Source organism: Pantoea sp. RG18, from assembly GCF_025910075.1.
GTDB lineage: Bacteria > Pseudomonadota > Gammaproteobacteria > Enterobacterales > Enterobacteriaceae > Pantoea > Pantoea agglomerans.
The window spans coordinates 1,146,528-1,309,352 of the sequence record NZ_JAPCIL010000002.1; the positions used below are offsets into that span (position 1 = coordinate 1,146,528).

General features: G+C 56.0%; 151 protein-coding genes, 3 tRNA genes, 1 other RNA gene, 1 pseudogene and 1 other annotated feature (1 of these 157 cut by a window edge). Of the genes and pseudogenes, 69 read left to right on the top strand and 87 right to left on the bottom strand.

What is annotated here, in order from left to right:
* Nucleotides 1-444 carry the 5' portion of a metal-binding protein ZinT gene (gene zinT, locus OK409_RS05800; protein WP_187494517.1) on the bottom strand. 204 nt of this gene lie to the left of the window's left edge, so the window shows 444 of its 648 coding nt (coding positions 1-444); it begins with the start codon at nt 442-444; its stop codon lies off the left edge, out of view.
* 389 nt (nt 445-833) lie between these two features.
* Here zinT and katE point away from each other — a divergent pair, with 389 nt between their 5' ends.
* The gene (gene katE, locus OK409_RS05805) at nt 834-3,098 is read left to right on the top strand and encodes a catalase HPII (RefSeq protein WP_010245500.1); all 2,265 of its coding nucleotides are present in this window, start codon (nt 834-836) and stop codon (nt 3,096-3,098) included.
* Nucleotides 3,099-3,165: 67 nt separating this feature from the next.
* Here katE and OK409_RS05810 read toward each other — a convergent pair whose 3' ends face one another.
* Nucleotides 3,166-4,824: a methyl-accepting chemotaxis protein gene (locus tag OK409_RS05810; RefSeq protein WP_111533759.1), complete on the bottom strand. Its 1,659-nt coding sequence runs from the start codon at nt 4,822-4,824 to the stop codon at nt 3,166-3,168.
* 222 nt (nt 4,825-5,046) lie between these two features.
* Here OK409_RS05810 and OK409_RS05815 point away from each other — a divergent pair, with 222 nt between their 5' ends.
* On the top strand, nt 5,047-6,303 hold the full coding sequence (locus tag OK409_RS05815; RefSeq protein WP_010245507.1) for a mechanosensitive ion channel family protein: 1,257 nt from the start codon (nt 5,047-5,049) through the stop codon (nt 6,301-6,303).
* A gap of 54 nt (nt 6,304-6,357) precedes the next feature.
* On the opposite strand, the gene OK409_RS05820 is transcribed toward OK409_RS05815, so the two are convergent.
* The gene (locus OK409_RS05820) at nt 6,358-6,651 is read right to left on the bottom strand and encodes a hypothetical protein (protein ID WP_264366855.1); all 294 of its coding nucleotides are present in this window, start codon (nt 6,649-6,651) and stop codon (nt 6,358-6,360) included.
* A 426-nt stretch (nt 6,652-7,077) separates the two neighbouring features.
* On the opposite strand from OK409_RS05820, the gene treZ reads away from it, so the two are divergent.
* From treZ to OK409_RS05840, 4 genes are all read left to right on the top strand, one after another.
* The gene (treZ, locus tag OK409_RS05825) at nt 7,078-8,862 is read left to right on the top strand and encodes a malto-oligosyltrehalose trehalohydrolase (RefSeq protein WP_264366856.1); all 1,785 of its coding nucleotides are present in this window, start codon (nt 7,078-7,080) and stop codon (nt 8,860-8,862) included.
* Nucleotides 8,859-11,387 (top strand): malto-oligosyltrehalose synthase, encoded by a 2,529-nt coding sequence (gene treY, locus OK409_RS05830; RefSeq protein ID WP_264366857.1) that lies wholly within the window; start codon nt 8,859-8,861, stop codon nt 11,385-11,387. Before treZ ends, treY begins: the two co-directional genes overlap by 4 nt.
* A gap of 59 nt (nt 11,388-11,446) precedes the next feature.
* Nucleotides 11,447-13,522 (top strand): glycogen debranching protein GlgX, encoded by a 2,076-nt coding sequence (gene glgX / locus OK409_RS05835; protein ID WP_264366858.1) that lies wholly within the window; start codon nt 11,447-11,449, stop codon nt 13,520-13,522.
* Nucleotides 13,523-13,648: 126 nt separating this feature from the next.
* Nucleotides 13,649-14,413: an SDR family NAD(P)-dependent oxidoreductase gene (locus OK409_RS05840; protein ID WP_264366859.1), complete on the top strand. Its 765-nt coding sequence runs from the start codon at nt 13,649-13,651 to the stop codon at nt 14,411-14,413.
* 114 nt (nt 14,414-14,527) lie between these two features.
* Here the strand turns inward: OK409_RS05840 and OK409_RS05845 are convergent, their stop codons facing one another.
* The gene (locus OK409_RS05845) at nt 14,528-14,803 is read right to left on the bottom strand and encodes a hypothetical protein (protein WP_010670051.1); all 276 of its coding nucleotides are present in this window, start codon (nt 14,801-14,803) and stop codon (nt 14,528-14,530) included.
* Between the two features lie 380 nt (nt 14,804-15,183).
* On the opposite strand from OK409_RS05845, the gene OK409_RS05850 reads away from it, so the two are divergent.
* Genes OK409_RS05850 through OK409_RS05860 form a run of 3 tightly spaced genes read left to right on the top strand, consistent with a single transcriptional unit; the run spans nt 15,184 to nt 17,030 of the window.
* Nucleotides 15,184-15,342, top strand: a complete 159-nt coding sequence (locus tag OK409_RS05850) for a hypothetical protein (RefSeq protein ID WP_022625733.1) — start codon at nt 15,184-15,186, stop codon at nt 15,340-15,342.
* 3 nt (nt 15,343-15,345) lie between these two features.
* Nucleotides 15,346-15,885, top strand: coding sequence for a TetR/AcrR family transcriptional regulator (locus OK409_RS05855; protein ID WP_250488577.1), 540 nt, complete (start codon nt 15,346-15,348; stop codon nt 15,883-15,885).
* Nucleotides 15,882-17,030, top strand: coding sequence for an MFS transporter (locus tag OK409_RS05860; protein WP_264366860.1), 1,149 nt, complete (start codon nt 15,882-15,884; stop codon nt 17,028-17,030). The genes OK409_RS05855 and OK409_RS05860 overlap by 4 nt, the downstream gene beginning before the upstream one ends.
* Nucleotides 17,031-17,181: 151 nt before the next feature.
* Here OK409_RS05860 and OK409_RS05865 read toward each other — a convergent pair whose 3' ends face one another.
* Nucleotides 17,182-17,415 carry a hypothetical protein gene (locus OK409_RS05865; RefSeq protein WP_010670048.1) on the bottom strand — a complete coding sequence of 78 codons (234 nt, stop codon included), beginning with the start codon at nt 17,413-17,415 and terminating at the stop codon, nt 17,182-17,184.
* A gap of 289 nt (nt 17,416-17,704) precedes the next feature.
* On the opposite strand from OK409_RS05865, the gene OK409_RS05870 reads away from it, so the two are divergent.
* The 3 genes from OK409_RS05870 (at nt 17,705) to OK409_RS05880 (ending at nt 20,001) form a co-directional block, all read left to right on the top strand.
* On the top strand, nt 17,705-18,226 hold the full coding sequence (locus tag OK409_RS05870; RefSeq protein ID WP_192033630.1) for a GNAT family N-acetyltransferase: 522 nt from the start codon (nt 17,705-17,707) through the stop codon (nt 18,224-18,226).
* A 100-nt stretch (nt 18,227-18,326) separates the two neighbouring features.
* The gene (locus OK409_RS05875) at nt 18,327-19,538 is read left to right on the top strand and encodes a diguanylate phosphodiesterase (protein WP_010670046.1); all 1,212 of its coding nucleotides are present in this window, start codon (nt 18,327-18,329) and stop codon (nt 19,536-19,538) included.
* A 229-nt stretch (nt 19,539-19,767) separates the two neighbouring features.
* Nucleotides 19,768-20,001 (top strand): DUF4060 family protein, encoded by a 234-nt coding sequence (locus OK409_RS05880; protein ID WP_010245542.1) that lies wholly within the window; start codon nt 19,768-19,770, stop codon nt 19,999-20,001.
* Nucleotides 20,002-20,047: 46 nt separating this feature from the next.
* Here OK409_RS05880 and anmK read toward each other — a convergent pair whose 3' ends face one another.
* Nucleotides 20,048-21,169 carry an anhydro-N-acetylmuramic acid kinase gene (anmK, locus tag OK409_RS05885; protein ID WP_033767108.1) on the bottom strand — a complete coding sequence of 374 codons (1,122 nt, stop codon included), beginning with the start codon at nt 21,167-21,169 and terminating at the stop codon, nt 20,048-20,050.
* Nucleotides 21,170-21,451: 282 nt separating this feature from the next.
* Between anmK and slyB the strand changes: the two genes are divergently transcribed.
* Nucleotides 21,452-21,919: an outer membrane lipoprotein SlyB gene (gene slyB, locus OK409_RS05890; RefSeq protein ID WP_010245548.1), complete on the top strand. Its 468-nt coding sequence runs from the start codon at nt 21,452-21,454 to the stop codon at nt 21,917-21,919.
* A 40-nt stretch (nt 21,920-21,959) separates the two neighbouring features.
* Here slyB and slyA read toward each other — a convergent pair whose 3' ends face one another.
* A complete protein-coding gene (gene slyA, locus OK409_RS05895) occupies nt 21,960-22,397 on the bottom strand; it encodes a transcriptional regulator SlyA (protein ID WP_010245551.1) in 438 nt (145 codons plus the stop codon).
* A gap of 150 nt (nt 22,398-22,547) precedes the next feature.
* On the opposite strand from slyA, the gene OK409_RS05900 reads away from it, so the two are divergent.
* Genes OK409_RS05900 through OK409_RS05910 form a run of 3 tightly spaced genes read left to right on the top strand, consistent with a single transcriptional unit; the run spans nt 22,548 to nt 25,644 of the window.
* On the top strand, nt 22,548-22,784 hold the full coding sequence (locus OK409_RS05900; RefSeq protein WP_010245554.1) for a DUF1656 domain-containing protein: 237 nt from the start codon (nt 22,548-22,550) through the stop codon (nt 22,782-22,784).
* A 5-nt stretch (nt 22,785-22,789) separates the two neighbouring features.
* Nucleotides 22,790-23,647, top strand: a complete 858-nt coding sequence (locus OK409_RS05905) for an HlyD family secretion protein (RefSeq protein ID WP_033779281.1) — start codon at nt 22,790-22,792, stop codon at nt 23,645-23,647.
* Complete coding sequence (locus OK409_RS05910) at nt 23,644-25,644, top strand: FUSC family protein (RefSeq protein ID WP_264366861.1); 2,001 nt, start codon at nt 23,644-23,646, stop codon at nt 25,642-25,644. Before OK409_RS05905 ends, OK409_RS05910 begins: the two co-directional genes overlap by 4 nt.
* Here OK409_RS05910 and OK409_RS05915 read toward each other — a convergent pair whose 3' ends face one another.
* The 4 genes from OK409_RS05915 to OK409_RS05930 form a co-directional block, all read right to left on the bottom strand.
* The gene (locus OK409_RS05915) at nt 25,645-26,112 is read right to left on the bottom strand and encodes a hypothetical protein (RefSeq protein ID WP_010245563.1); all 468 of its coding nucleotides are present in this window, start codon (nt 26,110-26,112) and stop codon (nt 25,645-25,647) included.
* Nucleotides 26,113-26,242: 130 nt separating this feature from the next.
* Nucleotides 26,243-26,761 carry a superoxide dismutase family protein gene (gene sodC / locus OK409_RS05920; RefSeq protein WP_033757495.1) on the bottom strand — a complete coding sequence of 173 codons (519 nt, stop codon included), beginning with the start codon at nt 26,759-26,761 and terminating at the stop codon, nt 26,243-26,245.
* A gap of 84 nt (nt 26,762-26,845) precedes the next feature.
* Nucleotides 26,846-27,742, bottom strand: coding sequence for an aldo/keto reductase (locus OK409_RS05925; protein ID WP_033757493.1), 897 nt, complete (start codon nt 27,740-27,742; stop codon nt 26,846-26,848).
* Between the two features lie 68 nt (nt 27,743-27,810).
* Nucleotides 27,811-28,050, bottom strand: coding sequence for a DUF1289 domain-containing protein (locus OK409_RS05930; RefSeq protein WP_010245573.1), 240 nt, complete (start codon nt 28,048-28,050; stop codon nt 27,811-27,813).
* A 174-nt stretch (nt 28,051-28,224) separates the two neighbouring features.
* On the opposite strand from OK409_RS05930, the gene OK409_RS05935 reads away from it, so the two are divergent.
* From OK409_RS05935 to rnt, 4 genes are all read left to right on the top strand, one after another.
* Nucleotides 28,225-28,821: a TetR/AcrR family transcriptional regulator gene (locus OK409_RS05935; protein WP_010245576.1), complete on the top strand. Its 597-nt coding sequence runs from the start codon at nt 28,225-28,227 to the stop codon at nt 28,819-28,821.
* 50 nt (nt 28,822-28,871) lie between these two features.
* Nucleotides 28,872-29,969, top strand: coding sequence for an alkene reductase (locus tag OK409_RS05940; protein ID WP_010245578.1), 1,098 nt, complete (start codon nt 28,872-28,874; stop codon nt 29,967-29,969).
* Nucleotides 29,970-30,085: 116 nt separating this feature from the next.
* Nucleotides 30,086-30,493 (top strand): lactoylglutathione lyase, encoded by a 408-nt coding sequence (gene gloA / locus OK409_RS05945; RefSeq protein WP_010245580.1) that lies wholly within the window; start codon nt 30,086-30,088, stop codon nt 30,491-30,493.
* Between the two features lie 120 nt (nt 30,494-30,613).
* Nucleotides 30,614-31,282 carry a ribonuclease T gene (gene rnt / locus OK409_RS05950; protein ID WP_010245582.1) on the top strand — a complete coding sequence of 223 codons (669 nt, stop codon included), beginning with the start codon at nt 30,614-30,616 and terminating at the stop codon, nt 31,280-31,282.
* A 43-nt stretch (nt 31,283-31,325) separates the two neighbouring features.
* On the opposite strand, the gene OK409_RS05955 is transcribed toward rnt, so the two are convergent.
* Entirely contained in the window at nt 31,326-31,661 is a 336-nt protein-coding gene (locus tag OK409_RS05955; RefSeq protein ID WP_170933470.1) for a Grx4 family monothiol glutaredoxin, read from the bottom strand.
* A gap of 365 nt (nt 31,662-32,026) precedes the next feature.
* On the opposite strand from OK409_RS05955, the gene OK409_RS05960 reads away from it, so the two are divergent.
* Nucleotides 32,027-32,824, top strand: a complete 798-nt coding sequence (locus tag OK409_RS05960; RefSeq protein WP_010245589.1) for a C40 family peptidase — start codon at nt 32,027-32,029, stop codon at nt 32,822-32,824.
* A gap of 46 nt (nt 32,825-32,870) precedes the next feature.
* Here OK409_RS05960 and OK409_RS05965 read toward each other — a convergent pair whose 3' ends face one another.
* On the bottom strand, nt 32,871-32,960 hold the full coding sequence (locus OK409_RS05965) for a YnhF family membrane protein (protein WP_010245592.1): 90 nt from the start codon (nt 32,958-32,960) through the stop codon (nt 32,871-32,873).
* A gap of 281 nt (nt 32,961-33,241) precedes the next feature.
* Here OK409_RS05965 and purR point away from each other — a divergent pair, with 281 nt between their 5' ends.
* Nucleotides 33,242-34,267 (top strand): HTH-type transcriptional repressor PurR, encoded by a 1,026-nt coding sequence (gene purR / locus OK409_RS05970; protein ID WP_010245595.1) that lies wholly within the window; start codon nt 33,242-33,244, stop codon nt 34,265-34,267.
* On the opposite strand, the gene punR is transcribed toward purR, so the two are convergent.
* Nucleotides 34,264-35,169, bottom strand: coding sequence for a DNA-binding transcriptional activator PunR (gene punR, locus OK409_RS05975; RefSeq protein ID WP_033771638.1), 906 nt, complete (start codon nt 35,167-35,169; stop codon nt 34,264-34,266). The genes purR and punR overlap by 4 nt on opposite strands.
* Before the next feature lie 107 nt (nt 35,170-35,276).
* Here punR and punC point away from each other — a divergent pair, with 107 nt between their 5' ends.
* Complete coding sequence (gene punC, locus OK409_RS05980; RefSeq protein WP_033771637.1) at nt 35,277-36,479, top strand: purine nucleoside transporter PunC; 1,203 nt, start codon at nt 35,277-35,279, stop codon at nt 36,477-36,479.
* A 310-nt stretch (nt 36,480-36,789) separates the two neighbouring features.
* Nucleotides 36,790-37,938: a cyclopropane fatty acyl phospholipid synthase gene (cfa, locus tag OK409_RS05985; RefSeq protein WP_033786194.1), complete on the top strand. Its 1,149-nt coding sequence runs from the start codon at nt 36,790-36,792 to the stop codon at nt 37,936-37,938.
* 336 nt (nt 37,939-38,274) lie between these two features.
* Here cfa and OK409_RS05990 read toward each other — a convergent pair whose 3' ends face one another.
* Nucleotides 38,275-38,934, bottom strand: coding sequence for a riboflavin synthase (locus tag OK409_RS05990; RefSeq protein ID WP_010670039.1), 660 nt, complete (start codon nt 38,932-38,934; stop codon nt 38,275-38,277).
* A 202-nt stretch (nt 38,935-39,136) separates the two neighbouring features.
* Between OK409_RS05990 and OK409_RS05995 the strand changes: the two genes are divergently transcribed.
* From OK409_RS05995 to OK409_RS06020, 6 genes are all read left to right on the top strand, one after another.
* Complete coding sequence (locus tag OK409_RS05995; protein ID WP_022625743.1) at nt 39,137-40,510, top strand: MATE family efflux transporter; 1,374 nt, start codon at nt 39,137-39,139, stop codon at nt 40,508-40,510.
* A 152-nt stretch (nt 40,511-40,662) separates the two neighbouring features.
* A tRNA-Val gene (locus OK409_RS06000) sits at nt 40,663-40,739 on the top strand.
* A 3-nt stretch (nt 40,740-40,742) separates the two neighbouring features.
* Nucleotides 40,743-40,819 (top strand) — tRNA-Val (locus tag OK409_RS06005).
* Nucleotides 40,820-40,830: 11 nt separating this feature from the next.
* A tRNA-Val gene (locus tag OK409_RS06010) sits at nt 40,831-40,907 on the top strand.
* A 344-nt stretch (nt 40,908-41,251) separates the two neighbouring features.
* Nucleotides 41,252-42,664 carry a pyruvate kinase PykF gene (gene pykF / locus OK409_RS06015; protein WP_010245613.1) on the top strand — a complete coding sequence of 471 codons (1,413 nt, stop codon included), beginning with the start codon at nt 41,252-41,254 and terminating at the stop codon, nt 42,662-42,664.
* A 304-nt stretch (nt 42,665-42,968) separates the two neighbouring features.
* On the top strand, nt 42,969-43,205 hold the full coding sequence (locus OK409_RS06020) for a major outer membrane lipoprotein (RefSeq protein ID WP_003853216.1): 237 nt from the start codon (nt 42,969-42,971) through the stop codon (nt 43,203-43,205).
* Between the two features lie 81 nt (nt 43,206-43,286).
* Here OK409_RS06020 and OK409_RS06025 read toward each other — a convergent pair whose 3' ends face one another.
* Genes OK409_RS06025 through sufA form a run of 7 tightly spaced genes read right to left on the bottom strand, consistent with a single transcriptional unit; the run spans nt 43,287 to nt 49,949 of the window.
* Nucleotides 43,287-44,312, bottom strand: a complete 1,026-nt coding sequence (locus OK409_RS06025; RefSeq protein WP_010245620.1) for a L,D-transpeptidase family protein — start codon at nt 44,310-44,312, stop codon at nt 43,287-43,289.
* A gap of 56 nt (nt 44,313-44,368) precedes the next feature.
* On the bottom strand, nt 44,369-44,785 hold the full coding sequence (gene sufE, locus OK409_RS06030) for a cysteine desulfuration protein SufE (RefSeq protein ID WP_010245623.1): 417 nt from the start codon (nt 44,783-44,785) through the stop codon (nt 44,369-44,371).
* A gap of 21 nt (nt 44,786-44,806) precedes the next feature.
* Nucleotides 44,807-46,030, bottom strand: coding sequence for a cysteine desulfurase SufS (sufS, locus tag OK409_RS06035; protein WP_223565722.1), 1,224 nt, complete (start codon nt 46,028-46,030; stop codon nt 44,807-44,809).
* On the bottom strand, nt 46,030-47,310 hold the full coding sequence (gene sufD, locus OK409_RS06040) for a Fe-S cluster assembly protein SufD (protein WP_052271702.1): 1,281 nt from the start codon (nt 47,308-47,310) through the stop codon (nt 46,030-46,032). The genes sufS and sufD overlap by 1 nt, the downstream gene beginning before the upstream one ends.
* Nucleotides 47,285-48,031, bottom strand: a complete 747-nt coding sequence (sufC, locus tag OK409_RS06045) for a Fe-S cluster assembly ATPase SufC (RefSeq protein WP_010245631.1) — start codon at nt 48,029-48,031, stop codon at nt 47,285-47,287. Before sufC ends, sufD begins: the two co-directional genes overlap by 26 nt.
* Nucleotides 48,032-48,073: 42 nt before the next feature.
* Complete coding sequence (gene sufB, locus OK409_RS06050) at nt 48,074-49,567, bottom strand: Fe-S cluster assembly protein SufB (protein WP_010245634.1); 1,494 nt, start codon at nt 49,565-49,567, stop codon at nt 48,074-48,076.
* A gap of 7 nt (nt 49,568-49,574) precedes the next feature.
* The gene (sufA, locus tag OK409_RS06055; RefSeq protein WP_010245637.1) at nt 49,575-49,949 is read right to left on the bottom strand and encodes a Fe-S cluster assembly scaffold SufA; all 375 of its coding nucleotides are present in this window, start codon (nt 49,947-49,949) and stop codon (nt 49,575-49,577) included.
* A gap of 388 nt (nt 49,950-50,337) precedes the next feature.
* Here sufA and OK409_RS06060 point away from each other — a divergent pair, with 388 nt between their 5' ends.
* On the top strand, nt 50,338-50,742 hold the full coding sequence (locus OK409_RS06060; RefSeq protein ID WP_010670035.1) for a hypothetical protein: 405 nt from the start codon (nt 50,338-50,340) through the stop codon (nt 50,740-50,742).
* A 33-nt stretch (nt 50,743-50,775) separates the two neighbouring features.
* On the opposite strand, the gene OK409_RS06065 is transcribed toward OK409_RS06060, so the two are convergent.
* The gene (locus tag OK409_RS06065) at nt 50,776-53,829 is read right to left on the bottom strand and encodes an FAD-binding and (Fe-S)-binding domain-containing protein (protein WP_264366862.1); all 3,054 of its coding nucleotides are present in this window, start codon (nt 53,827-53,829) and stop codon (nt 50,776-50,778) included.
* A gap of 205 nt (nt 53,830-54,034) precedes the next feature.
* Here OK409_RS06065 and ydiK point away from each other — a divergent pair, with 205 nt between their 5' ends.
* Both ydiK and rprA read left to right on the top strand, forming a co-directional pair.
* Nucleotides 54,035-55,153: an AI-2E family transporter YdiK gene (gene ydiK, locus OK409_RS06070; protein ID WP_033771631.1), complete on the top strand. Its 1,119-nt coding sequence runs from the start codon at nt 54,035-54,037 to the stop codon at nt 55,151-55,153.
* A gap of 291 nt (nt 55,154-55,444) precedes the next feature.
* An RNA gene (gene rprA / locus OK409_RS06075) (antisense sRNA RprA) lies at nt 55,445-55,552 on the top strand.
* Nucleotides 55,553-55,621: 69 nt separating this feature from the next.
* Here rprA and ppsA read toward each other — a convergent pair.
* Nucleotides 55,622-58,006 (bottom strand): phosphoenolpyruvate synthase, encoded by a 2,385-nt coding sequence (gene ppsA, locus OK409_RS06080; protein ID WP_264366863.1) that lies wholly within the window; start codon nt 58,004-58,006, stop codon nt 55,622-55,624.
* A gap of 437 nt (nt 58,007-58,443) precedes the next feature.
* Here ppsA and OK409_RS06085 point away from each other — a divergent pair, with 437 nt between their 5' ends.
* Both OK409_RS06085 and OK409_RS06090 read left to right on the top strand, forming a co-directional pair.
* Nucleotides 58,444-59,271, top strand: a complete 828-nt coding sequence (locus tag OK409_RS06085) for a pyruvate, water dikinase regulatory protein (protein ID WP_010245652.1) — start codon at nt 58,444-58,446, stop codon at nt 59,269-59,271.
* Nucleotides 59,272-59,422: 151 nt separating this feature from the next.
* Nucleotides 59,423-60,469 carry a 3-deoxy-7-phosphoheptulonate synthase gene (locus OK409_RS06090; protein WP_010670032.1) on the top strand — a complete coding sequence of 349 codons (1,047 nt, stop codon included), beginning with the start codon at nt 59,423-59,425 and terminating at the stop codon, nt 60,467-60,469.
* A gap of 7 nt (nt 60,470-60,476) precedes the next feature.
* Here OK409_RS06090 and OK409_RS06095 read toward each other — a convergent pair whose 3' ends face one another.
* The 15 genes from OK409_RS06095 to OK409_RS06165 all read right to left on the bottom strand — a co-directional run bounded on the left by OK409_RS06095 (nt 60,477) and on the right by OK409_RS06165 (nt 74,281).
* Nucleotides 60,477-61,928 carry a protein adenylyltransferase SelO gene (locus OK409_RS06095; RefSeq protein ID WP_264366864.1) on the bottom strand — a complete coding sequence of 484 codons (1,452 nt, stop codon included), beginning with the start codon at nt 61,926-61,928 and terminating at the stop codon, nt 60,477-60,479.
* An 80-nt stretch (nt 61,929-62,008) separates the two neighbouring features.
* A complete protein-coding gene (locus OK409_RS06100) occupies nt 62,009-62,755 on the bottom strand; it encodes an EAL domain-containing protein (RefSeq protein WP_033771627.1) in 747 nt (248 codons plus the stop codon).
* Nucleotides 62,756-63,050: 295 nt separating this feature from the next.
* Nucleotides 63,051-63,509 carry a C40 family peptidase gene (locus tag OK409_RS06105; protein ID WP_010245666.1) on the bottom strand — a complete coding sequence of 153 codons (459 nt, stop codon included), beginning with the start codon at nt 63,507-63,509 and terminating at the stop codon, nt 63,051-63,053.
* Between the two features lie 68 nt (nt 63,510-63,577).
* Nucleotides 63,578-64,327, bottom strand: coding sequence for a vitamin B12 ABC transporter ATP-binding protein BtuD (gene btuD, locus OK409_RS06110; protein WP_264366865.1), 750 nt, complete (start codon nt 64,325-64,327; stop codon nt 63,578-63,580).
* Nucleotides 64,328-64,873: a glutathione peroxidase gene (locus OK409_RS06115; protein WP_010670029.1), complete on the bottom strand. Its 546-nt coding sequence runs from the start codon at nt 64,871-64,873 to the stop codon at nt 64,328-64,330.
* A gap of 50 nt (nt 64,874-64,923) precedes the next feature.
* Complete coding sequence (btuC, locus tag OK409_RS06120; protein ID WP_010670028.1) at nt 64,924-65,907, bottom strand: vitamin B12 ABC transporter permease BtuC; 984 nt, start codon at nt 65,905-65,907, stop codon at nt 64,924-64,926.
* Between the two features lie 179 nt (nt 65,908-66,086).
* A complete protein-coding gene (ihfA, locus tag OK409_RS06125; protein WP_003853259.1) occupies nt 66,087-66,389 on the bottom strand; it encodes an integration host factor subunit alpha in 303 nt (100 codons plus the stop codon).
* Nucleotides 66,390-66,393: 4 nt separating this feature from the next.
* Nucleotides 66,394-68,781 carry a phenylalanine--tRNA ligase subunit beta gene (gene pheT / locus OK409_RS06130; protein ID WP_187494476.1) on the bottom strand — a complete coding sequence of 796 codons (2,388 nt, stop codon included), beginning with the start codon at nt 68,779-68,781 and terminating at the stop codon, nt 66,394-66,396.
* A 14-nt stretch (nt 68,782-68,795) separates the two neighbouring features.
* On the bottom strand, nt 68,796-69,779 hold the full coding sequence (gene pheS, locus OK409_RS06135; RefSeq protein ID WP_010245680.1) for a phenylalanine--tRNA ligase subunit alpha: 984 nt from the start codon (nt 69,777-69,779) through the stop codon (nt 68,796-68,798).
* A gap of 71 nt (nt 69,780-69,850) precedes the next feature.
* Nucleotides 69,851-69,976: a sequence feature (Phe leader region), on the bottom strand.
* Nucleotides 69,927-69,971 (bottom strand): pheST operon leader peptide PheM, encoded by a 45-nt coding sequence (gene pheM / locus OK409_RS06140; protein ID WP_106120997.1) that lies wholly within the window; start codon nt 69,969-69,971, stop codon nt 69,927-69,929. (Overlaps the previous feature by 45 nt.)
* Nucleotides 69,977-70,093: 117 nt before the next feature.
* Nucleotides 70,094-70,450 carry a 50S ribosomal protein L20 gene (rplT, locus tag OK409_RS06145; RefSeq protein WP_003853267.1) on the bottom strand — a complete coding sequence of 119 codons (357 nt, stop codon included), beginning with the start codon at nt 70,448-70,450 and terminating at the stop codon, nt 70,094-70,096.
* Nucleotides 70,451-70,492: 42 nt separating this feature from the next.
* On the bottom strand, nt 70,493-70,690 hold the full coding sequence (gene rpmI, locus OK409_RS06150; protein WP_010245683.1) for a 50S ribosomal protein L35: 198 nt from the start codon (nt 70,688-70,690) through the stop codon (nt 70,493-70,495).
* Between the two features lie 99 nt (nt 70,691-70,789).
* Nucleotides 70,790-71,341 (bottom strand): translation initiation factor IF-3, encoded by a 552-nt coding sequence (infC, locus tag OK409_RS06155; RefSeq protein ID WP_029519030.1) that lies wholly within the window; start codon nt 71,339-71,341, stop codon nt 70,790-70,792.
* A gap of 3 nt (nt 71,342-71,344) precedes the next feature.
* Nucleotides 71,345-73,273 (bottom strand): threonine--tRNA ligase, encoded by a 1,929-nt coding sequence (gene thrS / locus OK409_RS06160; RefSeq protein WP_010245687.1) that lies wholly within the window; start codon nt 73,271-73,273, stop codon nt 71,345-71,347.
* Between the two features lie 246 nt (nt 73,274-73,519).
* Entirely contained in the window at nt 73,520-74,281 is a 762-nt protein-coding gene (locus OK409_RS06165) for a YdiY family protein (RefSeq protein WP_010245689.1), read from the bottom strand.
* Between the two features lie 350 nt (nt 74,282-74,631).
* On the opposite strand from OK409_RS06165, the gene ghoS reads away from it, so the two are divergent.
* Together ghoS and OK409_RS06175 are read left to right on the top strand one after the other, a co-directional pair.
* Complete coding sequence (gene ghoS / locus OK409_RS06170; RefSeq protein ID WP_010245691.1) at nt 74,632-74,949, top strand: type V toxin-antitoxin system endoribonuclease antitoxin GhoS; 318 nt, start codon at nt 74,632-74,634, stop codon at nt 74,947-74,949.
* Nucleotides 74,950-75,027: 78 nt separating this feature from the next.
* A complete protein-coding gene (locus tag OK409_RS06175) occupies nt 75,028-75,921 on the top strand; it encodes a fructosamine kinase family protein (protein ID WP_033757473.1) in 894 nt (297 codons plus the stop codon).
* 12 nt (nt 75,922-75,933) lie between these two features.
* On the opposite strand, the gene OK409_RS06180 is transcribed toward OK409_RS06175, so the two are convergent.
* Nucleotides 75,934-76,470, bottom strand: a complete 537-nt coding sequence (locus tag OK409_RS06180; RefSeq protein ID WP_010245694.1) for a YniB family protein — start codon at nt 76,468-76,470, stop codon at nt 75,934-75,936.
* 146 nt (nt 76,471-76,616) lie between these two features.
* On the opposite strand from OK409_RS06180, the gene hxpB reads away from it, so the two are divergent.
* The 6 genes from hxpB to OK409_RS06210 all read left to right on the top strand — a co-directional run bounded on the left by hxpB (nt 76,617) and on the right by OK409_RS06210 (nt 81,928).
* Entirely contained in the window at nt 76,617-77,285 is a 669-nt protein-coding gene (hxpB, locus tag OK409_RS06185) for a hexitol phosphatase HxpB (protein ID WP_264366866.1), read from the top strand.
* A gap of 173 nt (nt 77,286-77,458) precedes the next feature.
* Nucleotides 77,459-78,295 (top strand): 5-dehydro-4-deoxy-D-glucuronate isomerase, encoded by an 837-nt coding sequence (kduI, locus tag OK409_RS06190; protein ID WP_010670022.1) that lies wholly within the window; start codon nt 77,459-77,461, stop codon nt 78,293-78,295.
* Between the two features lie 16 nt (nt 78,296-78,311).
* The gene (gene kduD / locus OK409_RS06195) at nt 78,312-79,073 is read left to right on the top strand and encodes a 2-dehydro-3-deoxy-D-gluconate 5-dehydrogenase KduD (protein ID WP_010245706.1); all 762 of its coding nucleotides are present in this window, start codon (nt 78,312-78,314) and stop codon (nt 79,071-79,073) included.
* Between the two features lie 140 nt (nt 79,074-79,213).
* Nucleotides 79,214-79,804: a metal-dependent hydrolase gene (locus tag OK409_RS06200; protein WP_010245708.1), complete on the top strand. Its 591-nt coding sequence runs from the start codon at nt 79,214-79,216 to the stop codon at nt 79,802-79,804.
* A gap of 151 nt (nt 79,805-79,955) precedes the next feature.
* On the top strand, nt 79,956-81,347 hold the full coding sequence (locus OK409_RS06205) for an L-cystine transporter (protein ID WP_010245712.1): 1,392 nt from the start codon (nt 79,956-79,958) through the stop codon (nt 81,345-81,347).
* Between the two features lie 188 nt (nt 81,348-81,535).
* Nucleotides 81,536-81,928 (top strand): DUF6515 family protein, encoded by a 393-nt coding sequence (locus OK409_RS06210; protein ID WP_264366867.1) that lies wholly within the window; start codon nt 81,536-81,538, stop codon nt 81,926-81,928.
* 66 nt (nt 81,929-81,994) lie between these two features.
* Here OK409_RS06210 and osmE read toward each other — a convergent pair whose 3' ends face one another.
* A complete protein-coding gene (gene osmE, locus OK409_RS06215) occupies nt 81,995-82,330 on the bottom strand; it encodes an osmotically-inducible lipoprotein OsmE (protein ID WP_010245718.1) in 336 nt (111 codons plus the stop codon).
* A gap of 302 nt (nt 82,331-82,632) precedes the next feature.
* Here osmE and OK409_RS06220 point away from each other — a divergent pair, with 302 nt between their 5' ends.
* From OK409_RS06220 to cho, 4 genes are all read left to right on the top strand, one after another.
* Complete coding sequence (locus OK409_RS06220; RefSeq protein ID WP_172608781.1) at nt 82,633-83,835, top strand: multidrug effflux MFS transporter; 1,203 nt, start codon at nt 82,633-82,635, stop codon at nt 83,833-83,835.
* Between the two features lie 118 nt (nt 83,836-83,953).
* Nucleotides 83,954-84,778: an ammonia-dependent NAD(+) synthetase gene (nadE, locus tag OK409_RS06225; protein WP_010670018.1), complete on the top strand. Its 825-nt coding sequence runs from the start codon at nt 83,954-83,956 to the stop codon at nt 84,776-84,778.
* Nucleotides 84,779-84,838: 60 nt separating this feature from the next.
* Entirely contained in the window at nt 84,839-85,729 is an 891-nt protein-coding gene (gene yddG, locus OK409_RS06230; protein WP_264366868.1) for an aromatic amino acid DMT transporter YddG, read from the top strand.
* A 67-nt stretch (nt 85,730-85,796) separates the two neighbouring features.
* Nucleotides 85,797-86,657, top strand: a complete 861-nt coding sequence (gene cho / locus OK409_RS06235) for an excinuclease Cho (RefSeq protein ID WP_010245728.1) — start codon at nt 85,797-85,799, stop codon at nt 86,655-86,657.
* Between the two features lie 73 nt (nt 86,658-86,730).
* Here cho and spy read toward each other — a convergent pair whose 3' ends face one another.
* The 6 genes from spy to OK409_RS06265 form a co-directional block, all read right to left on the bottom strand.
* Nucleotides 86,731-87,225: an ATP-independent periplasmic protein-refolding chaperone Spy gene (spy, locus tag OK409_RS06240; RefSeq protein ID WP_010245731.1), complete on the bottom strand. Its 495-nt coding sequence runs from the start codon at nt 87,223-87,225 to the stop codon at nt 86,731-86,733.
* A 308-nt stretch (nt 87,226-87,533) separates the two neighbouring features.
* A complete protein-coding gene (astE, locus tag OK409_RS06245) occupies nt 87,534-88,529 on the bottom strand; it encodes a succinylglutamate desuccinylase (protein ID WP_264366869.1) in 996 nt (331 codons plus the stop codon).
* A gap of 50 nt (nt 88,530-88,579) precedes the next feature.
* Nucleotides 88,580-89,908: an N-succinylarginine dihydrolase gene (gene astB / locus OK409_RS06250; RefSeq protein ID WP_033757456.1), complete on the bottom strand. Its 1,329-nt coding sequence runs from the start codon at nt 89,906-89,908 to the stop codon at nt 88,580-88,582.
* Nucleotides 89,905-91,374: a succinylglutamate-semialdehyde dehydrogenase gene (astD, locus tag OK409_RS06255; RefSeq protein WP_163637141.1), complete on the bottom strand. Its 1,470-nt coding sequence runs from the start codon at nt 91,372-91,374 to the stop codon at nt 89,905-89,907. Before astD ends, astB begins: the two co-directional genes overlap by 4 nt.
* Entirely contained in the window at nt 91,371-92,402 is a 1,032-nt protein-coding gene (gene astA / locus OK409_RS06260; protein WP_010245743.1) for an arginine N-succinyltransferase, read from the bottom strand. Before astA ends, astD begins: the two co-directional genes overlap by 4 nt.
* Entirely contained in the window at nt 92,399-93,619 is a 1,221-nt protein-coding gene (locus OK409_RS06265) for an aspartate aminotransferase family protein (RefSeq protein WP_010245746.1), read from the bottom strand. The genes astA and OK409_RS06265 overlap by 4 nt, the downstream gene beginning before the upstream one ends.
* Nucleotides 93,620-94,546: 927 nt before the next feature.
* Between OK409_RS06265 and OK409_RS06270 the strand changes: the two genes are divergently transcribed.
* A complete protein-coding gene (locus OK409_RS06270) occupies nt 94,547-95,620 on the top strand; it encodes a porin (protein WP_022625766.1) in 1,074 nt (357 codons plus the stop codon).
* Between the two features lie 76 nt (nt 95,621-95,696).
* Here the strand turns inward: OK409_RS06270 and OK409_RS06275 are convergent, their stop codons facing one another.
* Nucleotides 95,697-97,253 (bottom strand): putative bifunctional diguanylate cyclase/phosphodiesterase, encoded by a 1,557-nt coding sequence (locus tag OK409_RS06275; RefSeq protein WP_052271691.1) that lies wholly within the window; start codon nt 97,251-97,253, stop codon nt 95,697-95,699.
* Between the two features lie 552 nt (nt 97,254-97,805).
* On the opposite strand from OK409_RS06275, the gene OK409_RS06280 reads away from it, so the two are divergent.
* The 3 genes from OK409_RS06280 (at nt 97,806) to OK409_RS06290 (ending at nt 100,469) form a co-directional block, all read left to right on the top strand.
* Nucleotides 97,806-99,350: a methyl-accepting chemotaxis protein gene (locus OK409_RS06280; protein WP_045140425.1), complete on the top strand. Its 1,545-nt coding sequence runs from the start codon at nt 97,806-97,808 to the stop codon at nt 99,348-99,350.
* Between the two features lie 321 nt (nt 99,351-99,671).
* Entirely contained in the window at nt 99,672-100,166 is a 495-nt protein-coding gene (locus OK409_RS06285) for a MarR family winged helix-turn-helix transcriptional regulator (protein WP_163637143.1), read from the top strand.
* Between the two features lie 102 nt (nt 100,167-100,268).
* Complete coding sequence (locus OK409_RS06290) at nt 100,269-100,469, top strand: hypothetical protein (protein ID WP_194709459.1); 201 nt, start codon at nt 100,269-100,271, stop codon at nt 100,467-100,469.
* 277 nt (nt 100,470-100,746) lie between these two features.
* Here the strand turns inward: OK409_RS06290 and OK409_RS06295 are convergent, their stop codons facing one another.
* The 7 genes from OK409_RS06295 to OK409_RS06325 form a co-directional block, all read right to left on the bottom strand.
* Nucleotides 100,747-102,180 carry a YchO/YchP family invasin gene (locus tag OK409_RS06295; protein ID WP_171820329.1) on the bottom strand — a complete coding sequence of 478 codons (1,434 nt, stop codon included), beginning with the start codon at nt 102,178-102,180 and terminating at the stop codon, nt 100,747-100,749.
* Between the two features lie 173 nt (nt 102,181-102,353).
* On the bottom strand, nt 102,354-103,151 hold the full coding sequence (locus tag OK409_RS06300; protein ID WP_010245769.1) for an SDR family oxidoreductase: 798 nt from the start codon (nt 103,149-103,151) through the stop codon (nt 102,354-102,356).
* A gap of 11 nt (nt 103,152-103,162) precedes the next feature.
* Nucleotides 103,163-104,230, bottom strand: coding sequence for an ABC transporter permease (locus tag OK409_RS06305; protein WP_010245772.1), 1,068 nt, complete (start codon nt 104,228-104,230; stop codon nt 103,163-103,165).
* Nucleotides 104,231-104,457: 227 nt separating this feature from the next.
* Entirely contained in the window at nt 104,458-105,990 is a 1,533-nt protein-coding gene (locus OK409_RS06310) for a sugar ABC transporter ATP-binding protein (protein ID WP_264366870.1), read from the bottom strand.
* 10 nt (nt 105,991-106,000) lie between these two features.
* Nucleotides 106,001-106,612 (bottom strand): DUF2291 family protein, encoded by a 612-nt coding sequence (locus tag OK409_RS06315; RefSeq protein WP_010245779.1) that lies wholly within the window; start codon nt 106,610-106,612, stop codon nt 106,001-106,003.
* A 45-nt stretch (nt 106,613-106,657) separates the two neighbouring features.
* On the bottom strand, nt 106,658-107,593 hold the full coding sequence (locus OK409_RS06320; protein WP_010670004.1) for a D-ribose ABC transporter substrate-binding protein: 936 nt from the start codon (nt 107,591-107,593) through the stop codon (nt 106,658-106,660).
* A gap of 55 nt (nt 107,594-107,648) precedes the next feature.
* Nucleotides 107,649-108,446 (bottom strand): GolD/DthD family dehydrogenase, encoded by a 798-nt coding sequence (locus OK409_RS06325; RefSeq protein WP_010245786.1) that lies wholly within the window; start codon nt 108,444-108,446, stop codon nt 107,649-107,651.
* A gap of 352 nt (nt 108,447-108,798) precedes the next feature.
* Between OK409_RS06325 and OK409_RS06330 the strand changes: the two genes are divergently transcribed.
* Both OK409_RS06330 and OK409_RS06335 read left to right on the top strand, forming a co-directional pair.
* Complete coding sequence (locus OK409_RS06330) at nt 108,799-109,611, top strand: DeoR/GlpR family DNA-binding transcription regulator (protein ID WP_010245789.1); 813 nt, start codon at nt 108,799-108,801, stop codon at nt 109,609-109,611.
* Between the two features lie 109 nt (nt 109,612-109,720).
* Nucleotides 109,721-110,074: a DUF6404 family protein gene (locus OK409_RS06335; RefSeq protein ID WP_031292988.1), complete on the top strand. Its 354-nt coding sequence runs from the start codon at nt 109,721-109,723 to the stop codon at nt 110,072-110,074.
* A gap of 609 nt (nt 110,075-110,683) precedes the next feature.
* On the opposite strand, the gene cobA is transcribed toward OK409_RS06335, so the two are convergent.
* The 7 genes from cobA to OK409_RS06370 all read right to left on the bottom strand — a co-directional run bounded on the left by cobA (nt 110,684) and on the right by OK409_RS06370 (nt 122,623).
* Nucleotides 110,684-111,523 (bottom strand): uroporphyrinogen-III C-methyltransferase, encoded by an 840-nt coding sequence (gene cobA / locus OK409_RS06340; RefSeq protein WP_010670001.1) that lies wholly within the window; start codon nt 111,521-111,523, stop codon nt 110,684-110,686.
* Nucleotides 111,523-114,141 carry a nitrate reductase gene (locus OK409_RS06345; protein ID WP_010245802.1) on the bottom strand — a complete coding sequence of 873 codons (2,619 nt, stop codon included), beginning with the start codon at nt 114,139-114,141 and terminating at the stop codon, nt 111,523-111,525. Before OK409_RS06345 ends, cobA begins: the two co-directional genes overlap by 1 nt.
* Nucleotides 114,138-118,202 carry a nitrite reductase large subunit NirB gene (gene nirB / locus OK409_RS06350; protein WP_264366871.1) on the bottom strand — a complete coding sequence of 1,355 codons (4,065 nt, stop codon included), beginning with the start codon at nt 118,200-118,202 and terminating at the stop codon, nt 114,138-114,140. The genes OK409_RS06345 and nirB overlap by 4 nt, the downstream gene beginning before the upstream one ends.
* 10 nt (nt 118,203-118,212) lie before the next feature.
* Nucleotides 118,213-119,001, bottom strand: a complete 789-nt coding sequence (locus OK409_RS06355) for an ABC transporter ATP-binding protein (protein ID WP_010245808.1) — start codon at nt 118,999-119,001, stop codon at nt 118,213-118,215.
* Between the two features lie 10 nt (nt 119,002-119,011).
* Nucleotides 119,012-119,884 carry a nitrate ABC transporter permease gene (ntrB, locus tag OK409_RS06360; RefSeq protein ID WP_010245811.1) on the bottom strand — a complete coding sequence of 291 codons (873 nt, stop codon included), beginning with the start codon at nt 119,882-119,884 and terminating at the stop codon, nt 119,012-119,014.
* Nucleotides 119,885-119,895: 11 nt separating this feature from the next.
* Nucleotides 119,896-121,146: a CmpA/NrtA family ABC transporter substrate-binding protein gene (locus OK409_RS06365; protein WP_010245814.1), complete on the bottom strand. Its 1,251-nt coding sequence runs from the start codon at nt 121,144-121,146 to the stop codon at nt 119,896-119,898.
* Nucleotides 121,147-121,408: 262 nt separating this feature from the next.
* Entirely contained in the window at nt 121,409-122,623 is a 1,215-nt protein-coding gene (locus OK409_RS06370; protein WP_250488603.1) for a nitrate regulatory protein, read from the bottom strand.
* Between the two features lie 488 nt (nt 122,624-123,111).
* Here OK409_RS06370 and OK409_RS06375 point away from each other — a divergent pair, with 488 nt between their 5' ends.
* The 8 genes from OK409_RS06375 (at nt 123,112) to OK409_RS06410 (ending at nt 132,118) form a co-directional block, all read left to right on the top strand.
* Nucleotides 123,112-123,603: a hypothetical protein gene (locus tag OK409_RS06375; protein ID WP_010245819.1), complete on the top strand. Its 492-nt coding sequence runs from the start codon at nt 123,112-123,114 to the stop codon at nt 123,601-123,603.
* An 85-nt stretch (nt 123,604-123,688) separates the two neighbouring features.
* Nucleotides 123,689-124,906 carry a type IVB secretion system protein IcmH/DotU gene (gene icmH, locus OK409_RS06380; RefSeq protein WP_033757432.1) on the top strand — a complete coding sequence of 406 codons (1,218 nt, stop codon included), beginning with the start codon at nt 123,689-123,691 and terminating at the stop codon, nt 124,904-124,906.
* The gene (tssM, locus tag OK409_RS06385) at nt 124,906-127,020 is read left to right on the top strand and encodes a type VI secretion system membrane subunit TssM (protein WP_033771588.1); all 2,115 of its coding nucleotides are present in this window, start codon (nt 124,906-124,908) and stop codon (nt 127,018-127,020) included. Before icmH ends, tssM begins: the two co-directional genes overlap by 1 nt.
* Before the next feature lie 13 nt (nt 127,021-127,033).
* Nucleotides 127,034-127,732, top strand: a complete 699-nt coding sequence (gene tagF / locus OK409_RS06390; protein WP_010245828.1) for a type VI secretion system-associated protein TagF — start codon at nt 127,034-127,036, stop codon at nt 127,730-127,732.
* A gap of 36 nt (nt 127,733-127,768) precedes the next feature.
* Entirely contained in the window at nt 127,769-128,905 is a 1,137-nt protein-coding gene (gene tagH / locus OK409_RS06395; protein WP_010669995.1) for a type VI secretion system-associated FHA domain protein TagH, read from the top strand.
* Complete coding sequence (locus tag OK409_RS06400) at nt 128,902-129,678, top strand: PP2C family protein-serine/threonine phosphatase (protein WP_264366872.1); 777 nt, start codon at nt 128,902-128,904, stop codon at nt 129,676-129,678. The genes tagH and OK409_RS06400 overlap by 4 nt, the downstream gene beginning before the upstream one ends.
* A gap of 14 nt (nt 129,679-129,692) precedes the next feature.
* Nucleotides 129,693-130,646, top strand: a complete 954-nt coding sequence (locus tag OK409_RS06405; protein WP_010245838.1) for a hypothetical protein — start codon at nt 129,693-129,695, stop codon at nt 130,644-130,646.
* Between the two features lie 44 nt (nt 130,647-130,690).
* Complete coding sequence (locus OK409_RS06410) at nt 130,691-132,118, top strand: serine/threonine protein kinase (protein ID WP_022625780.1); 1,428 nt, start codon at nt 130,691-130,693, stop codon at nt 132,116-132,118.
* 73 nt (nt 132,119-132,191) lie between these two features.
* Here OK409_RS06410 and OK409_RS06415 read toward each other — a convergent pair whose 3' ends face one another.
* Nucleotides 132,192-132,866: a gamma-glutamylcyclotransferase gene (locus tag OK409_RS06415; protein WP_164480396.1), complete on the bottom strand. Its 675-nt coding sequence runs from the start codon at nt 132,864-132,866 to the stop codon at nt 132,192-132,194.
* A 48-nt stretch (nt 132,867-132,914) separates the two neighbouring features.
* Here OK409_RS06415 and OK409_RS06420 point away from each other — a divergent pair, with 48 nt between their 5' ends.
* Nucleotides 132,915-133,103, top strand: a complete 189-nt coding sequence (locus OK409_RS06420) for a hypothetical protein (protein WP_033771581.1) — start codon at nt 132,915-132,917, stop codon at nt 133,101-133,103.
* On the opposite strand, the gene chaB is transcribed toward OK409_RS06420, so the two are convergent.
* Nucleotides 133,093-133,323 carry a putative cation transport regulator ChaB gene (gene chaB / locus OK409_RS06425; protein ID WP_010245846.1) on the bottom strand — a complete coding sequence of 77 codons (231 nt, stop codon included), beginning with the start codon at nt 133,321-133,323 and terminating at the stop codon, nt 133,093-133,095. The genes OK409_RS06420 and chaB overlap by 11 nt on opposite strands.
* Before the next feature lie 373 nt (nt 133,324-133,696).
* Here chaB and chaA point away from each other — a divergent pair, with 373 nt between their 5' ends.
* Entirely contained in the window at nt 133,697-134,788 is a 1,092-nt protein-coding gene (gene chaA, locus OK409_RS06430; protein WP_010669990.1) for a sodium-potassium/proton antiporter ChaA, read from the top strand.
* 290 nt (nt 134,789-135,078) lie between these two features.
* Here the strand turns inward: chaA and kdsA are convergent, their stop codons facing one another.
* Genes kdsA through hemA form a run of 6 tightly spaced genes read right to left on the bottom strand, consistent with a single transcriptional unit; the run spans nt 135,079 to nt 140,400 of the window.
* Nucleotides 135,079-135,933: a 3-deoxy-8-phosphooctulonate synthase gene (gene kdsA / locus OK409_RS06435; protein WP_010669989.1), complete on the bottom strand. Its 855-nt coding sequence runs from the start codon at nt 135,931-135,933 to the stop codon at nt 135,079-135,081.
* A gap of 25 nt (nt 135,934-135,958) precedes the next feature.
* Entirely contained in the window at nt 135,959-136,768 is an 810-nt protein-coding gene (sirB1, locus tag OK409_RS06440; RefSeq protein ID WP_010669988.1) for an invasion regulator SirB1, read from the bottom strand.
* Between the two features lies 1 nt (nt 136,769).
* The gene (locus OK409_RS06445) at nt 136,770-137,162 is read right to left on the bottom strand and encodes a SirB2 family protein (protein ID WP_182504801.1); all 393 of its coding nucleotides are present in this window, start codon (nt 137,160-137,162) and stop codon (nt 136,770-136,772) included.
* A 23-nt stretch (nt 137,163-137,185) separates the two neighbouring features.
* Nucleotides 137,186-138,019, bottom strand: a complete 834-nt coding sequence (prmC, locus tag OK409_RS06450) for a peptide chain release factor N(5)-glutamine methyltransferase (protein WP_264366873.1) — start codon at nt 138,017-138,019, stop codon at nt 137,186-137,188.
* Entirely contained in the window at nt 138,019-139,101 is a 1,083-nt protein-coding gene (prfA, locus tag OK409_RS06455; protein WP_010245863.1) for a peptide chain release factor 1, read from the bottom strand. The genes prmC and prfA overlap by 1 nt, the downstream gene beginning before the upstream one ends.
* Nucleotides 139,102-139,143: 42 nt before the next feature.
* A complete protein-coding gene (gene hemA, locus OK409_RS06460) occupies nt 139,144-140,400 on the bottom strand; it encodes a glutamyl-tRNA reductase (protein WP_010669985.1) in 1,257 nt (418 codons plus the stop codon).
* Between the two features lie 216 nt (nt 140,401-140,616).
* Between hemA and lolB the strand changes: the two genes are divergently transcribed.
* The 4 genes from lolB (at nt 140,617) to OK409_RS06480 (ending at nt 144,544) form a co-directional block, all read left to right on the top strand.
* A complete protein-coding gene (gene lolB / locus OK409_RS06465; protein ID WP_010669984.1) occupies nt 140,617-141,240 on the top strand; it encodes a lipoprotein insertase outer membrane protein LolB in 624 nt (207 codons plus the stop codon).
* Entirely contained in the window at nt 141,237-142,094 is an 858-nt protein-coding gene (gene ispE, locus OK409_RS06470; protein ID WP_264366874.1) for a 4-(cytidine 5'-diphospho)-2-C-methyl-D-erythritol kinase, read from the top strand. The genes lolB and ispE overlap by 4 nt, the downstream gene beginning before the upstream one ends.
* Before the next feature lie 136 nt (nt 142,095-142,230).
* On the top strand, nt 142,231-143,178 hold the full coding sequence (gene prs / locus OK409_RS06475; protein WP_264366875.1) for a ribose-phosphate diphosphokinase: 948 nt from the start codon (nt 142,231-142,233) through the stop codon (nt 143,176-143,178).
* Between the two features lie 214 nt (nt 143,179-143,392).
* Nucleotides 143,393-144,544: a GGDEF domain-containing protein gene (locus OK409_RS06480; protein ID WP_264366876.1), complete on the top strand. Its 1,152-nt coding sequence runs from the start codon at nt 143,393-143,395 to the stop codon at nt 144,542-144,544.
* On the opposite strand, the gene ychH is transcribed toward OK409_RS06480, so the two are convergent.
* Complete coding sequence (ychH, locus tag OK409_RS06485; protein ID WP_010245880.1) at nt 144,541-144,816, bottom strand: stress-induced protein YchH; 276 nt, start codon at nt 144,814-144,816, stop codon at nt 144,541-144,543. The two genes, OK409_RS06480 and ychH, sit on opposite strands and share 4 nt — an antisense overlap.
* A 254-nt stretch (nt 144,817-145,070) precedes the next feature.
* On the opposite strand from ychH, the gene pth reads away from it, so the two are divergent.
* Nucleotides 145,071-145,658 (top strand): aminoacyl-tRNA hydrolase, encoded by a 588-nt coding sequence (pth, locus tag OK409_RS06490; protein ID WP_264366877.1) that lies wholly within the window; start codon nt 145,071-145,073, stop codon nt 145,656-145,658.
* Nucleotides 145,659-145,766: 108 nt separating this feature from the next.
* The gene (gene ychF, locus OK409_RS06495; protein WP_010245885.1) at nt 145,767-146,858 is read left to right on the top strand and encodes a redox-regulated ATPase YchF; all 1,092 of its coding nucleotides are present in this window, start codon (nt 145,767-145,769) and stop codon (nt 146,856-146,858) included.
* 258 nt (nt 146,859-147,116) lie between these two features.
* Here the strand turns inward: ychF and OK409_RS06500 are convergent, their stop codons facing one another.
* From OK409_RS06500 to OK409_RS06575, 16 genes and pseudogenes are all read right to left on the bottom strand, one after another.
* Entirely contained in the window at nt 147,117-148,025 is a 909-nt protein-coding gene (locus tag OK409_RS06500) for a LysR family transcriptional regulator (RefSeq protein ID WP_083068250.1), read from the bottom strand.
* Nucleotides 148,026-148,425: 400 nt separating this feature from the next.
* Nucleotides 148,426-149,247, bottom strand: a complete 822-nt coding sequence (locus OK409_RS06505; RefSeq protein WP_264366878.1) for a M55 family metallopeptidase — start codon at nt 149,245-149,247, stop codon at nt 148,426-148,428.
* The gene (locus OK409_RS06510) at nt 149,244-150,287 is read right to left on the bottom strand and encodes a P1 family peptidase (protein ID WP_264366879.1); all 1,044 of its coding nucleotides are present in this window, start codon (nt 150,285-150,287) and stop codon (nt 149,244-149,246) included. The genes OK409_RS06505 and OK409_RS06510 overlap by 4 nt, the downstream gene beginning before the upstream one ends.
* A 2-nt stretch (nt 150,288-150,289) precedes the next feature.
* Entirely contained in the window at nt 150,290-151,174 is an 885-nt protein-coding gene (locus tag OK409_RS06515; protein ID WP_033779339.1) for an ABC transporter permease subunit, read from the bottom strand.
* Nucleotides 151,171-152,103, bottom strand: coding sequence for an ABC transporter permease (locus OK409_RS06520; protein WP_201500403.1), 933 nt, complete (start codon nt 152,101-152,103; stop codon nt 151,171-151,173). The genes OK409_RS06515 and OK409_RS06520 overlap by 4 nt, the downstream gene beginning before the upstream one ends.
* An 82-nt stretch (nt 152,104-152,185) precedes the next feature.
* Entirely contained in the window at nt 152,186-153,727 is a 1,542-nt protein-coding gene (locus OK409_RS06525) for a glutathione ABC transporter substrate-binding protein (protein WP_264366880.1), read from the bottom strand.
* Between the two features lie 22 nt (nt 153,728-153,749).
* Complete coding sequence (locus tag OK409_RS06530) at nt 153,750-155,615, bottom strand: ABC transporter ATP-binding protein (protein WP_264366881.1); 1,866 nt, start codon at nt 155,613-155,615, stop codon at nt 153,750-153,752.
* 15 nt (nt 155,616-155,630) lie between these two features.
* Nucleotides 155,631-156,596, bottom strand: coding sequence for an N-acetyl-D-Glu racemase DgcA (gene dgcA / locus OK409_RS06535; RefSeq protein ID WP_264366882.1), 966 nt, complete (start codon nt 156,594-156,596; stop codon nt 155,631-155,633).
* Nucleotide 156,597: 1 nt separating this feature from the next.
* Nucleotides 156,598-157,605: an N-acetyltransferase DgcN gene (gene dgcN, locus OK409_RS06540; RefSeq protein ID WP_157351937.1), complete on the bottom strand. Its 1,008-nt coding sequence runs from the start codon at nt 157,603-157,605 to the stop codon at nt 156,598-156,600.
* Nucleotides 157,606-157,873: 268 nt separating this feature from the next.
* Nucleotides 157,874-158,455, bottom strand: coding sequence for a hypothetical protein (locus OK409_RS06545; RefSeq protein WP_264366883.1), 582 nt, complete (start codon nt 158,453-158,455; stop codon nt 157,874-157,876).
* Nucleotides 158,455-159,417 (bottom strand): hypothetical protein, encoded by a 963-nt coding sequence (locus OK409_RS06550; protein ID WP_010245982.1) that lies wholly within the window; start codon nt 159,415-159,417, stop codon nt 158,455-158,457. Before OK409_RS06550 ends, OK409_RS06545 begins: the two co-directional genes overlap by 1 nt.
* Nucleotides 159,418-159,873: 456 nt before the next feature.
* A complete protein-coding gene (locus OK409_RS06555; RefSeq protein WP_264366884.1) occupies nt 159,874-160,344 on the bottom strand; it encodes a hypothetical protein in 471 nt (156 codons plus the stop codon).
* A pseudogene (locus OK409_RS06560) lies at nt 160,341-161,177 on the bottom strand (RHS repeat-associated core domain-containing protein); the annotation flags it as partial. The pseudogene OK409_RS06560 and the gene OK409_RS06555, both read right to left, overlap by 4 nt.
* Before the next feature lie 90 nt (nt 161,178-161,267).
* Complete coding sequence (locus tag OK409_RS06565) at nt 161,268-161,477, bottom strand: hypothetical protein (RefSeq protein ID WP_192033599.1); 210 nt, start codon at nt 161,475-161,477, stop codon at nt 161,268-161,270.
* 363 nt (nt 161,478-161,840) lie between these two features.
* Nucleotides 161,841-162,086 carry a hypothetical protein gene (locus OK409_RS06570; protein ID WP_192033598.1) on the bottom strand — a complete coding sequence of 82 codons (246 nt, stop codon included), beginning with the start codon at nt 162,084-162,086 and terminating at the stop codon, nt 161,841-161,843.
* Nucleotides 162,087-162,825 (bottom strand): RHS repeat-associated core domain-containing protein (locus OK409_RS06575; RefSeq protein ID WP_264366885.1); only part of this gene is annotated, 739 nt, incomplete at its 5' end.

Below are 162,825 nucleotides of genomic sequence, written 5' to 3' on the forward strand. Positions count from 1 at the left end.
AAACAGGTAGCGCACCCCTTTTTTACCTGAGTCATAGGTCAGGATTTTGTGGCCCGCATACCGGTAGTGGCAGGCGCTGACCTGATCGCCGATGTGAAACTCCATCACGCCATTTTCAATACCGATGGTATCGACGTCGGTGGCGTAGCCTTTGCGGTAATACGCTTTATACTCCTCTGCCGTTTTGCTGTGATCCTGCTGCGCTTTCTTCTGCCAGACCGGGTCCAGCTCCCCGCTTTGCAGCAGCGGATAAACCGACTGCCACAGGCCATCCCAGTCAGCGAGCGGACGATCTTTCACATCGCTGTCAGCAAAAACCCCTTCTGCCGCTTTCTGCTCCAGGGCTGACAGCGGTTTTCCATGTGCATGCGTGCCGTGTGCCAGCGACGGCTGGCTGACTAACAGTGCGCCCAGTAGCCCAATCCATTTACCTGCATGATTCATCAAAGTCTGATACCCCGGTCAACGTTACAAAATGAAATGTTATGATATAACATTTCTAACTTCAACCAAAAGCAGCAAACGCCAGCATTAATTTTATTAATCGGTTAATGCCCTGCATCAGGCAATGAGCGCCTCCTGCGGCGGCAGATTCTGCATCCTCTGAAAGCTCACTTTCCGTATAGCAGGCGCGGGCTGGAACGCCGTTAAGCCAGACGGCACAAGGCATGAATAAGCGAAGCGATAATCCGGATTGAGAGATAAGTGCGCTTTTCTGGCGGACAAAAAAGGCACAGTCGTCACAGTTAAATGCCCGATTTAACCTCAGTATTGTTCAGGTTGTTCTATATTTAGTGTCGTCGAAAGTAAAATAACAGCTGGAGCATGAATTAATGTCGAAAGAAACAGAGAAGAAACCCCTGAGCGAGCGCGCCCCCACCACCGGTCCGGAATCCTCAGAGCCGGGTCTGGGTTCACTGGCACCAAAAGATGGTTCGCATCAGCCCCCAGCCGAACCGACTCCGCCAGGCAAGCAGCCCACCGCCCCAGGCAGCCTGAAAGCGCCTCAGACGCACAACGCCAAACTTGACCAGCTTGAAGCCAGCCGCAAAAACGGCACCGACCGCGCCCTCACCACCAACCAGGGCACACGCATCGCCAACGATCAAAACTCACTGCGTGCCGGTTCGCGCGGTCCGACGCTGCTGGAAGACTTTATTATGCGTGAGAAAATCACGCACTTTGATCATGAGCGTATCCCGGAACGTATTGTTCATGCCCGTGGCTCAGCCGCACATGGCTATTTTCAGCCTTACCGCTCCCTGAAAGATCTGACCAAAGCGCAGTTCCTCAGCGATCCCGAGCAGACCACGCCGGTTTTCGTGCGTTTCTCCACGGTTCAGGGCGGTGCCGGATCGGCTGATACCGTGCGTGACATTCGCGGTTTCGCCGCCAAGTTCTACACCGAAGAGGGTGTCTTTGACCTGGTGGGCAACAACACGCCGGTGTTCTTTATTCAGGATGCGCATAAATTCCCTGACTTTGTGCATGCCGTTAAGCCGGAACCGCATAACGAAATCCCGCAGGGCCAGAGCGCCCATGACACCTTCTGGGATTACGTCTCTCTGCAGCCGGAAACCATGCACAACGTTATCTGGGCGATGTCTGATCGGGGTATTCCGCGCAGCTATCGCACCATGGAAGGTTTTGGTATTCACACCTTCCGCCTGATTAACGCAGAAGGTAAAGCGACCTTTGTCCGTTTCCACTGGAAGCCGGTGGCCGGTAAAGCGTCGCTGCTGTGGGACGAGTCACAGAAACTGACCGGTCGCGATCCCGATTTCCATCGCCGCGATCTGTGGGAAGCCATTGAAGCGGGGGATTTCCCGGAATATGAACTGGGCCTGCAGCTGATCCCGGAAGAGGATGAGTTCAAATTTGACTTCGATATTCTGGATGCCACCAAGCTGATCCCGGAAGCGCTGGTGCCGGTTGAGATTGTCGGCAAGATGGTACTTAACCGTAACCCGGACAACTTCTTTGCTGAAACCGAGCAGGTGGCGTTCCACCCAGGCCATATCGTGCCGGGCCTCGATTTCTCCAACGATCCGCTGCTACAGGGTCGTCTGTTCTCCTATACCGATACGCAGATCAGTCGTCTGGGCGGACCGAACTTCCATGAGATCCCGATCAACCGTCCGACCTGCCCGTACCATAACTTCCAGCGTCAGGGCATGCATCGTCAGGATATCGACACCAATCCGGCGAACTACGAGCCGAACTCGATCAACGATAACTGGCCGCGTGAAACCCCACCTGCTGCAGAAGGCGGCGGCTTCGAGAGCTATCAGGAGCGGATTGAGGGCCATAAAGTGCGCGAGCGCAGCCCCTCATTTGGTGAGTACTATGCACAGCCGCGCCTGTTCTGGCTGAGCCAGACTGAAGTCGAGCAGCAGCACATCATTGGTGCCTACTCGTTTGAACTGAGTAAAGTGGCGCGTGCTTATATCCGTGAGCGTGTGGTAGATCATCTGGCACGCATCGATACTAAACTGGCGCAGGGCGTGGCGGATAACCTGGGACTCGCTCTGACGGATGAGCAGCTCAACATTCAGCCGCCTGCGCCGGTGAATGGCCTGACTAAAGATGACAGCCTGAGCCTCTACGCCATTCCGGATGGCGAGATCAAAGGTCGCCAGGTCGCACTGCTGCTCAGCGATGGTGTGAAGGCGGCTGATGTGCTGGCGATTTTGCAGGCGCTGAAAGCGGTGGGTGTTCACGCCAAACTGCTGGCTCCGCATATGGGCCAGGTGCGCGCCGATGACGGTTCAGTGCTGCCGGTCGATGCGACGTTCGCCGGTCTGCCCTCTCTGACCTTTGATGCGGTGATGGTGCCGGATGGCAATATCGATGCCCTGCTGCTGAGCGGCGATGCTCGTTACTTCCTGCTGGAAGCCTACAAGCACCTCAAGGTGATTGGTCTGGTGGGGGAAGCGCGCCGCTTTAAAGCGCAGTTCGGTCTGGAAGATGCGGATCAGGAAGAAGGTATTGTGCAGGGCGACTCGGCGGAGAGCGCGCTGATGTCTGAGTTCACTCAGGCGATGAAAGCGCACCGCGTCTGGTCGCGCAGCCAGAAGGCACAGTCCGTCCCGGCCTGATGTCAGCGGCACGATGCCGCATGCCGCGTCACAAAATAAAAAACCGCCCTTGGGGCGGTTTTTTTTATCAGAAGGTCTGCCAGTTATCGTTGTCCGCCAGGCGGGCAGGCTGAAGTTTTGGCACGGCAAGGGCTTTCGCCACCGGCGCAGCAGAGAACGCCACCTGCAGAGTGCCGGTTTTGAATACCGATACCGTTTTACGCAGGTAGCTCGCCTGCTCTTCCAGTGAGGCGGCGGCAGTCGCGGACTCCTCCACCAGCGCGGCGTTCTGCTGCGTCACACCATCCATTTCCGAGACCGCTTTGCAGACCTGCTCAATGCCACGGGTCTGTTCAGTGGAAGAGGCCGCGATCTCTTCGATTAGCTGCGTGACACGACTCACCGACGTCACGATGCTCTCCATCGCGACGCCCGCCTGAGAAGCATGACCGGCACCGGTTTTAATTCGCTCGGCTGAGCGGTCAATCAGTCCCCGGATCTCCTGGGCAGCGCTGGCGCTGCGTCCGGCCAGCGAGCGCACTTCACCCGCTACCACTGCAAATCCACGACCCTGCTCACCGGCACGCGCGGCTTCAACGGCGGCGTTCAGCGCCAGAATATTGGTCTGGAAGGCGATACTGTCGATAATGGCGATGATACCGGCGATCTGATTCGAGCTTTCGCTAATCTGATCCATGTTGGCGATGACCCGGGCGACAGTCTCACCGCCCTGCATGGCCGTGGCTGAAGCCTCTTTCGCTACCGTGGTCGCCTGCTGCGCATTGTCTGCATTGAGTTTCACCGTTGAGGTGAGCTGCTCCATACTGGCTGCGGTCTGTTCCAGCGCGGCAGCCTGCTGTTCGGTACGGGAAGAGAGATCGGTGCTGCCCGCAGAGATTTCCGCTGCACCGGTAAAGATAGAGCGGGTGGCGTCATCGACCGAGGTAATGGTCACCACCAGCGCATCGCGCATCTGTTGCAACTCCTGAATCAGCAGGCCCATCTCATTGCGGCCTTCATGCTGAATATCGGAGGTCAGATCGCCGCCTGAAATGGCGCGCATATGGCCGGTCAGCCTGCCCAGTGGGCCAATCAGCAATTTCTGCAGCCCAATCCAGACCGCGACCCCAATCACGCCGGTGATCAGGCCAATAGTCAGCAGCGCCCAGAGCGCATCCGTCAGGCTACGCTGGTTATGCTCCGAGGACGCTTTCATCAGCTGGATGTTCACTGCACGCCAGGCCTCATAGGCACTGTCGAGCTGGTCCTGCGCCGCCTGTGCTTCAAGGTTGCCGTAGCCCGCATAGTTGCCCTGCTTCAGAAAGGTAATGGAGGCCAGCATAGTGTCACGCATCTGCTGGTAGGCGGTCTGCACCTGCGTCGCCTGGGCTTCACCCTGGCCCTCTTTGCGCGGCAGCGCCTGCCAGGCTTTGAAGTCCGCATCGGCGGCAGCAGCAGACTTTCCAGCCTGCTCCAGCAGCGCAGCCATGGCTGCCAGTGATTTTGGATCCTGCTGATTTTTCAGGAAACGGATTGCCACGCGGTTGATGGTGACGCGGGTTTTAATCAGGGTTTTTACCGCGTCACTCAGATGCTGCTGCTGCAGCGTAAGCTGCTCTGCCGCCACGAAGTTTTTGTCGGCTTTTGAGACGCCGTTATAGAACAGAAATCCGGTCAGGGTCAGTAACGCCACAAAGACCACCAGAACAGCAGCGATACCGTGAGTGATTTTAAGATTTTTAAGCATGTCCGCAGGCTCATATCAGAGGAGATAAAGCTGTTATCGGCCAGCGCGGCGTTTATCTGAGTGTTGCACCAGAGAAGGTAACAATCCGCAGGATGGAGGGTGCTGCCAGCGCGCCGTTACGCAAAAAAAGCGGTGCGGCTCAGCCTGAACGCATTCGGCGCTTAACAACCGTCCCCGTGCTGTGGTTGAATTCGCCCCTTATCTTTTTTGCACGTGGTTATCATGCATTACATTCAGAGTCTGATGAGTTTTATTGAGGGAAACAGGGTACTGTCGATCAGCTTCAGCCTGTTGCTGCTGATTATGGCCGGGATGGTCACTCACCTGATCTGCAAATTTTTCATCGTCAAAGTGATCAGGAAGGTCTTTTTCAGCAGCCACAAAAAGGGCGTGCCGCTGGATAAAGATGTCCGCCTCTCTCAGAAGCTGTCAAATTTTGTGCCGGTGATTGTGGTCTACAATTTCCTGCAGTTTATGCCGGGCCTGCCTGAAAATCTGAAAGTGGCGATTCAGACCATCTGCGGCATCCTGTTTTTTGTCTATCTGTCGATCTTCTTCAACGAAGTGCTGGAGATTGTTAACAACTCCTATTCGCGCAAATCAAAACGCAAGAATCACTCGATCAAAGGCTATATCCAGATCGGCAAAATCCTGGTGCATATTATTGCCGCGATCATGATTCTGGCGATTATGTCCAACAAGTCACCGGCGATTATCATCTCCTCGCTGGGTGCGGTCGCCGCAGTGCTGATGCTGATTTTCCAGCATACGCTGCTGTCGCTGGTGGCGAATATTCAGCTCTCCTCTAACGATGTGCTGCAACTGGGCGACTGGATTGAGATGCCGGACAGAAATATCAGTGGTGAAGTGATCGATATTGCCCTGCATACCATCACCATCCGCAACTGGGACAACACCATTTCGCGCATCCCGACCAAGAACTTCCTGACCGAGACCTACACCAACTGGCAGGCGATGTTCTCTTCGGGCGCACGCCGCATCATGCGCAGCTTTTATCTTGATCAGAAGTCGATCACCTTTGTGAATCAGGAGATGCTGCAGGCGATGAGCCAGATCCGCCTCGCTGGCGAATCGATCACTGAGCTGCTGGATGGACGTGATATCAATGCCGTGGGCGACCGCTGGTTTATGGAGAACGGTATCACCAATCTGATGGTGTTCCGTAAATACCTGACCGCCTGGCTGGCGCAGCGTGACGACATTCAGAAAGAGATGTATATCGTGGTGCGACCGCTGAAACCGTCGCCGGATGGATTGCCGGTGGAGATCTACTGCTTTACCTCCTCTATTTTCTGGGCCGATTATGAAAATACTCAGGCAGCGATTTTTGAGTATATCTACGCGATGGCCCGCCACTTTGAGCTGCAGATTTATCAGCATCCGGCAGGCTCCGATTTTGCCCGTCTGGCTCAGCCGCGCCCCGACAGCCGGGATGCACAGCAGAGCGGCGGGCAGTAACCAGAATGCGCGGTGGCGATCTGCCGCCGCCGTGATTCACGTTTGCTCAGCGCATTAACTTTTACTCAGCGCATAGTTCAGCACTTTGTCATTTTTCATCTGCACGGTCAGCGTCTGCCCTTCGGTGGTATTCAGGGTGCGCGCCTCGCTGTAGTTCCACTTCAGCAACCGCTGCCCGTCCGGGTAAGGCGTTTCACTGTCAGGCTGACCGAACAGCGCGATCAGCTGGGCTTTGGTGGTCTGACCGGCATGAATTTGCTGCAGATTACTGCTGTCCAGCCTGTGTCCGACCCGGTTAGAACAGGCGGAGAGCAGCAACAACGCGGCTAACAGAACTCTTTTCCTCACGTAACATCCTTCTGAAGTGTTCAGCGCCGCAGGTCATCCGGAGCGACCTGCGCCATCGCGCATAAGCTTATAGCGAATCGGCGCCATCTGGCAGGCTTTTCTGCGCCTGGCTCCTGCTTTCGCCCCGCCGGATGCAGATTCACAGCAATTAACGCAAATTAATGCCTCTCTACCCCCCGCCGCCCTGCGATTGCAACATCTTAGTCTATGATTACTCACTGTATGCCGCGTGGAAGCGGTCTCACGGCCCGTTTTCCGCCACACCACGCTGAATACCAGTCCGGCTTTCTGACTGAAGAGACGCGCCAGCCCACCTGGCCTCCTGGTCTCGCTGATAGCTTTAAGATTTTTTGACGCTTGCGTCATCGACATCCTTTTCGTGCGGTGGCCACCATCGCGCATTTCCAGGCTAAATGAGGCAACTGAATGGAATCCAAATCTTTTTTTAAAAGTTGGGGCGCTGAACGGGTTGCCAGCGACGAGGTGCGTTTCCGCCTCTGGGCAACCGGTCAGCAACGCGTGACGCTGCGGCTCTCCGGTAAAGACATTGAGATGACGCCGCAGGCTGACGGCTGGTTTGAAACTCAGGTCGCTGGTGTGGCAGCCAATGCCGAATATGATTATGTGCTGGCCGATGGTACAGCGGTGCCCGATCCCGCCGCCCGCGCTCAGAAAGCAGAGGTCAATGGCCCGTCGCTGGTGATCGATCCTGACGCTTATCAGTGGCAGAACACGAGCTGGAAGGGTCGTCCATGGCAGGAGTCGGTGGTCTATGAACTGCACATCGGCACCTTTACGCCTGAGGGCACCTTCCGGGCGGCGATTGAGAAGCTGCCAACGCTGGCTGAAACCGGCATTACCATGATTGAAGTGCTGCCGGTGTCGCAATTCGGCGGTAATCGCGGCTGGGGCTACGATGGCGTGCTGCTCTATGCACCGCATGCCGCCTACGGTACACCCGATGATTTTAAAGCCTTTATTGACGCAGCACACGGCCACGGTCTGTCGGTAGTGCTGGATATCGTGCTGAACCACTTCGGCCCGGAGGGCAACTATCTGCCGCTGCTCTCACCAGACTTCTTCCACAAAGAGCGCCAGACGCCGTGGGGCGCCGGTATCGCCTATGACGCTGATGCGGTGCGCCGCTATATCGTGGAAGCGCCGCTCTACTGGCTGCAGGAGTTTAATCTGGATGGCCTGCGCTTTGACGCCATCGATCAGATTGACGATCCCAGCGACAAGCATGTGCTGATTGACATTGCTGAGCGCATCCGCGCCTCGATTACCGATCGCCCTATTCATCTGACCACCGAAGATTGCCGTAACGTCACCTTCCTGCATCCGCGTGACGAAAACGGGGACGCTCCGCTGTTTACCGGCGAATGGAACGATGACTTCCACAACGCCGTGCATGTGCTGGCAACCGGTGAAAGCCACGCCTATTACCAGGATTTCGCCGACCAGCCGGAACAGCGGGTAGCGCGGGCGCTGGCAGAAGGCTTTGTCTATCAGGGCGAAGTCTCGCCGCAGTCGGGTGAACCACGCGGCGTGAAAAGCAGCAGCCAGCCGCCGGTCGCCTTTGTCGACTTCATCCAGAACCATGACCAGACGGGCAACCGTGCGCAGGGCGAAAGGCTCATCAGCCTGGCCGGCGCAGAGCGCACCCAGGTGCTGCTGGCGATGTTGCTGGTCTCGCCACATATTCCGCTGCTGTTTATGGGTGAAGAGTATGGCGAAACCCGGCCGTTCCTGTTCTTCACCGATTTCCACGGCGATCTGGCCAAAGCGGTGCGTGAAGGTCGCGCCAGAGAGTTTGAAGGCCATGCCGGTCACGGCGAAACCGTGCCGGATCCTAACGATGTCACCACCTTTGAACAGTCGAAGCTTAACTGGCAGCGAACAGAAACGCCGGAAGGTCAGCAGTGGCTGGCGCTGACGCGTCAGCTGCTGGCCCTGCGTCAGCAACATATCGTGCCGCTGCTGCAGACCGCCGGTGGCGATGCAGGTCAGGTGGTGAAAACGGCGGAAGGTTTCCTCGCGGTGCGCTGGGACTTCCCGCAGGGCACGCTGTCACTGGCGCTGAACGTCGGCAACAGCACACAGCCGATCCCCGATCTGCCAGGCGAAACGCTGTTTGCCTGGCCGCAGGCCGCCAGCGAACTGATTCCCAACGCTATCGTGGTTCGCCTGGCTAAGAGAGAAGCAGAATGAATATTCCAACCGCAACGTACCGCATTCAGTTCCGCAACGGCATGACGTTTGACCGTGCGGCGGCGCTGGTGCCCTACCTGAAACAGCTGGGTATCAGCCATCTTTACGCGTCACCGATCTTCAGCGCTACTGCTGAATCGACCCACGGCTATGACGTGACCGACGTTAACCAGATCGAGCCGTCGATTGGCGGCCGTGAAGGATTTGATCGCATGGCTGCTGCGCTGAAAGCCGCCGGGCTGGGGCTGATCCTCGACATCGTGCCTAACCATATGGCCGCCTCGCTGGAGAACCCGTGGTGGCGCGACGTCATTGAGCATGGCGAAAAGAGCCGCTATGCGCATTACTTCGATATCGACTGGTCACGCCGCCTGACGCTGCCGTTCCTCGGTGACACCTTTGAGGCGGTGCTGGCCAACGGCGAGATCAGCGTGAAGCGCGATCCGCAGACCGGCAAACCGGCGCTGGCCTACTTCGACAATTTCTATCCGCTGGCACCTGAGACCTGGCAGGATCGGGAAGAAGCGGTGCTCGCCCTGCGCGACGCGGCAGAGATTGCTGAACTGCATGACCAGCAGCCGTGGCGGCTGATGTCCTGGCGCGATGCGCCCAACGATCTCTCCTACCGTCGCTTCTTTGAAGTCACCGGTCTGGTAGGCGTGCGCGTGGAAGACAAAACGGTCTTCGATGCCGCACATCAGCTGATCCTGGAACTGGTTCACAGCGGTGCGGTGCAGGGCTTACGCGTCGACCACGTGGATGGCCTGGCCGATCCGCACGGCTATCTGGAACAGTTAAGCCAGGCTGCCGGTCCCGACTGCTATCTCACCGTGGAGAAAATCCTGGGTGACAATGAACAGCTGCCTGATGCATGGCCGGTTTCCGGCACCACCGGATATGAATTTATGGCCGCGCTCGCCAATCTGCTGGTCGACAGCGATCAGCTGAGCGGACTGCGCAAAGCGTATCAGGCCGTCATCGGTAAAACCGTTGATATGAAAGCGGAGCTGCGCGCCGCCAAACTGCTGATGGCAAACCGCAATTTTGCCGGTGAATTTAACCGGTTACTGCAGCTGGCACTGAAGATTGCCGACGCAGAAGGCACGCCACAGCCGGAAGCGGAACTAAAGAATGCGCTGCGTGAACTGCTGGTGGCGTTCCCGGTCTATCGCACCTACGGTACGCCGCAGGGCCTGACCCCAGCCGACACCGCGCTGTTGCAACAGGTGGTCAGCGAGGTCAAAGCCAGTGCCCATGCGCCCGACAGCCAGGCGCTTGATTTCCTGACCCATATTCTGCGCGCAGAGGTTGCCGACTCCGCTCGCGACGATGCCACGCAATTCCGCACCCGCTTCCAGCAGCTGACCGGACCGCTGATGGCGAAATCGGTGGAAGATACCCTCTTCTTCCGTCAGCACATGGCGCTGGCGCTGAATGAAGTGGGCGCTGAACCGCTGGCGCGCCACTTCTCGCTGGATCAGTTTCACGCTGAAATGCAGGCGCGGCGCGAACATCAGCCCGATGCGCTGTCGGGCACCTCCACACACGACACCAAGCGCGGTGAAGATGCGCGTGCGCGACTCTATACCCTTACCGAAGCGCCGCAACGCTGGGCGGAATGCGTCAACCGCTGGCGGGAGATGAACCACGATAAGGTCGTACGTCTGAAAGATGGTCCGGCACCCGAACCGGCCGTGGAGTGGATGCTGTATGAAGCGCTGGCGGGCGTCTGGCCAACCACCCTGCAGCCGCAGGATGCGGAAGGTCTGGCGGCGCTGGAAGCCCGCTTTGTGGTCTATGTGGAAAAAGCGCTGCGTGAAGCAAAGCTGCGTACCGACTGGGCCGACAACAACGACGCCTATGAGGAGGCAGTGCTGGGCTATGCCCGTCACCTGCTTGCGCCCGCCAACAGCACCTTCCTCAGTGACTTCTGCCAGTCGCTGCAACCCTTTATGCGTGCCGGTCTGGTCAACAGTCTGACCCAGACTGTGGTGAAGCTTACGGCGCCTGGCGTACCCGATATTTATCAGGGCAGCGAGGCCCTGGACTTCAGCCTGGTCGATCCCGATAACCGCCGCGAACCCGATTTCGACGCGCTGGCGGCGATGCTTAACGCGCCACAGCACGACGGCAGCGAGGCGCACTGGCTGCGCGGTCAGGTCAATCAGCAGGCGATTGTGAAGCTGCTGACGCTGCGTCAGCAGCAGCCTGCCCTGTTCCGCTACGGTGACTATCTGGCACTGTCGGCAGAGGGCGAGCAGCAGAATAATGTGCTGGCCTTTGCCCGCACCGGACAGGATCAGGCGGTGATAGTGGTTGTATCACGGCGGGTCTTTAACCAGCTGCCGGAGAATCTCGACCAGCCGCCCGCTGCACGCTGGGCTGACACGGTCATTGCGCTGCCCACCGCACTGGGCCAGCGCCGCTACCAGGATGTGCTGACCGGTAAAACGGTGGCTGCGGGCGACCAGTTGCCGCTTACCGGGCTGGCATCGCAGTGGTGTGCCGTGCTGGTGGCACAGTGAATTCCGGAAAGAACTTTTTTTATTACGCGTCAATCTGTTCATTGAATAACGAGGCATAAATGTCAAACAGTCAGCGTTTTGAAATTACGGCGGGATACAGCCATTTACTGGGGGCCAACTTTGATGGTCAGGGCGTGAACTTCGCCCTGTTCAGCGCCCACGCCGAGCGGGTTGAACTCTGTCTGTACGATCCCAGCGGTAAAACGGAAATTGCCCGTCTGGAGCTGCCGGAATATACCCATGAAGTATGGCACGGCTATATTCCGGGCCTTCAGCCCGGCGCGCTCTATGGCTATCGCGTCTATGGCCCTTATGACCCGGAAAATGGTCATCGCTTTAACCCGAACAAGCTGCTGCTCGATCCCTACGCCCGTGAACTGGCGGGAGACATCGCGTGGAACGAGGCGCACTTCGCTTACGATCTCTATCATGACGATAAAGATCTGACCTTCGACAGCCGCGACAGCGCGCCGTTTACGCCAAAGTGCCGGGTGATCGATCCCAACGAATTCGACTGGCAGGATAAAAACCGCCCGAATGTGCCGTGGCCGAAAACCGTCATCTATGAAACCCACGTTAAGGGCTTCACGCAGCTCAACACCGCCCTGCCACCTGAAATGCGCGGCACCTTTGACGGCATGAGCCACAAATCGACCGTCGACTACATCAAAAGCCTGGGCATTACCTCGGTCGAACTGCTGCCGGTACACTGGTTCCCGGATGACCAGCACCTGCTGGATAAAGGGTTGAAAAACTTCTGGGGATATAACACGCTGAACTTCTTTGCCCCCGCCACCCGCTACTTTGGGCCGCGCGGCATTCAGGGCTTCCGTGACATGGTGCGAGCCTTCCATGATGCCGGTATTGAGGTGATCCTCGACGTGGTTTACAACCACACCGCCGAGGGGAATGAACTGGGGCCAACGCTGTCGTTTAAAGGCATCGATAACTTCTCCTATTACCGTACGTTGCCAGACCAGCATCGCTATTACATCAACGACACCGGTACCGGTAACACCGTCAACACCTCGCATCCGCGTGTGCTGCAGATGGTGCTCGATTCGCTGCGTTACTGGTCAGAATCAATGCATATCGACGGCTTCCGTTTCGATCTGGGTACTATTCTCGGTCGCGAGCCTGATGGTTTTGACCCGCGCGGCGGCTTCTTCGATGCCATCATGCAGGACCCGGTCCTGTCGCAGAAAAAGCTGATTGGTGAACCCTGGGATATCGGTCCGGGCGGCTATCAGGTGGGCAGCTTCCCGCCAGGCTGGGCAGAATGGAACGATCAGTATCGCGATACGGTGCGTGACTACTGGAAAGGCAACAACGTCTCCACAGACTTTGCCGCCCGCCTGCTGGGTTCCGGCGATCTCTACGATCAGCACGGTCGTCGTCCATGGGCCAGCGTCAACTTTATCACCGCACACGATGGCTTCACCCTCAACGATCTGGTGTCGTACAACGACAAACATAACGAGGAGAATGGCGAAGACAACAACGACGGCCACAACGACAACCGCTCTTACAACTACGGGGTTGAAGGCCCGACCGATGATGAAAGCATCAACGCGGTGCGTGAGCGTCAGAAGCGCAACTTCCTCGCCACGCTGATCTTCTCACACGGTACGCCAATGCTGCTGGCGGGCGACGAGTTTGGCCGCAGCCAGATGGGCAACAACAATGGCTACTGCCAGGACAGCGAAATCTCCTGGGTACACTGGGATAACCTGCCGGAATCTGCCGAGGCGCTGCGCGAGTTCACCCGCCAGATCCTGACGTTACGTGCTCAGCAGCCGTTACTGCGCCGTGAAAACTGGCGTGATGGCATGGATATCAAATGGTTTAACGCCGGTGGCGGCTTCCAGCAGGCTGAGCAGTGGGATGAAGGCTCAACGCTGGGGGTTTATATCGGCCGACCGGACCTCCAGACCGAGGAAGGCATCTGGCACGACGTCCTGATGCTGTTCAATCCGTTTGAAGGCAATGTACCGTTCCAGATCCCGCAGTTTGGTGAAGGCGGCTGGGTGCTGGAACTGACCACCAGCGACACCGCGAAGCGCGGTCTGGTGATCACCAAGGAGAAGGATTTCGAACTGGAAGGACGCAGCTTCGCCCTGTTCAGACGTCCATAGCCGCTGACCCGGTTAAAAAGCAGTCATCTGGCGCAGCGCATTTCGCGCTGCGCTTGTGTTTCTGGCGATCGCTGCCAGGCTTAACCGGTTGTTAACAGTGAGAATTGATGCTGAAAAGGAGGCATAATGTCCAGATTTACGCAGAAAGTTGTGGTTGTGACAGGTGCCGGATCCGGCATTGGCGAAGCCAGCGCAAAACGCTTCGCTGAAGAGGGTGCATCAGTGGTGCTGGTGGGCCGTACCGCGCAGAAACTGGAAGAGACGCTGGCCGACATGACGCCAGGCGATCACCTGGTGGCTGCCTGCGACGTCTCAGAAGCCGCACAGGTTAAACAGCTGTCAGAAACCGTGCTGAAGAAGTATGGCCGTGTTGACGTGCTGGTAAATAATGCCGGCGTCATCGTGCAGGGCCGCATCCATGAGGTCGATCTCGACGCATGGAAAACCCTGATGAAAACTGACCTTGATGGGGTCTTCCACGGCGTACACTATTTCATGCCTGCCCTGTTAAAGAGCAAAGGCAACGTGGTTAACATCTCATCAGTTTCCGGCTTAGGCGGCGACTGGGGCATGAGCATCTACAACGCGGCTAAAGGGGCGATTACCAACTTCACCCGTGCGCTGGCGATGGACTACGGCGCAGATCGCGTCCGGGTCAATGCAATCTGTCCCGGCTTTACCTTTACCGATCTGACCGAAGATGCCAAACAGGATCAGGCGCTGCTGGAGCGCTTTTACGACCGTATTCCACTGCGCCGGGCCGGTGAAGCAGATGATATCGCCCGTGCCATTCTCTTTATTGCCAGCGATGAAGCCAGTTATATTACCGGCGTTAATCTGCCGGTCGATGGCGGAATTACCGCCTCAAATGGCCAGCCTAAACAGGCTTAAATAAAGAGCAGGGCAGCGTCTTTACGCTGCCTTTTTTTATTCTAACCGGCCCGCAGCATTAATTCCCTTTATTATCCTTCTGCCACAGCAGAACAATAACTGCCTGCATACAAATTAATGTTTTGGCGTATGACGGGTTGGCGTTGCCGCGCGTGCCGGTTTAATTGCCGTGCTGCTGCTGGTCGGGCAAATAAAAGTGCTCAGGCAGGCATTACAGAGTATGGCATTAGCGTGATGGACTTTCGCCACGGCCAGCGCCTGCTGGCGAGTATAAAGCGAACCAATAAAAACGCGTTTATCGTTCTTTGACAGATTAACGCAACCTTCTTTGTGTAAAATCCATCCACCCATGGGACGCGGGCACAGATAATAGTAGCTGGCTTTGAGCATGGTAGTCATCCTGATAGTTGCTGTATGTATCTTAAAAAACGAACCAAAATTCGTAAGAGGTTTTTTTTGTAATCTGAAGCTTTATTAAACTAACTGAGAATTATCCCTAAAACCACTTTATTGCGTGAGTCTGGCTGACTTTGAGAATATGCCCTTTTTCATTGCTGATGTCGCTTCAGGCATTCCACGCGCTGTAACGCCCTCACCCTCACTGTCGCCCCGCTTACATTTATACTGCTAATGCATCACAAAAAAAGCAAAAAACAAAATAAAACTTAAAAAACAACACATTATAAAATAAATCCGCGCACCATGGGTGACGCGCTACTCAGATATGATTAGAGCAGAAGCTGAAAAAGATCACCCCCGCAGGGGTATTTATGAGTATTGATAAACTGAACCTGAATAAGAGTGAAAGTGGTGCACAGCGTGCCTTTAAGCGGAACGCCAGCTCCCCTGGCATCAGGGATTTATCAATACCAGCGGGCGTAATTAACAGCGACCGGCTTGAAAAAGTAAAACGATCGGTTTACTTTTAAAGCATGAAAAAGAGAAACGATATCATCCAGGCCGCCGAGCGGCTCTTCTACACCCACGGTTTCCACGCCACCAGCACTGACCAACTCTGTCGCGAAGCGGGCGTCTCTACCCGCACGCTCTATCATCACTTCGCCTCACGCGAAGCGCTGACCGCAGCGGTACTCGACGCGCGCGAGCAGCGCTTTATGGCCGATCTGCTGCCACCGCAACAGCCTGATGCGATAGCGCATCTGTTCAGGGTGCTGGGCGAGTGGACGGCAGCGAACGGTGCCCGTGGCTGCTTCTTTCTTAAAGCCTGGGGAGAGTATGCCGAGCGGGACAGCGAACTGGCCGCTCAGGCGCTGGCCTTTCGGGCCACGATGCGGGCTTATATCACCCATTGTGTGACGCATCTGCGCGGTGCTGAAGATAAGTCGCTGAGTGATACCATCTGGATACTCTTTGAGGGTGCCATTACCACGGCGCTGATTACCGGTCCCGCCGCTGCTCAACAGGCGGCACAGGTCGTCAGTCAGTTACTTCAGAACAGGGCGACAGGATGAGAGCGCCCATCGCGCTGGCGCTGACCGGCTTCAGCCTGATCGCCGTGACCTATGGCATGGCGCGCTTCTCGTGGGGATTGATGCTGCCCGCTATCTCAGCGGAGATCCCCTTCAACCCGCAGCAGGCGGGTATGCTGTCAGCCTGCAGCTTTTTGGCATATTGCCTCACCATACTTACCGCAGCCGCGCTGGCGGATCGCTATGGCACCCGGCTGACGGCGCTGCTGGCCTCACTCAGTGCGACGGCGGGTCTGCTGCTGCTCGCCTGTGCCTCATCAACGCTGCTGCTGGCGGCCGGACTCTTTATTGCCGGATTGAGTGCCGGTCTGGCTTCACCTGCCCTGGCGGCGGCGGTCAGCGATCGAATCCCTGCTGCGGGTCAGCCGCGCATCAATACCCTGATCAATGCCGGCACCAGCGCGGGCATTATCCTGACGGTGGTCATCCTGAGCGTTCTGCCCGGCGGCTGGCGTGCCGCCTGTCTGCTGTTCGCTTTGCTGTCGCTGGCCTGTGTGCTGCCGGTGATGCGCGTGTTATCGGGTCACGCCGCCAGCCGCCCCACCAGAGTGGGTCACTGGCACCAGCGGCTGTATCGCCGCTCCATGCATCGTCTGATGAGTATTGCGTTGATTTCGGGTCTGGTCAGTGCAGCCTGGTGGAGCTTTGGGTCAGCGCTGCTGCGACAGCATGTCGGTGTTGATGAGGAGACCGCCCGCTTACTCTGGCTGATTGCCGGAGGCGCAGGCATCGTGGGTGCGGCAACCGGGCCGGTCGCTGCCCGTATCGGGCTGAAGGGTGTATACCGGCTCTCACTGTGCGGGATGGCAGTGCCACTGCTGGTGCTGGCCTGGAGTCGGGGCGAATCCACCGGTTTAGCGATCGCGGTTGCCTGCTGTGGCGCAGGTTACGTCACGCTATCGGGCGTGCTGCTGGTGTGGGGCGCACGCGCCACTGCTGAAGATCCGGCGACCGGCGTCGGCATCCTGTTTTTTATGCTGGCGGTGGGCCAGGTAGCGGGATCGCTGCTGTTTGGTCAGCTCTACGCCTCTTTGGGTGCCAGTACGGCATTGACGCTGTTTGCGGTCAGCGCCCTGCTGTTGCTGTTTATTGCACCCGCGCAGAACAGCAGCGAGTCGGCTAAATAAGCAGGCGTAAACGAATGGGTTGGCAGAAAACAGGGAAGTTAGAAATAGCGTCGATGCTATTTACCAGACAGTGCCAATATTATCGCCCGGAGAATGAGGAAATATTACGCAGGTGTTATGGCTGAAGCGATAAACTCATCGCGGCGTCCGTTCAGATCGCGCGGATATTTTTAATGCGTGGATTTATTTTCTGCTGAAGCAAATCTTCTTCGGGACCCAGATAATAAGGCACAGCACACTGCTTACCATCTTTGGTAAAAATAATCTGGTTATCATGCAGGAATAACGCAGTAAAATGGCCCAGTACCACACCATTTAATTCAAAGCAGTGATTTCTTGCTGCACGCAGCCCCTGCTTACTATTCAGAAAATCAACAAATCGCATCACGCTGCGCCTCCATTTAATAAATCAACCCCATCAGAACCGCGAAGATAATAGCCTTAATGCCGGCCCGGATCATCCGGCTGACGCTGTTTTCAGAATAGGCTTAATTACCATTCAGTAGTGGCACTAAACCGACGTGATTTTTTATCTGCTTCCTGCCAGGAATAATCCTGCCGAACGACGCACTCATAAAATTTCATGAGCGCGTAATATTTATATTGCGCCCTCACATCGCCCGCTATACCGTTGTTTTTCCACCAGGTGCAGACTTTCGGGGCAAAACCGCATAATGGAAATTTTTGAGGCAGATGAACGCCACATCACGGCGATTCAGCAGATCTACGCCTGGCATGTCCTTAACGGCACCGGCTCATTTGAGACAGTGCCGCCCGACGCGGCAGAGATTGGCGAGCGGATGCGGAAGATTCAGCAGGCGGGCCTGCCGTGGTTTATCGCTTTCAGCGACGGAGAAGTACGTGGGTTCTGCTATCTGACGCCTTATCGCCCGCGCCATGCCTACCGGCATACGCTGGAAGACTCAATTTATATCGATCCCGGATTTCAGAAGCGCGGAGCCGGTTCGCGCCTGTTAAACCATGTAATCCGCTGGGCTGAGCAGGCAGGGTTCCGCCAGTTGATCGCCAACGTCGGCGACAGCGAGAACCAGGGCTCGATTGCCGTACATCGCGCCGCAGGCTTTGAGATGACAGGTATCCTGCGCTCGGTAGGTTTTAAACAGGGTCGCTGGCTGGATACCGTTTTTATGCAGCGCTCTCTGGGAACGGGCAATACCACGCTGCCGGTTGATTAAAACAGAGTCAGAGTGAGAAAGACGTACTGGCCCTCGTTTTCCCCGGAAGAAGCTTCTGGTAAGGTGCCATAACAAAAAATAAAAAATTCCGGAAACCTTTATGTTGTCGACAATCATCTATCGCAGCCACATTACTGAACATGTGCCGCTTGAGATCCTGAATGGTTTGGCGCGGAAAGCGAATAAAATCAATAAATCCTCAAGCGTCACCGGAATTTTATTATTCAATGGCACGCATTTTTTCCAGCTGCTGGAAGGTCCGGAGGCGGCGGTCAATGCAGTCTATAGCCGGATTTGCCAGGATCCACGCCACCATAATCTGGTCGAACTGCTGCGCGATTACGCCCCGGCACGCCGTTTTGGCCACGTCGGTATGGAGCTGTTCGATCTGCGGCTGCATGATAAAGAGACGGTACTGGAGGCGGTGCTGGCAAAGTGCACCACAAAGTATCAGCTGACCTATGCCGATCGCGCACTGCAGTTCCTGCGCACCTTTGTCGAAGCGCGGGAAAAAGAGAACTATTTTGAGATCCCGGCCGCCAGCGGCTGGACGTTTATCTGTGACGAGTCAGAACAGCGTGAAGGCAACGCATCGCTGGTGGCTGCGGATGAGGTCAGCTTTGCTTTTCAGCCGATCGTTGACCCCTTCGCCTGCGAAATCGTCTCGCTGGAAGCGCTGCTGCGCGGCCCGCAGGGTGAACCGCCGCTCGACTATTTTGCCCGACTGTCACGTGAGCAGCTCTATCAGCTCGATCTGAGGTCGAAAAAGATCGCCTTCGCCCAGGCGAAGCAGCTGGGGATTGAGGGAATGACTCTGTCGATCAATCTGCTGCCGATGACGCTGGTGGAAGTGCCCGACGCCGTCCCGTTTTTGCTGGATGAGATTGCTGCGCAGGGACTGGTGCCAGAGCAGATCATGGTTGAATTCACCGAGAATGAAATTATCTCGCAGCCTGAGGCCTTTGAAGCCGCCATCAGGCAGCTGAAGGCGGCCGGCATCAGCCTGGCGCTGGATGATTTCGGTGCCGGTTTTGCCGGCCTGTCGCTGCTGACGCGCATTCAGCCCGACAAGATTAAAATCGACCGTACCATCATCGCTGATGTGCATAAAAGTGGGCCGAAGCAGGCGATCATTCATGCCATTCTGAAATGCTGCTCCTCGCTGGAGATCGGTGTTATCGCCGAGGGTATTGAACAGCCGGAAGAGTGGATGTGGCTTGAAGCGGCAGGCGTGACCCAGTTTCAGGGCTTTTTGTTCTCAAAACCTGTACTCAATGGCGTTGCGGCCGTGGCCTGGCCGGAGCTGATCTGACCGCCTCTGCGATTTGGATGAATTTGCAATTTCCTGCCTTGCTGGATCACCCGGCGGCTGCTAAATAATTAACAGCCTCGGGGGATCATCTTTCTGTCATCTTCCCGCGGCAGAGTCAGTCATTACCCAGTCAGTGATTAAATGTTTAGCAGTCAGATGTTCAGTGTTTAGGCCAGCGCTACGCGCCATGCGTGCGACGTGACTCCAGTGACAGCATTTGAGGAACTGAATGAAGCAAATCATCCGCGGTGATAAAGAACCCTCCCATATTCTCGCAGCGACTCGTGCGCTTGAAGCGCACTACTCCCGCTACGGAGAAGGTAATAAGTACCATCCCGTTATCTATTCCATCGCCTACCGCAGCCGGTTTTATCAGGTTGAGGTGATTACCCGACGTGAAACCATGGTTGCCTCGGTGATTACTGGCGTTCGCAACCTGACGCATCTCTCCGGCGCCGCCTGACGGCCACCTGTCATCCTGCGGGGGCAGATTGCCCCCGACTCCGCGCTTAGCGTCGATAGAGTGAATTCGCCGGAAAGATTGCGCCAATCACGCTTTTTTCCCGTGCGCCCGTTACCGCAGGCAGATTGCCCGGCAGGCCGGAGAGCGTGCGGAAAGCCAGCCAGGCAAACGCCAGCGCCTCCATATCGTCACCACTAACACCCGCCGCATCGGTAGTCGTTACTTCCGTTCCCGGAAGATGCGCTGCCAGTCGTGCCATCAGCAGCGGATTGCGGCTGCCGCCGCCACACACCAGCAGACGGTCGCAGCCATCATTGAGTAACACCTGCTGCGTGATGGTGATGGCGGTCAGCTCGACCAGCGTAGCCTGCACGTCCTGCGCAGCCAGACCCGGGAAATAGCGCAGATGCTGCTCCAGCCAGCTGAGGTTGAAGTGTTCGCGCCCGGTGCTTTTCGGCGGCGGCAACGCAAACCAGGGCTCACGTAGCAGCGCCTCCAGCAGTGCCGGAATCACCGACCCGCTGCGCGCCCACTGCGCATCTTTGTCATACGGCTGAGCCTGATTACGCCAGATCCAGGCGTCCAGTAGCATATTGCCGGGGCCGGTATCGAAGCCGCGCACCGGTTGACCCGGGATCAGCAGCGAGAGATTGGCGATGCCGCCAATATTCAGCACCATGCGGCGTTCAGTAGCATCCATCAGCAGCGCCTGATGAAAGGCAGGCACCAGCGGCGCGCCCTGCCCGCCCAGCGCCATGTCACGGCGGCGGAAATCTCCTACCACGGTGACGCCGGTGGCCGCCACGATCTGATTATGATCGCCAATCTGCAGCGTATTGGGTGCGTCACTCTGTGGCTCATGCCAGACGGTCTGACCATGACAGCCAATCGCCGTGATATCGCTGGCGTCAAGCGATTCGCGCTTCATTAATGTCACTACCGCTTCAGCAAACAGCTGGCCGAGGCGGGTATCAAGCTGGCCGAGCTGCGACAGCGTCAGGGACTGTCCCTGACATATCGCCAGAATCGCCTGACGCAGTTCTGGTGGCATCGGATGGCAGTAGCTCGCCTGCTGCGCCACCATATTTTCATCAATGGCAGCCAGCACCACATCCACTCCATCCAGGCTGGTGCCTGACATTACCCCAATATAGCGTCCTGATTTCATAGCCATTCCTTACTTCCGGCGGGAAGTGCGATTCATCTGCGGTTAGCCTGACAAATAATGATCGCTAATTCTATGATTAAATTCTTTTTATCCAATCGTGCTGACTGATAACGTAATGGGACTATTTTTAATCCACGATTGAATTATTGTTGATCCTGCATAGTCTATGCTTCGTCCAGCCGTGTTTTATTCGGACAGGGATTAATTTGCCAGGTTTGTGTCTTATACTGTGAGCAGGATACAGCGGTAAACGTGGCACCTTCTCGACTAAAGGAGTTTCAAATGATTAAGCGTGTAATTGTGGTCGCTCTGGCCGGTGTGATGCTGGCAGGTTGTAGCAATACCAGTACGCTGTCGGGTGATACCTACAGTGCCAGTGAAGCTAAGCAGGTGCAGAGCGTTTCGTACGGTACCTTAGTCTCAGTACGTCCGGTAAAAATCCAGGGCGGCGATGAGAGCAATGTCATCGGTGCTATCGGTGGTGCGGTGCTGGGTGGCTTCCTGGGTAACACCATTGGTGGCGGCAGCGGACGTAGCCTGGCGACAGCCGGTGGTGCGGTTCTGGGTGGCGTAGCAGGCCAGGGCGTACAGGGCGCAGTCAATAAAACCGATGGCGTTGAGCTGGAAATCCGTAAGGATGATGGCAACACCATCATGGTGGTTCAGAAACAGGCCGCCACGCGTTACTCTGTTGGCCAGCGTGTTGTGATGGCATCCAACGGCAGCCAGGTGACGGTTTCACCTCGCTAATGAAGCTAAACAAAAAACCGACGCCTGGGCGTCGGTTTTTTTATTTCTCTTTATGCTGAAGTTCGAGAATGTTTTTCTCAAGCCGGGCGATCAGCGTCACCATCTGACTGATCTCTTCCCGACTGATGCCGGACAAAATGTCGTCCCGCGTCTCATCAATCACACTCTCAACCTGTTCGATTATCGGCTCGGCCTGCTGCGTCAGCTTAATGCGCTTGGCACGACGATCGTTGGCGCAGGTCGAACGGGTGATTAATCCTTTCTCTTCCAGCTGATCCAGCGTGCGCACCAGCGAAGGCTGTTCAATACCAATCGCCTTGGCTAACTGAATCTGCGACTGTTCGGGCGGCAGTTGATGAATATTGTGCAACGTCACCCAGTGAGTCTGAGTCAGCTCAAGCGGCTTCAGCCGCTGATCAATCAACGCGCGCCAGATGCGCACCAGGCGAGATAAATCCGTTCCGAGGGGCGTATCCATTTCATCTCCTTATAATTAGCTTGCTAGCTATCAAGCCAGATTTTACACTATTCTGCGAGTTTACAGGACAAATTACAAATCCCGGACCAGGCCACGATAACGTGGCAGCGCTTTCACTCTGACGTTTGGGTTAACGAAGGATGTTATCACGTGCTCACTCCTGCTTTTTCAGGTGCGAATCCGCTGACCGATCTGGTGGTGGGCGCCTCACTGTTTTTCCCGCCGATATTCAAAGCGGTGATCCTCGGCTTCTTTTTCTGGCTGCTGATCCACCCTCTGGTGCGTGGCTGGATCTACTCCGGCGATGTCTGGCATCCCACCCTGTTTGATCTCTCCCTGTTTGTGCTGTGCGTTACCGCCGCACTCTGGCTCATCGGTCACGGATAATCGATATGAAATTTAACGCGGTAAAATACTTCTCCACGCTGATTGTGTTTGCCCTGGCGCTACTGGCCGGTGGCTGGCTCTGGAACTACTACATGCAGTCGCCCTGGACCCGTGACGGGAAAGTACGGGCAGAGCTGGTGGATATCACGCCTCAGGTGTCGGGACGAATTACGCAACTGAAGGTCAAAGACAATCAGTTTGTGCATCAGGGCCAGCAGCTGTTAACGCTGGACCCGGTGCCGTGGCAGATCGCGCTCGACAATGCCGCCGCCCAGCTCAGCAAAGCGCAGGCGGATCTCGCGAAAGCGCAGCATGAATTTAATCGTCGCAGCAGCCTGCCGCGCAACATCATCTCTGCAGAGGACCTTGATGCCGCGCGATTAAGCGCCGGCGCGGCGGCCGCCAGCACCAAAGCGGCACAGGCGGAGTGGGAACGAGCGCGCTGGAATCTGCAGCAGACGACGCTGACCGCACCGGCGGATGGCTGGATCACCAATCTGACGCTGCGTCCCGGCAACTATGCCACCGCGGGTTCGCCTCTGTTTGCTCTGGTCGACAGCCACTCTTACTACGTAATGGGCTACTTCGAAGAGACCAAACTGCGCCATATTCACCCAGGCGCAGCGGCCCAGGTGGTGCTCTACAGCAATGGTATGCGGCTGCAGGGTCAGGTGGATAGCATTGGCCGCGCCATCTATGACCAGAGCATTGAGACCGACAGCGGCCTGGTGCCCGATATCAAACCCAACGTGCCCTGGGTGCGGCTGGCGCAGCGGGTGCCGGTGCGTATTCGTCTCGACCCGCTTCCTGCCGATGCAGACCTGGTGGCGGGAACCAGCTGCACCATCACCATCCAGCCATGAATTTTCAGTGGCTGGCCTGGGATCAACTGCCCTGGATTAAGGCGAACGCCGGCCAGTGGCGCTATGCGTTGCGCAACGCTATTGCGATGTGCCTGGCGCTGAGCATCGCCTACGCACTGGATCTGGATGAGCCGTACTGGGCAATGACCTCTGCTGCCGTGATTAGCTTTCCCACCGTCGGCGGCGCGATCAGTAAAAGTCTGGGGCGCATCGTTGGCAGTCTGATGGGGGCCAGCGCTGCGCTGCTGATCGCCGGACATACGCTTAATGAGCCGTGGCTGTTTACCTTTGCCATTGCCGGCTGGCTGGCGCTCTGTACCGGCATAGCGAACCACTACCAGAATAATGTTGCCTACGCCTTTTCGCTGGCGGGCTACACCGCCGCCATCATCGCCTTTAGCAGCGTTAACATCACCGATATCACCTCGCTATGGACCATCGCTCAGGCACGGGTTTGCGAGGTGATCTCCGGCATTCTCTGCGCCGGATTAATGATGATGGTACTGCCGAGTACCTCCGATGGTGAGACGCTGATTACCTCACTGAAACAGATGCATGCCAGGCTGCTGGAACATGCGGTATTACTGCTGCAGCCCTCAGCCAGCGAGACCATCCGGACCGCGCATGAAAATGTCATCAGCCAGATCCTGACCATGAATCTGCTGCGGATTCAGGCGTTCTGGAGCCACTACCGCTTTCGCCGACAGAACAACGTGCTGAACTATGTGCTGCACCAGCAGCTGCGACTCACCAGCGTGCTCTCCAGCCTGCGACGCATGCTGCTGAACTGGCCCGACGCGCCAGAGGCGCTGTTTGACGCGCTGCAACAACTGCTGGCGGAGCTGGCGAAACCGGCGTGTGATAAATATCGTCTGGCGCAAATCCTGCGCAGCGTGACCCCGGCAGCGGATGGCGACTACCGGCAGCGCGCTTTTTGTCAGCGGCTGCGCTACTTCTGCTGGATGTACCTCAACGTGCTGCGCTGGATCCGCCTGCTGGATCGCGCCGATGCCGACACCCGCTTTCAGCCACCGCCGGTTCCGGCGCTGGCGCGCGACAGTGACAGCGCCGAGGCGGGCTGGAGCGCCCTGCGTACCTTCTGCGTTATCGTGCTGGGCTGCGCCTTCTGGATCAATACGCAATGGTCTTCCGGTGCCGCCGCGCTCACCTTAACCGCCATTGCCTGTGTGCTCTACGCTTCATCACCCTCACCTGGCGGCAGCGTCACGCTGCTGCTGAAGACCCTGCTGTGGCTGTTTGCGTTTAGTTTTGTGATGAAGTTTGGGCTGATGGTGCAGATCAGTCAGCTGTGGCAGTTTTTGCTGTTTCTGTTCCCGCTGCTGGTGACGCTGCAACTCTTTAAGCTGCAACAGAAACAGCGCGCCGGGATGTGGGGACAGTTCATCGTCTTTATGGGTTCGTTTATCGCGGTGACTAATCCGCCCACATTTGATTATCAGGACTTCTTTAACGATAACATCGCCAAAGTCTGCGGGGTGCTGCTCGCCTGGCTGGCGTTCCAGATTCTGCGACCCAGCTCTGATGCGCGGCGCAGCCGACGGCATATCCGGGCGCTGCGGCTGGCGTTTCTCGATCAGCTGCGGCAGCGGCCCCGGCTCAGCGAAAGCCGCTTCGAATCGCAGATTTACCACCGCATCAGCCAGCTCAGTCACAGCCGGGACGAGCAGGCTCGCGTCTGGCTACTGCGCTGGGGCGTGGTGCTGCTCAACTGCTCGCATATCGTCTGGCAGCTGCGTGAATGGCGCGCCGGTTCAGCCGCACTGATGGGGTTTCGCGATCACTGCCTGCAAGACTTACAGCAGATTATCAGCAGCCGCGGCGTGCGCCACAGCTCGCTGGATCGGATGCTGACGCAACTGGAGGAGACCATCACCGCGTTACTGGCGCGGGAAAGCAACGAGGCCAGCGAGCTGGCGGGGATTATCTGGCGGTTACGCTGTTCACTGGCACAGCTGAAGCAGGCGGTGCCGGAGTGATCACTGGCAATATTGCTGCTGTTGCCGGTTAAAATCATCCTGCAGCTGTTGCAGCGTTTTATGGCCTTCGAAGCGGGTTTTATCCATTTCGGTCATCGGTTCAATCACCAGCACTTTCTCATCGGGTGAGAAGATAAACCGGCGTGTCAGTTCGGTACCGGTAAAACTCTGACCATGAATGCCACCGCACACCATCGTCATGGTGCGGCGATAGATAGTGCTATCCGTGAAATTGGTTTCGGTGGCGCTGCGAAAGACCTGATCGCAACCCTGCGCTTCCAGCTTACGCACCATGTTGCGGCTCAGCCATTCACGACCCTTCGCGATCTTTTCACAGGTGATACGCATTGGGTTGGTATCGATGGTGCGCTGCAGTTCGCGTCCGGTTTCGGTGACCAGTTGCGTATCATTGGGTTTATCGCATCCCACCAGCAGCAGACACAGCAGTAATGCGCCCTTGAATTTCATTTTCCTGCTCCTTTCCCGATCACGCTTTCTTACCTGAATCAATATCATAGGGGGGAAATGTCAGGGATGGTACAACAATTCATAAACAGGCAGGAGAAAAGCGGGCGGCCATCGCCTGCCGCCCGGAAACTCAGATGACACCGCAGGCGTAGCGTGCCCCGCCACCGCCCAGCGGTTTAGGATGGTCGGCATGATTGTCACCGCCGACGTGCACCATCAGCGCTTTGCCTTTGATCTCTTTTAACGATTTCAGACGCGGCGCCAGCACCGGATAAGTGGCGCTGCCTTTGTCATCGACATAGACCGCGGGCAGGTCGCCCAGGTGCCCCTCTGCATAAGGCCCCAGATGTTTGCCGCTGTTGGCTGGATCAAGGTGACCACCCGCCGCACCGGCGGCGACCACTTTGCCTTCAGACTCGCCCGGTTCACAGCTGCCTTTAGCATGAACATGGAAACCATGAATGCCCGGCTGAAGGCCCTGCAGATCCGGCGTGAACTGCAGACCATACTGTGTCTCGTCAATCTTAACGGTGCCCAGCGATTTCCCAATCCCTTCAGCGGTAACCTGATGGATCGTAACCTGCTCGCTGGCAGCCAGTGCTGAGCCGCAGGCGATCAGTGCGAATAAGGCAACTGCTTTCATTTTCATGGTGACTCCATTTGCATACCAGGGTTTGAGATAAGTCTGGTCGCTGTTGCACTATTTTGCCGGAGATTGACGCAGTTTTACGCTTCAGGGCACATCAAATCCCAGCGCCGCCTTGCGAATACGGAACCACTGCTGACGCGACAGGGATAAGTTCAGTGCTCCGGCGGCTTCGCTGACCCGCGCCGTTTTACCTGAGCCGATGATTGGCAGCGGGCGCGATGGCAGCATCAGTATCCAGGCATAGACCACCTGCTCAAGGCTGGTGGCACCGGTTTCCTGCCGCACGGCTTCCAGTTCGTCACGCAGCGGCTGGAAATGGGGATCGTTAAACAGGCGACCGCCACCCAGACAGGACCAGGCCATCGGACGAATACGCAGCTGCTGACACTGATCCAGCGAGCCATCCAGCAGCACACTTTGCTGCACGGGTGAGATCTCCAGCTGATTTGTCACCAGCGAGAACGGCAGACGGGATTGCAGCAGGGAAAACTGTGATGGTGTGAAGTTAGAGACGCCAAAATGCAGAACCTTGCCGCTGTGATGCAGCGCCATAAAGGCTTCGGCCACCTCGTCAGCCTCCATCAGTGGATCGGGACGATGGATCAGCAGCAGGTCGAGACGATCGGTGTGGATATGGCGCAGTGAGTTTTCAGCACTCTGCAGGATATGACGTTTGTCAGTAATGTAGTGGCCTATCTGATGCTCAGGCTGGGCGCGGGTGGCGATGCCGCACTTGGTGACAATCTGTAGCTGGTCGCGCAAGCCGGGTGCCAGTTTCAGTGCCTCGCCAAACGCCGCCTCACACTGGTAGTCACCGTAGATGTCCGCATGGTCAACGGTAGTGATGCCGAGCCTCACATGGTGCTCAATAAAGGCGACCCGTTCCTGTGGCGACATCCCCCACTCCATCAGACGCCAGTACCCCATGACCAGCGGTGAAAAATCGGGCCCCTGTGAAGCGATGGCTTGCGGTTCTAACATGACGATCTCCCTGTTGCGCGTTGGCTGAAATTAGCGTGTCAGAGAGTATAACGGAAAGCGCAAAGTCGTCAGAATAACTCCGGCTGTTGGGGCGCGTGTGGCTCCTCACCTTTCTGTTGCCGTTGCAGACGCTGACGCCGCTGCTGACAAAGACGAATGACCTCACGCTTTTGCGCATCGCTGAAGCGCAGCCAGTTGAACCGCTCATCGCGGCTGCGTAAACATCCCAGGCAGTAGCCGCGCGCATCCGTCTGGCAGATGCCGCGACAGGGGCTGGGAACCGGGAAAAACTCAAGCTGCTCGGCCACCGCGCCTCCGGATTCACAGAATAAACAGTCCAGTAAAAAGCGTAGCCTGGTTGCGCAGGAAGTAAGCCCCACCCGGTCAGAATTATCCTGTTCTTTGACTCAGGAGTGAACACTCTGTGCCAAATAGAGAGGGTTGCGTTGCATTAGACCGACTGGTCTACTAATCTCACTGCCATGAATAAGACGCTACAACGCAACGAAACCCGCGAACACCTGCTCCAGACAGGTGAGCAACTCTGTCTGCAACGCGGCTTTACCGGAATGGGCCTCAGCGAACTGCTGACGCAGGCGGCGGTGCCGAAAGGCTCCTTCTACTACTACTTCCGTTCTAAAGAGGCGTTTGGCGTGGCGTTACTGGAGCGCTATTTTGCGCGTTTCCTGCAGGATGTGGCGTTGCAGCTTAACCAGACCGAAGGCACGCCGCGGGAGCGTCTGCTTAACCACTTTCGTGCTGCCGTTGATCTGTTTGTTCAGCAGGGCCACATCGTAGGCTGTCTGGGCGTCAAAGTCTCCGCTGAGGTGTGCGATCTCTCAGAACCGATGCGTGATGCACTGCAGCAGGGTGCCGGAAAGATCACGGCACTCTACGCCCGGACCCTGATTGCCGCAGAGCAGCAGGAGTCGCTGAGCCTGCCGCAGCCCCCCGCGCAGATGGCGGAATTGCTGTCGCTGCTGTGGCTGGGTGCCAGTCTGCAGAGCAAAATTTCCCGCGAGGCGCAGCCACTGCGTCTGGCATTGAGTACCATCGAACAGTGGCTTGAACGCCGCTGATTTTTAAAAAACATGTTTGTAGACGACTGGTCTACTAATCAGGAGCTATTATGGCGAGTACCCAGCTGTTTCGTCCGCTAAAAGTCGGTGCAATTACCGTCCCAAACCGCGTATTTATGGCACCGCTGACCCGTCTGCGCAGCATTGAGCCAGGCGACATTCCTACCCCAATGATGGCGGAGTATTATCGCCAGCGCGCCAGCGCCGGTTTGATCATCACCGAAGCGACCCAGATCTCTTTCCAGGCGAAAGGCTATGCCGGTGCGCCAGGCTTACATACTCAGCCACAGATTGCAGCGTGGAAAGCGATTAACGAAGGCGTGCATCAGGCTGGCGGTCACACCGCAGTACAGTTATGGCACACCGGTCGTATCTCACATAACAGCGTGCAGCCGGAAGGCAAAGCACCGGTTGCGCCATCGGCGATTGCCGCTGGCACCCGTACCTCACTGCGTGCTGAAGATGGCAGCGTCTATCGCGAAGATACCTCAACGCCGCGTGAGCTGACAGTGCCAGAGATTAAGCAGATTGTGGCAGATTTTGGCCAGGCTGCGGCCAACGCGCGTGAAGCGGACTTTGACCTGCTTGAGCTGCACTCGGCGCACGGTTACCTGATGCACCAGTTCCTGGCTCCTGGCTCAAACCAGCGTACTGATGAATATGGCGGCAGCATCGAAAAACGCGGTCGCTTTGCGCTGGAAGTGGTTGATGCGGTGATCGCTAACTGGTCAGCCGATCGCATTGGTATTCGCGTCTCACCTATCGGCAGCTTCCAGAATCTGGACAACGGCCCGGATGAAGAGGAAGCGGCGCTGTGGTATATCGGCGAGCTGGCAAAACGCAACATCGCCTATCTGCACCTCTCTGAGCCAGACTGGGCCGGTGGTCAGCCTTATACCGACGCTTTCCGTCAGAAAGTGCGTGATCTCTTCCCGGGTGCCATCATTGGTGCCGGTGCCTATACCGTTGAGAAAGCGGATGACCTGATTGGTCGCGGTCTGATCGATGCGGTTGCGTTTGGTCGCGATTACATTGCTAACCCGGATCTGGTTGAGCGTCTGCAGCAGGACGCCCCACTCAATCCACAGCGTCCGGAAAGCTTCTACGGCGGCGGCGCGGAAGGTTATATCGACTACCCGACGCTGTAACCGGTTCGGGCTGCCGTCCGGGATGATGACGGCAGCCATTATTCAATAGCGATTTTCATCGCTATACTTAGCGCCTGAGTCATCGGGCGATGGCGTTTTATTTAAAAGAGGATGTTATGCGTTTACTTCATACCATGCTGCGCGTTGGCGATCTGCAACGTTCAATCGATTTCTACACCCGTGTGCTGGGCATGCGCGTGTTGCGTCAGAGCGAAAACACCGAATACAAATATACCCTGGCATTTGTGGGCTACACCGACGAGAGCGAAGGTGCGGTGATCGAACTGACCTACAACTGGGGCGTCGATAAGTATGACCTCGGTGATGCCTATGGTCATATTGCGCTGGGCGTTGATGACGCAGCAGCGGCCTGCGAACGTATCCGCAAAGATGGCGGCAACGTGACGCGTGAAGCTGGCCCGGTTAAAGGCGGCTCCACCATTATTGCCTTTGTTGAAGATCCCGATGGATACAAAATCGAGCTGATCGAAAACAAAGATGCCGGTAACGGCCTCGGCAACTAAACCTGCCTGTCAGCCCGCCCGGTCGGGTGGGCTGAATCCCCTTCTCTGCGCTTCATCTGCTGCACCCGGCCCCGTTTTTTGCCATAATACGCGCTGCCCTTTTTCTGCAACGAGATCCTGATGTCTGAATCGAATTCCCCTAATGCACTCAATCAACGTTTCCGTGGCTTCTATCCGGTGGTGATCGACGTTGAAACCGCGGGTTTCAATGCGCAAACCGATGCGTTACTGGAGATTGCCGCTATCACGCTGAAGATGGATGAAGAGGGATGGATTCAGATTGACCAGACGCTGCATTTCAACGTCGAACCTTTTGTCGGATCGCTGCTGCATCCCGAAGCCCTGGCCTTTACCGGCATCGATCCCAGCAATCCGCTGCGCGGCGCGGTCAGTGAATATGAGGCGCTGCACGCCATTTTCAAAATGGTGCGCAAGGGCATTAAAGACAGCGGCTGCAATCGCGCCATTATGGTGGCGCACAATGCCACTTTCGACCTGAACTTTATGTCAGCGGCGGCGGAACGAGCCAGCCTGAAGCGCAATCCGTTTCACCCGTTTGCCACCTTTGACACCGCGGCCCTGAGCGGGCTGGTTTTGGGTCAGACGGTGCTGGCGAAGGCCTGTATTGCGGCGGGCATGGAGTTTGACAGTACGCAGGCGCATTCTGCGCTCTATGACACTCAGCAGACGGCAACGCTGTTCTGCGAGCTGGTGAACCGCTGGAAACGGTTAGGCGGCTGGCCACTGCCCTTCGCGGAAGGCGATGCAGAAGCCACGACATCCGCATAAGGGATGCCGCAATGAAAAAGGCCGACGTGATGTCGGCCTTTTTTTATTCTGCTTCTTTAAATTTTTCTGCAGTCTCTTTGATCAGCGTCTGCAGTTCACCACGTTGTAACATCTCAACGATGATGTCGCATCCACCGACCAGCTCGCCATCAACCCACAGCTGCGGGAAAGTTGGCCAGTTAGCGAATTTCGGCATCTCGGCACGAATGTCCGGGTTCTGCAGAATATCCACGTAAGCAAAACGCTCACCGCAGGCTGACAGCGCCTGCACCGCCTGTGCAGAGAAACCGCAGCTTGGCAGTTTCGGGGAACCTTTCATGTACAGCAGGATCGGGTTTTCTGCGATCTGGCGCTGAATTTTTTCTACAGTACTCATAATTGCCTTCCTTAATTCGTCACATCGTGTTTGTTTATTGTAGCGACTTCGCAGCGTGACTGAAAACGAGATTTTGATCGCTGCCCGATTAAATCGCCATCATTGTTAAGTCCTGCTCCGGGACACCTGAATTCCTGATTATTAACAGCAGGTAACAGATTAATAATTCGTAATAATTTCGTTGATATAAGACGCTGAAAATGTTCATTTTCAGCACAATTGCGTGGGTTGCAAAGATTAATATTAAAAGGCATTACAGTTTTTAAAAGAACTGGACTAGAATGGCCTGGGCGCTGATCCTGGATCAGATTAATCTCAACTTTGTCGCGGTGCGTAGTGGCCCTGACAACTTAACTAATCAACGGACTATGCGTTTAATCATTACGTTTTTCATGCTGGCCTTTGCGCAACTGTTTTTCAACATCGCCGCTGCGTCGCCTCACGCACCGGTGAACGTCAGTACGCATAAAGCAGAGAAAAAGAGTGCGCGCGACGATGAGCGTCGCAAGCGTCGCCCGGTCAAAACGGTGACGAAAAAGACTCGCCTCAGCCCGGTTCAAAAACTAAAAACAAAAAAACTGAAAAAAGTCGAACTCACCGCAAAACAGACGCCTGCTAAGAAGACCTCGCTAAAAACCGCCCGTCTCAGTAAGAACAAAGAGAAGAAACGCTATGGTCATCAGCGCCTGCTGAAAACCGCTGAGGTCACCACCAGCGAGACCGGCACGATTAAGATGAGCAAATCTCACCGTCAGCGCTATCAGAAGGCCCGCGAAACCGCGATGACCAAGCTGATGGGTCAGTTGGGTAAACCCTATCAGTGGGGCGGCACCTCTCCCCATACCGGTTTCGATTGCAGCGGCCTGGTCTGGTACGCCTATAAAGATCTGGTGAAGTTTAAGATCCCACGTACCGCTAACGAGATGTACCACCTGCGTGACGCCGCCCCGATCAAGCGTGAGTCGCTGGAGAAAGGCGATCTGGTCTTCTTCCGTATCAATGGACGCGGTACTGCGGACCATGTCGGCGTTTACCTGGGTGATGGCAAGTTTATCCAGTCGCCACGCACCGGCAAAGATATTCAGATCAGCGCGTTAGGAGAAGATTACTGGCAGCGCCACTATATTGGTGCCCGTCGGGTGATGACGCCGAAAACCATACGCTGAGCAGCAGAACAACCAGAAGAGAGCCGGGATAATCCCGGCTTTTTTATTAGTGCAGAATAGCGGTAAAACTAAAGGCCACAATCATCAGCAGACAGCCCGCGGTGGTCATTAAAGCCAGTTTAAGATCGGTACTCATTGCTTGCTCCTTAGTCACACAATCAGTAGGGGTATCGCATTTTCCCACAGGGCCCGGTAAAAATCTCGTTTTATCCGTTCAGCCTTGTTAGAATCCCGCCTTTGTTGCGCAACGCGCGCAACCCTGATTCCGTTTGCGCACGTTTTCAGGCGCTTTTACGCCGCCAGCGGCCTGTTTACTGGCCTTGAAAGCTGCATTTTTGCGGAAAAAACCCTGAGCAGACGCAAACGTTTAACACTACGCTTATCATAGAGTTAGATAAGCACTGGAGTCCGATTTTCATGGCAACAATTAAAGATGTGGCGAAACGCGCTGGCGTCTCAACGACCACCGTTTCGCACGTCATCAATAAAACCCGCTTTGTGGCTGAAGAGACGCGCAACGCGGTCTGGCAGGCGATTAAAGAGCTGCACTACTCGCCGAGCGCCGTGGCGCGCAGCCTGAAAGTGAACCACACCAAAACGCTGGGCCTGCTTGCCACCTCCAGCGAAGCGCCCTATTTCGCTGAAATTATCGAAGCGGTTGAAAATCACTGCTTTGACAAAGGCTATACGCTGATTCTGGGTAATGCGCATAACGATCTGCAAAAACAGCGCGCCTATCTCAGCATGATGGCGCAGAAACGCGTCGATGGGCTGCTGGTGATGTGCTCTGAATATCCGGACGATCTGCTGCAGATGCTGGAAGAGAACCGCAATATCCCGATGGTGGTGATGGACTGGGGCGAGTCGCGCGCCGACTTCACCGACACGGTACTGGATAATGCTTTTCAGGGCGGCTATCTGGCGGGACGCTATCTGATTGAACGCGGACACCGGGATATTGGTGCAATCCCCGGCCAGATGGAGCGTAACACCGGTGGCGGACGTCATGCCGGTTTCCTGAAGGCGATGGAAGAAGCGGGTATTCAGCCACGCGCCGAGTGGATTGTGCAGGGTGACTTTGAGCCGGAGTCGGGCTATCAGGCGATGCAGCAGATCCTGTCGCAGAAGCAGCGTCCGACGGCGGTGTTCTGTGGCGGTGACATCATGGCGATGGGCGCGATTTGCGCCGCCGACGAGATGGGTTTGCGCGTCCCCCAGGATATTTCGGTGATCGGCTATGATAATGTGCGCAACGCCCGCTATTTCGCACCGGCCCTGACCACAGTGCATCAGCCTAAAGCCCAGCTGGGTGAGAAAGCGCTGGAAATGCTGCTGGACCGCATTACCAGTAAGCGCGAAGTGTCACAAACGATTGAGGTCCATCCCACGCTGATTGAGCGCCGTTCCGTGGCCGATGGCCCGTTCCGCGACTATCGCCGTTAATGCTCGCTTAACCACTCCTGATTAAGCGTTTGCGCATCACCCAGATAGCTGAGCAACCAGCCTGTCGCCGGTGATGCGCGATCCTCTGCCCAGCTGACGCAGCATGGGCTGTCCGGAAACGCCACCGGCAGCGTCAGTTCAACCAGCTCGCCGCTGTCGAGCAGTGGCCTGGCCAGATGACCCGGCACCATCGCCACACACAATCCCGCCTGCACGCAATCCAGCCCGGTTTGCCACTCCGGCACCACCAGCCGGCGCTGGTTATCCAGCGTCCATGTCATACGACGCGGCAGTGCCCGTGAAGTATCTTCCAGCACCAGGGATGGCCAGCTCCGCAGCGTGTCATCATCTATCTGGCTCGCCTGCGTCAGAGGATGGTCGGGCGCAACCACGCAGCGCCAGTTAAGTGTGCCCATATCCCGAAAAGCAAAACGTCCGCCCACCGGTATCGCCTGCGTGGCACCAATCGCCACTTCCACCCGGCCATCGGCCAGCGCATCCCAGACGCCGTTAAAGACTTCATAGCTGATGATCAGCTCCATATCGGGAAAGTGGCGATAGAAATCTTTGACCAGTTGTCGGGTGCGCTGAGGTTTAGCGATACGGTCAACGGCAATGCTTAGCTGGCCGCGCCAGCCGTTAGCCAGCTGCTGACACTGTCGCCGGGTGGCAAGCATTTTTTTGATGACGCTGCGTCCTTCCCGGACAAAATGCTCACCCGCCGGGGTCAGAACCACTTCGCGATGCTGCCGTTCAAACAGCGGTACCGCCAGCCAGTTCTCCAGCTGACGCACCGTATAGCTGATGGCAGAGGGCACCCGATGTAACTCCTGCGCGGCGGCGCTGAAGCTCCCCCCACGGGCGACAGCGTCAACCACCTCTAATGCATATTCTGACCACATAATCTGCCTTCAAAAATTTTAACAGCAATCGGCAAATATTACCGTTTCACAGCAGCAAACGCACCTTTTACACTCTGCCGCGTTTATCCTGCAAAAATGAGAATCAGATGCTGTCGAATAAAGGGTTTATGCCCTACCTTGCCCTGCTGAGCATGCTGGGCTTTTTAGCCACTGATATGTACCTGCCCGCCTTTGGTGCGATGCAGCAAACCTTTAACACTTCACCCGGTCTGATCAGCGCCAGTATGAGTCTCTTCCTGGGCGGCTTCGCCGTGGGTCAGCTCTTCTGGGGACCGCTTTCCGATCGCATCGGTCGTAAACCGGTGCTGCTGTCCGGACTGGCCATGTTTGGCGCTGGCTGCGCAGGCATGCTGTGGGTGAATGATATCTATCTGATGCTGGCGCTGCGTTTTGTCCAGGCGATTGGCGTCTGTGCCGCTGCCGTAAGCTGGCAGGCGCTGGTGGTGGATCGCTACCCTGCAGCGCGCGCTAACAAAGTCTTTGCCACCATTATGCCGCTGGTTGCGCTCTCTCCGGCGCTGGCTCCGCTGCTGGGTGCCTGGCTGATCGGCCACTTCCACTGGCGTTCGATTTTCCTGGTGCTGACCCTGATTGCGGTGGCGTTGATTCTGACCACGCTGCGTCTGCCCACCGTGCGCAAGGCAGCGGGAGAAAAAGGTGCGCAGCCCGGCTTTTTCACGTTGCTTAAATCCCGGGTCTACAGCGGCAACGTGCTGATCTACTCCGCCTGCTCAGCCAGCTTCTTTGCCTGGCTGACCGGATCGCCCTTTATTCTGGCGGATCTGGGTCTGTCGCCCGCCGATATCGGTCTGAGTTATGTGCCCCAGACGCTCGCCTTTTTAATTGGCGGCTTCGGCTGTCGCACCCTGCTCAACCGCTTTAACGGCGCACAGTTGCTGCCCTGGCTGCTGGCCGTCTACAGCCTGAGCATTCTGGCGCTGTTTGCTGTTGCGCTTGCTGGCAGCAGCACGCTGGTAAGTCTGATGGTACCGTTCTGCGGTATGGCGCTGGCTAACGGCGCGATCTATCCGATTGTGGTGTCCAGTGCGCTGATGCCCTTCCCAACCGCTACCGGTAAAGCCGCCGCGTTGCAGAATACACTGCAGTTAGGACTCTGTTTCGCTGCCAGCCTGGCAGTGTCGGCCGGCTTAACTCAGCCGCTATTTACCACCACACTGATGATGACGGTGACAATTGTGCTGGCGCTGTTGGGTTACGCCATGCAGCGTGCCGCAAGCGCACAAACTGTTGTTGCCTCTGCGCAAACTGCCTGCCAGGATAATCAGTGACACACTGACTTTTTAGTTAGCGCCCTAACAATAAGTTATTGAATATTGACCCGCGTGAGCATATACTCATCCGGGTCAACAAATCTGTAATAAATCAACAATATAATAACGTAATAATCTGATTGGCACCCTGCTGCCGGGACGGTATTCGCGCGCGTTATTCTCACCTTACCCGACCTGCTGCAGGCTGTTCCAGTCCTCTGTATCACACAGATAACCGGTTTGCGGAGCCATCCGCATCGTTTCTCATTGCCTGAATAAATTGGCTACTCTTTGTTCAGGTTCAGATTGGACAGGTGGTGGAAAATCTATGAGTTCATCTTATGCAGAAGAAGTGAGCCTCGAAGAAAACCATTGGTATCGCATCGTTCATGAACTGCTGGAAAAAGCGGATATCGAAATTAATGGTTCACGTCCCTGGGATATTCATATTAATCATCCTGGTTTTTTTAAACGTGTTCTGCAGGAGGGCTCTCTTGGGCTCGGTGAGAGCTATATGGATGGATGGTGGGAGTGTGACCGGCTGGATATTTTCTTCCACCAGGTACTTAAACATAAACTCGATCAGCAGCTGCCTCATCACTTCAAAGATACGCTGCGCATTGCCGCCGCACGCTTAACCAATCTGCAGTCAAAAAAACGGGCGTGGATTGTCGGTAAAGAGCATTACGACCTGGGCAACGACCTCTTTTCACTGATGCTCGATCCCTATATGCAATACTCCTGTGGCTACTGGAAAGAGGCGACGACACTGGCGACGGCGCAGGAAGCCAAGCTGGATATGATCTGCCGTAAATTAGCGCTGGAACCCGGAATGTCACTGCTGGATATCGGCTGTGGCTGGGGCGGACTCGCGGAATTTGCCGCACGTTATTATGGCGTTAAAGTGCATGGCGTGACGATTTCCGCCGAACAACAGAAACTGGCGCAGCAGCGCTGCAGCGGATTAGACGTCACGATTCTGTTGCAGGATTATCGCGATCTGAATGAGCAGTTTGATCGTATTGTGTCGGTGGGTATGTTTGAACATGTCGGACCGAAAAATTACGCGACCTATTTTGACGTGGTCGATCGTAATTTAAAGCCTGACGGTATTTTCCTGCTTCACACCATCGGCGCGATTAAAACCGATATGAGTGTCGATCCCTGGATCGATAAATATATCTTCCCCAACGGCTGCCTGCCTTCGGTGCGCCATGTGGCCGATGCCAGCGAACCCCATTTTATTCTGGAAGACTGGCACAACTTCGGCGCAGACTACGACAAAACATTGATGGCCTGGCATGAACGCTTTTTGCAGGCCTGGCCAGAGCTGGCCGATAAATATGGCGAACGCTTTAAACGGATGTTCTCCTATTATCTGAATGCCTGTGCCGGTGCCTTCCGGGCGCGTGATATTCAGCTGTGGCAGATCGTGTTCAGTCGCGGTGTTGAGGGGGGATTACGGGTGGCGCGGTAGGGGTTAAAAAGCGGGCAATTAAGAAGGCGCTGCCCCGGCTGAACACTTGAAAAGAAGGGTCTGTTTTGCTTTAACAGGGAGCGTTGCGCAAGGAACGGGGTCAGATCGGAAAGTCGCAAAACCTGTCATCCCTGACACGCCCGGCCCACGCGATTACGCACCTCATCCCTGAGGTGCGCCCATATCCGGGCCAACGCTTTGCGTTGTTCAAAAACGCTCCCGGCGTTTTTATCCGGGCGGCGGGACGCTTTCCTCTTCTGACCCGGCGCCCTGCGCTTTTATAATGCTGACAGAGTAAAACCGATTGGGCTGTCTGCGGTGCTTACGCGCCTTTTATCAACTCTCTGTCGTTGACTGGCCGGTCAGCATGCTCATCGCCGCCGCGGCATCGCGCTGTGCTAACACCCGCTCAACGGTCTCCACGATTGCCTGCGTGTGCGGATCGATTTCAATATTCACCCGATCGCCAAAGGTCTTCGCCCCCAGCGTGGTACGCTCCAGCGTTTCCGGGATCAGATAGACGCAGAACTTAGTCTTAGTCACATCGCCTACCGTCAGGCTGATACCGTCGATGCCGACAAACCCTTTATGCAGAATATATTTCATCTGCGCCGCATCCTGGATTTTAAACCAGACTTCGCGGTTATGTTCTGACTGGATAATCTTGCAGATTTCAGCGGTGGTCATAATATGACCAGACATCAGATGTCCGCCTATTTCATCGCTGAATTTCGCTGCACGCTCAATATTGACCACATCGCCCTGACGTAAATCGCCAAGGTTAGTCACCCGCAATGTCTCTTTAATTAAATCAAAACTGACGCGGTCGCCTTCAATAGCCGTTACGGTTAAACAGCAACCGTTATGGGCTACGGATGCGCCCAGCGCCAGACCCGGTAAGAGCTCTTCCGGCAGGCGGACAGTGTGGGTACGAAACAGTTCTTTCTCTTCAATGGACACGATTTCTGCGGTGCCCTGCACAATACCGGTAAACATAGTCTTTGCCTCTGCGAAGTTTACGCTAGTTTATCACAGCTCAGGTCGGCTGTTAGATTTCAGCCCGCACCACCGCTTTATAGCGGAGCAAACCGCATTGTGTGACAAAGATTGGCGAATTCTGTTACGCCAGTTACACTAGCTCGCGAAATTTCCCGGGCTTCCTGCCCCTTTTAATTCATTCAATAAGTCAGGTGTTAACGTGCAGAAGTATTTAACAGAAGCGCGTCAATTGCTGGCCCTTGCGATTCCGGTCATCCTTGCTCAGGTGGCTCAAACCGCAATGGGATTTGTGGATACCATTATGGCCGGCGCAGTCAGCGCCACGGATATGGCCGCCGTTGCTGTCGGCACCTCTGTCTGGCTACCGGCCATCCTGTTTGGTCATGGTCTTCTGCTTGCATTGACGCCCACCGTTGCGCAACTCAATGGTTCTGGCCGCCGCGAACGCATCGGTGAACAGATCCGCCAGGGATACTGGCTCGCCTTTTTCGTCTCCCTGCTGATTATGGTGCTGTTGTGGCATGCCGGTTATCTTATCCGGGCGATGCATGACATTGATCCAGTGCTGGCGCTGAAGGCAGAAGGCTATCTGCATGCCCTGCTGTTCGGCGCGCCTGGCTACCTCTTCTTCCAGGTGCTCCGCAATCAATGCGAGGGGCTGTCGAAAACCAAACCCGGCATGGTGCTGGGCTTTTTAGGCCTGATGTTCAACATCCCGCTTAACTATGTCTTTATCTATGGCCACTTCGGCATGCCAGCCCTGGGCGGTGTCGGCTGCGGCGTGGCGACCGCCTCGGTCTACTGGGTGATGTTTATCTGCATGCGCTTCTGGGTGCGCCGGATGGGTAGCATGCGCGATATCCGTATGGAGAGCCGCTGGTCACCCCCTTCCCGTCCGATTCTGAGCCGCCTGATGACACTGGGATTGCCGGTGGCGCTGGCACTCTTCTTTGAGGTCACGCTGTTTGCCGTTGTCGCCCTGCTGGTTTCGCCACTGGGCATCGTTAACGTGGCCGGTCACCAGATTGCGCTCAATTTCAGTTCACTGATGTTCGTATTGCCGCTGTCGCTGGGTGTCGCGACCACCATCCGCGTCGGTTATCGTCTGGGTCAGGGCTCCACCGAGCAGGCCCGGGTCGCGGCCTGGACCGCCCAGGGTGTTGGCATCAGCATGGCGGCGCTGACCGCCATTTTTACCGTGACGTTTCGTCATCAGATTGCCCTGCTCTATAACGACAACCCTGAAGTGGTGACGCTGGCGGCACAGCTGATGCTGCTGGCGGCAATTTATCAGTTCTCAGACTCGATACAGGTGATTGGCAGCGGGATCCTGCGCGGTTATAAAGATACGCGGTCGATTTTCTTTATTACCTTTATCGCTTACTGGCTGCTGGGGCTGCCCGCCGGTTATCTGCTGGCGCTGACCGACTGGGTGGTGCCGCGCATGGGACCTGCGGGCTTCTGGTGCGGCTTTATTATCGGCCTGACCTCGGCTGCGGTGATGATGATCTGGCGCATCAGACGGTTACAGCAATCTCCGGCGGAGATTATCCTGACGCGTGCAGCGCGATAACGTTCGAGGCGGGTCATTCATGGCCCGCAATGACGAAAAAAACGACGGTTAGCACAGTTGCTGTGCAGTCATGGCGAAAAAACTATTTTCCCCTTGCCAGCCTCACACGCTGCCGTTAATATTCGTCCCCGCTGTCGCCCTGACAGCATGTTGCGCTCTTAGCTCAGTTGGTTAGAGCACCACCTTGACATGGTGGGGGTCGATGGTTCGAGTCCATTAGAGCGCACCAAGTGCGTCCGTAGCTCAGTTGGTTAGAGCACCACCTTGACATGGTGGGGGTCGGTGGTTCGAGTCCACTCGGACGCACCAATATTCAGTATGCGCTCTTAGCTCAGTTGGTTAGAGCACCACCTTGACATGGTGGGGGTCGATGGTTCGAGTCCATTAGAGCGCACCACTTTCAGAATTCCTTCAGCTTGCGCAACTCCACTTTTATTGATCTGCATCGCTTCCCCCTTCTGCTTTTTGATTGGTTTTCGCATACTTAGCGTCTATACTGTCCCGCGTTGCTTACTTGAAAGGTTTCAGCGATCACGTGCTTACTGCGATAACTCAAATGATTTGCGCAACAACAGCGTGGTGGTTACCAACCGTAACCGCACAACTTCCCTGCACGCCTGGCCTTCGTCACCTATTCTTACTCAGTACTGCCCTTTTCAGTCTCAATCAGAAATTTCACTTCGATGCGCTGCCATCGGATTCCGCCCTTATTCATCCATCACAACTTACAGAAAATCCGTCATGAAAAAGACTAAAATCGTTTGTACAATCGGCCCGAAAACCGAATCCGAAGAGATGCTGACTCAGCTGCTTGAAGCTGGCATGAATGTTATGCGTCTTAACTTCTCTCACGGCGACTACGCTGAGCATGGCCAACGCATCACCAACATGCGTGCCGTTATGCAAAAAACCGGCCGTCAGGCCGCTATTCTGCTGGATACCAAAGGCCCTGAAATCCGCACCATGAAACTGGAAGGCGGCAACGATGCGGCTCTGAAAGCGGGTCAGACCTTTACCTTTACTACAGACCAGAGCGTGATTGGCAACAGCGAGCGCGTTGCGGTGACCTACCCGGGTTTCACTGCTGACCTGAAAATCGGCAACACGGTGCTGGTCGATGATGGCCTGATTGGTATGGAAGTGACCGAAGTCACTGAAAATACCGTGGTGTGTAAAGTCCTGAACAATGGCGATCTGGGCGAAAACAAAGGCGTTAACCTGCCAGGCGTCTCTATCCAGCTGCCAGCACTTGCCGAAAAAGATAAGCGCGACCTGATTTTTGGTTGTGAGCAGGGCGTAGACTTCGTCGCCGCCTCTTTCATCCGTAAACGTTCAGACGTGCTGGAAATTCGCGAGCACCTGAAACAGAACGGCGGCGAGCATATCCAGATCATCTCCAAAATCGAAAACCAGGAAGGCCTGAACAACTTCGACGAAATCCTCGAAGCCTCAGACGGCATCATGGTTGCGCGTGGCGACCTGGGCGTTGAGATCCCGGTTGAAGAAGTGATCTTCGCACAGAAGATGATGATCAAAAAATGTAATAAAGCACGCAAAGTGGTCATCACGGCTACCCAGATGCTCGATTCCATGATCAAGAACCCGCGCCCTACCCGCGCAGAAGCCGGTGACGTGGCGAACGCCATTCTCGACGGTACCGATGCTGTCATGCTGTCAGGTGAGAGCGCCAAAGGCCGTTATCCGCTTGAGTCGGTCACCATCATGGCGACCATCTGTGAGCGTACCGATCGCGTGATGAAGTCCCGCATCGACAGCCAGAGTGATAACCGCAAAATGCGTATCACAGAAGCTGTCTGCCGTGGTGCTGTAGAGACCGCTGAGAAGCTGGAAGCGCCACTGATTGTGGTTGCTACCGAAGGGGGTAAATCTGCTAAAGCCGTACGTAAATACTTCCCGAACGCGACCATCCTGGCGCTGACCACCAATCCGATGACTGCCCGTCAGCTGATCCTGAGCAAAGGGATTGAGACACGTCTGGTGACTGAGATCGCTTCAACCGACGATTTCTATCGTCTGGGTAAAGAAGCGGCGCTGGAAAGTGGCTACGGCCAGAAAGGCGATGTCGTGGTGCTGGTGTCAGGTGCATTAGTACCAAGCGGAACTACCAACACTGCTTCTGTACACGTTCTGTAAAACGCTCTCTGACCATTATTTTGAAGCGCCTTTATCGGGCGCTTTTTTTTATTTCTACTTAAACCAAATGTCAGAAAATTCCAATCGAAAATAACTATTCAAATACTCTTAATATTAAGGTTAATCCGATTAAATCTCTCTGTTTTCGCTAAATTTTTTTATCATATTCTGTGATTCGCTGCTTCTTTGAGCGAACGATCAAATTTAAGCATCTTCTCATCAAAAATTTATTCTCAACTTAAAAAGCTTTGTGTAATACTTGTAACGCTACATGGAGATTAACTCAATCTAGAGGGTATAAATAATGAATCGTACTAAACTGGTACTGGGCGCGGTAGTTCTGGCTTCAACTATGCTGGCTGGTTGCTCAAGCAACGCTAAAATCGACCAGCTGTCTTCAGACGTTCAGACTCTGAACGCTAAAGTTGACCAGCTGAGCAACGACGTGAACGCAGTGCGTTCAGACGTTCAGGCTGCTAAAGATGACGCAGCACGCGCTAACCAGCGTCTGGACAACCAGGCTCACTCTTACCGTAAGTAAGAGTTCTGGTTTAAAAATGGCGCCTTTATGGCGCCATTTTTTTTGCTCCGAATTCAGTGCCCTTCACAGGCACTTATCCGTTCAGGGCTGAACCGCGTTGCCCTCAGCCTGTGTCACCGGGATATCAGCCCCCACAGATGCGCTCTCCAGCCCCGCAGGCGGCACGGTATCACTCTGCACCGGCTCCCCACTGCTGACCAGCACAGGCATGCCTGAGCGTCGCGCTAAGCTGGCTTTAATCAGGGCACTATCACTCTTCTCACTTTTCATAAACTGCTTCACTCCGGCAGTGAGTGCAATCGGCATGGTCTGTGGATCGTCCTTATCGTTGCGTGACAGCGGCTGATGCACTTCCACGTAGCGTTTCCCATCCGGCTCTACAGCGTACTTCACCGGCTGATTGATGATCTGTACCCGCGTCCCTTTCGGGGCTGAGTTAAACAGCGCTTCGATATCTTCTGAACGCAGACGGATGCAGCCTGAACTGACGCGCATGCCGATGCCGAATTTCGCATTAGTGCCATGGATCAGATACTGGCCGGTGCCGCGCGCCAGACGCATGGCAAACTGCCCCATCGGGTTATCCGGTCCGGCGGGGACCACGCCAGGCAGCGTAATGCCCTCTTTGGCGTAGCGTTTGCGGATGTTCGCCGTGGGCGTCCAGGTGGGATTAGGGATCTTCTGGCTGATCTGCGTCACCATCACTGGCGTGGCTGCACCCAGCTGGCCAATACCGATGGGATAGACAATGACCTTATCCTCCCCTTTGGGATAGTAGTAGAGACGCAGCTCGGCCAGATTCACCACAATCCCTTCGCGCGGCGTATCGGGCAGGATCATCTGCAGTGGAACCGTCAGCTGGGTGCCCGCTTTGGGCAGCCAGGGATCGGTACCGGGATTCGCCTCCAGCATGCTCAGCAGGCCGACCTGGTAGCGCGCTGCAATCGCTTCCAGAGGTTGTTTATTGTCAGGAACCTGAGTCAGGACGTTTTCGCCAATCAGGCGACTGTCAGGTGGTGGCAGCGGATATTCGGTGGCGAACGCGGGTGCAGAGAGCCCAAAGCAGGTCAGCAGCAATGCACCGGCTAAACGTAAAGCAGGTTTCATGCAATTTTCTCGTCAGATAAAAAAACAGACGCCGGATGGCGTCTGTGGAGTGTAACTTAGCTGAGGTTCTGAGCGGTATGGCGAATAGACCGAATCATCGCCTCCAGCCCCTGCGACCGGGTGGGCGTCAGGTGCTGCATCAGTGCCAGTTCGCCAAACCAGTGGCGCACATCCAGCGCCAGGATATCGGCGGGCGGCAGGTTCTGATAGAGGCTAAAAACGATAGCAATCAAACCTTTAACGATAGCGGCATCGCTGTCGCCTTCAAACGCAATGGAACCATCCGCCTGCGGGGTCATTCTGATCCACACCTGACTCTGACAACCCGAAATCACGTTCTCCGGCTGGTGCAAGGTTTCAGAAGATTCCGGAAGCTTTGAACCCAGCTCAATAATGTAGAGGTACTTCTCTTCCCAGTTAGCGCAACGGTTGAAGTTGCGAACCAGTTTCTCTTTTTCAGGCAAATTCGCCATCAGTGACTCCGTTAAAACTGTTCAGCCGCCCAGCAGACGATGAATGCGCGTCAAACCGGCAGCCAGACGATCCACTTCCTCTTCACTGTTATAGAACGTGAAGGAGGCACGGCACATCGCCGGTACATTGTAATGCTGCATCAGCGGCATCGCGCAGTGATGTCCGGTGCGGATGGCAATGCCATATTGATCCAGGAAGCTGCCGACATCGTAGGCGTGGTGTTTACCGAGATTGAAGGCGATAACGCCAGCTCGTGACTGCGGACCGTAGATCTGGATATCCGGAACGGTGCCCAGTTTATCGAGCGCATAGTTCATCAGTGCCGTCTCGCGCTGATGAATCGTATCCAGTCCCAGCGCCTGCACATAGGCCATCGCCGCACCAAAGCCGATAATACCGCCGGTATTCGGCGTACCCGCTTCAAAGCGCCACGGCGCACTGTTCCAGGTGGTGCCGGTAGGCAGCATGACGCGCTCAATCATTGAACCGCCCCCTTCCCATGGTGGCATCTCATCCAGCAGCGCTTTGCGGCCGTAGAGAATACCCACGCCGTTCGGTCCATAGAGTTTATGGCTGGAGAAGGCGTAGAAGTCGCAGCCGATATCCTGCACATCAACCTTGTCATGCATCACCGCCTGGGCACCATCCACCAGCGTTACCACGCCAGCGGCTTTTGCCTGAGCAACGATCGCCTTAACCGGATTAACCGTGCCGAGCACGTTTGAAACATGCGTCACCGCCAGCAACCGCGTACGGCTGTCGATCAGCCCCGCCAGTTGCTCCAGCGCCAGCTCACCGTTGTCATTTAATGGCAGGACACGCACTTCTGCGCCGGTGCGCTGGGCCAGCATCTGCCATGGAACGATATTGGCGTGATGCTCCATCTCAGTGATGATCAGGTTATCGCCAGCCTGGAGGTTACTGCTGCCCCAGGTGTTCGCCACCAGATTGATGCCTTCGGTGGTGCCTTTGACGAAGACAATCTCTTCCTGTGACTGCGCATTGATAAAACGGGCAGCCTGATCGCGCACGTTCTCCATGTCGCTGGTCGCCTGCTGGCTCAGCGTATGGATACCACGATGCACGGCCGCATAGCCGTGCTGATAGAAATGACTCTCGGCGTTAATCACCGAGAGTGGACGCTGTGCGCTGGCCGCACTGTCAAGATAGGCCAGCGGATGACCGTTGACCTCACGCTTCAGGATAGGAAAATCAGCCCTGATGCGTTCGAGATCGAAGTTCATCATATGTCGCCTCCGGGAAAACGTTGCGCGATACGCTGCAGCACGGCCTGACGCATCACCTCATTTTCCAGTGTCTCGGTCAGTTCTGCGGCAAACGCATGAATAATCATGGTCTGTGCAGCATCCTGCTCAATACCGCGCGAACGCAGGTAGAACATCTGCTCATCATCAATACGACCGATGGTGGCACCGTGGCTGCACTTGACGTCATCCGCATAAATTTCCAGCTGCGGTTTGGTATCGACTTCTGAGAGCTTGCCCAGCAACAGGTTGTTGTTGGTCATCTGCCCGTCTGTCTTCAGCGCATGCTGTGCCACTTTAATGTGGCCGTTAAACACCGCACGGCCTTTGTCACGCACGATGGTTTTATGCATCTGGCGGCTGACGCAGTGGCCCTTGTTGTGCTCCAGGTAAGTACGGGTATCCGCCACTTCCTGTTTCACCGGCAGCACCAGGCTGTTGATCGCCAGCGTGGTGTTTTCGCCGTTCAGCTGGGTACTGGTGTTGTGACGCGACAGCCCGGCACCCAGCAGGAAGCTGGTGCTGCTGACCTGGCCATCATTGCCAATGACCAGATCGTTATGCGCAAAGTGATAGCTGGCGCTGCTTTCAAAGGCCAGCTTCGTGTGCGTCAGTTTTGCATTGTCGCCTACCGCAAAGGTAAAGCGCGTGCCGGTGAAATGGGCGCGCTCATCCAGTGAAACGTAGTGCTCAATCACTTCCGCTTCGGCACTCTCTTCCAGCTGCAGGTGATGACGATAGTGAACCGTGTTCATACCCGTCTGCTGACCGCTGGTGATATGCAGCAGATAGACCGGACGCGCAGCGGATTTACCGCGTGCCAGACGCAGGGTCGTCACCTCTTCTGCCAGACTTTCTGTCAGATGCAGGAAGACTTCAGGCTGAACCGCAGCAGGCAGCGGACGGCGCTCGGCGGCCACGCTGTGCTGAACCTCAAACAGTTCGCAGTCGCGACTGCTGAAGGCTGGCTGGAACTGACCGTCAACATAGACCAGACGGATCGCATCCAGCGGCAGCGCCAGTGCATCAACCTGTTCAGCGCTCAGGGTCTGCGGCGCGTCAGGCAGTACAAACTGCTGTGACAGTAAGGTGTCCAGCGGCGTGTACTTCCAGTTTTCGTGCTTGCGGGTTGGCAGGCCAACGCGCATCAGTTGCTGCCAGTGCTGCTGTGCCTGCAGAGAACGCACGTCGCCACGCGACTCAAACAGGTGATGCCACTGTTGCAGCGCAGAATCACTCTTCGTCGGTAAGCCAGCCATAACCTTGCTCCTCCAGCTGTTTCACCAGCGAGAAGTCGCCAGATTTCACGATTTTGCCCTGATACAGAACATGAACGAAGTCTGGCTTGATGTAATCCAGAATACGCTGGTAGTGGGTCACGATGATAAAGGCACGCTTCTCGTCGCGCAGGCTGTTTACGCCATTCGCAACAATTTTCAGCGCATCGATATCCAGGCCTGAGTCGGTCTCATCCAGGATACAGAGCTCTGGCTCCAGCGCCGCCATCTGCAGAATGTCGTTACGCTTTTTCTCACCGCCGGAGAAGCCGACGTTGACTGAGCGGGTCAGCAGATCTGCCGGCATCTTCAGCAGCTCAATTTTCTCTTCAATGAAGTCCTGGAAATCGAAGCGATCCAGCTCTTCCTGCTGACGATATTTGCGTACCGCATTGACCGAGGTCTGTAAAAAGAACTGGTTGCTGACGCCCGGAATTTCTACCGGATACTGGAATGCCATAAAGATGCCTTCACCGGCGCGCTCTTCAGGGGCCAGTTCCAGCAGATCTTTACCTTTGAAGCTGACCGAACCGCCGGTCACTTCATAATCTTCACGGCCTGCCAGCGTCGCTGACAGGGTACTTTTACCTGAGCCGTTCGGGCCCATGATGGCATGTACTTCGCCGGGTTTAATTTCGAGATTCAGGCCACGCAGAATGGCTTTATCTTCAACACTGACCTGCAAATCTTTAATGCTTAACATACTTATTCCTTCACATTGCTTCCGGCAACGCGTGTGACGGCATCAGCCCACACTGTGCTCAAGGCTGATGGCTAACAATTTCTGGGCTTCCACAGCAAATTCCAGTGGCAACTCCGAGAATACGTCTTTACAGAAGCCGTTCACGATCATCGAGATGGCGTCTTCTTCACTGATACCGCGTTGCAGACAGTAGAACATCTGATCTTCGCCGATACGTGATGTCGTGGCTTCATGCTCAAGCTGAGCGGTATTGTTGCGGGTCTCCACATACGGGAAAGTATGTGCGCCGCAATCAGGACCGATCAGCATCGAGTCACACTGCGTAAAGTTACGGGCATTGGTCGCGGTTGGCATGATTTTCACCAGTCCGCGATAGGTGTTCTGACTTTTACCGGCCGAAATCCCTTTGGAGATGATGGTCGACTTGGTGTTTTTACCAATGTGGATCATCTTGGTGCCGGTATCGGCCTGCTGACGACCACTGGTCAGTGCCACTGAGTAGAATTCACCCACCGAATAGTCCCCGCGCAGAATGCAGCTTGGGTATTTCCAGGTGATAGCAGAGCCGGTTTCAGACTGTGTCCAGGACATCTTGCTGTGGTCGCCTTCACACAGCGCGCGCTTGGTCACGAAGTTCAGGATACCCCCCTCACCTTCGCCGCCCGGGAACCAGTTCTGAACCGTCGAATATTTCACTTCGGCATTTTTGTGGATGATGACTTCCACCACGGCCGCGTGCAGCTGATAGGTGTCACGCACTGGCGCTGAACAGCCTTCGATGTAGCTGACGTAGCTGTCTTCATCAGCAATCAGGATGGTGCGTTCGAACTGACCGGTTTTCGCTGCGTTGATGCGGAAATAGGTAGACAACTCCATCGGGCAACGCACCCCTTTCGGGATATAAACGAAGGTACCGTCAGAGGCGACCGCCGAGTTCAGCGCCGCAAAGAAGTTATCGTTCGCCGGAACAACCGTGCCGAGATACTGCTTCACCAGCTCCGGGTGCTCCTGAATCGCTTCGCCAAAGGAACAGAAGATAATCCCCTGCTCCGCCAGCTTGCCGCGATAGGTGGTCGCCACCGAAACGGAGTCAAAAATGGCGTCAACCGCCACTTCACGGCCTTCACGCACCGGGACACCCAGCTGATTAAAGGCGTTTTCCACTTCCTGTGTCAGATAATCGCTGGCTGGCGCGCTGCCTGAAGCCTGCAGTGCACCGGGTTCTGATGCGCAGCTGTCATCACAGTTGCCGCAGGAAGGCGCGGAGTAGTAGCTGTAATCCTGATAGTCGAGTTTTTCGTAGTGCGCTTTCAGCCAGTGTGGCTCTTCCATTTCAAGCCAGGCACGAAACGCTTTAAGACGAAACTCCAGCATCCACTCTGGCTCGTTACGCTTGGCCGAGATCGCCCGCACCACATCTTCATTGATGCCGTTGGCAAATTCTTCGGTTTGCAGTTGGGTAAAGAAGCCCTCTTTGTAGTTGAGCTTGCCTTCCCAGATTTGTACATCGTCAGATGTTTCGCTGTGTCGTGACATATTTCACTTACTCGACGCCAAAGCTCTCACCGCACCCGCAGGCGTGCTGAGCTTTAGGGTTATTGAATTTAAAAATCTGATTCAGGCCTTCACGAACGTAGTCCAGTTCGGTGCCATCAACGAATGGCATCGCCTGTAGCGGCACAAACAGCGTTGCGCCATGGAATGAGAACTGCAAATCATCCTCGACTGGCTCTTTCACCAGATCCATGACGTAACCAAAACCGGCGCAGCCGGATTGTTTTACGCCGAGCCGCAGACCCTTGACATCGGGGTCCTGAGCCGCCAGATTGAGAATTTGTTGCGCTGCGGTTTCAGTCAGCGTCAGCCCTTTCCAGACAAAATCGTCGGGTGAGAAAGAGTCTGTATTAACGGATGCCATGTTGATACCTCTTGAGTCCGGACCTTTTCAGGCTATCCCCCTATGGTAATGATCTGACCAATCACTTCAACCTCTTGTTTTGCAGGGATAATCATCTTGTGCGGTTTTATTTGCTTAATTATTAAGCATAGCCTCTTCAGCTCACCTTGTGGTGAGCGCGTCAGCATAAATAAGCCAGTGTTAACCTATTAATAAATCACTCTTTTTTAAATAACCATTTTTGATAAAAATGCTTATTGATAGGTTACGCCTTTCTGCGATGTAAACAGATTGTTATTTCCGATTATACCGACAGGCAGGATAAATCGATAAATTTTTCTGCCCGCCAATTGCAATCACAGCCCAATTGAATATGATAATTATTATCATTCACATTCAGGGTGGCGTTATGACGCTTTCTGTCTCAGCCTGGCTGCAGCACAAAATCGACGAATATCAGTTTGCGGTGCGTGATATCACCGTCGACTTTTATATGGCGCAGGCAAAGCTCGACCGGGCCGACTGCACGATTCATCAGCTACGTCAGTTTAACGATGCCTGTCAGGATATGGCAGAAATCTGCCAGTTGAACGGTGACGACCAGAGTTACCTGCATGCCATGGGTAAACTGCATCACCGACTGGTGCAGGAGATGGGAAACAGCGATCGCGATCGCCTGTTTCGCCTTCAGGCTTATCAACTGGCGCGATTGTCCCTGACCCGCCTCTGCCATCAACTGGCAATGGTCGGGGAGTGGAACCAGGCCACTGCGCTGCAAAGTGACTTCATGCGTCACGCAGGCTGGATATTCTAATCCAGCCAGGGCGTGACGTCGCGCACAATTTTTTTACATTAGCTCTAACAATGCCTGAAGCGGATGACGCATTCCGTTGCCCTCTACACGCTTGACCTGACTGCGGCACGAATAGCCAGTGGCCAGGCAGCGCTGGCGTGGCAGGCGCTGAAGCTGGGGATGCCAGGAGAGCGCGTAGATCCCCAGCGAGTTTTCAAGGTTCTTACTTTCGTGACCGTAGGTGCCTGCCATACCGCAGCAGCCAACATTGATGTTCTCCAGCTTCGCGCCAAAACGGGAGAAGATCGCCTGCCACTGATTCGGTGTGGAGGGCAGCGCGGTCACCTCGGTGCAGTGTGCAAACAGATACCAGGATTCTCCGCCCGTGGCCTGCACGTCACGCTCTGCCAGTGCACGCTCTAACCACTCATGTACCAGCAGGACGTTAAAGTCGCCGCGTGATTCGCCCAGCGTCTGACGATACTCATCGCGATAGCAGAGCACCGTGGCCGGATCGACACCGACCATGGGCAACCCCAGTTTTGCCACCCGATTCAGGAAATCGGCGGTGCGGGATGCCGTGCGGGCGAAACGGTGCAGGAAACCTTTCACATGTTGCGCTTTGCCATTTGGCGAGAATGGCAGGAGCACGGGCCGGTAGCCCAGTTTCTCAATCAGCCTGACAAAATCGTTAACCAGCTGCGCCTCATAGAAGCTGGTAAAGGGATCCTGCACCACCAGCACACAGTTTGCGCGTTCAGCGGCTGACAGCCCTTCCAGCTGCTCCAGCGTCATGTTCATGGCGGGATGACCACTGAGTTGCTGTTTCAGATTAGGGGCCGAAAGCAGCGGCAGATCGACCATACCAATATGGGTTTTACTTATCTCTTTCAGCCACGGCTGGCGCAGGAAGAAGTTAAATACTTTCGGTGCTTTCGCCATCAGCGGCGCATAGCCCTCCACTGCAGCCACCAGGTGATCGCTGACCGGACGCAGATAACGGGTATGGTAGAGCTGTAAGAAGCGCGAGCGGAAAGCGGGCACGTCAATTTTAATCGGACACTGGGTAGAGCAGGCTTTGCAGGCCAGACAGCCCGACATCGCCTCTTTCACCTCGTGCGAGAAGTCATACTCCCCTTTGCTGGCGTGCCAGCTATTGCGGGTACGGGCAATCAGAGTGCGAAGCGACAGCCGATTTTCGGGCAGCTGCTTTTCCAGGGTGAGCGGATCGACGCCCTGCCCGGCCAGCAGCCGCAGCCACTCCCGCGTCAGCGTTGCCCGCCCTTTGGGCGAGTGAATGCGGTTGCGGGTGATCTTCATGGAGGGACACATCGGGCTGCGGGCATCAAAGTTAAAACACAACCCGTTGCCGTTACACTCCATCGCGCCACGCCATTCATCCCGGACCGTTAACGGGATCTGACGATCATAGGTTCCGCGCTTCACCGCATCGACCTGCATCATTTCATCATTACTGTTGTATGGCGTACAGATCTTGCCCGGGTTCAGGCGATTGAGCGGATCAAAGGCCGCTTTGATGCGGCGCAATTCGTTAAACAGCGTCTCACCGAAGAATGCCGGACTGTACTGGGCTCGAAACCCTTTGCCATGTTCACCCCACAGCAGGCCGCCGTAGCGCGCTGTCAGCGCTACGACTTCGTCGGAGATCTGCTTCATCATCATCTCCTGCTGCGAATCACACATATCCAGCGCCGGACGCACATGCAGTACGCCTGCATCGACATGGCCAAACATGCCGTAGCTCAGCCCGTGGCTGTCGAGCAGCGCGCGAAACTCGACGATGTAGTCCGCCAGTTTTTCCGGTGGGACCGCGGTATCTTCCACAAAGGGAATGGGTTTAGCCCGGCCTTTGGCATTTCCCAACAGACCCACCGCTTTTTTACGCATGTTGTAGATGCGTTCAATGCCATCCAGGTCGTTACAGAACTGATAGCCAATCACGCCGCCCTGCTGCTGCGCCATCAGTGCGTCAAGGCGGCCACAAAGCTGTTCAATCTGCTGATCGATCAGCGCGGCGTTGTCGCCGGCAAACTCAACAATATTCAGGCCCAGCATCTCTTTGTCGGGTACATCGGCGATCAATTCGCGCACTGAGTGCCAGACAATGTCTTCGCGCGCCAGGTTCAGCACCTTAGAGTCAACGGTCTCTACCGAGAGCGCCTGCGCTTCCACCATAAAAGGCGCATTGCGCAGGGCGGAGTCAAAGGAGTCATATTTGATATTCACCAGTCGGCGCACTTTAGGCAGCGGCGTGATATCAAGCCGCGCTTCCGTGACAAAGGCCAGCGTGCCCTCTGCGCCGCACAGCAGGCGCGTCAGGTCAAAGGTTTGCATATCGTCGCTGAAGACATGGCGCAGGTCATATCCGGTCAGGAACCGATTCAGCTTTGGAAACTTTTCCAGAATCAGCGCACGATGCTCGCGGCAGCGCGTCAGCACCTGCTGATAGAGCCGGCCTTCGGGCGTCGCCGTCTGCGCCAGGGTTTCAGCCAGCGCGGTAGCCATTGGACGCGTATCAAGGATATCGCCGCCCAGCAGCACGGCGCGCAGGCCCAGCACATGGTCCGAGGTTTTGCCATAGACCAGTGAGCCCTGGCCGGAAGCATCGGTATTAATCATGCCGCCCAGCGTGGCACGGTTACTGGTGGATAACTCCGGCGAGAAGAAAAAGCCGAATGGCTTCAGCCAGGCGTTAAGCTGATCTTTGATCACCCCCGCTTCAACCCGCACCCAGCCCTCATCGGTATTGATCTCCAGGATACGGTTCATGTAGCGCGACATATCCACCACAATCCCCTGATTCAGCGACTGACCGTTGGTGCCGGTACCGCCGCCGCGCGGGGTAAATACCAGACTGGCAAAGCGCGCTTCTCCGGCCACGCGGGCGAGCAGCGCAACATCCGCAGTCGAGCGCGGAAAGAGCGCCGCGTCGGGCAGCAATTGATAGATGCTGTTATCGGTGGAGAGTGAGAGACGGTCGGCATAGCTGGTTGCCATGTCACCGGTAAAACCCTGCTCTTTCAACGACTCAAGGAACGTCAGCACCAGTTGAACGAGGCCCGGTGCCTGCGAAATCTGTGGGATCATGATTGTCTGACCGAAGGTGTTGTAAACGTTTGCGTTTATAGATTAGCGATTTCTCGTTTTATCATATTTTTCCTGCGCCTGCCCTTTTTTCAGAAAAGGCAAAAACCTTTCTCCGCAACTCTGTTTAAACCTCAGCAAATAGATCATGATAAAAACGGGCATCCGAATGCCTGAAAATGAAGGATTAAGACGAGGTTATGAGTCAATGATGAAAAGCCAGTACCGGGATATGGATTTACCGCAAATACTCTTCACCCTGATGTTCATTCTGCTGCTGATTGTCGCCTGTTTATGGGTCGTGCAGCCGTTTATTCTGGGCTTTGCCTGGGCCAGCATGGTGGTGATTGCCACCTGGCCATTGATGCTGAAATTTCAGCGACTGTTATGGGGACGCCGTTCCCTGGCGGTGATCGTGATGACACTGCTGCTGCTGCTGCTGTTTATTATCCCTATCGCCCTGCTGGTCAGCAGCCTGATTGATAACAGCGCGCCGGTGATTGCCTGGGTTACTCAGGGGCATATGATGCCGCGACTGTTATGGCTCAACGATGTCCCGATGGTCGGCAAGAAGCTTTATGTCAGTTATGACACGCTGGTGGCGAGCGGCGGTGCCGGCGTCATGGCGAAAATACAGCCCTATATCGGCCGTACCACCGGCTTTTTTGTCGCGCAGGCCGGCCATTTCGGACGCTTTATGATCCATCTGGGCGTGATGTTACTGTTCAGCGTGCTGCTCTACTGGCGTGGCGAACAGGCTGCCCAGGGCATTCGTCACTTTGCTTTCCGCATGGCGGGACGGCGCGGTGATGCCGCCGTACTGCTGGCGGCGCAGTCCATTCGTGCCGTGGCGCTTGGCGTAGTGGTGACGGCGCTGGTGCAGGGCGTGCTGGGCGGTATCGGTCTGGCGATCTCCGGCATTCCTTACGCCACGCTGTTGACGGTACTGATGATCCTCTGCTGTCTGGTACAGCTCGGCCCGCTACTGGTGCTGGTTCCCGCCATTATCTACCTCTACTGGAGCGGAGATACGACATGGGGAACGGTGCTGCTGGTCTGGAGCTGTGTGGTCGGCACGATGGATAACGTGCTGCGCCCGATGCTGATCCGTATGGGTGCCGATCTGCCGATGATCCTGATTCTTTCTGGTGTTATTGGTGGACTGTTTGCGTTCGGGATGATTGGTCTGTTTATCGGGCCAGTGGTTCTGGCGGTCTCTTATCGTCTGGTTTCCGTCTGGGTTCATGAAGCGCCTGCCCCGGATAGTGACCAACTGGCCGTGGCTGATGCCCTGGCGGATCACGAGGATACCCCGCCTGCTGTATGATGGGATGCAATAACCCGCTGCGCCGCTACCCCCATAAGCATTGATTAGTGCGGTTAATGATGATTAACCGCACCCCTTCTCTCAGATCAGATAAATTCTGTTTTCCATTAGCGATTTTTAAGAAAAAAGCCACCTTTGGCCTGAAAGTGACCTTTTCGGGCCAAAAAAGATTACTTTCTGCACTGTTTCTTAAGCCAAATGGCGAAGTAAAGGTCACAAAAGATTATTGGCTTTAAACTAATAAGAGGATTCTTAAAGACGACAGCCAGCCGTATGAATAACATGTTTCCTATGTTCGAAATCAACCTGATGATTTTCAGACAATCTCATTCCCCTGAGTAGAGTAAAGAATTGCTGTGTGTAGTCTTTGCCCATCCCCTGTGATGGGCTTTTTTTTTGCCTGAATCTGACCAGATATAAACAGAAAAGGCCCGCATAGCGGGCCCTGAAGAGTGCTAACAACCCGTATCAGGCTGTTTTATTTAACTGCGCCAGACTCACCCAGGTCTCCACCACCGTGTCCGGGTTCAGTGACAGACTGTCGATGCCCTCTTCCATCAGCCATGCGGCGAAATCCTGATGGTCTGACGGTCCCTGCCCGCAGATTCCGACATATTTCCCCTTCTGCTTCGCGGCCCTTATGGCCATTGAAAGCAGCATCTTCACGGCCTCGTTACGCTCGTCAAACAGCGCGGAGACGACGCCAGAGTCGCGGTCCAGCCCCAGCGTCAGCTGAGTCATGTCGTTTGAGCCAATAGAGAAGCCATCGAAGTGCTCCAGGAACTGATCCGCCAGCAGGGCATTTGACGGGATCTCGCACATCATAATGATCTTCAGCCCGTTCTCGCCGCGCTTCAGTCCCTGACGCCCCAGCTCTTCCACCACAGCCTTCGCCTGCTCAACGGTGCGCACAAACGGAACCATAATCTCGACGTTTGTCAGGCCCATCTCGTTGCGAACACGTTTCACCGCTTCGCACTCCAGTGCAAAGCAGTCCCGGAAGCTGTCAGCGACATAGCGACCCGCACCCCGGAATCCCAGCATCGGGTTTTCCTCTTCCGGCTCGTAGCGTTCTCCACCCACCAGGTTGGCATATTCATTGGTTTTAAAGTCAGAAAGTCGGACAATTACGCGTTTCGGCGCAAAAGCGGCGCCAAGCGTGGCAATTCCTTCAGTCAGGCGAGCGATGTAAAACTCCACCGGATCATCAAATCCTTTCATCATTTTACGGATCTGCTGCTGCAGCTCCGGCGTCTGTTGGTCAAACTCCAGCAGCGCTTTAGGGTGGACGCCGATCATACGGTTAATGATAAATTCCAGCCGCGCCAGACCCACGCCTTCGTTAGGCAGACAGGCGAAATCAAAGGCGCGATCGGGGTTGCCCACGTTCATCATGATCTTCAGCGGCAGTTCAGGCAGTGAATCGACCTGCGAACTGGTGACGTCGAAGTCGAGCAGTTGATCATAAACGTAGCCGGTATCACCTTCGGCACATGAGACCGTGACGTTATGCCCCTCTTTCAGCCGGTCAGTGGCATCGCCACAGCCCACCACTGCCGGAATGCCCAGCTCACGCGCGATGATCGCAGCATGACAGGTCCGTCCGCCGCGGTTAGTTACAATCGCTGACGCCTTTTTCATGATCGGTTCCCAGTCCGGGTCGGTCATGTCGGTCACCAGCACATCGCCTTTTTCTATGCGGTTCATTTCGCTGATATCGTGGATGACCTTCACAACGCCTGCGCCAATACGATGACCGATAGCACGACCTTCCACGACAACGCTGCCCTGCCCCTGCAGCGTATAACGCTCCATTACCTGACCATTTGAACGTACGGTTTCAGGGCGCGCCTGAACAATAAACAGTTTGCCGGTGTGCCCATCTTTGGCCCACTCAATATCCATCGGGCGCTGATAGTGCTGTTCAATCAGCACCGCCTGCTTCGCCAGCGCCTGCACTTCCTCATCGCTCAGGCAGAAACGGTCGCGTTCGGCCTCAGGCACATCTTCGATCCGCACCTGCTCGCCATGCGCCTGGGAAGCGGCATAGACCATGCGAACCTTTTTCGAGCCCATATTGCGGCGCACAATCGACGGACGATCGGCTGCCAGGGTTGGCTTGTGCACATAGAACTCATCCGGGTTAACGGCACCCTGCACCACCATTTCCCCCAGCCCCAGTGCGGCGGTGATAAAGACCACCTGATCAAAGCCGGACTCGGTATCAATGGTGAACATCACACCCGAGGCGGCCAGGTCTGAACGCACCATGCGCTGTATTCCCGCTGAGAGCGCAACACCACGATGGTCATAGCCCTGATGCACACGGTAGGAGATAGCGCGGTCATTAAACAGCGAGGCGAAGACATGCTTTACCGCCACCATGACGGCGTCGATGCCCTGTACATTCAGGAAGGTTTCCTGCTGGCCGGCAAAAGAGGCATCAGGCATATCTTCTGCGGTTGCAGAGGAGCGCACGGCAAACGACGCGGCATCATCATCAGCAGAAAGCTGCTTATAGGCGTCCAGAATGGCGGACTCCAGCTCGGGCAGGAACGGTGTCTCCACGACCCACTGACGAATCTGCTTACCCGCTTTTGCCAGTGCATCAACGTCATCAATATCGGTCTCATCCAGCAGCGCATAAATGCGCTGATTCAGCCCGCTTTGATCGAGGAACAGGTTAAAGGCGTAGGATGTGGTCGCGAAACCGTTGGGCACGGAAACGCCCAGCGACGACAGATTAGTAATCATTTCACCCAGAGAGGCATTTTTGCCCCCCACCCGGTCAACATCATGCATGCCAAGCTGGTTATACCAGAGCACGAGTGGCTGTTCGCCTTTACTGGACATTGAGCTTATCCTTTATCAATTATCAATGAATGGACACAGGGAGTAATCTGTCTTCAGCCTGGCATATCACCCTCTCAATAACGATCTGTTGAATCGTTAAAGCAGAATTTCAGCCACAGTTTCGGAATTGTGAGCGCATTATTTTGCTGTTGCGCAAAGTCGCCTTTTTTCTCTAAATGATTGATGCCACAGGAAATGGCAGATTTTCAGCCACTTAAGCATTCAGTTTTGTTGCGCAACAACTGCGTGGCTATTTGCGGCTTAACGACGGATTAAAAAGAATGCTGGCTCAACGAGCCACCCTTTCATTTTTAGTATCGTGATGAAACGACAGACAAATAATCCGGACAGACATTCCAGAAATTAAAATCAGAGATGATTTATTTAATCGCATGGCCCATGCTGAATGCTCACTCTTGTCTGAGGCTGATTTCGTTATGACAACTGACAGAAGCGTTTTTTATATCTCCGATGGTACGGCCATTACGGCTGAGGTGCTGGGTCATGCGGTGCTGTCGCAGTTTCCGGTCAATATCACCAGCCTGACGCTGCCGTTTGTGGAAAATGTTCAGCGGGCGCTGGCGGTTAAAGCCCAGATTAACGCGCTCTATCAGCAGAGCGGTGTCCGGCCGCTGGTCTTTTTCTCCATCGTGACGCCGGAAGTGCGCGACATCATCGTACAGAGTGACGGCTTTTGTCAGGATATCGTCCAGGCGCTGGTCGCCCCGCTTCAGCAGGAGCTGGGGTTATCGCCCGCGCCGGTGGCACACCGTACCCATGGACTGGATGCCAGTAACCTGGGTAAATATGACGCACGTATCGCGGCCATCGATTATACCCTGGCGCATGATGACGGCATCTCGCTGCGCGGGCTGGAAGATGCGCAGGTGATTCTGTTAGGCGTCTCGCGCTGTGGCAAAACCCCCACCAGCCTCTATCTGGCAATGCAGTTTGGTATTCGCGCCGCCAACTATCCATTCATTGCCGACGATATGGATAACCTTAAACTCCCGCCCGCGCTGCGCGCGCATCAGAATAAACTGTTCGGGCTGACCATCGATCCGGAACGGCTGGCTGCGATACGTCAGGAGCGAGCGGAAAATACCCGTTACGCCTCGATGCGTCAGTGCCGGCTGGAGGTGGGCGAAGTGGAAGCGCTGTTTCGCACTCATCAGATCCGCTATCTCAACAGCACCAACTACTCCGTGGAGGAGATTGCGACCAAAATTCTCGACATTATGGGCCTGACTCGCCGCATGTACTGATGGGTAACCGGCGCTGAACTGTAAAGCGGCGCTGCCGTCGCTTTTGATTTCATTATTAAATTCCGGGTTGAATTCGCAGACTAATGGTTTATTGTGACCACCATCACTTCCCGGTATTTCACCGCTGCGAAGAACCGTTTTCGAGAAACCCATGAACAAAACCGACGAACTGCGTACCGCACGCATTGGTAGTCTGATTACCCCCGCCAGCCTGGCGGCTGAGCATCCTGTCTCTCCGGCAATTGCCGACAATGTCACCGCTGCCCGTAAACGTATTGCCCGTATTCTGACTGGTGAAGATCCCCGCCTGCTGGTGGTGATTGGCCCCTGCTCGCTGCACGACCCGAAAGCGGCACTGGAATATGCTGAGCGTCTGAACGCGTTACGCCGCCGCTATGAAGATCGGCTGGAGATTGTGATGCGCGCCTACTTTGAAAAGCCGCGCACCGTAGTGGGCTGGAAAGGCTTAATCTCCGATCCGGATCTGGATGGGAGCTACGATGTGAACCGCGGCATAGGCATCGCCCGCCAGCTGCTGATTGATATCAACGCGCTGGGCCTGCCTACCGCCACGGAATTCCTGGATATGGTGATCGGCCAGTTTATTGCCGATCTGATTAGCTGGGGCGCGATTGGCGCACGCACCACCGAAAGCCAGATCCACCGCGAAATGGCATCGGCCCTCTCCTGCCCGGTCGGCTTTAAAAACGGCACCGATGGTAACGTACAGATTGCCGTGGATGCGATTCGCGCCGCGCGCGCCAGCCACATGTTCCTTTCGCCCGATAAGCTGGGCCAGATGACTATCTATCAGACCAGCGGCAACCCGCATGGTCATGTGATCCTGCGTGGCGGCAAACAGCCTAACTATCATGCCAGTGATGTCGCCGCCGCAGCCGAAAGTCTGTCGGCGTTTAATCTGCCACAGCAGCTGGTGATCGACTTCAGTCACGGTAACTGCCTGAAGCAGCATCGTCGTCAGATGGATGTCGCGGCAGAGGTGGCAGAACAGATTAAAGCGGGATCGCAGGCCGTTGCTGGTGTGATGATTGAAAGCTTCCTGGAAGAGGGCAATCAGAAAGTCGTCAGCGGCGAACCGCTGGTCTATGGCAAGTCGATTACCGATCCCTGCCTCGGCTGGCAGGAGAGCGAAAAGGTGCTCGCCCTGCTGGCCGAGGCGGTTTCTCACCGCCTCTGAGTCTGCATCAGCTGGAGCAGCTCACTTTCAGGGTTTTGCCCCAGTCTGGCGGCCGCTGACGATATTCAGCGGCTGTCTGATCGCTAAAGGGTTGCTGTAACGCCTGATGCAGACGTGCCAGCGCCCCCTGCTCTCCCCGCTCCGCCTCTTCAATCGCCTGCTGAGCCAGATAGTTGCGCAGAATCACCGCCGGATTGGCCGCCTTCATCACGGCCTGACGTTCTGCATCGCTGACCTGCTCATCCATCAGACGGCTGCGGTAGCGCTGATACCAGCTATCAAACGCCTCACGATCGATAAACTCATCCCGCAGCGGTGAACGGCTGTCAGCCTGTTGCGTCTCACTAAGCAGGCGGAACGTCAGGGTGTAATCGCTATGCTCCTGCGTCATCAGTGCCAGCAGATCGGTCAGAATCTCATTATCGCTGCTCTGCTGCGTCAGCAGACCGAGTTTCGCCCGCATCCGTTCGCCCCAGACCCGCATCAGTTCAGGTTCGTAGGCGCTCAGTGCCGTCCGCAACTGCTCGGTGGTCAGCAGACCCGACAGCGCATGTGCCAGCCGGTTAAGATTCCACATACCGATCATTGGCTGATTTTCAAAGCTGTAGCGCCCCTGATAGTCGCTGTGATTACAGATGAAGTCAGGCTGATAATCATCCAGAAAACCAAAGGGGCCATAGTCGATGGTCAGACCCAGAATCGACATGTTGTCCGTGTTCATCACTCCATGAGCAAAGCCCACGCTCTGCCACAGCGCAATCAGACGCGCAGTGCGTAACACAATGTCGGTAAACCACTGTTGATAGCGGTCTGCTTCAGCGTCCAGATGCGGCCAGTGATGGCGAATGGCGTAGTCGGCCAGTTGCTGCACTTTCTCCTGCTGCTGGCTGTAAAAGAAATGCTCGAAATGACCGAAACGCAGATGACTCGGTGAAATGCGCATCAGCATCGCGCCACGCTCTGTTGTTTCGCGGTAGACCGGCTCATCACCTATCGACAGCGTCAGCGCACGCGTGGTGGGAATGCCCAGATGATGCAGCGCTTCCGAGGCGAGAAACTCACGCACGCTGGAACGGATCACGGCACGACCATCCCCCATGCGGGAATAAGGCGTCAGGCCTGCGCCCTTGAGATGCCAGTCCAGCTTGCTGCCATCCTCCAGACGCTGCTCACCCAGCAGAATGCCGCGCCCGTCGCCAAGCTGGCCCGCCCAGACGCCAAACTGATGGCCGCTGTAGACCTGCGCCAGCGGCTGCATGCCGGGCAGCAGTGCGGCACCGTGCCAGACGGCATGACCCTTATCGGCAAAGAGCGCGCTATCCAGCCCCATTGAGGCTGCAAGCGGTGCGTTATGATACAGCAGGCGTCCGCCTGCCAGTGGCGTGGGGTTCAGCGCGGTGTAACACCCGGTAAGTTCACGGAACCAGGTGTTGTCGAAAGAGGCCTTGCCTGAGGACATTGTTTCTCCCATGCGATGCACAGCGTTACTTAAGGTTAGTCCTCTAGTGTAACGCTGATAGCGGGGATTAACAGGAAGTATCAGCCGGGATGCTGCGCGGATGGCACACGATCGTCGGCGCAGATCAGTGAATGCAGCGCGTCAGATTTTACCACCGGGAAGAGCGAACCCTGAAACTCGGCACCGCTCAGCTGGCTGACTTTATCCAGCAGCACGTCGTCATCAATGCCACAAATAATGAGGCGGTCACAATGGGCGCGGAAATTATCGATAATGCTCTGAATAAATGGCACGAATGAAGCGCGCTTTGCCAGCGAATGAATAAACTCTTTGTCCAGGCAGATGCAGCTGAATAAATTATCGTAGACCGCATTAGAGGGGGTCTTACCCGCGCCGAAATGAGAAATCGCTAAATTAAACTCAGCATGCAGGCTTGCCAGCAGGGGATTATTTTTTCCCAGTTTTAGTTGCGGAAACGTTTCAGTGATATTCAACAGAATGAATGGCAACTGCTTTATTTTGCGCATCACTAATTCACTGGCCAGCAGCGTCCGGGCCATGCCTTCATCAATACGTATAAATGCTGACACGGAATGCGCTTCAAAAAAGCCGCGATTCTGCTCCAGCAATCCAATCTGACTTTGCAGCAGGCGCAGCTGCTGCGACTCATCGAGCTGCGGCAGCAACAGATCCTGCGGCAGGGTGATGGGGGCACTTTCATGCACAAACTGCGTGACCAGCTCGACAGCGGTCAGTCGCCCATTAACATCACAGACAGGATAAAACCAGATTTCCGACTGATAGTCGGCCGAAAGATGAATTTTCATTTTAATGCCAGAATATGCGGCGATGGGGATATCGTATAGTAATGGTCAGGCGCAGGCAATAGTGCCAAATCATTGAAGAGATGAACTTCTTTACTCTTCCATTGCCGTTTGGCAGCAGGTGATCACCCTTAAGCCAAATAGTAGCGATAAAACAGCGGTTATTAGTGGAATTAAATAAGCGTTTATTATGTTTATTAAAACCCACGCTCAATAACTGTCATTTAAAATAAACCTTTTACTCTCTGTTTTAACTCTATTTAAAATTGGACTTAAGTCTGATTCCCCGGACCTGCGTTTAAATACGACGCGCCTGCCAGAACACTTTTCGCCAGTAGACATTGTCGAGCGAGGAGCGGATGACGCCCTGGCTGGTTGAGGCATGAATAAAGGCGTTATCGGTGTCATAAATGCCAACATGCAGGCCATTCTCCCCGCGACCGGTTTTGAAGAAGACCAGATCGCCTGGCAGCAGCTCGTCTTTGCTGATTCGGGTGCCGATATCGCTTTGAGCTGAGGTGGTGCGCGGCAGTTGCAGCGCAAATTTATCGCGGAAAGTCAGATAGACAAAGCCGGAGCAGTCAACCCCGTTACGACTCATGCCGCCATAGCGATAAGGCGTACCACGCCAGTTACCGAGCTGATCGTTCAGTTCCGCAATCACGGTGATCGAATCGGAAAGACGGCCATTAATCGGCGGAGCGTGATGACTGCATCCCGTCAGCAGCAGAACTAAAATCAGCAAACCCAGGCGCATCGCCAAATGTCCTTATCAGAAGTTGCAACCGGCTTAATGTAGCGGTAAAGCCCGCCGGGTAGCAAGTGTCAGGGCAATACGGTCAGCAGCGTGCGTCCTTCAAGTTCAAGCTGCCGGAAAGCAATCTGGTAGATCGGTGTCAGGCGCTGCGGCGTCAGAACCTCAGCCGGTTCACCCTGCGCAATCAACGCTCCCTGATCCATCAGCCAGACCCGATCCGCCTGTTGCAGGCTGTGGTTGAGGTCGTGACTGCTGGCGATAACGCTGATGCCCGCCGCGCACAGGTCGGCAATCAGATCGTCCACCGCTTTTTGCTGGGCGATATCCAGCGCGGTCATGGGTTCATCAAGGATCAGCAGCCGCCCGTGTGGATTGATGTTGGGATCAACCTGCATACAGACCGCCGCCAGCCTGACGCGCTGCCATTCACCACCGGAGAGCCGGGTCAGTGAACGCGATAACTTATCCTGCAGCTGAAGCTGTTTCAGCAGCGTGCTGAGGCGATCGTCTGTCTGCCCCCCCGCCTGTTTCAGATGCAGACGCAAATAGTGCCAGACCGGCATCTGACTCAGCGGTGCCTGCTGCTGAGGCAGCCAGCCGCGAACCCGGGCCATCGCTGCGCCGTTCCAGTCACTCAGCGGCTGTTCGTCCAGCAGCACCGTGCCGGAGGCGGGTTGCAGTCCCGCAATCACACTGAGTAAGGTGCTTTTGCCTGCACCGTTCGGGCCTGCCACGTGCAGCAGCTGACCGGCGGCAAGCTCACCGGTCAGTGGCAGCAGCCGTCCGGGGACGGCGGCCTGTTGCAGGCGCAACAGCATCTATTTTGCCAGCGCCTGCTTAATGGTTTCCAGAATGATCGGATCTTCCGGCGTCATGTCAGGTGCAAAACGCTGGATCACGCTGCCGTCACGGCCAATAAGGAATTTTTCGAAGTTCCACAGGATGTCGCCCTGCTCTTTCGGCGCGCGTCCTTTGCTCTCCATACGCTCGTAAAAGCCGCTGCCTTCCGGACGCACCGCGTCAGGTCGGGCCGCGATCAGCTGAGCATAGAGCGGATGACGGCCTGCGCCATTCACCTCGGTTTTAGCAAACATCGGGAACGTGACGCCATACGTGGTGCTGCAGAAGGTTTTAATCTCCTCACTGCTGCCCGGCTCCTGCTCCAGAAACTGGTTGCAGGGAAAACCGAGTACGCTGAAGCCCTGATCCTGCCAGGCTTTCTGCAGATTCTCCAGCTCTTCATATTGCGGCGTCAGACCACATTTCGAGGCAACATTGACCACCAGCAGTACCTTGCCCTGCCATTGTGACAGCGTGGTTTTTTCCCCATCGAGCGTAACCAGTTCAGTTTGATAAATGTTCATGCTGTTTCCTGTTGTGGATGCTGTTGTGGATGCAGAGTCGCCAGCCGAAGCTAGCGTGAAGATTTCACCAGTAAAATAATAAACAGCGGCGCGCCCAGTGTCGCCGTCACGACGCCTATCGGTAATTCCGCCGACGTCAGCGCCAGGCGTGCCACAATATCGGCTGCCAGTAATACACCGGCGCCAGCCAGCGCCGATGCCGGCAGCAGATAACGGTGATCGCTGATGCCGCTCATACGCAGCAGATGCGGGATCACCAGTCCGACAAAGCCAATAGCACCGGCCATCGCGACGCTGATGCCGACCAGCCAGCCCATGGCGAGCACCAGCAGGTTACGCCAGTAGAAGAGAGACAGTCCGAGCTGGCGGGCAGATGTCTCGCCCAGCGCCAGCAGATTAAGAATCTGCCCGGTCGCCCCCAGGGCCAGCATCACCGGCAGCAGCGCCAGCATCATCCAGCCATAGCGCCAGTCAATCCCGCTGAATCCCCCCATCATCCAGTACATCAACTGACGCAGATCGAGGCTGGTGCTGAAGTAGACCGCCCAGGTCATGATGGCACTACAGATAATCCCCAGCGCCACGCCGGTAAGCAATAGCCGGGTGACCGAGAGCTGACGATGGGCAAAATGCAGCAGGATGAGCGTAATTATCAGTGCACCGGCCATCGCCGCCAGCCCAAGGCTCCACAGCGAACCGCTGCCCAGCAGCACGCCGAGCACCAGGCCAATACCGGCACCGTTCGAGACGCCGAGCAGGCCGGGTTCCGCCAGCGGATTTGTAAACAGCGCCTGCATCACCACACCGCATACCGCCAGCGATGCCCCGACCAGCACCACCGCCAGACTGCGGGGCAGCCGCAACTGCCAGACAAAGAGCCTGCCGCTTTCCGTGAACCAGTCTGAGGGCGCGATCCAGCTGTCACCGGCACACAGGCTGAGACAGAGCAGTGCAGAGAGCATAAGTGCTAACACAATAAGCCATTTCTGGCCGCGCTGGTCGGCCTGGCGCGCGAGCTGGTCGAGCAGAGACATAAGCGGGATTAGCTGAGAAAACAGAGATTTGATTGTAGAGGGATTGCAGAAAAAAGAAAGGCAGATGAGGCGGTTTGCTCTTTGCCGTCAGGGAGAATAACGGGCGCGGGAAGCGGGATTACTGCGTACTGAAACCATGAAAAAAGGCCGCTTGCGCGGCCTTTTTGAAACGCTGAAATTCAGTCAGTCTCTTTGGGTGTAGCGTTCTCTACGCGGCTTTTCAGCTTCTGTCCTGGGCGGAACGTTACTACGCGACGCGCAGTAATCGGAATATCTTCACCCGTTTTCGGGTTTCTGCCAGGACGCTGGTTTTTGTCACGCAGGTCAAAATTACCAAACCCAGACAGTTTTACCTGTTCTCCATTCTCCAAAGCGCGACGTACCTCTTCGAAAAACAGCTCTACTAACTCTTTGGCATCGCGTTTGCTCAGCCCGAGTTTCTCAAACAGGTACTCTGACATCTCAGCTTTTGTAAGCGCCATAGGTTCAATCCCTCAAGGTTGCCTGGAATCGCTCTTTTAATGCCGCAACGCATTTGCCAACGGTCGCGGCAATCTCCTCTTCTTCGAGTGTCCGGCTGGTATCCTGCAAAATCAGGCTGATTGCGAGGCTCTTGTAGCCCTCAGAAACGCCCTTACCGCGGTACACGTCAAACAAGTTTACGCCAACTACCTGATTTACGCCAACTTTCTTACACTCCGCGATGATATCTGCTGCGGGGACGTTTTCAGCCACCACAACGGCAATATCACGACGGTTCGCCGGGAAGCGAGAAATCTCGCGCGCGTCAGGCAGGACGCGGTCTGCGACCTTATTCCAAAGCAGTTCAAAGACTAAGGTGCGGCCATTGAGATCAAGCTTACGTTCCAGCTCAGGATGAACCACGCCGATAAATCCGATATGTTCATCATGCAAATAAATCGCCGCGCTCTGTCCTGGATGCAACGCCGGATTCGCTTCAGCACGGAAGCTGATGTCATCCAGTTTGCCGGTTAAATCGAGCAGCGATTCTAAATCGCCTTTCAAATCATAGAAGTCAACTGTCTGACGCGCCAGATCCCAGTGCTCTTCAACGCGGTTACCGCTGATGACGCCAGCCAGCATAAGATCCTGACGGATGCCCAAATCTGCCTGGGTATCCGGCACAAAGCGTAAGCCGCTCTCAAACAGGCGCACGCGGCTCTGCTGACGGTTCTGGTTGTAGACTACCGCGCTGAGCAGGCCGGTCCAGAGTGAGAGACGCATGGTCGACATATCGCTGGAGATTGGGCTCGGCAGCAACAGCGCCTCTTCACCCGGGTGCAGCAGCTGCTGAATTTTCGGATCGACGAAGCTATAGGTAATCGCTTCCTGATAGCCCTTGTCCACCAGCAGGTTTTTCGCGCGCTTCAGCGACAGATTCGCTTCGCGATGCTGAGTCATCACCAGACCCGCCTGTACCGGCACATCCGGAATGTTGTTGTAGCCATAAATACGGGCCACTTCTTCAACCAGATCTTCTTCAATCGCCATATCGAAGCGCCAGCTCGGGGCGACGGCCTGCCACTGCCCTTCTCCCACGGTCACTTCACAGCCGAGACGCGTCAGAATGTCAGTTACCTGCTCATCCGCGATCACGTGGCCAATCAGACGGTCCAGCTTTTCACGACGCAGCGTGATCGTCGCTGGCACAGGCAGGGCGGCCTGATGGGTCTGATCGATGATCGGGCCCGCTTCACCGCCGCAGATTGACAGCAGCAGCTGGGTAGCACGCTCCAGTGCGGTATGTTGCAGCGCCGGATCAACACCACGCTCGTAGCGATGTGACGCGTCGGTATGCAGACCATGACGACGGGCGCGGCCGGTAATAGAGAGCGGATCAAAGTAAGCGCACTCGAACAGGATATTCTGCGTTTCGCCGTTCACGCCCGAATGTTCGCCACCAAAGATACCAGCCATCGCCAGCGCTTTCTGATGATCGGCGATCACTAAGGTATCACTCTGCAGGCTGGCTTCAGTGCCATCCAGCAGCGTCAGCTTTTCGCCTTCTTTCGCCATACGCACCACGATACCGCCGTCGATGCGGTCGAGATCGAAGGCGTGCATCGGCTGACCCAGCTCCAGCAGAACGTAGTTAGTGATATCCACCACCGGATCGATAGAACGAATACCACAACGACGCAGCTTCTCTTTCATCCACAATGGCGTGGCAGCAGCAACGTTTATGCCTTTTACTACACGGCCCAGATAGCGTGGACAGGCTTCTGTCGCGTCAACCTGAATCGGGAAAGTGTCGTTCAGCGTCGCAGCGACCGGCTGCATCTCCGGCACGTTCAGTGGCAAACCGTTGAGGACGGCGACATCACGGGCGATACCGATCAGACCCAGACAGTCAGCGCGGTTAGGCGTGACGCTGATTTCGATGGTGTTGTCATCAAGCTGCAGGTAGGTGCGGATGTCGGTGCCAATGGGCGCATCGGCTGGCAGTTCGATGATGCCGTTGTGGTCGTCGGAAATTCCCAGCTCGGAGAAAGAGCAGAGCATGCCTTCAGACGGCTCGCCACGCAGTTTAGCCGCTTTGATTTTGAAATCACCTGGCAGCACGGCGCCGACGGTGGCGACCGCGACTTTCAGTCCCTGACGGCAGTTCGGCGCGCCACAGACGATATCCAGCAGGCGATCGCCGCCCACGTTGATTTTGGTCACACGCAGCTTGTCTGCATTCGGGTGCTGGCCGCACTCCACCACTTCCCCGACCACGACGCCGTGGAAGGCACCGGCAACCGGATCAACGCCGTCGACTTCCAGACCGGCCATAGTGATTTGTTCAGACAGCGCAGCGCTGTCCAGGGCTGGATTTACCCATTCGCGTAACCAGAGTTCACTGAATTTCATTGGATATCCTGCCCTTACTTAAATTGTTTGAGGAAACGTAAATCATTTTCAAAGAAGGCACGCAGATCGGTCACGCCGTAGCGCAACATGGTCAGACGCTCCATGCCCATACCAAAGGCGAAACCGGAGTAGACTTCCGGATCGATGCCGACATTGCGCAGCACGTTAGGGTGAACCATGCCGCAACCCAGCACTTCCAGCCACTTGCCGTTTTTACCCATGACGTCAACTTCTGCTGATGGCTCAGTAAACGGGAAATAGGAGGGACGGAAACGAATCTGCAGATCTTCTTCGAAGAAGTTGTTCAGGAAATCGTGCAGCGTGCCTTTCAGGTTGGTAAAGCTGATGTTTTTATCCACAATCAGCCCTTCCATCTGATGGAACATCGGGGTATGGGTCTGATCGTAATCGTTACGGTAAACGCGGCCCGGCGCAATAATGCGAATCGGCGGCTGCTGAGCCTTCATGGTACGGATCTGCACGCCGGACGTCTGGGTACGCAGCAGGCGCGTGGCGTCAAACCAGAAGGTGTCGTGATCGGCACGGGCCGGGTGATGGGCAGGAATATTCAGCGCATCGAAGTTATGGTAATCATCTTCAATTTCTGGCCCGGTTACGACGCCAAAGCCTAACTCACCAAAGAAGGTCTCAATGCGATCCATGGTGCGGGTCACCGGATGCAGGCCGCCATTCTCAATGCGACGACCAGGCAGAGAGACATCAATGGTCTCTTCAGCCAGACGGGCATTCAGCACCGCAGCTTCCAGGGCATCTTTGCGCGCATTCAGACGCTCGGTGACCTGCTGCTTCGCTTCATTGATTACCGCACCCGCTGCCGGGCGCTCTTCGGCTGGCAGCTCGCGTAACGTAGTCATCTGCAGTGTCAGATGTCCTTTCTTACCCAGGTATTCGACGCGCACCGCGTCAAGGGCGGCGATATCCGTCGCCCCGTCGATGGCCGCCGTGGCGCTGGCCACCAGTTCTGCGAGTTGGGACATAGTTTCCTCTTTTTCCAGTCAGGCTGGTCAGTTCTCGTTGGGACCTGCCGGTCCAATATGCTAGCGCCAGAAACAAAAAAGCCTCCACGAGGGAGGCTTTTAGCGCGATTTTTCGTTTCTTTTCTTATGCGCAAAAGCCCCTGGATGTCAGGCGCTAAAGTAAAAAAAGAAACGGAAAATAGCAGCGTTCATGCTTGCGGTTACCTTGTCATGCGATACAGGGGGTCTATTGAAATGCTCAGCGCCGGAAATGTCAATCTTTTGCGTAAGTTACAGGCAATAAAAAAGGGAGCAAGCTCCCTTTTCAATCTGACTTACGCCAGGGCTGATTTCGCTTTTTCGACCAGTGCAGAGAAGGCCACTTTATCGAATACCGCGATGTCGGCCAGGATCTTACGGTCAATCTCAATGGCTGCTTTTTTCAGACCATTGATGAAACGGCTGTAAGACATGCCGTTCTGACGAGCCGCTGCGTTGATACGCGCGATCCACAGCTGACGGAACTGACGCTTACGTTGACGACGGTCACGGTAAGCATACTGACCAGCTTTGATAACAGCCTGGAAGGCAACGCGGTAAACACGTGAACGTGCACCGTAATAGCCTTTAGCTTGTTTTAAGATTTTTTTGTGACGTGCGCGAGCAACTACACCACGTTTTACACGAGCCATTTAGCTCTCCTGTTTAATATTCTGATTTAATGAAAAAATTACTTATGCGTACGGCAGGCAGGCAATTACCAGACCCAGATCGCCTTTTGACACCATGCCTTTAGGGCGCAGGTGACGTTTACGCTTAGTAGATTTTTTGGTCAGAATATGACGCAGGTTTGCGTGTTTACGCTTGAAGCCGCCAGAAGCGGTCTTGCGGAAGCGCTTAGCCGCACCACGTACAGTTTTAATCTTTGGCATTTTAAAAATATCCACTTCGCATTGTTAATAACATGACCCAGACAGGCGAACAGTTAACCGCACAGCGCGAACGCTGCGCGGTTAGTGTTACTTGAAAGCCTACTGTTTCTTCTTAGGAGCGAGCACCATGATCATCTGGCGGCCTTCGATCTTCGAAGGGAAGGATTCGACAATGGCCAAATCCAGATCTTCACACAGGTCTTTACGGACGCGGTTAAGCACTTCCATACCGATCTGCTGGTGCGCCATCTCACGACCGCGGAAACGCAGCGTGATTTTGGCTTTATCGCCTTCTTCCAGAAAGCGAATCAGGTTGCGTAGTTTGACCTGATAGTCGCCATCATCGGTTCCAGGACGGAATTTGATTTCCTTAACCTGAATAACTTTTTGCTTCTTCTTCTGTTCCTTAGAAGATTTGCTTTTTTCATAGAGGAACTTGCCGTAATCCATGATGCGGCAGACCGGCGGTTCGGCATTCGGGCTGATTTCGACTAAGTCGCCGCCCGCTTCCTCGGCTTTTTCCAAAGCTTCGCGTAATGTGACAATGCCAATCGGCTCGCCATCCATGCCTGTTAAGCGCACTTCAGTTGCGCGGATTTCACTGTTGATTTTGTTCGGACGCGTCGGTAGTACTCGTTTTCCGCCTTTAATACTTTATTCCTCCAATTGTTGAAGATTTCGGCTGCGAATCTCTTGTTGAAGTTTCTCAACAAACACATCGACATCCATCGACCCAAGGTCTTTACCACGGCGGGTGCGAACGGCAACTTTGCCAGATTCCACCTCTTTATCACCGCAGACCAACATATAAGGGACGCGACGTAATGTGTGCTCGCGGATTTTAAAGCCTATCTTCTCATTTCTCAAGTCTGCCTTCACACGAATGCCAGCATTCTGCAGCTTACGCGTCAAAGACTCAACATATTCTGCTTGTCCGTCGGTAATATTCATTACCACGACTTGCAGCGGTGCCAGCCAGGTTGGGAAGAAACCGGCGAATTCTTCGGTCAGAATACCGATGAAACGCTCCATTGACCCCAGAATCGCACGGTGAATCATCACTGGCGTCTGACGATCATTGTTTTCACCCACGTAGGTTGCTTCAAGGCGTTTTGGCAGGGAGAAGTCTAGCTGAACTGTTCCGCACTGCCAGGCGCGATCAAGACAATCGTACAAAGTAAACTCAATTTTAGGACCGTAGAACGCGCCTTCGCCTGGCTGGAACTCAAACTCAATATTGTTTTCGTTCAGCGCCGCAGCCAGATCTTCCTCGGCACGATCCCACATCTCATCCGTACCGATGCGCTTCTCAGGACGGGTGGATAACTTCACCACAATCTTTTCAAAGCCGAAGGTGCTGTACATGTCATAAACCATGCGGATACAGCTGTTCACTTCGTCACGCACCTGCTCTTCAGTACAGAAGACGTGTGCATCATCCTGGGTAAAGCCACGAACACGCATCAGGCCGTGCAGTGCGCCTGAGGGTTCATTACGGTGACAGCTGCCGAACTCTGCCATACGCAGCGGCAGGTCACGGTAGGATTTCAGACCCTGATTAAAGATCTGAACATGCCCAGGACAGTTCATCGGTTTGATGCAATATTCACGGTTCTCAGATGAGGTGGTGAACATTGCTTCTTTATAGTTTTCCCAGTGCCCGGTTTTTTCCCACAGGACGCGATCCATCATGAATGGACCTTTAACTTCCTGGTACTGGTACTCTTTTAACTTGCTGCGGACAAACACTTCCAGCTCGCGGAAGATGGTCCAGCCGTCATTATGCCAGAAGACCATGCCTGGTGCTTCTTCCTGCATGTGGTAGAGATCCAGCTGCTTACCAATCTTACGATGGTCACGCTTCGCCGCCTCTTCCAGACGCTGCAGATAGGCTGCCAGCTGCTTTTTGTCTGCCCATGCGGTGCCATAAATACGCTGCAGCATTTTGTTGTTGCTGTCGCCGCGCCAGTAGGCACCGGAGATCTTCTGCAGTTTAAAATGATGGCAGAACCGCATGTTCGGCACGTGCGGACCGCGGCACATGTCGACATATTCTTCGTGATGATACAGGCCAGGCTTATCGTCATGGCTGATGTTTTCATCAAGAATGGTGGTCTTGTAAATTTCGCCGCGCGCCGCAAAGACGTCGCGAGCTTCCTGCCAGCTGACCTTCTTCTTCACCACATCGTAGTTGGTTTCAGCCAACTGATGCATGCGTTTTTCCAGCAGGTCGATATCTTCCTGGGTCAGGGTACGATCGATGTCGACATCATAATAGAAGCCGTTATCAATGACCGGGCCAATCGCCATTTTGGTATCCGGCCACAGCTGTTTAATCGCATGCCCTAACAGGTGCGCACAGGAGTGACGGATGATTTCCAGACCCGCTTCATCTTTAGCGGTAATGATCGCTACGGCGGCATCTTCAGTGATGGGATCAACAGCATCAACCAGTTCACCGTTAACACGGCCAGCGATACAGGCTTTCGCCAGACCAGGACCGATGTCCAGCGCAATATCCATCACACTGACAGGGCGGTCAAACACGCGCTGGCTGCCATCAGGAAGCGTAATTACAGGCATTTCATATCCTTATTTGCAGTGGTAAGCCACACGAAAGCCTACATGCAACGTAATGTAAAATTAGTGACCCGGCGTGATATCAGACCCACATTGTCGGAATGTCGCCAGGATTTCAGTGCGGGGCCGATGATAGCAGTTTTCCCCGGCGAGAAAAACCCATGCCTTTTTCGCTAAGCCCTGGAGAAATCAAAAAAAAGCGGCCTGACACACTGTCAGGCCGCTGTGAATGCTGCTGCAAAAATGCGCTTACATAGCGTAAGAGAGCATGATTGAGGTTTTGGTATCGGTGCGATCAGGCGCAGATTCCGCCGGATTGTTGTTCCAGCTGACGTTGTAAGCCAGCTTCAGCGCGAAGTGGCTGTTGATCGCCACCTGCAGGCCGGTTTCGGAGTTCACCGTGGTGTCTTCTCCGAAGCTGCTCAGCACTGACACGCCCTGAATAAATTTAGTGGTGTCGGTCAGCTGCCACTGATAGCTGACTGCGCCATAGCCCAGCGCTTTGGTCTGATGACCACCCGCGTGATAATCGTCATAACGTACACCCGGACCCAATTCCGCACGCAGCGAGTGCACCGGTCCATTCAGAATCTGACGACCGTAACCGGCTGTCAGCACGTCGCGTGAATCGTAACCATTGAAACGATCGCTTAACCAGCTCGCCTGTCCAAACAGGTAGTCATACGAGTTGAGGTTGTAACGTGAACGACCACCGATGTTGTAAGTTTCAGAAGAGCGCTCATCGTTTGACGAGGTGTTGGCTGCGTTACCCCACAAGCTGTAAGCCATAGATGACTGATACCAGGTCATATTGGTCTGAGCCGTCATTGATGAACTGGTGGTGTTACCGGTTTGCGCCAGATATCCCGCAGCAGCAGAACCTTCAAACGGCTTTTTAGCTGTTGAAGGGTCATCCATTGACGTAAATACGGCGTTATCGGCCATTGCCTGGTGACAAAAAGCTCCGGCGGAGAGCAAAAGAACAGCAGACAGCTTGTTATAGGCTTTCATTAAATGTGATCCGTGCGACTGTTTAAAAAACGGAGAGTCTGAAGCGTTTTGCCGGGCATTCAATGCAATTTACGGTAAGTTTTGTAAAAAATTATTAACTTACACAAAATGCCTGGAATCGCCCTGACAACCCCTGTTAATTGGGACTCATCTTATTAACGTCGCGCATTATAGTGCTGCCCAAACGAAAAGCCAGACGCAACGGCAGAAGATTTTTACGTTATGCTGCTGGCTCCTGACACGAATTTACGCTACGCATCACGTCACACACGCAGCATCTCCTTCATAATTCGCCTGATTTTTCACCATGGTCTACGCTCAGTTCAGTTTCCCTTCCCCGGAGGTGCCTCATGAGCAACACCTTAACCCGCTATATCGTGACCTTTCACTATCAGGAGTCGGGCTTAAGTGACATCCTGGAGCTGACCAGCGCAATGACCGCCGCAGGTTTCACGACCACGATGACAGATGACGACGGCCATCCGCATGAACTCGGTACGAACAGCTATGGCATCGTCAGCACGCTGGAGGCTGAGGATCTGCGGCAGCAGGTCACTGCGGCCGGTGAAAGCGCGCTGGGTCAGGAACCCGAGGTGACCGTCACGACCTTCGAAGAGTATCTGCGCGATGCTGCCGATCATCGCCCTGCCACCTCAGCGCCAGAATAAAGGGTGCAATTGCGCGGTTTTTGGTGAATATTTACGCAATACAATCGAACTTACGCAGCGAATAACGAGGATAGCCCAATGTGGTCAGCCATTAGTCGTCTGTTAAGCGAGCAGTTAGGCAACGCCGAAATCACTCAACGTCACGCCCTCGCGGGGGGTGATATCCATCCCACCTGGCAGATCCGCTACGGTGATCACGACGTCTTCGTCAAAAGTAACAGCCGCGATATGCTGTCGCTCTTTACCTGGGAAGCAGACCAGCTGGATTTGCTGGCGCGCACCGGCACGGTTCGGGTGCCTAAAGTCTATGGTGTGGGTCATCATCGCGAGGAGAGCTTTCTGCTGCTGGAATATATCAGGCCACAGCCGCTTGATGAGCAGAGTGCATATCAGCTCGGTCAGCAACTGGCGCATCTGCATCAGTGGAGCGAGCAGACGCAGTTCGGCCTCGATTTCGACAATAACATCACCACGACGCCCCAACCCAATAGCTGGCTGCGACGCTGGTCGGTTTTTTTTGCTGAACAGCGCATTGGCTGGCAGCTGCAGCTGGCGGCAGAAAAGGGAATTCAGTACGGGGATACAGAGCTGATCGTTGCCTGCGTGCAGCGGGTGCTCGCGTCACATCATCCGCAGCCGTCGCTGCTGCATGGCGATCTCTGGCCGGCTAACTGCGCCAGCAGTGAGAGTGGCCCCTGGCTGTTCGACCCTGCCTGCTACTGGGGCGACCGTGAGTGCGATTTAGCCATGCTGAGCTGGTACCCTGACCTGCCTCGCCAGATTTACGACGGTTATCAGGCGGTGTGGCCGCTACCGGATGGTTTTTCGCAGCGTCTGCCGGTCTACCAGCTCTACTATCTGCTCAACCGGGCTAACGTCTTTGGCGGGCACTGGCCAGGCGATGCACAGTTCGCCATTGGCCAGTTGCTGGATGAGGATGCGCTGGGCGCCAGTCAGGCCAGACCGGCCTGACAAAGATCGCGGTCAGATAAAGCCCAGCAGCGACAGCGCAAAATAACCGGCTATCGCAATCACCACCGGCAGGACATAGAGCGGGAAGATCTGCAGGAAGATGGTGTGGCGAGGTACGCGCACCTTCTCTTCCAGTTGCTGACGGCTACGCCCTTCACTGCCTTTTGCCTGCTCCAGAATCATCTGATCCTCAATGCCTTCTTTGACATGACGCGCCTGACGTCCCATCCGCGCGCCTGACGACTCCAGCGCCAGCCCGACAAAAATCAGAATGTAGATCAGCCAGAAACCCAGGTTCATCTGACCATTAAATTCCGGTACCGGCGAGTTATGCCAGAAGACATTCAGGAATGGCGTGTTAAAGCGCAGCATGTCGACGATGACGTGGACGAAATCGAGCATGACGGCATCAATGCCTGGCTGCTTTTCGCTGTGCTTAAACATAAAGCTCAATACAGAAATAATGGTCGACAGCAGCGCCACTAAAAAGAGCACCCAGCCTGCCACTCGCTTGAGGATGGCGATACGGCCAGCCTGTTGATAGGTCATAATATCTCCTGAACCCGGAATCCAATTTGCCGTCAGTTTACCTGCCAACGGTGAAATTTCCCAAATAAAGCGTGGCCTGTCAGGCAGAGCGTGCGCCAGTAAAGAATGATGTTAAGGTAATGCTGACTTTAAAAGGAGACCCCCTGATGCCTTATCACCGCCCTGTCCTTGCCGCCCTGTTTGATATGGATGGCTTACTGATCGATTCTGAGCCTCTGTGGGATCAGGCTGAGCTGGATATCTTTTCAACGGTGGATGTTGACCTGTCACGTCGCAGTGAAATGCCCGATACCCTGGGTCTGCGCATCGATCAGACTGTACGGATGTGGTACGAAACGCTGCCCTGGCATGGCCCCTCTCAGCAGGAGGTCACTGAGCGGATTATTACGCGCGCCATGACGCTGGTGGATCAGACGCGGCCACTGCTGCCGGGCGTGGAAACGGCGCTGCAACTGTGCCGGGAACAGGGGCTGAAAATCGGCCTTGCCTCCGCATCACCGCTAAAGATGCTGGAACAGGTGCTGGAGATCTTCAATCTGCGCCCTTATTTCGATGTGCTGGCTTCAGCAGAAGCGCTGCCCTACAGCAAGCCCCATCCGCAGGTCTATCTCAACGCCGCCGCCAGCCTTGCGATCGATCCGCTCAACTGCGTCACGCTTGAAGATTCGTTTAACGGCATGATCGCCACCAAAGCAGCGCGTATGCGATCGATTGTGGTGCCCGCCGCTGAACACCGTGACGATCCCCGCTGGACGCTGGCGGATGTCCGGCTGGACAATCTGACCCAGCTTAGCCTGCAGCATCTGCAGGGATAATAACAGCCCGCTTATGGCGGGCTTTTTATTGCCTGTTGCACCTGTCACTTGATCTGACCCGCAAAAAATAAAACAACGTTTCATTTTTATTGAATTCCCATCCCGCTCTGCCTAAGATGCCAAAAGCGTCCCCGTTTGGGGCATGAATAACCTGACCTGCAGAGAGGCCTGAGATGGACGTTCGTCAAAGCATTCACAGCGATCACGCTAAGCAACTCGACACTGAAGCACTGCGCCGCGAGTTCCTGATTGAGAAGATATTTACTGCCGATGATTACACCCTGACCTACAGCCATATCGACCGCATCATTATTGGCGGCGTCATGCCGGTGAATAATCCGGTCACTATCGGTGATGAAATGGGAAAACAGCTGGGCGTCGCTTATTTTCTTGAACGCCGCGAGCTGGGTATGATCAATATTGGCGGCCCGGGTCTGGTAGAAGTTGACGGTAAAGCGTGGGAAATCGGTCACGAAGAGGCACTTTACATCGGCAAAGGTGCGCGCAACCTGCAGTTCCGCAGCCTGAACCCGGCACAGCCGGCCAAATTCTATTACAACAGTGCGCCAGCACACAGCACCTTCCCGGACAAGAAGATCACGCTGCAGGAAGCGGCCACCGCGACGCTGGGTGATGCCGCGACCTCCAATCGCCGCACCATTAACAAATTTATCGTGCCGGATGTGTTGCCCACCTGCCAGCTCACCATGGGCTTAACCAAACTGGATGAAGGCAGCCTGTGGAACACCATGCCCTGCCACACCCACGAACGCCGCATGGAAGTCTATTTCTACTTCGATATGAGCGAAGAGTGCGCCGTCTTCCACATGATGGGGCAACCGCAGCAAACCCGCCATCTGCTGGTACACAACGAGCAGGCGGTGATCTCACCCAGCTGGTCAATTCACGCCGGTGTCGGCACCCAGCGTTACACCTTTATCTGGGGCATGGTGGGTGAGAATCAGGTCTTTGATGACATGGACCACGTCAAAATCAGTGAACTGCGCTGAGCAGAGGAGAAATACCATGGTACTGAGTACGTTTAACCTGGAAGGTAAAGTCGCGCTTGTGACCGGCTGTAACACCGGTTTAGGGCAAGGTATGGCGCTGGGTCTGGCCCAGGCGGGTTGTGATATCGTCGGCGTTAACCGTGATGGCCCGGATGATACCCAAAGTAAAGTGGAGGCGCTGGGTCGCCGGTTCTGGCCGGTGCAGGCCGATCTGATGCAGACCAGCGTGGTGGCCTCAGTGGTTGAACAGGCGCTGGCCGCTGCCGGTAAAATTGACATTCTGGTCAACAATGCCGGCATTATCCGCCGTGAGGACGCACTGAATTTCAGCGAGCAGGACTGGGATGACGTGATGAACCTTAACAGCAAGAGCCTGTTTTTCCTGTCGCAGCAGGTTGCCCGTCAGTTTATCGCGCAGGGTAATGGCGGCAAGATAATCAATATCGCCTCCATGCTCTCCTTCCAGGGCGGTATCCGGGTGCCCTCTTATACAGCGTCGAAAAGTGCCGTGATGGGGCTGACCCGTCTGATGGCGAACGAGTGGGCAAAACATGGCATTAACGTCAATGCCATCGCTCCCGGTTACATGGCCACCAACAATACGGAACAGCTTCGTAATGATGAGTCGCGCAGTGAAGAGATTCTGGGACGTATTCCGGCAGGCCGCTGGGGCGTGCCGGATGACATGATGGGCCCGGTAGTCTTCCTGGCCTCTTCCGCGTCTGACTACGTGAATGGCTACACCCTGGCGGTGGATGGCGGCTGGCTGGCGCGTTAATCTTACTGGCGGACAGTGTTTCATCGCTGTCCGCCTTGTTAATAATATTCATGCTTCGTTACAGCGTCACATGTTCTCATTTACTGGATAAATCCCTATACTGGATGCATCGACAGTTTTCTTTGCAACCAGGTTCTATCATGACGGGCGAAGGCCACATCATTTTTGCCATTGCCAGCGCTATCTTTGCGAAGCGTGCTGAGCTGACACCGGTGCTGGCGCAGGCCGACTGGTGGCATCTTGTTCCCTCAGCGCTGCTGACATGTCTGTTGCCCGATATCGATCACCCTAAATCTCTGCTGGGACAGCGACTGCGCTGGCTCTCTCATCCTATTGCGCGCGCGTTCGGCCATCGCGGCTTTACCCACAGTTTGCTGGCGATAGCCGCCGGTTTATGGCTTTTTCAGATAAACCTGCCCCAGTCGTCGCCGATACCGCCTGATGTCCTGCAGGGTCTGACGCTGGGCTACCTTAGCCATATTGTGGCCGATATGCTGACGCCTGCCGGGGTTCCGCTGCTGTGGCCCTGCCGCTGGCGCTTCCGGTTGCCGATTCTGCGCAGTCAGAAAGGCAACCAGCTTGAACGGGCGTTGTGCCTGGGACTGGTGGGATATGCGCTCTGGTTTCCGGTGGGCATGCCATCTTTTGGTGCAAACGGCTGGCCGTCACAGCTGTTCGATACGCTACAAAATGGCGTCGGACGGTTGATTTCCAGTCATACTGCGCAATAAATCAGCACAAAACGCCTTTAAGTTATAAACCATGCCATTTGGATATAAGGCACCCTCTTCGCCTGCTGTTACCATTCCTGCTGTCTTAATTCGTGATTAACATTATGCGGCCTTTCCAGAGCGAAAGGCCGCATTACTCTGGAGTTTCAGTATGGACCTTCCTCTTACGCTTAATATCGTAGCCTTTGTGGTGCTGCTGGTATTGCTCTCTCGCTTCAGCCGTCAGAACTGGAGCCTGTCGAAAAAAGTGCTGACCGGTCTGGTAATCGGCGTACTGTTCGGCCTGGTTTTGCAGTTGATCTACGGCGAAAACAGCGCAGTGGTCAAAGAGTCTATCAGCTGGTTTAACATCGTCGGTAATGGCTATGTCCAGTTGCTGCAGATGGTCGTAATGCCGCTGGTGTTCGTTTCCATTCTGAGTGCGGTTGCCCGTCTGCATAACGCCTCGTCGCTGGGAAAAATCAGCGTACTGACGATTGGCGTACTGCTGTTTACCACCGCGATCTCGGCGCTGGTCGGCGTCTTCGTGACCGGCCTGTTTGGCCTGAGCGCTGAAGGTCTGGTTCAGGGCGTGCAGGAGACTGCGCGTCTCAGTGCGATTCAGAGCAACTATGTCGGCAAAGTGGCTGACCTGACCGTGCCGCAACTGGTGCTCTCCTTTATCCCGAAAAACCCGTTTGCCGATTTGACCGGAGCCAGTCCGACCTCGATTATCAGTGTCGTTATCTTCGCCGCCTTCCTGGGTGTGGCTGCACTGCAGTTGCTGAAAGATGATGAAGTTAAAGGTCAGCGCGTGCTGGTCGCGATCGATACGCTGCAGTCCTGGGTCATGAAGCTGGTGCGTTTAGTGATGAAGCTGACGCCTTATGGTGTGCTGGCGCTGATGACCAAAGTGGTTGCCGGTTCTAACCTGCAGGACATCATCAAGCTGGGCAGCTTTGTGGTCGCCTCTTACCTCGGTCTGGCCATCATGTTTGGTGTCCACGCCCTGCTGCTGTCGGTAAATGGTATCAACCCGATGCGCTTCTTCCGTAAAGTGTGGCCGGTTATTACCTTCGCCTTTACCAGCCGCTCCAGCGCAGCCAGCATTCCGCTGAGCGTGGAAACCCAGACCCGTCGTCTTGGCGTGCCTGAGTCGATTGCCAGCTTCGCGGCCTCTTTTGGTGCCACTATCGGCCAGAACGGCTGTGCCGGTCTCTATCCAACTATGCTGGCAGTGATGGTTGCGCCAACCGTCGGGATCAACCCGTTTGACCCACTGTGGATTGCGACACTGGTCGGGATCGTAACGCTGAGCTCAGCAGGCGTTGCCGGTGTCGGCGGTGGTGCAACCTTCGCGGCACTGATTGTCCTGCCTGCGATGGGCCTGCCGGTCACCCTGGTGGCGCTGCTGATCTCCATTGAGCCGCTGATCGATATGGGTCGTACAGCCCTGAACGTCAACGGTTCCATGACCGCCGGTTCTCTCACCAGTCGCTGGTTAGGTATGACCGATAAGCGCGTCCTGGAAAGCGACGACAACGCCGAACTGGCGCACCGCTAATCTGCTTTGAACCTGGCGCGCCCGCGCCAGGTTATTCCCGCCCTTCTTCTCCATAATCTCCCCCATTAATGGCAACGCCGTTAAGAAAGCGTTAAGCATGGTAAACAGGCGAAAAATCGCCGCTTTAGTGCTTGTCTTTGCCGGGTAAAAAGCGAATTCTGCATCCAGTCTTATGAGGAGAACACCTGATGAAAAAGATAATCGCCTCGCTTCTGACGCTGACGCTTTTGACACCCGCTCTGGCTTTCTCTCATCCTGGCGACTGGGGCCCGCCGGGTGGATGGGGTCGACATGGCGGCCACGGGCCACACTGGGGCGGGCCCGGGCCGGTGCGCTTTTTGCCTGAAGCCGCAACCGCGGTGCTGATAGGCGGACTGACCTATTATCTGCTCAACGGCAATTATTATCAGCGTCACGGCGATGAGTATGTGGTGACAGAGCCGCCTGCAGAGTCGCGGGTCAGCAGTGAAATGCGGGTACTCGACTTTAACGGCAAACGCTTCTATGTGCAGGCTGGCCACTTCTACCAGCGACAAATAGATGGCGATTATGTTGAGGTGCCGCGCCCGGCAGGTTTGTAGTCAGCGCCACAACGAAAAACGGCCCGTCATAATGACGGGCCGTTTGCTATTCAGGGGTGCTATGAGTTACTGCTGAACCTGCGGATCGGTGTCATATTCCGCACAGCTCTGGAAGCCGTAGTTCATGACACGGCCAGTGTCGTTATAGCTCACGAAGTAAGTCTGAGCTTTACCGTCGCGCTGACCCAGTACATAAGTCTGGCAGGTGCCGCGCGCATGAACCATGGTGATTTCAGTAGAAGGCGTACCGGCGATCTGACGAACCTGATCACGGGTCATACCCTTTTTAACATCCTTTACCACTGGCTTAGTCACGTAGCTTTCCGCACGATCGTAAGTCGTACAACCAGACAGTGCAGCCAGCGTCAGCGCCGCAGCGATACATCCCATCACTTTATTCATCTTGTTGTTCCTCATTTATTGTCCATGTGGAAACAAGCCTGGAACATAAATGCTGATTTATCAAGTTTATGACGAACAATTAGTGGCCTGTCAAATGTCAGGATTTCGTAAAGAAGGCTGTTTTGCTGTCAACGCAGACGTATACTGCCCGGCAAAACAGGCACCCGATAGCGCCCCGTTTTCAGAGACCGCACCGTCATCCGCGCAGACGCAGATCGGCGTGAATGTCGCGTTACCGGACGCTGTTTTTCGCAGCCTTACCCGCTTTCTGTTTACCCCATCGCTGACAATCCCGAGGATAAATGACCCCTGTACACTCCAATCGCCTGGTTTATGCCATTACGCTGGGCCTGCTGGCCGCACTGGGCCCGCTCTGCATCGACCTCTATCTCCCTGCACTGCCACAAATGGCCCAGGACCTGCACACTGAAACCGCTACCGCGCAGCTGAGTCTGACCGCTGGCCTGTTAGGTCTCGGCTTTGGCCAGCTGCTCTTTGGTCCGATGAGCGATAAGTTCGGCCGCCTGCGCCCGCTGACCCTGTCACTGGTGTTGCTGTTTATCGCCTCGATGGGCTGTGCGCTGGCGCAGGATATTAACCAGCTGCTGCTGGCGCGGCTGTTCGAAGGGTTAGCAGGTGCGGGCGGCGCGGTGCTGTCACGGGCGATTGCACGCGATATGTACAGTGGCCATGAGCTGACGCGATTCTTCGCTCTGCTGATGCTGGTCAACGGTCTGGCACCGATCGGCGCACCGGTATTAGGCGGCGTGCTGATGACGATTTTAAACTGGCGCGGCATCTTCATGGTGCTGGGCGGCATTGCCATTCTGCTGATCCTGCTGGCGCGCTGGAAGCTGCATGAAACCCTGCCTGAGGCACGCCGCAGTAAAGGATCAATATTCTCCGCCTACGCGGCATTGGGTCAGGTGATTACCCATCGCCCCTTCATGGGCTTCTGCCTGACCCAGGGATTTATGATGTCCGGCATGTTCGCCTACATCGGTGCCTCGCCGTTCGTGCTGCAGCAACTCTATGGTCTTTCGCCCCAGGCCTTTAGCTTCTGCTTTGCGGCCAACGGGTTTGGCCTGGTGATTGCTTCACAGACCAGCGCCCGCCTCTGTCCATTGTGGGGCGAATATCGGGTGCTGAAAGGCGGACTGACGCTGGCCTTTGTCGCCTCCAGTCTGCTGCTGCTGGCCGCGTTGCTGCATGCTCCCTTAGCGCTGCTGCTGGTGGCACTGTTCTTTACCATTGCCAGTAACGGCGTTATCGCTACCACCGCCTCGTCCCTGGCGATGCAGAGTCAGGGCCATCGCGCTGGCAGCGCCTCTGCAGTGATAGGCGTTACGATGTTCACGCTGGGTGCGATTACCGTGCCGATTACCGGCATCGGCGGCACCTCGGTGCTGAGCATGTGCGCCACCATTTTTGGCTGCTTTATGACGGCGATTCTGATGTTTAACGTGCTGGCGAAAAAACCGCTGCCGCAGGTAAAAACTCACTGATTTCGCAACGTTTCATGGTAATGAGTTACCGCTTTGGCTTGTTGTTTTCGCAAAGGCACGTTAGCTTTAATAAAACGTTCGCATCGAGCCGACAGGCCACTGACCTGAGGAGAAGTTCATGTCACTGCAGCAGGAAATTATTGAAGCCCTGGGTGTGAAGCCCACTATCGACGCCGACCAGGAAGTGCGCGTCAGCATCGATTTTCTCAAAGCCTACCTGAAACGCCACAGCGGCCTGAAAACGCTGGTGCTGGGGATCAGCGGCGGTCAGGATTCAACCCTGGCGGGCGCGCTGGCGCAGCGGGCGATCACCGAACTGCGTCAGGAGAGCGGTGATAACGACTACACCTTTATTGCCGTGCGTCTGCCCTATGGTGTGCAGGCGGATGAGCAGGATTGTCAGGACGCGCTGGCCTTTATCAAACCCGACCGTTCGCTGGTGGTAAACATCAAAGAGTCGGTGCTGGCCAGTGAGCGCGCGCTGAAAGAGGCGGGTATTACGCTTTCCGATTTTGTCCGCGGCAATGAAAAAGCCCGTGAGCGGATGAAAGCGCAATACAGCATCGCCGGCATGACCAAAGGCGTGGTGGTCGGCACCGATCACGCGGCTGAAGCCGTGACCGGTTTCTTCACCAAGTATGGCGATGGCGGCACGGACATCAATCCCCTGTTCCGCCTGAACAAGCGTCAGGGCAAGCAGTTGCTGAAACACCTTGGTTGCCCGGAGCATCTCTATCTGAAGAAACCGACTGCCGATCTGGAAGATGATCGTCCAGGCTTGCAGGATGAAGTGGCGCTGGGCGTCACCTATGAGATGATTGATGACTACCTGGAAGGCAAAAGCATCAATCCTGACAGCGCCCGCATCATCGAAGGCTGGTATCAGAAAACCGAGCACAAACGTCGTCCGCCGATCACGGTATTCGACGACTTCTGGAAGTAATCCTGCCCCTCCCTTGCCGCGGCAAGGGAGGCTTCTCTCACTGACTTTGTTGATCGCTGCATGCCTGCCACCGTTTCGCGCGCGACCCTCATCGGGCTTGTCGCCATTCTGCTCTGGAGTACGACCGTTGGCCTGCTGCGCAGCGTCAGTGAAGCCTTTGGCGCCACCGGTGGTGCGGCGCTGATCTACACTACTACGGCGTGTCTCCTTTGCCTGAGCCGGGGCCTGCCCAGACCTGGCGCAATGCCCGCCATCTACCTGTGGCTGGGGGGCGTACTCTTTGTCGGCTATGAAATCTGTCTGGCACTGGCCATCGGGCTGGCCAGCGATCGCAGCCAGTCGCTGGAGCTGGGGATGATTAACTATCTCTGGCCCTGTCTGACCATCGTGCTGGCCATCCCATTTAATCAGCAGCGTTTCCGTGTCTGGCTGTGGCCAGGACTGCTGCTGTCGCTGCTGGGGATCGTCTGGGTAATGAAAGGCAGCGGCAGCGGATCGCCGGCGCTGTTGTGGCAGAATATGCTGCGTAACCCGGTCGCCTATTCACTGGCCTTTATCGCCGCCCTGACCTGGGCGCTCTACAATAATCTCACCCGCCGCTTTGCCCGTGGTTCTAATGGCGTCACGCTGTTTTTTATCCTGACTGCACTGGCGCTGTGGCTGAAATATGCCTTCAGCGATCACACTGCACCGATGACCGTTACGCTGGTGCCGCTGCTGGAGGTGCTGTTTGTCGGGCTCTCCACCGCCATCGCCTATTCCGCCTGGAATCACGGGATTCAACAGGGCAATCTGACGCTGCTGGCCACCGCCTCCTACTTTACGCCGGTGCTGTCGGCCCTGATGGGATCGCTGTGGCTCGGCCTGACGCCGCCGCTGGCCTTCTGGCAGGGCGTGGCGATGATCACGCTCGGCTCGCTGATCTGCTGGCGGGCAACACGGTCTCTGTAACCAGACGGCTGGCGATCATTTCACCTGCCTGTTATGCTGTATGGACAACCAGTAAATGGAGTCCATCTTGGTCAGACGTTCTGCCATACTTCGCCCCGAACCCGACGCGAATGCAATTTATCAATATCCCGAACACCTGCGTGAGTGGCTGGAAGGCCTGCCAAATCATCCTGGCGTCTATACCTTTCATGGCGAAAGTGAGTCGCTGCCGCTCTATATCGGTAAAAGTGTGAATCTGCGTTCGCGGGTGATGTCCCATTTCCGCACCCCGGATGAGGCGAAAATGCTGCGCCAGTCGCGGCGTGTAAGCTGGATCCCTACCGCGGGCGACCTCGGCGCGCTGCTGCTGGAAGCGCAGATGATCAAAACCCAGCAGCCGCTGTTCAATAAGCGATTGCGCAAAAACCGGCAGCTCTGTTCATTGCAGATTACCGACGGCAAACCGAATGTGGTCTACGCAAAAGACCTCGATTTCAGCCAGTCCCCCAACCTGTTTGGGCTCTATCGCAGTCGCTTCGCCGCGCTGGAACGGCTCAAGCAGCTCGCGGATGAGTATCAGCTCTGTCATGGCCTGCTGGGTCTGGAAGCGCTGAGTGCGGGGCGAGGCTGCTTCCGCTCGGCACTGCGCCGTTGCGCCGGGGCCTGCTGTGGAAAAGAGCCGGTCAGCGATCATCAGGATCGACTGCTGGAGGCGCTGGAAAACGTGCGGGTGTTCTGCTGGCCGTGGCAGGGTGCCGTGGGGCTGGTGGAGGAAGGCAAAGAGATGACGCAGATCCACGTTATCGACCACTGGTTCTATCTCGGTTCGGTCAGCAGCATGGATGAGGCCAGAAAACTGCAGCGGCCCAAAGGCGGTTTTGATCACGACGGCTACAAAATCCTCTGCCGCCCGATTCTGTCAGGTGCCTACCCTATTTTGCCGCTATAAAAAAACCGCCGACGCTGCCCACTCACCTTCAGTGGACAGCGCCGGCGGTCTCAGACCGTTCGCTTAACGAGTGTTATTCAGCCGGTTCTGCTGGCGGTGCCATTTTGCCCTCGTGCGGGCCTTTCTCAGTCAGACGCTTTTCAAAGTTAGCGTTGTACTGTTTTTTCTGCTCCGGCGTCAGCACGTTATAGAGCTTGTTCTGGGTTTCCAGCATCTTCAGCGCATGCTCTTTGGCATTGGCGGACATCTTCTCTGCCTGTGCTTCTGCTTTGCTCTGGTCGAAGCTGTCAGAGGCAATAATGCTGTGGGCCGCACGACGCTCGTCCAGTGACGGGCGTTTCATATCTTTGTGGCTCTCTTTCATGATGTCGCGCATCTGAGTTTTCTGCGCGTCGGTCAGGTTCAGACCTTTAAACATCATCTCCATGCCGTGGCGCATTGGCGGCTTGTGCATCGCTTTTTCGCTGCCTGCTGGCGGTGGAGTCAGGTTGTCAGCGGCTGCATGGACGGCGCTGGCTGCACCAAACGCCAGCGAAGAAGCCAGTAAAAGGGAAGTCAGTTTGCGCATAATAGTGTCCTTATAATTCATGATAATGACGACAGCACTCTGTCGCGTCTTCGGAAACAAGCATACGACGCTGAACGTCAACTACTCAGAGCCTGAGTAAAGCCGTGAAAGCATAAAAGATAAAAATCGGGCAATCATGAAGAGAATAAGAAGAAAGGCGTGAGGAATTGAAAATGTTTATGAATTTAAAGCGAATTTGGCAGAAATCATGGAGGAGTGTAAGGGTTACGACAGGAAAGCGGAAGCCGATCTTCCACTTTTCCTGTCGGTTTTTTAGCGCCGATGGTCTGCGCTGTTAACAACCGCTATCAGACCGGCAGCGCCTGGGTCTGTTCGCTCTCTTCAATCAGCATCAGTCCGGCACGCAGCCCGGCGGCCACGTTAGGGTTAGGGAACAGCACATACTCCCGCGCCTGCTGCACGTAATAGCGGGTGCTACCATCTTCCGCCAGCAACGTCCCCTGTGGAAACGCGGTAAAGTTCAGCGTTTCCGGCGACATATGCAGCGTAAAGTGCTCACTCAGTCGGGTGATCTGCTGCGCGACCCGATAGTGACGCGGTTTAACCGCCGCCGCAGGCAGCGCTTCGCCATAGAGTAAAGACGCCAGCGCCTGCTGTGCCGCACTGAACTGACTGAGGTCGTTTTCGCCAAACGGCAGCGCTTTGCCCAGCTCCAGGGTACAACTGGCCGCACCGAAGTGCTCGCAGCTGAAGTGGGTAAAGGTGCCGCCCGGCGAGCGATGGAACACCAGCGCTTCCAGCCCGGCAGCGGCCAGCCAGTCAAGAAACGCGGGCGGCCAGGGGCGTTCATTGTGCGGCATTACGCCGAATTGAGGATGATAAGAGCCACGAATAGCCGTGTGCATGTCGAGATGCCAGCGCGTTTCATCGCACTCGCCCAGCTGCCAGAAGGTCTCCAGCGCCTGCTCCAGCCGCAGCACGCGGCGTGCCTCATCACCATCATCAATCTGCTGCCAGCGTCCGCCAAACAGCCGGTTAATGTCATAACGCACATAGCGCTTACCGGTGCGTAGCGCTGAGGGATTACCCAGAATCACCAGCATGCGCTGCTGTAACGGCTTTTCGCCCCGCAGCAGCGGATTAACCAGCTGGTTCACCATTTCTACCGGGGCCGTTTCATTGCCGTGGATCCCGGCAGAGAGCACAAGCGCCTGTTTAACCGGCACCGTCGGCTCCATCAACAGTATGCCGTGATACAACCATTGCCAGCGAAGATGCGCCGTTTCACCACTACGCTTACGCGGCACCTCGCCGGAGAGCGTTTGCTGTAAAAAGTCCTGCATCGTTCCTCCTTTTCGCCCTGAGCAGGCGGCAGCCTGTGCTGCCCCCTCCTTCACTGCTGAAATGCATATACATTTCCTAAGTCTAGCAGCTTCGTCAGTTCATCCAGCGCGTCGCGTCCCTCACGCAGCAATTGTGGGTCGACCAGATCGGCCTGGGTCAGGCGATCGCGGTAATGACGGTCAACCCAGTTATTCAGCGTGCTGAAGAGCCGATCGTTCATCAGCACCGCCGGATTCACTGCCTGCTGCTCCTGTGGTGTCAGCACCACCCGCAAACGCAGGCAGGCTGGACCACCCCCGTTATACATGCTTTCGCGCAGATCAAACACCTTCAGGGCTTTGAGTGGCGTGTCAGCCTCAACCTGTTCACAGAGATAGCGCCAGACACCCGGATGCTGACGTGACTCCTCCGGCAGCACCAGCATCATGGTGCCGTCGGGACGGCTCAGCAACTGACTGTTAAACAGATAGGTCTCCACCGCATCTTTCACTGACACCCGATTTTCCGGCACTTCCAGCGCCACAAAACCGGGAACGCGCGACCGAAGCTGCGCCAGCAGTTCAGGCTGATTAACAAAGGCGTGCTGGTGGCAGAAGAGCATCTGCTGATTACTTACCGCAATCACATCGTTATGGAACACGCCCTGATCGATCACCGCAGGATTCTGCTGCGCATACAGCACGCTTTCCGGTGAGAGCTGATGCAGACGGGCGACCGCCTCGCTGGCTTCCCGGGTCTGACGTGCCGGATAGCGCTGCGGGGCTTTGCCCTCATGGCTGCTGTCGCGGCCATAGACAAACAGCTGCACGCCGCGCTCACCATAGGCGCCGCCCAGTCGGTTATGGTTCGCCGCCCCTTCATCGCCAAACATCGCCACCTGCGGCAAAGCATCATGCACCGCAAAATGGCGATCGTCGCGGAAGATGGAACGCAGCAGCCAGGCCGTTTCCGGCGCTTCTATCGCACGGTGGAATTTGTTGTTAAGGTTCGCCACCGTCAGGTGAACCCGGCCATCAAGGCTGTCCGCTGACGGCGAGACCGTGGCAGCATTGGCGACCCACATCGCCGAGGCTGAACTGACGGCGGAGAGTAATCCCGGTGCAGTTTTGCCGGCCGCAGCCAGCACCTGCTCATCGCTGCCACCAAAGCCGAGCTGGCGCAGCGCCGCAATATTGGGCCGCTCATGCGGCGGGATCACCCCCTGAACGTAGCCCATATCGGCCAGCGCTTTCATCTTGAGCAACCCCTGCTTTGCCGCCAGACGGGGATTCGACGGCTGCAGCTGATTGCGGGTCGAGGCTTCGTTGCCAAACGACAGCCCGGCATAGTGGTGTGTTAACCCCACCAGCCCATCAAAGTTGGCCTCGGTTGCCTTCATGACGTCGTCTCCTGGGTGGAGAAATCGAGGCCCGGCGACAGCGTGGCGGGCAGCGTCAGGTCAGGCGTCTCCAGCGAGGCCATCGGCCAGGCGCAGTAGTCCGCCGCATACCAGGCGCTGGCGCGATGGTTGCCCGAGGCACCAATGCCGCCAAACGGTGCGGTACTGGCTGCGCCGGTCAGCGGTTTGTTCCAGTTGACGATACCGGCACGCGCTTCAAGCAGCAGCTGATCAAACTGCTGGCGTGAAGGCGAGATCAATCCGCACGACAGGCCATAACGGGTCTGGTTCGCCAGCGCTATCGCCTCTTCAAATGTCTCATAGCGGACTACGCCTAACAGCGGACCAAAGACCTCTTCATCCGGAATGCCCTGCACGCCGGTTAAATCGATAATACCTGGCGTCAGGATGGCACTGTGGCGATCCGGCCAGCGCATTTCCAGCAGCACCTCGCCGCCCGCCTCAACCCGCCGTTGCCACTCACCCATAATCTTCTCTGCTGCGCCGGTGGAGATCACGCTGCCCATAAACGGCTGCGGTTCAGTATTCCAGGCGGCGGGTTGCAGTCGCCCCGCCACCTCCACCAGTCGCCGCAGAAACGCATCCCCTGCATCGCCGCGTCTGACCAGCAGACGCCGCGCGCAGGTGCAGCGCTGACCGGCGGTTATAAAGGCTGACTGCAACGTGATGTTGACAGCCGCATCAGTGTCCGCCGGATCTTCAACAATCAGGGCATTGTTACCGCCCATCTCCAGCGCCAGCATCTTTTCAGGCTGACCGGCAAACTGGCGATGCAGCTGATAGCCGGTATGGGCGCTGCCGGTAAACAGCAGGCCATCAATCTGCTGACAGTTGGCCAGCGCCTGACCAGTCTCACGTCCGCCCTGTAACAGTGCCAGCACGCCGGCAGGCAGGCCCGCAGCCAGCCAGAGCTCAACGGTTTTTTCGGCGGTCAGCGGCGTCAGTTCGCTGGGTTTAAATACCACACAGTTGCCCGCCAGCAGCGCTGGAACGATATGGCCGTTTGGCAGATGTCCCGGGAAGTTATAGGGACCAAACACCGCCAGTACCCCATGCGGGCGGTGGCGCAGCGAGCTTTCGCCTTCATGCTGTTCACCAGTGCGGCTATGGTAGGCCTTCACCGAAAAGCCGATTTTGTTGATCATCGCGCCCACTTCGGTCAGCGCTTCCCAGCGCGGCTTGCCGGTTTCACGGGCGATGGTTTCCGCCAGCGCCGTTTTATGCGCCTCAAGCCCGGCGGCAAATTTCTCGACGATCGCCTGCCGTTCCGCCAGCGGGCGTCTGGCCCAGGCTGGAAATGCGTCGCGCGCCGCCTCACAGGCTGCGGTGACCTGAGCGGCTGATGCCGCGTGACCCTGCCATAACGTCTCGCCGCTGACCGGATCCGCTTTCGTCAGAATCTCAGCGTCACCGTCCAGCCATTGTCCATTTATCAGATGTGTCATGCTGTTTTCTCCTCTTTGCAGAGCGTCACCACGCGCAGGCTGTCGCCCGGCTGGCAATGGAGCGCCCGCATCTGTTCATCCGTGAGTTGCACGCTGTCGCTGTCAGCCTTTGCCGGAATCAGCGCCACACGGAACTGGCGATAATCGCTATTGGCAACCAGACAGAGCGGTGCATCAGCCGGGTTTTCGCCCCGTTCTGCGCTGCGCAGACGGCTTTTACGCACGGCGCGGATATGATCGATATCGCACTCCAGCGTCGGGCCGCCATCAAAAATGTCGACATAATTGAGGTAGCGGAAGCCCTCCGCTTCCAGTACAGCCCGCGCAGGCGCGGTTTGCGGATGGACCTGTCCAATCACCGCCTGCGCTTCCGGTGTCAGGTAGTCGATGTAGAGCGGATGTTTCGGCATCAGTTCAGCGATAAACGATTTCTGTCCGGTGCCACTAAGGAAGTCCGCTTTGCTGAATTCCATAGAGAAGAAGCGGCTGCCGACGCTCTCCCAGAACGGCGAATGGCCCTGCTCATCGCTGACGCCACGCATCTCGGCCACCACCCGGTTGGTGAAACGTTCACGGAAACTGGCCATAAACAGGAAGCGTGACTTCGACAGCAGATAGCCGTTTTTGCCATCACGGTAATCGGGATCGAGAAACAGCGTGCAGAGCTCACTGCTGCCGGTATGGTCATTACTCAGCGACAGAGTGGGCAGCGCGGCATAAACATTCAACTCTTTTGAGGCGTGCACCTGGGTACCGACGCGAAAGTTGTACCAGGGATCCTGCAGACCCACCGCCACCTCAATGGCGCAGATACCGACGGCGCGGTTATCTTCGCTGTCGGCCAGCACAAAGACATAGCCCTGTTCGGCACGTGGCAGAGAATCCTCCCAGGTCTGCAGCGATCGATCGATACGCGCCTGAAGCGTCGCGCTATCAACCGGTAACGAGGTCAGCCCGCCACCGGTTTTGCCCGCCAGCGCCATCAGCTGGCTTAAGTCATCGCGTTCAACCGGACGGATTACCATCATGATGTTGACCCTCGCACCAGGCTTTCACACACTTCGGCAAAGCGGGCCATGCCCAGCTTCACTTCCTGCTCACTGATATTCAGCGCCGGGGCAAAACGCACCACATTGGCACCCGCAATCAGCACCATGACGCCCATTTCCGCGGCGGCAAGGTTGATCGCTTTGGCTTTACCGGCAAAATCGTCGCTGAGCACCGCGCCAATCAGCAGGCCAAGACCACGCACTTCTTTAAACAGATGCAGACGCTGGTTGATCTCATCCAGTGCCGCAACAATCCACTGGTGACGTTCTGTTACACCCGCCATCAGTTCAGGCTGGTTGATCAGCTCCATGACTTTACCTGCCACTGCGCCCGCCAGCGGATTGCCGCCATAGGTGGTGCCGTGGGTGCCAACGCCCATCACCAGCGCCAGATCTTCGCGCGTCAGCATCGCACCAATCGGGAAGCCGCCGCCCAGCGCTTTGGCGCTGGTGAGCACATCCGGCGTGACGCCATAATGCATGTAGGCATAAAGCGAACCGGTACGGCCAACGCCACTCTGCACTTCATCAAAAATCAGCAAAGCCTGATGCTTATCACAGAGCTCACGCAATCCACGCAGAAACGCCGGATCGGCAGGCAGCACGCCACCTTCACCCTGAATCGGTTCAACAATGACTGCGCAGGTATGGTCATTAATCAGTTCAGCCGCCGCCGCCAGATCGTTAAACGGGGCATGCTGGATCTCTGGCGGCAGCGGCGCAAAATCTTTTGAGTAAGCGGGCTGACCACCGGCTGTTACCGTAAACAGGGTGCGGCCATGAAATGCATTCTTAAACGCCACGATGCCACTTTTATGCGGACCAACACGATCATGTGCCACCTTGCGCGCCAGTTTCAGCGCCGCTTCGTTCGCCTCCGCCCCGGAGTTACAGAAGAACACCCGGTCAGCGAAGGTGGCATCGATCAACTGCTTCGCCAGCCGCAGGATCGGTTCGTTGGTGTAGCCATTACCGGTATGCCATAAACGTGCGGCCTGTTCCTGCAGCGCCTGTTGTAATGCCGGATGCGCATGCCCTAACGCATTGACGGCGATGCCACCGGCGAAGTCGATATAATCTTTGCCGTTTTGATCCCAGACGGTGGAGCCTTCCGCGCGAACCGGTATAAAAGTCGCAGGCGCATAAACCGGCATCATCCATTGATCGAAATCGTGACGTGAAACGTGCAGTGCCATAACCCACTCTCCTGCTTTACTTTACCGGCCGGGTAAAGCTTATGTTTTAAAATTGTTAAAAGATGTTGTAGTGCAGCCCTACTGTAGAGTGCAGTTAACGTGCCAGCCAGAGAATTAATGCATAAAATGGTCTTCACGACGTAATATCAATGAGTTACATGCTGACAATATTCACTTAATTTGCATATATAGTGAATAGTTGTCTGATTGCAGCGCCAGAACCGGGTTTTAAACAGCAGAATTATGCATTCACGGGATGAAATATCGCTTTTGTGATCGCTGATAAATTATCTCTCCAGAAAAGCCCCTCCACTGCCCTGTTTTAGCGCAGTTTGCCTCGCGCTGGTGCAGCCATTACGCGGGGAACTCGCCCGGAAATGTCAGAACACCCTGGTTTTATTTAACAAAAGTTTTTCATTTCCCCCTGCAGACACATTAATCTGCGTATCTTTTTCAGGCTATTTTATAAACAGGCTGATCAATATTTAATCAGCAACTCTGACTATTATTCCGGAGGTGATTATCGGGCCAGAAAGAATATTCCAGAAAGATGAACAAATATTAATACGCAGACTAATGGTTAGGATAAAAGCCTTATAAGGCTATTCTTAGCGGATAATCACCCATAATTAAATCAGGGGTTATATTGATTTAAAAATGTACAAAAAAAGCCCATTTAAGACCACTACACACAAATACAATCCATTGATAAATATATATAAAATCAGATAACTCATGATTACTTATTAGAAGAAAATCTTATTACTTTACAATTTAATCTTCTGTTCCTGGCTGTTATTCATCAGCTGAATATAGACATCACATTTTGTTACTTTTATTGCACTTTGTAGTTTTACCTTTTTGTGTCATTTTCTTTTCACCCCATACCAGGGGAATAATAATTAATGAATACAGGGTAATAATTAAATGATGAAGCGCACTTTACTGGCGGCTGTCATGCCGTTACTGATCGGTCTCTCCTCCGCGCAGGCCGCAGAAGTTTATAACAAGGATGGCAATAAGCTGGATCTGGTCGGCAAGATTAACGTGTCACACCTCTTTTCTGACGATAACAACAACGATGGTGATACCTCCTCTTATGCCCGCTTTGGCTTTAAAGGCGAGACAAAGATTACTGACCAGCTTACCGGCTACGGTTTCTGGCAGTATCAGTACAGTCTGCATAACTCCGAGGGCAGTGACGCCCAGGCCACCAACCGTACCCGTCTGGGCTATGCTGGCCTGAAGTTTGGCGAGGCGGGTTCGCTGGATTACGGACGTAACTACGGCCTGGTCTATGACGTGCTGAGTTATACCGATATGCTGCCGTTCTTCGGCGGCGACTCCGGTTATACCGACGCCTTTCTCTCTGGCCGCTCAACCGGTGTGCTGACCTGGCGTAACAGCAATTTCTTTGGTCTGGTCGACGGCTTAAACCTTGCCGCGCAGTATCAGGGCAAAAACGATCGCAGCAGTAACATTGACGGCGTGCGTCGTTCCAACGGCGACGGCTTCGCCCTCTCCGCTTCCTATGACTTCGATTTCGGCCTGAGTTTTGCCGGCGCGTTTGCCAGCCTGGATCGCACCACGGCGCAGAACGCTGCCGCACGCGGAGAAGGCGAAAAAGCCCAGCACTGGGCGACCTCGGTGAAATATGATGCGAACCAGGTCTATCTGGCTGCCATGTACGGTGAAACGCTGAACGCCACGCCAATTACTGGCGGTTTCGCTAACAAAGCGCAGAACTTTGAAGCCGTGGCGCAGTATCAGTTCCTGAACGGCTTCCGTCCGTCCGTGGGTTACGTCTCATCCAAAGGCAAGGAAATTGAGAATATCGGCGATGCCGACATCATTAAATACACCGCCGTGGGTGCCACTTACTACTTCAACAAGAACATGTCGGTCTATGGTGAATACCGCATCAACCTGTTGAAAGATAACAATCCGCTTCGCCTGGCGACCGACGACATCACAGCCCTGGGTCTGATTTACCAGTTCTGATGTGACAGCGGGCCCGGCTCTGACCGCCGGGCCCGTTTTTTGTTTTAAACACGACCACAGAGAGTGTTACGCGCTTTCAGCCCAGCGACCTGACTAAGCTAACGGCCATCGCCTCTTCCTGCATCAATTCCTCCACGTTAGCGGACGCCAGCAACGTGGTGGCCTGCCCGGCAGGAACCGGACGGCTGAAGAGATATCCCTGACCATAATCACAGCCGCGCTTTCTCAGCCACCTCAGCGTGGCAACATCCTCAATGCCCTCAGCAGTAATGATCACATTAAGCCCCTGACAGAGTGCCAGCAGCGTTTCCACCACTTTTCGCTGCTCAGATCCGGTCACGATTCCGGCGATAAACGTCTGGTCAATTTTGATTTTGGTAATACCCAGCCCCAGCAAAACCGACAGGTTGGAGTAGCCGGTGCCAAAATCATCCAGCACCACTCCGATACCGGCCTCTTTCAGCAGACGGATCGCCTGGCGGGCATCGTCAGAAATGGCCATGACATTCTGTTCGGTGATTTCAAGTTCCAGCATTACCGGCCCGGCATGCTGCATAATGCTGGACAAACAGCTGGTCAGCGACGGTCTCAGCAACTGCTCCGGGGTAATGTTCAGCGACAGGCAGAGCCCGGCTGGCCATGCCCGGGTTGCACTGACAGCATCCTGCAGCAGCGCCACGGTCATGCTGTCCATCAACCCCAGCCGCTCCACCACTGGCAGAAACTCTGCAGGTGAAACCGTCTGACCGGACGCAGTGATCCAGCGCGCCAGTATCTCAAAGCCGGTAATGTTACCAGTGCGCAGTGAAACCAGCGGCTGCAGAAAGGGAACGATGGCATGTCCGCTAACGGCGGCAACAACCTCCTGCTCCAGCCTTTCCCGCTGGCGAAAGCGCAGCTCCATGTCCGGGGAGAATCGTGCCAGACAGGCGCACTTATCCTGCTTCGCCTCGTACAGCGCCAGATCCGCCGCCCGCACGACATCGGCCTGACCCGTGCAGGCTGAGCTGGCGATGCCTGCTGAAAGGCTCAGGAAGGTGTGCGGACCGGTCCGGATGGATACCGCATGCTGGCAGAAGCTTTCGGCGGCGGCCAGCGCCTGATCTGCCTGTGAAGCCTGGGCAACAATGGCAAATTCATCCCCACCGATGCGAAACACCTGACTCCCGGTATCCGCCGAAGCGATCAGCAGATTGGCCAGCGCGACCAGCGTGGCGTCGCCCTGACGATGACCGTTCAGGTCATTGATATTCTTAAAGTCATTGATGTCGAGCAGCGTCAGGGTGTAGGGCGTCCCGTCGGCATCAAGCGCAGCAATGTGTGCAGTGAACGATCGGCGGTTCATGACTCCCGTCAGCGCATCAGTTCCGGCCAGCCTGAGCGCATTTTTTTCCGCACGCAGCGTGTTGTGGATCAGACCCGCGATAAGCAGCGCCGGAATAATCATTGCCAGTCCGGCAAACGAGGTGGAGGTCAGGATAAACCGCAGCCGCTCGCTGGTTTCAAAATCGGGATCATAGCTCAGGCCCAGCAGGCTGGAGATCCACGCCTCGAGCCCGAATTCCCACAGCGTGGAGAGTAAAATGATGGTCGCAATATTCAGCATTGCGAGCCAGAAAAGTTTCAGGCGCATGCGTTAGTTCCCGGTGATGGAAAGTGTCAGAGTTTTGTTTTAATTTTCAGTAAAAAACCGGGGCGTACTTCTCATACAATGTCTGCTAAGCTGCCGACAATTATCACCCCTCCGCTATTTTTACTCATCGCATTCGCACGTTCTCACCCGCCTTACGGCAGTGAGGCAGACGTTCTGCGAAGCCCGATGCGTGTCGGTTACGTCATCAATGTCGAATAGTGTTCTATCGGCAGCAGCAGCCAGATTAACAGGCCCGTCCGGTTAAATTTGTGCATTCCGGTGTTTTTAACGGGTTATGACGCTGGCGTATCGCGCGGCTACAAAGCGCGAAAAGGCGCACATTCGTCAGGCGATAAAAAGCGATTTATCAGGATATTGGCCGGAATTTCGTTATCACTCCCGTTACGATTTTTGTGGCATAACGGGGTGGGTATACGTGCAGTTTTTAATTTCGTTAAATTAAATAGCGAACAATTTAGTTAAACGTAACTCTCCAGAAGTTCTCTCGCCTGCCGATACCGGTTTACCCAATGAACTCTTTCGGAACGAGAGATGAAAATTTCAACGCGCCTTAGCGCAGGTTTTGGCTTGCTTATTCTGCTGTTTATTATCTGTACCGGCACCGCGATTCACGCGCTGGATAGCGCTCGCGATGGTATGGACGAGGTGGTTAATGTCCGTTTGAAAAAGTACCAGACGGTGCTGGATATGCGCGGTGGCGTGCGGGATATGGCAATCGCGGTGCGTAACCTTGCTCTGCTGACCGATCCCGTTGCCATGAAGCCAGAATGGGAACGTCTGCAAAAACAGCGGACGCTCTACATCAGCAACCGCGAAGCACTCTCAGGCATGATGCAGACCGACCCCGGACAGGCAGGACGGGAGGCGATGAGCAGAATCGAGTCCACTGAAGAGGCCGCTCTCTCCACGCTGATGACCGCCGGGAAACTGGGGATGGAAAATCGTCAGCAGGAGGTCACCGACTATCTGTTAAAGGTGGCGCGTCCGGCTCAGCAGAGCCTGCTGAAGGCGATAAACGATCTGACCGAGCTTGAGATGCGCAGCAGCCGGGATGCGGTAGTGGATAACGGCATCGCTATCGCCCGCACCACCTGGATACTGATCATCCTGGCGGTGCTCTCCGTGCTGGCTGCCGTCGTCACCTGCGCGTTTATTGTGCGGATACTGATGCGCCAGCTGGGCGGCGAACCGGTGCAGGCTCAGACGCTGGCTGCTGCGATTGCCGCCGGTGATCTCACCTCGCCGGTCACGCTGCGCCGTGGCGACAGCACCAGCCTGCTTGCGTCGCTCAGCGGCATGCAGACCAACCTGCGCGAACTGGTTACGCAGATCAAAGGGGCATCCGCCTCGGTGGCGCTGGCGGCCGATGAGATTTCGCAGGGCAATACCGAGCTTTCATCCCGTACCGAGCAGCAGGCTGCTGCGTTGCAGGAAACGGCCGCCAGCATGGAGCAGCTCACCGCCACGGTAAAAAGCAACGCCGCGGGCGCGCAGCAGACTGCCGGTTCAGCGCGCGAGGCCGCCACCCTGGCCCAGGCGGGCGAAGCAGATGTCCAGCGCCTGTCAGAAACCATGCATGACATTTCGCTGAGTGCCGTTCGGGTACGCGATATTACGTCGGTGATTGAAGGCATCGCCTTCCAGACCAATATTCTGGCGCTCAACGCCGCCGTAGAAGCCGCGCGCGCTGGTGAAGAGGGCCGCGGATTTGCCGTGGTCGCGGGTGAAGTCCGCTCGCTGGCCCAGCGCAGCGCCACCGCAGCACGCGACATCAAGCAGCTGATTGAGCAGGCCGTGACGCAGGTCGAGGATGGCGTGACCGTAGCGGCCGGAACGGGTGAGCGCATCCTGAAGATTGTCAGCCGCGTCGGTGAACTGGCCGATGCTATGGACAACCTCTCCCTCTCCTCCGGTGAACAGATGCAGGGCATCTCCCAGGTCAGTATTGCGGTGAGTCAGATGGATGGCGTCACGCAGAATAACGCCGCGCTGGTGGAAGAGTCCTCTTCTGCATCGCAGTCACTGCTGGCCCAGGCGCGCGACCTGCGCGGTATGGTAGAGACCTTCACCGTATAAGCCCTATCGGCGGGCGGCTTCAGCCTGGGTTAAATGCTGAAATTGTCCTGCCGATCTTAGCTGCGTTGCACCCGGCGCACGTTGTGCGCAAGGGTTGCGACCGGTTATGTTGACTTCAATTTAATTTGACTCAATACTGTGCCGACTTTCAATCGGCGGCGCAGCTAAAGGCTTTTTCTCCCGCTGCGATAGCGCTTAAAAGTCTGGTGTCTTACACCAGAAAGAGATGCTGCCGAAATCAACATCTCCCCGAGATACTATTCGCGAGACTTCACGGCTGACCAACAGCCTGGGGTCTGGCTGTCCCACCCCGGACTCAGAATGAGTAAAGATATGAATGACGAACCCGCGGGGATCTCCGATACGCCTCCCGCCAGTGCAGCGCCTGAAACCATCGACCAGTTTCTCTGCTTTGCGCTCTATTCCGCCTCACTTGCCATGACAAAGCTCTATCAGTCGCGGTTAAAACCGCTGGGTCTGACCTATCCGCAATATCTGGTGCTGCTGGTGCTGTGGGAGAAAGATCGCCTGACCGTCTCTGATATTGGTGCACGTGTCCGGCTTGATTCCGGCACGCTCAGCCAGCTTCTGAAGCGGCTTGAAAGCGGGGGCATTATCTGCCGCCAGCGTGACACGGGAAATGATGAGCGCCGGGTACTGATCTCCCTGACAGAACAGGGCCACCAGCTTAAAGTCGCGGCGGCTGGCGTCCCGGCTGATATGATCTCGGTGATGGATACCGCCTGTAGTGAACTTGGTGAGCTGACAACCCAGGTGGCAACGCTGCGCGAAAAGCTGCTTAAGGCCCTGCCATGATGCTGGCTTATAAAAAACCTGTGACCAGGCTGATAAAGCTGAATCGCCTGAGTGTTGCCTCTTCAGGTGCTATTCAACAGAACGGTTGCGCTGGAGTTTCTATTGAGTACCGATAAACCGGCAGATATGGCTGACGTCCATGCCGTTGTAGGGCAGGCCGTGTCGAGCCTGCTGAAGTCAGGCAAGACGGCAGGCTTACAGGACATAATTGCATTCCTGCAGCATCAGCAGGCACGGTCGGTAAACGGTCAGCGAGAAGTCTACGCCAGAGCGGTGCGTATTGTGATGAGCATGGTTAACTGATAACCGGGCCGCTGCGCTAAACGGCGGCGCTGCCCGCGCCTTCTTAATATCAATACCCTGCCCGCAGCGCAGCGTCGTTCCTGCTTTCACCCGGCGATTCCCGCTGTTATTTCAGGATCAATAGTGATGTCACTCTGCCGCACCCGCGCCTTCGTCAACCCGACAACTTATCTCTGCCAGTAACCGCTGTCGGGCCTGCAGACGTTAACAACGCCGTCTGCACACCACCGCCGCTATTCACTCCCCCCAATCCTTTCTGTGCAGTAAAGCATTCCTGCTAAAGTGTGGTGCCACCGGGTGCCATCAAATCATAACGATCGTTCTGCGGGGCCTCGTCCACGGTCATCGGTGGCTGAATTTTCAGGGTGATCCAGTTAGAGGTCACACGCTGCTGCTTGCTATCCTCCAGCGTTACCGACAGGCGATATTCGTTGCTGGCGTCTGGCGACGGATCCCATTGCGGTAAGATCACACTCCAGCCCTGCGGATCGGCGTTATTGGCCGGAGGTGTCAGGCTCAGCGCCTGCGTATCGCCCTGCCAGCTTACCGCCTTGATAGCATTGCTGGCGCGCACCTGCAGCTTCAGCGGCAGACTCTCGCCACTGCTTAACTGCCAGGGCGGTGTGGCCAGAAACACGGACAGCGTTTTGCGCTGACGGAAGGCGAGCACCGGCGTATCACTGCGGGTGACGGTATCGTAACGGCTGCCGCGCAGGGAGTGCGCCTCCGCGACGTTTCCGGCATCGAGCTGACGTCGCAGCGCCACGCCAAAGCGATAGTTGAGTTTCAGCCCCAGCTGATCCTGACTCTCACCGGCGCTGCTGGTTTTATGGGTAGCGGACAGCGTCACCAGCGGCACGGGAGTGTAAGAGAGGCCAAACGACATGGCGGAGGGATTGTGATAGCGGTTGCCGCTGTTAAACAGATCGACATTCTCACCCAGATATTGCTGATAGCTCACCGAAACGCCCAGCTGACGATAAAAGGGCAGATAGCTCTGGCTGGTAATATCGTAGCCGCGCGCCATGCGCTGCTGCTGCGAATCGCCCAGATTTTTCCAGCCGGAAAGCGGCTGATAGTAGTTGGCCGAGAAGCGCATTGAATCGCTCCACGCTTCCGTGCCCACAGAGGCGCGTTGCAGGCCGCTGCTGAACACGCGGTCAACAAAGCCGTTGTAACCCAGCAGCCAGTCACCGGCATCCCAGCGTTGCCCCAGTCCTGCATTGCCAACCAGGCCATCGCCGGTATCGTGCAGACCAAGCTGGCTGAAGGTGAGCCGGCTGTTTTCGTCGGCCAGTGCGCTGAAGAGATCGCCGCCGGTGCCGGTAAAGTTTCCGTTCATGTCGACTTTCAGATCCAGCTGCGCGGTGCCGTAAGGGGAAAGCAGTGACTGCCCTTCGCTCTCAACCCGATCGGCCACTTCATCGCGCAGATGATTGAACGCCCAGACGCCCGCCTGCTGACCAAACGTGACATTGCTGTCGCTATTGTTACTCGCTTCACCGATACTCTTGGCCACGGCCGCCAGCTTTTTGCTCCACTCTTCATCCTGATCGCTGGCACCGCCGAGCGTCGGCAGCGACTGACTGTAGCGCGCAGGATTGTCGAATGGCGTCTCTGACACCGCTGTTTCAGTCTGGAAGGCGCGGGCGCTCTGCGTGGCAGTCAGCGACAGCGCAATCAAAGAGAGAACCCCTGTTTTCCGTATCATGTCACCCGGCACATTGATTAGTTCGTAGCTGCAATTAAAGAAAAATCATCAGCTATTACCTTAACATATTGTGACGGCGATGCAGGACAGCAGCGGCGAATTGTGCATATAACAGAAAAGTCCGGGTCAGAAAAAGGCCTGCTTTTACAGCAGGCCTGCGATCTCTCACCGCATCAGGAGAAGATCAACCCGCCATCCACATTGATGGTCTGCCCGGTGATGTATCGCGCATCCTCTGATGCCAGAAACGCCACCAGTCCGGCGACATCTTCCGGCTGACCGGCACGCTTCAGCGGAATATTTTTCACCCACTCCGCCATCAGCTCCCCTTTACCGTAGGTTTTCTCCTCGCTGCTGAGGATCTCGCCCCAGACGCGATCGTTGTAATCCCACATCTCACTCTCAATGATGCCAGGACAAAAAGCGTTAACCGTAATGTTCCACGGCGCCAGCTCCAGCGCCAGACTCTGGGTAATGCCTATCACCCCCATTTTGCTGGCGGCGTAGTGCGGTGTGTAGATAAAGCCCTGTCGTCCCTGCCCCGATGAGGTGTTGATCAGGCTGCCACTGCGCTGCTGCACCATATATTTCGCCGCTTCACGACAGCAAAGCCAGACGCCGGTGGTGTTAACCGCCAGAATCCGCTCAAAGTCACTTTTCGGCATGGTGTCGAAGCGATCAATGGTGATCACGCCCGCATTCTGTATCGAGACGTCGATCTGACCAAAGCGTTCAAAGGCCTGCTGATAGAGCTGCTGCACCGCAGCTTCATCCGTGATATCGACCTGCAGCGCCAGAATCTCACTGCCATACTGCTGCTGAAGCTGGTCGGCTGTAGCGAACACCCGATCAGCATTCGACACCATCACCAGCCTGGCCCCGTCGCGGGCGAAACGCGCCGCGATCCCGGCCCCGATGCCACGACAGGCACCGGTTATCACCACTGTTTTTCCACGTTGTTCGCGGCTCATAATCGCTCCTGTTAACTGTGACGAACATCAGTAAGGGGGGCTGCCTGCTGCTTTTTTTCATGGCGACGCAGCAGCACCACTTTGCTTTGCAGACGTTGCTGGAACTGGTCGATGACTACCGCAGTCACAATCACCAGACCTTTGATTACCATCTGCCAGAAATCGCTGACGCCCATCATCACCATGCCATCCGCCAGGAAGACGATCACGAAAGCGCCAATAATCGAGCCGGAAACCCGGCCACGTCCACCCGCCAGCGCCGTGCCGCCCAGCACGGTGGCACCAATGGCATCCATCTCAAACATGTTGCCGGTCATCGGGTGCGCAGTCTGCAACTGAGAGGCCACCACCAGCCCGACAAGCCCCGCGCAGAGGCCGGAAAAGGCGTAGACAAAGACTTTCACCTTGATAATCGGCACGCCCGCCAGTCGCGCGGCGGACTCATTGCCGCCAATGGCGTAGATGTAACGACCCAGCGGGGTTTTGCGCGTCAGGTAGAGGCCGAGCAGTAAAAAGCCGAGCATCAGCCAGATTGGCAGATAAACGCCCAGTACGGTGCCGGAGCCGAGCAGCGAAAAGCCGGTGTTGCCCAGCGCGGGCACTCCCACCAGGTTGGCATAGGTGCCGCCGTCGTTGAACAGCAACGCCGCACCGCGCGCCACATACATCATGCCCAGGGTGCAGATAAAGGGTGCGACGCCCAGTCGGGTGATCACCGTGCCGTTAATCAGCCCCACCAGCACGCCAAAGATGGCCACCACCAGAATCACTTCAGGCACGTTGAGAAACAGCGTATTGCCGCCCCACAATGGGATACCATTGGTGAGCAGTGCGCCCGCCACCATGCCGCAGATCCCGGCGACCGCGCCCACCGAGAGATCGATACCGCCGGTCAGGATCACCAGCGTCATACCAATGGCCAGCAGGCCGGTAATCGCCACGTGCTGCGTCATGATCAGCAGGTTAGAGGGGGTGAGAAAGTTCGGCACCATCACGCTGAAAAAGCCGACCACAATCAGCAACGCAATAAAGGTGCGGGCCTTGAGCAGGTACATATAGAGCAGATATTTTTGGTTCATGAAATTCTCCGGCCAGCTTAGAGCCTGGCCCGCCAGGCGTAATAGTTTCAGGCAGTCTGGACACGGACAGCGCGGAACAACCGGCACGTACACGCAGTACGTGAGGATTACTCGCTGTGCTCGCCCCTTCAGGGCCGCCCTGACGGGCGTTCAGGTTGCTAAAGCAGCCTGTGTGACCACTGCCCAGGTTCAGACGGACAAATAAAATAGCCTGATGGGTCAGGCTCTTACTCCTGCGGGGTTGATGCCGCAATCAGATGTTCTCGCGTCGCCGCTGCGCGCGGCAGATCGGCAGTAATCCGGCCATCGGCCATCACTAAAATGCGGTCCGCCAGCGCCATCACCTCATCCAGTTCAGACGAGGAGAACATCACTGCCAGCCCCTGCTGTGCCAGACTGCCAATCAGGTGATAGACGTCGGTTTTGGCACCCACGTCGATACCGCGCGTTGGCTCATCCAGCAGCACCACCTGCGGCCCGGTCATCAGCGCTTTACCCAGCACCACCTTCTGCTGATTACCGCCGCTCAGCGCCGTAACCGGCAGGTCGGGATCGCTGACTTTAATCGCCAGATGGCCGATCATCTCACTGACCCGCTGCTGCTCCCTGGCAGGATTTAACAGCCCCAGCGCACGTCGAAAACCGCGCAGGCTGAAGTCAGAGAGCGTCATGTTGGCGGTGACCGACATCAGTTCAATCACCCCTTCGCCTTTGCGATCTTCGGGCACCAGCGCTATGCCACTTTTCAGCCGCTGCTGGAAGCTGCGCTTCGCCAGATCCCTGCCCGCTAAACGTACCCGGCCCGACTGACAGGGCATCAGGCCAATCAGCCCCTTGAACAGCTCGGTGCGTCCGGCACCCAGCAGACCATAAATGCCGATCACCTCGCCTTTGCGCAGCGTAAAACTGACGTCATTAAGCTTGTAACCGCCGTTCTGATGCAGCGCAGTCAGGCCCTCTACCTCCAGCACCGTTTCCCCCTGTGGCGCAGGCTGATAGTCGAACTGCTTTTTCTTGTCACCCACCATCTGGGCGATAATCCACGGCACGCTGGCGTCCCGTACCTCGCGCTCACTGATAAAACGGCCATCGCGGAAAATGGTGATGTGATCGCCAATCTCCATCAGCTCTTCCAGCCGGTGAGAGATGTAGATAATGGTGACACCGCGCCGCTTAAGCTGATCGATGACGTTAAACAGCACTTTCACTTCAGACTGGCTCAGGGCGCTGGTCGGTTCATCCATGATAAGTACCCGGGTATCCTTCGACAGCGCCCGGGCGATCTCCACCAGCTGCTGATGACCAATACCCAACTCACCCAGCGGCGCGTAAGGATCGACATCCAGCTGCAGCCGCTCCAGCAGCGACTTTGCCAGCGCGTACTGATACTTTTCATTGATTACCCCGCGCTGGAAATACTCATTGGCGATAAAGATGTTGTCCATCACGTTCATGTTGGGAAACAGATTCAGCTCCTGAAAAATGATGCTGATCCCCTGCTTCTCCGCCTGATGCGTGGAGTTCAGCGACACCACCTTGCCATCCAGCAGAATCTCGCCCGACGACGGCGTCTCTACACCCGCCAGCATCTTCATCATGGTGGACTTACCGGCGCCGTTCTCACCGATTAGCACGTTAACTTTATTGCGGTAGACCCGATAACTGACCTGATCGAGCGCGGTCACGCCGGGATAAAGACGCGACACGTTGCGCGTTTCGATAATCACGTCGCCGGACTGTTGCGGTTGAGGATTTTGCATCTGCCGCTCCTTATTGCCGGGTGATCGCAGCCGGAGTGATATCCGGCAGCTGCTGCGGAATGTCCCAGCTGCTGAACACGCCGGAAACCCTCACTTTATCGCCCACCTTCGGCGCAAACTGCTGCATCAGAGTGGAGGCGTGCTGGTTAATCGCCTTGCCGTAATCACCAAACAGCACCTGGTCATTGAAGTCCTGATAGCTCACGCCTTTGTAGACATCCCGCAAAGCGGTACCACGAATGATCGGCCCCACCTGAATTGTGACACTGTCACCTGATTCATCTTTCACGGTCATCTTCCCGCTGCGTGACGTGGTATTTACGGCGGTCACCTCGCCGCTAACCGAGACGCTGAAGACACAGGGATTCTCAGCCTGACTGCGATAGCCGTAGCTCTGACAGGCACTGTCGAAGTCTTTAGCAGACTGAAGCGACTTCATCAGCGTCGCCAGCGGTTTAGCCTCTGCCTGAACCTGCGGCACCAGTTTCTGCTGCCAGAGCTGGTCGATGTTCGCCATTTTCGGATTGGGGGGATTTTTCAGGGCAGCCAGCTCCTGCTGCGACACAATTTTGCAGCCGCTTAACAGCAAGACCACCAGCGTCAGCCAGACTCTTCGGGACATCATCTTCTCCCTGGCGCCCGCTTTCGCAGGCGCGACAGCGTTTAATTACGACTTGTAGTTAAAGTCCTGTACACCTTTAGCATTTTCCGGGGTAATCAGAATGCCGCGGAACATCACCCGCTGTTTTTCCGGCTTCACGCCCTTCTGAATGAAGTTATCGAGATCGGTCACCCCTTCAGCGGCAATCGCCTGCGCCTGCAACATGACCGTGGCTTTCAGCGTGCCCGCTTTCACTGCATCGCGTTCGTCGTTGCTGCCATCAATCCCCACCACGATGACATCGTTGCGACCGGCTGCCTTCAGCGCAGCAATGGCGCCCAGCGCCACCGGGCCGTTACCGCAGATCACCCCTTTCACATCCGGATGCGCCTGCAGGATGCTGTCCATAATGCGCTTGCCGTCGATCAGCGTGCCTTTGGCATCCTGACGTGCCACGCTCTGCATATCAGGATACTGATCCAGCACCTGATGGAACGATTTCGAGCGTGTCACGCAGTTGTTATCCGCCAGGTTACAGGCGAGTTCGGCGTATTTGCCCTTTTCGCCCATCTTTTCAACAAAGACGTTGGCAACGTCTGAACCCGCCTGGAAGTTGTTGTGGGTGATCTGCGCCAGCGCCACGTCATCCACCGGGATTTCGCGGTTGATCAGCACCACGGGGATCCCGGCATCTTTGGCTTTTTTAATCGCCGCCACGCTGGCGGTGGAGTCGGCGTTATCCAGCACGATACCCTGCACTTTTTTACCGATAGCGGCGTCGATTAGTTCGCTCTGTTTCTTCACATCTTCGCCGTGCGACAGCACCGTTGTTTTGTAACCCAGTTCCTGCGCTTTGAGATTGGCGCCTTTGGCTTCGGAGGCGTAGTAGGGATTATCGAGTGAGTTAACCAGAATCATAATGGTGCCCTTTTCGGCGGCAAACGCCGCCTGCGAAACCAGACAGGCAGCCACGGCAGTGCACAGCAAGGTACGGTTTTTCATGATGTTCTCTCTTATCGTTATGGCAGGGTATGAATTCCCGGGTGCTGGATTGGCCTTACCAGATGGTAAAGCCCCCATCGATCATCAAATCGGCGCCGGTGATCATGTCGCTGCCGTTGCTGGCGAAAAACAGCACCGCAGCGGCGATCTCATCGGTATAGGCAAAGCGTCCGAGCGGAATCAGCTTCTTCATCTGCTCGCCCTTCTCGCCGCGCCAGGCCTTTTCGCCCATCGGCGTCAGCACTACGGTGGGCGACAGGGTGTTAACGTTAATCCGATGCGGGGCAAACTCTTTGGCCATCACTTTGGTCATGCCCAGCAGGCCCGCTTTGGCTGAGGTGTAGGCGACATGGTTGTCGATAGCGATGGATGCCGCCTGGGAGGCGATATTAATAATTTTGCCGCCCGCACCGGCACGGATCATCAGCCGTGCGGCGGCCTGTGAGCAGAGAAAAGGCCCGGTGAGATTCACCGCAATCTGCTTCTGCCACTCGGCAAAATCGGTCTCGATCACCGGCTGCAGCATCACGTAGCCTGCGCAGTTCACCAGGATATCGATCCGGCCATAGTGGGAAACCACATCGTCAAAAGCCTGTTCAACCGACGCGGGATCGGTAACGTCACAGCAGACAAACTGCACCCGCTCGACGGGGAAATCTGCCCTCAGGCTGGCCACCTTCTCTGCTTCAAACGGCGGATAGAGTAGTGCCAGACTCGCGCCCTTCTCCAGCAACATGCCATTGGTCGCCATCGCGATACCGCCCAGCCCGCCGGTCACGACGGCCACTTTGCCGGCCAGATTCATTGCGGTATCCACGCCGTAGCGCAGGTTTACGTCATATTCACCACTCATCCCACTCTTCCCCTCAGATTTTTGCCGATGCCGTTGACTCACTCATTTTCGAACAAAAATATAAGCTATCGAAAAGAAATGTTGTGTGGAGCAGATCAAATTTCGACCATCTGCCCTGCAAAGCGGCTTATCTGATTGAAAAGACGTGATCTGGCTTCCAGTCCCGAAATAAAGGCAGCTGGTTGCAATCCGGAAAGCGTGAGAGATTCAATAACCTGCACATTTTATATTTTCGTTCGAAAACCAAAGGCAGATCAGGCTATCTCGCATTCATAAAAATGGCGCGTTAAACTCAGCCACAAAGACCTTGTTCGCCCGACTTCTCAGGTTATTGGAAAAGGGAGCATTTCGATTGAAAAGCAAAAGTGAGCAGTTCGCTGACATGCAGCAACGCCGCGAGAAAATTCTGGAGATGATCCGTGAGGATGGCACGGTCACGGTTAAAGCTTTGACGGAGACCTTTGGACTGACCGAAGCCACCTTACGCAGCGACCTTCGCATGCTGCAAAAACAGGGCTTTGTGCAGCGCTACCATGGTGGCGCGACGCTGATGACGGGCAAACAGAATACCGGGGCGATGCTGCTGGAGCGGCAGACACATCTGGAAGAGAAAGAGGCGATTGGCCGGCTGGCGGCGCAGCATATCGAAAATGGCGACACGGTGATTTTCGATTCCGGCACCACGACCACCGCGATCACCGATGCCATCAGCCACATCCGCCGCCTGTCGGTCGTGACAACCGCGGTGAATATCGCCCTGAAACTGGGCGGCGAGCCGGGGATCAATATCCTGCTGACCGGCGGTACCTTTAAATTTCCGACGCTCTCTACCTCCGGCGAAAAGGCGGCCAGCTTCTTCGAAAACGTGCTGGCCGGTAAACTCTTCCTGGCGACCGCCTGCATCTCACCGCGTCTGGGCCTGAGCTTCCCCAGTGAAACCGACATCAAGGTAAAGCTGGCGATGATCAAATCCGCCAGCACGGTTTACGTGGTCGCTGACTCCAGCAAAATCGACAAGGTTTCGATGTTCGCGCTGCCCTGTGACTGGAGCAATATCCACTACCTGATCACCGACAGCGGCATCAGCACTGCGCAGGTCAAAGCGTTTGAAGCGCTAGGCGTGAAAGTGCTGGTGGCCCCGCTGCCGCTGAAGCGGGCGATGTAATGCTTGTTGAAACAACATCGATTCAGCCACTCGCTGTCATCAGACAGCCACAGGATTAAGTTACGCTCCAGAGCGAATGCTAAGCAGGGATGTAACGGATGATAAAACGATGAAAAACGAGATTTTCGAGCGCAGGAAAGCGCGGGCTTTAGCCCTGATGGCAGCGAAGAAAATATGGCCGAGTAACTCTGCTCCGCCATTACATCGTTTGTTATGGAAAATGAATATCCATCTTCCACCCCCGAGTTTCACTCCTTTCTGGCTCAATCTTGTGGTGTTTGCCAGCATGTACACGCTTATGATGCCACTGCTGCTCTTATTGCCTTCTCTTCCGGGCGTGTCTGACGACAACTATTCGCTGATACCCAATCTGATCGCAGGTCTGTTCTTCGGTACGACAATGGCACTGTTTCACGCATATCGAAAAAAGGTTCACAACCTGCCTGTGTGGGAGGAGCTTTAAAGCCAGCTAAAGCTCCATCGTCTTTTATACAGTGCACCTGCACGATGGTGCCTCCACTGTAAGCACGCACTATCGCTAATCGTGCAGGTAAGGCCTGCCTGAAGAGCAAAGTGTGCGAGCCAGGGATGGCGAGCCCAGTCCGCAGGGATGCGGGATCCCTTTGCGATCAGGCAGGCCTTTCCTGCACGACGCACCGTCTTACCAACCCTCACCTGCCTTCCCACACTGGACTGCTCTTTTCGTCCTGCTCGGGCACTTCCACTCTCATCAACCGCACTCAATCCAGATCTGATCCCAAAAAAAACCGCACCGCCGCCAGCCGGGCAGGAAGGGCCTGCCTGAAGAGCAAAGTGTGCGAGCCAGGGATGGCGAGCCCAGTCTGCAGGGATGCGTGATCCCTTTGCGATCAGGCAGGTCTTTCCTGCACGCCGCACCGTCTTGCCGCACCGTTCCGGCCTTACCACCAAGACATACGCCCACTCAATCCAGACCTGATCCCGCAAAACCCCGCACCAATGCCAACAGTGCAGGTAAGCCCTGCCTGAAGAGCAAAGTGTGCGAGCCAGGGATGGCGAGCTCAGTCCGCAGGGATGCGGGATCCCTTTGCGATCAGGCAGGTCTTTCCTGCACGACGCACCGGCTCACCGTCTCCCCACCCCGCACCTGCAAATCCGCCCGATAAAACCGCACCACTTCACCCACCATCAGCAACGACGGAGACACCGGCTTATCCCGCGCCACCGTCTCCGCTAATCCCCCCAGCGTGGTAATCAACACCCGCTGATCGGGCCGGGTCCCATTCTCAATAATCGCCACCGGCGTCTCCGCATCACGTCCCTGCGCCTGCAACTGCGCACTGATCGACGCACTCCAGCTCAACCCCATATAAAACACCAGCGTCTGATTCACCGCCGTCAGCGCAGCCGCCTCCAGCTGCGGCTCGCCGTTCCGCCCATGCCCGGTAATCAACCGCAAAGACTGCGCGCAATCCCGATGCGTCAACGGAATTCCGCTGGCTGCCGCACAGCCCACAGCCGCCGTAATCCCTGGCACGACCTCACAGCGAATCCCGGCCTGCTGCACGCTCACCATCTCCTCGCCTCCGCGACCAAAAACAAACGGATCGCCCCCCTTCAGCCGGATTACATTGCGTCCACTGCGCGCCAGTTCCACCAGCAACTGATTAATCTGCGCCTGCTTCAGACCATGCTGCCCCGGCTGCTTACCCACATCAATACACAACGCCTGCTCCGGCACCTCCGCCATCACCGCGTCACTCACCAGCCGGTCATATACCACCACCTCAGCACGCTGCAGCAACCGCAACGCCTTAACGGTCAGCAGTTCCACATCGCCAGGGCCCGCACCCACCAGCCACACCGCGCCCTGTTGCGACACGGCATCCACCGGGGCCAGTAACTTATCCAGAGAATCAATTGCTCGTGTCATCATTCCTCCGACATCACTTCGGACAGCAACAACTGCTTCAGCTCCGGAATACAGGAGCCGCACTGCGTGCCGCACTTTAGCTTTTCGCCCAACGCCTGAGTTGTACGACACCCCTGCGCCACCGCCTGTAAAATCGTCTGCTCACCCACCGCCATACAACTGCAAATAATCCGTCCCGTGGCCGCGCCCTGCGCGGGCTGTCCTGCCAGTACACTGTGCCGCCCTGCCGCATCCTGCGGCGCATGACTAAAGGCCTCGGCGACCCACGCACTATCAATCGACGGCAACACGGAGCCGGCATAAAACGCCAGCTGCAACTCGCCGTCACGCCATGCCAGCAACCGGTAATCATTGCCGCTGCCGGTCGCAACCTGCCTGTGACAGCCTGAAAGAACAACCTGCCCGTCCAGCCAGACCTGCGGCGAGCCCTCGCCCGCCACCGCATAACGCTGCACCGCCGGATAGGGGGTACGCGCCCAGTAACGCAACCCTGTGGGCTGCGCTATCTCGCGCTGCCATAGCCAGCCCTGCCAGCTCACCCTCAACGGCAGAATCCGCACCGACGTCTGCTTCAGCGCGGGCTGCCCCGAAAACGGACAGGCGCGGGCGGCCACCAGTAAATCGACGTGACTCTGCTGACTGAACTGCCGGTTCCAGTGCATCGGCACAAACAGCTCGCCGCGCCGCATCCCGGCATCGACACGCACCCGCACGCTAATCCAGCCCTGAACAGACTGCACCCGCGCCAGTCCGCCCGCCGTCACGCCATACGTTGCCGCATCCGCCGGATGCAGCGCGACAAACGGTTCATCGCAATGCTGCATCAGACGCGGCACCAGCCCGGTACGCGTCATGGTGTGCCACTGATCGCGCACCCGTCCGGTATTCATCAACAACGGATACGCCGGTTCGCGCGGGGCGACAACCGGCGTGGCCGGCACCCGCAACCGGGCCTTACCATCCGGATGAAAAAACCGACGATTGCCAAACAGCCGGGCGCAGCCCTGCGGACAGGCCGCGTTAACCGGCCACTGCACCGGACGCAGCGCATCCCAGTCAGCATTACTCAATTGCGCCAGGCCGCTGATATCAAACGCCCTGGCGCCCCGGTTCTCGAAACCTGACAACGCCGCATGCTCACGGAAAATCTCTGCCGGATGCTGCCAGTTAAAGCCTTCATCAAACCCTAAACGCCTGGCCACCTGCGACAGCAACCACCAGTCAGGCCGGGCGTCACCGGGTGCGGCGGCAAAAGCGCGCTGACGTGAAATACGCCGCTCGGAATTGGTCACCGTGCCGTTCTTCTCGCCCCACCCCTGGGCGGGCAGCAGAATATTGGCAAAGGCGCTGGTATCGGTCTGCGCCATCACATCTGATACAATCACCAGCGGACAGGCCGCCAGCGCCTGCGCGACGCGGTTGCCCTCAGGCATCGACACCGCCGGATTGGTGCCCATAATCCACACTGCTTTCACCGTGCCATCCGCCAGTGCCCGGAAAAGATCCAGTGCAGTCAGTCCCGGTTCCCGGGCAATGGCCGGACTGCGCCAGAAACGCTGCACCCGTTCGCAATCCGCTTCAGTAAAATTCATATGCGCCGCCAGCTGATTCGCCAGGCCACCCACCTCCCGTCCGCCCATGGCATTTGGCTGTCCGGTCAGCGAAAAAGGACCACAGCCCGCGCGGCCTATTTTGCCCGTCAGCAGATGCAGATTAAGAATCGCCTGGTTATTGTCGCTGCCGGTGGCGGACTGATTAATCCCCATGCACCATAGCGTCAGCACCCGATCGTGCTGGCTGAAAAGCTGGAAAAAGTGCGCGACCTGCTGCACGGTTAAGTCACATGCCTCTGCCACTCGCGCCACACCCCACTGCGCTGCGGCGGTCAGCGTCTCGTCCACACCATTCAGGTGCGGCAACATGCTGGCATCAATGCCATCCTGCTGCGCCAGCCAGTGCAGCAGACCGGAAAACAACGCCGTATCGCTGCCGGGCCGCAACGGCAGGTGGAGATCGGCCTGATCGCAACTCGCCGTACGCCGCGGATCGATAACGACAATACACATCGCCGGACGTTGCAGCTTCGCCTGCATCAGCCGCTGCCACACCACCGGATGCGCCCAGGCAGCATTAGACCCCACCAGCAGCACCAGGTCGGCCTGCTCCAGATCCTCATAGCAGCAGGGCACCGCATCGGCCCCCAGCGCCCGCTTATAACCGACCACCGCCGACGCCATGCAGAGCCGCGAATTCGTATCGATGTTGGCTGCACCGATGTAGCCCTTCATCAGCTTATTGGCGACGTAGTAATCCTCGGTCAACAGCTGGCCGGAGCCGTAAAACGCCACCGCCTGCGGGCCATACTGATCGATAACCGCCCGCAATCCCGCCGCCGCCGCATCCAGCGCAGCGTCCAGGCTGACGCGCTGCCCGTTAACCTCGGCGTTCAGCAAACGCCCTTGCGGCGTCAGGGTCTGGCCCAGCGCTGCGCCTTTTACGCACAACCGACCTGCATTCGCGGGATGGTGCGGATCGCCGATCACGGTTGCCTGATGCGCCCCCTGCGGGGTGACGCAGACGCCACAGCCGACGCCGCAATAGGGACAGGTACTGTTCATGATGCCTGCGCCAGCTGATCCAGCGGACGATTTGCCAGCCAGATCTGACCCGCTTCCAACTTCACCGGCCAGCAGCGCAGCTGATGCTGCGGGTTATCCAGGCTCTGTCCGTCACGCAACCGTATCCGCTGCTTATAGAGCGGGGAGATCACCACCGGCTCGCCGCCCACATCGCCAAGGATCCCACGTGAGAGCACGCTGGCGTCGCTGCCGGGTTCGCGGTCTTCCAGCGCAAAAAGCGCATCGCCAAAGCGGAACAGCGCAACACGTTCGCTACCCAGTCGCGCCCCGATCCCCGCCTGCTGAGGAATCGCCTCCAGTGTACACACCGCGCTCCACGGCTCGGCTGGCGGCGGTAACAGCGGACGATCGGTAACGGCCTCCGGCTGACGCTGACCGCGCACCCGGCTGTAGTGCAGCGTCTCATCCGGGCGATCGCTGTTGACCGTAGGGGTAAACAGCGCAAGTCGTGAAGGATCCGCCAGCGTGGTCTGCCACTCGCACTGATACGCGTCCACCACCCGCTGCATCTCCTGCTCCAGCGTCTCGCCCAGACCGAGGCTATCCTCAATCACCACCTGACGCAGATAGTCCAGGCCGCCTTCCAGATTGTCCATCCAGACGCTGGTGCGCTGCAGCCTGTCTGCGGTGCGGATATAGAACATCAGCAGGCGGTCGACATAACGCAGCAGCGTGGCATCATCGAGATCGCTGGCGAACAGGTCGGCGTGGCGCGGCTTCATGCCGCCATTGCCACACACATAGAGATTCCAGCCCTTTTCCGTGGCGATCACCCCGATATCTTTGCTCTGCGCTTCCGCACATTCGCGGGTACAGCCCGATACCGCCATCTTGATCTTGTGTGGGGCGCGCAGCCCCTTGTAGCGGTTCTCCAGCGCAATGGCGAAAGCGGTTGAATCCTGCACGCCGTAGCGGCACCAGGTCGACCCCACACAGGACTTCACAGTGCGCAGCGACTTGCCGTAGGCGTGACCGGTTTCAAAACCCGCCGCCAGTAGCGTCTGCCAGATATCAGGCAGTTGATCGAGCCGCGCGCCAAACAGGTCGATACGCTGACCGCCGGTGATTTTGGTGTAAAGATCGTAACGCGCCGCCACCTCGCCAATCGCGATCAACCCCTGCGGCGTGATTTCGCCCGCCGGGACGCGCGGCACCACCGAATAGGTGCCATCTTTCTGGATATTGGCGAAATAGCGGTCGTTGGTGTCCTGCAACGGCAGATGCGCCGGTTTTAGCAGATAGTCGTTCCAGCATGAGGCGAGCAGTGACGCCACCAGCGGTTTGCACACTTCACAACCCTGCCCCCGACCATGTGACGTCAGCAGCGCATCAAAGGTTCTGAACTCACCGGCCCGCACCAGGTGATAAAGTTCCTGGCGCGAATAGCTGAAATGTTCACAGATATCTTTTTTTACCTCGACACCGAGGTTTTCCAGCTCAAACTCCATCACCTGTTTTACCAGTGCCGCACAGCCGCCGCAGCCCGTAGCCGCTTTGGTGCAGCTTTTGATGCTGCTCATCTCACCGCATCCGCCTTTCACCGCCGCGCAGATTTCGCCCTTGCTGACGTTGTGACAGGAGCAGACCTGGGCGCTGTCAGGCAACGCCGCGACGCCTGGCGCTTTCGGCGCCCCCGACAGCGCAGGCAGGATAAGGCTTTCTGGCGCGGCAGGCAGCGGTAACTCATTGAGCATCATCTGCAGCAGCGTGGCGTAGTCGCTGCTGTCACCGACCAGCACGCCGCCCAGCAGCCGGGTGCTGTCGGCAGAAACCACGATTTTCTTGTAGATGCCTTTTGGCCCGTCGGTCCAGTGATAGTGCTGACTGCCCGGCGTGCGGCCATGCGCGTCACCAAACGACGCCACCTCCACCCCCAGCAGTTTCAGTCTGGTACTCATGTCCGCGCCGCTGAAGGCGGTGGATTCAGCCGCCAGATGCCCGGCCAGCACGCGTGCCATCTGATAGCCTGGCGCGACCAGACCGAAGATCTGACCGTTCCACAATGCGCATTCACCAATGGCAAACACCTCTTCATCGCTGGTCTGGCAGCGATCGTTAATCTCAATGCCGCCGCGCGGTCCCAGCGTCAGGCCCGCTTCACGTGCCAGCTCATCGCGCGGCCGGATACCGGCGGAGAACAGCACCAGATCGCCGGGTAAACTGCTGCCGTCAGCAAAGCGCAGCACCACGCTACCGTCGGTCTGACGCTCAATCAGTTCGGTCTGTTTTGAGGTGTGAACCGTGACGCCCAGCGCATCGATCTTCTGGCGCAGCATCAGCGTCCCGCCCTCATCGAGCTGCACTGCCATCAGGCGTGGCGCAAACTCCACCACATGCGTTTCCAGCCCGAGCTGCTGCAGCGCATTCGCCGCCTCCAGACCCAGCAGGCCGCCGCCAATCACGATGCCGCGCTGGCTATTGCGGGCGCAGGCAGCAATGGCATCAAGGTCATCCAGCGTGCGGTAGACAAAGCAGCGTTCGTCGTCGTGGCCCGGTACCGGCGGTACAAAAGCACGCGAGCCGGTAGCCAGCACCAGCTTATCCCACGCCAGCTCATTGCCCGCGCTGTCACGCAGACTGCGCTGCTGACGATCGATCGCTACGACTGCGCAGCCGCTGCGCAGTTCGATGCCGTGCAGGGTAAAAAAGTCCGCGCTGACCAGCGACAGATCGTCGGCCGTTTTGCCGTTGAAATAGTCCGACAGATGCACCCGATCGTAAGCCTGCTGACGCTCCTCGCCGTAAACCACGATGTGGTAGTGCTGATGCAGTTCGCGGGCAACCAGCTGTTCAAGAAAGTGGTGACTGACCATGCCGTGACCCACCACGGCTAATACCGGTTTACTCATCTCAGGACTCTCTGCAGCCTGCGGCTGCGGTTCAGGTTGACGGGAATCGAACAGGGCTTCGAGCGTGACAGCTTCGGTGTGCAGCAGACGCGCCAGCAGCGCGGGACCCTGCCGGGTGTCGCCAGAGAGCAATACGCCACAGAGGCGGCCCTGACGAAGAAACAGACGGCGGTAGTCGCCGGAGATCGGATCAAAACTGCTGATGGAGGGTGCCTCACTGACATCCCCGGCGCTGAACAGCGAAATGCCACTGACTTTGAGCCGCGTCGCCTGCGGCTGGCTGACAAAATCCGCCAGTGGCGACCCCGCCAGCTGTGCGGCCAGAATCTGCGCCTGCGTCAGGCAGGGTGCGACCAGGCCAAAGGTTTCGCCGGCAATTTCGCAGCACTCGCCTACGGCGTACACCGACGGGACCGCTGTGCGTAACTGCCCATCGACCAGAATGCCGCGCTGACACGGCAGACCCGCTGCCTGCGCCAGCGTTATCTCCGGCTGAACGCCGATGGCAATCACCACCTGCGTGGCGGCGCAGTGACGACCGCTGGTCAGCGTCACACCCGCCTCGTCAATAGCCGTGAGTCCGCTGTTCAGCACGCAGCGGATACCGCGCTGCTGGAGTGCCGTCAGCAACAGCTCGCCCGCCTTTGCATCCAGCTGGCGATCCAGCAGCCAGGGTTTGTGATGAACCAGCGTAACCTCACGCCCACGGGCACAGAGTGCCGCCGCCGCTTCAATGCCGAGAAAACCACCGCCCAACACCACCACCGGTCCCTGGCACGCCAGGAGTTGCCGGACGTCGGCGATACTGCGAAAACCCAGTACGCAATCCGCGTTGATGCCGGGAATGGCGGGCAAACGGGGCTGTGAACCGGTGGCAAACACCAGCCGATCCCAGCCCAGCTGGCGATAATCGGTCTGCACTGTACGTGCCGCCAGATCGACCTGCAGCACGGTTTCGCCGGATAGCAGCGTGACGCCGTGCCGCTCATACCAGTCGCGATCGTGGATCAGCGTTTCACTGAACGGCGTTTCACCCGCCAGCACCGGCGAGAGCAGCACACGGTTGTAATTGCCGTGCGGCTCGCGGCCAATGACCGTGATGGCGAAGCGCTGCGGTGCACGTTGCAGCAGGCTCTCCACCATCTGCATTCCCGCCATGCCATTACCTATCACCAGCAACCGTTGCTTCATGGTCTGTTCCTTACGCCGCAGTGGTCTGTTTTTCATAGAGGAAATGCAGCACTTTCTGTCGCAACTGGTGGTAGCGCGGCTCATCCGCCAGCGCCACCCGTGAACGCGGACGTGGCAGATCGACAGTGAGGATCTCGCCAACCTGCGCCGCCGGGCCGTTAGTCATCATCAGCACCCGGTCTGACAGCAGCACGGCTTCATCCACGTCATGGGTAATCAGCACGATGGTGGTGTTCAGCTCCTGCTGAATGCGCATCACGCTGTCCTGCAGATGAGCGCGGGTTAAGGCGTCCAGCGCGCCAAACGGCTCATCCAGCAGCAGCACGCGTGGCTTCATCGCCAGCGCCCGCGCAATACCGACGCGTTGCTTCATACCGCCGGATATTTCGCCGGGCCGCTTGTGCATGGCATGGCTCATCTGCACCCGGTTAAGGTTGTGCTCGATCCAGTCACGCATCTCCGCTTTGCTGAAGCGCCCTTTAAACACCTGTTGCACCGCCAGCTCGACATTCTGAAATGCCGTCAGCCACGGCAGCAGCGAATGGTTCTGAAACACCACCGCGCGCTCCGGACCGGGGCCAGTGATTTCGCGGTTATCACACAGCAGCACGCCGCTGCTGGGCCGGGTTAAACCGGCAATCAGGTTCAGCAGCGTCGATTTGCCGCAGCCGGAGTGGCCGATCAGGCTCAGGGTTTCCCCTTCGTGAATATCAAAACTGACATTGTCCAGCGCCAGAAACTCGCCGCTGGCGGTGGCAAAACGCTGGCTGACCTGCTGGACGCGAATGATCTGTTGCATCGTGCTCTCCTTATTTATCCCAGCTAAAACGACGGACCAGCAGCATCAGCCCCTGTTCCAGCAGCAGCCCGATTACGCCGATGACCAGAATGGCGACCAGAATATTTTCCACGTTGAGGTTGTTCCACTCATTCCAGATCCAGAAGCCGATGCCCAGTCCGCCGGTCAGCATTTCGGCGGCGACGATCACCAGCCAGGCGATGCCGATAGAGAGACGGACCCCGGTCAGCACCGCGGGCAGCACGGCGGGCAGCAGGATCCGGCGCATCACCGTCCACTCAGAAAGCTGTAACACCCGCGCCACGTTGAGGTAATCCTGCGGAATACGCTGTACCCCTTCGGCGGTGTTAATGATCATTGGCCAGATCGAACAGATAAAAATGGTCCAGCTGGCGGCAGGCTCGGCGCGCTGAAACAGCAGCAGGCCAATCGGCAGCCAGGCCAGCGGACTCACCGGCCGCAGCAGGGCGATGACGGGATTGAACATCTGCGCCATAAAGCTAAAGCGACCGATTAAAAAGCCCGCCGGAATGCCGACCAGCGCGGCCAGGCCGAATCCAATGCCGACGCGTTGCAGCGACGCCAGCACGTTCCAGCCGATGCCCTGATCGTTGGGGCCGTTGCTGTAGAACGGGTCAGCGAACAGGACCTGAGCGGCCTGCCAGGTGGCGTAAGGCGAAGGGAAACCCGGTTGCGACAGCGCCGCGATCTGCCACACCAGCAGCATTAATAACAGGCCACCGGTGGCGGGAATGGCGCGCTGCAACAGCGGACGCAGACGCGCCGGACGGGCTGCGGCTTTCGGGGTGACCTGTAACGGAATAACGGTGGCACTGTTGTGACTCTGCACCGGCTGCGCCAGGGCGCGCGCGTCAGTTTTCATAGCAACCTCTCTTAACGTTTGATAGCGAAACTGGCGGCATAGGCGGCAGGATCGCTGCCATCCCAGACCTTGCCGTCGATGAAGGTACTGCTGCGCATTTCACTGGCGGGCAGTGCAACCTGTCCGACTGCGCTGGCGGCCTGTTTGTAGATGTCGATGCGGTTGATCTGGCGCGCCACCGCGAGGTAGTCGGGATCGCTGGCAAGCAGGCCCCAGCGTTTCATCTGGGTCAGGAACCACATGCCGTCTGAGAGCCAGGGAAAACTGACGTTGCCGTTGTCAAAGAAGCGCATCGGGTGAGCGTCCTGCCACGACTGCCCCAGGCCGTTCTGATACTGACCGAGCATCCGACCCTGTAACGTCTCCACTTTGGTATTGATCCAGGCGCGGCCGGCTAACACCTGCGCGGTTTCGCGGCGGTTGTCGTCCGAGGCATCAATCCAGCGCGCGGCCTCCAGCACAGCGGCGGTGAGTGCACGGGCCGTGTTGGGGTTCTCTTTCACCCACTCTGCGCGGGTGCCGAGCACTTTTTCCGGATGCTCCGGCCAGATCTGCTGGCTGGTGGCGGCGGTAAAACCGATGTTGTCGCTGATGGCGCGCTGGTTCCACGGCTCACCAACGCAGAAGCCGCTCATGTTGCCAATTTTCATGTTCATCACCATCTGCGGCGGCGGCACGACCACGGTGCGCACGTCATCAAACGGGTGGATGCCCGCATTGGCGAGCCAGTAATAGAGCCACATGGCATGGGTGCTGGTCGGAAAGGTATGGGCGAAGGTAAAGCTGCCTTTGGCGCTGCCATCAATGGCCTTTTTCAGGCTGGCCGCATCGGTGACCCCACTGGCTTTCAGCTGGTTCGACAGGGTGATCGCCTGGCCGTTATGGTTGAGCGTCATCAGGTTCGCCATGTCGTGCTGCGGACCCGCTACGCCCAGTTGCAGGGCGTAGATCATGCCGTAGAGCACATGCGCCGCATCCAGCTCACCGGAGGTCAGTTTGTCGCGCACCGCCGCCCAGCTCGCCTCTTTGCTGACCTGCAATGTGAGACCATACTTTTTGTCGAAGCCTTTCACAGAGGCCATCACCACCGGCGCGCAGTCAGTGAGCGGGATAAAGCCGACCCGCACCTGCGCTTTTTCTGGCGCATCTGATCCCGCTGCCCAGACCGCATTTCGTAATCCCGGAACGATCCAGGCCGCACCCAGCGCGGCGCCGGAGATCAGCGCCTGACGTCGTGTCAGTGAAAATGGCGTTTTGCTCATCTTGTTGCCCCTGAACAGAAATAAAAAAAGGCGTCCTCCGACAAGCCGAAGCCTGCGGATGGACGCCTTTATCCAAAGCACTGACCCCACCGCCATTGGCGGGAGCAATGCGTACTCTCTATAGGGATTAAGCAAAGGATGTGCCAGATCGCCGAAACAGCCTTAATGCCGATCTGCGGTGACGCACTGTTGAAAAATTAACCGTTTTTGCACGTTTCTGACGCAGATCACGCACAAAGGTTGTGCAGCTACCTCATCCGGGTTAGTTGCTCAGGGTCTTCGCTACCGCCAGTACCGCCTGCGCGATCTCCAGTACCCGCTTATTCTGATTCATCGCACTTTTGCGTAATGCCTGCCAGGCGGCCTCTTCTGTGAAACCCTGCTGCTGCATCAGCCAGTGTTTGGCCTGATCGATCACCCGCCGCTCGTCCAGTGAGGCGCGCATCGCCGCCAGTTCATCCGCCTGCTGCTGCAAACGCTGCGACTGTTCGCCAATCAGCGATAGCACCGAGCGCCCCAGCTGCGGGGCCAGACCGTCGCTGTCGAGCGCCGCCGCGCCAGGCAGCCAGTCCGCCCCGGAGACGTAAAGCGAAAAATTGCTGTCGCCCTGCACCACTGTTCCTGCCGCCTGCTGTTGTGCCTGATCAATGGCAGCCCGGCAGCGCTGCATCAATGTCGCCGTCAGGGCATCCTCCAGCATTTTCATCTGATCCAGCCGCTCAGAGAGCAGGGAAAACCAGTGCAGCGCGCCGGTCTCATCACAACGGCCGCCGGTGCAGGCGATGCGACGAAGGCGTTCGATGTCGCGGCTGGCCTGAGCCAGCGGCTGCCAGGATTCACACGCGGCGCTGTCAGCAAACTCCCGGAAGGTGATAAAGCTCTGCTCCTGTGCCGCAATCAGGGCGACCATCTGGCTGCGCTGGTCGGGGGTGAACTGACGCGCCGCAAAGCCGGCTGAGCCGATGGCCCGCTCCTGCCCGGCCAGTTCTTTGCCCTGCATAAAACTGAACAGGGCGATCAGTGCACGGGAGATGCCGGGATAGCTGGCGGTGTCGGCCGCCTCAAACACCAGATTGAGTAAAGTACGGATAACCTGGTTAAAGGCGGCCATCGCCGCGGCCTGATCAAGCTCACGCTGGCTGATTTGCTGGCGCAGCGCAGGCAGTCCGGCCAGCGCCTGCAGGGCAGCGGCAATCAGGTTGCAGAAGCGGCTGTAGCCGGGCTGCGCTATGGCGGCCGGCAGCGCCTGATAAAAATGCTCCAGGCCGGCGCTGACCTCCTGCTGGCGGGCATGACGTTCGGCGCTGAACAGCGCTCCGTCAGAGCAGATCCAGAGATTGTTTGCGCCACGTTCCCGCTGCAACCGATGGACCAGTTCACTGACGGCAGCCATCAGCTCGCCGGTTTCCAGAAGACGTTGCAGGCTGGCGATATCGCTCGCGCGTGATGCCTGCAGCCAGGTCAGGGCGTCCATCATTGCTCACCTCAGTGCGGTTAAAACCTTTCAGAAGCAAAAGGCGTGCCGCTTTCCTGAAAAAAGAGGGTCTGAGCAGGGGCGTAAAATCTGATTTTGATAAGTTTCTTAACGCAAACTGATAAATTTTTTCGGCAACAAGTTATTAGTAAATCTTAATAGTTTCCAATCGGATTCATTGCATGTCAGAATGCGCGGCACTGTTCTCAACCAGTTTGTCTCTGCGATAATTCAGTTCGATTTAACTATCACATTACCTGGCGCTTTTCTTATACCGAAACCCGCCCGTAAAGCGCCTGCTATCACGCATCAGCAGCGGGTGCAATGGTTTGAATTCTCAAAAGTCTTAGGTAAACTGAATGCGTTACTATCCCGATGTAATCTGACCCTTTTTTTAAAAACAGAATTTCGGCACGATGCGGCGCGATAAAGTTCGCCTCCTGGCATCGGGCCTGGCAATATGCAGATACTTTGATGAGATCACGAGGAACATGGTGAAAAAGAGTCTTGCGTTAACGCTGCTGGCGGTTCTTACCCTGGCAGGCTGTAAGGCCCCGCCGCCGCCCGTCACTGACGATACGCTGGTTACCAGCGAAATTAACGGCGTCAAACTGGTCCATCGACACGCTGTCGCGGCACCGACTGAATTTGAGCCGGTCAATCAGACCTGGCGGGCGCTTTATGGCGCATCCGTCATGACCTCGCCTGATTACGGCGGCAAAGTGGTTCGCTATCTCGAAACGGGTAAACCGTTCGAAGTATTAGGTAATGTGGAACACAGCTGGCTGGCGATTGCTGACCAGGCTGACGGCCCACTGATCGGTTATGTGCCATTAAAAGCGGGTGTAGAGAGCAGCCGTTACGATGCCACCGTGCAGAGCGATCGTCCCCGTCCCCGCAAAACGAAACAGGTCTGTGTGGCCGTCGGCGGCGCCAGCAAAGCCTGCCGGACTAACGATACCGCGACCTGGATCTTAGACTGAATATGAAATCCGGCGCATATTGCCCGCAGAACCGTCCCGGGCTGCGGGTACAGGGATTTGCCATTGGCTGGAAGATCACGAATTAATGACTGTGGAATCCCCTGCGCGTGAGGCGACCCCCTCAGGCAATGAGAATCTCTTACTTCAGGCTGCGGCGCCACTGCTGAACGCGGTGGTGCAAATTCGTCAGGCAGCTACCCACGATGACCCTGCGGGTCTGCGCCAGTCTCTGATCGATGAAATCCGCCAGTTTGAACAACGCTGTAAACAGGCAGGGCTGCCGTTTGAGATGATTATCGGCGCGCGTTACTGCATCTGCAGCGCGCTCGATGAAGCGGCGGCGCAAACCCCATGGGGCACGCGCGGCGTCTGGTCTGGCAACGGCATGCTGGTGACCTTCCATAATGAAAGCTGGGGCGGCGAAAAATTCTTTCAACTGCTGTCGCGCATTTCACAAAGTCCGCAACAACACCTCTGGCTGCTGGAAGTGGTGCAATACTGTCTGCTGCTGGGCTATGAAGGCCGCTATCGCGGCAGTGAAAATGGTCGCGCCCAGTGCGATGGTATCCGTAAACGCCTGAAAACCCTGATTGACGAAACGCGTGCCCAGCGCCAGACAGCGCAACCGCCACTGGTGGAAGTGCATCCGCTGGTGAGCACCCTCGCCCGCCCGATGGTGCCGCTCTGGGCCTGTGCCATGCTGGTCGCGCTGGTCGGCTGCCTGATCTACAGCGGCCTGAACTGGCGTCTCGGCAATGCCGCCGAACCGCTGCTGCGTACCATCTATCAGACGCCGCTGCCGCAGATTACCGCGGGCCGTCGTCCCTCTTCCCCGCAGGCGTTGCTCGATCTGCGTCAGCGCCTGAATGATGTGATTGCAGCCGGGCAGCTTGAGGTCAGCGATGGTGCCTTTGGCAGCAAAGTGATCATCCCCGCGGACAAACTGTTCGCCGAACAGGGCACGGTGATCAATCCGGTGGGGCGCGCCCTGCTGGCCCGCGTCTCAACCGCGATGAAAGATGTCAAAGGGACCATTCTGGTGTCGGTGTTTACCGATGATCATCCGGTGGATAACAGCCGCTTTGCCTCCAGCTATGAGTTCTCATTTGCCCGCGCCCGCGCCATCACCCAGTTGTTACAACTGCAACTGGCTGACGGTCATACGGTTCGCTCCGAAGGCCGCGGCGACAGCGACCCGCTGCTGCCCAACGACAGCAGCGAAAACCGGACCCGCAACCGCCGCGTTGAAATCACCCTGTTTGCCGCGCCTGAAACGCTCAGTAATCATCAAGGAGCACAATAATGCGCGCCTCCCTTCGCCTGCTGCTAACGCATCGCCTGCTGTGGAGCTTTATTGGCGTCACGGCGCTGAGCTGTCTGGTCTGGATGCTGGGACCGTTCTGGTCATGGGGCGAATCGCGCCCACTGGAACCCGTACTGCCTCGCCAGCTCACCGTAAGCGCCCTCTATTTTCTCTGGATCCTGTTCCAGCTGATCCCGTCGCTCTATCGTGCCTGGTTCAACAGCCGCTTACTGACCCAGCTTCAGCTGTCGGGCAACGACGACCCGGCGGAACGTCAGATGACCGAAGAGCGGCTCAACCAGCGCTTCAGCGAAGCTGCGATGCAGCTGAAACGCACCCAGTTTGGCCGTCGTCACAGCGGGAACCTGCTCTCACGCTTTAACGCTAATTATCTCTATCAGCTGCCCTGGTACCTGGTCATGGGTGCGCCCGGCGCTGGTAAAACCACCGCGCTGTTTAATGCCGGCCTCGATTTCCCGCTGACCGATACGCTGGGCAAAAATGCGGTCCGCGGCGTCGGGGGCACCCGCAACTGTGACTGGTGGTTTACTGACAGCGCGGTGCTGATTGATACCGCCGGTCGTTATGCGTTGCAGGAGAGCCAGCGCGTGCGAGATGCCGCGGAATGGCACAGTTTTATCAATCTGCTGAAACGGTATCGCACCCGCCAGCCGATTAACGGTGTGATCATGACCATCAGCGTCGCCGATCTGCTGAGTGATTCAGCCGAGGCGCGTTTCGCCCAGGCCAGCGCGCTGCGAGAGCGCATGGCAGAACTGCATCAGCAGACCGGTATTCACTTCCCGGTTTATGTGATGGTCACCAAAACCGATCTGCTGAAAGGCTTTATGAGTTACTTCGGCTCGATTGATAAAGCGCGGCGTGACGCCATCTGGGGCTTCACGTTTAACTGGGAGCTGGGCAAGCCGCACAAAGATGACTGGCATCGCCATTTTGGCCAGCAGTTTCAGCGGCTGGAACAGCAGCTCCAGCAACAACTGGCGGAGCAGATGACCCATGAGCGCGACCTGAACGAGCGCGCTGAGTGCTTCCTCTTCCCGCAGGAGTTCGCCTCGCTGCGTCCACTGCTGAACGAATATCTGGATATCGTTTTTTCTGACCATCAGGATGCGGTCGCCTGGAGCCCGCGCGGCCTCTTCTTCACCAGCGGAACGCAGGAAGGCCTGCCGTTTGATCGCGTAATGGGTGAACTGAGCCGCAAACTGCAGTTGCGTCAGGCGGGCGATCACTCAATTGCGGCCTGGGACAGCGTTAATCGCAACAGTCCAATTCCCGGCAACAAAGGCCAGAGCTTCTTTATTCGTGACCTGCTCAGCGATCTGATATTCAAAGAGAGCGGCCTGGCCGGCAGTAATCGCCGCTGGGAGTACCGTAATCAGCTGTTCCACTGGATTGGCTACGGCGTGCTGGCAGGCGCTCTGCTGATCGCCTCCAGCCTGTGGGGCATCAGTTACTACCAGAATCAACAGTATCTGCAGCAGGTAGCCGCACGGGTACCGCTTATCCGTGAGCAAAGTCAGCAGGTGATTCATCAGCCTGCTGATAATATTTTTGATCTGCTACCCTTTCTGAATAACCTGGTGAAGTTGCCGCTCTCGGCGCGCTTTTCCCTCGATAATCCGCCGCTTACTATGCGGGCGGGCTTATACCGGGGTAATCAGATCAGCGATGCCGCTTGGGTGCTTTATCAAAATGCGCTTAAGTCTTTGTTGCTGCCGCGTGTGGCGCAGCAGATCACGAATATCCTGCGCAACGACCCGGGTGATGATAACGCCTACAGCCGCAATGCGCTGCGCGCCTATCAGATGCTCTATCAACCGCGTAATTATGATGGCGAGTTTTTACGGGCCTGGCTGCTGCAAAATTTACAGCGATCCCTGCCCGATACGGTAAGCGCCCGCGACCTGCAGCAGCTTGACTGGCACCTGAGCCAGCTGCTGGATCAGCAGATTCAGTCGTCGCCTTATGCTCGTGATAATGCACTGATGATGCGCAAGCTTGCAGAGAATCTGAAAATTGCGGACCAGGCGGGCGGCATGCTGGCGGTAGCGCCGCGGCACCCGGCCCCGCAATCAAACTCGCATAGCGAGTAATGGTGAGGTGAACATGGCTGCTTACACGGCCCCCGGCTGGTATGGCAAGCTGCCGTCGACCGGTGACTTTCTGCACCATCGACTGAGCGAGCAACAGATTAGCCCGTGGAATCACTGGTTCCAGCAGGGATTAATGCACTGGCATCAGCAGGCGTATTCCTACAGCGCGGACTTTCTCCATGCGCCGGTGTGGAACTTTGTGCTGCCGGTTACCGCGACCCGGCCGCAGATACAGATGGGCTGTCTGCTGCCCTCCTGTGACCGCGTCGGACGCGCCTGGCCGCTGCTGGCCCTGCACAGCTTCACGCTGGCTCAGTGGCATCCTGCTCAGCTGACCATTTCCGGCGACTGGTTTCAGGATCTGGGCGCGACACTGTTACGGGCGGTTCAGACACCGCTGAACGGCGAGCAGTTAGAGCAGCAGATACAGGCTTTGCCACCGCTGCTGGTGCCGGCCAGGAAGCCCTCTGAAATCATGGATGTGATCGGTTTTCAGGATCTGCCCTGCACGCTGAGCTGGCGTGAAGTGGCTGAACGTTTCGACCCTCAGCAGCATATGAGCTACTGGTGGAGTAACCGCAGTGATGGTTTTGCCCACGCGACCCACAAGCACAGCGGCAACCTCACCGCGCAACTGTTTTCGTTACTGTTTAACCCGGCGGCAGGTTCACAGCCGGGACGTAATGGCCTCTATCCTCCCATGTTCGAGTGAGGCCGGAAGCGTTTGCCGTTCAATCTGGGATAACTCATGCAATTTACCATTGTGCAATGCACTACGGATGTTCCGGTCAGAAGCGTCGCGTTTCAACCGCCTGGCGGCACCATTGGCCGCAGTCAGGACAACGATCTGGTGCTGCCAGATGAGACTCGGGCCATTTCGCGTCTGCAGGCGCTGGTTCACCTGTCGCATGACGGAGAGTGCCGTCTGACGAACCAGGGCAGCGTGACCCCGGTGGAGCATAACGGCATTACCCTGGGTCGCGGCATGCAGGTCGTGCTGAAGCATGGCGATGCGTTGCGCATCGGTGACTATGCGCTGGAAGTACGAGACCCCGCCTGCCACGACACGCAGAGCGATCCGCTGGCGCTGTTTGCTGGCGACAGCGCTCAGCCCGCAAATCCGCTGGGCATCCACGAACATCATGAGGTTGAGGACCGGCTGCTGGTCAGTGAGGCAACGCCCTCACGCCACGAGCGCCACAACGATGCGCGACTGGCTATCGACCCCCAGGCCAGCGAGCCGCGTCGGGCGCTGACGGCGCAGCCGGTGGATCAGGATCGGCTGATCGCCGCACTGCTGGAGGGGATGGGGCTGAGCAACGGTCACGCCACGCCGGTGGATGAAGAGCAGATGCGCATTACTGGCCGGATGCTGAGCCTCTTTTCCCAGGGCACCGTCGCGCTGCTCTCTTCGCGATCCATTCTCAAGCGTGGTGTCAAAGCGGACATGACGATGATCCTGAATGAGGCCAACAACCCGTTCAAGATCCTGCCCTCCGGCAAAACCGTGCTGATGCAGATGTACCAGAGCCAGATGCCCGGGTTTATGCCGCCGGAACAGGCGGTACGCGATGCCCTGGTCGATTTGCAGGCCCACCAGCTGGGGATGATTGCCGGTATCCGCGCCATTATTGCGGCGATGCTGCAATCCTTTAATCCGCAGCGGCTGGAGGAGCAGGCGCGTGCCGATGGCGTGGTGTCAAAAATGCCCTTTTCCGCCATGAAGAAGGCGGCGCTGTGGGACTACTTCACCCGTAATTATCAGCGTACGGCCGGAGAGATCGAAGATGATTTCCATACGCTGTTTGGCGAGGCCTTTCTCCATGCCTATGACATGGAGGTGAATCAGTATAAGGACTCTCAGACGCGGGTAGATGAACCATGAAAATCGTTTTTGCCAGCCGCTGCCAGCAGGGGCTACGCGATGAGAATCAGGATCGCACCGGCGCAGAGCTGGATGAGCGTAAAGCCTGCTTTGTGGTCTGCGATGGCGTGGCCGGTCTGCCCGGCGGCGAGATGGCGGCACAGCTGGTGCGTGACACCCTGCTGAGCCAGTTACAGGCGCACGCCGACCTGACGCCGGAGATAGCCCATCAGGCGATTGAACAGTGCCGCTTAGCGCTGCATGAGGCACAGGGTAAAAATCCGAAATATTCACGCATGAGCACCACGCTGGCGGCCCTGTTTATCGACCGTGAAAAACAGCGCGCATGGTGGGCGCATGCCGGTGACAGCCGGGTTTACCACTTCCGCCGCGGCGTGCTTCATGAGGTCACTCGCGATCACAGTCTGGCCCAGCAGCTGAAAGAAGCGGGCTATGAAAATACCGGCATTAACAGTAATTTACTCTATAATGCGCTCGGCGCTGAACCGCCTCGCTTAGTAAGCTTTTCGCAGGAGATTGCGCTGGAGGATGGCGACGCGTTTCTGGTCTGCACCGATGGCTTCTGGCTGAATCTGGCCAGTCATGAAATGGAACAGGCGCTGCGCATGGTGAATGCCTGCGAAGAGTGGCTGGCTCTGATGGAACAGGCGGTGAGCCGCAACGTTAAGAAAGATAATCTCAGCGCACTGGCGGTCTGGATTGGTGAGCCGGAGGAGGCAACGCTGCTCTATTCACTGGCTGATTCGGCGCGCTTTCTGCCGCCTCGTTTTTGATTCCAAGGATCCTTATGAAACTGTGGTTGCCCGGCATCATCACCCTGCTGATTGCCTTTCACGCCCAGGCTGAAAATTATCGGGTCGTTTACTCCCCCAGCCTGGCGCTGGAGGTCTATATCGATAATGTGGTGAGTAAAGCGCCTGACGACTGGTGCAAAGAGACGCTGCCACTGCGCATCGTCTCCGGCAAAAGTAAGGATTCGGCGGTGCTGACCACCTTTTTACCGCGCGTCGGCACCCTGCTCGCTAATCAGTGCGGATTACTGGACGAGCTGCCCTGGCAGATGACCAGTAAAGAGGGTGGCGTACTGGCCAGCGGCAGCGCCAGTAAGCTGCAGAACTGGCGTCCTATCGTGATGGCAGATGCCACCGCCAGCGCAAGTGAGAGTAATGCTGCACCGCTTGACCTGTCTCGGCCCGCCAACAGCACGCCGCTGCAACATTTTGATCTCCCCAGCGGCTGCCATTTTCGCACCGCCTGGGATGAAAATGCCCAGACCCTGTTTATCCCGGATGTCAGCAAGCAGCAGTGCTCACCGGATGGCTGGGCAGAAGGCAAAAGTGAGCTGATGCTGGCGACCCCTGACCACCCAACGCCGGTGGCAGTCACCTTTTATCAGGGCTATCCCATCGCCAATCTGACGATCCCGGACAGCAAGCTGGAGGTTATCGCCGCGAACAATCAGCGCATGATTGTGACACGCCCGGATGCGAATGATAGCTGGCTTGTGCTGCCCTTTGATGCCAAACAACATGTCTGGCGCTTCAATGGTGCCCTGTTGATAAAGATGGATAAGAATGCTGCGCAGCAGGATGCTGACGCTGTGAAATCGCGAGTTGATACGTTGCGCAGCCACTGGGCGCCCTATTTCATGCCACAGCAAAAAGTGAATGTGTTACTCATCGACACCCTGCACGCGGATCTGGTTGATCCTGCCATTGGTGCCTGGCGTAACATCAATTAATTACCGCGCAGCCTGGCGAGCAGGCCGTGTACAGAGAGTTCACTATGTCGGCAAATGATAATCCGAAAACCGTTCCGAATGCCCTGCCTGACGGATACCGTTTCAATGAGTTTGAGATCAAGGAAGTGATCGGAGGCGGCGGCTTCGGCATCGTCTATCGCGCGTGGGATCACCAGCTTGAACGCACTATTGCAATCAAAGAGTACATGCCGGTGTCGCTGGCCGTCCGTGCCGCCGACTTAACGCTGGAGCTGCGCGGTGAGCGTTTCCAGAAGCTGTTTAATGCCGGGCTCACCAGCTTTATTCAGGAAGCGCGTCTGCTGGCCCGCTTTAACCATCCGGGACTGCTGCACGTGCTGCGCTTCTGGGAGCAGAACGGCACAGCCTATATGGGCACGCTCTACTACAGCGGTATGACGCTGAAAGAGTGGCAGGTAACCAGCCCGGCGTCGATCACTGAAGCCTGGATCCGCCGCCTGCTGCCGCCGCTGCTGGGTGCTATCAGCACCATCCATCAGGCCGGCTATCTGCATCGCGATATCTCGCTCGACAATATTCAGATTCAGGAGAACCAGCTGCCGGTTCTGCTCGATTTTGGCTCGGCGCGTAAAGAGATTGGCAACCTCTCTGACGAAACGGAAATCATGCTTAAACCTGGCTTTGCGCCGATTGAGCAGTACAGCGAAGAGGGTGAAGTTGAACAGGGGCCGTGGACCGATATCTACGCCCTGGGCGCGGTGCTGCATAACCTGATTACCGGTAATCCGCCGCCGGTCAGCGTGGTGCGCTGCATTGAAGATAATTATCAGCCGCTGGTCGAACGCCAGCCAGAAGGCTACTCACTGCCGCTGCTGCATGCCATTGACTGCGCGCTGGCAATGAAGCCAGGCGATCGCCCACAAACGATTGATGCCTTTGCCGCGTTGATTGATCTGCCGGTCAGTGATGTGGAAGCGGTGGTAAACAGCTTCCCGGTGCCGGGCGAGTCGCCTGCTCTGCCGGTCGAGGAGCCGGTGGAGGCTGCTGCGCCAGTGGTGATGGCGATGAATCATGCCGCCGCCTCCGCCGAGCCGGTGACGCCGCGCACGGTGCGTAAACTGTCGCCTGGATTGCTGGGTCTGGCTGCCGTGGCTATTCTGGCCGTGGTTGTCGCCACCTGGCTGGCGAATCGCCACAGTGCCACACCAGAGGTGGTTAACAACAGCTCAGCCATGACGCAGGCGCCCGCATCGATTCCGTCAGCCGCTGCCGTTCCGGCCGCGCTGGCGACCGTCTATCTTAAGCTGGAGAGCGGTGAAAGCGTGGTGCTTAACGGACAGCCGGTCGAGGTAAAACCGGGCAGCAGTGGATTTGCCGCGCTGAATCTGGCGGCGGGACAGTACAAAATTGACGTTAAGAATGGCAGTGAGACGCACACTCAATCCCTGACCATCGATAAGCCCGGCACCTGGCTGATTAATCCGGGTAACTAAGCCCGGTAATCCGCAGCCGGATCGTAAAAGGGCGCGACACTGTCGCGCCCTTTTACTCTGCTTATGCTCCGGTTCAGGCCTGCTTCAGACAGGCTTGCTGAAGTGTGCGCACCTGATGGGCCAGCCGGCTCAGACTCTCCTCCTCCATGCCGCGCCGGGTCAGCTCCTCTTCCAGAGCAAACAGATATTGCGCATTCGAGCCGAGTGGGCCACTGGCCGCAGCAATCAATGGCGCAATCGCCTCCGGGCAGGAGTCCGATTCATACAGCGGATGACGCGGATCCATAATAAAGGTCAGCGCAGTGACGCTGCGACCATCCTCCAGCTGTAATTCACACCAGGTTGGAAGATAGCAGCCGGTGATCATCTCACGCTTCCACAGCAGCGCCAGCTCTTCATGCAGCCGCTCTTCCGGCAGACGAAACGCCAGACCCGTGGTTCTGCCGCCCTGCTTCAGCGCCAGCATGCGGCCGGGATGCGTGGCGGTGCCACGTCCGGCAATCAGCCGCAGGCAGAAAGCACGATGCCAGCCCTCCAGCGAACCGGACGCCACTTCATCCGCCTCAAAAATCGGGTTCCACATCAGCGAGCCGTAACCAAAGATCCATACCGGGCTGTGATCGGGACGACAGGCCAGCGTGGCTGCCAGCGAGGCCGCGCGCTGCTCGCAACTCCAGAGCAACGCCTCTTCGATATCCCCGAACGACGTTTTACAATCCGCTTTTAATAGAAATTCCCGGGTAAGCAATGCGACCTCCTCAACGTCAACGGCGTCCTGCAGAATGGCTCCTTTAACATGATCTCCAAAACGGCGCTGCGTTTCGTTCATCAAATTGACATTAATCTATTTCCGCGCGGGGTTACAAGCGTGATTCCGGTCGCAGGTCAAAAAAAACCAGATAAACCTTATAGCGAAGATGAAAAAAAGGGCCAGATTATCCTGGCCCTTTGGCGTGAACAGGCTAGCGACGGCATTAACGTTTAGGATGCCACTTATCGTCATCACCTTTCTCATACTCTTTCTTTACGGCTGCCCAGGCGACTTTGTGCGCCACCTCTTCCCGCGAATCATCGCCGCGTCGATCCTTAGCCTCTTTATATTCTTCCCACGCGCTATTAAATGCCTGCTGATAGATATCCTGCGCATGCGCGGGAAGCACGTGTTTTACGTTGTCAGGTAAGTCGGTTCGTTTAGAGTAAGGCATAACGGCTCCTCAGTTTATGGATTCCTGTTAAGCCTGGCGCAACAGAACAAAAATACAAACAGCCACTTATCTCCCCTTCAAATTAAAAACCAGAAACAGGCCACACAAGTTACAATGATAAACAGATTTTACGGCATTTGGCGGTCAGATAGATGGTTAAAGAGAAATTGTTGTGGCCTGATTAATATTGCAATATTTGAGATAACTTCAGGTTAATACCGCTTCGACCATTTATTGCATTTAAGTAAAAAGCAGTAAATTTTTCCCGTTCGGACCGGTGAAAAGATAAACTGCGCCCTGCCCTAAAACTGATTATATTTCTAACAGCAGCACTCGCTGTGTCCGGATAATCATTAACCAGAGAGGATGGTGAATGCCTTCACATGAAAAAACACGTCACAAGGAATTCTCGCTGATACTTCCCCTTATCACGCTGGGTATACTCTATTTTTTTGGTGCAACCACATCATTTCCGATTGTAGTCGGTATCAACTTAGTGGCGCTGGTTGCCATTCTGAGCAGCGCTTTTAGCGTTGTACGGCATGCCGACGTGCTGGCGCACCGGCTGGGCGAGCCCTATGGCTCTCTGATCCTGAGTCTGTCCGTGGTGATTCTGGAAGTGAGCCTGATCTCGGCGCTGATGGCGACCGGTGATGCCGCACCCGGGCTGATGCGCGATACGCTCTATTCGATCGTGATGATTGTAACCGGTGGACTGGTTGGCTTTGCGCTGCTGCTGGGCGGTAATAAGTTTGCGACGCAATACGTGAATCTGGCGGGCGTGAAGCAATATCTGATCGCTATCTTTCCCCTGGCGATTCTGGTGCTGGTGTTTCCCAACGCACTGCCGGGCGGTAATTTCTCTGTCACTCAGGCACTGCTGATCGCGGCGATTTCAGCGGCGATGTATGGCGTGTTCCTGCTGATTCAGACCAAAACCCACCAGAGCCTGTTTGTCTATGAGCATGAAGATGAGAGCGATGATGGCGACCCGCATCATGGCAAACCGTCTGCCCACAGCAGCTTCTGGCATACCAGCTGGCTGATCGTGCATCTGATTGCGGTCATTGCCGTGACCAAGATGAATGCTAATACGCTGGAAAGCCTGCTGACGGATCTGAATGCACCGGCACAGTTTACCGGTTTCCTGGTGGCCCTGCTGATCCTCTCACCGGAAGGCCTGGGGGCGATCAGGGCCGTGCTGATGAATCAGGTGCAGCGCGCCATGAACCTCTTTTTTGGTTCAGTGCTGGCGACCATCTCACTCACGGTACCGGCGGTAACCATTATCGCCACCCTGACCGGACAGGAGCTGATATTTGGTCTGGAGCCGCCGCAGATGGTGATTATGATGGCGTCGCTGATTCTCTGTCAGCTCTCCTTCTCGACCGGACGCACAAACGTACTGAATGGAGCCGCGCATCTGGCGTTGTTTATCGGTTATCTGATGACCATCATGCTGTAACGTCACCGGATTTCAGGCGAAAAAAAAGAGCGAATCATCGCTCTTTTTTTGTCGTTGAAAACCCAGGTCAGAATACATCTGGCAGCAACAGATGAACTCGACGTGAAGGGAACAGGGGCAGAGGAGAAAAGCGTCCCGCGCCAGGGACGGCGCGGGCCGAGCGGCCATGGATGGCTTTAGCGTCTTTTCGATCTGCCCCTGTTCTCTGAACTGGCTCAATTTCACAGCGAATCCAGCAGCACTTTCCCACAATCTTATTAAGCGACTCAGTGCTCTTTTTTACTGCAAACTTATTTGCTGGTATCGAGTTCCGGGAAGCTTTTCACCAGATCGTCAATCGCTTTCATCTGCACCAGGAATGGCTCCAGCTTATCCAGCGGCAACGCGGATGGGCCGTCACACAGGGCGTGTTCAGGATCCGGGTGCGCTTCGATAAACAGACCGGCAATGCCGACCGCCATACCGGCACGCGCCAGCTCAGCCACCTGAGCACGACGACCACCTGATGCTGCGCCAAACGGATCGCGCGTCTGCAGCGCATGAGTGACATCGAAAATCACCGGGCTGTTTTTGGTGACTTTCTTCATCACGTTAAAGCCGAGCATGTCGACAACCAGATTGTCGTAGCCGAAATTGCTGCCGCGATCGCACAGGATGACCTGCTCGTTGCCACCTTCAGCGAACTTATCAACGATATTGCCCATCTGACCCGGGCTGACGAACTGGGGCTTCTTGACGTTGATCACCGCGCCGGTTTTCGCCATCGCTTCCACCAGGTCAGTCTGACGCGCCAGAAACGCGGGCAGCTGGATCACATCAACCACTTCAGAGACCGGCTGCGCCTGGGACGCTTCATGCACATCAGTGATAATTTTGACGCCGAAAGCCTGCTTCAGCTCCTGGAAAATCTTCATCCCCTCTTCCAGGCCAGGGCCACGATAGGAGTGAATAGAGGAGCGGTTCGCTTTATCAAATGACGCTTTGAATACGTAAGGAATACCAAGTTTACTGGTGACGGTAACGTAGTGTTCGCAGATGCGCATCGCCAGGTCGCGCGACTCCAGAACGTTCATCCCGCCAAACAGTACAAATGGCAGATCGTTTGCAACTTTGATATCGCCAATACTCACGACTTTCTGTGTCATGCCCTTTCCTTTTCAGTGGGTCCGCTTAGTGCAGCGTGACCTGTTTTTGTTCGATTGCGTGAATCTGAACTTTGATCATTTCGCTGACCGGGTCTTCAGGACACTGCTCAACGAAGTACGTTAAATCATTCAGGGCGATATGTTCGCACTCCAGCTGCGCGTAGATCAAACCGCGATCGCGAATTTCGTAGGGATCGTCAGGATCGATACGCAACAGCACCTGACTGACGTTCAGCGCCAGCTCCATCTTCTTCTCTTCCATCAACGCCGCTTTCAGCGTGTCGAGCATCTTGCGCATCACGGTGACGGTTTTGGCTTCGTCGAGATCATCGTCATACAGACGCGCTGTCGGGCTGATATTGCCTTTGAGCCACACTTCCAGCGTGTGCCGGTCAAGCGTTTCCCCATTAAACGGGTTGATCATCCACTTATCGCCATCAATCCAGTCGGCGCGCAGAATCAGCTGCGTCGGGAAGATCACCGGCATCAGCGGCAGTTCCAGCTCGGCGGCGATGTGCAGCAGGATAACGCCCAGTGACACCGCCGTGCCCCGACGGGTCTTCAGCACATTGTCGATCCAGAGGGCATCAGAAAGATTGTAGACGCCACTGGCACCGCAAAATCCCCACTGGCGATAGAACAGTTCCAGCAGCTTTTCGAGCTGCATGTCAGCATCTTCGGTATGGCTGACATAGTCACGTGCTTCGGCGACTAACGCCGCAAGTTGTGCTTCCACCGACAACGCCGGAAAATCGGCGCGGATGGCAAGCGTGGCACCAATCACCGCTTCACACAGCGGTGTCTGGCTGAAATCTAATTGTTCGGTCGAGGTCATGCTATCCCCATAACGGCATTTTGGTCAGCGCCAGCTTAATGATGGCCACCAGGGCGATTAACGCTACCAGAAAAGCGATCCAGCGGGTGCGATCAGTGCGTGGACGGCGACTCAATGCCACAAATCCTAAGGCGATGTAGATGATAACCGCTAAAAGCTTCTCCGTCAGCCAGCTTCCTTGCGGTGTAAAGGGATAGAAGTGGGTAATCATCACCAGTGAGATACCGGTCAGCAGTAACAGGGTGTCGTTAGCGTGCGGCAGGATGCGCACCCAGCGTTTCGTCATCATTGCCGATCCACGGCGCAGCCAGTAAAACCGCAGCAGGAACAGCGTCACGGTAAGCACCACCGTTAAGATGTGCAGATTTTTAATCAGGGGATAAAAGGCGAACATCATGAATCCTTTTCAAAGCGCTTTTATGAAGGGAACTGACCTAAGGTCACACGCGGATTGCCACCGTAATCATCGACGGTTTCCACGGCGTGATAGCCTTTTTGCCGCATCAGCGTGGCGACCGCCTCGCCCTGCTGCCAGCCATGTTCCAGCAGCAGCCAGCCACCCGGCAGCAGCCACGTGGGTGCCTGCTCGATCAGCGTACGCAGATCCGCCAGTCCCGCCTCGTCCGCCACCAGCGCGCTGCGCGGTTCAAAACGCACATCGCCCTGCTCCAGATGAACATCGCTGGCATCTATATAGGGCGGGTTGCTGACAATGAGGGTAAAGCGCTGTGGCGTCAGCGCCTGGAACCAGTGACTGAGCAGAAAGGTGGTGTTGGTGAGGCTGAGCTGCTGCGCATTACTGTTCGCCAGCTCAACGGCGGCTTCAATGCGATCCACGCCGGTGACCTGACAATCGGGACGCTCGCTGGCCAGCGCCAGCGCAATCGCTCCGGTGCCGGTGCCCATGTCCAGAATGGTTGCCGGTGTCGCGGGCAGATGCGCCAGCGCCTGTTCAACCAGCAGTTCGGTATCCGGGCGCGGGATCAGTGTGGCGTCATTGACGCGCAATGGCAGCGACCAGAACTCGCGTTCGCCCACCAGATGCGCCACCGGCTCACCGCGGGCGCGACGCGCCAGCAGGCTATCCAGCTGCGTCAGCTGCTCATCGCTGAGCACCGTTTCATCAAAGGCGATTAACCAGCTGCGTGATTTGCCGGTCACAAAACCTAACAGGATCTCTGCGTCACGCTTCGGACTGTCACCACCGCACAGCGTGGCGATCGCCTGTTTCAGCCAGTGACGAATATCCATTAATCCTGACCAGCCAGCGCCGCCAGCTGATCGGCCTGGTACTCCTGAACAATCGGTTCAATCAGGCTGTCGAGTTTCCCTTCCATCACTTCATCCAGACGGTAGATGGTCAGGTTGATCCGGTGATCGGTCACGCGGCCCTGCGGGAAGTTGTAGGTGCGGTTACGGTCAGAACGATCGCCGCTGCCCAGCAGGTTGCGTCGGGTACTGGCTTCGGCGGCGTGACGGCGGGCCATCTCTGCAGCGTGAATACGCGAGCCCAGCACCGCCAGCGCTTTGGCTTTGTTTTTATGCTGTGAACGTTCGTCCTGACACTCCACCACGATACCGGTTGGCAGGTGGGTAATACGAATAGCGGAGTCGGTGGTGTTAACGTGCTGACCGCCTGCGCCGGATGAGCGGAAAGTATCGATCTTCAGATCGCCCGCATTGATTTCCGGCAGTTCCGCTTCCGGGATTTCCGGCATCACGGCAACGGTACAGGCTGAGGTATGAATGCGGCCCTGGGATTCGGTCTCCGGGACGCGCTGCACGCGATGGCCGCCTGACTCAAACTTCAGGCGTCCATAGGCACCTTCGCCGGTCACGCGGGCGATCACTTCTTTGTAACCGCCATGCTCGCCTTCGTTGGCGCTGATGATCTCCACGCGCCAGCGACGCGCTTCGGCATAGCGGCTGTACATGCGGAAGAGATCGCCGGCGAAAATCGCCGCTTCATCGCCGCCGGTTCCGGCGCGCACTTCGATAAAACAGGCGCGCTCATCGTCGGGATCTTTCGGCAACAACAGAACCTGCAACTGCTGCTCCAGCACGTCACTCTTCTCACGCGCTTCCTGCAACTCTTCCTGCGCCATGTCACGCATTTCAGGATCGTCGAGCATCTGCTGCGCGGTTTCGATATCTTCCTGCACCTGCTGCCAGTCGCGGAAGCAACGGGTCACATCGGTCAGCTGAGCATATTCGCGTGACAGCGCACGGAAACGCTCCTGATCGGCGATCACGCCTGCATCGCCCAGCATCGCTTCCACTTCTTCGTGGCGCTCCTGCAGGGCTTCCAGTTTGGCAACTATAGAGGTTTTCATTTAAATGTGGGATTCCCGTAACAGGTGGCGACAGCGGTGTGCCTAATCGAGACCCAGGCTGTCGCGTAAAATCTGCAGGCGTTCATTATCGCCGTCGCGGGCGGCCTGCTGAAGTGATTTGGTTGGAGCGTGTATTAAACGGTTGGTCAGCTTGTGCGCCAGTTCCTGCATGACTTTCTGCGGATCGGCACCCTGCTGCAGCGCCTGCAGCGCACGGCCTTCCAGCTCAGCGCGGATCTCTTCCGCCTGAGAACGATATTCACGGATCGTATTCACCGCGCCCTGTGAGCGCAGCCATGCCATGAATTCGCTGCTTTCCTGAACCACGATGCTTTCGGCCTGAACCGCGGCCGCCTTGCGCTGCGCCAGGTTCTGCTCGATGATCGCCTGCAGGTCATCCACGCTGTAGAGATAGGCGTTAGGCAGGTCGCCCACTTCCGGCTCTACGTCGCGCGGAACTGCAATGTCGACCAGCAGCATTGGCTTGTTACGTCGCGCTTTCAGCGCGCGCTCCATCATCCCCTTACCGATAATCGGTAGCGGACTGGAGGTTGACGAGATAATAATGTCGGCTTCTGCCAGACGGGCGTCGATCTCCGCCAGGGTGATCACCTCTGCACCCACTTCCGACGCCAGCGTTTCGGCGCGTTCGCGGGTACGGTTGGCGATGATCAGATTTTTGACCTGATGTTCACGCAGATGACGCGCCACCAGCTCAATGGTCTCACCTGCGCCAACCAGTAAGACATTGACGGAGGAGAGCGATTCGAAGATCTGACGGGCCAGCGTACAGGCGGCAAACGCCACCGACACCGCGTTGGCACCGATATCGGTTTCCGTACGCACGCGTTTGGCAACCGAGAAGGTTTTCTGGAACATGCGTTCCAGTTCACTGCTCAGCGCCTGACCGCGTGAGGAGTCGGCAAAGGCTTTTTTGACCTGACCGAGGATTTGCGGTTCGCCCAGCACCAGTGAGTCGAGTCCGCTGGCGACGCGCATCAGGTGGCTGACCGCCTCGTTATCCTGATGCCAGTAGAGGCTGTTTCGCACATCCTCTTCATCCAGCTGATGATAATTGCATAACCAGCTCACCAGACGCGCCTGTAAGTCGGCCTGCTGCTCTACACTCAGGTAGAGTTCAGTCCGGTTACAGGTGGACAACACCACGCCGCTCTGCACCATTGGCTGTGATAACAGGCTGTTTAACGCCTGCTCAAGCGTCTCCGGCCCGAACGAGACGCGTTCGCGCAGAGCAATGGGGGCTGTCTTGTGATTGATTCCGAGAGCGAGCAGCGTCATAGCGGTTTTGGTTGGGATGTCCCAATAATGTCAGGGTTTTGTGAGGCGCATTCTACAAGATGCGGCAGATCAAGAAAAGCCATACAAAGGCTATGACTGTAATAAGATTAACCCGATCGTGCTCAATTTGCTGCATAACAGCATTGACGGTTAAAACCGGGACGGTTAGCGTTATCCGTTACGAATAATAAATGTGTCCGAGGAGATGACCACTTGATGCTTAATTCACCACGCAATCTGTTGCGCCTTTTGCCCCTTGCCAGCGTGCTGCTGGCAGCCTGTAGCGTCAACAAACCGCAAGGCCCGGGCCCCAGCGTTACCGCGCCACAGTGGCAACAGCATCAGCAGGCGGTCTCAAAGGTCACGCACTATCAGACCCGCGGCGCCTTTGCCTATCTTTCTGACAAGCAGAAAGTCTATGCCCGCTTCAACTGGCAGCAGACCGCGCCCGATCGCTATCGCCTGCTGCTGACCAATCCGCTGGGCAGCACCGAACTGCAGCTGGATGCGCAGGGCTCGGTGGTACAGATCGTCGATAACAAAGGCAAGCGTTACGTCAGCAACGATGCGCAGAAAATGATTTCGCAGCTGACCGGCATGAATATTCCGCTGGCGAATCTGCGCCAGTGGATGATGGGTCTGCCAGGCGATGCCACCGACTATCAGCTTAACGAGAGCTATCAGCTGAGCAGCCTGAACTACAGCCGCGACGGTCAGAACTGGCAGGTCTCTATTGCGGGCTACGACAGCAAAGTCACCCCGCCGCTGCCTTCGAGCCTGGAGCTGAAAGAGGGTGACCAGCGGATTAAACTGCGTATGGACGGCTGGACCGTTCAATGATCACCCACTGGCCTGCCCCGGCAAAACTGAATCTTTTTCTCTACATCACCGGCCGTCGTCCCGACGGCTATCACAACCTGCAGACGCTGTTTCAGTTTCTTGATTACGGTGACCAGTTGCAGATTACCGTCGATCAAAGCGGCTCGATTACTCTGTTAACGCCCGTGGCAGGCGTTGCGGATGCGGATAACCTGATTGTCCGCGCCGCAAACATGCTGAAACAGGCGGCGCAGGATAACAATCGCCTGTCCGCTCACGCGGGCGCGCAGATTGCCGTTGAGAAAAACCTGCCCATGGGTGGCGGTCTCGGTGGCGGCTCCTCTGATGCGGCAACCGTGCTGGTGGCGCTGAATCATCTGTGGCAAACCGACTTCACGCCGGATGAGCTAGCGGCGATGGGCGTGAAGCTGGGCGCGGATGTGCCGGTGTTTGTCCAGGGCTTCGCGGCCTTCGCCCAGGGTGTGGGTGAACAACTTCATCCCGCAGAGCCGGAAGAAAAGTGGTATCTTGTCGCCCATCCCGGCGTGAATATCAGCACCCCAGTAGTATTCAACGACCCCGAACTGACGCGAGATACTCCATCGCGCAGTTTATCGACGCTTTTAGCATCACCCTTCACCAATGATTGTGAAGCAGTGGTAAGAAAACGTTTTCGTGAGGTTGATGAGCTTGTTTCCTGGCTGCTAGAATACGCGCCGTCACGCCTGACTGGCACGGGCGCTTGTGTGTTTGCTGAGTTCGACACCGAGTCTGCTGCCCGCCAGGTGCTGGAGCTTGCCCCGAATGGGGTACGCGCATTTGTAGCCCGGGGCGTAAATGTTTCGCCGCTACAGCGTACCCTGCGAGGCGATTAGCGAATGCGTGACAGTGTCACCACGTTCCGGACACTGCACGTTTCGCATCAACACACCCGTGTGAACGCACATGACCGTACGCGCCGGTTACAGTCATGCCGTTCATTCTCTGGACGCAAAGCCTGAGGTTCTTCTCGTGCCTGATATGAAGCTATTTGCTGGTAACGCCACCCCGGAACTAGCACAACGTATTGCCAACCGCCTTTACACCAGCCTGGGAGACGCCGCTGTAGGACGTTTCAGTGATGGTGAAGTGAGCGTACAGATCAACGAAAATGTACGCGGTGGTGATATTTTCATCATCCAGTCCACCTGTGCCCCCACCAACGATAATCTGATGGAACTGGTTGTGATGGTCGACGCGCTGCGTCGTGCTTCTGCTGGTCGTATTACCGCAGTCATCCCCTACTTTGGTTATGCCCGTCAGGATCGCCGCGTGCGTTCCGCGCGTGTACCTATCACCGCTAAAGTAGTGGCAGACTTCCTTTCCAGCGTCGGTGTTGACCGTGTTCTGACGGTTGACCTGCACGCCGAGCAGATCCAGGGCTTCTTCGACGTCCCGGTTGATAACGTATTTGGCAGTCCGATCCTGCTGGAAGATATGATGCAGATCGGTCTGGAAAACCCGATTGTTGTTTCTCCCGATATTGGTGGCGTAGTACGTGCCCGTGCTATCGCTAAACTGCTGAACGACACTGATATGGCCATCATCGATAAACGCCGCCCTCGCGCGAACGTTTCTCAGGTGATGCACATCATTGGTGACGTTGCTGGCCGCGACTGCGTGCTGGTCGACGACATGATCGACACCGGCGGCACGCTGTGCAAAGCGGCTGAAGCGCTGAAAGAGCGTGGTGCTAAACGCGTATTTGCTTACGCGACCCACCCGATCTTCTCCGGCAATGCGGTTGAAAACCTGCGTAATTCTGTGCTCGACCAGGTAATCGTCTGCGATACCATCCCACTCTCTCAGGAGATTAAGTCACTGCCGAATGTGCGCACGCTGACCTTATCTGGCATGCTGGCCGAAGCCATTCGCCGCATCAGTAACGAAGAATCAATCTCGGCAATGTTCGAGCATTAATCTTCGCGGAACCGGGCCCTGTGCCCGGTTTTTTTATGCCTGCCGGGCGCCCGATTAACGCGCTTCTTTTTCTGATATTTTCGCGATAAATTTCCCCAAAATCGACTATTTTCAACGCCACCCACTCTTTTGATAAAACGCCGCGTTCCCCGCTTCTGCCCTGTGCCGTTAAGTGGTAATTTGCAGCGCACTTTTCATAAGAACCCTGACCGCCATGAGCCTGGATATCTATACGTTATTTGTCTGCGAGCTTTATGTGCTGGGGTTTCTGAGCATCATCATGTTTTTTGCCTGGATCGGATCGCAGTATGATCGCGTTCTCGGCTTCACCTGCCTGTCGCTGGTTTTTACCCTGATTGCGGTATTCTTAAGTAGCCTGCGCAGCAGTGGCCTGCATTTCCTGCCCGTTGCAGTGGGTAACGTTTTAGTGATGCTGGCTTACGGCGGATTGTTAAATGCGTTCCGGCGCTTCTGCGGTAAGCCCATCGGCACTCACTGGCTACTGGGCGCCCTGCTCTGGGCACTCCTCTGCTGTTTCCCGGCGTTCTATTACAGCTTACCCAAACGGGTGCTGGTGCTCTGCATCGCCTGCATCGCCTATACCGCGGCACTGATCCAGCTGGTCTGGCTGGCGCGTGATACGCTAAAGGTGACCTTCTGGCCTGCACAGTTGCTGCTGTGGATCCATCTGCTGTTTCACCTGGCTCGCCTGTTTCTGGACAGCGCGATTCCCAGCACGCTGCCTGGCGCCATTGGCGGATCAAACTTCTCGATTTACGTCATCCTGGAATCGATTCTGTTTGTCATCGGTCTGACATTTACTATCCTGGCCATGGTGAATGAACAGATGCAGTCAGTCTTAGAGCATGCCTCGATGCACGATCCTCTGACCAGCGTCTGGAATCGTCGGGCTTTATTTAATGAAGCAGAGAAGATTGTGGTGCGATGCCGCCGTCAGAACCGGCCCTTTAGCGCGATACTGTTCGATCTGGATCATTTTAAGAGCATTAATGATCGGTATGGCCATCAACAGGGCGACCAGATATTGATTCACTTTTGCGACATTGTCAGAGGATTGATACCGGCTGAGGGGCGTTTTGCGCGACTGGGCGGAGAGGAGTTTGCGGCAATAATTCCGGCGGCGGCAACAGAGGCAGAGGCCTGGTGCGAGACGATTCGGCGGGAGGTCTGTGCGTCACAACCCAATTCAATTGCCTATTCGGTCAGCATTGGGTTTGCCACGGTCACACATCAGCAGCAGGGTTTTGACGATTTACTCGCACTGGCGGATAAAGCGCTCTATCACGCCAAGGCCAGCGGCCGGAACCGCATCGCGCAGCATCCGGTCACTGCTGGCATCAGTTAATGGTGAGAATTGTGCGACCGGCGACAACGTTTGTCATAGTGACGATGCCAGTAATAACGATCTTCAACCTTTTCACGACCACTCAGACCCGCCCCGACCAGCCACATCATTGCACCAACAAAGATGCCTAAGATTGCGCCCTGCGCCAGCGCATCTGGCAGATCAAGCGAGGGAAGCTGGTTCATAATTGAGAAACCCACGCCCAGCACCATTGTGACTAATCCCAGTACCATCAAGCTGTTACCCGCTACGCGGCAGTGTTGATGTTTCATGCTGCACCTCCATCCATATGAGTCAATAACCGCACACAATGTTAAGTGCCATAAGCTTAGGCAATGGGTGAAGATAACGTTGCGGACTGGATCACACATCAGCCATAAATAATTAACTGGCCCTGATTGCAGCCTGTTGATTTCGATGGAAATGATTAATCACCGTCATGAACCATTTCGATGCTTGTACTTTGTCATCTCGGCCATGGCGAAGTAAACTAACGCCCTTTCGCGATAACAGCAGGATAATCATTGTGAGCAGCATTAAACTGATTGTGGGCCTTGCCAATCCAGGCGCTGAATATGCCGCCACGCGCCACAATGCGGGTGCCTGGTATCTGGATTTACTGGCTGAGCGCCACAATCAGTTACTGAAAGAGGAAGGCAAATTCTATGGCTATACCGCGCGCCTGGCGATAGCCGGAGAGGATGTGCGCCTGCTGGTGCCGACCACCTTTATGAACCTGAGCGGGAAAGCCGTGGCGGCGATGGCGACCTTTTATCGCATCGCGCCAGAAGAGATCCTGGTGGCGCATGATGAACTCGATCTGCCACCCGGCGTGGCGAAGTTCAAGCAGGGCGGCGGGCATGGCGGCCATAACGGGCTGAAAGATATCATCAGCAAAATGGGCAACAACAACAATTTCCATCGGCTGCGCATCGGTATCGGACATCCCGGCGATCGCAACAAGGTGACCGGATTTGTGCTGGGCAAGCCGCCCGCCAGTGAACAGAAGCTGATTGATGATGCCATTGATGAGGCGGCGCGCTGTACCGAACTGTGGCTGAAAGAGGATCGTATCAAGGCGATGAACCGGCTGCACGCCTTCAAGCCTGCTTAAACGCCCGAATCGTCGTGATTCCGTGTATAATGCGCGAAATTTTTCAATTCGTCTCCGACAGTCCGCCTTCTGGCGCACTGTCCATCCAGTTATAAAGGGTATCAAACCATGGGATTCAAATGCGGTATCGTGGGCCTGCCGAACGTCGGTAAATCCACTCTGTTTAACGCGCTGACTAAAGCGGGCATCGAAGCGGCTAACTTCCCCTTCTGCACCATTGAGCCAAACACGGGCGTGGTGCCGATGCCTGACCTGCGTCTCGACCAGCTTTCTGAGATTGTTAAGCCGCAGCGCGTGGTGCCGACTACCATGGAATTCGTCGATATCGCCGGTCTGGTAAAAGGCGCGTCAAAAGGTGAAGGCCTGGGCAACCAGTTCCTGACCAACATCCGTGAAACCGAAGCGATCGGCCACGTGGTGCGCTGCTTTGAAAACGACAACATCATCCACGTGGCGGGTAAAGTGAACCCGGCTGAAGATATTGATGTGATCAACACCGAGCTGGCGCTGTCCGATCTTGAAACCTGTGAACGTGCGATTCAGCGCGTGCAGAAGAAAGCCAAAGGCGGCGACAAAGATGCTAAGGCTGAGCTGGCTGCGCTGGAGAAGTGTCTGCCGCATCTTTCTGAAGCGGGCATGCTGCGTTCACTGAATCTGGATGAGGACGACAAAGCGGCAATCCGCTATCTGAGCTTCCTGACTCTGAAACCTACCATGTACATAGCTAACGTCAATGAAGATGGTTTCGAGAACAACCCGTACCTGGATCAGGTGCGCGCTATCGCCGAAGCGGAAGGTTCAGTCGTGGTGCCAGTGTGCGCCGCCGTTGAGTCGGACATTGCTGAGCTGGAAGATGAAGACCGTGACGAGTTCATGGCAGAGCTGGGACTGGAAGAGCCAGGCCTGAACCGCGTTATCCGCGCCGGTTACTCCCTGCTGAACCTGCAGACCTACTTCACCGCTGGCGTAAAAGAAGTGCGTGCATGGACTATCCCGGTTGGCGCGACGGCTCCGCAGGCTGCTGGTAAAATCCATACCGACTTCGAGAAAGGCTTTATCCGCGCCCAGACCATCGCGTTTGAAGATTTCATCGCTTATAAAGGCGAGCAAGGTGCTAAAGAAGCCGGCAAGATGCGTTCAGAAGGTAAAGAGTACATCGTGAAAGATGGCGATGTGATGAACTTCCTGTTCAACGTCTGATTAAAAATTGTTGTCTCATGGGGTCTTACTGAATCTCATGAAGCTCAAAAATCATAAAATCCACGCCATTGCGTGGATTTTTCATTTCAACGCCGTCTCAATAGTCTCTGTCAGCACATTTCAACAATGCCGCAATCATTCCCTTAAAAAGGTTTATTGCTCGAGCTCCGCGCTTTCTGGTGCAAAAGTCAGCGAACGAATCTGATGCTGCCTGAGCCCCCCCTTTTCCCCTGCTCTTCACCTGAAAGCGGCGCTTATTCAGCCACGAATAAACTGCGCTTCGCACTGCCGGGCTATCTCCCACAGTCTGTTACGGATCACCTGCTTAAGCTGCAGAGTGGACTGCGACTGTGGCTGGTCACGGCGGCTGATCAGCATCACTTCAAACGGCAGGGGCTGTGCTATGGGTAGCAGCTTTAGCTGTTCGGCATAGCGACAGGCAGTGAAGAGATCCACGACGCCCGTGCCGCCGCCTGCCAGCACCATATCCGCAATGACCGAATAGGTTTTAATCGACAACGACACGGCGGGATTCAGTTTTTTATCGCGCAGCGCTCGGTGAAGTACGCGTCCAAGCGGATCCTGAGCCTGCATCATCAGTAGATTATTGTGGCATAACCACGCAAGCGTAACGGGTTCATTACGGGGGTGATTGAGCGGTAACAACGCGACCATCGAAGACTGAAACAGAGGTTCAGCCAGAAGATCCGCATCGACCTGCTGACCAAAAACCAGCGCGAAATCGAGCTGATTATCCAGAATCATCTGGCATAAGGTACTAAAGTGCTCGGTGACCAGTTCGACACTGACCGAGGCCATCTGTTGCCGCCAGGTGACCAATGCGGGCGCCAGCACCATCTGACCAAAAGCGTGAGCCGCTCCGACGCGAACTAACTGCCCTTCGCCCCGCCGCAGCTGTTCGGTGAGCTGGGTGATAGATTGCAGGCGCTGGCAGAGATCGTCTATTTCAGGCAGGAGACGTCGTCCTTCTGCCGTCACACTCATTCCCTGTATACGTCGCTCAAACAGCGCAAATCCCAGTTGCTGTTCAGCATGATTCAGCACACGGCTGATATTGGGCTGCGAGACATTGAGCAAGCGCGCCGCAGCGCTGATGCTGCCGGTCTGTACGATGGCCTGAAACACCTCTATATGGCGGAGCCGCATGACTATTTACCCTGGATGGAATACCGAAAACGAAGGCCTCTCCGACAGGCTGCACGATCAGGTCCGGGCGGAGGGTGAGAGAGCAATCATTATCCTGTTGCAAAAACTGTACCGCAAAACCGGTGCAGGCTCAGCTGCCTGTCTCGCCCCCATCCGCACCCGGCAGTCCCGTTTGAAGTCTCTGCAGGGAGCGGGGTTCGCGCTGCCGTGGTGCAGTTAAAGGAGCGCTGGTCAGCAGCACGGGTTGCGCGGATTTAAGCCAGCAACGATTCTGACTCGTCAGAGGGAAGATGCGCATGCACAGTCCGCACTACAGGTGTGTGCCTGGCAGCGCGGTTTCAGGAGAACCGGAACGGCGGGCTTAACGGGCTGACGTTGCATGCAGCCCGGGATAATTTCGCTATGACTGTGTGCTCGCCAGATAAGAGAATGCACTGAGTAAGCTGATTAACGTTTCCATATTCTCCGCCTGATACGCCACGGTAACGGCATCCAGGCGCGTGACGCCGGGGATCAGGCTGAACAGATCGGCCAGCACCGGTTTAGTGGCCTGAAGGCGCATAGCGTAAGGTGCCGTCAGGCGGCTCGTGTTCACCTGAGGGGGATGTTGCAGTGCGGTGCTTGCTGCGGCAGCGATCGCACGCTGTGCCGCTTGTGGGCTGAATGATTCCGCGCAGGTATGAGAAATGGCGCGTTTTACACAGACGTAATTGACTGCTGAGTAGTGTTCCGCAATCCAGCTCTGTAACTGATCGTCGCCGGTGACCAGCAGCAATGGCGTGCCGTGCTCAGCGGCGGCGGCCGCATAAATATCGGTTTCTCCCATCACCAGACCATTGATATGAATACGCCAGAATGCCCGGCCGTTGATGGTATGCGCCAGTACGCCCGGTTCACCTGCTGCGCTGTGAAATCCCACCAGAAACAGCCCGTCGAACGTCTGCTGCTCTATCCCTTCCACCATCGACAGGACACGGGGTTTTCCCTGCACCAGCCGGGCGCGGGGATCGATATTTTCCGCACGCAAATTGGTCATCTGCGCATGGCTGTCTGCCACCACCACTTCCGTTGCCCCGCCTGCAAAAGCCCCCTCAATTGCGGCATTCACTTCCTGCTCCATCAGACCACGGGCCAGCTGATGTTCCGGGTGGCCGGGTGTACATTGCTCCGGGCGCATGACCCCCGCGATGCCTTCAATGTCGGCCGAGATAAAAATTTTCATGTCGTTAATCTATCCAGAATCTGCGTCAGTGAGGGGCGATGATGACCGCGAAAGCCGGTAACAGCCTCAGCGCTCAGCAAAGCATCCAGTACAGCCTGTTCAGTTGCATCTGCCGCTGCAGCAAGCAGCGGCTCCAGCGTGTCGTCCTGTGGCGGTTGCGGCAGAGGTTGCGTTGAAAACGCCACCGCAATGTCGCCCGATCCGTGGCCCCAGTAACTGCCCAGCCGTCCCAGGCCGGCGCCGGCTCGCTTCGCGATGCGCTTTAACTGACGTGCGTCCAGCGGTGCATCCGTCGCCATGATGATGATGACAGAACCGGCATCCAGCTGCGGCGCCTCTCCGGCCAGCAGCGGCGCAATCATCTCGCCAGCCCGGACGCCATCAAGCGTTAATGCCTCCAGTGCGCCGAAATTGGCCAGCACCAGCACGCCAAGCGTGGCGTTGAGCGAGGGAATAACCCGCGAGGCGGTTCCGATGCCCCCTTTCAGGCTGAAACAGCTCATCCCGCGCCCCGCGCCGACGCTGCCGCGCGCGAAGTCCGCTGAGGCCGTCTGCAATGCCTCCTGCGCCATCGCTTCAGTGATAGCCAGCGCCTGGATATCATTCAGCCAGCCATCGTTGCACTCCAGCACCAGCGGATTGACCGTGGGCAGTGTTCGTCCCAGTTCCGGGTTACGACGGATGGCATCCCGCACCAGCGTGGTAAACAGCGTGCCGACCGCCAGCGTGTTACCGAGCAGAATCGGCGTCTGAAGCACGCCAAGCTCCTCTATCTGAACCAGTCCGATGGGTTTCGCAAAGCCGTTCAGGACCTCAACCCCACACGGCAGCGGCGTGAGAAACAGATTGCCGCCCGGCGGTACGATAGCGGTTACGCCAGTCTGCTTTTCGCCTTCATTCAGCGTGCAATGTCCGACACGCACGCCCGCAACATCGCTGATTCGATGGGTGGGTCCGCAGGCGCTTCGCGGCTGCCCGAGCTGACGCAGATCACGCCAGCGGTTCAGCAGCAGTTCACGCTGCAATTGTTGGAAATCCATAGTCAGCCCTTGAGTTTGGGATCGAGCGTGTCGCGCAGCGCATCCCCAAGCAGATTAAAAGCCAGCACGGTAATAAAGATCGCCAGCCCCGGAAATACGCTCATGTGCCACGATCCGGCCATCATCATGCTTCGGCTCATCGCCAGAATATTGCCCCATTCAGGTACGTCAGGCTCCGGACCCAGTCCAATAAAACTCAGGCCCGCGGCTGTCAGAATACTGGTGCCAATGCGCATAGTGAAATAGACAATCACGCTGGAAAGCGTGCCGGGCAGAATATGCCGCAGGATAATGACTCTGTCTGGTGCACCTGCACAGCGCACGGCTTCAACATAGGCAGCCTGTTTCAGAGAGAGCGTCGAAGCCCGCACGATGCGGGCAAATACCGGCACGCTGAATACCGCGACTGCGATAATGACATTGTTCAGACCCGTCCCCAGCAGCGCCACCACCGCAATGGCCAGCAACATACCCGGGAACGCGAATAATACGTCGGCACCCCGCATGATCAGCATATCAACCCAACCGCCGTAATAGCCCGCCAGTAAGCCCAGCATGACCCCGACCAGCATGCCGATCGTCACCGACAGCACGCCGATATAGAGCGAGATCCGCGCGCCATAGATAATGCGGCTGAGCAGGTCGCGCCCCAGTTCGTCGGTCCCCATCCAGTGTGCCGCCGTTGGCGGCGACGATAACGCCATCCAGTCCGGGGCCATGGGATCCCAGGGCGCCAGCCAGGGCGCAAAAATCGCCACCACAATCAACAGCAGCACAAACCCGCCTGAGACCAGCGCCAGAGGGTTCCGCACAAGGGCATGCAGGAAATCGCGCCACGGCGAACGAATAATCTGAGGCGGATTTTCAGTCAGCGATTGAATAATCATTTTGGCTCCTGTCGCAGACGAATGGCCGGATTGACCACCGCGTAAAGCAGATCGACCAGCAGATTAATCACAATAAATTCAAACACGAACAGCATCACCAGCGCCTGAATCACCGGCTGATCCTGCGCTTTGATCGACTCAATCAATAACCAGCCTAACCCTGGCCAGTTGAAAACACTCTCCACCACGATGGATCCGCCCAGCAGAAAACCGAACTGCAAGCCCAGCATGGTAATCACCGGGATGAGCGCATTACGCATCACATGTTTCCACGTCACCAGGCGGTTACGCAGCCCTTTGGCTTTGGCGGTACGCACGTAATCTTCCTGCGCCACCTCAAGAAAGGCCGAGCGGGTAAAACGCGCCATTACCGCCGCAACCGACGAACCCAGCGTGATGGCGGGCAGGACTATATCGCTGGCCCTGTTAAAGCCGCTGACCGAGAACAGCCCAAAAGGCATCGCGACGAACTGGATGAGCAACAGCCCCAGCCAGAAGGCTGGCATCGAAATGCCGCCGACCGCCACGCTCATCAGCGTCCAGTCCTGCCATCTTCCACGTTTCAGTGCAGCCATCACGCCGAATAACAAACCGAGAATGACGGACCAGGTAAAACCCGCTAAGGCGAGCCACAGCGTCGGCATAAAGCCCTCTTTGATCACCTCCAGCACCGGTTGCTGGGTACGATAAGTGGTGCCCAGGTCGCCCTGCAACAGGTTGCCGATCCAGTGGAGATACTGCTGCGGCAGCGGATCGTTAAGCCCGAGATGCTGACGCGCCGCTTCGATCGCCTCAACCGGCGCATCCGGTCCGGCATAAATACGCGCCGGGTCGCCCGGCATGAGCTTGATAAAACCGAAAACCAGCAACGAGACCACCAGCAAAACCGGGATCATCTCCAGCAATCGGCGAATGATGTATGCAAACATGCCATTCCCTGAAATGAGGTGCGACTGGCCTCCTCACGTCCCTCATCCGTTCCGGACAGGGGACGAGGAAGAAGAGACCGTCTTATTTAAAGGACGCCTGAGTGAACAGTAAATTGCCATCAGGCAGCATCGAAACGCCGCTCAGCGTGTTGCGTTTGCCGACCAGATTGTCTGGCGTGCCAAGGAACGCCACCGGTGCTTCTTTCCACAACACCTTTTGCGCTTGTGCATAGGCGATGCCACGCTTTGCCGGATCGGCCGTCGCCAGCCCGGCAGCAATTGCTTTATCTGCATCAGGGTTACTGAAGTAAGAGACGTTATACGAGGTCGGAACCCAGGATTCGGTGGCAAACAGCGGACGCAGCGCCCAGTCGGCATCCCCTGTAGAAGTCGACCAGCCGCCATAATAGAGGTCAAACTCCGCCTTTTTCGGGTCCTGAACGCCCCACAACTTAGCGTTGCGCGTGCCGGAATCCATCGGTGTTACCGTGGCACGAATGCCTGCCGTAGCCAGTTGCGCTTTCAGCACCTGAGCGGCACGGACGCTGGCCGTGGCGTTGGTCACCCAGAGCTTAAGATCCAGTCCCTCCGGATAACCCGCCGCTTTCAGCAAGGCTTTAGCCTTATCCGGCGCATAGCCGTAATCAGGATCGCCCTGTTTCTGATAGAACTGTACGCCTTCCGGAATCGCGGATGTGGCAGGTTTACCCAGACCGGCAAAGGCCACTTTCAGCCACAGATTACGGTCAATCGCATAGTTGATTGCCTGACGCACCCGAACATCGGCCAGCGGCTTGTGCTGCGTGTTGATCGCCATGTAATAAAGATAAATGCTCGGATCGCGCTGAATGGAGAGGTGGCTGTCCTGCTGAACGGCCGCGATGAGGTCTGAAGGCAATGGCCAGATGGCGTCCACCTGGCCCGATTTCAACGCTGCCACCCGTGTCGCATCTTCGGGACTCGGCGAGAAGATGACATGGTCGACTTTAGGCCATCCCTGCTGCCAGTAACCTGCATATCTGGCCAGCGTAACGGCTTTGCCTGGTTTCCAGTCGACAAAGGTAAACGGACCGGTTCCCACCGGATGCAGTCGCAACTGCGCTTCGTCCGGATATTGCTTAAGAATTGACGGGCTCCACATCACCGCGGAAGGATGCGCCAGGGTGTTGATAAAGGCACCGAACGACTGATTCAGATCGATTTTTATCTGGTCGGGTGCCAGCACCGTGACCTTATCAATCATTTTGTAGAGGCTGTTACGCTTCAGCCCTTTTTTCTGATCTGCCAGACGATCAAGGTTCGCTTTGACGGCTTCTGCATCAAAAGGGGTACCGTCCTGGAAGGTAACGCCTTTGCGCAGCGTCAGCGTAAATTCGGTGGCACTGTCATTAGAGGTATAACCGGTCGCCAGCCAGGGTTGCAGCTTCATCCGGGAATCAAACTGGAACAGGCGCTCAAAGATGCCGCTCTGAACCGAGTAGCTGACATTATCCGAGGTGTCGTGCGGATCCAGCCCCGTGATATCGGCATACATTGAAATGCGCAGATCCTGTGCCTGCGCAGTCATGACCAGCGTCGTCGTCAATGCGAGGGCGAGCGAAGTACGGCGAAACAGCGTTTTCATAAATTCTCCTGGTCGTTAAGGATTATTGCAATGCAATGCCGTCAGCTACCCAGTGCTGGGGGGCAACCTGCCGATATCGGGTTTTAGTGACCGTTTCACCCACCTTACGCAACGGCGAGGGGATTTCGCTGTCATCGAAAATACGGGGTTGACGGTTTTCGGGATCCGCTACCGGCACGGAGGCCAGCAGTCGTTGGGTATAGGGGTGTTGCGGCTGATTAAATACCGACTGACGCGGTCCAAGCTCCACAATCTGGCCGAGGTACATCACCGCGACGCGATTCGCAATACGCTCGACGACCGCCATATCGTGAGAGATGAAAATCCATGCCACGCCCGTTTGCTGCTGCAGGTCCATCATCAGATTGACCACCTGCGCCTGAATCGAGACATCAAGGGCCGATACCGCTTCATCAGCAATAATCACTTTCGGTTTCAGCGCCATGGCGCGGGCAATAGCAATACGCTGACGCTGACCGCCAGAAAATTCGTGCGGATAACGACGCGCGTGCTCTGGCAGGAGACCGACGCTCTTCAGCAGCGCATCTATCTGTGGGGAAGCCTGTTCAAGCGAAGAGACCATGCCATGTAACAGCAACGGCTCGGCAATGGTGAAACCCACTGTCAGGCGGGGATTCAGTGACGCATAGGGATCCTGAAACACCATCTGAATTTCACGGCGGAGCGGCTGAAACTCTGCCTCTTTCAGGTCAGAGATTTCCTTTCCTTCAAAGTGAATACTTTCAGCTTCACTGTTGATAAGGCGCATCAGCGCCCGTCCGGTTGTCGATTTGCCGCAGCCGCTTTCACCCACGATGGCCAGGGTTTCACCTGGCCACAGACTAAAATCAATCTGCTCAACCGCATGCACGTGATGCGTCAGGCTCGATAAGATGCCGCTGCGAATCGGGTAATAGACTTTTAATCCGCGCACATCCAGCAGCGGCGCCACGTCATAGCGAGCGGTATGCTGTTCGCCTTGCACAGCCTCGCGGGCACCGGGCAGAGGAAAGCGTTGCGGCCACCTGTGTTCCCGCATATCACCGAGTTTTGGTACTGCCGCCAGTAACGCTTTGGTATACGCATGCTGCGGGGCGGCAAAAATCTCAGACACGGTTCCCTGCTCTACCACTTCGCCACGCAGCATGACCACCACGCGATCGGCGATTTCCGCTACCACGCCCATATCATGAGTAATAAACAGCACCGCCATTTGTTTCTCACGTTGCAGCTCACGCAGAATATGGAGAATGCGCGCCTGTACGGTGACATCCAGCGCAGTGGTAGGCTCGTCGGCAATCAGGAGTTGCGGATCGCAGGCAAGGGCCTGGGCGATCATCACACGCTGCCGCATGCCGCCTGACAGCGAGTGAGGATAGCTTTTCATGACGCGATCCACATCGGCGATACGCACCTGTCGCAGCAATTCACGCACCCGCGCATGGGCCTGCTTTTTGTCGCACAGATGATGATCGCGTAATGCCTCGGTAAGTTGATTATCAATGCGCAGCACCGGATTCAGCGAGGTCATGGGCTCCTGAAAGATCATCGCCATTTCACGGCCACGCAACGTGCGGCGCTGAGCATCATCCAGCTTTTCTAACGCATGCATTTCTCCGCTGCGGTCGCGGAACTGCATGCTGCCGCCATCGACACGTCCGTTGTTTGCCAGCAAGCCCATCACAGCCAGCGACGTGACAGATTTACCTGAGCCGCTTTCACCCACGACGGCGACGATTTCACCTGGATGAATGGCAAAACTGATGCCTTTGAGTACCTGATTCTCACCGCTGCGTCCATGAAACGAGACGCTGAGATCCTGAATTGCCAGCACAGGAGAGGCAGAGGCAGCGCGGGTTGCAGGGGAAGTACGTTGTGTGTCCGTCATCGTCGCCTCACAGAGTTATAGCCAGATACGGCCTTGGGAGTAGCTCAGGAAAGGAGAACTGTCGGCGGCTAGCCAGATGGGGCCATCCAGATCGACGAACTCAGCGTTAACCGCGACGGGCAATGCGGCCTCCATGGCCAGTGACGAGCCCAACATGCAACCGACCATAATGCGCATATTGAGCGTCCGGGCTTCATCCACCATCGCCAGCGCTTCAGTCAGGCCACCGCACTTATCCAGCTTGATGTTGATCATCTCGTAGCGATCGCGTAATCCGGCAATATCCGCCCGCGTATGGCAACTCTCATCGGCACAGACCGGTATGGGATGTTTGAAACGTTTCAGGTCATGATCCTGTCCGGCGGGAAGGGGTTGCTCCACCATCGCGATGTTGAAGGCCTTAAGCGCCACCAGCAGGCTTTCCAGTTCCAGACCCGACCAGGCTTCATTGGCATCGATAATGAGCGTGGCATGCGGTGCCGCCGCGCGAATCGCCGCCACTTTTTCCAGAATCGCATTACGGTCGAGCTTAATTTTGAGCAGGAGGGCGCCACGTGATACGGCATCCGCCGCCGCCAGAGCCATACATTCCTGCGTATCGAGGCTAAGGGTTTCTGCCGTAATGACCGACTCTGGCTGAGAGCAGGTGCTCTTTTGCCAAAGCGTTTGATTAGCCCGTGCGGCATCAAGTCGCCATAGCGCACAGTCCAGCACGTTGCGCGCTGAACCGGCGGGTAAGCGGTGTTGCAGATCATGACGGCTGAGGCCCGACTCAATGTCAGTGCGTACCGCTTCGAGCATGGCCTGAACGCTATCCGGCGTCTCATCGTAGCGGGCCGTCGGGGTGCATTCGCCCTGCCCGATGAATCCCTCCTGCTCCAGGGTGACACGGATGACCGTCACGGCGGTACGGGTACCGCGTGCGATAGCAAAGGGTCGCGCCAGCGGCAGCTCCACCACATCAATCTGCAACTTTCTCATTTCAGCCACGCTCCTGAAGCAGTGCGGCGATCTCATCAATACCAAAACGCACAGGATCTGTGGCCGGTAAACCAAACTCAGCGCTGATTTCGGCGCAATAAGCGAGCGCCTCTTCTTCGCTGTAATTGGAGGTATTGATAGCAAAGCCAGCGAGTTGAACAGACTCACTGGTCACCTGCGCGGCTCGCAGATTGGCTTCAACGCACGCCTGCAGGCTGACCATGGGCTGGTGTGGCAAATGACGCATATGGGGTCGTCCCATTTCATGGCACATAACCAGCCAGTGTGGTTGCGCACCGTGCATCAGCCCCATACTCACGCCCGCATAGGAGGGATGGAACAGTGAGCCCTGGCCTTCAACGATATCCCAGTGGTCCTCGTCATTCGCCGGTGAAAGCGCTTCTGCTGCACCGGCAATAAAATCAGCGATGACCGCATCGACAGCGATGCCCTCCCCTGCGACCAGAATGCCGGTCTGCCCCGTGGCACGAAAATCAGCTTTCAGGCCGCGCGCACGCATCGCCGCTTCCAGCGCCAGTGAGGTGTACATCTTGCCCACTGAGCAGTCCGTACCGACGGTCAGTATCCGCTTACCTGAACGCTTCTTACCGCTGCCCACACTGAGCGCTGGACGCATATGACGCAGGTCAAAAAGCTCAACGCCCGAAGCCTGTGCAAGCGTCACCAGTTCCGGTTCGTCTACCAGCCGATGGTGCAGACCACTGGCCACATTCATGCCTGCTTTAATGGCACCTTTGATCGTTTCCAGCCAGTGCGCTGGCAGATAACCCCCGGCATTGGCAGTGCCAAGCACCAGCGTTTTTGCGCCGCGCGCTTTGGCGCCGGGAATATCCAGTTCATCCAGACCCAGACTGACCGTGCAGCCCGGCAGTTTAATTTCGCCAACGCACTGCTCCGGCCGCCAGATATGAATACCGCGCGCCGTTTTTGCCGCAAGGGGATCGGTAACATCGCCAAGAAAGAGTAAATAGGGTTGTGGGATTAGCATGTTGTCTCTCGTTTCAGCCAAAAGATCAGGTTCTGAAACCACTATTTCATGCGTTCTGAAAGGTGACGAATGCTTGTTTAGCAGGAGGGTATAACGGCAGGTTATAGCCAGAGGTAATAGTGATGATGGATGGGTTTTTCAGGGAGTTTGGACAGGGTAGGGATTAAAAGAAGGAGTGGGTCATAGGAAAAAGATCGTGTTGAGAGAAAAATAGAAGAGAGTCGCGGAATGGGTATTCCGCGATAACAGTACTACAGATCAGTATGGGTTATTTCATGCGACGCTGCCGGGCGACGCTGGCGAGGCGTTGTGTCCGGCAGTAAATGGCAAACAGGATGAAAGCCTGCCCGTTAAGTATCCAGCGAGCACCCATCAAAGCCGCGAGTGCCAGAATCAGCCACAGGCCCGAGTGGCTACCCATAACTACGCTGTAGCTCAATAGTAAAACAGTCGATATAAGCAACATCGCACAGACGTAAGCCAGCCCCGCCACACCGGCTGTATGGCCTCGCGCAAGCAGGTAACTGGCCGTGAGTATCGCGCCAATAACGACGATTGAGGGAACAAAAAAACTCAACGCATGTATTTGTGGACTGAGCGGAGGTAAAGCGTGCAGAAACGTCAGCAAATTAAATGCAAATGCAATCAGCAACAGCATCAGCACTATCGCAACCGGGAAGCCGTTTTGCCTGGGAAGCGACTCAGAAGGCTGTTTAAAATAACGTTCAAGCTCTGTAGTGGAACGGGCAAGTATCGAATTATCCTGCCGTGCGATTAACTGATCTATTTCGCGACCATGTTGCAGTAGTTCAGTGATACTTCGCCCGACAAGCCATGATAGAAATTGCATTAAAATACCGCCAGTGATTGAATTGTTCCCACAATATAGCGCCCGGAGCGCGGCACGTTACCTGGAGCAGCAATGATACCACTGACAGCACTGCCTGCCACAGCCGCTGCGCTCGTGACGACCTGCGCGAGTTGCTTAACAAGTTCTTTTTGCACCGACTCTACAGGGAAACGCTTTGGATAAAGTCCTGCACGGATGGCGGCTTTAAGCTCTTTATTACTTATACCAGGGTTTTGTGCCTTAATGATTAATTCAGTAAGGCGAGCCCGGTCCTGCCTTGGATAGTTCCTGAGCCACTCCGTTGCTTTTAAAGAAGAGACTGATTTCATCGCTCGCCATGTTGCCAGGGCTTCTTTTAACGCACCGCCCACACTGGCTAGTGAAATAAGGTCAAGGGACGTTGAAGTGGCAACGTACCAATCCTGAGAGTCCAGCCACGCTACGTTTTCACCACCGTTTTCGACGAGATCATAAACCCGGTAAATACCATTGACACATTGCACGCCTGTTGCGGCAGCGCCAGCATAACCAATAGCAACAAGCACGCCGCTACTGCCAGCGGTTATAGGCGTTGCTGAAGCGCCGATAACCGCTACACCAGCGGTGATAATCATTGCACCACAGGAAAGCACGGTCGAGGCAATCTCCGTTCCCATTGAGGTTACGCTTACGGCTTCACTAAGTGACTTGCCCGTATTAGACGCTGTGGCTTGCTTAGGCGTTTTGGTCACAATCAGATGTGTAACGATACCACTTTGACCATTAGGATGACGCTGACCAGGCCGAACAAGATAACGCTGTGCGCCATCTGCATAGATGATGCCAGCCTGATAAAACTCCCGAGTACAATCCATTGCTGCACCCAGCGCTTTGAAATCAAAATCAGGTGCCCCATAACCGGTCATCCTCGCGATGTCATAACCCGGTAAGTTATTTTCGGGATTCATTCCTGGCAGGTTCATTTTATCTCCTTATAGGCTCAAACTGATGAAGAGAGAGTTCTTAGAAATTGAAATTTGAAATGCAGGTCCAGTCATTACCGCAACAGGATTACATATCAATAAGCATACAATACGCTAAAAAACCATCATGCTTTAATTAAACAAAAGAGCAATAGTTATTCTACTTAACCTTTCACCAAGGACATATAATAGCAGAACCACACTCCATCATAAAAAATTTTTAAAATAAATTGAGCAAAACAACAATAACATTATTCAGGCGGTAGTCACCATAGTAGCAATAGCGCTAACAGGTATGTCCGTCATCTTTTTCAATCGTTTGGCCTTGAATATCGTAGTGCCTGCAGGCATTTATAATCCTTACCAAGATTAATAGCTAAACCTTAACGCCCTACATTATAATTTTCTGCAGTAACACTACACATTAATATATTGACAGGGTGATTAACTTTAAATTCATCTCCACTCAATATATATCCCACACGTAAATGATCTTTCATTAGACTGTACTGTTATCTCACCCCATGAAAATTCCCAAACATGACCATAAGGAGGATCTTTTAATTCACCCTTGTAATCATTTGGATACTTTTTCATCACCCACTCATACAATCTTTTCTCTTCATCAATTAAAACGTTAAAATTTGCTCTTTTTTCCCAATTATTAATGTTTTTATAAAAATAACCAGTTTCACTGATCAGGAACACGCTCTTATTAATAGAAAAAATAGCAGGCCTAAATTGCACATGGAACGGTTCATTGTGCCACATAACATTTTTTGCAGAAAAATAATATTCCCCTACACTTATAAGATCATCAGATGATTTAAAAAACGAAGAATTAATAAATTTTTCGTAAGAAGAAAGTTCTATTTTACTTCCATCTACAAGCAAAGCACCATTCTCTTCTAAAATCATTTTTTTCATATATCAATTACTTTTCCAGGTTTCAGTTTAAGCCGAGCCTCTTCCGGTATATAAAACTGTAGCCCTCCTCCTCGACCATACTGAGCATTAGCTTCAGCACGTCCTCTGGCTACATGTATATCTTCGGTAACGTAGTAAGCTCTCACCTTTGAACGCATTGTAAATGCTGGGTCTAGCATAACTTGCAAAGCTTTATGATAGCCAAGTGGATCACCTTTATACTGCCTGACTGTAGGATGGCTTACAGTATAAGCAGGTAACCGATCTCCATTAGGATGAAGAGCATAAAGTATCGTCCCTTTTTTTATAACCGTATTCTCATAAACATCGATGCCTGGATAATCTCTATTCCCTGGCCCCTGCCACTTCGTCGCTTCTTTCGCAGGGTCTTTACATTTCATCAACCCCCATGGATCCACCCAACCCAGCGCGTTCGGCGCATACTGGTAGAGGTTGATCCCGCCCGCCAGCCCTATCGGGTCCTGCTGGGTAAACCGTCCGCTGTCCGGATCATAATAACGAAACAGATTGTAGTGCAGTCCGGTTGATTCGGCCCCTGCGGTGCCTCACCCCATTGGGGCCATCGCTGAAGCGATGTTCAAATTTGCTTAAGCAAATTTGTCCCGGTCCAGGTACTGGCCCTGCATACGCAGGTTCTGCTGAAAGGCTGGCATCCGCTGGCTGAACTCGCGCAGCAGCTTGCCCCACGGGCTGTTGATACCTTCCCAGGCTTTTTGCCCTTCAGTGTCAGTCAGCAGTTTCGGCATTCCGTTGGCCGCATTATGGAACCAGTAAATCTCCGGGCTTTCCACACCATCAATACGCGTCACTGGCAGCTTGCATCTATGGCAAATAAAACATTTTATAAAAATATTTTACTGCCTTTGAAATCAATAAAATTAAAAATAAAACTCATCAAACTACTATGAATGGTTTGTTTTATCTCTAACTTGAGTGCATATTATTACTTCATAAGCATCTTGCTCGCTTAATTTTGCCTTATTAAACTCTTCTACGCTTATCTCACATTTAACATCTTTATTAGTAACACCACCAGCATCATAGTTGATATGATATTTGCCATTTTCTTGAGTAAGAAACATACCATAGGCGCTAAAAATAGCCTTTTCCATTATACAATCCTTACTTTAAATTTTATTGATAACCTCTTTATTCAATAGTGATGAATCTATGACTGCTTCAGCACCTCATCTTGGTTTATACCTATCGGGCACCCGAAAAATCGTTTAACCCAAATCATTGCCAGATGGCATACGTAATCTTGTTGAGTTTAGTATGGCGACTCTGATTGGTAGACTCCCTAATTTAACTTACCCATCCTCACATATTAAACATACGCTTTACAAAGGTTTTTTAAATAATTTTATCAAGTGCATGGTTTTTGTTTCCTTGCACAAAAAATCATAAAAAAGCTTTTACTCAAGAAGAATATAGTTACCTCCGGGACACTCTATAATAAATTCACAAACTCACTCTTACTGCCAGTGATCCAGTAATTCTATCCACATTTCTTTTTCACCAGGAATAACTCTAACAACATCTCTATTTTCTTTTATGTATTGCATATACTTTTGATATATAGCCCTGATTGTTACAGTCTTTTCAGAGCGAGAACCTTCAATTAGGTATATTAATTCTTCAAGATAATTGGGTGATTCAACCCTGGTTTTGAAAAATTCTTTCAGATAGTCAAGCACGTCATTGTATGAATGGTAATTCATTTATTCCTCCGGCAAAATATCAATATCATCAAAGCTTACCTCTCGTTTTTCAGCATACATTTGTTGTACGCCACCTTTACCGTACTCAGGATAAGCATTTGTAAACTGTTCTAACGGCGCGCCTATTGCGTCCCCGAACATCCTTGGATGCCGTACTTGAGGAGTGCCATTTTCATATAACTGCAACGTATCAAACCTTCCTCTAATTCTTGCATCACTCCATGAAACATCCCCAGGTAAAGTTGGATCAACTTTCTCCGGTCCTTTTATCTGAAAAGCATCACGAGCTGTTTTACCGGTTTCAAATTTTTCGAATCCAAAATATGTAACTGGAGCTTTTTTATTTTCAAGGAGACCAGGAACCCACTTATCTACGCTTCCATCGTCCTTCAAGTATCGGACATACCTATAAGCTGTGGATGGCATTGTCGCACTTGGCCCTGCTGGCCCAACATAGAAATCCGGTTTATCCTTATTTCCACTACTACACCGACTCAGCCCCCAAGGATCCACCCAACCCAGCGCATTCGGCGCATACTGGTAAAGGTTAATCCCGCCCATCAGCCCTATCGGGTCCTGCTGGGTAAACCGTCCGCTGTCCGGATCATAATAACGAAACAGATTGTAGTGCAGTCCGGTTTCCCGGTCCAGGTACTGGCCCTGCATACGCAGGTTCTGCTCCACCACAGGAACACGCTGGCTGGACTCGCGCAGCAGCTTGCCCCACGGGCTGTTAATG

Coding starts and splice junctions, on each gene's coding strand:
- katE (WP_010245500.1), top strand. CDS start 834: ATGTCGAAAGAAACAGAGAAGAAACCCCTGAGCGAGCGCGCCCCCACC.
- OK409_RS05810 (WP_111533759.1), bottom strand. CDS start 4,824: ATGCTTAAAAATCTTAAAATCACTCACGGTATCGCTGCTGTTCTGGTG.
- OK409_RS05815 (WP_010245507.1), top strand. CDS start 5,047: ATGCATTACATTCAGAGTCTGATGAGTTTTATTGAGGGAAACAGGGTA.
- treZ (WP_264366856.1), top strand. CDS start 7,078: ATGGAATCCAAATCTTTTTTTAAAAGTTGGGGCGCTGAACGGGTTGCC.
- treY (WP_264366857.1), top strand. CDS start 8,859: ATGAATATTCCAACCGCAACGTACCGCATTCAGTTCCGCAACGGCATG.
- glgX (WP_264366858.1), top strand. CDS start 11,447: ATGTCAAACAGTCAGCGTTTTGAAATTACGGCGGGATACAGCCATTTA.
- OK409_RS05840 (WP_264366859.1), top strand. CDS start 13,649: ATGTCCAGATTTACGCAGAAAGTTGTGGTTGTGACAGGTGCCGGATCC.
- OK409_RS05845 (WP_010670051.1), bottom strand. CDS start 14,803: ATGCTCAAAGCCAGCTACTATTATCTGTGCCCGCGTCCCATGGGTGGA.
- OK409_RS05850 (WP_022625733.1), top strand. CDS start 15,184: ATGAGTATTGATAAACTGAACCTGAATAAGAGTGAAAGTGGTGCACAG.
- OK409_RS05855 (WP_250488577.1), top strand. CDS start 15,346: ATGAAAAAGAGAAACGATATCATCCAGGCCGCCGAGCGGCTCTTCTAC.
- OK409_RS05860 (WP_264366860.1), top strand. CDS start 15,882: ATGAGAGCGCCCATCGCGCTGGCGCTGACCGGCTTCAGCCTGATCGCC.
- OK409_RS05865 (WP_010670048.1), bottom strand. CDS start 17,415: ATGCGATTTGTTGATTTTCTGAATAGTAAGCAGGGGCTGCGTGCAGCA.
- OK409_RS05870 (WP_192033630.1), top strand. CDS start 17,705: ATGGAAATTTTTGAGGCAGATGAACGCCACATCACGGCGATTCAGCAG.
- OK409_RS05875 (WP_010670046.1), top strand. CDS start 18,327: ATGTTGTCGACAATCATCTATCGCAGCCACATTACTGAACATGTGCCG.
- OK409_RS05880 (WP_010245542.1), top strand. CDS start 19,768: ATGAAGCAAATCATCCGCGGTGATAAAGAACCCTCCCATATTCTCGCA.
- anmK (WP_033767108.1), bottom strand. CDS start 21,169: ATGAAATCAGGACGCTATATTGGGGTAATGTCAGGCACCAGCCTGGAT.
- slyB (WP_010245548.1), top strand. CDS start 21,452: ATGATTAAGCGTGTAATTGTGGTCGCTCTGGCCGGTGTGATGCTGGCA.
- slyA (WP_010245551.1), bottom strand. CDS start 22,397: ATGGATACGCCCCTCGGAACGGATTTATCTCGCCTGGTGCGCATCTGG.
- OK409_RS05905 (WP_033779281.1), top strand. CDS start 22,790: ATGAAATTTAACGCGGTAAAATACTTCTCCACGCTGATTGTGTTTGCC.
- OK409_RS05910 (WP_264366861.1), top strand. CDS start 23,644: ATGAATTTTCAGTGGCTGGCCTGGGATCAACTGCCCTGGATTAAGGCG.
- OK409_RS05915 (WP_010245563.1), bottom strand. CDS start 26,112: ATGAAATTCAAGGGCGCATTACTGCTGTGTCTGCTGCTGGTGGGATGC.
- sodC (WP_033757495.1), bottom strand. CDS start 26,761: ATGAAAATGAAAGCAGTTGCCTTATTCGCACTGATCGCCTGCGGCTCA.
- OK409_RS05925 (WP_033757493.1), bottom strand. CDS start 27,742: ATGTTAGAACCGCAAGCCATCGCTTCACAGGGGCCCGATTTTTCACCG.
- OK409_RS05935 (WP_010245576.1), top strand. CDS start 28,225: ATGAATAAGACGCTACAACGCAACGAAACCCGCGAACACCTGCTCCAG.
- OK409_RS05940 (WP_010245578.1), top strand. CDS start 28,872: ATGGCGAGTACCCAGCTGTTTCGTCCGCTAAAAGTCGGTGCAATTACC.
- gloA (WP_010245580.1), top strand. CDS start 30,086: ATGCGTTTACTTCATACCATGCTGCGCGTTGGCGATCTGCAACGTTCA.
- rnt (WP_010245582.1), top strand. CDS start 30,614: ATGTCTGAATCGAATTCCCCTAATGCACTCAATCAACGTTTCCGTGGC.
- OK409_RS05960 (WP_010245589.1), top strand. CDS start 32,027: ATGCGTTTAATCATTACGTTTTTCATGCTGGCCTTTGCGCAACTGTTT.
- OK409_RS05965 (WP_010245592.1), bottom strand. CDS start 32,960: ATGAGTACCGATCTTAAACTGGCTTTAATGACCACCGCGGGCTGTCTG.
- purR (WP_010245595.1), top strand. CDS start 33,242: ATGGCAACAATTAAAGATGTGGCGAAACGCGCTGGCGTCTCAACGACC.
- punR (WP_033771638.1), bottom strand. CDS start 35,169: ATGTGGTCAGAATATGCATTAGAGGTGGTTGACGCTGTCGCCCGTGGG.
- punC (WP_033771637.1), top strand. CDS start 35,277: ATGCTGTCGAATAAAGGGTTTATGCCCTACCTTGCCCTGCTGAGCATG.
- cfa (WP_033786194.1), top strand. CDS start 36,790: ATGAGTTCATCTTATGCAGAAGAAGTGAGCCTCGAAGAAAACCATTGG.
- OK409_RS05990 (WP_010670039.1), bottom strand. CDS start 38,934: ATGTTTACCGGTATTGTGCAGGGCACCGCAGAAATCGTGTCCATTGAA.
- pykF (WP_010245613.1), top strand. CDS start 41,252: ATGAAAAAGACTAAAATCGTTTGTACAATCGGCCCGAAAACCGAATCC.
- OK409_RS06020 (WP_003853216.1), top strand. CDS start 42,969: ATGAATCGTACTAAACTGGTACTGGGCGCGGTAGTTCTGGCTTCAACT.
- OK409_RS06025 (WP_010245620.1), bottom strand. CDS start 44,312: ATGAAACCTGCTTTACGTTTAGCCGGTGCATTGCTGCTGACCTGCTTT.
- sufE (WP_010245623.1), bottom strand. CDS start 44,785: ATGGCGAATTTGCCTGAAAAAGAGAAACTGGTTCGCAACTTCAACCGT.
- sufS (WP_223565722.1), bottom strand. CDS start 46,030: ATGAACTTCGATCTCGAACGCATCAGGGCTGATTTTCCTATCCTGAAG.
- sufD (WP_052271702.1), bottom strand. CDS start 47,310: ATGGCTGGCTTACCGACGAAGAGTGATTCTGCGCTGCAACAGTGGCAT.
- sufC (WP_010245631.1), bottom strand. CDS start 48,031: ATGTTAAGCATTAAAGATTTGCAGGTCAGTGTTGAAGATAAAGCCATT.
- sufB (WP_010245634.1), bottom strand. CDS start 49,567: ATGTCACGACACAGCGAAACATCTGACGATGTACAAATCTGGGAAGGC.
- sufA (WP_010245637.1), bottom strand. CDS start 49,949: ATGGCATCCGTTAATACAGACTCTTTCTCACCCGACGATTTTGTCTGG.
- OK409_RS06060 (WP_010670035.1), top strand. CDS start 50,338: ATGACGCTTTCTGTCTCAGCCTGGCTGCAGCACAAAATCGACGAATAT.
- OK409_RS06065 (WP_264366862.1), bottom strand. CDS start 53,829: ATGATCCCACAGATTTCGCAGGCACCGGGCCTCGTTCAACTGGTGCTG.
- ydiK (WP_033771631.1), top strand. CDS start 54,035: ATGATGAAAAGCCAGTACCGGGATATGGATTTACCGCAAATACTCTTC.
- ppsA (WP_264366863.1), bottom strand. CDS start 58,006: ATGTCCAGTAAAGGCGAACAGCCACTCGTGCTCTGGTATAACCAGCTT.
- OK409_RS06085 (WP_010245652.1), top strand. CDS start 58,444: ATGACAACTGACAGAAGCGTTTTTTATATCTCCGATGGTACGGCCATT.
- OK409_RS06090 (WP_010670032.1), top strand. CDS start 59,423: ATGAACAAAACCGACGAACTGCGTACCGCACGCATTGGTAGTCTGATT.
- OK409_RS06095 (WP_264366864.1), bottom strand. CDS start 61,928: ATGTCCTCAGGCAAGGCCTCTTTCGACAACACCTGGTTCCGTGAACTT.
- OK409_RS06100 (WP_033771627.1), bottom strand. CDS start 62,755: ATGAAAATTCATCTTTCGGCCGACTATCAGTCGGAAATCTGGTTTTAT.
- OK409_RS06105 (WP_010245666.1), bottom strand. CDS start 63,509: ATGCGCCTGGGTTTGCTGATTTTAGTTCTGCTGCTGACGGGATGCAGT.
- btuD (WP_264366865.1), bottom strand. CDS start 64,327: ATGCTGTTGCGCCTGCAACAGGCCGCCGTCCCCGGACGGCTGCTGCCA.
- OK409_RS06115 (WP_010670029.1), bottom strand. CDS start 64,873: ATGAACATTTATCAAACTGAACTGGTTACGCTCGATGGGGAAAAAACC.
- btuC (WP_010670028.1), bottom strand. CDS start 65,907: ATGTCTCTGCTCGACCAGCTCGCGCGCCAGGCCGACCAGCGCGGCCAG.
- ihfA (WP_003853259.1), bottom strand. CDS start 66,389: ATGGCGCTTACAAAAGCTGAGATGTCAGAGTACCTGTTTGAGAAACTC.
- pheT (WP_187494476.1), bottom strand. CDS start 68,781: ATGAAATTCAGTGAACTCTGGTTACGCGAATGGGTAAATCCAGCCCTG.
- pheS (WP_010245680.1), bottom strand. CDS start 69,779: ATGTCCCAACTCGCAGAACTGGTGGCCAGCGCCACGGCGGCCATCGAC.
- rplT (WP_003853267.1), bottom strand. CDS start 70,450: ATGGCTCGTGTAAAACGTGGTGTAGTTGCTCGCGCACGTCACAAAAAA.
- rpmI (WP_010245683.1), bottom strand. CDS start 70,690: ATGCCAAAGATTAAAACTGTACGTGGTGCGGCTAAGCGCTTCCGCAAG.
- thrS (WP_010245687.1), bottom strand. CDS start 73,273: ATGCCTGTAATTACGCTTCCTGATGGCAGCCAGCGCGTGTTTGACCGC.
- OK409_RS06165 (WP_010245689.1), bottom strand. CDS start 74,281: ATGAAAGCCTATAACAAGCTGTCTGCTGTTCTTTTGCTCTCCGCCGGA.
- ghoS (WP_010245691.1), top strand. CDS start 74,632: ATGAGCAACACCTTAACCCGCTATATCGTGACCTTTCACTATCAGGAG.
- OK409_RS06175 (WP_033757473.1), top strand. CDS start 75,028: ATGTGGTCAGCCATTAGTCGTCTGTTAAGCGAGCAGTTAGGCAACGCC.
- OK409_RS06180 (WP_010245694.1), bottom strand. CDS start 76,470: ATGACCTATCAACAGGCTGGCCGTATCGCCATCCTCAAGCGAGTGGCA.
- hxpB (WP_264366866.1), top strand. CDS start 76,617: ATGCCTTATCACCGCCCTGTCCTTGCCGCCCTGTTTGATATGGATGGC.
- kduI (WP_010670022.1), top strand. CDS start 77,459: ATGGACGTTCGTCAAAGCATTCACAGCGATCACGCTAAGCAACTCGAC.
- kduD (WP_010245706.1), top strand. CDS start 78,312: ATGGTACTGAGTACGTTTAACCTGGAAGGTAAAGTCGCGCTTGTGACC.
- OK409_RS06200 (WP_010245708.1), top strand. CDS start 79,214: ATGACGGGCGAAGGCCACATCATTTTTGCCATTGCCAGCGCTATCTTT.
- OK409_RS06205 (WP_010245712.1), top strand. CDS start 79,956: ATGGACCTTCCTCTTACGCTTAATATCGTAGCCTTTGTGGTGCTGCTG.
- OK409_RS06210 (WP_264366867.1), top strand. CDS start 81,536: ATGAAAAAGATAATCGCCTCGCTTCTGACGCTGACGCTTTTGACACCC.
- osmE (WP_010245718.1), bottom strand. CDS start 82,330: ATGAATAAAGTGATGGGATGTATCGCTGCGGCGCTGACGCTGGCTGCA.
- OK409_RS06220 (WP_172608781.1), top strand. CDS start 82,633: ATGACCCCTGTACACTCCAATCGCCTGGTTTATGCCATTACGCTGGGC.
- nadE (WP_010670018.1), top strand. CDS start 83,954: ATGTCACTGCAGCAGGAAATTATTGAAGCCCTGGGTGTGAAGCCCACT.
- yddG (WP_264366868.1), top strand. CDS start 84,839: ATGCCTGCCACCGTTTCGCGCGCGACCCTCATCGGGCTTGTCGCCATT.
- spy (WP_010245731.1), bottom strand. CDS start 87,225: ATGCGCAAACTGACTTCCCTTTTACTGGCTTCTTCGCTGGCGTTTGGT.
- astE (WP_264366869.1), bottom strand. CDS start 88,529: ATGCAGGACTTTTTACAGCAAACGCTCTCCGGCGAGGTGCCGCGTAAG.
- astB (WP_033757456.1), bottom strand. CDS start 89,908: ATGAAGGCAACCGAGGCCAACTTTGATGGGCTGGTGGGGTTAACACAC.
- astD (WP_163637141.1), bottom strand. CDS start 91,374: ATGACACATCTGATAAATGGACAATGGCTGGACGGTGACGCTGAGATT.
- astA (WP_010245743.1), bottom strand. CDS start 92,402: ATGATGGTAATCCGTCCGGTTGAACGCGATGACTTAAGCCAGCTGATG.
- OK409_RS06265 (WP_010245746.1), bottom strand. CDS start 93,619: ATGGCACTGCACGTTTCACGTCACGATTTCGATCAATGGATGATGCCG.
- OK409_RS06270 (WP_022625766.1), top strand. CDS start 94,547: ATGATGAAGCGCACTTTACTGGCGGCTGTCATGCCGTTACTGATCGGT.
- OK409_RS06275 (WP_052271691.1), bottom strand. CDS start 97,253: ATGCGCCTGAAACTTTTCTGGCTCGCAATGCTGAATATTGCGACCATC.
- OK409_RS06280 (WP_045140425.1), top strand. CDS start 97,806: ATGAAAATTTCAACGCGCCTTAGCGCAGGTTTTGGCTTGCTTATTCTG.
- OK409_RS06285 (WP_163637143.1), top strand. CDS start 99,672: ATGAGTAAAGATATGAATGACGAACCCGCGGGGATCTCCGATACGCCT.
- OK409_RS06295 (WP_171820329.1), bottom strand. CDS start 102,180: ATGATACGGAAAACAGGGGTTCTCTCTTTGATTGCGCTGTCGCTGACT.
- OK409_RS06300 (WP_010245769.1), bottom strand. CDS start 103,151: ATGAGCCGCGAACAACGTGGAAAAACAGTGGTGATAACCGGTGCCTGT.
- OK409_RS06305 (WP_010245772.1), bottom strand. CDS start 104,230: ATGAACCAAAAATATCTGCTCTATATGTACCTGCTCAAGGCCCGCACC.
- OK409_RS06310 (WP_264366870.1), bottom strand. CDS start 105,990: ATGCAAAATCCTCAACCGCAACAGTCCGGCGACGTGATTATCGAAACG.
- OK409_RS06315 (WP_010245779.1), bottom strand. CDS start 106,612: ATGTCCCGAAGAGTCTGGCTGACGCTGGTGGTCTTGCTGTTAAGCGGC.
- OK409_RS06320 (WP_010670004.1), bottom strand. CDS start 107,593: ATGAAAAACCGTACCTTGCTGTGCACTGCCGTGGCTGCCTGTCTGGTT.
- OK409_RS06325 (WP_010245786.1), bottom strand. CDS start 108,446: ATGAGTGGTGAATATGACGTAAACCTGCGCTACGGCGTGGATACCGCA.
- OK409_RS06335 (WP_031292988.1), top strand. CDS start 109,721: ATGAAAAACGAGATTTTCGAGCGCAGGAAAGCGCGGGCTTTAGCCCTG.
- cobA (WP_010670001.1), bottom strand. CDS start 111,523: ATGACACGAGCAATTGATTCTCTGGATAAGTTACTGGCCCCGGTGGAT.
- OK409_RS06345 (WP_010245802.1), bottom strand. CDS start 114,141: ATGAACAGTACCTGTCCCTATTGCGGCGTCGGCTGTGGCGTCTGCGTC.
- nirB (WP_264366871.1), bottom strand. CDS start 118,202: ATGAAGCAACGGTTGCTGGTGATAGGTAATGGCATGGCGGGAATGCAG.
- OK409_RS06355 (WP_010245808.1), bottom strand. CDS start 119,001: ATGCAACAGATCATTCGCGTCCAGCAGGTCAGCCAGCGTTTTGCCACC.
- ntrB (WP_010245811.1), bottom strand. CDS start 119,884: ATGAAAACTGACGCGCGCGCCCTGGCGCAGCCGGTGCAGAGTCACAAC.
- OK409_RS06365 (WP_010245814.1), bottom strand. CDS start 121,146: ATGAGCAAAACGCCATTTTCACTGACACGACGTCAGGCGCTGATCTCC.
- OK409_RS06370 (WP_250488603.1), bottom strand. CDS start 122,623: ATGATGGACGCCCTGACCTGGCTGCAGGCATCACGCGCGAGCGATATC.
- OK409_RS06375 (WP_010245819.1), top strand. CDS start 123,112: ATGGTGAAAAAGAGTCTTGCGTTAACGCTGCTGGCGGTTCTTACCCTG.
- icmH (WP_033757432.1), top strand. CDS start 123,689: ATGACTGTGGAATCCCCTGCGCGTGAGGCGACCCCCTCAGGCAATGAG.
- tssM (WP_033771588.1), top strand. CDS start 124,906: ATGCGCGCCTCCCTTCGCCTGCTGCTAACGCATCGCCTGCTGTGGAGC.
- tagF (WP_010245828.1), top strand. CDS start 127,034: ATGGCTGCTTACACGGCCCCCGGCTGGTATGGCAAGCTGCCGTCGACC.
- tagH (WP_010669995.1), top strand. CDS start 127,769: ATGCAATTTACCATTGTGCAATGCACTACGGATGTTCCGGTCAGAAGC.
- OK409_RS06400 (WP_264366872.1), top strand. CDS start 128,902: ATGAAAATCGTTTTTGCCAGCCGCTGCCAGCAGGGGCTACGCGATGAG.
- OK409_RS06405 (WP_010245838.1), top strand. CDS start 129,693: ATGAAACTGTGGTTGCCCGGCATCATCACCCTGCTGATTGCCTTTCAC.
- OK409_RS06410 (WP_022625780.1), top strand. CDS start 130,691: ATGTCGGCAAATGATAATCCGAAAACCGTTCCGAATGCCCTGCCTGAC.
- OK409_RS06420 (WP_033771581.1), top strand. CDS start 132,915: ATGATCTCCAAAACGGCGCTGCGTTTCGTTCATCAAATTGACATTAAT.
- chaB (WP_010245846.1), bottom strand. CDS start 133,323: ATGCCTTACTCTAAACGAACCGACTTACCTGACAACGTAAAACACGTG.
- chaA (WP_010669990.1), top strand. CDS start 133,697: ATGCCTTCACATGAAAAAACACGTCACAAGGAATTCTCGCTGATACTT.
- kdsA (WP_010669989.1), bottom strand. CDS start 135,933: ATGACACAGAAAGTCGTGAGTATTGGCGATATCAAAGTTGCAAACGAT.
- sirB1 (WP_010669988.1), bottom strand. CDS start 136,768: ATGACCTCGACCGAACAATTAGATTTCAGCCAGACACCGCTGTGTGAA.
- OK409_RS06445 (WP_182504801.1), bottom strand. CDS start 137,162: ATGTTCGCCTTTTATCCCCTGATTAAAAATCTGCACATCTTAACGGTG.
- prmC (WP_264366873.1), bottom strand. CDS start 138,019: ATGGATATTCGTCACTGGCTGAAACAGGCGATCGCCACGCTGTGCGGT.
- prfA (WP_010245863.1), bottom strand. CDS start 139,101: ATGAAAACCTCTATAGTTGCCAAACTGGAAGCCCTGCAGGAGCGCCAC.
- hemA (WP_010669985.1), bottom strand. CDS start 140,400: ATGACGCTGCTCGCTCTCGGAATCAATCACAAGACAGCCCCCATTGCT.
- lolB (WP_010669984.1), top strand. CDS start 140,617: ATGCTTAATTCACCACGCAATCTGTTGCGCCTTTTGCCCCTTGCCAGC.
- ispE (WP_264366874.1), top strand. CDS start 141,237: ATGATCACCCACTGGCCTGCCCCGGCAAAACTGAATCTTTTTCTCTAC.
- OK409_RS06480 (WP_264366876.1), top strand. CDS start 143,393: ATGAGCCTGGATATCTATACGTTATTTGTCTGCGAGCTTTATGTGCTG.
- ychH (WP_010245880.1), bottom strand. CDS start 144,816: ATGAAACATCAACACTGCCGCGTAGCGGGTAACAGCTTGATGGTACTG.
- ychF (WP_010245885.1), top strand. CDS start 145,767: ATGGGATTCAAATGCGGTATCGTGGGCCTGCCGAACGTCGGTAAATCC.
- OK409_RS06500 (WP_083068250.1), bottom strand. CDS start 148,025: ATGCGGCTCCGCCATATAGAGGTGTTTCAGGCCATCGTACAGACCGGC.
- OK409_RS06505 (WP_264366878.1), bottom strand. CDS start 149,247: ATGAAAATTTTTATCTCGGCCGACATTGAAGGCATCGCGGGGGTCATG.
- OK409_RS06510 (WP_264366879.1), bottom strand. CDS start 150,287: ATGGATTTCCAACAATTGCAGCGTGAACTGCTGCTGAACCGCTGGCGT.
- OK409_RS06515 (WP_033779339.1), bottom strand. CDS start 151,174: ATGATTATTCAATCGCTGACTGAAAATCCGCCTCAGATTATTCGTTCG.
- OK409_RS06520 (WP_201500403.1), bottom strand. CDS start 152,103: ATGTTTGCATACATCATTCGCCGATTGCTGGAGATGATCCCGGTTTTG.
- OK409_RS06525 (WP_264366880.1), bottom strand. CDS start 153,727: ATGAAAACGCTGTTTCGCCGTACTTCGCTCGCCCTCGCATTGACGACG.
- OK409_RS06530 (WP_264366881.1), bottom strand. CDS start 155,615: ATGACGGACACACAACGTACTTCCCCTGCAACCCGCGCTGCCTCTGCC.
- dgcA (WP_264366882.1), bottom strand. CDS start 156,596: ATGAGAAAGTTGCAGATTGATGTGGTGGAGCTGCCGCTGGCGCGACCC.
- dgcN (WP_157351937.1), bottom strand. CDS start 157,605: ATGCTAATCCCACAACCCTATTTACTCTTTCTTGGCGATGTTACCGAT.
- OK409_RS06545 (WP_264366883.1), bottom strand. CDS start 158,455: ATGCAATTTCTATCATGGCTTGTCGGGCGAAGTATCACTGAACTACTG.
- OK409_RS06550 (WP_010245982.1), bottom strand. CDS start 159,417: ATGAACCTGCCAGGAATGAATCCCGAAAATAACTTACCGGGTTATGAC.
- OK409_RS06555 (WP_264366884.1), bottom strand. CDS start 160,344: ATGAAAAAAATGATTTTAGAAGAGAATGGTGCTTTGCTTGTAGATGGA.
- OK409_RS06565 (WP_192033599.1), bottom strand. CDS start 161,477: ATGGAAAAGGCTATTTTTAGCGCCTATGGTATGTTTCTTACTCAAGAA.
- OK409_RS06570 (WP_192033598.1), bottom strand. CDS start 162,086: ATGAATTACCATTCATACAATGACGTGCTTGACTATCTGAAAGAATTT.